At 29.3% G+C, this 165007-nt stretch carries 165 protein-coding genes, 7 tRNA genes, 1 CRISPR repeat array and 6 riboswitches (1 of these 179 cut by a window edge); of the genes, 41 read left to right on the forward strand and 131 right to left on the reverse strand.

Annotation, left to right across the window (positions count from 1 at the left end; all coding sequences use genetic code 11):
- Window positions 1-600, reverse strand: the 5' portion of a protein-coding gene (locus ACTNBA_RS02965; RefSeq protein WP_441072458.1) for a class I SAM-dependent methyltransferase. Its footprint begins 243 nt before the window's first position; 600 of the gene's 843 nt are visible here — the first part of the coding sequence; it begins with the start codon at window positions 598-600; its stop codon lies off the left edge, out of view.
- A gap of 281 nt (window positions 601-881) precedes the next feature.
- Between ACTNBA_RS02965 and ACTNBA_RS02970 the strand changes: the two genes are divergently transcribed.
- On the forward strand, window positions 882-1151 hold the full coding sequence (locus ACTNBA_RS02970; RefSeq protein ID WP_441072460.1) for a hypothetical protein: 270 nt from the start codon (window positions 882-884) through the stop codon (window positions 1149-1151).
- A 152-nt stretch (window positions 1152-1303) separates the two neighbouring features.
- Here the strand turns inward: ACTNBA_RS02970 and ACTNBA_RS02975 are convergent, their stop codons facing one another.
- Window positions 1304-1519 carry a cation transporter gene (locus tag ACTNBA_RS02975; protein WP_150844596.1) on the reverse strand — a complete coding sequence of 72 codons (216 nt, stop codon included), beginning with the start codon at window positions 1517-1519 and terminating at the stop codon, window positions 1304-1306.
- A 253-nt stretch (window positions 1520-1772) separates the two neighbouring features.
- Between ACTNBA_RS02975 and ACTNBA_RS02980 the strand changes: the two genes are divergently transcribed.
- A complete protein-coding gene (locus tag ACTNBA_RS02980) occupies window positions 1773-2795 on the forward strand; it encodes a branched-chain amino acid aminotransferase (protein ID WP_441072462.1) in 1023 nt (340 codons plus the stop codon).
- A 159-nt stretch (window positions 2796-2954) separates the two neighbouring features.
- Window positions 2955-3185, forward strand: coding sequence for a BhlA/UviB family holin-like peptide (locus ACTNBA_RS02985; protein WP_441072464.1), 231 nt, complete (start codon window positions 2955-2957; stop codon window positions 3183-3185).
- Window positions 3186-3418: 233 nt separating this feature from the next.
- Here the strand turns inward: ACTNBA_RS02985 and ACTNBA_RS02990 are convergent, their stop codons facing one another.
- From ACTNBA_RS02990 to ACTNBA_RS03055, 14 genes are all read right to left on the reverse strand, one after another.
- Window positions 3419-4528 (reverse strand): hypothetical protein, encoded by a 1110-nt coding sequence (locus ACTNBA_RS02990; protein WP_441072466.1) that lies wholly within the window; start codon window positions 4526-4528, stop codon window positions 3419-3421.
- A gap of 144 nt (window positions 4529-4672) precedes the next feature.
- Window positions 4673-11810: direct repeats of the CRISPR family, unit length 30 nt; unit sequence ATTTAAATACATCTCATGTTAATGTTAATC.
- Between the two features lie 173 nt (window positions 11811-11983).
- The gene (cas2, locus tag ACTNBA_RS02995; RefSeq protein WP_343825127.1) at window positions 11984-12274 is read right to left on the reverse strand and encodes a CRISPR-associated endonuclease Cas2; all 291 of its coding nucleotides are present in this window, start codon (window positions 12272-12274) and stop codon (window positions 11984-11986) included.
- 1 nt (window position 12275) lies between these two features.
- Complete coding sequence (gene cas1b / locus ACTNBA_RS03000; protein ID WP_441072468.1) at window positions 12276-13274, reverse strand: type I-B CRISPR-associated endonuclease Cas1b; 999 nt, start codon at window positions 13272-13274, stop codon at window positions 12276-12278.
- A 9-nt stretch (window positions 13275-13283) separates the two neighbouring features.
- Window positions 13284-13778 carry a CRISPR-associated protein Cas4 gene (gene cas4 / locus ACTNBA_RS03005; protein WP_441072470.1) on the reverse strand — a complete coding sequence of 165 codons (495 nt, stop codon included), beginning with the start codon at window positions 13776-13778 and terminating at the stop codon, window positions 13284-13286.
- 9 nt (window positions 13779-13787) lie between these two features.
- Window positions 13788-16340 (reverse strand): CRISPR-associated helicase Cas3', encoded by a 2553-nt coding sequence (gene cas3, locus ACTNBA_RS03010; protein ID WP_441072472.1) that lies wholly within the window; start codon window positions 16338-16340, stop codon window positions 13788-13790.
- Between the two features lie 39 nt (window positions 16341-16379).
- Window positions 16380-17147, reverse strand: coding sequence for a type I-B CRISPR-associated protein Cas5b (gene cas5b, locus ACTNBA_RS03015; protein ID WP_441072474.1), 768 nt, complete (start codon window positions 17145-17147; stop codon window positions 16380-16382).
- A gap of 3 nt (window positions 17148-17150) precedes the next feature.
- Window positions 17151-18101: a type I CRISPR-associated protein Cas7 gene (locus ACTNBA_RS03020; protein ID WP_441072476.1), complete on the reverse strand. Its 951-nt coding sequence runs from the start codon at window positions 18099-18101 to the stop codon at window positions 17151-17153.
- A gap of 1 nt (window position 18102) precedes the next feature.
- On the reverse strand, window positions 18103-19836 hold the full coding sequence (gene cas8b / locus ACTNBA_RS03025; protein ID WP_441072478.1) for a type I-B CRISPR-associated protein Cas8b/Csh1: 1734 nt from the start codon (window positions 19834-19836) through the stop codon (window positions 18103-18105).
- Window positions 19837-19850: 14 nt separating this feature from the next.
- A complete protein-coding gene (gene cas6, locus ACTNBA_RS03030) occupies window positions 19851-20543 on the reverse strand; it encodes a CRISPR-associated endoribonuclease Cas6 (protein WP_441072480.1) in 693 nt (230 codons plus the stop codon).
- Window positions 20544-20728: 185 nt separating this feature from the next.
- On the reverse strand, window positions 20729-20998 hold the full coding sequence (locus ACTNBA_RS03035) for a transposase (RefSeq protein WP_441072482.1): 270 nt from the start codon (window positions 20996-20998) through the stop codon (window positions 20729-20731).
- Window positions 20999-21606: 608 nt separating this feature from the next.
- Window positions 21607-21777 (reverse strand): hypothetical protein, encoded by a 171-nt coding sequence (locus ACTNBA_RS03040; protein ID WP_441072484.1) that lies wholly within the window; start codon window positions 21775-21777, stop codon window positions 21607-21609.
- A 2-nt stretch (window positions 21778-21779) separates the two neighbouring features.
- The gene (locus ACTNBA_RS03045; RefSeq protein ID WP_441072486.1) at window positions 21780-22079 is read right to left on the reverse strand and encodes a nucleotidyltransferase domain-containing protein; all 300 of its coding nucleotides are present in this window, start codon (window positions 22077-22079) and stop codon (window positions 21780-21782) included.
- Between the two features lies 1 nt (window position 22080).
- Window positions 22081-22518, reverse strand: a complete 438-nt coding sequence (locus ACTNBA_RS03050; protein WP_441072488.1) for an HI0074 family nucleotidyltransferase substrate-binding subunit — start codon at window positions 22516-22518, stop codon at window positions 22081-22083.
- Window positions 22519-22623: 105 nt separating this feature from the next.
- A complete protein-coding gene (locus ACTNBA_RS03055) occupies window positions 22624-22785 on the reverse strand; it encodes a hypothetical protein (protein WP_441072490.1) in 162 nt (53 codons plus the stop codon).
- A gap of 263 nt (window positions 22786-23048) precedes the next feature.
- On the opposite strand from ACTNBA_RS03055, the gene ACTNBA_RS03060 reads away from it, so the two are divergent.
- Window positions 23049-23318 (forward strand): hypothetical protein, encoded by a 270-nt coding sequence (locus ACTNBA_RS03060; RefSeq protein WP_441072492.1) that lies wholly within the window; start codon window positions 23049-23051, stop codon window positions 23316-23318.
- Window positions 23319-23485: 167 nt separating this feature from the next.
- Here ACTNBA_RS03060 and ACTNBA_RS03065 read toward each other — a convergent pair whose 3' ends face one another.
- The 13 genes from ACTNBA_RS03065 to ACTNBA_RS03125 all read right to left on the reverse strand — a co-directional run bounded on the left by ACTNBA_RS03065 (window position 23486) and on the right by ACTNBA_RS03125 (window position 35123).
- Window positions 23486-24100, reverse strand: a complete 615-nt coding sequence (locus ACTNBA_RS03065) for a hypothetical protein (RefSeq protein WP_441072494.1) — start codon at window positions 24098-24100, stop codon at window positions 23486-23488.
- A gap of 228 nt (window positions 24101-24328) precedes the next feature.
- A complete protein-coding gene (locus tag ACTNBA_RS03070) occupies window positions 24329-25966 on the reverse strand; it encodes a hypothetical protein (RefSeq protein WP_441072496.1) in 1638 nt (545 codons plus the stop codon).
- Window positions 25967-26088: 122 nt separating this feature from the next.
- Window positions 26089-26751, reverse strand: coding sequence for a LemA family protein (locus ACTNBA_RS03075; RefSeq protein ID WP_441072498.1), 663 nt, complete (start codon window positions 26749-26751; stop codon window positions 26089-26091).
- A gap of 240 nt (window positions 26752-26991) precedes the next feature.
- Complete coding sequence (locus ACTNBA_RS03080; RefSeq protein WP_441072500.1) at window positions 26992-27180, reverse strand: hypothetical protein; 189 nt, start codon at window positions 27178-27180, stop codon at window positions 26992-26994.
- 29 nt (window positions 27181-27209) lie between these two features.
- Window positions 27210-28139 (reverse strand): hypothetical protein, encoded by a 930-nt coding sequence (locus tag ACTNBA_RS03085; protein WP_441072502.1) that lies wholly within the window; start codon window positions 28137-28139, stop codon window positions 27210-27212.
- Window positions 28140-28148: 9 nt separating this feature from the next.
- Window positions 28149-28676: a hypothetical protein gene (locus ACTNBA_RS03090; RefSeq protein ID WP_441072504.1), complete on the reverse strand. Its 528-nt coding sequence runs from the start codon at window positions 28674-28676 to the stop codon at window positions 28149-28151.
- Window positions 28676-29341: an ATP-binding cassette domain-containing protein gene (locus tag ACTNBA_RS03095; protein ID WP_441072506.1), complete on the reverse strand. Its 666-nt coding sequence runs from the start codon at window positions 29339-29341 to the stop codon at window positions 28676-28678. The genes ACTNBA_RS03090 and ACTNBA_RS03095 overlap by 1 nt, the downstream gene beginning before the upstream one ends.
- A gap of 15 nt (window positions 29342-29356) precedes the next feature.
- Entirely contained in the window at window positions 29357-30151 is a 795-nt protein-coding gene (locus tag ACTNBA_RS03100; protein ID WP_441072508.1) for a DUF2705 family protein, read from the reverse strand.
- Between the two features lie 4 nt (window positions 30152-30155).
- Entirely contained in the window at window positions 30156-30953 is a 798-nt protein-coding gene (locus ACTNBA_RS03105; protein ID WP_441072510.1) for a hypothetical protein, read from the reverse strand.
- Complete coding sequence (locus ACTNBA_RS03110) at window positions 30940-31725, reverse strand: hypothetical protein (RefSeq protein WP_441072512.1); 786 nt, start codon at window positions 31723-31725, stop codon at window positions 30940-30942. The genes ACTNBA_RS03105 and ACTNBA_RS03110 overlap by 14 nt, the downstream gene beginning before the upstream one ends.
- Before the next feature lie 397 nt (window positions 31726-32122).
- A complete protein-coding gene (gene dnaB / locus ACTNBA_RS03115; protein WP_441072514.1) occupies window positions 32123-33451 on the reverse strand; it encodes a replicative DNA helicase in 1329 nt (442 codons plus the stop codon).
- Between the two features lies 1 nt (window position 33452).
- Window positions 33453-34355: a conserved phage C-terminal domain-containing protein gene (locus tag ACTNBA_RS03120; protein WP_441072516.1), complete on the reverse strand. Its 903-nt coding sequence runs from the start codon at window positions 34353-34355 to the stop codon at window positions 33453-33455.
- Between the two features lie 555 nt (window positions 34356-34910).
- Window positions 34911-35123, reverse strand: coding sequence for a hypothetical protein (locus ACTNBA_RS03125; RefSeq protein WP_035131024.1), 213 nt, complete (start codon window positions 35121-35123; stop codon window positions 34911-34913).
- 309 nt (window positions 35124-35432) lie between these two features.
- Between ACTNBA_RS03125 and ACTNBA_RS03130 the strand changes: the two genes are divergently transcribed.
- From ACTNBA_RS03130 to ACTNBA_RS03140, 3 genes are all read left to right on the forward strand, one after another.
- A complete protein-coding gene (locus ACTNBA_RS03130) occupies window positions 35433-35858 on the forward strand; it encodes a hypothetical protein (RefSeq protein ID WP_441072518.1) in 426 nt (141 codons plus the stop codon).
- A gap of 80 nt (window positions 35859-35938) precedes the next feature.
- Entirely contained in the window at window positions 35939-36163 is a 225-nt protein-coding gene (locus ACTNBA_RS03135) for a DUF1659 domain-containing protein (protein WP_035131025.1), read from the forward strand.
- A 45-nt stretch (window positions 36164-36208) separates the two neighbouring features.
- Window positions 36209-36427, forward strand: coding sequence for a DUF2922 domain-containing protein (locus tag ACTNBA_RS03140; protein ID WP_035131026.1), 219 nt, complete (start codon window positions 36209-36211; stop codon window positions 36425-36427).
- A gap of 98 nt (window positions 36428-36525) precedes the next feature.
- Here the strand turns inward: ACTNBA_RS03140 and ACTNBA_RS03145 are convergent, their stop codons facing one another.
- Both ACTNBA_RS03145 and ACTNBA_RS03150 read right to left on the reverse strand, forming a co-directional pair.
- Window positions 36526-37464, reverse strand: a complete 939-nt coding sequence (locus tag ACTNBA_RS03145) for a hypothetical protein (protein ID WP_441072521.1) — start codon at window positions 37462-37464, stop codon at window positions 36526-36528.
- 108 nt (window positions 37465-37572) lie between these two features.
- A complete protein-coding gene (locus tag ACTNBA_RS03150; protein WP_441072523.1) occupies window positions 37573-38202 on the reverse strand; it encodes a hypothetical protein in 630 nt (209 codons plus the stop codon).
- A gap of 207 nt (window positions 38203-38409) precedes the next feature.
- Here ACTNBA_RS03150 and ACTNBA_RS03155 point away from each other — a divergent pair, with 207 nt between their 5' ends.
- On the forward strand, window positions 38410-38967 hold the full coding sequence (locus tag ACTNBA_RS03155) for a DUF4230 domain-containing protein (protein WP_346873536.1): 558 nt from the start codon (window positions 38410-38412) through the stop codon (window positions 38965-38967).
- A 121-nt stretch (window positions 38968-39088) separates the two neighbouring features.
- On the opposite strand, the gene ACTNBA_RS03160 is transcribed toward ACTNBA_RS03155, so the two are convergent.
- The 3 genes from ACTNBA_RS03160 to ACTNBA_RS03170 form a co-directional block, all read right to left on the reverse strand.
- Window positions 39089-40321: a DUF2812 domain-containing protein gene (locus ACTNBA_RS03160; protein ID WP_441072525.1), complete on the reverse strand. Its 1233-nt coding sequence runs from the start codon at window positions 40319-40321 to the stop codon at window positions 39089-39091.
- Complete coding sequence (locus ACTNBA_RS03165) at window positions 40318-40647, reverse strand: PadR family transcriptional regulator (protein WP_346886760.1); 330 nt, start codon at window positions 40645-40647, stop codon at window positions 40318-40320. The genes ACTNBA_RS03160 and ACTNBA_RS03165 overlap by 4 nt, the downstream gene beginning before the upstream one ends.
- 169 nt (window positions 40648-40816) lie before the next feature.
- Complete coding sequence (locus ACTNBA_RS03170; RefSeq protein ID WP_441072527.1) at window positions 40817-41872, reverse strand: DUF5700 domain-containing putative Zn-dependent protease; 1056 nt, start codon at window positions 41870-41872, stop codon at window positions 40817-40819.
- Window positions 41873-42137: 265 nt separating this feature from the next.
- On the opposite strand from ACTNBA_RS03170, the gene ACTNBA_RS03175 reads away from it, so the two are divergent.
- The 3 genes from ACTNBA_RS03175 to ACTNBA_RS03185 all read left to right on the forward strand — a co-directional run bounded on the left by ACTNBA_RS03175 (window position 42138) and on the right by ACTNBA_RS03185 (window position 44368).
- Window positions 42138-42986: a Nif3-like dinuclear metal center hexameric protein gene (locus ACTNBA_RS03175; protein WP_346897363.1), complete on the forward strand. Its 849-nt coding sequence runs from the start codon at window positions 42138-42140 to the stop codon at window positions 42984-42986.
- A gap of 233 nt (window positions 42987-43219) precedes the next feature.
- Entirely contained in the window at window positions 43220-43798 is a 579-nt protein-coding gene (locus ACTNBA_RS03180; protein WP_150844570.1) for a transglycosylase SLT domain-containing protein, read from the forward strand.
- 126 nt (window positions 43799-43924) lie between these two features.
- Entirely contained in the window at window positions 43925-44368 is a 444-nt protein-coding gene (locus ACTNBA_RS03185; protein ID WP_441072530.1) for a GNAT family N-acetyltransferase, read from the forward strand.
- 111 nt (window positions 44369-44479) lie between these two features.
- On the opposite strand, the gene ACTNBA_RS03190 is transcribed toward ACTNBA_RS03185, so the two are convergent.
- The 6 genes from ACTNBA_RS03190 to ACTNBA_RS03215 all read right to left on the reverse strand — a co-directional run bounded on the left by ACTNBA_RS03190 (window position 44480) and on the right by ACTNBA_RS03215 (window position 48935).
- A complete protein-coding gene (locus tag ACTNBA_RS03190) occupies window positions 44480-44944 on the reverse strand; it encodes a PH domain-containing protein (protein ID WP_441072532.1) in 465 nt (154 codons plus the stop codon).
- Window positions 44945-44957: 13 nt separating this feature from the next.
- The gene (locus ACTNBA_RS03195) at window positions 44958-45641 is read right to left on the reverse strand and encodes a DinB family protein (protein ID WP_441072534.1); all 684 of its coding nucleotides are present in this window, start codon (window positions 45639-45641) and stop codon (window positions 44958-44960) included.
- A 62-nt stretch (window positions 45642-45703) separates the two neighbouring features.
- Entirely contained in the window at window positions 45704-45904 is a 201-nt protein-coding gene (locus ACTNBA_RS03200; protein ID WP_441072536.1) for a hypothetical protein, read from the reverse strand.
- A 285-nt stretch (window positions 45905-46189) separates the two neighbouring features.
- Window positions 46190-47104, reverse strand: coding sequence for a MerR family transcriptional regulator (locus ACTNBA_RS03205; protein WP_441072538.1), 915 nt, complete (start codon window positions 47102-47104; stop codon window positions 46190-46192).
- A 120-nt stretch (window positions 47105-47224) separates the two neighbouring features.
- Entirely contained in the window at window positions 47225-48094 is an 870-nt protein-coding gene (locus ACTNBA_RS03210) for an AraC family transcriptional regulator (protein WP_441072540.1), read from the reverse strand.
- A gap of 88 nt (window positions 48095-48182) precedes the next feature.
- Entirely contained in the window at window positions 48183-48935 is a 753-nt protein-coding gene (locus tag ACTNBA_RS03215) for a sugar phosphate isomerase/epimerase family protein (RefSeq protein WP_441072542.1), read from the reverse strand.
- A 153-nt stretch (window positions 48936-49088) separates the two neighbouring features.
- Between ACTNBA_RS03215 and ACTNBA_RS03220 the strand changes: the two genes are divergently transcribed.
- A complete protein-coding gene (locus ACTNBA_RS03220; RefSeq protein ID WP_346886750.1) occupies window positions 49089-49445 on the forward strand; it encodes a nucleotide pyrophosphohydrolase in 357 nt (118 codons plus the stop codon).
- Between the two features lie 168 nt (window positions 49446-49613).
- Here ACTNBA_RS03220 and ACTNBA_RS03225 read toward each other — a convergent pair whose 3' ends face one another.
- From ACTNBA_RS03225 to ACTNBA_RS03265, 9 genes are all read right to left on the reverse strand, one after another.
- On the reverse strand, window positions 49614-49898 hold the full coding sequence (locus ACTNBA_RS03225; RefSeq protein ID WP_441072544.1) for a hypothetical protein: 285 nt from the start codon (window positions 49896-49898) through the stop codon (window positions 49614-49616).
- Between the two features lie 67 nt (window positions 49899-49965).
- Window positions 49966-50643, reverse strand: a complete 678-nt coding sequence (locus tag ACTNBA_RS03230) for a DUF4352 domain-containing protein (RefSeq protein WP_441072546.1) — start codon at window positions 50641-50643, stop codon at window positions 49966-49968.
- A gap of 27 nt (window positions 50644-50670) precedes the next feature.
- Window positions 50671-51342: a DUF4352 domain-containing protein gene (locus ACTNBA_RS03235; protein WP_441072548.1), complete on the reverse strand. Its 672-nt coding sequence runs from the start codon at window positions 51340-51342 to the stop codon at window positions 50671-50673.
- Between the two features lie 21 nt (window positions 51343-51363).
- Window positions 51364-51918: a DUF5028 domain-containing protein gene (locus ACTNBA_RS03240; RefSeq protein WP_441072550.1), complete on the reverse strand. Its 555-nt coding sequence runs from the start codon at window positions 51916-51918 to the stop codon at window positions 51364-51366.
- Window positions 51902-52576: an ATP-binding cassette domain-containing protein gene (locus tag ACTNBA_RS03245; RefSeq protein WP_441072552.1), complete on the reverse strand. Its 675-nt coding sequence runs from the start codon at window positions 52574-52576 to the stop codon at window positions 51902-51904. Before ACTNBA_RS03245 ends, ACTNBA_RS03240 begins: the two co-directional genes overlap by 17 nt.
- 31 nt (window positions 52577-52607) lie before the next feature.
- Window positions 52608-53480, reverse strand: coding sequence for a DUF2705 family protein (locus tag ACTNBA_RS03250; protein WP_441072554.1), 873 nt, complete (start codon window positions 53478-53480; stop codon window positions 52608-52610).
- Window positions 53473-54237: a hypothetical protein gene (locus ACTNBA_RS03255; protein ID WP_441072556.1), complete on the reverse strand. Its 765-nt coding sequence runs from the start codon at window positions 54235-54237 to the stop codon at window positions 53473-53475. The genes ACTNBA_RS03250 and ACTNBA_RS03255 overlap by 8 nt, the downstream gene beginning before the upstream one ends.
- Window positions 54224-55048: a hypothetical protein gene (locus tag ACTNBA_RS03260; protein ID WP_441072558.1), complete on the reverse strand. Its 825-nt coding sequence runs from the start codon at window positions 55046-55048 to the stop codon at window positions 54224-54226. Before ACTNBA_RS03260 ends, ACTNBA_RS03255 begins: the two co-directional genes overlap by 14 nt.
- Before the next feature lie 343 nt (window positions 55049-55391).
- Window positions 55392-55988, reverse strand: a complete 597-nt coding sequence (locus ACTNBA_RS03265) for a hypothetical protein (protein ID WP_035131061.1) — start codon at window positions 55986-55988, stop codon at window positions 55392-55394.
- 685 nt (window positions 55989-56673) lie between these two features.
- Here ACTNBA_RS03265 and ACTNBA_RS03270 point away from each other — a divergent pair.
- From ACTNBA_RS03270 to ACTNBA_RS03280, 3 genes are all read left to right on the forward strand, one after another.
- Window positions 56674-57195: a sigma factor-like helix-turn-helix DNA-binding protein gene (locus ACTNBA_RS03270; protein ID WP_441072560.1), complete on the forward strand. Its 522-nt coding sequence runs from the start codon at window positions 56674-56676 to the stop codon at window positions 57193-57195.
- A 22-nt stretch (window positions 57196-57217) separates the two neighbouring features.
- Complete coding sequence (locus tag ACTNBA_RS03275) at window positions 57218-57448, forward strand: BhlA/UviB family holin-like peptide (RefSeq protein ID WP_441072562.1); 231 nt, start codon at window positions 57218-57220, stop codon at window positions 57446-57448.
- A gap of 114 nt (window positions 57449-57562) precedes the next feature.
- Window positions 57563-57943: a hypothetical protein gene (locus ACTNBA_RS03280; protein WP_441072564.1), complete on the forward strand. Its 381-nt coding sequence runs from the start codon at window positions 57563-57565 to the stop codon at window positions 57941-57943.
- A 95-nt stretch (window positions 57944-58038) separates the two neighbouring features.
- Here ACTNBA_RS03280 and ACTNBA_RS03285 read toward each other — a convergent pair whose 3' ends face one another.
- Window positions 58039-58482 carry a hypothetical protein gene (locus ACTNBA_RS03285; protein WP_441072566.1) on the reverse strand — a complete coding sequence of 148 codons (444 nt, stop codon included), beginning with the start codon at window positions 58480-58482 and terminating at the stop codon, window positions 58039-58041.
- A 371-nt stretch (window positions 58483-58853) separates the two neighbouring features.
- Here ACTNBA_RS03285 and ACTNBA_RS03290 point away from each other — a divergent pair, with 371 nt between their 5' ends.
- From ACTNBA_RS03290 to ACTNBA_RS03300, 3 genes are all read left to right on the forward strand, one after another.
- A complete protein-coding gene (locus ACTNBA_RS03290; protein WP_441072568.1) occupies window positions 58854-59375 on the forward strand; it encodes an RNA polymerase sigma factor in 522 nt (173 codons plus the stop codon).
- 159 nt (window positions 59376-59534) lie between these two features.
- Window positions 59535-59756, forward strand: a complete 222-nt coding sequence (locus ACTNBA_RS03295; protein ID WP_441072570.1) for a hypothetical protein — start codon at window positions 59535-59537, stop codon at window positions 59754-59756.
- A 17-nt stretch (window positions 59757-59773) separates the two neighbouring features.
- The gene (locus tag ACTNBA_RS03300; RefSeq protein ID WP_035131073.1) at window positions 59774-60160 is read left to right on the forward strand and encodes a hypothetical protein; all 387 of its coding nucleotides are present in this window, start codon (window positions 59774-59776) and stop codon (window positions 60158-60160) included.
- Window positions 60161-60232: 72 nt separating this feature from the next.
- Here ACTNBA_RS03300 and ACTNBA_RS03305 read toward each other — a convergent pair whose 3' ends face one another.
- Window positions 60233-60505, reverse strand: coding sequence for a hypothetical protein (locus tag ACTNBA_RS03305; RefSeq protein ID WP_035131075.1), 273 nt, complete (start codon window positions 60503-60505; stop codon window positions 60233-60235).
- Between the two features lie 92 nt (window positions 60506-60597).
- Between ACTNBA_RS03305 and ACTNBA_RS03310 the strand changes: the two genes are divergently transcribed.
- Window positions 60598-61989 (forward strand): IscS subfamily cysteine desulfurase, encoded by a 1392-nt coding sequence (locus ACTNBA_RS03310; RefSeq protein WP_441072572.1) that lies wholly within the window; start codon window positions 60598-60600, stop codon window positions 61987-61989.
- A gap of 248 nt (window positions 61990-62237) precedes the next feature.
- On the opposite strand, the gene ACTNBA_RS03315 is transcribed toward ACTNBA_RS03310, so the two are convergent.
- The 5 genes from ACTNBA_RS03315 to ACTNBA_RS03335 form a co-directional block, all read right to left on the reverse strand.
- Complete coding sequence (locus ACTNBA_RS03315) at window positions 62238-63467, reverse strand: MFS transporter (protein ID WP_441072574.1); 1230 nt, start codon at window positions 63465-63467, stop codon at window positions 62238-62240.
- 358 nt (window positions 63468-63825) lie between these two features.
- Entirely contained in the window at window positions 63826-65400 is a 1575-nt protein-coding gene (locus ACTNBA_RS03320) for an alanine/glycine:cation symporter family protein (RefSeq protein WP_441072576.1), read from the reverse strand.
- Between the two features lie 70 nt (window positions 65401-65470).
- Window positions 65471-66760 carry a diaminopimelate decarboxylase gene (lysA, locus tag ACTNBA_RS03325; RefSeq protein ID WP_441072578.1) on the reverse strand — a complete coding sequence of 430 codons (1290 nt, stop codon included), beginning with the start codon at window positions 66758-66760 and terminating at the stop codon, window positions 65471-65473.
- Between the two features lie 262 nt (window positions 66761-67022).
- Window positions 67023-68876, reverse strand: coding sequence for a sigma-54 interaction domain-containing protein (locus tag ACTNBA_RS03330; protein ID WP_441072580.1), 1854 nt, complete (start codon window positions 68874-68876; stop codon window positions 67023-67025).
- A 149-nt stretch (window positions 68877-69025) separates the two neighbouring features.
- Entirely contained in the window at window positions 69026-69403 is a 378-nt protein-coding gene (locus tag ACTNBA_RS03335) for a CoA-binding protein (RefSeq protein ID WP_051823942.1), read from the reverse strand.
- A 418-nt stretch (window positions 69404-69821) separates the two neighbouring features.
- On the opposite strand from ACTNBA_RS03335, the gene ACTNBA_RS03340 reads away from it, so the two are divergent.
- Together ACTNBA_RS03340 and ACTNBA_RS03345 are read left to right on the forward strand one after the other, a co-directional pair.
- The gene (locus tag ACTNBA_RS03340; protein ID WP_441072582.1) at window positions 69822-71810 is read left to right on the forward strand and encodes a fructose-1,6-bisphosphatase; all 1989 of its coding nucleotides are present in this window, start codon (window positions 69822-69824) and stop codon (window positions 71808-71810) included.
- 199 nt (window positions 71811-72009) lie between these two features.
- Window positions 72010-72672 carry a hypothetical protein gene (locus ACTNBA_RS03345; RefSeq protein WP_441072584.1) on the forward strand — a complete coding sequence of 221 codons (663 nt, stop codon included), beginning with the start codon at window positions 72010-72012 and terminating at the stop codon, window positions 72670-72672.
- A gap of 141 nt (window positions 72673-72813) precedes the next feature.
- Here ACTNBA_RS03345 and ACTNBA_RS03350 read toward each other — a convergent pair whose 3' ends face one another.
- The 4 genes from ACTNBA_RS03350 to pepT form a co-directional block, all read right to left on the reverse strand.
- The gene (locus ACTNBA_RS03350) at window positions 72814-77523 is read right to left on the reverse strand and encodes a SpaA isopeptide-forming pilin-related protein (RefSeq protein ID WP_441072586.1); all 4710 of its coding nucleotides are present in this window, start codon (window positions 77521-77523) and stop codon (window positions 72814-72816) included.
- A 72-nt stretch (window positions 77524-77595) separates the two neighbouring features.
- Window positions 77596-77677, reverse strand: a riboswitch (cyclic di-GMP riboswitch).
- 178 nt (window positions 77678-77855) lie between these two features.
- Window positions 77856-77937: riboswitch (cyclic di-GMP riboswitch) on the reverse strand.
- A 210-nt stretch (window positions 77938-78147) separates the two neighbouring features.
- Window positions 78148-78229, reverse strand: a riboswitch (cyclic di-GMP riboswitch).
- 272 nt (window positions 78230-78501) lie between these two features.
- Window positions 78502-79872 carry a S1C family serine protease gene (locus tag ACTNBA_RS03355; RefSeq protein WP_441072588.1) on the reverse strand — a complete coding sequence of 457 codons (1371 nt, stop codon included), beginning with the start codon at window positions 79870-79872 and terminating at the stop codon, window positions 78502-78504.
- A 256-nt stretch (window positions 79873-80128) separates the two neighbouring features.
- The gene (locus ACTNBA_RS03360; RefSeq protein WP_441072590.1) at window positions 80129-80434 is read right to left on the reverse strand and encodes a hypothetical protein; all 306 of its coding nucleotides are present in this window, start codon (window positions 80432-80434) and stop codon (window positions 80129-80131) included.
- Between the two features lie 86 nt (window positions 80435-80520).
- On the reverse strand, window positions 80521-81738 hold the full coding sequence (gene pepT / locus ACTNBA_RS03365) for a peptidase T (RefSeq protein ID WP_441072592.1): 1218 nt from the start codon (window positions 81736-81738) through the stop codon (window positions 80521-80523).
- 279 nt (window positions 81739-82017) lie between these two features.
- On the opposite strand from pepT, the gene ACTNBA_RS03370 reads away from it, so the two are divergent.
- Together ACTNBA_RS03370 and ACTNBA_RS03375 are read left to right on the forward strand one after the other, a co-directional pair.
- The gene (locus tag ACTNBA_RS03370) at window positions 82018-82506 is read left to right on the forward strand and encodes a thioredoxin family protein (RefSeq protein ID WP_035129583.1); all 489 of its coding nucleotides are present in this window, start codon (window positions 82018-82020) and stop codon (window positions 82504-82506) included.
- 99 nt (window positions 82507-82605) lie between these two features.
- On the forward strand, window positions 82606-83217 hold the full coding sequence (locus ACTNBA_RS03375; RefSeq protein ID WP_346847084.1) for a HutD/Ves family protein: 612 nt from the start codon (window positions 82606-82608) through the stop codon (window positions 83215-83217).
- Between the two features lie 119 nt (window positions 83218-83336).
- On the opposite strand, the gene ACTNBA_RS03380 is transcribed toward ACTNBA_RS03375, so the two are convergent.
- A complete protein-coding gene (locus ACTNBA_RS03380; RefSeq protein ID WP_441072595.1) occupies window positions 83337-84509 on the reverse strand; it encodes an NAD(P)-dependent malic enzyme in 1173 nt (390 codons plus the stop codon).
- Between the two features lie 26 nt (window positions 84510-84535).
- Window positions 84536-85177 carry an endonuclease III gene (gene nth, locus ACTNBA_RS03385; RefSeq protein WP_035129586.1) on the reverse strand — a complete coding sequence of 214 codons (642 nt, stop codon included), beginning with the start codon at window positions 85175-85177 and terminating at the stop codon, window positions 84536-84538.
- 185 nt (window positions 85178-85362) lie between these two features.
- Here nth and hcp point away from each other — a divergent pair, with 185 nt between their 5' ends.
- Complete coding sequence (gene hcp, locus ACTNBA_RS03390) at window positions 85363-87021, forward strand: hydroxylamine reductase (protein WP_441072597.1); 1659 nt, start codon at window positions 85363-85365, stop codon at window positions 87019-87021.
- Window positions 87022-87077: 56 nt separating this feature from the next.
- On the opposite strand, the gene ACTNBA_RS03395 is transcribed toward hcp, so the two are convergent.
- Both ACTNBA_RS03395 and ACTNBA_RS03400 read right to left on the reverse strand, forming a co-directional pair.
- On the reverse strand, window positions 87078-87470 hold the full coding sequence (locus tag ACTNBA_RS03395) for a bacteriohemerythrin (RefSeq protein ID WP_346847080.1): 393 nt from the start codon (window positions 87468-87470) through the stop codon (window positions 87078-87080).
- A 161-nt stretch (window positions 87471-87631) separates the two neighbouring features.
- The gene (locus tag ACTNBA_RS03400; protein ID WP_441072599.1) at window positions 87632-88135 is read right to left on the reverse strand and encodes a FliG C-terminal domain-containing protein; all 504 of its coding nucleotides are present in this window, start codon (window positions 88133-88135) and stop codon (window positions 87632-87634) included.
- A 342-nt stretch (window positions 88136-88477) separates the two neighbouring features.
- Between ACTNBA_RS03400 and ACTNBA_RS03405 the strand changes: the two genes are divergently transcribed.
- Window positions 88478-89137 (forward strand): ferredoxin-like domain-containing protein, encoded by a 660-nt coding sequence (locus ACTNBA_RS03405; RefSeq protein WP_441072601.1) that lies wholly within the window; start codon window positions 88478-88480, stop codon window positions 89135-89137.
- Between the two features lie 114 nt (window positions 89138-89251).
- Here ACTNBA_RS03405 and ACTNBA_RS03410 read toward each other — a convergent pair whose 3' ends face one another.
- Window positions 89252-90502: a serpin family protein gene (locus ACTNBA_RS03410; RefSeq protein WP_441072603.1), complete on the reverse strand. Its 1251-nt coding sequence runs from the start codon at window positions 90500-90502 to the stop codon at window positions 89252-89254.
- Window positions 90503-90752: 250 nt separating this feature from the next.
- Between ACTNBA_RS03410 and ACTNBA_RS03415 the strand changes: the two genes are divergently transcribed.
- Window positions 90753-92081: an MATE family efflux transporter gene (locus tag ACTNBA_RS03415; protein ID WP_441072605.1), complete on the forward strand. Its 1329-nt coding sequence runs from the start codon at window positions 90753-90755 to the stop codon at window positions 92079-92081.
- Window positions 92082-92247: 166 nt separating this feature from the next.
- On the opposite strand, the gene ACTNBA_RS03420 is transcribed toward ACTNBA_RS03415, so the two are convergent.
- The 7 genes from ACTNBA_RS03420 to ACTNBA_RS03450 all read right to left on the reverse strand — a co-directional run bounded on the left by ACTNBA_RS03420 (window position 92248) and on the right by ACTNBA_RS03450 (window position 99345).
- A complete protein-coding gene (locus tag ACTNBA_RS03420) occupies window positions 92248-93510 on the reverse strand; it encodes an MFS transporter (protein WP_441072607.1) in 1263 nt (420 codons plus the stop codon).
- Window positions 93511-93520: 10 nt separating this feature from the next.
- Window positions 93521-94309, reverse strand: a complete 789-nt coding sequence (locus ACTNBA_RS03425) for a zinc dependent phospholipase C family protein (RefSeq protein ID WP_441072609.1) — start codon at window positions 94307-94309, stop codon at window positions 93521-93523.
- A 170-nt stretch (window positions 94310-94479) separates the two neighbouring features.
- Window positions 94480-95868, reverse strand: coding sequence for a hypothetical protein (locus ACTNBA_RS03430; RefSeq protein ID WP_441072611.1), 1389 nt, complete (start codon window positions 95866-95868; stop codon window positions 94480-94482).
- A 2-nt stretch (window positions 95869-95870) separates the two neighbouring features.
- On the reverse strand, window positions 95871-96431 hold the full coding sequence (locus ACTNBA_RS03435; protein WP_441072613.1) for a sigma-70 family RNA polymerase sigma factor: 561 nt from the start codon (window positions 96429-96431) through the stop codon (window positions 95871-95873).
- Window positions 96432-96633: 202 nt separating this feature from the next.
- Window positions 96634-96789 carry a rubredoxin gene (locus ACTNBA_RS03440; protein ID WP_035129613.1) on the reverse strand — a complete coding sequence of 52 codons (156 nt, stop codon included), beginning with the start codon at window positions 96787-96789 and terminating at the stop codon, window positions 96634-96636.
- A 234-nt stretch (window positions 96790-97023) separates the two neighbouring features.
- Complete coding sequence (locus tag ACTNBA_RS03445) at window positions 97024-97947, reverse strand: hypothetical protein (protein ID WP_441072615.1); 924 nt, start codon at window positions 97945-97947, stop codon at window positions 97024-97026.
- An 18-nt stretch (window positions 97948-97965) separates the two neighbouring features.
- Window positions 97966-99345 carry a bifunctional metallophosphatase/5'-nucleotidase gene (locus ACTNBA_RS03450; RefSeq protein WP_441072617.1) on the reverse strand — a complete coding sequence of 460 codons (1380 nt, stop codon included), beginning with the start codon at window positions 99343-99345 and terminating at the stop codon, window positions 97966-97968.
- A gap of 283 nt (window positions 99346-99628) precedes the next feature.
- On the opposite strand from ACTNBA_RS03450, the gene ACTNBA_RS03455 reads away from it, so the two are divergent.
- From ACTNBA_RS03455 to ACTNBA_RS03470, 4 genes are all read left to right on the forward strand, one after another.
- A complete protein-coding gene (locus tag ACTNBA_RS03455; RefSeq protein ID WP_084178034.1) occupies window positions 99629-99799 on the forward strand; it encodes a spore coat associated protein CotJA in 171 nt (56 codons plus the stop codon).
- Between the two features lie 14 nt (window positions 99800-99813).
- Entirely contained in the window at window positions 99814-100062 is a 249-nt protein-coding gene (locus ACTNBA_RS03460; protein WP_035129619.1) for a spore coat protein CotJB, read from the forward strand.
- Between the two features lie 17 nt (window positions 100063-100079).
- Window positions 100080-100667: a manganese catalase family protein gene (locus ACTNBA_RS03465; protein ID WP_035129621.1), complete on the forward strand. Its 588-nt coding sequence runs from the start codon at window positions 100080-100082 to the stop codon at window positions 100665-100667.
- A 171-nt stretch (window positions 100668-100838) separates the two neighbouring features.
- Window positions 100839-101210 carry a hypothetical protein gene (locus tag ACTNBA_RS03470; protein WP_441072620.1) on the forward strand — a complete coding sequence of 124 codons (372 nt, stop codon included), beginning with the start codon at window positions 100839-100841 and terminating at the stop codon, window positions 101208-101210.
- Between the two features lie 153 nt (window positions 101211-101363).
- Here ACTNBA_RS03470 and ACTNBA_RS03475 read toward each other — a convergent pair whose 3' ends face one another.
- The 5 genes from ACTNBA_RS03475 to ACTNBA_RS03495 form a co-directional block, all read right to left on the reverse strand.
- Window positions 101364-101801, reverse strand: a complete 438-nt coding sequence (locus ACTNBA_RS03475; RefSeq protein ID WP_441072622.1) for a GNAT family N-acetyltransferase — start codon at window positions 101799-101801, stop codon at window positions 101364-101366.
- 107 nt (window positions 101802-101908) lie between these two features.
- On the reverse strand, window positions 101909-103114 hold the full coding sequence (locus tag ACTNBA_RS03480) for an alpha/beta hydrolase-fold protein (protein ID WP_441072624.1): 1206 nt from the start codon (window positions 103112-103114) through the stop codon (window positions 101909-101911).
- 66 nt (window positions 103115-103180) lie between these two features.
- Complete coding sequence (locus ACTNBA_RS03485; protein ID WP_441072626.1) at window positions 103181-104038, reverse strand: GNAT family N-acetyltransferase; 858 nt, start codon at window positions 104036-104038, stop codon at window positions 103181-103183.
- Window positions 104039-104460: 422 nt separating this feature from the next.
- Complete coding sequence (locus ACTNBA_RS03490; protein ID WP_441072628.1) at window positions 104461-105264, reverse strand: GNAT family N-acetyltransferase; 804 nt, start codon at window positions 105262-105264, stop codon at window positions 104461-104463.
- A 275-nt stretch (window positions 105265-105539) separates the two neighbouring features.
- The gene (locus ACTNBA_RS03495) at window positions 105540-106022 is read right to left on the reverse strand and encodes an LURP-one-related/scramblase family protein (protein ID WP_502361624.1); all 483 of its coding nucleotides are present in this window, start codon (window positions 106020-106022) and stop codon (window positions 105540-105542) included.
- A gap of 273 nt (window positions 106023-106295) precedes the next feature.
- Here ACTNBA_RS03495 and ACTNBA_RS03500 point away from each other — a divergent pair, with 273 nt between their 5' ends.
- Window positions 106296-107699, forward strand: a complete 1404-nt coding sequence (locus ACTNBA_RS03500; RefSeq protein ID WP_346847061.1) for an APC family permease — start codon at window positions 106296-106298, stop codon at window positions 107697-107699.
- 82 nt (window positions 107700-107781) lie between these two features.
- On the opposite strand, the gene ACTNBA_RS03505 is transcribed toward ACTNBA_RS03500, so the two are convergent.
- The 14 genes from ACTNBA_RS03505 to yedE all read right to left on the reverse strand — a co-directional run bounded on the left by ACTNBA_RS03505 (window position 107782) and on the right by yedE (window position 120161).
- Window positions 107782-108735, reverse strand: a complete 954-nt coding sequence (locus ACTNBA_RS03505; protein WP_035129640.1) for an L-threonine 3-dehydrogenase — start codon at window positions 108733-108735, stop codon at window positions 107782-107784.
- A gap of 106 nt (window positions 108736-108841) precedes the next feature.
- On the reverse strand, window positions 108842-110035 hold the full coding sequence (locus ACTNBA_RS03510) for a glycine C-acetyltransferase (protein ID WP_035129643.1): 1194 nt from the start codon (window positions 110033-110035) through the stop codon (window positions 108842-108844).
- A 185-nt stretch (window positions 110036-110220) separates the two neighbouring features.
- Window positions 110221-110919 (reverse strand): lysophospholipid acyltransferase family protein, encoded by a 699-nt coding sequence (locus ACTNBA_RS03515; RefSeq protein ID WP_035129646.1) that lies wholly within the window; start codon window positions 110917-110919, stop codon window positions 110221-110223.
- 35 nt (window positions 110920-110954) lie between these two features.
- Window positions 110955-111944 (reverse strand): tRNA epoxyqueuosine(34) reductase QueG, encoded by a 990-nt coding sequence (gene queG, locus ACTNBA_RS03520; RefSeq protein WP_441072632.1) that lies wholly within the window; start codon window positions 111942-111944, stop codon window positions 110955-110957.
- A 77-nt stretch (window positions 111945-112021) separates the two neighbouring features.
- Window positions 112022-112999 (reverse strand): NAD(P)/FAD-dependent oxidoreductase, encoded by a 978-nt coding sequence (locus ACTNBA_RS03525; RefSeq protein ID WP_441072634.1) that lies wholly within the window; start codon window positions 112997-112999, stop codon window positions 112022-112024.
- 73 nt (window positions 113000-113072) lie between these two features.
- Window positions 113073-113738: a molybdate ABC transporter permease subunit gene (gene modB / locus ACTNBA_RS03530; RefSeq protein WP_441072636.1), complete on the reverse strand. Its 666-nt coding sequence runs from the start codon at window positions 113736-113738 to the stop codon at window positions 113073-113075.
- 133 nt (window positions 113739-113871) lie between these two features.
- Window positions 113872-114663 (reverse strand): molybdate ABC transporter substrate-binding protein, encoded by a 792-nt coding sequence (gene modA / locus ACTNBA_RS03535; RefSeq protein WP_441072638.1) that lies wholly within the window; start codon window positions 114661-114663, stop codon window positions 113872-113874.
- A 265-nt stretch (window positions 114664-114928) separates the two neighbouring features.
- Window positions 114929-115828, reverse strand: coding sequence for a sensor histidine kinase (locus tag ACTNBA_RS03540; protein WP_346878059.1), 900 nt, complete (start codon window positions 115826-115828; stop codon window positions 114929-114931).
- A 200-nt stretch (window positions 115829-116028) separates the two neighbouring features.
- Window positions 116029-116793 (reverse strand): ABC transporter permease, encoded by a 765-nt coding sequence (locus ACTNBA_RS03545; RefSeq protein ID WP_441072640.1) that lies wholly within the window; start codon window positions 116791-116793, stop codon window positions 116029-116031.
- Complete coding sequence (locus ACTNBA_RS03550; RefSeq protein WP_441072642.1) at window positions 116786-117709, reverse strand: ABC transporter ATP-binding protein; 924 nt, start codon at window positions 117707-117709, stop codon at window positions 116786-116788. The genes ACTNBA_RS03545 and ACTNBA_RS03550 overlap by 8 nt, the downstream gene beginning before the upstream one ends.
- Window positions 117710-117797: 88 nt before the next feature.
- Window positions 117798-118493: a response regulator transcription factor gene (locus tag ACTNBA_RS03555; RefSeq protein WP_441072644.1), complete on the reverse strand. Its 696-nt coding sequence runs from the start codon at window positions 118491-118493 to the stop codon at window positions 117798-117800.
- Between the two features lie 133 nt (window positions 118494-118626).
- The gene (locus tag ACTNBA_RS03560; protein ID WP_441072646.1) at window positions 118627-118863 is read right to left on the reverse strand and encodes a putative Se/S carrier-like protein; all 237 of its coding nucleotides are present in this window, start codon (window positions 118861-118863) and stop codon (window positions 118627-118629) included.
- Between the two features lies 1 nt (window position 118864).
- Window positions 118865-119080, reverse strand: coding sequence for a sulfurtransferase TusA family protein (locus ACTNBA_RS03565; protein ID WP_341349071.1), 216 nt, complete (start codon window positions 119078-119080; stop codon window positions 118865-118867).
- Complete coding sequence (yedE, locus tag ACTNBA_RS03570; RefSeq protein WP_441072648.1) at window positions 119064-120161, reverse strand: YedE family putative selenium transporter; 1098 nt, start codon at window positions 120159-120161, stop codon at window positions 119064-119066. Before yedE ends, ACTNBA_RS03565 begins: the two co-directional genes overlap by 17 nt.
- 262 nt (window positions 120162-120423) lie before the next feature.
- Between yedE and ACTNBA_RS03575 the strand changes: the two genes are divergently transcribed.
- Window positions 120424-121599 (forward strand): aminotransferase class V-fold PLP-dependent enzyme, encoded by a 1176-nt coding sequence (locus ACTNBA_RS03575; RefSeq protein ID WP_441072650.1) that lies wholly within the window; start codon window positions 120424-120426, stop codon window positions 121597-121599.
- 183 nt (window positions 121600-121782) lie between these two features.
- A complete protein-coding gene (locus ACTNBA_RS03580) occupies window positions 121783-122403 on the forward strand; it encodes a DedA family protein (RefSeq protein WP_441072652.1) in 621 nt (206 codons plus the stop codon).
- A gap of 63 nt (window positions 122404-122466) precedes the next feature.
- Here ACTNBA_RS03580 and asrC read toward each other — a convergent pair whose 3' ends face one another.
- The 19 genes from asrC to ACTNBA_RS03675 form a co-directional block, all read right to left on the reverse strand.
- Window positions 122467-123429 (reverse strand): sulfite reductase subunit C, encoded by a 963-nt coding sequence (gene asrC / locus ACTNBA_RS03585; protein ID WP_150844104.1) that lies wholly within the window; start codon window positions 123427-123429, stop codon window positions 122467-122469.
- A 15-nt stretch (window positions 123430-123444) separates the two neighbouring features.
- Window positions 123445-124239, reverse strand: coding sequence for an anaerobic sulfite reductase subunit AsrB (gene asrB / locus ACTNBA_RS03590; RefSeq protein ID WP_150844103.1), 795 nt, complete (start codon window positions 124237-124239; stop codon window positions 123445-123447).
- Window positions 124240-125247, reverse strand: coding sequence for an anaerobic sulfite reductase subunit AsrA (asrA, locus tag ACTNBA_RS03595; RefSeq protein ID WP_441072655.1), 1008 nt, complete (start codon window positions 125245-125247; stop codon window positions 124240-124242).
- Window positions 125248-125256: 9 nt separating this feature from the next.
- The gene (locus ACTNBA_RS03600; protein ID WP_346868243.1) at window positions 125257-126030 is read right to left on the reverse strand and encodes a formate/nitrite transporter family protein; all 774 of its coding nucleotides are present in this window, start codon (window positions 126028-126030) and stop codon (window positions 125257-125259) included.
- Between the two features lie 73 nt (window positions 126031-126103).
- Entirely contained in the window at window positions 126104-126796 is a 693-nt protein-coding gene (locus ACTNBA_RS03605; RefSeq protein WP_150844100.1) for a cyclic nucleotide-binding domain-containing protein, read from the reverse strand.
- A 210-nt stretch (window positions 126797-127006) separates the two neighbouring features.
- Window positions 127007-127714, reverse strand: a complete 708-nt coding sequence (locus ACTNBA_RS03610; protein WP_441072658.1) for a CbiQ family ECF transporter T component — start codon at window positions 127712-127714, stop codon at window positions 127007-127009.
- Entirely contained in the window at window positions 127708-128019 is a 312-nt protein-coding gene (locus ACTNBA_RS03615; protein ID WP_051823852.1) for an energy-coupling factor ABC transporter substrate-binding protein, read from the reverse strand. The genes ACTNBA_RS03610 and ACTNBA_RS03615 overlap by 7 nt, the downstream gene beginning before the upstream one ends.
- A gap of 1 nt (window position 128020) precedes the next feature.
- The gene (locus tag ACTNBA_RS03620; RefSeq protein ID WP_441072660.1) at window positions 128021-128761 is read right to left on the reverse strand and encodes an energy-coupling factor ABC transporter permease; all 741 of its coding nucleotides are present in this window, start codon (window positions 128759-128761) and stop codon (window positions 128021-128023) included.
- Window positions 128762-128996: 235 nt separating this feature from the next.
- A complete protein-coding gene (locus tag ACTNBA_RS03625; RefSeq protein ID WP_441072662.1) occupies window positions 128997-129770 on the reverse strand; it encodes a cobalt-precorrin-6A reductase in 774 nt (257 codons plus the stop codon).
- 21 nt (window positions 129771-129791) lie between these two features.
- Window positions 129792-130517 carry a precorrin-3B C(17)-methyltransferase gene (gene cobJ, locus ACTNBA_RS03630; RefSeq protein ID WP_035129681.1) on the reverse strand — a complete coding sequence of 242 codons (726 nt, stop codon included), beginning with the start codon at window positions 130515-130517 and terminating at the stop codon, window positions 129792-129794.
- 16 nt (window positions 130518-130533) lie between these two features.
- The gene (cbiG, locus tag ACTNBA_RS03635) at window positions 130534-131529 is read right to left on the reverse strand and encodes a cobalt-precorrin 5A hydrolase (RefSeq protein WP_441072664.1); all 996 of its coding nucleotides are present in this window, start codon (window positions 131527-131529) and stop codon (window positions 130534-130536) included.
- Between the two features lie 36 nt (window positions 131530-131565).
- Entirely contained in the window at window positions 131566-132318 is a 753-nt protein-coding gene (gene cobM / locus ACTNBA_RS03640; RefSeq protein WP_150844096.1) for a precorrin-4 C(11)-methyltransferase, read from the reverse strand.
- Between the two features lie 11 nt (window positions 132319-132329).
- Window positions 132330-132995, reverse strand: coding sequence for a cobalt-factor II C(20)-methyltransferase (locus tag ACTNBA_RS03645; protein ID WP_150844095.1), 666 nt, complete (start codon window positions 132993-132995; stop codon window positions 132330-132332).
- Between the two features lie 104 nt (window positions 132996-133099).
- On the reverse strand, window positions 133100-133663 hold the full coding sequence (gene cbiT / locus ACTNBA_RS03650; RefSeq protein ID WP_441072667.1) for a precorrin-6Y C5,15-methyltransferase (decarboxylating) subunit CbiT: 564 nt from the start codon (window positions 133661-133663) through the stop codon (window positions 133100-133102).
- Window positions 133664-134269: a precorrin-6y C5,15-methyltransferase (decarboxylating) subunit CbiE gene (gene cbiE, locus ACTNBA_RS03655; RefSeq protein WP_035129687.1), complete on the reverse strand. Its 606-nt coding sequence runs from the start codon at window positions 134267-134269 to the stop codon at window positions 133664-133666.
- A 10-nt stretch (window positions 134270-134279) separates the two neighbouring features.
- The gene (cbiD, locus tag ACTNBA_RS03660; protein ID WP_441072669.1) at window positions 134280-135359 is read right to left on the reverse strand and encodes a cobalt-precorrin-5B (C(1))-methyltransferase CbiD; all 1080 of its coding nucleotides are present in this window, start codon (window positions 135357-135359) and stop codon (window positions 134280-134282) included.
- 16 nt (window positions 135360-135375) lie between these two features.
- The gene (locus ACTNBA_RS03665; protein WP_035129691.1) at window positions 135376-136002 is read right to left on the reverse strand and encodes a precorrin-8X methylmutase; all 627 of its coding nucleotides are present in this window, start codon (window positions 136000-136002) and stop codon (window positions 135376-135378) included.
- A gap of 58 nt (window positions 136003-136060) precedes the next feature.
- Complete coding sequence (locus tag ACTNBA_RS03670) at window positions 136061-137377, reverse strand: cobyrinic acid a,c-diamide synthase CobB (protein WP_441072671.1); 1317 nt, start codon at window positions 137375-137377, stop codon at window positions 136061-136063.
- A gap of 11 nt (window positions 137378-137388) precedes the next feature.
- Window positions 137389-138219 (reverse strand): sirohydrochlorin cobaltochelatase, encoded by an 831-nt coding sequence (locus ACTNBA_RS03675; protein ID WP_035129695.1) that lies wholly within the window; start codon window positions 138217-138219, stop codon window positions 137389-137391.
- A gap of 144 nt (window positions 138220-138363) precedes the next feature.
- A riboswitch (cobalamin riboswitch) is annotated at window positions 138364-138544 on the reverse strand.
- 204 nt (window positions 138545-138748) lie between these two features.
- Here ACTNBA_RS03675 and ACTNBA_RS03680 point away from each other — a divergent pair.
- Complete coding sequence (locus ACTNBA_RS03680; protein WP_346920615.1) at window positions 138749-139015, forward strand: GIY-YIG nuclease family protein; 267 nt, start codon at window positions 138749-138751, stop codon at window positions 139013-139015.
- A complete protein-coding gene (locus ACTNBA_RS03685) occupies window positions 139012-139647 on the forward strand; it encodes a DUF2238 domain-containing protein (RefSeq protein WP_441072673.1) in 636 nt (211 codons plus the stop codon). The genes ACTNBA_RS03680 and ACTNBA_RS03685 overlap by 4 nt, the downstream gene beginning before the upstream one ends.
- A 97-nt stretch (window positions 139648-139744) precedes the next feature.
- Here ACTNBA_RS03685 and ACTNBA_RS03690 read toward each other — a convergent pair whose 3' ends face one another.
- The 6 genes from ACTNBA_RS03690 to ACTNBA_RS03715 all read right to left on the reverse strand — a co-directional run bounded on the left by ACTNBA_RS03690 (window position 139745) and on the right by ACTNBA_RS03715 (window position 144406).
- Window positions 139745-140896, reverse strand: coding sequence for an MGDG synthase family glycosyltransferase (locus tag ACTNBA_RS03690; protein WP_346878049.1), 1152 nt, complete (start codon window positions 140894-140896; stop codon window positions 139745-139747).
- Between the two features lie 221 nt (window positions 140897-141117).
- Window positions 141118-141648 (reverse strand): hypothetical protein, encoded by a 531-nt coding sequence (locus tag ACTNBA_RS03695; protein ID WP_150844086.1) that lies wholly within the window; start codon window positions 141646-141648, stop codon window positions 141118-141120.
- A gap of 55 nt (window positions 141649-141703) precedes the next feature.
- Window positions 141704-142375, reverse strand: coding sequence for a hydrolase (locus tag ACTNBA_RS03700; protein WP_035129704.1), 672 nt, complete (start codon window positions 142373-142375; stop codon window positions 141704-141706).
- 290 nt (window positions 142376-142665) lie between these two features.
- Window positions 142666-142741, reverse strand: a tRNA-Trp gene (locus tag ACTNBA_RS03705).
- 83 nt (window positions 142742-142824) lie between these two features.
- Window positions 142825-143385: a DUF3867 domain-containing protein gene (locus tag ACTNBA_RS03710; protein ID WP_441072709.1), complete on the reverse strand. Its 561-nt coding sequence runs from the start codon at window positions 143383-143385 to the stop codon at window positions 142825-142827.
- Window positions 143386-143785: 400 nt separating this feature from the next.
- Window positions 143786-144406 carry a CBS domain-containing protein gene (locus ACTNBA_RS03715; protein ID WP_035129736.1) on the reverse strand — a complete coding sequence of 207 codons (621 nt, stop codon included), beginning with the start codon at window positions 144404-144406 and terminating at the stop codon, window positions 143786-143788.
- A gap of 271 nt (window positions 144407-144677) precedes the next feature.
- Between ACTNBA_RS03715 and ACTNBA_RS03720 the strand changes: the two genes are divergently transcribed.
- The 4 genes from ACTNBA_RS03720 to rimI all read left to right on the forward strand — a co-directional run bounded on the left by ACTNBA_RS03720 (window position 144678) and on the right by rimI (window position 147627).
- On the forward strand, window positions 144678-145931 hold the full coding sequence (locus ACTNBA_RS03720) for an HD-GYP domain-containing protein (protein WP_441072676.1): 1254 nt from the start codon (window positions 144678-144680) through the stop codon (window positions 145929-145931).
- 94 nt (window positions 145932-146025) lie between these two features.
- Window positions 146026-146484, forward strand: a complete 459-nt coding sequence (gene tsaE, locus ACTNBA_RS03725) for a tRNA (adenosine(37)-N6)-threonylcarbamoyltransferase complex ATPase subunit type 1 TsaE (protein ID WP_441072678.1) — start codon at window positions 146026-146028, stop codon at window positions 146482-146484.
- Window positions 146481-147188, forward strand: a complete 708-nt coding sequence (gene tsaB / locus ACTNBA_RS03730) for a tRNA (adenosine(37)-N6)-threonylcarbamoyltransferase complex dimerization subunit type 1 TsaB (RefSeq protein ID WP_441072680.1) — start codon at window positions 146481-146483, stop codon at window positions 147186-147188. Before tsaE ends, tsaB begins: the two co-directional genes overlap by 4 nt.
- Window positions 147181-147627, forward strand: coding sequence for a ribosomal protein S18-alanine N-acetyltransferase (rimI, locus tag ACTNBA_RS03735; protein ID WP_441072682.1), 447 nt, complete (start codon window positions 147181-147183; stop codon window positions 147625-147627). The genes tsaB and rimI overlap by 8 nt, the downstream gene beginning before the upstream one ends.
- Window positions 147628-147763: 136 nt before the next feature.
- On the opposite strand, the gene ACTNBA_RS03740 is transcribed toward rimI, so the two are convergent.
- Window positions 147764-148393 (reverse strand): ECF transporter S component, encoded by a 630-nt coding sequence (locus ACTNBA_RS03740; RefSeq protein WP_035129749.1) that lies wholly within the window; start codon window positions 148391-148393, stop codon window positions 147764-147766.
- A gap of 313 nt (window positions 148394-148706) precedes the next feature.
- Window positions 148707-148820: riboswitch (FMN riboswitch) on the reverse strand.
- 147 nt (window positions 148821-148967) lie between these two features.
- Window positions 148968-151142 carry a Tex family protein gene (locus ACTNBA_RS03745; RefSeq protein ID WP_441072684.1) on the reverse strand — a complete coding sequence of 725 codons (2175 nt, stop codon included), beginning with the start codon at window positions 151140-151142 and terminating at the stop codon, window positions 148968-148970.
- Window positions 151143-151266: 124 nt separating this feature from the next.
- Here ACTNBA_RS03745 and ACTNBA_RS03750 point away from each other — a divergent pair, with 124 nt between their 5' ends.
- Window positions 151267-152610, forward strand: a complete 1344-nt coding sequence (locus ACTNBA_RS03750; protein WP_441072686.1) for a M28 family metallopeptidase — start codon at window positions 151267-151269, stop codon at window positions 152608-152610.
- A 6-nt stretch (window positions 152611-152616) separates the two neighbouring features.
- On the opposite strand, the gene prfB is transcribed toward ACTNBA_RS03750, so the two are convergent.
- The 3 genes from prfB to hpf all read right to left on the reverse strand — a co-directional run bounded on the left by prfB (window position 152617) and on the right by hpf (window position 157012).
- Window positions 152617-153724, reverse strand: a protein-coding gene (gene prfB / locus ACTNBA_RS03755) for a peptide chain release factor 2 (RefSeq protein ID WP_441072688.1) whose coding sequence is annotated in 2 segments (ribosomal slippage) — window positions 152617-153645 and window positions 153647-153724 — 1107 coding nt in all. Because the reading frame shifts where the segments join, the coding sequence is not laid out codon by codon here.
- 2 nt (window positions 153725-153726) lie between these two features.
- Window positions 153727-156228: a preprotein translocase subunit SecA gene (gene secA / locus ACTNBA_RS03760; protein WP_441072690.1), complete on the reverse strand. Its 2502-nt coding sequence runs from the start codon at window positions 156226-156228 to the stop codon at window positions 153727-153729.
- A gap of 253 nt (window positions 156229-156481) precedes the next feature.
- Window positions 156482-157012, reverse strand: a complete 531-nt coding sequence (hpf, locus tag ACTNBA_RS03765) for a ribosome hibernation-promoting factor, HPF/YfiA family (protein WP_150844074.1) — start codon at window positions 157010-157012, stop codon at window positions 156482-156484.
- Between the two features lie 552 nt (window positions 157013-157564).
- Between hpf and ACTNBA_RS03770 the strand changes: the two genes are divergently transcribed.
- Entirely contained in the window at window positions 157565-158146 is a 582-nt protein-coding gene (locus ACTNBA_RS03770) for a hypothetical protein (protein ID WP_441072692.1), read from the forward strand.
- 441 nt (window positions 158147-158587) lie between these two features.
- Here the strand turns inward: ACTNBA_RS03770 and ACTNBA_RS03775 are convergent, their stop codons facing one another.
- The 10 genes from ACTNBA_RS03775 to ACTNBA_RS03820 all read right to left on the reverse strand — a co-directional run bounded on the left by ACTNBA_RS03775 (window position 158588) and on the right by ACTNBA_RS03820 (window position 164974).
- Entirely contained in the window at window positions 158588-159268 is a 681-nt protein-coding gene (locus ACTNBA_RS03775; protein WP_441072694.1) for a ComF family protein, read from the reverse strand.
- Window positions 159241-160263 carry a hypothetical protein gene (locus ACTNBA_RS03780; RefSeq protein ID WP_441072696.1) on the reverse strand — a complete coding sequence of 341 codons (1023 nt, stop codon included), beginning with the start codon at window positions 160261-160263 and terminating at the stop codon, window positions 159241-159243. The genes ACTNBA_RS03775 and ACTNBA_RS03780 overlap by 28 nt, the downstream gene beginning before the upstream one ends.
- A gap of 14 nt (window positions 160264-160277) precedes the next feature.
- A complete protein-coding gene (gene recD2 / locus ACTNBA_RS03785; protein WP_441072698.1) occupies window positions 160278-162485 on the reverse strand; it encodes an SF1B family DNA helicase RecD2 in 2208 nt (735 codons plus the stop codon).
- A gap of 310 nt (window positions 162486-162795) precedes the next feature.
- A complete protein-coding gene (gene metK, locus ACTNBA_RS03790) occupies window positions 162796-163971 on the reverse strand; it encodes a methionine adenosyltransferase (protein WP_441072700.1) in 1176 nt (391 codons plus the stop codon).
- Between the two features lie 97 nt (window positions 163972-164068).
- Window positions 164069-164171: riboswitch (SAM riboswitch) on the reverse strand.
- 233 nt (window positions 164172-164404) lie between these two features.
- A tRNA-Tyr gene (locus tag ACTNBA_RS03795) sits at window positions 164405-164489 on the reverse strand.
- 5 nt (window positions 164490-164494) lie between these two features.
- Window positions 164495-164569: transfer RNA gene (locus tag ACTNBA_RS03800), tRNA-Thr, on the reverse strand.
- Window positions 164570-164610: 41 nt separating this feature from the next.
- Window positions 164611-164686 (reverse strand) — tRNA-Val (locus ACTNBA_RS03805).
- Window positions 164687-164691: 5 nt separating this feature from the next.
- A tRNA-Tyr gene (locus ACTNBA_RS03810) sits at window positions 164692-164776 on the reverse strand.
- A gap of 5 nt (window positions 164777-164781) precedes the next feature.
- Window positions 164782-164856: transfer RNA gene (locus tag ACTNBA_RS03815), tRNA-Thr, on the reverse strand.
- Window positions 164857-164898: 42 nt separating this feature from the next.
- A tRNA-Val gene (locus tag ACTNBA_RS03820) sits at window positions 164899-164974 on the reverse strand.
- Window positions 164975-165007: the final 33 nt, after the last annotated feature.

The raw sequence follows: 165007 nt of genomic DNA on the forward strand, positions 1-165007 counted from the left end.
ATGAGACACTAACTCATGTTTTGGCAAATTACCAGTTTCTACAACTTCAGGTATATACCAATAATTTGGTTTTCCAAAGAAGGATACATAATCAAAATCCTCCCTACCTAATTGTGTTCTTATCACTCCCCATTTACTATTTACACTAACTAGAACTTGTCCACCTGGTTTCGTAACTCTAACCAGCTCCCTAACAGCCTTTTCCACATTCCCTAAAAGATAATTAAGAGGCGCTCCATAACAAATCACCGTATCAAAGGTATTATCTTCAAGCATTGATAAATCCGCTAAATCTCCATTTATAATCCCATCCATATAAGCCATCAAATTATTTTCCTTTAACTTATCTTCAGCAATTCTTAACTGCTCTGTAGATATATCAAATAAAGTAACTCTATTTTTTAGTTTAGCTAATTCTATACTAAATCTCCCTGCTCCACAGCCAGCATCTAAAACCTTTTTGCCTTCTCCTATACAGTCCTTAAGAAAATCCATGTGAAGATAATAATTAATCCTATCATAAGGTGTAAGCTCTAACCTCTGCCATTCTCTCTCACCATAGTTGTTATAAAAACTTTTAATATCATTTGGATTGTACATTAATATCCCTCCATGTCTTCTTAAAATAATACTGATATATTATTCTTCAATATATACCATAATACCTTTTTATTTACATTGTAATTTTTGTTATGGGGTCAGACCCCCTTACATTTTATTCCTGGGGGTCTGACCCCATAACATTTTATTCCATAGATTTTACCCACCCTAAAGAATGTTCCCTTGATTAAATTCATTGATAAAGCAAGTCATTATAGGAAATACTAATTACGATTTACAATACAATAGACTTTTTAATAAAATAATGGAGGAAAAAACCTATGGAAAACCTTGAAAGAGCAATTGACAGAATAAAAATACTTGAGTGTCCTACTGGAGACTTAGAAAATCGAGTTGCAGATATTCTTGAGGATTATAAGGTTGCGGATAAAAATAAAATAACTATAAATAGAGCCGAACAATTAGATGTAAATGGTGCTGAAGCTTATAGTGCTAAAATTTCAAGCAATTCGCCACAGTCTATCACTATACTAGCAAAGTCAGGCATGGATGATTATGTAGCTAAAGTAATTGATGTGTCTATAAGTTAAGTTGCAGTAATACGTAAAGCCTGTTAAAACTTTCTTTTAAATTAAGATGCCTTATATTAACTTATTAAGAATATGCTAAATAAAAAATGCTTTTGCTAAACTTTAAGCAAAAGCATTTTTAAAGGTAAAGGGTATTCCATTACTTTTTTAAACTAAGCTTGCTCTATTTTTTCTACTATATAACCTGCATCTTCAATGGCACACTTCATTTCTTTATCATTAACAGAATCTGTTCCATCAACCACTACTATTTGAGATTTTAGGTGTACATCCACATTATCAATCCCATGAACTCCTTGTAATGCTGTTTTAACATTGGTAACACACTTTCCACAAGTCATACCTTCAACGGTTAATCTTTTTTTCATTTCTAATTTCTCCTTTCGTTAATATACATATAGTATTAATATAATCATGAAAAATTATTGATAAAATATTTAAAAGTGTTAGTATAGTATTATAGGCACATAATTCTAAATTTTTTAAACATAAAAAAGTATACGATTTCATTTACATAATTTCATTTGCAAGTATATGATTTCATTAAAAATTAAGGATTATGTTAACTACACATTAAAAAATCAAATAAAAAAGTTAATTTTATTAGGGGGAGATTTGGTAATGGAAAAAGAATTCAATTGGAAAGAATTAGGGTTTGATTACCTAAAGGCAGATTTTAATTTTATTTCTCATTATAAAGATGGACAATGGGATGAAGGAAACTTAGTTGAAGATGATAAAATAACAATTAGCCAAGGTTCAACATGCTTGCATTATGGACAACAATGTTTTGAAGGTTTAAAAGCATATACTCATAAAGATGGAAAAGTATGCTTATTCAGACCTGATCAAAATGCTAAAAGATTAAATGAAAGCTGTAGAAGAGTTTTAATGCCAGAAGTACCAGTAGAATTCTTCTTAGATGCTTGCAGAAGAATTGTTAAAGCAAATAAAAGACTTATCCCACCATATGGAAGTGGAGCAACACTATATCTTAGACCTTACGTAATAGGCGTAGGTGACAATGTAGGTGTTCGTCCTGCTAGGGAATATATATTTGGAATCTTTGTTACACCAGTTGGACCATACTTCAAAGGTGGAATGGCTCCAGTTAACTTCATAACTTCTGACTTTGACAGAGCTGCTCCTATGGGAACTGGTGCTGCTAAAGTTGGTGGTAACTATGCTGGAAGCTTATTACCTCATGCAGAAGCTGTTAAAGCAGGTTTTGCTGATTGTATCTATTTAGATCCAGCAACTCATACAAAAATAGAAGAAGTAGGTGCTGCAAACTTCTTTGGAATAACTAAAGATGGTGCCTTTGTTACACCTAAATCTCCATCTATACTACCAAGTATAACTAAGAGATCTCTATTATACTTAGCTGAGCATAACTTAGGTATGAAGGTAGAAGAAAGAGACGTATTAATAGATAACTTAGGTGAATTTGCAGAAGCTGGAGCTTGCGGTACTGCAGCTGTAATCACTCCAATCGGAGCAATCCAACATAAAGAAAACAAACACGTTTTCCATAGTGAAACAGAAGTTGGCCCAGTAACTAGAAAACTTTATGAAACTTTACTAGGAATTCAAGCTGGCGATATAGAAGCACCAGAAGGATGGATATTCAACGTAGAAGTTTAATATAATATTTAAGGCTCATCATAAGAAATTATGGTGAGCCTTTCTTTAGGTAATTGCATTAATAAACACATCTGCATATATAGTAATAAGGGATATTTTAAGCATGAGTAAAAGTTCAAATATTATCCTAACTATAACTATGGGGGGGTGTTGAAATTAATGGAAGGTGAAATATTGAAAATAGCAATGTCTCAAGGAATATGGGCAGTGCTCAGCATATTTCTAATATTCTATATATTAAAAGCTCAAGAAAAAAGAGATGAAAAGCAAGAAGAAAGAGAAAAGAACTACCAGGAGATAATAGCAAAAATAACAGATAAATTAAGCATAATGGAAGATGTAAAAAAGGATGTTGAAGATATAAAACAGCATGTTATAAAGAATAAATAAAGGTAAGCCAATGGCGCTTTAGTGTCATTGGCTTATTTTTTATTGCTCTTACTATTGAGATTAAATCATGTTTAATAATATTTCAACACCCTTTGCTACTACATACATAGCTGCTCCTATTATCATTAATTCCATGCTATCATCTCCTTATAGAATAGATATTTAAAGTTTTTATTTTTACACTAATAGTATGTCCAACTCTTTAAGGATACATTCATATTATTTAAAAATTATTAAAATGCACCATATAATAAATCATCTTGTAACATTAACTTTAATCCTTCAAAGGTAACTTTTTTTATTTCCTTAATTTGTTCATCTAAAGTGTATCTATCTTGAATAATATCTAAAAAAGACTTTCTTAATGCTAATAATCTGTACTTATTTTTGAAACCAGTATGGATTAGATCAAATTCACCACTATTATCCTTTAGTCTTTTTGTTAATTCTTGGAAATTATTAGAATTAACCACAGCAGCTCTATTTTTAACCTCTGAAATATCAACTAATATAACAAAATCAGGTCCCTTTTCCTTATCCAATGGCTCTATTTTATGATCTTTAGGATCAAATATAATTCCTACAAATATCCCAGGATTCCAATTTTCAAATAATTCAATACCGCATCTTCCCCATCTATCATTTTGTCTTTTTCTAATAAAATCTTCCCTTTTAAATATTTCTAAATCACCAACTTCTGCTCTAAGCTCTTCAATAGTAGGTATGTACAAAATCTCTCTAACCTTTTCTAAAAAACTCTGAGCTAAGAAATTTGATAACACTTCTTCAACCTTTATATTCTCATACAATCCAAGACTTTGATCCCTTAAATATTGTATAAGCTGTTCTACTAAAAAATCATTAACAGGATTAAGTTCATCTTTACTTTCCTTAAATTTTTCTAAGAAACCACAAACTTCACCCCATACTAAGGATATATCTGATTTTTGCGTATGTTGTAATTTTGTTCTTGTTACTAAAACAGTATAAAATTCTTCACTTCCTAGTTCACTTGAACATTCCTTATATTTTTTTATTTGATTAATTCCTAAACCACTATCCACCTTATGTTCACATATAAATCCTTTATCTCCAGCTCTAATTAGTAAGTCTATTCTCCCCTTACTAACACTAACTTGAGTATCTAAGGTAACATCTTCTTGGTGATTTATTAAGACATCCTTATCTTTAAATTTACTAACTAAAAACTTGCAATAAGCATTAGCTAATCCATCAACTTCATTTAAAATAAAGGTAAATAACTCCGTAAGATAATCTTCCTTTGAATCCTTTTTAACTGTAGGTGTGTATGATTTAATTTTAGTAAATAAAGAGTTGTTCATTGGCAACCATCCCCTTAATCTTATGATTATTTTCTTACTTTAATATTAACTTATATAACTCATTGATTAAACATTTATATTAATAAAAGTTCAGTTTTAATACCATTCAATTTAACACAACCCCTTAAATAAGTTTAAATTCGTATTTAAATACATCTCATGTTAATGTTAATCATTGCAATAGGGGTAGCATTATATAAAAATTGGGAATTTAAATACATCTCATGTTAATGTTAATCTGATTTACCTTGTGTTTTAAGATATTCTTCATATATTTAAATACATCTCATGTTAATGTTAATCGCTATAGGATTAATTATAAAACAGTTTGAAGGCAAATTTAAATACATCTCATGTTAATGTTAATCCATTATAAAGCTCAGTACACCTTTTTCTCAATTCATTTAAATACATCTCATGTTAATGTTAATCTTTTAGCAGTGCTAAAGGGTTATCAATTTTCTTTATTTAAATACATCTCATGTTAATGTTAATCTATCTATAAAATATTACAAAGATAACTTGTACAAAAATTTAAATACATCTCATGTTAATGTTAATCTTAAAGATTCTCGTTTAGAAATTCGTTTATCTTCATTTAAATACATCTCATGTTAATGTTAATGGAGGGAGGAAGTAAAGAATGAGTCAAATTTCATTACATTTAAATACATCTCATGTTAATGTTAATCCAGGAATCTCAGGATAGGTTGCTAAAGGAAATGTCATTTAAATACATCTCATGTTAATGTTAATCATTAATACAAGATATTTTATTAGAGTGAATCCACTATTTAAATACATCTCATGTTAATGTTAATCGTTCCATCTGGATTTTCTAGTTTTAAAGTAGTTCCATTTAAATACATCTCATGTTAATGTTAATCCACCTTTTGGACCATCTGCTCCTTGTACTCCTTCTATTTAAATACATCTCATGTTAATGTTAATCGTTTAAATTTAAACTTCCAACCTCCAATCCATGTATTTAAATACATCTCATGTTAATGTTAATCTTGCAATAGATGGACTGGAAAATTTATATAATTCTAATTTAAATACATCTCATGTTAATGTTAATCGATTGATAGGGCTTTAAAGCCCTATTTTTTTATCATTTAAATACATCTCATGTTAATGTTAATCATGGCAAGGTACTTATCTATGGTTTTCTAAATGCATAATTTAAATACATCTCATGTTAATGTTAATCGCATCAATTAAAAAGGGAGTTTGGAGTTAGTAGATAATTTAAATACATCTCATGTTAATGTTAATCAGACAGGATAAAAGAAACATACAACAAATGGGGTACATTTAAATACATCTCATGTTAAGGTTAATCTGGAAATATCAAAGAAGAGAATGTTAAATCTGTAGGATTTAAATACATCTCATGTTAAGGTTAATCCATTAAGAACTTTTTAGGGATTAATGAAACAGAAATATTTAAATACATCTCATGTTAAGGTTAATCCTTTAGCAACATAAATATCCTTTAATCCTATATTCCTATTTAAATACATCTCATGTTAAGGTTAATCATTAACTTCTGTGATAAGATTTAAAGGCCTTCCCTCATTTAAATACATCTCATGTTAAGGTTAATCATTGAATTTTCTTGAATTTCATCTGTGGATATTGTATTTAAATACATCTCATGTTAAGGTTAATCCGGATGGCTGACTAGGGTGTAACTCCCGCTAATCATTTAAATACATCTCATGTTAAGGTTAATCATAACTCCTAAAGGTTTATGTATAATTAATCTTAAAATTTAAATACATCTCATGTTAAGGTTAATCAACATAATGCAGATAAAATTTACATTAATGAGCCATTTAAATACATCTCATGTTAAGGTTAATCCTAGCAGTCTTTTCTTGTAGGATAGATTCAGATAAATTTAAATACATCTCATGTTAAGGTTAATCTTTTCATTATAATCTTGTCTTAAATGAATTATATCATTTAAATACATCTCATGTTAAGGTTAATCCTTCTTACCTACTTTTTTTCTTAAAGCTTCTCTTATTTAAATACATCTCATGTTAAGGTTAATCTAATAGCATCTTGTAGAAAACTCTGTATATACCAAATTTAAATACATCTCATGTTAAGGTTAATCTATCCCCTGTTACACTTGCTATAGTGTTGTTAGCGTATTTAAATACATCTCATGTTAAGGTTAATCCTGGATTTGTAAGATTAAATGCATGTCTTATAATCATTTAAATACATCTCATGTTAAGGTTAATCATAGCCTGTTCTTCACTATTAGCACAAATATCAATAATTTAAATACATCTCATGTTAAGGTTAATCGTGATAACATTGATAAAGACTTTTTTAGTATTTCTTATTTAAATACATCTCATGTTAAGGTTAATCCTGCAATCTTCTTTTCCTTGTCCATCTAAATTTGCATTTAAATACATCTCATGTTAAGGTTAATCTTGTACGTTTGTAGTTATAGAATAAGTTGTGAAGTGATTTAAATACATCTCATGTTAAGGTTAATCAATTTATAAAATACAACTGTCGCAACAATCACAAAATTTAAATACATCTCATGTTAAGGTTAATCTTAGCCTTACGTCATCATCCAAAGTTGGTTTGAGTCATTTAAATACATCTCATGTTAAGGTTAATCTGTTTTTGAGTTCCAGGTAATAGATAAAGAAACTGGATTTAAATACATCTCATGTTAAGGTTAATCGCATTTATCCGATACAAAAAGAAAGGTACTGAAATTTAAATACATCTCATGTTAATGTTAATCAAGAGAGTTTGCAACTTCATCCATTTGCTCTTTGGATTTAAATACATCTCATGTTAATGTTAATCCTTGCTGTAGGAACATCAACCATGTTTGTTCCACTATTTAAATACATCTCATGTTAATGTTAATCTGTATTTAATATAGATATCAAGAAGTTGATACATAAATTTAAATACATCTCATGTTAATGTTAATCGATACAACAATAGAAATAATAAGTAATACAGATATATTTAAATACATCTCATGTTAATGTTAATCTTTATGAATCACAATCAGGAGACGAATTATTGATATTTAAATACATCTCATGTTAATGTTAATCCTATTCCTAATCTATCAATTAAAATCCTTCCTATATTTAAATACATCTCATGTTAATGTTAATCCGCCTTTTGTATTTACGGCTGTTTTAGTTGATTTATATTTAAATACATCTCATGTTAATGTTAATCTTTTGAATTTATTAGACAGATAAGACAGCATAGGCAATTTAAATACATCTCATGTTAATGTTAATCTATATACAAAGATTAAATTATGTGCTATGACATAATTTAAATACATCTCATGTTAATGTTAATCGTTAGGTAGGGTTATATATGACTTACAATGCACAAATTTAAATACATCTCATGTTAATGTTAATCACTTATATTGGTATGTATGTAGATAACGTAGCTACATTTAAATACATCTCATGTTAATGTTAATCCTTAGTTATAGATATTTATAATAAAGCAAGACTTGAATTTAAATACATCTCATGTTAATGTTAATCAGTTCCTCCTGTTTGCCACCCTCTACTAAGACCTATTTAAATACATCTCATGTTAATGTTAATCCTGGAACTCTCCAAGTTCCACCCATAACTATAGATATTTAAATACATCTCATGTTAATGTTAATCGTATGATAGGAGAAATTATTTATTGACTTTAATAATTTAAATACATCTCATGTTAATGTTAATCCTCCAAGAGGAAACCAAATTATTTCACCAAAATGTATTTAAATACATCTCATGTTAATGTTAATCGGATCTCCATCGATAGAACCGAAGTTACCTTGTCCAATTTAAATACATCTCATGTTAATGTTAATCTTTCTATTGCTACAACTAATAGAGCCTTTATTAAAATTTAAATACATCTCATGTTAATGTTAATCTTACATCAACTCAGCTAACGGGTTACCTATTACCCTATTTAAATACATCTCATGTTAATGTTAATCTATATAGGTAAAAGATATGTACCAAAAGTAATGGGATTTAAATACATCTCATGTTAATGTTAATCATCATAAGCAATGTAAACATTAACTTCTTTAACAATTTAAATACATCTCATGTTAATGTTAATCAAGTAGAACCTAAAGTTAAAGATAGAGAATATGTATTTAAATACATCTCATGTTAATGTTAATCCTAATGAAAAACTTAATGAAATATACGAAAATGGATTTAAATACATCTCATGTTAATGTTAATCTAAAATCCATAAGCACTAGTAGATATATTTAGGAAATTTAAATACATCTCATGTTAATGTTAATCAGTAAGTCTGGCTGATAGGGGTAAATTGAAACTAGCATTTAAATACATCTCATGTTAATGTTAATCATGGGAAAACTACGGTGAATTTGAATTTCATATGTCATTTAAATACATCTCATGTTAATGTTAATCGTAATATCTTATTTCAAAGCTCTCATTTATTCTTATTTAAATACATCTCATGTTAATGTTAATCTGCCTTTTATTCCACCCCATATTTTAGACCAGTTCCCATTTAAATACATCTCATGTTAATGTTAATCATCATTTCACTAGCCATTTCTGCAGTCAACCTACCTATTTAAATACATCTCATGTTAATGTTAATCAATTTTATCTACTTCCTCTATAGTGAACTTTTTACCATTTAAATACATCTCATGTTAATGTTAATCTTTTTAAGCTAATTCTATCCATATGTCACCTACTTTAATTTAAATACATCTCATGTTAATGTTAATCGTTAATTCAGATAGCATAGCTTTCATGTAAGTTCCATTTAAATACATCTCATGTTAATGTTAATCCTAGTATAGTAAACTTATATTTACCCTTTTCACTATTTAAATACATCTCATGTTAATGTTAATCTTTGCATCTCATAGAACCAAATTCAGTGTTTAATCATTTAAATACATCTCATGTTAATGTTAATCAGTTTACGGTCGGGACAATGCCAAGGCAATACTAAAATTTAAATACATCTCATGTTAATGTTAATCTGTCCATATTTATCCCAATCTTGTTGTAGTTTATAATTTAAATACATCTCATGTTAATGTTAATCCAAGACTATTGAGGTTAGTTTAGAGGATTAAAGATGATTTAAATACATCTCATGTTAATGTTAATCCTTTTAAGATTTTCTTCATTGAAATACATTTCATCATTTAAATACATCTCATGTTAATGTTAATCCATTTGTTACATCATAATTTATATAATCATAGTCGCATTTAAATACATCTCATGTTAATGTTAATCAATATTTTTTTTATCATCATTTCCTCCCCATCTTCTATTTAAATACATCTCATGTTAATGTTAATCAAGTTCCTGTGCCAATATTACTTTCTAAGTCTGCATATTTAAATACATCTCATGTTAATGTTAATCAGGTCAATAGGCGAATTTACAGTTGAATTTGTATGATTTAAATACATCTCATGTTAATGTTAATCTAGGGCTGCAAGAGTTACACTTATTACTGCGATATTATTTAAATACATCTCATGTTAATGTTAATCCATTGCCTAGTACAACTTTTGCAGCTGGACCATCATTTAAATACATCTCATGTTAATGTTAATCAATTTAGAGTTTGTAGGTGTGGTTACAGAAGTTAGATTTAAATACATCTCATGTTAATGTTAATCATTTAAATACTGTTAGATTAGCTTTAACAACCTTATTTAAATACATCTCATGTTAATGTTAATCACACTACAATAGGGATTGAAACTAAAGAAGATTAATTTAAATACATCTCATGTTAATGTTAATCAGTTTAGGAGCATTACAGAAGATGGGGTTAAGCGCATTTAAATACATCTCATGTTAATGTTAATCGCATTGCCTAATCCAAACAATATCTTCAAATGTTAAATTTAAATACATCTCATGTTAATGTTAATCAAAAGCGGACTTGTCATATCCCCTACCAGAACCTATTTAAATACATCTCATGTTAATGTTAATCAGGACAGTCCTTCGCTATGTAGTCTTCTTATATCCATTTAAATACATCTCATGTTAATGTTAATCGATAGACCTATATTTTTAGATATGATTTATGACCCATTTAAATACATCTCATGTTAATGTTAATCAAAGAGATGCTAGATGTGTATAGGGATGTGAAAGAATTTAAATACATCTCATGTTAATGTTAATCATGAAAACTTTAAAAAAGAAATGTGTAAAATTTGAAGGATTTAAATACATCTCATGTTAATGTTAATCGAGCGTGGGATGGACTCAAATAATAACTATATTCTATTTAAATACATCTCATGTTAATGTTAATCATTTCTTCAACTACATAATCAAACTTACTATATATATTTAAATACATCTCATGTTAATGTTAATCGAAATTTCAAAGTCAATAAAGGAAATAGAAGAACTATTTAAATACATCTCATGTTAATGTTAATCGATAATAACTATTGTAGTCATGACACAGAAAGAACTCATTTAAATACATCTCATGTTAATGTTAATCTTTTCAAAAGCAACTAATAGTGCTTTTGGAAATTTATTTAAATACATCTCATGTTAATGTTAATCTCTATCATGTTTTCTAGTGTTGGAATAGATATAGATTTAAATACATCTCATGTTAATGTTAATCACTTTATACAGAGAGTGGTAATTTAGATAATGTTGAATTTAAATACATCTCATGTTAATGTTAATCTAACAAGAGAAGAAAAAATTGCTTTTATAGATAATTATTTAAATACATCTCATGTTAATGTTAATCTATTAAGAAAACCAAAGTCGTTAAAGTTATCCTGATTTAAATACATCTCATGTTAATGTTAATCGGGAATAATTCCCCTTTCCCTTTCCAAAATTATAGAAATTTAAATACATCTCATGTTAATGTTAATCTGCTCTCGTAGAAGCAATAGTAAGTCCTGTAAATATTTAAATACATCTCATGTTAATGTTAATCTGCCCTTGCCGAATGGAATTCTCAAAGAAATTTCTATTTAAATACATCTCATGTTAATGTTAATCAAAGGCAATGAAATCATTTGGGAAAAAAGACTATGCATTTAAATACATCTCATGTTAATGTTAATCTTTGTGTCCTCTACATTATGATCCACAAGGTACACAATTTAAATACATCTCATGTTAATGTTAATCTATTATGCCATTCCATTTCTCATTTTCATTCTTTAATTTAAATACATCTCATGTTAATGTTAATCCATTGTAATTAAGCCATTCTCTAAAATAAATATATTCTAAACTCCTTGTAAAATCAAGGTTCTAAAATATTTTACCAACCAAAATTGTTTTATTGATATATTTTTTTAAAATTAGTATAAGCTATTGAAATCACTAGACTTTTAGAAATTAATACGGTAATTTACCTGGTAAATTATATGATTAGGTCTTCTCCCGTATTATTTCTTTGATTACCCAATATTTCTTCTCCATATACATTGTCATTCATAAGTTTTATTATGCATATGAAGTCCTCATCCTCATCTATTATCTTATTTAAATCTTTTTTTAATAATATCAATTTAGATGGTGTAAGTTCTCCCCTAAAAACAGAGTTTTGAAAGTGTGATAGATATTTTTTACACACCTTAAAAACTTTATTTACCCTTTTCTCATTTACATCATAAAACAAAAATGCATAATTATAATTTAAATTTTTAGCTATATTAAACACCTTCCTTTAGATTAAATGGAGTAAATTCTTTATCCTCCATTATAAACTTTATTAGTTTATAGGCATCTAATTTTATTGCAGTTCTATAACTTACCTTTCTTTTAAGTTTTGGATGAATAAATACACTTTCTAATCTTTCCTCAAAGGCTTTGATAAAAATGTTTTTTCCTTCTTCATTTAATAAGCAATAATTAACTTTTTTATCAAAATGCTTAGATACCTGTAGTTTTTTATTATTAACAAGTTCAAAAATAGTTTTATATACTATAACCGGTTTAAATACTTCACTTAAATCCAAGCTTAAGGAGAATCTTCCTTCTGAAGGTTCATGTAAAAAACTTATCCTTTGATCAAGGTGAGTTCTATAAATTCCAGAAATAGTTTTAGTATAAAGAAGAGAATTACCAAAGGAAATAAGGGCATTTATAGGATTGTCTGGTGGCCTTTTTACTCGTTTATTCAGTATAAAATCTTCTGGCAAAATATTTTTAAACTCTCCATAAAACCTTTGCCATACCTCTCCTTCTACAGCCATGAGTTCTTTTATTCCTGGAGCATTATCTACTCTAACTTTGAAATCACCTCTTATCCAATCAATGGTACCTTTTACTTCTTTTTTATCATGTTTATAATAATGATATAATACTTCACTTATATTTACTCCAATAGTTCTTACTATGGATTTAGCTATAGTAAGTCTATTATTATTAAAAGCTTCTACCTGTTTTATAAGTAGTTTCCCACTATTGTATTTATCCTTTGGATAGAAGGTGCCGCTATACCCTTCATAATAATTAAAAAAGTGAATCACTATGTTATTACTTGAAATAAAGTCTAATAATTTAGTATTAATAGTTACTTCATTTAAACAATATATCTCAGTGGTATTTTCCACTGGAATATAGACATTTTTTCCATCCTTCCTAAAACAAAGAGAATTATCTTTTCTTGTTAACTCTCCCATAGATGTTATATATCGTGTACTCCCCATTTCCTCCTCCTAAATATAACAATACTCATAATAAGCACATTTTTTGCAAGTAGGCTTATTAATTGCACTTGGTATTTCCTCCATATTAATCAAATCTTCTATAGATTTCACTACATTATCTAACTTAATTTCTGATTCTTGATCCAATTCCACATATAAAGTTTTATTTTTGCTTTTGTTCTTTTCAACAAACTCCAACTTTCCTTTTCTATCTATACCTTTTCCTTTTAATACTTTTAGATAAAGTAATAGCTGCCACTTTGATGCTTCTACATCTGCATCTGATTTTTTGACTTCTACTAGATATTCATTAGTTAATTTATCAATCTTTACATTATCTATTGTTAACTCTGTATTTTTCCCTTGTTCTGCCTTTTCTTCATGGATAGCTTTTCCTATCTTTACTACTTCGCTATTATCTTCTAAATTTAATCTATTTCCATGAAGCCAGCATTGCCTCTTACAATGAAAATAATAATTAATCAATGTTCCATTAACTTTCATATCTTTCTCCTATATAAAATCTCCAATACCCGTGGTTAATTTTTCTTTATCTATTTTCCCATCCTTAAAATACTTTTCTCCATCTTCAATATAGTAAAGTTCACCTAGTCTATCATTATATATAATGTCTGATTTCTTTACCTGATATATAAAGTAATTAAGGAGAGCTCTTATTTGTGATAACTTTACTTCCTTCTCAGCGTACTTTAATGAATTATCACTAAGCAACGCCCTATAACTTTTCCAAATTTCTCTTCCATCTAGAATAGTTTTATTTTGTGTTTCTAGCTCTCTAGCAATAAAGACAGAAAGACTCCACATATCATCACTGATAAGTTCCATTCGCTTTTCTATTTTAGGAAAGATTAACTTACCCACTTCATTTTTAAAAAAGTTTTCTAAGTTACTATCACTGAAAGTCTCATTATATTGTTCTCTTATTCCCTTTAATACTGGCTTATAATATTCACTAAAGTTTTTGTTTACTAGAATTTCCTTCATTTCATCATTTAACAGACTATAATCCTTATTTACTCTAACATCATCCTTGTAAATTCCTTTAGTCTCATCATAATTAAAGAAGTAAACTATACCATCCTTTTTACAAGAACGATTAATTCTTCCCATAAACTGTTCATCACTATCCAGCTTTGAAATATCTTTATATCCTATATCCATATCAATATCAACTCCAGCCTCAATAACTTGCGTTGCAACAAGAATTATGTTGGTAGTCTTAGTAACCAATTCTAGAATTCTTTCTCTTTCAATTGCATTATCATCACCTGATATTAGTTCTACTTTGATCTGTATCTCTTCATCATCCTTTAATCTATTATAAAAGTCATAAGCAGATTTTTTCTTAATAAACTCAACTAATATCTTATTTCCTTCTAAACTTTTATTTTTCACATGGCTATATATTTCATCAATGCCCTTATCCATAAGCTCATAATCAACAGTTACTCTGTTTTTAAATAATGGATTACTAAAATATTTTTCTCTATCTTTAATTAAGTTACAGGTATTTGCACTGCTTCCTGTTAAATAATTCAAATCTGGTAATGTAGCTGACATTATAATAACCTTCATGTTTAATATCTTTGCAAATCTCTTTAAGAAAGTAATAATTTCACTCCAGATTATATTTTTATAGCTTTGTATTTCATCTAAAACCACTACACTATTTGCAAGTTGATGAAAGGCAAAAGAAGATTCCTTGGATGAATTAAACATGGTATTAAATAAACTCACATGAGTAGTTAAGATCATAGGATAATTTAAAAATTGCCTATTTAAAAGTGCCTTGGAATAATATTCAATTTTCCCGTCCTCATCCTTATCATCCATTATTTTTTCTTCCATCTTAACAGGAGTTATTGAGTTAATTACTGCAACCTTATTTGTTATCTCACTTTCTTTACCAAAGATTTTTTCCATGGATATCTTATTTTGTTCAACTAATGTATTGAAAGGATACACATAATAAATTTTTCTAAGACTGTTCCTGTCTTCCAAAAGCTTAAAACTTAAGTTTAAAGAAACATTACTCTTGCCACTACCCGTCGGTGCCTCTAAAAAGAATATGTTATTATCAATATTTTTAATTAATTCCATTTCTGCATCTAAAAACATTTCAGTCCTTAAAACATTGATATTCCTCTCCTTTAGTAAATCCTTTGATTTTTCATATCTATTATTCTCATAACTTCTAATGGAATTATATACTTCTGTTTCTTTATATCGATTATAGAATTCATCTATGCCATATATTTCTCCAAAATTCTCTAACTTAGTTCCACTCATAAATTCTGAAGTTGCATAGAAATCACTAGCTACTAAAAGTGAAAATACAAGTTTAACATAGATATAAATATTAATAGAGTTTTCTTCATCCTTCTTATCCATCTTCCCTTTTAAAAATTTAATTATTCCTTTAAACTTTTTAATGACCATCTTATATTCTCTTTTATAGAAATCTATATTATTATTTGAAAAAATTTCAACACATGCCTCAGCTTCATCTCCACTCTCCTCTAAAAATCTATCCAAAAACTTTTCAAAGCTATCTAGACCTCCATGATGACGTGAAATTACATAAGCATTTAAAAATAAATACTCAATGATAATATTTTTACTAACTCTATCCAGTTTTTCAACATCACTGATAAAATAATCAATATATAAAATAGCTGATAAAATTGAATGCTTACTATGCACATCTTGAAACATATTAGTATTTCCTATATTATTTATCATTTTTCTAAGCTGAAAATTTGGATTAATCTTACCTATATCATGGAAGTTAAAAGTATTAATAAGTAGCTTCCTAAATACTTTCTTTCCCTCCTCACTTAAATCTTCTAGGCAATTCTCCTCATAGTTTTCAAATATCTTATCTATATTTTTTGCATTAACTATTTTCTTAAGATACTTATTTACTAGATCAGTATGCTCTTTTAAAGTTTCCTTTTTCTCCTCCTTTAAATGGGCATAAAAAATATATTTATCATTAATCAGCGATGAAATTTCTATTAAATTACAACTATTAAAATATGCCATAAAATCCTCCTATGTTTAAAGGAGGGCTTCCCCTCCTTTTTAAAAGAAAAAAATATTATTATTTTTAACTCGATAAATATCCTTAGACTTTATATCTTCCACATTCATATTACTGTATATAAAACTTTTCATTTCATAGAGATTAGTATCTTTATTTAATGCAAAAGGTAAGCTTTCTAGGTACTTAAATACTTCTTCAGCCTCTTCTTCATTGCCCCACTCTTGTTCAGGTATTGATAATACCACCTCTTCTCTAAAGCAAAGAGAATTAATTTTTTCTACCTTATCTGCTTTAATGCAATCTTCATATAATTCAACCTCAGAAATATTTGCATAGTGATCATTTTTACCTAGATATGGCTGATATACTGCCTTATTATTTAAAATATAATCTGCAACCTTCTCTGCTTCCTCGTTGTCAATAAGTATATAAATATTCCATGATGGATTCTCAAGCCATTGTTCTTTTACAATAAGATTTCCACCCATTTCCTTTGAAGCATATCCTACAGAATTATTAAATACTTGAACTTTTTTATTTATTACTGCACCTTCACAAGTCGGCTCTATAGCAACCTTCAAGCATGCCAGTCTTTCATAAAATTCTGGATATTCATTTTTTATTTCCTTATGGTTACGTTTTTTAAAATCAAATTGATTATATCCACTATATCCAACTACAGCTCCAAGTAACCCAAGTAAGGCCACCTTATGAATATTTCCATAAGTAAAATATAAATAAGTATTTACCTCAGGCTTTTTAAAAAATGCTGTTCTTCCCCATAATCTAAACTTTAAAATTTGCATATTCTACACCTCTTTTTGTGTGAATATATTATATTCCTTAACTCCTTCAATTTCTGATTTAATTATTGTAGTATATGGATTGTAATAAATCTCTACTTTTTCTACTCTATTTTTAAGAGAATTAATTAAATCTGAGCATTTAATTTCAATGGTATTTTTTTCTTCACCTTTAGTAAAAACAATGTACTCAGAAAGATTCGGAAGATATAAATCACTTTCAGTTTCAACAAATAGTGCAAATTCATTTTCACATCCAACTTTTGCATTGGTAGCAAATGATGTAGCTGAAACTAATGCGCCTTCTTTAAACTTCTTATAATCCTCTTCTGTATAACCATCAGTAACTTCTAATTCAACAAATTCCTTGTAGGCTAATGGATTTATAGTAAATGGATAAAAATAATGTGCTTCATTACTAACTATCTTTGTTCCTAAAGTAGAGTTTTTAGCTTCCTCTGAATCTGGTTTTGCATTATCCTTTGAACCATCCCTAAATGGTGAAAGTATCTGCTGCTCTTCTGGATTTGTACCCTCATACTTATTAAAACCTTGACCTATTTGAACAGCTCCTGTAATTGAAATGTTATTTCCTTCTTCTGCAAAGGTAGCTCCAAAATTCTTTACATCTACTGCTTTAAATAAATTAGTTAAAACCTCAGAAGTATTCTTACACTCCTTTAAATCCTTAATTCCAAATAGATATTCATATCTTTCTTTTAAAGATCTAGGAACAACAGTAACTTCTCCTTTTTTACCCTCTGAAATCTTCATAGATTTTATATATAAAACTTTATTACCTTGATTTTCCCACATCTTTTTCATTGGATATTTTAATGCCTTATCACTACCAAAAGTGCTTCCATCAGAAGTTGTCTTTGGATATCCTGTAAAATCAGCATTCCAGTTTGCCATCTTTGAAGAAATTCCAATAACCCCATAAACTCTCTTATCCATTTTATTTAGCCTCCTCATCTTTCTCATATACTAAATTACTACGTAGATATCCTGCTAAAATCATATCTTGATTTACTTTTCCCTCTGGTTCATAGGAAACAATCATTCCATAAAGATTATTGAATCTCTTTGCATACTGCTCTATCGTGTAATTATACTTTAAATAAAGAGCCCTAAGCTTTTCTTTAATAATCCCATTATTTTTAGCATTCATAAAAGGATTTAATAAAGATTGTGGTTTACTCCTTCCCTTACTTAAAGATAAAAAATAGTTAGCTAATTGACCTACTGCAAAATAATATTCATCATCATTTTCAAATTTTCCAGTATTTTCTGCATTAATTTTAAGTCTTAATTTATTCTGCATTTCATAAACTATTTCTGCCATATCTACACCTCCATTAAAATAATTTTGAAAAGACCATCTTAAATTAAATTGATCCTTTGCTTTTTTAAAATATCCTCTTTCAATTGAGCCCTTAACTAAATTTAAAGAAACTTTACTAAGTAATTTATCAATTCCATTTTTATTTCCCTTGTAAAGCCAATTAAATATTCCATCTCTGGATATAAGTAGATTACTTTTTAGTACCTCATTATTAATTGATATATCTCCAACATCAGTAAAGTAATTATTGATTAAATATTTTGAGAAATATACATTATCAATGACTTCCTGCATTCTCTTTCTATTTCCACAAGTGCCATATAATTCAAAAGACTTATCATCTAAATCATCCCCTAAAACATTTTTAAAATTAAATTTTTTAGGTAAATTAGGTTTATAGTTAGTTATTACATCATGACTTATGATTTCCACTTCTTTACCCTTCTTAATTCTTATAAATACTCCTTCAAAGTCTGTCTTTGGCATATCTCCACTTTTTAATGCTATTACTCCATTTTCATCTAAATAGATATTTACCTTACCTAAAGTAACTTCATTCAATAAATAGTCAAAGAACTTTTTCTGAAGCATTACTTCTTCGCTATTAATTAAATAAGGCACTTTAACCTTCCTAGTCTTACTCTCTAAATAAGGCTTTTTTGAATTCATCCCCATGTTATCATTAGGCAATCCAAATATCTCACCAGAAATCTTTATATTGAAATCATTACTGTTATATATATTGGGAACAAAATATCTTTTTCCTTCTCTAATATAGTCATCTTCGCCATACTCAAAGAAAATTTTCAAATAATCTTTTCCTGTATATTGATTACCAATTTCAAATATATTTTCCTTTATCCAACTTTTAATCTTTTCAACTAATTTCGTATCAACTTTACCAATTTCAGTTTCTAGACTTTTATAAACGTCATGAGCCTTCACCTTTGATTTAGGATATTTAATATAAGGATTTAATAAGATATCATAATATCCATTTATAATTTCATTTGTAAGCTTGCCATTAGAAAAACTTTCTTTTTTAACAAAAAAGCTTAAGTAGTTATTACTATGAATTATTTTCTTTCCATCAATAGGCTTATTCATATCAACAAGCTTACTATTATAATCATAAGTACATAACTTACTAAAGTAATTGCTACTCTTATCAATAGTTTTAGTTTTTTTATCTAGCTTTATATTAATTACTTCTTTAACTTCATAAGAATCATCCTTAGGTGCAACAATTATATATGTACCATCTGCTGGTACATAATTATCTAAAATTAATCTATCGCCTTTTTCATTTAGTTCACTTTTAAAGCTTTCTAAACATTCCTTAAGCACTTTTACTCACCTCCTTAAAGCCATCTAAAATTTACAAACCCTTGTCCTCTAGCATTCATCTCTCCAAGGCCTGTCCCAAGAGCCATGTATGCTAACTCTTGAGCTCTTATATCATCTGAAATTACTATATTAACCTTATCTCCTAGAATACGTTTACCTTTGTATGATGTGGCTATAGGTTTTTTATTCTTAATTTCAATAAACGTATATAAATCAAAGTTTTCATCTAATTTTTCATTGCTTATAAAATTATATTTCTTTATAAGATTTTCCTTAATTCGCTTTTCGAACTCTTCAAAACTTAAAAAGTTCTTCCAATAACCATCATCATTCTTTAAAATTAAAGGAGTAATGCTATAAATTTTTTCTATATGCTTTTTAGGTATAATTCTAATATCAGTTACTAATCCCTTGATATAATCTGTATATTCATTAGATAAAGCATTATTAAGATATTGTCCTAATTCTTTACTTATAGTTCTAAGCTTTACTGTATAGACATTATCAGCTTTATATATCCCTGATTTATCTATAGGATAAAAAGAATTAAAACAATAATTCTTGAAGATATTTTTATTATGCAGCTCTAAAAATTCACTATTTTTTGCCAAAGATTTATCTATTAATTCAGCTATTTTTTGTTGAGCTTCCTCAACATTTATTGACTTTAATAAATACACCTTTAGAGTTATTTCATAGACATTCACCAAATCACCTCCCTTTATTACTTAATTATACTATATTTCCATGATTTTATATATGGATATTTGTAATATAGTATCACATCTCATGTTATGGTTAATCATATTCATTTATCAAATCTATAAACTAAATTTAAATACATCACATGCTATAGGTAAAATTCTCAAGATTATCTATATAAACTTTTAAATTATTTATTTATTTCTTTAGCAAAATAAATTGCTGCCTTTTTTAGAAAAGTATTTTCATTTTGTAAATCCTTACATATCTCTCTTAGGATTTCTCTATCTTCACAATAATTACTACACTTTTCTTTGTCCCTAAACTTTTTAACCCAAGAGCTAATAGTTGTTTTAGGAACATTATATTTATTAGAAAGGATACCTAAATGCATTCCTTCATACAAGTTTAGTTTAATAATTTTTTCTTTAAAAGTTTTATCATATTTTTTATATGCCATTTACGACCCTCCTTGTCTTTTGTTTAATTCAAATACATTATTTTCAAATTTTTATTTAATTTAATTCTACCCATTTAAAACTACATTTATTCAAAATAAAATTATTTATCTAAACTATATAGTAATGATTTTTATAAGTATTAACATTTACAGTCAATATTGCTACTTATATTTATACATACCCTACAGATTTTAAAGTCAATACATTATTACTTCCTATTTTATATAAAGCTTTAATATCATAATCTAAATACTAAATAATATTGTGATCACCCTAACCTATAAACTTTTTAATTCTTCTATAATCTTTTGAAATTCTATGTTACCCTCTTGTATGTCAAATATAGGTATGTTTGTAATTTCTTCAGCAAGATGTTACTTCATAAATTCAAGCTTTTTGCTTCCTACAAATTTAAGGGTATTTCACAAAAAATTAGCTACTTTTCAATCCTCACTTCCATATTCTGTAATATTATGCATGAATCTTATATATCAATTTATCGTAATAAAAACTTATCCTAATCATTGCTTTAGGCATATAACTCTTCCAATTTTAAAACATAAATATGGATATTTTTTAAAATTTATGTATTTATAGAAGTATTGTTTTAACGGAACCTAATTAAAATTATATTATTGATTTTTATAGTACCAAATAAACACAAGCCATCTCTAAAAAGAAATGGCTTGTGCTTAATTCTATTTACTTTTTCACTAACTGCTGCAATTAAACTTCTTCTCGCCCAAACTGCAAAAGATTTGATTTTATTCTTACCCATCTTTAACTTCTACTTAAATTATTATAAATTTCTATCCCATCTCTATCTATTTGTAATTTTATATCTTCGTTCATAGCATCTAAAAAAACAATATCTAAAGAATATATTCCCACAAGTTCATCCAATTCTACAGATATAGTTCCCTTATACTTTTTATCACATAGAATGCCTATGTCTATATCTGAATTATAATTATAGTTTCCCTTTGCTCTTGAACCAAAAAGAATCACTTTTTTTATATATTTATTACTTTTAAAATATGACATTAAGTTTATATATATCTTCTCTTCTATTCCATACATCTTACAATTTCTCCATTGATACTTTATCTAAAAGTTCTTCTATAGCGTCTATATATTTCTCTATTATGTCATTTTTTATAATTTCATAATCCTCTTCATTATATATATGGGCACTTGAATTTCTTGCAAATAATATGTCATTCCAAACAATCATATCTTCTATGAGACCCTCCTTGAATGCATGTTTATAGCAGCCTCTAGGGTTATTTATCTCAAGTCCATCAGCTTTAAAAATTTTAGATAATAACTTCCATGTTAAATCCTCTAAAGTTTCATACTTTTTTATAATAGAATCTCTATATACTTCTAATGTTATATCATCTGCATCTTCTAACTTTCTATAATTTTCTCTTATATTTTTTAAATGCATAAGCATCCTATATGTGTAATTATAAGTTAAATTAATTGATTCATCATATTTATCTAATATTCCACTCATCTAATCACCCCTAAGTTTTAAATCTAAAAGTTATTGTTGTTTATATTATTATATCTCAACATCTATTATAGTTATAGTCCTCTTTTCTAATGTCCACTTATAATGTTAAAGATAATCAGTATAATTAGTTTTAATATCAATATTCTTTATCTCTATTTCTGCTGAAGCTATTATTCTTGTATCAATGCCAAAGAAATTTACAGCATTATCTTTTAAAAATTCCATTGCTTTTTTTAATACAGCATCCTCTACTTTATTATAATCCATAATTATCTCCTCTTTCTAGTTGTTTATATTACTTATTATTTCCAACTAAAAAGAATTTATACGAATATACATTCTTATACTGTGTATACTTCTTCTACTTATTCATTTATCTCTAGTTGAATAACTCTAATCCTTTAACTATTTAATATATCCAATAACCAATTATACCTCCCCTTCAAAATTACCACTTATTAGTATATACTTTATATATAAACTAGAAATAATCATCAAAACTTCAAAGAATATAAAACTCAGGAGGCACTATGAAAAAATTTAAGACATTACTAACTACTGTATCTCTCATGTCACTTTTTTATTTATTTTACATTGTTTATTATTCCTCTAATAAAAATGATATTACCTTTAGGATAGTATCTATATTCTGTTTAATCTCAGCTGCTACACTTGGATTTTTAGATGGTTTAAACTATATTTATAAGAAAAATTCTAAAAAAATAGGCTATACAATTTGTATACTTACTACAATCATAACCCTTGCCTTTATATTTTTTATATATAAAGTTACTATGTAAACTATAATATATCACTAATCCTATAAATAATGGTGAGCATGTACTTTAATATAAGTGCATACTCACCATTTATTTAAGTTATTTTACTTTAAGAAAACCCCTATTATTTTTATTCCTTCAATATCTATTCTTCATATATAAATGTAACTCCCCTTTAAATTTATAACCTATTCTCCGCCCTTACCCAAGGCTGAAGAATCCCCACTTTCAATAACTTCTCCTGTAACTTTATCTTTAAAGTTAACTATAGTTTTTGCTGTATCAAAAGATTTTCCATTCATAGCTTGATACATATTTCCAGACATATAAAATCCTACTGCTACAAAAGGTTGAAGTCCACCATAGGATGCTTTATCAACCATAATATCAAATTGTGTCAAATCATCATTATATTTTATCTCTGCAAAAGAAGGATAATTTTCTTTGTCAGCTAAAGTCTCCTTAATACTGTCGTCTACTGCCTGTTTCATACTTGCTAATAACTCTTTGTGAGTTTTCTTATCCATAATGTAGGTTACAGAACCATCTTCATTTACTTTAACTTCATGTACACCTTTTGCTTTTGCTTCTGTCTCTATAGTAGTCTTATCACTTCCGTCAAAAAATGCTGCAGGAAGTGTTACTTCCACATCAAATAAATTTTTTTGTGAAGACATCTCTCCCCCGTTACTTTCCGTTTTCTTTTCTGCCTTATCTCCATGGTCTGAGTCCTTTACACCACAGCCTACCATTGTAATTGCCATTGTAGTTACAAGTAGTAATGCTAAAATTCTCTTCTTCATAGATTTTTACCCCCATATTTAGCTAATTATAGCCTTGTTTTTATGTTCTTTAACATAATTTTTATAAAAACTATGTGAAAACACTATAATTTTTATATTATATTTAAAATATTAACATAAATAATATTATATATCATTAATTTTACTCAAAAGGATAAATTCATTACATGAAAGTAAAAATAAATAATTAAAGCTCTGAGAATTTCATCTTCTCAGAGCTTTAATTATTTATTTTTTATTTTTCTTTATCCAAAATCCTACAGAACTAATAATTAATATAATACCTAATGTTATAAAGATTACATTAGTAAAGTTTTTTGTTGAGTCTTTCTTAGTAACTGTTTTATTTTTTTCAACTATAGCATTTTTGCTAGTATTAGTATCAACTGCCTCAGCTGTAGTATCCTCTTTCTTCTCTTCTGTTTTAGTTGTAGGCAAAATCTCTTTTTTATCACTGACAGCTGCAGTTACTTTATCCAAGTCTAAAGTCTCTTGCACCCTATTAGTACCACTACTTAAATTAGTATTACTATTGATATAAGAGTCAGTACCCTTACTTGCATTATCCCTATTATTTAAATCAACATTATTATCCTTAACTTCATTGGTATTATTACTTACACTAGTATTAGTATTATTACTTACGCTAGTATTAGCATTGTTACTTGAATTAGTATTGCTATTTTTATCAGTATTATTACTATTTGTACCAGTATTACCATTGGTATCTGTATTGCTATTATCCCTTGGTTCTTCATTTGAATCTCCTATAGATATTGGTGTATACCCTGCCCCTACAATACTATGTGCTACAAGATGCTTATCATCATAAACATTAATACCCTTCATATGTTCATTAACAATATATTTTTTTACTAACTTACCATTCTCTAACTTAGATATAACCCCATCGTCATTTGTCCATAAATTTCTATTGGAATCAAAAGTTACTCCAATAGTCTCATCTTCAAAGCTATACTCACCCTCTAACTCAAGTATATCATTATTTATTTTATATTTCCTAACATTAAATTTTCCTTGTTTATATCCACTTTCTGTTTTTATAAATTCTCTAGTGCCTACAAATAATGTATTATCTACTCCAGGGATTACAGATAGTATTAAATCATTAGTATCTATTGAATATTCTTTAATATTATTATCTTTTGATATCTTACAAATTTTATTATCTTTACCATATTTGAAGGATTTGCTAAACCACAAACTTTGATCTGGGCCCTTAACAAGTTGTCCATAAGTATCATAAGTTGTTTCACTGTCCTGTAACCTTAAGACTTCATGTGAAAATCCTTTATCATTGTATATTATATATTTGGTATTATAATCTATAATTCTTCCTGTTGAACCGTATATTGGTATATTGGTTTCTATTGCTTTAAACCAAAATACTCCATTTGAATCTATTGTGCAATTTGTTATGTATGCTTTTCCATCTCCATAAGTTGGAACATCCTTTACAAACTCCATTTTATATGTATTCAGGTCTACTTTATATATAGATTTCTTTTTATCTTGTGTCGAAACTACATAAGCATTCTCATTATATATTCCAATTAACCCTAGATATCTTATAAGATCAAAGTCATCAGATATTATATGTTTTTTCCCGTTTTCTTCAACAAAAAATTTTATATTGTAATCAAAAATAACCGCATTATTAACAATGGTCTTATCTTTATATTGATATGCAAATCCTACAGTCTCTTTTCTTACCTCCATGAATTCTTGTACCGATGAATTATCCTCTTCTACTGCCTTAACTTCCCTTGATAAATTCGTTGCATACATGAATTGAACTAAAAGCAAAACTAAAATAATCTTACTAAATGTTTTTATTTTTTTCATCCATTACTCCCCTTTTCATTAATAAAAATAGTCAAAAAATATCTATAGACATTATTTTTGAAACTGTGCTATACACCTCCAAACATATCCATAGATATACATAAAGCTATTTTACTAATCACTTATACATCTATATCATCAATGTCATCATCTACATAAAATTGCAGTGGTTTCAGCTTCCATAATCCAGATAAAATAGTTGCTGGAAAGCTTGCAATACCAACATTATAATAAGATACATATTCATTATAACGCACTTTAGAGTTCATTATAATATTTTGTGATTCTTCTAGCTGGTTTAATATCTTTGAAATATGATTATCAGACTTTAAATCTGGATAACTTTCTACAGTTACCTTTAAATCCTTCAAGGAAATTACTGACCCATTGTTATCATTCTCTTCACTATATCCTTCTTGTAGCTTTCCACTTCTTAAAGAAGTTACTGATTTTTGAATATCACTTTCATGTTGAAAAAACTTAAATACAATTTCTTCAGCTTTAGATAATAGTTTTCTTTCCCGTTCTTTATATACACTAATATTACTTTTCAAAGAAGCAGATGTTAACTCTAATTTTTTTAAATAATTAAACTCTGATACCAATTCAAAAATTATCATTGTTAATAATGAACATGCCCAAGCCAATTTTCCCTGAAAATCTGTTAATGGTTCTACTCCTTCTCCACTGGCAAAAATAAATAAAAAGACAAACCATCCGAGTACCAATCCTATAATAAAGGTTGAAAACTTCTTCAAGTATGTTCTTTCTTTAATTTTCTTCATCCTTAATAAATCCCCCTGTCTATATAAAATCATGTATTTTTTCATAATTGCTACATTTACAATTATCGTTTATAAACATGTTTTCTTAAGTCTTAAGGATTTTCAAGAATATGAACCATAAAAACAAAAAAATATCTATAGACATTATTTTTGAAACTGTGCTATACACCTTCAAACATATCCATAGATATAAGTTGCATTTATTAATGTAGTGAGTTTATTTAATAAAAACACATAACCTTAATTACCCTTTTTAATAATTTCCAAAATGATTTTTGTAACCACTATAGAACAAAATAGCATTAAAACAAGTGGAATAAGATCTATAAATATTCCGCCAACTAAAGCAGTTACAAGGGCTCCAATAAAACATATTATATTAACATAACTTAAAGCAGTAACTACTTTAATTGTGAATTCTTTTTTCATTTTCATACCTCAATTTGTATTGTAATTTATCATTTTCTAGTATATTCAGAAACATCTTTATTATATACACTTTCATCTATTGGAATATTTACTTCCAAACTAGTACATTCTAATTTGTGTTTTACATTTCCATTATCATCAAAGGATAGAAATTGAAGTATTATTCCAGTTTCCTTATCCATAAATAAAGAAAACTTACCCTGTGACATATTAGATAGTGCTGGATCAATTACTCCTTCTAGCTTATATACATCTCTTTCTAAAAAAGTTGACTCTGTATAATCCCAATCTTCATAAATAAATAAAGTATAGGGAAGTGAACTGGAAGAAATAATAAACTGGCTCAGCCCTAAATACCCATGGTCTGTTCTGCTTAGATCTGGTTTTAAATATAATCTAATTGGTCTTACTATTGTAGATTTTCTCTTATCTTGAATTTCCTCAAATTCTCTATAGCTTTTATCATTATCATCAAAAACTTTTCTTTTATCATCATGATAAATTAAAGTTATAGGCTCTTTTCCTTCCGACTCATCTACACTTACAGAAGCTTTTTTTTCTGTATCAACTGCAAAGGTGCATTTCATACGAGAGTTTCCCATGGAACTTTCTTCAATAAACTCTCCCTTACATGTCTTAAAATTGTCTACAGCATTTATCATTTTATACTGTATCTCTTCCTTATCAGGAGAATTGATACTTTTTAATATTTTTTCACCTCTAGGCTCTTTCTTTAACTCTTCTTCATCTTCTTGTGATAATTTTACTTCCTTGTTATCATTACTTGCTTTCTTTTCCTCTTCCCATGATATAACTTCTTCTTTCCATGGTGTAACTTCTTCTTCCTTATTAAAAATGCTAAGATTAACTCTATTTGATTTAATTTCATACACCACAAGAGATACCGCTATTATTGTTAATACTATTGCTAATATATAACCTTTAGATTTTTTATTCATATTTTCCCCCTAAACTTTTAGTGCCTTTCTATATCTAATGCCTTCATAAAATTTTTCCTTTATTTCATTAGGGTATAGCTTTTCTCGTAAATACATATACACATTATCTTTTCCTTTTTCATATACTTCCTTTTCAAGAGTATACACCTGTGTAACTAATAGTTTTTCTCCTGGTTGAACATTTCTTAAATCACCCTCAGATAGCTTTGCAGGACCTGCATAGGTACTATAATAATCCATTACTATTGCAGATTCTTGAAAAGTAATAGCATCCTTTACCTCAGAGGTGGTGTTCACAATTTCTGAATTCACTACAAGTTCTATATACTCTGTTCCAACTTGATTTGTTGCATCAGACTTTCTAGTTTCTGTTGAAAGTATCTTTATTTCAAGACCTTCACAATCTGCATGAGTCCCATTTTTGTAATATTCCATTGTATATTTTAAAGGAACATTCTGATTAACCTTATAATAGCGATATCCAAATATTAATAAAATAGTAATTAATAAAAATATTGCTATTTTACTTTTTTTCATTACTGCTCCTCCCTTAATATTTCATGATTAACAATAGAACCATTTTCTATATAAAAAATTTCATCTGATAAAACCTCTAATTCTTCTTTATCATGACTTGCTAATAAAATTAACTTATTATTATTTTTCATGTTTACAAGTAATTCTTTAATCAGAAATACAGCATCCGAATCTAATGCATTGGTAGGTTCATCCAATATTATTAGCTCTGGATTTTCCATTAGGGCCTGTGCTATTCCTAGTCGTTGTTTCATACCTAAAGAGTATTTTTTAAACTTCTTCTTATCCTCAGGATCTAATCCTACAGCTGATATAATTTCTTTAATTTCCTTAGCTCCTACTTTATTATTAATTTCAGAAATAAGCTTAAGATTTTCATAGCCGCTTAAGTTTGGTAAAAAACCAGGATATTCAATAACAACCCCCACACTTTCAGGAAATGAAATATTCTCTCCTAATACTTGTCCATCAATTTCTACTCTTCCCTCTGTGGGCTTTATTAACCCGCACAAAGCTCTAAATAACATAGTTTTTCCTGAACCATTTTTCCCTCTAAATCCGTATATTTTTCCTTTATTAAGGTTTAAATTTATATTATTAAGAATTCTTGCATTCTTTATTTCTTTAGATAGATTTTCTACCTTTAAATAATAATTTTCATTCATAAATACACCTCATTATTATATAAAATCTTTATGTTTTAATAATTTATATCCCAAAATCATCAATATAACACTTATCAATATTGTATAAATAATTGAAAATGTTATTGATAACCCAATTTCAATATTAAAATAATTATGTCTTAAAACCATAGAATGAATTCCTATAAGAAATTTATTTTTAGATACTATAGACATTGTTAAAATTACAGTTGTTATAAAAAATGAATATCTAGAATTTACTACTATTGATAGTGTACATTGCATAAATACCAACGCTATGGATGTTAATATATATGTTGTAATCATTGACATAAGAATAGTAAAATGGGGTACTTTAATAGCTAATTCATTATCTATTAAGCTACTATTTCCTATACTAAATCCTAAAGCTGCTCCCCCTAATAAATAGGTTAAACCCATTAGTACTAAATATACAAAAATCACATTTATAACAATCCAAGTACACTTTGATATCCAGTATAAAAAAATTTTTTTACTTCTAAGTAAAATATAGTTGGAATCTCTTTTAATATTTTCACTAATAAAATCTCCTAAAATGAATACTAAAAAAACATTTATAATTAACCAATTTATAGGAATATCTAGTGATATTTCATTAAACCGTAAATCTTTATATATAGTGAAAAATAAATCCATTAAATTTCCATTGTAATTATTTATAGTTCCTATATATCCTATATTCAAAATAAGCATGATAGCTAAAAATAATATGAGTTTTTTCTTATAAAAATTAAATCCATGAATCAAATCTAACTTTAATATATTTTTAAATGATTTTAAATTATCCATTATACTAATATCCTTTACTTATAAAATCTTTATTCTTATAAATCTCTCTACCTATTAAATAAAGAGCTATATGAAGGAAAATTAAATATATAATATTTATTAAAAAATAACTAGGATTAACCCAACTCTCTATGCTCAAAGAAAACTTCTCCATAAACAGTGCACCATTTAAAAATTCAACATCTATAAAGGGAATGATCAATACTGCTATACCTAATACTCCACTGTTATTTATAACACTTCTTAAAATTAAAATAAAAAACCCCAGTATAGAAAGTCCCATGAATTTTAATATAAAGGTTTTTAAAATCACCATATATATTGGTATAGAATTTAAAATTTCAAGTACATTTAAATTTCTATACTGTGGCGATGTGTATAACTGATCATTTTTAGGCCATAGATTTTCAAAACCACTTGCATACACCCCTCCAATACAATATCCTAAGCATATTATTATCATAGTTATGATGATTGAAAGAGCTATTACAAAAAATACATGACTATTAAATATATTCTTACGATTCTTCATTTTTATTATGAAGCTTTCCTTCTCACTACTTTTTATGTGAGAATTAATTCCAAAGAATAAAATAGGTGTATATAAATATATAAAGGCTGCAGCTCCTGCCATTCCGCCTTGTCCATTTAAGGTTGAAATAATACTTATTACTGCTTTATCTTCTACTGAATACATCATAAAATAAAAAGCTAATGAATAAATTAAAATAAATATTGTAGTTATAATAAAATATTTATTTTTATTCTTAATTTCTCTTTTTAAATTATTAAATAAGCTCATTTTTCATTCCTCCATTTATAAATATGGAAAAACAAGCTATGATTAGTATAAGTGGAATAGCTGTAAATATATGATTATACCCCGTAGTTCTAAATAAAAATATCATTGGAGAATATCTATAGTTTAATACCATAGTGATTATAACATCCATTGCTATATAAACTATAAAAGGAATAATTGTAATAACATATTTATTTCTAAAATATATACTACCAGCTAAGGCAATACTACTAAAGGTTCCTGCATATATAAATAACAAGAAAATTCTTAAAAATACATGTAATAATGGAAAGTTAAAGTATATATAGGGTAAAAAATCTCTTGGTTCTACAACTGATGAACTAAAAAATACTTTCGGCTCTATACTAGGAATAAAAGATGCATATAACATATAATTTATTATAAATGGAATACTTATAATTAATCCACTGACAACAAAATTTACCAAAAACCTATTAATTAAATACTTCTTCTTGTCATATCTTGTGATTATATTTTTTATAAAACCGCTTTTTACATCTTCTAAATAAGCATCTGCAAAAGCAACAGTAACAATTAATGGGAATAACATTTGAAGCATTCGTACATACTTTCCAATATTATATAACATTAAATTATTATAAGCTCCATTTGAAAAGTCTATAAAATCCTGTGAACTTAATCTTATATGATTATTACTAAAAACTTCAAAAGAAGCTATTGTTATTCCTACTAAAAGAGCTACATAAAAGGATGTTCTTTTAAATATTCTTTTTATCTCAATCTTTATCATAAACTTCTCCTATCAGAATTATGCTATACCAGTTTTAGCTGGTATAGCATAAACTTATTTTTTTAATTTCCTCCAACTGAATCTGGACTCCAAACTCCAGTAGTACTCCAAATTCCTGATGATACTGCTCCTCCATGACCTTCACCTGATATTTTATAAACATATAATAATGTGCGCACATTATTTTCACATAATTGTTTAGCCTAGATTTAATATAACGAATTACATGTTACTAACTTGTTACCATTGTATCTTATGTTAATTTTTACTTAAACCTTTAATGCATGAAAGGCTTAATTTTGTACCTAAAATTCGATATTATTCCATTTATTTCTATAGGTTTCGAAAAATTTCAAGATCTTATTTATTTATTCTTATATTTTTTAAGAGCTTTTATCTACTGAAGCCCCAACACTCTCTGGTACTTTCCAATCCACCCTAGATTTACATTTCTCACTTCACCATTTCTATTTTTACCTATGATAATTTCCATGATTTCCTTAGGAGCCTCCCCCTCTTCCTCTTTATTTTTATCTTTATTTTCAGTGTCATAATAACTTTCTCTATAAGGAAAGAGTACCATATCTGCATCTTGCTCTATGGAGCCAGATTCTCTTAGGTCTGATAGCATTGGCCTTGGATCATTTCTACTTTCTGCTGCCCTGGAGAGTTGAGCTAATGCTATGACGGTAATTTTTAAGGATTTTGCCATTGCCTTTAGCTCCCTTGATATCTTTGCAACTTCTTGTTCTCTAGATGAACTTACCCCTACAGATTCTATGAGCTGAAGATAATCTATTATTATCACATCTAAACCTTCCTTTTGTTTTAAAGTCTTTGCCTTTCCTCTTATGGTTGGAAGTGTAGTTGATGTGTCATCTATGAAAATTTTTCTCTTTGAAAGTTCTGAGGCTCCTATGATAAGCTTATTTAGGTGATCTTCTTCTAGGTTTCCACTCTGTATATTTTTTAGAGAAATCAAGCATCTAGCAGAAAGCATTCTTTGTACAAGTTGGTTCTTTGGCATTTCTAAGGAGAATAAGCCCACCTTTGCCTCTTTGGAAACATGTTGGGCAAGGTTTAAAGCAAAGGCTGTCTTTCCCATGGAGGGTCTTGCAGCTATAATAACTAATTCTCCAGCTTTTAAGCCTGAGGTCACTTCATCTAGGTCCTTATACCCCGTGGAAATACCTTCAAGGGCCCTTTTATCTAGGTATCTTTTTTCAATGTGACTTATGGTACTCTCCAGTGTATCCATAATGGGTTCCATATCTTCCATGGCTGCACTGCTATAGGCTTTATGAATATTATCCTCTAACTCTTCCACCACTTGGTCTACAAGGAACTCTCCATGACTCTCATCAATGGCTTTTCTGCAAGCTTTTATAACCCTTCTTCTGCTTGCTTTATCTATGATAATTTCACAGTAATTTCTTATATTACTTAGGTACACAGCAGAACTAGAAAGCTTAGAAAGGTATGTTATACCATTGCATTTTTCTAAAACCTCCCTAGATTTTAGTTCCTCGGAAAGGGTTATTAAATCTATATTAATCTCCCTAGCTCTAAGATTTAAAATCCCCCTATAAATCACCTTATGATTTTCATAATAAAAATCTTCTAAGTTTAAAATATCCTCCACTTCATAAATTTTATCCTTATCGTTAATTAGCACCCCAAGGACTACCTGTTCTGCTTCTAGACTATGTGGCATCACCGTATCCATGCTACATGTCCTCCTTCAAAACTATATTCTTTAACTTTTCCTTTAACTCAGATTTATTTCTTTCATCACTAAGGACCATATTTCCCCTCTTAAATTTCCCGTCACTTTCCTTTTCTGGTTTTCTTTCTTGATTTAGATAGGTCTCAAATTTATTGCCAAAGAGAGTAGTAGGAACTAAATATTGCTGAAACTTGGTGCCTGTCCATTTATATTTCATATTATCAATAACGGTTTTAAAGTCCTCTATGGTAAAGCCTTCACTAAGTCTTGCTTTAATAAGCCTAATAGTTATCTTTGTTGAGCTTCTAAAGTTTTTTCCTGTTTTCAAATTCAGATACTCTATTATTTCAAAGGCACTTTTCTCCAAAAGAAGATTTTTATTTATTTTAGTAGAGGAATCTTTAGTAGAGGGATTATTTGTTGTAGATTTAAATCCACACCCTTTAGATTCTTCATCCATACCCTTAGGTTCTTTACCCATAATACCCTTAGGTTCTTCACCAATACCTTTAGCTCCTTCACCCATACCTTTAGCTCCTTCACTAATACCCTTAGAGTTTTCCGCCTCTGCTCCTTCTCTAGTTGTAAGCTCCTTATAATTTTCACCTATGCCAAAAAAGGAGTATGTTCCCTTTTCCCTCACAACCAGATGAGTAAGCATTCCTGAATCCCTCAATTTAAAAAATCTAGATTGAACTGTACATTTCTTCATTCTAAAAATAGGAAACTCTCTTAAAACTGCATCATAACGAAGCCAATAATAAATATGTCCCTCTACCTCCCTTGTATTCATTCCATTACTTTCTTTAAAATCAATGAAATACCTAAGAATGCTTGCATCAATAATATCTAGTCCAAATTTTATTAATTTATCCTGCCTAAAACCCATAATTGTATGTTTCATAATCTTCTCTCTCCTATCCTTATTTAAATAAGTATCTCTATATACTAAATAAGCAATTTAGACGAAAAGTGGAAAATTATTTTATTAAAATAAAAAATAGACAACCCAGAAGTTAATCCTGAACTGTCTAAAATATCTATACAATATTATTTTTTTATTTGGCTCTGTTGAAGATTACAGTGATAGAATATACAAGCTATGTGGATATTGATGGACATCCCATAAAGATTCTAGTGAAATACACAGCCTTTAATTTTTAATAACGTGGCCGAAACCAAATTGTAAAAATCTGATTTTCATTAAATTATATTATTAAAATCTCACCTTAAATTACACCACATTTTACCTAGGAAACTAGATAGCTAAAAAACTATATACCTATAAAAATATATAAATATGGATATATAAAAATAGTTAAATAGTAATATATAAACCTAGTTAAATAGTAAAATAGTTAACTATTTGTTGTGTTCATGGGGGTTTCAAGGCTTTTTCTAATAAGCACTGTATGTTAATTACTAATTATAATACCTTCTTAAACTTTGCTAAAATAACTTACTGAGTTTTACTTTTATAATAACCCATATCTTTCAAAAGTAAGGTAATAAAATATATGGCAAGCAATAAATAAGCTAAATTAAAAGCAACTAATAGGTTTCTATTTTCAATAATTTTACTAATAGGTTGATGTAATATAGCTATAACTAAAATGAAAATATTCCTACTTAATTGAATTCCTTTGGATTTCTTTCTCCTTATATCCTTCATACTTAATTCTCCTCAACTCACTATTATCAATTATCTTATTCTTCCCTTTAAAATCAAAATTCAAACCTTCAATATTTTTTTAGCACAACCTCTTGGTTTGCATATGCCTTAAATTTATTATAATGCATTTAATGTTTTACATTCCATAAAAATACATGAAAGTATGATTTTATTGCATAAGATTACAATTTTATATATTGAAATTCCAGTTAATAATATCCAAAAGCTTTTTAAAACCCTTATCCCTAGTGAATTTTCTTAATAAAAGCATATATAGTTAGTGTTAAATAATTTATAAGGAGGTTTCTCATGAAAAAAGAAAATAAAATTAATGATCCCATAGATGAATTTAATTCTGAAGAAAATTTGGAAGAATTTAATGGCATCTGTGAGGACATCACTGGTATTCCCATATCATCCTTTAATTTTGAAAAAGATACTCCCTCTAGGGAGAATTTATCCACAGCTAACCTAACTTCTCTACCACCTTCTGTTGATAGTTTTACTGATAATCGCAAGGTTAAAACTGAAGCTCCTGGAATAACTCCACCCATAGATGGTGAATTCTTTGATACTCAGAGATGTTATAAAATAAGAAATTCCACTGCTAGAATGCTAAATGAAATTAAAGCTGTTCATCCCAATGTTAATGTTTATATGAATACCATTGTGGATGCAGCAATTAGAAATTACTATGACTTTATTTTCAATAGAGATGGAATTAATACTTTATAATTATTCATCATTTATACTTTCCACTTATTTTTCAAAGTGCATATATAATCATTGAAACCACTGATAAGGAGGTGAATTTAATGGCAGTAGATAAAGTTTTAAACACTACTTCTTTTCATATTGAAGTTGAAAACGGAACTGATAAGACTGGAGCTACAATTTATAAGAAAAAAACTTTTTCTGGAGTAAAACCTAGTGTTGATCCTCAAAATGTTTTTGATGTAGCTGAGGCTATTAAGGATGTTTTAAGTGCTTCTACTAGAGATAGTTACTTAAATGAAACTTCAAAATTAGTTAATGCTTAATAGTATTAACTGTGACTTATCCTAGAGAAAGGAGGAAATTAAACTATGGAATATTCATTATTAATGACTTTTATTAATGCCAGTGGAGATAAAGTTAATTTATCAATTTCAGGGGTTAAGCAAGATATCACTGAACCTCAGGTATCAACTCTTATGGATACCATAATTGCTAAGGATGTTTTTCTTAGTAAGGGAGGCTCACTAGCTTCTAAATACGGAGCACAGCTTACCCAAAGACAAACTACTAAGTTCAGTCTTGCCTAAAATAACGAAAATAACGGGGTCAGACCTGAGGAAATTTTTTCCTCGGGGTCTGACCCCATTACATTTTTTTCCTTGGGGTCTGACCCCATTACAAATATTTACACTTCTTCAATAAGTGATTTCATATTCTCTTTTATTGAAGATAATTCATTTTCTACAGTAGTTAGCTTTGCTCTAAGAGATTTTATTATGTCCTCTACATTATATACAACGTTGCATACACTTTTTAAAGAATCACTGATTTTTGATTGAACAATCCAGTCAGATATTAATCCATCAAAAAAGTAATCTGCAAAGGTTTCAAAAGAACCAATATTTATATCTATATCCATTGCTAAATCCACATCTGCTAATTCATTTTGAAATTTCATCAGTGCAATTTTTGTATTCTGTGCATACTCTTTAGCTTTATCAATTTCAGAGTGTTTGGCTGCTGTAGCTAAAAGACCTCCCCCTAGTATATCCCAGGTTCCCCATTCATCAGCACTTTCAAGAGAATCTACTACGAATTGAAGTTCATTTCTAGCAGCATCACCAGCAGCTATTGCTTCCTGTAACTCTTTCTTCTGAGCTTCAATAGAAGGAATCTTGTCCATAATTTCAAGTAACTTTTTAGAGTTCTCATTATTTAAACCTAATATAAACCCTTCTTTTTTCTTTAATACTGCTTCATATTCAGCCTCTGCATCAAGTAAATTGTTAAATGACACTTTATAGGATTCAAGATCCTTTTCTAACATAAGAACTGAGTGGCAACATTCATCATACTTTAACTTTGCTGCAAGGAACTCTTGTCTCTCTTTATCAAGCTGCTGTTCCTTACTTCCAAGTATAGAATAAAATATGTTAGCAATACTCAAAGATTCAAGCTTTTTAACATCCTTATCCTCATCTTTAAGAGCTTTTTCAAGTTCTATCTTTCTATTTACTTCTTTTTTAAGAGCTTCTTCCGTATGCCTAATCATACCCTCAAACTTCTCTTTTCTCCACACTTTTTCCTTAGCAGCTATAAGTTCTTCATTAATATACTCAAACATACTAAACTTCCTTTCTATTCTCAGGGAGGTTATATCCCAAATTTTGTCACGGGGTCTGACCCCCTGGATAATTTTGTAACAGGGTCTAACCCCCTGGATATTTTATACTTATTTCAAAGGATATACTAAATTCAAGTTTAATTTTTTCAATTCCTTATAATAATAATAATTATGCTCAGCACCAACTGTACATAAAATTCTTTTATCACTATTTTTCTCTATGACTTTTCTAATACGTTCTACCATTATTTGATTTCTAGCTATCCAATTTACATTATAAACTATAGGGTCTATTGTATTTAACCATTCTTGCTTTTGCATTATTAATGTATCTAATTCAAATGAATTAAGTGGCAATATGCTTTTCTTTCCAACTTCCCATATTTTTTCATATCTTTTATCTAACTTTTTAATAATGGCTTCTTTTTCAGTTTCACTATAGCTTTGTAGATAATCAAAATCAACCAAATCATCTTCAAACCAATCTACTGGTTTAAATTCAATTCCTTCACTCTTACAGTAAGGTATAATCAATCTTCTATATTCACTTGGTCCAAGATACCCTGAATATGTATTATCATCACAATATTGGGACCAATCCTCTGGTCGTACTTCCCCACATATAATATCAGGTTTAAATTCTACTATTGCTTCTTTTATCATTTCTAATGTGTATCCCTTTTCCTGTCTGAAATCATCATCTCCATGAATTGTACCTAAAATTCCTATAACTCCCATGCTTTTTCCCCCTACTTTGTACTATCCCAAATTTTGTCACGGGGTCTGACCCCCTGGATAATATTTTACTTTATACCATTATATCTCATTACATTCATAATATATACTCCCATAGCATAAACATTAAAAAGATAATTTTGCGGGGTGATTATTTTGAAAAAATCCAAGATAAAAAAGTTCTTTTCCTTTTTTAAGAAGATTAAGATTATGATTTTTATAATAGCTATAATTGTTGCTTGTTTATTTATAAATTCTTTAACTACTAAAAATAACTTGGAGAAAAAGAGTGATTTTGTATCTGAAAAACTTATATCCATATCCGAGCTGGCTACTTCCCGTTATGATTACTCTAATGTGATTTCTGTGAAGAATAGCTTAAGCTTTAAGGATATTACTATTCCTTTTACTGAAAAATCCTTTGTCATTAAATATAATGGCTATATTACTGCTGGATTAGACTTTAGCGCTGCTACTTTTTCTATAGATAAAAATATACTTACCATAACAATTCCACCTTGTTCTATCCTTACTCATAATGTAAATGAAGATGAGGTTTTTATATTTGATGAAAAGAACTCCATATTTAATAAATTAACTATGGATGATATGTTAAGCGAAATTGTAGCAGAAAAATCTAAGACTGAAGAAAGGGTAATCAAAGACGGCTTCCTTGATAAGGTTACTGTGGACACTATAGACCTTCTTAAAAATATTTTCTTGAATTGCGGTTTTGATGAAGTAAAAGTTAAGATTGCAGCATCTTAATTCATATAATATAAAAAATGCTATGTTTTTTCAACATAGCATTGTGACCTTATAAAATCATTGGTTTAGACTTAATATGTTCATTGAGATGGAACGCAATGAAATAATTCACCTTATAATACTAGTATTCCCTCCCTTTAGCCCTAACATAGAATGAAATTATTTTTGAATAAGGGAAACAAAACAAGAATAATATAGACATAAGAAATAATACTATGGAAACCATATATGGTAAAACTTCTATTGTCCTTGAAATATCGCTAATTAAAAGAATAAATACTTTTATAATGCTATAAGAAATAATAGCTATAGTAGGTAGATAAAATGCTGAATAAGTTAAAGCCATTTTCTTAGCATTAGAAACTTGTTCCTCCCTATTTGAATATATATTAGGTCTTTCGTCTGTATATTCTTTACTCCATAGACTCCATTTAACTGGTAATGTTCCAACAGTATAAGCAAGTTCCCATTGGTCCAGTTTAAATATTTCATAATATGCAGCTGTAGGGTTATTTTGAAAATCTAATATATATCTGATTTTTCTAGGAGCTCCCTTAGTAAAATAAAATTTCTTATTCCCTTTTTTAACTTTATAAAGATTAAATCCTTTTGCTTCCATATCTTCTAACCATTTTTCTAATTTATCTGGTTCTAAAAAACTAGGGCCTCTTTTCCCTATTAACCTCCTATGTTCTTGTAATGAATCTTCCTTCTCAGATACATATTCTCCATCAAATTTAACATAATCAGAGCCTAATTCCTCTTTTATCTGCAATTCATTCTTCCTTAATCTATATAGTGGATATATGAAAAGAGCTATAATACCTAGTGCTTTTACAACATTTAAAATATCTAACAAAGTAAAATAAGAAGTTTCTATATGTTGTATTTTCTCAGGAGATACTTCTTTTATGAAGGTGATATCTCCAATACCTAAAAAATAAAAAATTATCATTGGAATTAAAATTATTAGAAAAATGCCAATGTTTACAGCAAGATAAATTGGAATTAATGATAAAAGAATTTGAGCTATTTTAAATCTGCTTAGTAAAGGCTCTCGAGATGGCTGGGCTTTTATATCTTCTAGATTCTTTTCATTTGCTAAGAAAAACCATCTACCTTTACTACAAGCTTTGTACCATCCATTTTTTATTAAAGAAGGTTGTAACTCTGTAATCCCCCTTTTCTCAAATGAAATTCTATAGTTAATATTGCTTTTTTCTTCCTTTTCAAAGATAAATAGTTTTAGAAGAAGGTTAACATCTTTCAAAATATAACCCTCTAAAGCTTTTTTACTTAACCAGTTTTCTATATTTTTAACATTTAAGCTCCAAAATGGTTTAAAAATTCTCATGAAAAATCCCCCTCATATTTTATTGCATTATCATGTAATTCTTTAATCCTCTCTATCTCTGCTTTTATTAATCTCTTCCCCAGTTCTGTAATTTCATATATTGTTTTCCTATTTTCATCAGAGTAAATTGATATAATTTGACTTTTTTCCATTTTACCTAATGTTCCATAAACTGTACCAGAACCTAACTTTATTCTTCCATCAGTAATTTTATCTACATGTTGTATTATTCCATAACCATGTCTTGGTTCTGTAAGTGAAAGAAGAATATAGAAAGCTGTTTCTGTCATAGGCATGAATGCTTTTAAAATTTTATCCTCACTCATTAAAATACCTTCTTTCTAGTATTACTATATTTCTATATGTCACGGTGTGATATATCATATTAAAACTATATCACGCTGCGACATATAAGTAAATATATAATATAAAAATGCTATGTTTTTTCAACATAGCATTATGACCTTATAAAATTATTGGCTTAGTCTTAATATATTACTTAACTGTTTCCCAGGCTGATTCCCATAAAGTAATTAGTTCTTGTGAGAATTGAATCTTATTTAACTCTATGGCAGCTTTATTATAATAAGTTAGGAAATATTTTAGATTAACAATACATTGAAGGACTTTTTCTTTTCCGAAAACTTTATCTATTGTTCCTACCATTTCTTCTCCAATTAATTTATCTAGAGAAGGCTTTATTCCTTGCATGAATGTATATGTATGAACTTTGTTTCTTAAAGTATCAATATTCCCTCCTTCCTTAAATAACTGTCTCAAAAATAAATCTAGCTCTGCTATTCTATCAGCTACCTTTAATCTTTCTTCACTATGAATGGATGTGATTTTCTCATACTGCTCCTTACCCATTATTTTACTTCCAACAATTTTCATCACTTCATTGTCTACTTGATTATCAAAAAAATATACTGCACTACCCTCGTCTAATATGGAACCTACTAATATAATTACTAAACTAATAAAATTATTTCTGTTGATTAATTCCATTCTTTTTTTATCCTTACTTCTCCAATACCTAGAACCTATATGGTGAAATTCATGTGCCATACCATAAATTCCAAAGGAATAAAAATTATCTGGGTATAACATAGTTATGCATTGAGTATAATTATTCATGCCAATAATAGTTCCTCCATTAAATCCATCAACTATGAAATGTAAATTTAATTTTATATCAGTATCTTCAGGAAGATACAATGAAACAAGTTTCTCAATCTTAGAATAGTCAATTTTTTGAACATAATTCAAATTAATATCTAAAGAACTTGTATCCTGAAGTATTAACTTAAATCTCTTATAAATATTTTCAAGTCTACCATTATATTCACTTCCATTAATAATGCTATTCCAAACATATAAATATTCTTGCTTTGGTATTAAAGGCTCCAACGCATTTAGCCATATTTTATATGCTTCTGTTGTTTCTATAATAGTATTAATATCTTCAACTTTTACTAATTCTCTATTTGATAATGAGGTAAAAATATTAGTCATTTTTTTTGCCCCGTCATAAGTTACATTTATCTTCATTTCGCCACTCCTTTTACCTAGGTTTTAAAATACAATTGATTACGAACTTATAAATCAATTATATACCAATAAAGGTAAGTTTTAAAATAAAAAATATTAAATGGTAAATAATTTTTACTTTAGGTATGACCTCTTAGTGACTAAAAATATAGATAAATACCAAATTATTATATGTTTATTAACTTATATGATATATAATTAAGCAAATAGACAACCATATGAGATAGTGAATCAAAGTTTACAATTAATTGTTAGGGGGATCTTTATGAGGGCTATTGATTTATATAATCAATTGGAAAGAGATTTTATTACAAAAGATATGCGAGATGATTGGGCAAGATTCATGGGTGAATTAGGTGAATACCTTTCTCCAAATTTTAAAGAAAGAAGTATGGGCTTGGTTTGTGACTTCACAAATGAAATTAATTCAGTTTATTCTGCTGTGTTTCCCACTAAAGAAATTTTGCAGAGTATTATTGATGATGGAGCAACAAATGCAATGTTATTTCTACACCACCCTTCTATTTGGGATATTAGAAGATTAAAACCCTTCTATCAAATGGATAAAGAATTAATAAATAAGTTTAAAGAAAACAAAATATCAATATATAATTTACATGTACCATTAGATAATTTCAGTGAATATTCAACAAGTAAAACTTTAGCCGATATTTTGGATATAGAAATTGAAAAACCATTTAAGGAGTATTGCGGAACATTAAGTGGTGTAATTGGTAAAACAAAGTGCAAGAGCGTGGAAGAATTACATGATAGGTTTTCAAAAGCTTTAGGGCACAATACAAGCCTCTATTTATATGGAAACAATAATATAAAAGATGGGAGAGTGGCCATTGTAGCAGGTGGAGGTAATAATATAGCTACTGTTTCTGAAATGATTGAAAATAAGGTGGATGTTCTTATTACAGGTATTTCAGTGAATAACAAAAATTATTTAGAAGTTCATGAGCTTGAACAAAAAAATCATATTAATGTTTTGGGTGGAACGCATTATTCTACTGAAAAATTTGCATGTCAAAAGATGTGTACTTATTTTGAAAGGTTTGGACTTGTTTCTACTTTTATTGAAGGAGAACCAGTATACGAGGATATGTAAGTTTTCTATATTAGTTTAATGATTGTACAAAATATTTATGTATATTTCACACTTTCCTTAAATGTAAATTAAATAATATAAATATATTAAACACTTAAGAAATTTGTAATGAATTCCTTAAGTGTTTTAATCTATAATTAAATTAAGTAAGCTAGTTATAGATAAGTTTTAAAATATAAAAAAGTCTATAACTATTTCGCCTATGGTAAATAAGGCTTTGAGGAGGAACTTTTTTGAAGAAAAAAAGATTTAGTTTTAAAAAACTTTTATTTATTTTAATTATTATTGGTTGGGGTATGTTATTTATTTATTCTTTTAACAGTAAAAATCCTCATGAACAAGAAACCTTTCAAATTGAATATAAAGATTCCATAAATAAATATTGTAAAGAGTTTGATGTTGATAAATATTTGGTGTATGCAATGATAAAACAGGAAAGCAATTTTAATAACCAGGCTATTTCTTCAGCTAAAGCAAGAGGTTTAATGCAGCTAACAGAGGATACCTTTAACTGGCTAAAACCTCAGTTAGGAGAGAGTTCTACCACCTATGATGATTTGTTTGATGCAGATACTAATATTCGATATGGTGTGTTTTTTATTTCTATCCTTCAGAAAAATTTTTCTGAGCAAAATACTGTAGTTGCAGCCTATAATGCGGGAATGAATATTACCACTGAATGGTTACAGGATAGTAATTATTCAAGTGATGGAGCAACACTAAATAATATCCCTTATAAAGAAACTGCAAATTATGTTGATATAGTGGACTATAATTATAAAAAGTATTTAGAAATATATAAAGATAAGTAATCTATGGAATATGAAATATAAAATACTCATTGATATTTTGTATTATATGTTATAATTTACTTATATTATCTCTAGTATTATACTATGAGTAATAATTATTTATAAAATATTGTGGAGGAATTCTAAATGAACTTAAACATATTTAGATGCGGTATCAATGAAATTTCATATATTAAAGATGCCATTACTAATGTTAAAAGCGAAGAAGATCCATGTTGTTTTAACAAGGAAGCCATAGAAAAATTTTTATCCAATAACGATAATTGGTTTTATGTTGCAGCAATGGATGAAAAAGTGGTTTCATATGCAATTGCTTATGTTCAAAGTCGTCTGGATACCACCCAAAGTATGATTTGCTTATATGAAATAGGTACATTAAAGTCCTGTAGAAAAAATGGTATTGGCAAAAGATTAATTAATAAAATTGTTGAAGATGGAAAATTAAATAATTCAATGAAAATATGGATTCCAACAAATATAAACAACTCACCAGCATGTAAATTATATAGTAGTATTGGAGCAGAGGAACCAGAAATAAAGGATGACATTATTTATAATTTCAGATATTAATCATAATGCATAGATAACTAAATTAAAGTGTAGTAATTAAAATTAAGTGATTACTTGCAAAATACCACATTATCCAAAATAGAATAATGGGGTAGTTTTATTTTTACATAATTATTTATAATTATTTATTTCTAACTCTGCTTCCACAGGTAATTTTTCTTTTAAAATATTAATAACTTTATGGTAATCACTGGTTTTAAAATGAAAGGTTTGCTCCATAAAACCACCAAATAGTTTAACTTTTACATCCTTTGAATTAGTTAGTTGAACTTTCTCAATCTCATTCCACAATATAAGTTCTTTATATCTATACATTGATATAAAACCTTGGGAGCTAATTCCTCCCTTAATCCAGCTGCTTATAAACGTAACAATACATAACATTCCTATTACATAATGAATCCATGTATTAGCATAAAAATACATAATGCCTATGAGAATAATAATACCAAACAATACAACAACAATCTCTATAAGTCTTTTTCTTATTGGTATTATCAAGTCTTTTATATATCTTATCTGCTTTAGTATTATTAAAATTAAAAGCACTGAAATAATAATATCATTAATCTTCATTTATATCCTCCTGTTATAAAGCCTTTGATTTGGACTTCTTTTTTGCACTTAAAGATTCATTTATGTGTATCACTTGATGTCTCGTCATTGGCATTAATATAATTCCCGCTACATTCTTTCTACCCCAAAAATCAATAAGCCAATTTGATGCCTTCACATCCAATACTGCTCTCTCATCTACTATACGTTGCAATCTATGTTTATCAAAGTTTCTTTTCATATCCTGAGTGGAAAGATTCTCTACTATGTCTCTTGTCCTTCTTCCTACTTCAATTCTATAATTTTTTAACTCTTCCATATTTATATTTTTACTAAATTCCATAATATCATCTTCTGACATTTCATTACCAGTATCTGTGATATTGGAGTTGATTTTTTCTTGCCAATTTTCCCTATTAAATATCTGTTTATCGCCTGCAACTAATAAATTCATTGTTATATCCTCTATCCTAGTACAATGCCAAATGCCATAGGCGATAGTACGTCCCTTTTGATTTTGTGAAGTTCTAAATGTATTTTCATCTAACCCTTCCCATAATTCATCTTCAAAAGTTTTTTTATCTACTCCTGACATAATGGATAAATGGACCATTGAATGCAAACTTAAAGCCAAGCTTTTACTTTCTTGAATTTTATCTGGTTTCAATATTATCTTTCTTAATTCCTTAATATCATTGTTCCATGATTTTAAATCCACTTAATATACTCCCCTTTATTTGTTCCCTATGGTTTATAATTAATTATCAACTCAAAATTAATTTAGTGTTTTTCCTTTTTCATAGCTACATAATCTACTAGCTTCCCTAATAAAAACCCAATAAAAAGACCAGAATACATTCCAATTATGCCACGCCAAGGATAAGAAAACAAAGTTGTAGCTAAGTTAGATCCTATTGACATTCCAAAAAGAGCAAAAATACCTGGAGTGTATATCTTGTTACTTCTTTTATTTTTTATCAAGCACTTCACCTCTATAAATGTTATTGATTAGAAAAATTATTAACTCTAAAACTAATTATACACCAATAAAAGTAAATTTAAAATAATTTTACCATAGACAGCCTTAGTAATTATCTTGATGATTTACACTAGCATCTCTGCATTGACTTATAATCTAAATATTTTATATCCTCAAATTGCTAAAAAACACTGCATATTCATTTCTGAATGTGCAGTGTTTTAAATTGATTAAACTTTAAACTAAGATATCATAGCTAGTTATATAAATGCTAACGATTCTAAAAGTTATTTTTTAGTTATTGGCTCTAGCAAATTTAAATAAAAATCATTTCCTTCACCACTAGGTATGTGTTCCTCAAGACATGAACGGCTTTCATCAACAGCATATGCATTATTATCTTTCAATAATCGCATTAATGTTTGCCATGAATCGTATACTTCATTAGTGCTATTTAGTGATGCATATAGACCACCTGGCAACCTTTTTTCTTCAAAATATTCTGGAATTACAACCTGCTCTGGTACAGTAATAGAAGCTGCCCATCCATACTCTGTACAACCTGGACTATATTCGGTGGTATTAAAACCAAAAATTCTAGCAGTACCCATTAAATGTTCTGACTCTGCCCAATCCAAAACTTTTTTTAGTGCTTCATCCTCTGGAGAAGTGCTTATCACATTACATACTGCCACCCTCATATCAGGTAAACTAACAATTCGTAATGCTCCTGAAGTAATTGCGTTATTTGTCATAATAATATCCTCCCATTGCTCTATCATATTATTTGTAGAAATGATTTGAAGTGCCAATGTTTCTTCCATATTCACAAGGTATTCTGACTTATGGGATGGAAGCTCCATGGAGTTTATAATTGAAAGACATTTACTTAACAAGTTTTTTCGCTTAGTAATAACAATATTTTCTTCATTTAGCTTATTAATTTGATTTCTAATAATCTTTGAAGCAACTTTAGGGTCTGCACTGTCAATGATGACTTTTACAAATTTTAAAGGGATATCCAGTTCCCTAAGCAATATTACAAGACGTATTCTCTGTAGTGCTTCATTATTGTACATACGCCAGCCTGATTGTGGATCTCGGGTACTATAGAAAAGCCCCTTGTCTTCCCAGTGACGAAGTGTACGACTGGTTAATCCAAATTGTTCCGATACCTGGTGAATTGGTTCAAAATAGCTCAATTAACCACCTCCTTATTCAATCTATGAGGTCCTCATAAGAAAATAATATCATTTGACGCTACGTCAATTACAAGAGTATTTTAGAAGTTTTTCTAATAAGTTGCAATTATTTAATATTTTCTACTTTTTAATAATAGCAATCCAAACTTCTTGATGATTTTCTTGCATATAGCATTCAATTACAGGAAGATCAGCTAATTCATATCCTGAATTGGGAAGCCATTCACTATAAAATTGTTTATAAACCTTCTGAGTTGCATCTGGCAGTTCTCCATTAGCTTCAAAAATTGCCCATGTTGCAGCAGGGTAAGTAAACTCCTTCATTCCTTCAAGTACTGGAACATGTTTGCAGTTTTGTACATCAACATGATTTGTCACCGCTATGATGTATTCCATTTCTTCCGACTCTCCCCATTGTCCTCCTTGAGCAATTCCTAAAAAACCTGCAGGTCTATAGTCGGGAAAGTTGTCAAGGAACATTTTCATAGTTCCATCCTTCCATGAGTTTTCCCAAATCTGAGGAATTACTTCAAAGGCCTGGGCTGTTTTTACTTTATGTGATACTCCCATTACTCTAAATTCAGGCCACTGTTCAATTTGATAATTCATATGATTTTCTCCTTTTATTGAAATTTGAAAGGAGAGCTTAGGACAGGATTTCAGCTGTACAGTTTCATTTCTAACACTTGAAGGTAGTACTCCATGAAATTTTTTAAATGCCCTGGTAAATGAATCTTGAGATTCATATCCATACTTTAAAGAAATATCAATTATTCTTTCTGTACTATTTAATAAATCAAAGGCTGCCATTGTTAATCGTCTGTTTCTTATATATTCGGATAAAGGCTTGTCAGCTATATATGAGAACATCCTTTGAAAATTGTAGACAGAACATCCAGCAATTTTTGAAATAGTTTCATAGGATATTTCCCCATGAAGGTTTTCTTCTATATAATTTATAGACTCATTTAAATTTTTTATCCAATCCATTCTTCTCACTCCCAATTTAATAGTATCTTTATAAATATATTTACACTCGATATTTCATGCCCTATTTTGTAGCCTCATTATTATTAATTTACTTAGTTGTATTTCCCTTCTTCGAAGCTTCAATTATATTTTGAATTATTTTTTTAGATTCTAAAATTTCCTCATCTGTATCAACAACTTCTAATATGATTTTTCCATCATAGTCCTTTAAGTACCTTTCAAAAATTAACCTAAAGTCAAATTCACCTTGTCCAATAGGAAGATGTTCATGCTCTATATCAAAATGCTTATCTGCTATATGTATGCATTTAGGAAATTTCACTTTAAGTATTTCTTCCAAATGATTATAGTCATCTATATGAGCAATATCAAGGAGTAATTCAACATCTGGGTTTTTATCAAATACTACTTTTAAGTCACTTGGTGTATAGTTAATCTTGTCCATTACACTATTATTCTCAATATAAAGTTTTATATTGTTCTTTTTTAATAATTGGTTAGTTTTATAAATGTTGTCAGCAAGTAGATTTATAGTTTGAGAATTTATGATAAGACTTTTACATACGGGATGTATAATAACCTCTGTATGATTTAAATATTTTAATATCCTAATCAATTCATTATTATATTTATCATAATCATCAATATCATATACAGCATGAATTATTACTGGGAATTTTGAATTTAATACATATTCTTCTTTAGGAAATAATACCTTATCAAGTACTAATTCCCCTTTACTAAACCAAATTTGCATAAAATCAAATTTGTTTGATTTTGAAAAATCAATTTTATCTTTATAATTATTAAACCATCTTATACCTCTTCCATATTCCACCATAGTTATATACCCCCTTTTTTTAATTTTCCTCACATGGCTCTAAAACTAAATATAAATTAATTGTACACCAATAAAAGTAAATACAAAATAGATATCGTGATATAATATGTCTAATAAGTAAATAATTATAAGTTAACTATTGGAGGTAGAAAAATGGCAGATTTAAAATTATCAGAAATTATGGCCATGCAAAAGGAACTACAGGAAAAATATAAAGAAAAATGGACTCCTCTTTGTGCAGAGAATGGTCGTAACAGCTTGTTATGGATGATAGAAGAGATGGGAGAAGTAATAGCGATAATTAAAAAACGTGGAGAAAATGATATTATGAATGATGAAACAGTTAGAGCTGCTTTTGTCGAAGAAATGGTTGATGTTATGATGTTCTACAACGATGCATTGATGTGCTTTGGGATTACACCTGAGGAATTTTCAGAAGCCTTCATAAAAAAGCATTGTAAAAATATGAATAGAGATTTTGATCTTGAACATAAAAAATATCTGCTTTAATATTACCTGAATTATTCATAGTAAAATTAAATAGATTTAAAAGTATCAGATTTTTTCGGCTCAAAAATAAGTTTACAACCTTAAATTATTACGAACTAAAGTCCAGTTATTTCGAATCACTGGACTTTTAAATTAAATATATTACATACTTATAATATATTATCAACACTATTTTAAAACAGAGTCAAAAATAAAAGTAGAAAAAAATATACTTATTGCAAACAATGCAAATAGGGCAAACATATTTAAAATCAAAAATACTGTATCCAAAATAGTAGCTAATTTTTTTTCTTTTTCTAACATGCTACTCTTTTGTATCAAAGGAAATGCCACTAAGCTACCAACTATACAAAATATGTTAATTACTAAAAGAATTATAGCTGTTGGAACTTCAAAAAAAAATTTTGTAATAAATTCTATATAAATCACCTCCTGATATAGTTTACTATACAATATTTGATGAATAATTCAACGTTGGATTTCTTTTCTTATCTTTCTATTCTAAGGCTTAATATTAAAATTAAAAATTTACTTCTACAAGTCTTTTCTTATCTTCGTCTTCTTTTCTGGTTGAGGCATCTTGCCTTTCAATTACAAGTCGCCCTCTCTTAGTTTTTAATGATTGATCTGGAATTATAAATACAAGATCATAGGTATATTCTACTGATGGCTCAAACTCTGTTCTAAAATAATCTTTTCTCTCAAAACCATCTAATTTACTTGAAGAGACGCATTCACTATAATCACATTCAGTAGTAGTATTATTTTTATATACTACTAATCCCATACTATTTAAGTAGAGCTCCTTAACTTCTTTTGTATTATTCACAATAGTTAAATTAACTACTACATAAGAATTCTCTCCAGTTATGTTGCCACTTTCATCAAATGTATATCGTTCACTCCAATTTGTAGGTGCAGGAAAGTTTCCTTTTTCTTTTGATTCCATTGCTGAATTCACCTTATATGTATAAGGTCCAAAGGTAAACTCTTCTCCTACTTGAAAAATCCTTTTTTCACTTTCTTCTTTTGCTTCTTCTTTTTCGAGATTTCCTTCATCTTCTTCTGCTATTTCTTCATTATTCCAAACATTTTTTCCTGGAAGAGGCATACCTTTAACTATAAGTATATAGACACTGCAAATAAACATTCCTGCTATAATTATTATGCAAATTACTTTGCCCATTTTTCCTTTCACTTTTTACCTCCTTATATGAATATTCATTTAATGAAATTTTACTTCTACACATCTCATCTTATCTTCATCTTCTTCTCTAGTTGTGGGATCTTGCCTTCTTATACAAAGCTGACCTCCATTGCTTTTTAATGATTCATCTGGAATTATAAATATAAGATCATAGGTATATTGTACTGATGGCTGAAGCTCTGTTCTAAAATAATCTTTTCTCTCAAAGCCTTCTAGTTTACTTGAAGATAAACATTCACTATAATCACATTCATTAGTATTATTATTTTTATATACTGCTAATCCCATGCTGTTTAAGTAGAGTACCTTATCTTTTTTTGTATTATTAACAATAGTTATATTAACTACTACATAAGAATTATCTCCAGTTATGTTGCCATTTTCATCAAATGTATATGTTTCTGACCAATTTGTAGGTGCAGGAAAATTTCCTTTTTCTTTTGATTCCATTGCTGAATTAACCTTATATGTATAGGGTCCAAATGTAATCTCTTCTCCTATTTCATATAGCCTTAATTCACTTTCTTCTTTTCTTTCTTCTTCCTCACCGTTATCCCCATCTTCCTCTGCTATTTCTTCGTTATTCCAAACATTTTTTCCTGGAAGAGGCATACCTTTAACTATAAGTATATAGACACTGCAAATAAACATGGCTGCTATAATGATTTTGCAAATCACTTTTCCCCTCATCTTTTAATCCCCCAGCATACACTAAATCTCAAGTTTAACACACTTTTTTACTGGATATATATCTAATGTTAAACGAAATTGTACTTCTTCAATTCTTTTCCAACTACTTTTATCATATTGAAAATCAAACATTTCATAGGGTAAATCTAATGTGATTTCTTCATTTGGGGCTAAAATTAAGCTTGGACTTGCCTCTTCTTCATTAATTGCAATAAACATTTCATAATTTAAACCATTATGCCAATCAATAGATTCTGCTTCAAAAAAATCACATTCTATGCTTTGCTCTTTACTACTTGTATTCTTGAAGTTAACTGTTGCTACAATAGCTTTTCTTTCATCATTCTCAAAAACAGTAGATTCTTCTAGATTCATATTTTTTATTTCATTATCAGATATAAACTTAGCTTTTTCTACCTTTACTGTAATTCCTCTATATTCAAAGGTATCCCCTAGGTTATACGCTTCTACAGGTGCCTGAGGATACTTATTGTTTATGTAATTATATCTTAGTCCAATTACTATAACTAAAATAAAAATAATAGCCAGTGATATTACTTTACTTTTCTTCTTCATAACTATCACCTTCCTTTTGGCGTTTATTATATGGTTTTAACCTTCCATTTTCCATAAAGAAAATTTCATCAGATAAAAATTCTAGTTCCTCACTATCATGACATGAAATAATTATTAATGCTCCTGCATCACGATATTTTTGTAATGTTTTTCTTAAAGATATTACACTACTTTCATCAAGGGCATTAGTTGGTTCATCTAGAATAATTATCTCAGGCTCTTCCATTATTGCAGCTGCTATTCCTAGCTTTTGTTTCATACCTAATGAATACTTTTTAAACTTCTTTTTTTCCTTTGGATCAAGTCCAATCATAGTTAATACTTCATTAATTTTATTATCATCTATCTTACCTTGTATTTCTGATAATATTTTAAGATTTTTAAATCCGGAATAATTAGAAATAAAACCTGGACTTTCAATTAAGGCTCCCAAGCTGTTTGGAAAAGAAATATCCTTTCCAAGAACTTGTCCATCAATTATAACTTCACCTTCTGTAGGTAAAATAAGACCGCAAATAGCTCTCATTAACATAGTTTTCCCTGAACCATTTTTCCCTTTTAATCCATATATTTTTCCACGGGTCATTTTTATATTTATATTATCAAGAATTAAATTTCCTGAAATTATTTTTGTTAAGTTTCTTACTTCTATCTCCATATTCATGCTCCTTATTTTTTCATTTAAATGATTACTTTTCTAAAATATCATACCTTTTAATTTTATTTGCTCCTATAAATATGGTTGCTATTGATAATACTACACATACAACTATTCCATATACTATACTTATTCCACTGTCTCCAATGTTTAAATTACTACGTAATATCATTAAATAATTGCCTATAAAAAATGAATTACAATAAAAAGGTGTTAGAGTTAAAACAGTAATGATAAACATGTTACTTATAATTGAATTAGTAAAGAGTGAAATTAATAATTGTATTAATGAAAAAGTAATGGATGTAATAACTGGAAGTATTATTCCGACTATGAGTATTCCTTTAAAATTAAACTTCGAAATGTCTAGATTTGATAGTATCAGATTTAGATCCTTTGATGGTTCCAGTGATAATCCTCCATGGAAAAGTGAAAAAACTGTTATGACAATGATAGAAATCGCATAATAGATTAGAACATTATATGTGACCCATAAACACTTAGAAAGCCACCATGAAACTCTGCTTTTAGTTCTAATTAACACCTGAATTCCTGATTCACTTAAATCCTTCAATGGAAAATATCCAATGATAATACTTAAATATATATTTACTAAAAACCATTGAGGCAGCTTATCTTGTAATTCAACTGCATTTCCATCAAAAACATTCATTCCTCTAAACATAAATAATATAAAATCTGAAAAAGAGATTTCTTTACTAATCTTATTAAATTGTATAATTTTTTCAGCTCTTATTTGAAATACAAAACATAAAAATACAAATATACATAGGGCTATAGCATATCTTTTCCAGCCCTCTATAGTACCTTTATAAAAATCATGTTTAATCTGTAAAAAGAAACTTCCTTTTTTCTTTTCATCCCCAAATTTTATATTATTCATAATAAAATTCCTTTCTTTTTCCCAGAATAATTCCTAATATTATTGCTATTAATATAAGAACTATACCATATGAACACCCAACAATTAATTTATAGATGCTATTAATTGCTGTGTAATCAATATTTATCACTTTACATACAATTGGCACTGAAATTTCTAAAAATCCCAAGGTTACAACAAACAGCCAGCTTATAATCTTCTTATTTGTTATCCAATATATTAATAATGAAATAGTTAATATTAGAACAATTCTGATAAAGGAACATAATAAAAACATTGTAATTACATAGTTTAAACTTATAGAGCTACATACAGTTTTATTTATTTTAAAATAAATACTATTCACATTATTCCAGTTTATAAAGTATGTAGTCATTAATCCCCCAAAGAAATAAGTACAAAGGGAAATCCATATTGAAGAAAATATAGATAATAAGTTTATTTTATATACCTGCTTTATCCATAATAAAGTCCTACTTTTTTGTTTTATAATACTATTTATCCTTAGGTCATCTTTAATAATGTTAAAAAGCATAAAATTTGCTAAAATCATAATTTCAATTCCAAAAAACCAATATGCTGATACGTATATAAATGCATCTGCCACACTTTGAATATTATGAGTAAATACTCCACTTCTAATATGAAATAAAATTATCATAGCTAAAATAATCATATATCCTATGATTATTAGATAGTTGCATTTTATATTTCTTAAAAACTCTTTTGTCCAATTTTTTAAATTAGTATATATCATCTTTCACTCCCTTGAAGAAAAACATACCAAATGTAATGATTGATAATCCAATAATTTCTCCTAAAACTACATATCCATTACATACTTCAAATCCTGGCTGCAAAAAATAGAAGGGAATATATTTAGCTAAATTAAAAGAACCTAGTACTGTGTAAACAAATATATATACTATAAATGGTGTAATTAACGCCATGAACCTATATTCAATGAAGAAACTCACTGATAACCCAATAGTAGCTATCAATCCACTAAAAATAAAATCTATCATTAAAAATCCAATTAAATATATATAAGGATGTGTAAAAAATAATTTACTCCATAAATGTGTTGGTCCTATTGCAAAACTTTGAGTTACTTCTGGTACAAATGAGGGTAAAAACATAGCTGCAATAATCAAATTAATAAGTAGTGGTATAGTTATAGCTAGTCCACCTGAAATGAAGGTAGCTATATACTTTGCTAAAAAATAATCCTTCTTTTTCGTTCTAATAAGAACATTTTTTATATATCCACTTTTTCTGTCAGTAAAAAAGGTATCTGCAAATGGTATTGCCGCTAACAATGGCAATAAGGCAAAAAATATATAGCTCTGTGGAAGTATATTAATATTACCAATCCATGCCTGAAATACGGTGGTTGGGGATGCCATTGGATAATTATCCACCACAACCCTTTCATTAAAATTAGCTATTGAAATAACATATGTAAAAATTTGTGATACTGTAATTACTAGCCCTAAAAAAAGTACAAGAGCCATAGTTTTACTTTTAATCGCTCTACTCAATTCAATCTTTATAAGTTTATTTTTCAAAATCTCACCTTCAATTCTAATAAATCACTTTAGTATATTTTTTACTATATTATCATATTTTTCATTAAATAATAAGTTTAATGTATTTATAGCGTTAACTTCTGTCAATTTATACATATTTATTTGTTTGCTTACAGAAATCAAATATTAAAATGGTTACCTTGAAAGTATATCAAAATAAACTTTTAATTGAATAAAAGATGCTTGAAAAGTCTAAATCTTAACTTAAGTTTCTTATTTTAAAATTATTTATACCTTTATAAGTAAATTAATAAGACTTTTATAAAAAAAATAATATAAACACTAAGGAACTCCATAGAATAACTTCTATGGAGTTCCTTAACTATTTTAAATTTAAATACAGATTGTTATCTAATATTTCATAGTCACATTTATCTGGAAAATTTTCCTTAATCTTTTCAAGTTTATACCTATTTCTTTTAACAATAAATCCACTTATTACCGCAGTATTATCATCTTTCCATGAAATGTTCATTCTTATAACGCGATCATCATTAAACTCGCCCTCTATTTTAGGTGCCTTAATTGTTTTTTTAAAGAAAGAGCCTACTTTTTTATAAAATCTTACATTAGCACTTGGGTACCATGAAGTTTGAATATTTACTATTAATATATTTTCATTATTTGGTGAGGTATATTCTTCTGAAGTACGAAATCTATCATCTAAACCATTACCAATATATAATGTAAATACATAAATGAACAAAAATATAATTGTTATCACCATGTAAGAAAATTTTTTCATCATAAATACTAAAACTATTGCTAAAATAGAATAGATAGCAATGTATGTATAAATGATTTTGTCATCATTCAATAATGTAATTCCAAATTGTAAATCAAGAAACAATTTTATTCCTGGTATCAAAATTAATAAAGCAATTATAAAATATTTTATTATTTTAAGCCTTTCTTTCATGAAATATCCTCCCGGAATAAGTAAAAAATATATATATCTGTGAAAGTATATTAATATTACCAATCAACGTCTGAAATACGGTGATTGGGAACGCCATTGGATAATTATCCACCACAACCCTTTCATTAAAATTGACTATTGGGATAACATATGTAAATATTTGTGACACTGTAATTAATAGTCCTAAAAAAGTACAAGAGCCATAGTTTTACTTTTAATTGCTCTAGTCAATTCAATCTTTATAAGTTTATTCTTCAAAATCTCACCTTCAATTCTAATAAATCGTTTTAGTATATTTTTACTATATCATTATATTTTTCATTTAATAACAAATTTAATATATTTATAGCATTAACTTATGTAAATTTATACATATTTATTTATTTGATTACAGAAATCAAATGCTAAAATGGTTACCTTGAAAGTATATCAAAATAAACTTTTAATTGAATGAAAGATGCTTGAAAAGTATAAATTATAGCTTAAGTTTCTTATTTTAAATTATTTATACTTTTATAAGTAAACTTAAATGAAAATTCCGTGTAGGATATTTATAACTTTTATAAATATCCTATTATTTTTTTCCTCTAAAAAAAAATGCACATACGTACTTTGAGGAGTTTACAATTAGCAAATTTAATCCTCTTTAATAATTATAGACAAAACTTCTAAGGAGGAATATGTGATGGAGTCAATATGCAATTTAATAAAAAGAGCTAAAAACTTTGATAAGGAAAGTATGGAATTATTAATAACTAGATTTGATCCTATAATAACTAGTTTATCAAGAAAACTTCAAAACGAAGATGCTAAAAGTGAGCTAACTATATTCTTTATAAGGATGATATACGAAATTAAGCTAACAAATCTAAAAAGTTCATCAGATGGAGCTTTAGTAAATTATATTAAACAAGGATTATATAGAAAATATTATAAACTAAATAAAGTATCCCCTATTGTTAGTGTTGAGTTTAGTGATATTTTTACTGTTGATAATAATGATTATGTACAAATTGAATATGAAATATTTCTAGATGAACTAGTAATGAAAAAAGTACTTAACGAAAAACAAGCGTATGTTTTATTAAAAAAATACTACTATCACTGTACTGATGAGGAGATATCAGTAGAACTTTGTATAAGTAGACAAGCTGTAAATAAGATTCATAGAAAAGCTATTGATAGCTTAAAGAAATATCTAAATTAAATGAAGGTAGGTAAAATAAAATATGGAGAGTGAAATTCTGAAAGCTGCACTATCCCAAGGTATTTGGGCAGTGCTCAGTATATTTTTATTATTTTATATATTAAAAGCTCAAGAGACACGAGATATGAAGCAGGAAGAAAGAGAAAGGAATTATCAAGGTATAATAACAAAACTTACAGATAAATTTGACATAGTAGATGAAGTAAAAAAAGATGTTGAAGATATAAAACAATATGTAATGAAAAATAAATAAAAAAATTTTATTTCAAGTTTACAAATCTAAAATAAATTACTCTTTTATAAGTGTAATTACTTAATCGATTAAGTATTAAAATAAAAATATTAAAAAGAAAGAAGGAATTTTATTATGGGATTATATTTTGGTGCAGGAGACGGAAGATGTCCATCTTCTTCAAAAACAGTTTATGCTTATTATACAAGAAAACAACTAGTTCAGATGCAACAGCTAATGGCAGCACAAGATGCAGCTAAAGCTTGGGCAATTTCTAAAGCGGCAGAAAAATTAGCACCAGTAGTGGCATCAGCAATAAAACAAGCAGGATTAACCATTGGTGTAAATATTGCAACTGATTCTATTATAAGTTTTTTTACCAGTAACTCAAAAACATTAGCTAACATTTTAATGGCAAACTCAGGTAGCGGTTTTACCCTTAAACTATCTTTAGGATGTATTAATAAAGGCTTGAATGGTCATTACTGGGCTATTAGATCTTTATCAAAAGTATAATCGTTATTACTATTTCATACCAAATGTACAACTAATGAAACAGAGATAGTCTATACCTTAAATAGGTTAGTCTATCTCTGTTATTAGTTTAGTATCTATTTTAAAAGTTCATTTAAAATACTTAAATCTATTTTACTACCTGCAGTTATATATTCTCTGGTTCCAACTCCATTTTCATTTATAGCTACATAATCATCACTTATACCAATCCATCCTAACTCTTCCCCTTCATAATTAAACTTAATAATATATATATCCTTTTTATTAGCATTTTTTAAATTTAAAAAATTATGAGTAGTCTTATATTTCTTGAATATTTCTATTAGCTCTGGTAATTTGTCACTTGAAACTGAGATTTCAGTTCCATCATTAAGTGCACCTTGCTTAGAAATAACATTTATTTCTATATTTTCTGTAGATTCTAATTTAGAAAAGTTTATTCTTGAATAAATACTTCTTGGATAATAAATGTATATACAACCGAAAATTAAAATCACAATTACAAGCAACTTAATTGTATTTTTACTACTTAATCTCATATCTATATCCCCCTCACAATATTTCATCATAAAATAATTATATTTAATATAGTTATTATTTAAATTATACCATACATACTTTAATAATAACTTTACTTTCAATACCTAAAATAGACATTTCATGCAAACAAATAATATATTTGAACTCAATATATCCCATTTCCTTAATATATACTTTTAAAAAGCTGCAAGGGGTTGTTATAGCTTTTCTTGTAGCTTTTTTGACATTTCAAGTAAAATTCAATTTAAATGTTTTCAATAAATGTAATATATAGTCATAGATTGTAATAATTTATGTCTATATAGGTTGCATTTAATCTATTTTAACTTCTCCTTACTTTATATCAATATCTTTAAGGAGGATTTATGCAATGGAATCAATAGTAAGTTTAATAGAAAGAGCTAAAAGTTATGATAAGTTTAGTATGGAATTATTAATACTTAAATTTGACCCGATATTAAACAGTTTATCTTATAAATTGGGATATGACTGTGCTAAAACTGATTTAACCATATTCTTTATAAAATTGATCTATTCAATTAAATTAGAAAGTATTAATACCTTATCTGAAGGCTCAGTGGTAAATTATATAAAAACTTCATTTTATAGAGAATATTATCGACTTGGTAAATCTCAAATTATATGTGAATATTATGAAAAAAATGATTTATATGTACCAATTAGTGATTATCACAAACTTGAAGATAAAATATTTTTAGATGAGCTTGTCCTAAAAAAAATTATAAACGAAAAACAAAGATATGTTTTAATCAAGAAGTACTACTATGATTTCACTGATAAAGAAATAGCTATTGAATTAGCTATTAGTAGACAGGCTATAAGTAAAATTCATAAAAAAGCTATTGAAAATTTAAAAAAATATCTAAATTAAAGACAAGTATAAAAAAATATAAAACATTGTGTAGTAAAAAAACAAAAAAAGTTTTTTATTAGGTTTACAATTTTTTTTTTTAACTCTCCTTTATATGTGTAATTACTTAATCGATTAAGTTTTAAAATAAACAATTTAAATTTTAGGAGGAATGTTATTATGCCAAGAAACGGAGATACAAAAATTGTTGAAACAATAATATATAGAGCTGAGGCAAATAGAATATTAAGTAGTAAATCAGGAGCCGAAGCTGAAAGAATTAAAAAGTTGCTAATGTATTCTTATGGAAATAAATTCAAATCAATAACTACTTATAAATATCGTAATGCCGGAAAAAATAGTGGCTGGTATATTTATAATGTTACAGTAACTAATATATAGAAAGAAGGAATTTTATTATGGCAAGTTATTATATAGTTAAATATGGAGACGGTGGTTGTCGTACTGCAAATAAAACCACTACAGTAACACTTAACAGAACAGAGTTAGATAGTTTAAGGACTCTCTGTGCTGGAAATAGAGATAAAGCACTTAAAAATCTTAATAGACTATCTATAATTATAGCCGGAGCAGGATTAGGTTTTTGGGCTGGTATGGGAGTTTCAGTTGCAATGAATGAATTTTCTAGTGCAATATCAAAATGCTTATCTCAAAGTCCAGAAAAAATTAATAAACTACTCTTATCAAAAAATAGTTATTATAAGGTTAAATTAAATCTAAGATGTGTTAATAAAGGTAGAAATGGACATTATCTTTCTCTAAATACATTAGATCCTATTAATTAATTCAATTTATATTATATGCAAAAAAACAAAGTAATAAATTCAATATTAAGATATTGAATTTATTACTTTAAACTACTTTTGCTTATCACAATTATCTACAGATGAAAATTTTATAGTAATAAGAATTGCTAAAATTACAGCTATAATAATGCACATTATTCTAAAATTAGTATCTTTCCAATAGAAAGGAATAAATGTAGCTATTAAAAGAGGTACAATAGCAAGTAATTTACTTTCTACTGATAGCTTTAAAATATTTTTACAATTATTACATTTATGAGATTTAAACAATAATAAAATTTTTTGCTTATTACTTATTTTAACATTACAGTTAGGACAATTCATTTAATCAACTCCTATATTATGTATTATATTATATATTATATAACATAAGAGTAAAAATTTGAATAACCTAATTACAAGGAGGTAACTAATGAATGATAAATGTATATATAGATGATAGTTGTTTCTATTGTAAGGCTTTAATAAACTATTTAACTATAAATAATATTAATTTTACTACTGTAAATATAAATGATGCACCCCCTTATATAAAAAGCATTGGATTAATACCTATAATAAATATAAACTCCAATATAATAGAAGGATTTGATATTGATAAGATAGACTCAAATTTAAATATTATTGGTTGTAAACATGATTCAGTTTATTTAGATAATGCAGCTACTACTAAATTGAGCGACGAGGTTTTTAAAGAAATGCGTCCTTATATAAGAGAAAATTTCGCAAATCCTTCATCCATTTATTCAATAGGATTAAAAAATAGGGATGTTATTAATAAAACTAGAGATAAAATAGCTACAATATTAAACTGTGACAAAGAGGAGATTTTCTTCACATCAGGTGGAAGTGAAGCTAATAATATGGCCATTAAAGGAATTTCTTTTGCTAATAAACATAAAGGAAACCATATAATAACATCTATGATTGAACATTCATCAGTTATAAGTACTTGTAAATACCTCGAAACTAAAGGTTTTAGAGTTACGTATTTACCTGTAAATAAATATGGTTTAATTTCTATAGCCCAGTTAGAAGCAAGTATAACTGATAAAACTATATTAATCTCAATAATGCATGCAAATAATGAAATTGGAACAATTCAAGATATCATACAAATAGGAAATATAGCGAAAAAACATAACGTATATTTTCATACAGATGCAGTTCAAACAGCTGGTAAGATAGCCATTAATTTGTCTAAAGTTAATGCTAATCTCTTGTCATTGTCAGCCCATAAATTTTATGGGCCTAAAGGCATAGGAGTACTATATATAAAAAATAATACTAAAATAGATCCCTTAATTCATGGTGGAAGTCAAGAATATAGTATGAGAGCTGGAACGGAGAATGTATCTAATATTGTTGGACTTGGAAAGGCTTTAGAGTTAAGCGTAAAGCGCATTGATACAAATCAACAATATATAAAATCCCTTCAAATTCAATTGATTTCACAAATACTAAAAAATATCCCTGAAGCAAAGCTAAACGGCCATAAATCTAATCGATTATGTGATAATGTTAGTATAACTCTAAATAACTTAAGTTATTTGGATAGTTATATGCTGAGATTTTTACTAGATACTAATAGAATATATATATCTTCTGGTTCAGCATGTAATGAACTTAATGGTACATCATCCCATGTATTAAAGGCTATAGGTTTAGATGACAGTCAATGCAATAAAACACTAAGGTTCACACTAGGTTTCGATAATACAAGAGAAGATATAGATTATACAGTTAATACCCTTATAATCATAATAAATAAATTAGCCAAATATTATAATAGGGAGAAAATCAAATGATAAATTAACTTATCAAATTGTCAACTAAATAAAGTCAAATGCTATCTAGAAGAAAACTACAAAGCATCAAAACAAAGAGCAGCATTAATAACTAACTTAAAAAATTAATTGTTAATGCTGCTCTTTTTCTATCTATCCTGCTACCCCTTCAACAGATTCCAAAGGTGGTGCTATCTAAACTGCAACTAGGTTCACGTGGAAGTCTTCCATTTTAAGCAAACTTTTCACTCATTCCATTTTTCCTATTATCAATTATTCCCCTTTAGAACTCTTCTGCTCCCAAAGCTTATTATGAAAAGAATCACTGCAAGTACCATAAAAGCTACCCTTAATGAAGTTACTTGTCCTATGACCCCTAATAATGGAAATATCATAATCATAAATATACTGAAGCATATACTTTGAACAGATATTAGGGTTGCTCTTTGAGCTGATGGGATAAGCTTATTTATATAATCAGAGCTAACAGGATATAGGATATTTATACTTACAGAAAACATAATAAATCCTATGATAGCAATTAAATTCTTACTGCTAATAAGAACTATAAGCCACACTCCTCCTAACATTGGAACTATATAAAGCATAGCTTTTTTAAATTTTCTTTCTACTTTATAGGCGAACTTTGCTCCTATGGCACAGCCTATACTTGATATTACATAGATTATTGCTATGAAACTTCTAGAGTATCCCATTTCACTAAAATACTGTTGAGTATAAAAATGAGTAGTTGTGCCGGTCATAAATATTAATTCAAAAAACATCATTATTAGTATAATTTTTTTATTAGATTTCATCACTTCATAACAGCTTTTAAAATGACCTACTATAGTCACTCTTTCCTTTGCTTCTTCATGAAATTCTGGTTCTTTAAATCCAAAGGAAATTCCTAGTGCACATATACTTACAATGGATGCTAATCCATAGCTATATGTAAAGGAGTAATCTGATAATATTCCTCCAACTAATACAGCTATTCCTTGAGCTACTTCAATTATAAAATTTAAATTTCCATTTATCTTTAGGTATTTTTCCTCTTCTCCTGTAACCTTTAAGGAGTCATAAACCAAGGCTTCTTCTGAGCCTGAATTTAAATTGTAAGATATGGCGGATATTACAAAGGCAATGGCAAACCCTAAAAAACTATTGCAAAACAGCATTAAGATTGCTCCAATTGCGGACATTATCCTTCCAAGTATTATAGTATTCTTTCTTCCAACAATATCAGCAATGGCTCCTGTTGGAACTTCACATATTAAACTGGTTATATGGTGAACTGATTCTAAAAGTCCTATTTCTATAAGAGACATGCCTTTATGAGCTAAATATAATACCCAAATGGCAGAGCTTATATCTATGGAAGATAAAAACTTATACATATAATCAATTTTTATATTTTTCTTTATCCTATCTAAGTAATCTGCGCTCTTTCCTTTATTAATTTTATTTATATCTAAACTTTCTTTTACGTTATTCATTGTAACTCCCCCTAATGATTTCTGTTAGTAAAGCTTCATAGAAGCTAAGAACTCTGTTTATTAGCATAATAAAAGACTCTATTATAAAGAATTTAATCTTATAATAAAGTCTTGGAGTTACTTTTGAAGTTGAAGGACTATTATTCCTGCAAAATCATCTTAAAAAAAGATATAGTAACCCCTTAGTTTTCAATATTGCAGTTTTAGTCATAGAACTGCTGCTCATTGGGGTATATCCTTTTTTTATATTAAGATATCTCACAGTTGTTTCCTCCATTTTTTCTTATATAATTTATTATATCATATGGGTAATATTTTAGTATACATTATTATCCTATTTTTTATATAATTTAAATATTTACATAGATACTTCTTTCTCTTCTTTATAATTATCAATTCCATAGTTTCCCCAACAAGGAGTTTCAATTCCTATGTCTAGAGAGTTAAACTTTGCACCTTTCGTGCTATTATAATTATCTAAAGCTTTAAATACAATTTTACATCCTAATAATAATATAGGTACATTGGCATATACAACTAGTATGTTTACTAAGTCAGATATATACCATAGGTTCCCTAGTTCTAGTCCTGATAAAACTGTTAAACAACCAAAAGGTACAAATATAAAGGCACCTAAACTTCTTATTGTGTTAATACATTTCTTACTTTTTGATATAAAGTTTCCTGATATCTCTGCAAATAGAATCATTCCAAGTAAGGTTGTAAATGCAAATAATCCATAGCATAAAGATATTATTATAATAGCAATTGAGTCAAAGGCTGTACCTGGAATTAAGTATTGTACAGAGGTTAAATAAACTGTTAGCTTAGAACCTTTTATACTCTCCCAAGCCACTCCTGATTCAGCTGCCCAAAGGCTTGCCATAACTACAACTATTCCTGTCATTGTGGCAATTACCATAGTATCTAAAAATACTCCTAGAGCTTGTACTAATCCTTGTTCTACTGGATGGTCAGTGTCTGCAGTAGCTGCTGCCATAGTTATAGTACCTTGTCCAGCTTCATTTGACATAAGACCTCTTTTTATTCCTTGAGCAAGTGCAACACCAAAGGCCCCACCAAAGATGGCTTGTGGTTTAAAGGCACCTGCAAATACTGCTGTAAAAAATACAGGTACTTTATCTAAGTTAAATATAATTATTACTAATGTTATTCCTACATAAATTAAAGCCATTACAGGCACTAACTTATCTGTAACCTTGGTAACACCATTTATTCCTTTAAATACAGTAACTACAACTGAAGCTATTAATAATATAGTAATTGCATAGTATAGTAATGATTGTCTTTCATAAACTGTTCCTGTAATTGTTTCTACTACTGAACTTAAACTAGTTACAATATTAAAGGTTTGAGCTGGTATACAGAACATTGCATATACAATAAATAAAACAGCTAGTACTATTCCTATTGCTCTTTTATTCCCTAAAATCTTCATCCCATAAAAAGGTAGTCCTCCAACAAACTCATCATCCTTCTTCTCTTTAAAAATTTGAGCTAAAACTGCTTCTACAAAGGCTGTAGCCATTCCAAAGAATGCAGAAACCCACATCCAAAATATAGCTCCTGGTCCTCCTACACTAATTGCTCCTGTAACCCCTACTATATTTCCAGGTCCTATTCTCATGGCTGAACTTAGTAGAAATGATGCTAAAGGGCTAATTCCTGCTTCATGAGATTTCTTCTCTACAAGTATTTTAATCCCTTTTTTAAACTTAGTACATTGAACAAAGCCCATTTTAAATGTGAAATAAATACCTGATCCTACTAAAAGTAAGATAGCTAAAGAAAACTTTCCTATTATAGGAATGTTAGAATACCATTGAAAATTAGTTGGAAAATCCCATAAAAAGTCTGCCACTGGTACTATAAATTCAAATATTTTATTTATGGAGTTAAAAAATCCTTCCATTGTTATATCCCCCCGAAATTTTATAATGTGTAGTTATTATCTCATATCACCCATATTTAAACTAGAATTATTAAATTACATCCATGGAAATTAAATCCTCGTAGCTTTCACGTCTTACAATAATTCTTTCTTGTCCATCTTTTATCATCACTACAGCAGGCTTTGGAATTTTATTATAATTGCTAGCCATGGAGTAATTATATGCACCTGTACTCATAACTGAAAGAATATCTCCTCTTTCTATAGAATGAGGCACCATTAAATCCCATATTAGTATATCTCCTGATTCGCAGCATTTTCCAGCTATTGTAACTGTTTTATTTCTTTCATTATCCATTTTATTTGCTAAATATGCTTGATACTTTGCTGTATATAATGCGGTTCTTGGATTGTCTGGTAATCCTCCATCTATGGATACATAGGTTCTTACTCCTGGAATATCCTTAATAGTTCCCACAGTGTAAAGAGTTATACCAGCTTCTCCAACCATCCATCTTCCTGGCTCAATAAAAATCTTAGGCATCTTAAGTCCATTTTCATAGTTTTTTTTCTTAATTGCTTCCATTATTGCATCAATAAAATAGCTTAGAGATTTTGGCTTATCGCTTTCTAAATATTTTATGCCAAAGCCTCCTCCAACATTTAACTCTTCTATTTCTATATCTAAATCATTTTTCAGCTTTTTCATCAATCTAATTGCATTTTCTATAGCTTTCAGATGGGATGAGTTATCAAATAATTGTGAGCCTACATGGAAATGAATCCCTCTGAAATTTATATTTGTTGATGTTGTTGCTATAGTTATAGCTTCCTTTATAATTTCATCATCTAATGGAATACCAAATTTAGAATCCTTTTGACCAGTACTTATATACTTATGAGTATTGCAATCTATATTTGGAGTTATTCTAAATAAGATATCTACAACTTTATTTGCTTCATTGGCAAGGTCATCAAGCACTTGTAATTCATCTAAACTATCAACCACTATTCTTCCTACACTATACTCTATGGCCATTTTTAATTCTGCTGTTGTCTTGTTATTACCATGAAACATTATGTCCTTTGGGTCAATGCCAGCTCTAATTGCTACAAAAAGTTCCCCTCCTGATACTACATCTATTCCCATGCCTTCTTCCTTCATTATTTTACACATTTCTAAAGTCAAAAAGGCTTTACTTGCATAAAATGCCTTAGTATTAGGATACTTTTCTATGAAACTTTCCTTTAATTCTTTACACTTGTTTCTTATGCAATCCTCAGATATTACATATAAAGGTGTACCGTACTTTTGTGCTAATTCCTGAACATTACATCCATAAAAATATAAGTTTCCTTCTTTAATGCTATTTTGTAACATATCTATTGCCTCCTACTAAATTTCTTACTTTAATAGTAAAGCAATATCTATGCCACATTTTTAAAAGATATTTACTAAATTAATCCCTTTAAAATAGCCATTTTTTTATTAGTCTTTAAATATAGCTTATATGTTTTTCCACATTTTCGAACTATTCTAAATATTGTTTTCTAAAACTTTGATTTTGCTCAATATGTAAGAATTTAAAACAGTTCATTTTTGCGAACACCATTCCGCATTAACGGAATATTTATATTTAATTTTATCTATAATCATTTATATGGATATTATATTTTTTTAATTTATCATAAAAGCTGGTTTTTCCAACTTCTAATATATTTAAACAAGCTTTAATATTTCCTTTATAAGCTCTTAAACAGTTAATTATTATTTTCTTTTCTGCTTCTTCTAAACCAACTTTTAAACTTTCATTTATTTCTTGTGTTTCATTTTTTGTATTGTATACTAATATATCTTTAGAATAAATTACGTTAGAATCATTTAAACTTATTGTTCTCTCGAGAACATTTTCTAATTCCCTTATATTCCCTAACCAAGATAAGCACATTAACTTGTTCATTGCTTCTCTAGTCATAGTAATGTGTTCTTTTTTTAATTTCTTAGATAAATTTTCAATTAACTTGTCCACCAATAAGGGTATATCTTCAATTCTATTTCTAAGAGGCTCAATGTATATAGGTATAATATTGATTCTATAATATAAATCTTCTCTAAATTCCTTTTCCTTTATTAATTGTTCAAGATTTTTATTTGTAGCACATATAATTCTGGTGTCTACCTTAATTTCTTCTATTCCTCCAATTCTATAAAAGGTTTTATTTTGTAAAAAATTAAGTAGTTTACCTTGAATCTTTAATGGCATTTCTCCTATTTCATCTAAAAATACAGTACCATTATTAGCTAATTCAAATAGTCCTGGTTTACCTGACTTTCTTGAATTAGTAAATGCTCCACCTTCATATCCAAAAAGCTCACTTTCCAAAAGACTTTCTGGTAATGATGCACAATTTATGTGAAGAAACTTATTATTTTTCCTATTGCTGATATTATGAATTTCTTCTGCTAAAGTACTTTTTCCCGTTCCACTTTCCCCTAGTATTAATACCGTTGAATCTGTTTTTGATGATTTATAAGCTATTTTCTTAATATCATTTATATGGGCGCTTACCCCTTGAAACTTTTTGAAACTTCTTGCTATATTTTCATCTTCTAATAATTTTTCTGTTTTTTTAAGATTCTTTAATAAAACGTTTCTTTCTTCTATTACTTCTTTCAATTCTGTTATGTCTTCAACTCTTAATATAGCCCCAATTTTATTTTCTTCTGAATATAACGGTATAATTGATGATAATGTAGCTATACCATTAATATTCATAAATTCATTTGTTACTATATTATCTTCTTTAGTAGCACACCTATAGAATTTATCCATTTCATTATTTCTTTCATGAACATTAAAAATGAAATCTCCAATAGGATTTATAGCCTGTGCATTCTTACCTTTTTCTCTAAAAACTCTCTCTTCTAATATGTATCTTAAACTTTCATTTCTAGCTGTATAGCCCTTACTTTGATAAAATACTAGTTCATTATTTCTAATTATCACCATATGTCCAACAGCATATCTATAATTCATACTATATATTGTGTCATTTATATTTATTTCTAATATTTTTTTACTATAATCTATACTTAGCTTATACTTTAATTCCCTATATACTCCATCAAGATATACTTCCCCACTTTGATCACTTACTTCTATAATTTTGTAATTCTCATTAACATCATTATTAGAACTTTTATATGTACCAAAGGCTAAAATTGAATCTCCCTTTTTAAGGTTTTTATCATAGATACCGATCTTCTCAAATGACTTATAATCTAGTTCCCCATCGTCCTCACCAACTTTATTATCTACAATAAAAACCAAATCATCTTTTTTAAGTCTATCTGACTTATGACTAATTTTTGTAGATTCAAATATTCCAAATATCTCCTTAGCCTTTTTATTGTAAGTTGTTATTATTCCCTCTGTATCAATAACAATAACTCCTTGTGAAATATTATCTAGTATTTCATTTAAAGCTTCACCCATAAGAACTTCCCCCATGTCTTACCCTATAAATAAACTCCAACCCAAATTTAAAAATGAGATTGGAGTTTATTTATTGTTTATTTATTAGTTAGATCTTTCTAATCCATGATTACACATTTGTTTTTAACATTTTCTATATGAAACAAGGACTATAACTTCAATAATTCTACATGCATACAGTCTTCTAGTTCTATGTTAAAACCTAATTTTTTAGCTTCTTCTATAACTTCTTCATTAAAAGAACCTGGTTGGAACCATACATTTTTGATTCCTTTTGCTTTTATTTTAGGAAGAGCTTCTAAAGTAATTTTAGGATTAACTATTACATTTATTCCATCTATTAATTCTGGTAGCTCTTCTATAGATTTATATAACTTTATTCCATCTATAGAATCATATTTAGGATTTATTCCATAAACAGTATATCCTCTATCCTCTAATTCTCTAAAAATCTTGTATCCAAATCTTGTAGTATCAGTGGTAGCTCCAAGTAAAGCCCAGCGTTTTAGGTTAAGCATTTTATTCATATTTATCACTCCTAATCTTATTTTATATATATAGTTTGTTTATTTTTCACAGTTACTATTCTTTAATCCTATCATGTAGAATATATCTTTTCAATTCTAATAATACAAAATAATTCATTGTGTATTTATACCCAATAAAAACTCTATTGATGTTAAGAAAATTGATTACTATATTAAAATTATATATGTAGAATATATATAGATATATGATAACCTATTTATCTATGATATTAGTAAATTATATAAATTTCATGTATAATATCATATATATAATAATTATAATATAGCATATTACATATAACTATATAGATAGTAATTTTTCAAATAACTATATAGATAGCAATTTTTAATAACTATCTATAGATAACTATTTTACCTATAACTATCTGAATAGTTATTTGCTAAGAAGGAGATAATCATGAGCGGAACTTGTGAAATAAGTGCTGATATAATTGAAAAGGATTTAAAATACCTAGAACTTCTTTCTCATAATTTTCCTACAATATCAGATGCTTGTACTGAAATTATAAACTTGGAGGCAATATTAAATTTACCTAAAGGTACGGAGCACTTTTTAACGGATCTTCATGGTGAACATGAAGCTTTCCAACATGTACTTAAAAATGCTTCAGGTGTAATAAAAAGAAAGGTTAATGATATCTTTGGTAATACCCTTAGAGAATCTGAAAAAAAAGCTTTATGTACTCTTATATATTACCCTGAACAGTATATAGATATTGCCCTTGCTAAAGAAGATGATCCTGATGATTGGTATAAGATTACCCTTAATCAATTGATTCAGGTATGTAGAAATGTATCTTCTAAATATACTCGTTCTAAAGTTAGAAAGGCTCTTCCTGCAGACTTTTCCTATATTATAGAGGAGCTACTTCATGAATCTGAAGCGAGACCAAATAAACAAGATTATTTTAATGGAATATTAGATACTATTATTTCCATTGGTAGGGCTAGCGATTTTATAACTGCAATTTGTAATGTTATTCAAAGGTTGACTATAGATTCTCTTCACATAGTAGGTGATATCTATGATAGAGGTCCTGGAGCTCACATAATTATGGATATTCTATGTAATTATCATTCCTATGATATCCAATGGGGAAACCATGATATTCTTTGGATGGGTGCTGCAGCTGGAAATCATAGTTGCATTTGTAATGTTATTAGAATTTGTACTAGATATGCTAATCTAGAAACCTTAGAGGATGGCTATGGTATAAACATTTTACCTCTAGCTCGTTTTGCTATGGATGTATACTCTAATGATCCATGTAAATCCTTTAAACCAAAGGTTACTAATGATTACTTTAAAGAAAAAGACTTAAAACTTATGGCTCAAATGCATAAGGCAATTTCTATTATACAGTTTAAATTAGAAGGTGAAATTATTAAAAGACATCCTGAATTTAACATGGATGATAGAAGACTTCTTGATAAAATTAATTATGAAAAAGGAACAATTGTTATAGGTGGTAAGGAATATGTATTAAATGATACTAACTTCCCTACTATAGATATTAATAATCCTTATAAATTGACAGATGAAGAAAAAGAATTAATGTCTAAGCTTCATAGTTCTTTCTTAAATAGTGAAAAACTTGAGAAACATGTTAGATGTCTTTACTCTAAGGGTAGCCTTTATTTAAAGAGCAATTCTAATCTTTTATATCATGCCTCCATTCCTTTAAATGAAGATGGCACTTTTAAGAATGTTAAGCTTGGAAACAAGGAATTCTGCGGTAAAGAATATTTAGATAGGGTAGATAGAATTACTAGAGAAGCATATTTTAATGAATGTGATAGCAAAAATGCTCATTATGCCTTAGATTACATGTGGTATTTATGGTGTGGCCCTGATTCACCTCTCTTTGGTAAGGATAAAATGGCTACCTTTGAAAGATATTTTATAAATGATAAGATTACTCATAAGGAAAATAAATGCCCTTACTTCAATCTTAGAGATAATGAAGAGGTTTGTAATAATATATTATTAGAATTTGGTCTTTCTCCTAAACATTCTCATATAATTAATGGACACGTACCTGTTAAAACTATTAAAGGTGAAAATCCTATAAAGGCTAATGGGAAACTTTTAGTTATAGATGGGGGATTCTCTAAGGCTTACCAACCTGAGACAGGCATTGCAGGCTATACTTTAATTTATAATTCCTATGGCCTTCAATTAGTTCAGCATGAGCCTTTTGAATCAACTCAAACAGCCATTGATGAGGGGAAAGATATCATATCTACCAACTTCATTTTAGAATTTAACTCTAGAAGGCTAAAGGTTAGAGATACTGATATAGGTACGGAACTTATAAGTCAAATTCATTACCTTCAAATGCTTTTAAATGCCTATAGAAAAGGCATAATTAAGGAAAGAAAATAAATTAAACTAAGGGAGCTTTTTTGAAATAAGCTCCCTTAAATATTTTTATAACCTTATCTTCCCAGAATCCATATTTAATAGCCTTTATTGCAAAAATAATTGATATTTGGTAAATTTTATTATATTATATAATTGCTTTAAATAAGAATTATCCAAATAAAAACAATTTACAGATTTTAAAAACAAAGGGGAATTACATATGAAAAAATTTATAAAACCTAGTATTCTTTGTATCGTTATGTTATTAAGTATTTCATCAATTTTTTTAGGATGTAGTAAAAAGACTATTCCTATTGATCAAACTGCAAAAGCTTTTTATGACTTAGTTATTTTACAAGATAGCGCCGAATTTGAAAAACTTGGTGTGACAAATGATGAAATTAAATCTATGGCTGAAATTCAAAAAAAATCAATGAATGAAGCTACTAAAGCTGGTTTTGTACAAGCTGGTCTACCTATTACTGATGAGCAGTTAGATCAAATTTATAACGTTCAAATAGAAGCTTTAAGAAAATTAAAACCTACTATAGAAGTTGTTTCTAGTGATAAAGAAATATCTCAAGTTAAAATATCAACTACATATGTTAATATGGTTGAAGCAAGTACTAAAGCTGGTGATGACACTATTTCTGAAGTACAAAGCAAACAAATTTCTGATATGACTAAAGTATCAGAAATTTTCATCAAAAAAATAATTGAAAATATTAATGCATTAACTCCTTCAACTGATGTTAAATCAACTACTTTTGAATTTGAAAAAGTAAAAATGAACTTTGGTAAGAAAACTGAAGAAGTTTGGGTACCAAAAGATTCCATTTCATTTGGTAATGATTTAGCTAATATGTGTATAGGAAATAATTAATAAATTTAAATAGGCAATTTTTGTTTAAAGTAGAAAGGCTATTGTATTTTACAATAGCCTTCTTTACATGTACATAGAATTTAAAATATATGTGTTACTTTTTATTTTAAATATCTATTTTTATATTTAAATTCTTTACTTTTATTTTTTCCTTTTTGATACTAGACTAACGCCACCTATAACTGTTAATGCCCCAATTATAAGTTTATAATCAAATGACCCACCAGTCTTTGGCAAAACATTTATTATTTTATTAACAATATTCTCAGCTTCGTTTTTAACAGTGAATTTTTTTATTTCCGTAGAATTAACTTTAACTTGTAACTCTTCTTTGCTTAGAATATATCCCTTAGGAGCCTTAGTTTCTTTAATAGTATAATCACCATAATCTACATCCTTAAAAATTGCAATACCATCTTTATCAGAAACTACAGTAGCTACTTCTTTACCATCTCTATCATACAAAGTAAACTCTGCACCTTTAAGTAGCTTTCCCTTCATATCAGTTTTAGTAATTATAATACTACCCTTAATTCTGTTATTTACTACCTCATAAGTATATAGCTCACTATCTTTGACCACAAATACCTTTATTGTACCTTCTGAAGCTAAATATCCTTCAGGAACTTTTGTTTCTTTTATTGTATATTCTCCATAAAGAATATCCTTAAACAACACAGTACCATCTTCTCCTGATACAGAAGTTTCAATTTCTTTACCCTCTGAATCGTATAATGTAAATTCTGCTCCTTTTAAAGGTTTCTTATCTTGATCTAATTTTTTAACTTGAATCGAAGCTCTAATTCTTGTGTTAGACACACTTTCAGGATTTGCTTTTACAGTTTTATCATTTTCAATTATATTAGCAGTTAGTATTTCCTCTAAAATAACATATCCCTCTGGAGCTTTTGTTTCCTTTATAGTGTACTTGCCATACTCTACATTTTCAAATTGTACTTTTCCATTTTCATCACTTATAGCTGTTGCTATAGGATTTTCAAACTTCGTATCAACTTCTTTATAAATCTTGAATTCTGCTCCTTGTAATGGGTTTTTATCTTCGTCTAGCTTAGTAAACTCTATACTTCCTCTAATTTTTGTATTAGATATACTTTCAGGGTTCGCTTTTACTACCTTTCCATCTTCAGTTATGATAGCAGTTAGTATTTCGCTTGAAAGAAGATATCCTTCCGGAGCTTTTGATTCTTTTATAGTGTACTCTCCATACTCTACATTTTCAAATTGTACTTTTCCACTTTCATCACTTATAGCTGTTGCTATAGGATTTTCAACCTTTGTATCTATTTCTTTATAAAGTTTGAATTCCGCTCCTTGTAATGGGTTCTTATCTTCTCCTAGTTTAGTAAACTCTATGCTTCCTCTGATTTTTGTATTCGAAATACTTTCAGGGTTTGCTTTAACTAATTTACCATTTTCGGCTATAATAGCAGTTAGCGCTTCCTCTGAAATAACATACCCTTCTGGAGCTTTTGATTCTTTTATAGTGTACTTACCATACTCTACATTTTCAAATTGTACTTTTCCACTTTCATCACTTATAGCTGTTGCTATAGGATTTTCAAACTTTGTATCCATTTCTTTATAAAGCTTAAACTCTGCTCCTTGTAATGGGTTTTTGTCTTCACCTAATTTATTAAACTCTATATTTCCTCTAATTTTTGTATTAGATATACTTTCAGGGTTTGCTTTTACTATCTTTCCATTTTCAGTGATAATAGCAGTTAGTATTTTCCCTGAAGGTATATATCCTTCTGGAGCTTTTGTTTCTTTTATTGCATACTCTCCATACTCCACATTTTTGAAATTTACTTTTCCATTTTCGTCACTTATAGCTATTGCTATAGGATTTGAATAGGAAGTGTCTGAAATCATATAGAGAGTAAACTCTGCTCCCTCAAGAGGGATATTATTTTCACCAGTTTTAAAGAATTCAATTTCACCTTTAATCTTTTCATCTTTATAATTATATGTTATATTCTTTTCATCTTTAGTATTTTTAAGTTGAAATTTATACAATTCACTACTTAATGTATATCCTGTTGGAGCAACCTTTTCTCTAACGTAATAGTCTATATCAAACTTCAATTTACTAAATACAATCTCTCCAGTTAAGTCTGTTGGTTCTGAAGTTTTTATAACATTTTCATACTTATCAAGAAGTTCAAATACAGCTCCTTCCAGTTTAATGTTTTCGTTATTTTTATCTACTTTTGCAACCTTAATGCTACCAGTTTCGCCAACTCCACCACCGCCAGCACCTTGGAATATAACATCAACATTTCCTGAAGAAGAAGTTCCCTCTATTCCTGTACCTTTAAAGGATATAGCGTTAGTAAATGGTGACTTACTTTTGTCTACTACATCAGTTCTAAAGGTTAAAATATATGCTTCTTCAGTTGGAGAAGGTAATATAAAGGTAAACTCTCTTGTTTCAGCATTATATTTTACATTTCTTTGATTTAAAACAACCTCTTCCCCTTTTTCAAGGTTTCCATTAGATTTTAAAATCTGCTTATACAGTTTTATAGATGTGGTATCAAGTTCAAGTCCCTCTTGAAGGATATCTGTTAAAGCTGCATCCTTAATTAATATTTTGTTAGAGTTAATGGTTACATTCCAATCAATATAAGAATTACCTCTTTCATAGATAGCTTTTTTATCTATTAAAGTACTTTTTATAGTACCTTTTCCTGTACTTTCTACACCTCCAGGCACTAAATCAGTTATTAGCTTTGCAGTATTCTCAACCTGCTTTTCTCCATTAGTGTTAAATATAGAGGTATCTGTAATTTTAGTCTTAAAAGTTATTATTTGCTCATCTTTGATTTCACTAGGGAAATTATATCTTAAGGTTTTGGCAGTTTCATCATAAACATAATTTGATGGCTCTGCAGGAATTCCATTAATCAAAACAGAATTAGGAACAAACTCCTGCCCACCCTTAATATTATCTATTATATAAGCATTAGGAAGAATCATTTTATTTTTATTAACTACAATCTTCCAGGTAATTTCTCTTGTTACATAGTCATAATCACTACTAGACTTATTTATAACTTCACTTTTTAAATACTGCCAATTAGAAGCATTAGATTCTTTAATATTGTCCCCTGTTAATCTAGCTTCATTGTAATAATTTTGATTATTGTAACTATATCCTTCCATATTTCCTGCATAAACCTTGGGATCTGTTACTTTTGTTCTAAAGGTTATTGTATAAGTTTCGTTAATATTACCATTAAAGGTATAAGTTAATGTTCCAGTTTTATTAGCATCACTCTCTGCTGCTTTCACATAGTTAAAACTTCCTCCTGGAACCTCTTTATCTATAGTAGCAGAACCATCTACATATTCTTGTCCTAATCTTATTTCATCAGTAACCACTGGATTTTTTATTGCTATCTTATTACTATTTATAGTAACCTTCCAAGTAATTTCTCCTGTAGCTGGATTATATCCTGCGCCTTGTTTAGAAATAATGCTAGTAGGTACTCCAACGCCCTTTTCATCTGAAGCATCGCTTGGTACTCCATCACCAGTTAAAGTTGCTTTATTGTTATAGGTTTTCCCTGTATTGGAATTAAAGGCATCTCCATCAGTTACATCTGTTGAAAATTGGATTATATGTGACTCATTAATAGCACTTGGGAAAGTATAGGTAAATTTTTGTCCAACTAAAGAATAATTATCCTCAGTTTGGTTTCCATCCATCTTAACACTACCATCTACAAAAGTTAACCCCTCTGGTATATCATCAGTAACTACAGCATTTGGAATATTTTGAGCATTGTTATTTACATAAATAGTCCAATTAATTCTCTTTGCCTCTACATCGTACTTTCCATCTTTTCTAATAAAGTCTGTATAAATAGCTACTGATGCCTCATTAGATTCTACAAAAGTTCCATCATGATTAAAGATTGCTTTATTCTTCTCATATACCGTAGCTCCCTCAGATTTAAAAACTTCTGGATTTACTACCTTAGTTTTAAAGGTAATTACTTGCTCTGTTTCTATTACACTTGGAAATTTATAAGTTAATCTATTATTGTTATAATCATAGTTATAATTTGCTGTATCTGCACTAACTCCATTTATAGTAACAGAACCAGGTATAAACTGTTGTCCCACTGAAATGTTGTCCACAATATCAGCATCATTAACCGTGACTCCTTCTGTATTCACAATTACTTTCCAAGTAATCTCATTTTTAGAAGGGTCATAACTTCCGTACTTTATAGCAGAAGCATCAGGAACTTCCGGTTGCTCAAGGTTTACGTTAATTATAACAGGAGAAGAATTTCCTCCAATTTCAAATGTAATAGGTACTGGACTAGGTCCTCCTATTTGGTCAGGATCAAATTGAGTATCAATAAAAAAGAATCCTGAAACATTGGAATTATTCTCTGCAAATTCATTAAAAGTAATGGTAACATTACCATCAGTTTCTATTTTAACATTTGCAATTGTATCACCATTATCAAGAGTAATAGGGAAATTTAGTGTACTTATTATTTGGATTTCCTTAGGTATTTTCAAAGTATAAGTATCACCATTTTTTACCGTCCCCTGATTTGGTATAGTAAACTTATAGGTTAGTTTTACCTCTTCATTTTTACTTATGGGATTTGATGACTCATTTATAGGATTCCCATCATTACCTGTTAATCTTACTTCAGTAATAAATGGGAAATCTCCTGTAATATCCATAGCACTAGCTTGCATTGTAGGAACAATATTTAAAACTTGACAAACTACAATAACTAAAGCCATAAAAATAGATACTCTCTTCTTTACCTTAGGTGCAGACATAAATTTCTTCTTTTTCATAATTCTCCTCCTTAATAATTTTTTTCAATAAAAAAGACCGACCCTATACCAATCTTATATAAATATAAGATTGGTTATAAAGGTCGGTTGCACTACTTACTCCATATATACAAAGTGCCCAAATTAGTATATACTTCAATGTTTCCTTAAAACTATTAGAAAATTGTATTTAATATTTTTGGAACAAAATTAAATCAATCTATGCTTAAGTATAAAAACAGATAGTTTGTTCTTTAGTTTGGGTATGGATTTAAATTTCTTTTTTAATCTTCCTCCCTAATAATTTTTTGTAATAAAAAAACCGACCCCATGCCAATCTTATATATAAGGTTGGTTATAAAGGTCGGTTGCACTACTAACTCCGTATATACAAAGTGCCCAAATTAGTATATACTTCAGTGTTTCCTTAAAACTTATAATAAAATTCACTCAATGATTTATAAACGAAACCAAATCATGTAATATTTATTATTTTTTAATATATTTTACTATTTAAGTATAGCTCTATATTTAGTATTTGTCTATACACTTTTTGGGGTTTTTTATACTAATATTTTCTATATCCAAGTTTTAAACTTATATAACTAAAACCGACCCCATGCAATCTTATATAAATATAAGATTGGTTATAAAGGTCGGTTGCACTACTAACTCCATATATACAAAGTGCCCAAATTAGTATATACTTCAGAATTTCCGTAAAACTTATAATTAATTAATCTACTATTTTATAAGAGGATATTAGCACAAGTAGATATAACAGTCAACAATTTAATTGCATAAAATACATAATTATCTATAAATATGACTAAAAGTAACATATGTATGTTTATTGTTTTAACATATAATATTGTATACATTAGCAATATTAAATTTTCACCTAAAAACAATAGGCATGAAACATTGATAACTCAAGCTTCACACCTATTTAAATTTTATAATATTATAATTAGGGGATAATTATAAGTATTAACTTTATTATTCTACTACTAAAGTAGCTTGCATTGTTTGACCCTTTCTTACGAATTCTATAGGAATACTATCTCCATCACTGTAGGCTTCTTTTTCCTTGTTTAATTCTTCAACGGTCTTAACATTTTTCTTACCTATTTTAGTAATTACATCTCCAGGTTGTAATCCTCCCTTTTGTGCTATACTAAAATCTTCAATACTTTGAATATATATACCAACCGGCAAATTATATTGTTTTGATAAATCTTCTGTTATATTTCTAACTGCTATACCAAACTTTATTTTTTGTTTTACTAAGGTATCTAATTTTTCAGTGGCATCATTTATTGGAATTGCAAAACCTATTCCCTCTACTCCAGTAGAGCCTATCTTAGCTGTATTTATACCTATAACTTCACCTTGAGAATTTATTAATGGTCCTCCACTATTCCCTGGATTTATAGCAGTATCTGTTTGGATAAGGTTCATTTTTTCTCCACCCTCAGTTAATGCTACTCCTCTATTAACAGCACTTATAATTCCTGTTGTTACAGAGCCTAGATATTCTTTTCCAAGTGGATTTCCTATGGCTATAACTTGTTCTCCTGCTTGAAGACTATCAGAATCTCCTAGTTCTACTTTACCTGGCATTTCAACATCATCAGTGATCTTAACAACTGCTAAATCTGCATCTTCCTGATAGTTTACAACCTTAGCACTTACCTCTTTACCTGTACTAAATATAACTTTAACTTGACTAGCATTTTTAACTACATGATAGTTTGTAAGTACATAACCATCATCTGAAAAAATAAATCCTGAGCCAATGCCTTCTTGTTCACCCATATCAAATCCAAATACATTAGTTGAAACTGAAGTGGTTGATACACCAACTACAGCTGGGGAAACCTTTGCTACTACTTCTGGTATATTCATACTGCTTATAGGATTAATATTTGTTGTTGTTCCACCGTTATTTGTTTTTGATTTAGCTTCCTTAATTGCTGATTGTATAGTGCCTCTCATAGCTCCATAAGTAACACCTGTACCAATTGCTCCTCCTAATATAGAGCATATTAGAGCTATAGCTATATAAGATTTAGCTGAACCTTTACCTTTATTCTTTTTATCTTTTTTCTTTTTTTCTTCTTCTTGCCATGATGAAGTATTAACTTCATTGAATTTCAAGTCATCATTTGTTGTATATTCTACATCTTGAATCACAGTGTAGTTTATATTGTCACTAGTATTATTGTCATTATTATCTTTATTAATACCGGTATTTTCATTTAAGTTACTATTGCTATTAATTTGATTATTATTTAATTCATTGTTATTTAATTCATTGTTATTTAATTCATTGTTATTTAATTCATTATTGTTTATATCTTTATCCATATTAAATCTTCCCCCTTATTAAAAGTTAATTTGTTTACTTTTCTTATCTATATATATTATTATCAACACTTATGTGTCAGTTAAGTGACTAAAATATGAATGAATTCTTAAATGTCCTTAAAGGATTAAAATTTGAAAATACCCTATATGTAAATATAATATTCTAAAAAACTACTAAAGCCTTATAGCTTCAGTAGTTTCCTATGTGAACCCTAAATTAACTTAGAGGAAGAATAAATTCTTCCTCTAAGAAATATTAATATAATCTTTTCTTAGCATAATCTCCGTAATCATTACCATGATCACTCATGTCTACTTCATCTATAATGGAGTCAAAGTCAACTTCACTTTCGCTTTTTATATCTTCATTTAAATCATCAAAAGCAATTTCTTCACTAGTCTCCATATTGTAATTTCTTCGACTTCTTGTCTTTGCAGCTTCTATCTCAGCTTCTCTTACGTTTTCCCAAACTGAATCAGACATAGGGGTTATGCTTCTAAAATCACCAAAATAGTTATGTGTATCTGGTGGATATATTGGTCTTGATTTATCATTACTCATATTATATCGCCCTCCTCAATCACTTTACTATAGTGTGTATTAAGGAGTTAATTTTTATGTATGAGTATTATAAATGTTAGAATTTTTTATTTTTCTGCATAAAGAGTTATTATCTTAACTATAGTTTCTACTGCCTTTTCCATAGAATCTACAGGAATGAACTCAAATTTCCCATGGAAGTTATGTCCACCTGTAAATATGTTTGGTGTTGGAAGTCCCATGAAGGATAATCTTGCTCCATCAGTACCTCCTCTTATAGGAACTATAATTGGCTCGATATCAAGAGCTTTCATTGCTTCAACAGCTGTGTCTACTACATGAATTACAGGTTCTACTTTTTCTTTCATGTTGTAGTATTGATCTTTTACTGAAATTTCTATAGTTCCTGCACCATATTTTTTATTAAGAAGTTCTACTATTTCTTTAATTAATGTTTTCTTTTCTTCAAAGGTATTTCTAAAGAAATCTCTTATGATATAAGACATAGTAGTCTTTTCTACAGTTCCTACCATATCGCAAAGCATGAAGAAGCCTTCATATCCTTCTGTGTATTCTGGTCTTGCATTAACAGGTAATAATCCATTTAACTCCATAGCTATTTGCTGAGCATTTACCATTTTATTTTTAGCACTTCCTGGATGAACATTTCTTCCGTTAATAACTATTTCCACACCAGCAGCATTGAAGTTCTCATATTCGATTTCTCCAACAGCTCCCCCATCTACAGTGTAAGCAAAGTCTGCTGCAAATTTTTCTACATCAAAGTGATCTGCACCTTCTCCAATTTCTTCATCTGGAGTAAATCCAACTTTAATAGTCCCATGTTTTATATCTGGATTTGCAATTAAATATTCCATAGCAGTAACAATTTCTGATATACCAGCTTTGTCGTCTGCTCCTAATAAAGTAGTTCCATCTGTTGTGATAAGCGTTTTTCCTATATAGTCATTTAATTCAGGAAAATCTATTGGAGATAAAACTGTATTTGCATTTAATTTAATATCTCCACCTTCATAATTCACCATTTGAGGCTTAACATCTTTACCTGAATAATCCGGAGCAGTATCCATATGAGATATGAACCCAATAGTTGGTATTTTTTTATCTGTATTAGCAGGCAATGTAGCCATTACGTAATTGTTTTCATCAATAGTAACATCACTCATGCCGATTCTTTTTAATTCTTCAAATAAAACTTCACCTAAAACTCTTTGGCTAGCAGTACTTGGAGTTGTTCCCGTAGAATCACTTGATTGTGTATCATACTTAGCATATCCTAAAAATCTTTCTATAACTTTTGACATAATATCGCCGCCTTTTTAAAATTTTATAAATATTTTATATTGTTTGTCATATTTATTTTGTCCCATAACCCTAGTATATAAAACTCTAATTTTTTTTACAAGTTAATAAATTGTATATATCTACTATTTATCAATTTTATTTGTTATAATAATCATGAACAAGCTATGTCTATTCCATGCTAACATAATGTATTATATTGAATAATTTTAATTTAATACAATACATTCTAATTTATAAAAGACAAAATTTAGTTATAAGTAATTGGAGGGTAAGATAATATGTTAGATTTTAATAAAGCCTTAAGCTTTGAGGAGTATGTAGAAAAACAACATGCCAAATATGGAAATATCCAAGATAAGACCTATGCAGACACTGAACTTTCTAGTGATACTAAGGAACAAATAAAAAAACTAGACAAGGTTGTTCATGCTGCAATATTTACAGAAGGTTTTTGCCCTGATTGTATCGTAACTATTCCTTTCGTACAAAAACTTTCAGAAGAAAACCAAAACTTAAAGGTTCATTTATTTCCTAGAACAGGTTACGAAGGCTTTCTTGAAGAAGCAGTAGGCTGCAAAAGTATTCCTGCAGTAATCACTTTTACTGAAGAAATGGATCCTAAGGGTGCCTATGTAGAAATGCCTAAGGAGTTATTTAAAAAACTTCCTGTAATCTCTAATGATGAGAGAAAAGTTCTTGTTGCAGAATATAGATCCGGAAAATACAATGATTTAATAGAAAAAGACCTTTTAGATATAATACTTTAATTTTGTGATACATTTTAAAACTCATTCCTATATTTATTCATATATGGATGAGTTTTTTGTATTAATATTATATATGTTAATTATTAATGGGGTGATATTATGGGTTATAAAACAGAAATAATAACAAAGGATAAAATAAAAACTTCTAATTGGAGTGGGGGAACTACTAATGAAATATATATTTATCCTAAAGACTCTAATTACAAAGATTTAAACTTTAAATGGAGAATTAGTTCTGCCACTGTAGAGTTAGAACACTCCACCTTCACTAATCTTCCAAAAGTTTATAGATATATAACAACTTTGGAGGGTTCCATGGATCTTTGTCACAATAAAGGTCCTCTAATTCACTTAGAACCTTTTGAAGTTCATGGATTTTCTGGAGATGTAAACACAGAAAGCTTTGGTACTGTTACAGACTTTAATTTAATGATAGGACCTGGATGTGATGGGGTAATGAATGCACTAACTTTAAGTGAAGGTTCTTTACTAAAGCTGAATTTAAACAAAAGGAAAAACAGATACTCTTATCATAATTATATATTTTTCTCACCTAATTCAGACCTAACCCTCACAATAGATGGGAACAATATATCTCTACCTAAAAATCACACCTTAATCATAGAAAGTTGTGAAAAAGATAGCCTTTCTTCCATAGAAATTGCCTCCTCACAACCTTGCAATATCATTAGTATAGAAGTAGGCTTTTAAAAGTTATTTATTCAAATCTATGGCTCTGTTGAAAATTACAGTGATAAAATATAAATCTAATTTTTATAAAATATGGAGCATGTACTTTAATATAGGTACATGCTCCATATTTTTAGTCTCTACAGACTTGCTACTCCCATTTCTCTTGCTATTCTCATAACTTCCTCTGCTACTTTGCCTGACACTCTCTTGTCTAAGGCATTTGGTATTATGTTCTCTTCATTTAACTCTTCTTCTGGAATTAGGTTTGCTAAAGCTCTTGCTGCAGCTAACTTCATTTCATCGTTTATTTCTGTTGCTCTAACTGTAAGAGCTCCCTTAAATATACCAGGGAATACTAGAACATTATTAATTTGATTAGCAAAATCTGAACGGCCTGTTGCTATTACTCTAGCCCCTCCTAATTTAGCTTCATCTGGCATTATTTCTGGAGTTGGATTAGCCATAGCAAAGATAATTGCATCTGAATTCATAGTTTTTACATCTTCTGAATTTATCATATTAGGTCCAGATACTCCTATAAACACATCAGCTCCTACTAAAACTTCTTTTAATGAACCTGATTCTTTATTTTTATTAGTAACCTTTGCTATTTGCTCATGAGACTCAAATAAACAGTTACCACCATCATAAATAGCACCCTTCCTATCACACATGATAATATTTTCTACTCCTGCCTTTAGAAGCAATTTGCATATAGCAATTCCAGCAGAACCAGCACCATTTATTATTATTTTAACATCGTTAATATTCTTCTTAGTTAATTTTAATGCATTATATAATCCTGATAATACAACTACTGCAGTTCCATGTTGGTCATCATGGAATACGGGAATATTTAGCTCTCTCTTTAAAGTTTCTTCTATGTAAAAGCATTCAGGAGCCTTTATATCTTCAAGGTTTATTCCTCCGAATACAGGGCATATTAATTTTACAGTTTTTATTATTTCTTCTGGGTCTTCGCTATTAATACATATTGGAAAAGCATCTACTCCAGCAAATTCCTTAAATAATAATGCCTTTCCTTCCATTACTGGAATTGAAGCTTCTGCCCCTATATTTCCAAGTCCTAATACTGCTGTTCCATTTGAAACTATAGCTACAGTATTAGATTTTATTGTATAATCATAAACCTTATCTTTATCCTTAGATATTTCAATACAAGGCTCTGCAACTCCAGGAGTATAAGCTATAGATAAGTCTTCTCTTGTATTAACAGGAATTTTACTTATAACCTCTAGTTTTCCCTTCTTCTCCTTATGCATTTTTAAAGATTGTTCACCATATGACATAATTAAATCCTCCTAATTAAAATAATCTATTTTTTTGAAGATGCCTTATTTAAGTAATCACAATAAGGTGCTATAGGACACTGATGACACTTTGGCTTTCTAGCATCACATATTTTTCTTCCATGCCAAATAATATAATGATGTGCATCACTCCACATGTTCTTTGGTATGTACTTCATAAGTTTTTCTTCAACAATTTCTACATTATCTCCAGGTGCAAAACCTGTTCTATTAGAAATTCTAAACACATGGGTATCTACAGCTATAGCAGGCACTCCAAAAGCATTAGATAAAACCACATTAGCCGTTTTCCTCCCTACTCCTGGAAGGGCTATAAGTTCTTCCATGGTTCTTGGAACTTGACCATTATGTTTTTCTACAATGGATTTACATGCCCCTAATATATTTTTACTTTTATTTTTATAGAATCCACAACTATGAATCTTTTTACCTAATTCTTCTTCACTTAAAGTTAGTATAGCCTGTGGAGTATTATACTCCTTATATAATTCCTTTGTAACTATGTTAACTCGCTCATCTGTACATTGAGCAGAAAGTATAGTTGATACTAAAAGTTCAAAGGGTGTTCTAAAATCTAACCCGCAGGCAGCTCCTCTATAGGTCTCTTCTAATATTTCTAAAATTTTCTTTCGTTTTTCTTTATTCATAAAATCACCTCAATAAATTTCAATGATTGTAGTATTCCTAGTTAGTTCACTTCTATTATATCAGATTTTTATTATTTTACTTAATTAAATAAGAGTTTAATTAGTATGTATTTATTTATAAAAGAATAATATTATTTTATAAACAAATACTATAAAAAACTTAATACAATAAGGAGGATTATTAAATGGATAATGCAATGTTTTGTTATCAATGTGAACAAACTGTAGGGGGAAAGGGATGTACTAAGTTAGGTGTTTGCGGTAAAACCCCTGAAATAGCCAATTTGCAAGACTTATTAATTTATCAGTTAAAAGGAATTAGTTGTTATGCTAAAGATTTACTTGATAATGAGCAAGTTATAGATAAATCAGTGGTTAGTTTTGTAGAAAATGCTCTATTTACAACTTTAACTAATGTTAACTTTGATGCAGCAAGTCACCTAAACATGCTTAAAGAATCACAAAAGATTAAAGAAAACCTAAGAAGTAAGGCTTCTACCGATAAGACGTATCCTGATCAAGCAACCTATAATTTAAGCAAAACTAAAGAAGAAATGCTTAAGGATGCCGTTAAAGCTGGAATTATGTATGATGGAGATTTAGATGCTGATATACGTTCTTTAAGACAAACTATTGTTTATGGTCTAAAGGGTATAAGTGCCTATGGACACCAAGCTAGATTTTTAGGTTATTATGATGACCAAGTTGATAACTTCTATTTTCTAGGATTAGAATGTACAACTAATGATAACTTATCTGTTGAAGAGCTAATTAGAATGACTATGAGAACTGGTGATATGAGTGTAGCTGTCATGAAAAAACTTGATGAAGCTAATACTGAAAGTTATAAAAATCCAACTCCTCATCTAGTTAATGTAAAAGTAGAAAAAGGACCTTTTATAATTGTTTCTGGTCACGATTTAAAAGATTTAGAGATGCTATTAAAACAAACTGAAGGTATGGGAATAAATATATATACCCATGGTGAAATGCTTCCTGCTCATGGTTATCCTGAACTTAAAAAATACCCTCATCTAGTAGGAAACTATGGTAGTGCATGGCAAAACCAACAAACAGAATTTGATAACATTCCTGGCTGTATACTCATGACTACTAACTGTCTTATGAGACCTAGAGAAACCTATAAGGATAGAATATTTACAACTAACGTAGTTGGATGGGATGGAGTTAGACATGTCACTCTTAAAGAAGATGGAACAAAGGACTTCTCTGAAATCATAAATAAAGCTTTAGAATTAGGTGGATTTACTGCTTCTGAAGACAGAAAAGAAATTCTTGTAGGTTTCGGTCATAAAGCTACCTTAAGTAATGCTGGTAAAATTGTTGATGCAGTTAAAAAGGGTGAAGTGCGCCACTTCTTCTTAATAGGTGGTTGTGACGGTGCAAGACCTGGAAGAAACTACTATACAGATTTTGCAAAAATGGTTCCTGAGGATTGTATTATCCTTACTTTGGCTTGTGGAAAATATAGATTTAACAAACTTGAATTTGGTGAAGTAGCTGGATTACCAAGACTTCTTGATGTAGGTCAATGTAATGATGCTTATTCTGCAGTAAGAATTGCTACTGCTTTAGCGGATGCCTTTGAAACTGATGTGAATGGATTACCATTATCCATTGTACTATCTTGGTATGAGCAAAAGGCTGTAGCTGATTTACTAGCTTTATTGTCCTTAGGAGTTAAGAATATATTCCTAGGGCCTTCTCTTCCTGCATTTATAAGTCCAAATGTACTTCAATACTTAGTAGACACCTTCCAATTAACTCCTATAAGTACACCAGAAGAGGACTTAAAAACTTGTCTTAAACAAAGAGTTAACTAATATATTAAATGGTAGCCCATAGGACTACCATTTATTTTTATATAGTTCACAAAAACTTACCCTTGTGCAATCAGCTTGTCTTTTTCAAGAATGTGACTTACTAACCACTGATTTACGAATTCCAATAAATCAAGAATATATTTATGTTGATTCTCATCAATTTTATTTAAATCTATTTCCTCTAATTTTTTTATAAAGTTATCATGATCTATTTTTTGAGTAAACATTTTTTTATAATTTATGCTTTCCATATAGGCTTCTTCATCTCTAAAGTGAAGAGCAGCATACCCTTTTAATTCTTCAATTAGATTTACTATTCTATCATATTTATCAATAATGAACTCATTATTTAATAACTCATAAATTTTATCAGCTATTTCAAAAAGCATTTTATGTTCATTATCAATAATCTCTATTCCAGTTTTAAATTCTTCCTTCATTTCGTACATTTAAATTACCCTCCAACTTCTCTCAATAGTACTAGTTAAATACGTTCAACATGAATTTCTTGAACTATTTCACTCTAGGACTACATAATACCATATAAGTCAATATTCTTCTATAACTTCAAGTAATAAAATGGTGTATAATCCCATAAATTAAACTTTTATTACTTATTATTTATTTTCATTATTATCTTATCTTGAGCCTGAAGTATTTCATCCAATTGAACACTTCCTAACTTCCTTCTTGCCTCTACAAAATCAATATCTGGAAATATATTTTGAATATAATAAATAACCCTTGGTGAAGCCCCTAATATAGCTTTACATAGAGTATCCATATCTAATTTACACAGAACTGTTTTCACCCTTTCCCTATCTATACTAATAATATCCTCAAAACTAAATAGTTTCGTAGATATTTTGTTAAATAAATATATGTCATTTTCTTGTATTGTCATCATTAATCTAGATTTTTCAACATCTTCAAGATTCCTTAGTAATTCTATTATCTGTTCTTCAACACTTAAGAGTTCTTTGTATGTTTTTTCTAGATAGTAGGATATTTCCTTCCAAAGTTCTTCTGTTACTTGTCCATTCCTAATAATTTCTTCATAATATTTGGTCCTTAGCTCCTCTGATAGCAATGACACAAAAAAAGTTAAATTCATAATAATTCCCCCATAAACCCCATTGGTATAAATAAATTTATAACTATATATTCGTACCATTTTCCTACAAATGAAATTTTAACCTGTATTTGTTTCAAATAATTAATAATTGCTAATGCACTACTTTGTGTATGCAGACAAAAACCTACAAGAGGAATTAAATTTAGTTCTCTTTTAAATATTAAGTAAAAATAGGGCATGGTAGTCACATGATGACCTCCATGCCTTTACAAATTTAAGTACCTTCATTATCATAACTCTTTTAAACTCAGCAAGGTCAAGTAGATTAGTTCCTATTAAATGAGGTATAATATATTTAAAAAATATAGGAGGAAATATGTTTTGGCACATTACGGGAATCTTCAAAAAATAAGGGATGGTAAAAGAAAATATGGTATAACACCTCATATTCCTGGAGGTTTTATAACTCCGGAAAACCTTGAAAAAATAGCTAAAGTAGCTAAGAAGTATAATGGAGTTATAAAAATAACATCTGGACAAAGAATCTTAATAACTAACTTAGAGGAAAATGATCTACCCCAAATATGGGAGGAACTACATATGGAACCAGCTGTTAAAACTCAAAATTCCGTTAAAAATGTAGAGATGTGTCCAGCAGGATATTGTAAAAGATCAAAATTTAATACAATTGGTATAGGTATGAAATTATCTAAAAAATATCAATGGATGGATATGCCTTGTAGAACTAAAATAGGTATAGCGGGATGCAGAAATGCTTGTGGAAGTGTTTATAGTAAAGATGTGGGGGTTATAGCAGATATTAATGGTAAACTCATGGTAACAGCGGGTGGTTCAGCTGGATATAACCCTAGGATTGCAGATATTATAGCTAATGATTTATCAGAAAAGGACACTTTAAAATTAGTAGATTCTATATTTGATTATTATAAAGAAAATGCTCATGATGGAGAAAAAATAAGTTTTTTTATTGAAAGAATTTCAATAGAAAACTTTAAAAAAGAAGTTCTAAGTAGGTGTTAGAATTTTTTATGATTTGAGTAAATAATGAAGAAAAGATTAACCATGTATTATAAATAAGCTAATTAAAGGCAAATAACAGGAGTTTTTATTTACTCCTGTTATCTTTTCCCTTTATTATTTACTCACTTCTTCTAGTTTACCCATAAATAGTATGGTTCCACTTTCTTCATCTTCTATAATAAATACAAAAGGTCTATCGGCTATAAACTCTTTAGGGTTATCAATTATTGGCATTGCAGTTTCCCTAACTTCAACTATAGTAGCTGCAGCTGCTTCACTTCCCTTTTCATTTACTTCTATCTTTCCTTGATGTAAAACGCTACTAACACAAATCTCTTCCCTTATTCCACTAAGATTAGCTCTATCACTAAAAATATCCTTCATTCCTAGGGCCACTAGAGGTCCTTTTAATTCTTTAGTTCCATATTCCATTTCAAACTTCGGAAAGCTTACATTAACAGCTTCCTGCTCTTTTCCAATGGATTTTTTTATAGAATTCCACTTATTCATATCTAAATTATTTATAAAATTATCTATATTTAAACCTTCCTTTGGTAGTACTGTATACATAGATACTTTTCCACTATCATAAGGCATTTTTATAGCTTTAAAATCATCCTTTTCTCCATAAAAGGTTTTATCATTAGCCGCAACCTTCCTCATAAAATCTATCTCTGATTTTTCTCCCTTTGAATTTGTAAACTCACCTATAATATTATTATTTGTATCAAAGGGTTCTTGCCATTGTCCCTTGAAATATATAGCATTAATTAAATACATAATAACATCACCATCAATAGGACCTTTTAGCATATCTTTAATCATGTTATTAGTAGATTTTTCAATCCAATTATTAATTTTATCCACAGATGAGGATTTAGAGAAGTCCAAGTTATCCACTTTTGCACCAAAGATATCCTTATTAATGTTTATAAATTCTTTATTTATATTCTGACCTTCTCTTATCCATATGGAATTACTTAGATTTAGCTTTGCATTTTCATCTATATTTTCTAAGTAACTATGAAGAATTTTATAACTATTATTTATCTTATCATCAGACATTCCTTCATAGCCTAGTACCTTATTCATCTCTGCCTTTGTATTATCTTTAGCTCCATTATAGGTCATAGTAAGTGCCATGGAAATGCTCAAAGGAGATATAAACACATTCTTATTATTTTCACCCTTCGAAATTTCTTTGAATATATTAAATGCAAATTTATTATTTCCTTCCACCACTTCTTTATCCACCTCTTTAACTGAAATTTCTTCCTTATTTTTACTAGAAAATTTCTCACATCCAATTAAAGAAGTAGCTATTATAGCTATAAGCATTAAAGAAATTATCTTTTTTAATTTCATAACCTCACCTCTAAATTTAGTTTCACTTTATATACGCTATTAAAGTGTTATAGTGCTATTTTTTATATTATTATAAATCTAATAATCAATTGATTAAATTATTTTCTATTGTATAATGGACATGTAATGCCTTAATAATTACCTATATTTTGAAAGCATTTTACTAAATTTAAATATAGGTATTACTAAATTATGATATAAAAAATGTTAATGTAGAATAAAAATATTGAATTAATAAAGTGAGGTTTATATGACTAAGGATTTAACTAAAGGAAATGAAACCAAAGCTATAATAAGCTTTGCGATTCCCCTTATTATAGGAAATATATTTCAACAATTATATAATATAGCCGACTCCATAATCGTTGGTAAATATATAGGTGCATCTGCTTTAGCGTCAGTTGGATCTTCTTTTACTATTATAGTATTTTTAACATCTATTATTCTGGGACTTTGTATAGGCGCATCCGTTGTATTTTCTCAATGCTTCGGAGCTAAAGATAATTCTAAATTAAAAAGTAGTATTTTTACTGCCTTTATCTTTATCGGCTTAATAACTATTATAATTAATTTATGTGCTATTTTCTTTACTGATAATATCTTAATTTTTATGAATACCCCACAGAGTTTATTTAATGATGTTAAACAGTATATAATTATAATCTTTTACGGTATAAGCTTTACCTTTATCTATAATTATTTTTGCTGTTTACTTCGTTCCGTTGGAAATTCCTTTATACCTCTTGTGTTCTTAATAATAGCAGCCATAATTAATATAGTTCTTGATATTGTTTTTATAACTGTGTTTAATCTTGGTATTGCAGGTGCAGCTTATGCTACCATAATAGCTCAAGGCATATCTGGAATTTCAACAGCCATATATTGTTTTATCAAACTACCTGAAATTAGATTTGAAAAATGCGACCTTAAAATAGATATAAAGATTTTAAAGTTAGTAGCAAATTATAGCCTTCTAACAAGTATCCAACAATCTATAATGAATTTCGGGATTTTATTAATTCAAGGCCTAGTAAACTCCTTTGGAGTATCAATAATGGCAGCCTTTGCAGCAGCTGTTAAAATAGATGCCTTCGCTTATATGCCTGTTCAAGATTTTGGTAATGCTTTTTCCACCTATATTGCCCAAAATAAAGGTGCCGGTGAAGCTTTAAGAATAAAAAAAGGAGTAAAATCTTCATTCAAGATTATTACCTTATTTTGCATTATAATATCAGCAATTGTAGTAATATTTTCAAAACAATTAATGACTATATTTATATCTCCATCAGAAGTTGAAATTATAGCTTACGGCTCTCAATATCTATGTATAGTAAGTGTATTTTACTTTCTCATTGGATATCTTTTCATGTTTTATGGTTTTTATAGAGGTATAGGTTCCACTAATATATCTATTTTGCTTACTATTATATCCTTAGGACTTCGTGTCGGAATTTCCTATTGGCTAGCTCCTACCTTTGGTATAACTGCAATTTGGTGGTCTATTCCTATAGGTTGGTTCATTGCAGATATAATTGGTATATCCTTTATAAAAAGGTTTATAAGAAATATAAATAAGTAAATAATAAAAACCGCTTATAGATTACTAGTTTTAAGTATCTATAAGCGGTTTTAATATGATATTTAAAATTTACACTTTAGGAATCTTCAAAAATAAATAAGTCAGAATGCTCGTCTATCTCAAAATATACTTTCCACCTTTGACTTATTATTTATTTTCAGATGCCTTATAAACTAACAGTAGTTTCTTTTTCCGTAGATATATTTACTTTATTGGCTGCTTTAAATATTATAAGTCCAAAAATAAACATTACCACAATTCCTGCTACCCCAGCCTTAGAGCTTCCTGTTATATGGGTTGCTATACTCATAAGCATAGTTCCCATGAAGGCAGCCCCTTTGCCAAATATATCATATAGTCCAAAGTATTCACTGGATTTCTCCTTAGGAATAATTTTTGAGAAATAAGATCTTGATAGTGCTTGAATTGCCCCTTGGAATACCGCAACACATACTGCAAGAATCCAGAATTCCCATGCTTTATCTAGCTGTAATGCGAATATAGTTATTGCTATATAACCCATAATTGAAGCTGCTATTAACTTATCACTTTTAAATTTTTTAGATAATCTTCCAAATAAAATAGCACAAGGAAAGGCAACTACTTGAGTTAAAAGTAATGCTAATAGTAAATTACTATCTGTAATTCCAACATCTTTTCCATAGGATGTGGACATGCTTATAATTGTATGAACTCCATCTATATAGAAGAAAAATGCAAGGAGGAATAAGAAAATCTTCTTGTTTTTTCTAATGTTTAAAAGAACCTTACCTAGCCTCTTAAAACTTTCTGCCACTGGCTTATTTCCTTTTTCAACATAATACTTTTGTTTATAGTTCTTTAGTAGGGGCATTGTTATTAGTAACCACCATAGAGCAGTTAATAAAAAGGCTGTCCCCGTTGCCATTGCAGTTGTAAGTCCAATTTTATCTGCAAAAAGTACAAGGAGTAAACTTACTGTAAAAGGAATACAACTTCCGATATACCCCCAAGCATATCCATGAGATGATATCTCATCCATTCTATCATCAGTAGTTATGTCATTGAGCATGGCATCATAAAAAATAAGACTTCCTGAAAACCCAACCTTCCCTATCACAAATATAGCTAGAAATACAATCCATGGTACCGGAAGAGCTAAAGCTGCACAACCTAACACTCCAAACATCATGAATAATGAAAATAGTGGCTTTTTATAACCTTTAGTGTCCGCTACGGTTCCAAGAATAGGTCCAAGTATTGCTACAATAATTGTAGATAAGGATACAGCATAACCCCAGTAAGCTGTTGAATCTGCTGGTGAAATTCCTGATAAACTTGCAACATTTTTAAAGTAAATAGGAATTATAGTAGACACCAACATGGTGAAAGCTGAGTTTCCTACATCATATAGAATCCACTGCTTTTCTAACTTAGTAAATTTACTCATTTTACCCCTCCTATAGAAAATTTCTATTGAAGAATTCCCCCAGGTTGTCATTACTTTTTATAGCACTATAGTACTCTTCAACTCTATGTACTGCCTCATCTATAGCATCTTCATAAAGGTTTAAAAGCTTTTTATTTATTTCTATACACTTTATATTTGGTTCTACATTAATTATCATACGGCTAAAGCCTTCTCCACCTTTAATTAAGCCTAATAAGCCTTTTATAATCTTTCTTTTCAAATTGTTTTCACATAATAGTAGTTTATTATAAAACCTTACAGACTTAAGGCATTTATATATTTCTTTTCCACTAACATTATCATAAATGCTAGCAATATGTGCTGCTATAACCTTATTAGGAATAATATGAGCTCCTGCACTATGCCTTTGTGGACTTAAATTATTTCTCCTCATTAATGCTCCATCTAACTCTGCTTCTATTTCAGCATGGGATATATTACTTTCCTTCATAGCTTCTGCAATAAAAGGATGACAACTACTATCAAGGACAAAGTGGCATACAAATCCTAAAATATAAGAGATACAAATCTCATCCTTACTTTCTTTAATATACTTTTTCGACCTTTCTAAAAATCCATAGGCCTTTTCATCATGTAATCTATGTCCATACTTAATTATTTCATTCTTAAATAAGGGCTTATAATAAAAAAGTATATCTGGACCATTAAGCCCTATATAATATGCTTCTTTATTTTGTATTATAATATCTTTTATCCCATGGGGCAGTTTTTCTAAGACAGTATGTCCAAAACTATAGTGAGTATAACTTGCAGGCATATAAATCCACCTTTCAAATTTCATAAATATTCTGACTTCTATTATAATTATATTTTTTTTATGTTTTATGTGAGTTATATTAAGGTAAAATTCTTGTAAATCCTTATACTATTAATATTCCTAATTTAATTATAAAAGCACCAACTAATTAAAGCTAGTGCTTTTATAATTTATTCCACTATGAACTGCCAATTACCCTGTTGATGAACTAAAATATTATTTACATCTATATATATTTTTCTTAAAAATCTCTCTGTAATACTTAAATCTTCATTATCTAGGTATACCTCACCTTGCTGATTTTCCATATCCCCCATGGCACCACCAGTTCTAAAATTTTCTCTTACCATAAATATTGTTCTGCTTTCATCATAATTATTACTAAAGTCAAAGTGTATAGTATACTCTCCACCTTTATTTGTGATAGAAGCAGCTTTAATACTATCTTGAAGCCCTTTAAGTTTAAAGTCTTCATTTATTTCGGAAGTTTCACCCTTCTTAGGAATTTTTATAGCTAATTTACCTCCTTCTTTTAAAACATAATTTATATCTATATCCTTTATTTTTATATCTAATTTGCCTTTGTAAGGATCTAGTATTTTAAAAGCTCTCCCAGTTCCATCATTAGCATTTTCTATAGATAGTAAAGTACCTTCTTCATCTCTAACTTCAACTTTTCCAATGGCATCTAAACTAATGGTGTAATCTTCACGCTGTTTATAATCTATATTGCTCCATATTTTAAAGTATCTTTCTCCTTCTTCATAATAACTAGTTGCCCCTAAAAGAACTTCTTTATCTATGGCATTTCCACCAATTTCATCATAACTATTTTTAAAATCTACCTTTTTTAAATTAAACTCACCTATATCTTTATCCTTATAGTGCAACTTAAAATCTGTTATTAAACCCTCACCCTGCTGAAAAGTAAATCCTGCATATCCTCCACTTGCAAAGCTAGTTAATCCTACATTATACATATTTCCATCACTAGTCTTTAATTTTAAGTTGTTTATTATTTCTCTTTGATCCCCTATGCCTTCAGCTTCTGCATCCTGGTTAAACCACATCTCAACATATATATTCTCACCATCATTTGTAATACTTTTTACTAATGCAGAACTACCATCAATATTAATTCTTACTGGTTCTTCTAGCATATATAGCTCTTTATCTGCTTGCTGTTTTATAATGCCTTGGGAAGGAGTAAATATTAGTTTTTCAGCTATCTGCGCAATGACTTCCTTGCCTAAAGGGGACATGCCTATTAATAGGGCTAATATAGCAACCACTGCAGCCACTTTATACTTCTTCATAGATCTTTGCATTTTCCCGTTTTTCTCTTGATTAAACTGTATTTTTTCTTCCTCACTTTTTTCTTTATTTACTTCTGTTAAATCAATACTATCATTGCTTTCATAATTATCTATATTTGCTAATTTCTCCTTCAAGGATTTCTTCAATCTCTGTTTTTCAACTTCATCCATAGGAATTTCTTCAAACTCACTTATATCAAAATCAATCTCATTAAATTTATCATATATATCCTTATTATCCATAACTATACCCCCTCCCTAGCTTCCTTATAGTACTCTCTTCTTATCTTTTCTCTGCCTCTACTAATTCTAGTATTTATATTACTTACAGAAAGCTTTAATGCTTCACTAATGCTTTTACTCTTCTCTCCAAGTAAAAATTTCATTATAAATATAGTTTTATCTGGTTCCTCCATACTTTCTATAATACTTACTAACCTGCTATTTTCTATATCATCAAGATAATGATCTTCTGCACTTTTACCATCAGTGATGGCTTCATCCATAAGCTGGTTATTTTCTTTTTTACCATACTTTCTGTAGTAATCAATTGCTTTAAATTTTGTGATAGCCCCTATCCAACTTTTAAACTTAGAACTATCCCCAGTAAACTTATACCCATTAACCCAAATTGCCATAAATACATCTGACATACATTCCTCAATTAAACCTTTATCCTCTACAGAACATAAGGTTTTAGATATAATTCCTTTTACTAAGGGCCCATATATATCAATGATATAATCAAGAACTTTAGGATTTTTTCTTTTTAATTCTGCAATAAAATTGTCTTTATCCACCCTCATTAAATCTCCTCCAAATTTCCTTCTTCACCCTATATATCGAAAGCAATATAGCTTTTCTTACAAAATTATAAAATTAAATATAAAAAGTGTCTTAAAATATACTATACTTTAGTTTTTACTAAAATATAATCCAATATCTTAAGACACTCTTAAATTAAACATTATTTAATTATTTACTTCTCTAATTACTTACTTATCTAATCTAATCTACAGAATCTGTTTCCTCTAATGGTTTAAAGAAACTTTTATCCCTTTTACAAACAGGACATCTCCAGTCTTCTTTTAATTCTGCAAAAGGTACCTCTTCTTGGCTTTCATCATACAAGTAGCCACATACACTACATTTATAAATTTTCATATCAATTCCTCCTCAATATAAAATTATATTAATAAACTCCTTATGTTAGCTAAATTACCAACTCAGGATTATTAATCTCTTACACTTTGATGTAGCTTTAGTCATCCTATTTAAATTGTAAATCTCCTGAAAGTCCCATGAACAAAACAACTATTTAGCTAGTTATATATATTCCTAGTTGTAAAGTTTTATATTTTTATATTTAGATAATTATATACTTACCTTTTCAAGTTTCTATGGCTCTACCTGTATAAAAGCATTTCCCCCAGAGGACTCCAACTTATTAAGTGTACCATTATTATTAATTGCCGTCATAGAGTAATATTTATATTTAAATCCATAGGTGTCTTGAACCTCAACTATAACATCGAACATATCTCCATTTTTTAATTTATAATTCCCTTTGATAGTTCCAGTATAATTACTAACTTCACTTGAAGGTTCATTACTTTTTTCTAATTTAATTTCATCTATAACTTCCTCATTTATTCTTAACTTACATGAAGCTTCTTCTACAGAATTTTCTTTTATAGAACTTGGATAAATGACACTTTCAATCCGTCCATCAATTATAACTTCATCACCCTTTGTTTCATATTTCCCTTTAAAATCTTGAGGCATAATTTGAAGTTGATACTCCATTTGATCTATATATTCATCTTCCCATGTTTCTTTTTTCACTTCTTCTCCATAGTCTAACGTAAATCCAAATTTAACAGTATTCCTTATGGGAACTGCTATCTTTGCACTATAGTTTAAAGCTTTATCTAATTTACCTTCAACACTCTTACTATCTCCATCGCTACAGTCATAGTTAAAATAAAACTTTAATCCTTCTTTATAAACCTTAGGAGTTCCTTTAAGCTTAATACTAATGGTTTTGTTTTCTACATCTAGCCCTTCTACTGAGTAACTAAAGTCACTTAAAATACTCCCTTGCTTTTTTAGGTTTTCTTCTACAGTGGTATTAATGCCACTTAAGGATGTCCTCATATCATTATACTGATTATAAATGTCACCTCGTAAGCTATCTAAGTCTTGTCTAAGAGAATTAACTTTTAACAAACCCCACAGATTAAGCAATATCAAAACTATAAATCCTATAATAATTCTTATTTTTACCTTTTTATTTTTCTCTAATAATTTATTATCTTCCACTTCAATCTCCTTTCATAACTATATTCTTATCCATCTATCTTCTAATGCTTTATTAACCATATCTCCATCACATAAATATTCTCTTAATATATCTCTTATGTATCTATCATCATATTTATGATTAGAATTATTCTTTAAATCTTTATATCCAGAACCTCTATGAAGATAATCAGAGCTACTTACCCTATAAACTTTATCTTCCTTAAGAGGTTGTCCATTTATAATAACTTCTAGTACTTCTCTTTCTCTATATTTAATCTTTACATTTCTAGAAAAATGAAGTCTTCCTACATATTTTCCTCTAAAACCTGGTCCCCTACCATCAGCTAAAACTATGTCCCCATCTAAACTTTCCTTAATAGCTTCTAATATATATTTCCCTTCAATTTCAAAGTATGTAGGATTTAATGGGGATGGCTCTATTTGTAATAGCTTAAGATTAGTTACTGCACCTTTTTTTATTCCTCCATTTAATACTCCACTATTTATGAAAGCAAAATCACAACTGTAAACTTTAGATAATCCATCTGCTAATAAGTTAGTAATAGGATTTTCTTCTATTACATCATGCCATAAATTTTCTTTAACTTCATATAGTGGTATAGAAAGATTATTTAAAGCTATCTCTTTATTCTTCTTTAATACTTTAATTATACCTTTATCCATATCTAAGCCTTCTATATTTATATTTTCGCCTTTTACTAAACTTACTTTATTATCTTTTATAGACAGTTTTAATACTCCTAAATGTTCTCCAAACTGTCCTGAGGTATGGATTATAGTATTATTTATGATCTTAGGTTCATCCATAAGGATATGAAAATGTCCTCCTATTATTACATCTACCTCTGAAATTTTTGTTGCAATCTCTTCATCCTTATCCATACCTAAATGGGATAGAACTATACATATATCATATTTACCCTTATTATTATTTATCTCCTTATTTATTCCCTGAAGATAATCTAAAATATCTAATCCACAGCTTGTACTAAACTCATTTAAATTTGGAGAAGTACCTATAATTAATATTCTTAATCCTGCTTTATTAATTATTATACTTTTGCTTAGCCCTTCTATTTCCTCACCATTGAGTTTTCTTATATGACAACTCAAAAAAGGTATCCTTCCATCAGAGGTTAATCCTTCTAAAGTATGAATTCCATCAAAGGTCTCATTATTTCCAATGGAAATAGCATCATATTCAGCTTCCTGAAGTAACTCTATTGCAACCTTCCCCTTAGTTCCATTAACTTCTACTCTTTTAAAATCTGCTAGATCTCCTGCATCTAATACAATTGTATCATCATTTTTTAACTCATTAATTTTTGTAGTTATTCTTGCTAAATTTTCAAAATTGCTATGTATATCGTTAGTATGTAATATTTGTAATTCCATAATACATCTCCTTTGTATATGCTAATAAATCATTATAAAATTCACATAAAAATAGACTTTAAATAGAGTTCTTTACTCCCACTTTGAAGAAGATTGGAGTATTAGAGCTAGTAGTTATCGGATAATTCAATGAACATTATATATATCCATATATATAAATATTTTACAACATCTTATGGAATATTCATATGAAAATTTAGTTGAAATTGAAATTTATTTTCACAAATTTTACACATATAACATAACATACTATTAGGTAGAAATTAATTCAAGGAGAAAACAAATGAGCAATTATAATGATTACTCACATAGAAAAATGGAATACGCTTGTGCTTTTGTATTACCTCAAGCATATGAAAATTTATTTTTAGTTAAGGATGCTCTATCAAAGGGCACAATATTTAAGGATTTATATAAACCTTACAACGAGAAGAAAAACTCAAGATGGGAATAGAGGGGTGAGATATTATGTATGATCAAGAATTATTAAATAATATAAGAAAACTTCAATTTTATTGCATAGATTTAAATCTATATCTAGATAACTTCCCTGATAACGAGGAAGCTACTAAGGATCTACAAGCCGTATCTCATAAGCTCGGAATATTAGTACGTCAATATGAAGAAAAATATGGCCCACTTACTAATTTCGGCTCAGCCTCTGTTGAAAGTCCAATGTGTTGGACTTCATTACCATGGCCTTGGGAAAATTATTAACACAGGAGGATTATAATATGTGGTATTATACAAAAATGTTAGAATATCCAATAAATCTTAAATCTAAAGATCTTAGAATGGCAAAATTTCTAGTAGCTCAATATGGTGGCCCAGATGGAGAATTAAGTGCAGCACTTAGATATTTGAATCAACGTTACACTATGCCTACTGGAAAATCTAAAGCACTACTTACTGATATAGGTACAGAGGAGATGGCTCACGTTGAAATGATAGCTACTATGATTTATCAACTTATGAGCAATGCTACCCTAGAAGAGCTTGAAGAAGTAGGCCTTGGTGGTCACTATACTAATCACGGAAGAGCTTTATTCTACACAGACCCTGAAGGAGTACCTTGGACAGCAGCTTATATCCAAGCTAAAGATGATGTAGTTGCAGATCTTCATGAAGATTTAGCTGCAGAAGAAAAAGCAAGAGCAACCTATGAATGGTTAATAAATCAAAGTGATGATTATCAAATTAAAGAAATTTTGAAATTCTTAAGGGAAAGAGAAGTTGTTCACTTCCAAAGATTTGGTGAAGCTCTAGATGACGTACAAGATTGTTTTAAAAGAAAACCATTACTAGATCCATTGAATAGATAAATTAAAAATTTATATTCTAAGTGAATATACTTATATAAATAAGGGGCTTGCAAAATAAACTAATTTTATATATTTTGCTAAGATCCCTTATTTTAATTTTACTAGATAACATTGTTATGATTACTATAAAACTTCATATAATATAATAATCAATAAAAAAGGAGATTAATCATGGATAAGAGTCAAATTAAATCCTTAATTAAATGTGTTGTTTGGGGAATAATCTGGTCTATTATCTTAGTGTTAATTGGATTAGGTATTGTTCATTTTACTGCCCATAACTTAAAAGATGTTTTATTTATTGAAGGTATAATATTAGTTATTTTAGGAATTTCTTCTTTCCTAGGAGGAAATCCAACGGGATTATCTCTTCAAGGACTTTGTCAAGCCAATGCTCAGTATATATCAAATGCCAATCTTGAAGTAACTAAAATGGAAAAAGAAAAAACCAGTACTATTAAAAACAATTTTAAGGCTAGCATAAATACTATTTCACTAGTTATGGGTGGTGTAATATGTATAATAATCAACTTCATCATTTAGATTTTAAAAATATTATAGGGGATATCAATAAATAAACTTCTAATCTTTTACTATGTTGAGCTTGTACTTATATTGGATGACAAGCTCAACATTAATTTAAGATTTAGCTTATTTTGAGATATCCCCTTTCTTAAATCAGAAGTTTTAACTATATTATAGTTGTATCTCCATTACTACTTCTCCCCACATTATCTTTCCAGTTTTTCTAAAACCTACAGCTTCATATAATTTTTCAGCAACACTATTTTCTGGTTCAAAGCTTGTATAAACTTCTATATTTCCATGTTCTTCTTTTAATAGTTCTAATAGTTTTAATATAGCAGCCCTACCATAACCCTTACCTTGATATTTCTTGTCCATCATAAGTCTACACATCCACCAGCTATTATCATCACTATCAAAGCTGTACATTAAAAATCCTACCATAACTTCTCCATCATATATTGCTAACGGATAGTTTCCATCTTCAAACTTAGACTCTAATATAGAATATGAATTTGATGCTACAAAATGTTTCTGATTTTCTTCAACTGAAAGCTTAATGCACTCTCTCCAATTCTCATTATCCACTGCTTTAAAAATAATCTCCATAAATATTTTCCCCCTAATATTATATTTCTTTCTTATAAAAAACCTCATCCTCAGCTTCAAATCCAGTTATAAACTTATTCTCTACTTATCCTTTTTCTTATATGTCTTCAATTCTTGTCTCCTATTAATTCTATAAGTCCTGTTCCCAGAGTTTCTCCCCAACTTAGATAATCATGCCCTGATGGAAAGTTTTCATAACTTACTTCATATCCTTTTTTTATTAGCACATCTCTCATATTATTTATCACTTCCATCATTATAGGCTCAGTATCATAAGGATTATCCTCTAACACTCCAGCATTTAAATAAAATTTTATTGGTAATCTTTCACTCTCTTTAAATTTATTTGTAAGCCACTGACCATCATACCAATAAGAGCCTGACTGAGATAATACATTCCCAAAAATGCGTGAATTTTTATAAGCCATATAAGTCGCAGCTAAACCTCCAAGACTAACTCCTCCAATAATAGTATCCTGTGGACTCTTGCTTACATTGTAATTTTCATATATCCATGGCATTAATTCCTTAGCTATAAAATCAGAATATTTATCACTGCAAGTTAATTCTTCATACCTGTTCTGTATACTTTCAATTAGTACACAAATCACATTCGAAATCTTTTTATCATTTATTAAATTATCTAAAACTGTAGCAGCCGAAATACTTAAATATTCAAAACCATCACTAAGAATTAACAGCTTACATGGCTCTTTAATTTCTTTATACCCATAAGGTACATATGTCCATATTCTGCGGCCACCTCCCAGGATATCACTATGAAGTCTATATAATTTTACTTCACCCTTCCTTGTATATTCCCTAAATTCTGTCCATAGCTCTGTCTTAACCTTAGGCATCATTACTAAAGACGATATTGACTCTTCTGATTCTGGACTTTCTTCATCCTTTGGAAACAGAAATTTATTTGGATTTAATATATCTACAACAGAATTCTTCTTTATCTTTTTATAATCATCATCAAATTCATAATTGAGCGAAAAATTGTATTTAAACTTTACATTATTTCTTACCTTGTATGTTCTAAACCAAACATCAGTGTTTTCTATATTCTTCATAATATTTTCATTATACCGAAACCCTGGAACTCCCCCATAAATCATCACATTATTAATATCTTTTCCTCTATATAAAAAAGTTACTAATGCATTATTATCATCCCCTTTAATATTTTCTATCAAGGGAGTACCTTGTTCTTCTACGTATTCCCAGAACTCCTCTATAACATTAAATCTTTCAGTTTCTATATTCTCAATTAATTTTTTTATTCTGCTGCTTAATGTATCTTCCACACTATCATCCCCATTCATAAATACACCGTCACTATTACACAGCTAACTATTTTTTAAGGCTACTTATTACTGAATCAAATATCTATAATAATCTAATTGTGTTTTAATAATAAATCCATTATTAATATAAAGGTTATATGCTATATGATTTTTGCTATCCACCTCAAGATATATATCTTTAATATCCAAGGTCAACGCCTTCTCTATTCCCTTACTTAATATCTCTTTTCCATAGCCAAGTCCTCGATACTTAGTTGAAATTCCTAATCCACAAATAAACGCATTGCCACCTTCTAAGCTAATACTACATATACCAACAATTTCATTATCTACTTTAGCCATATAGGATATCCTATCTTTAGCTTCTATTACTCTATTAACAATTGCCTTTCCTTCTTTCAAAGTTTTATTAAAAATGTCTATGTATAACTTTGCTATTTCATCTACATCTTGATTAATTATTTGATATAATTTTAGCTTGTTCTGTACTTTAGTAAATTTATCCTTTTTATATACTAATAGATATTCAGAAAAATCATATTTAACATTAAATTTCCTTAAAGTTAACCTTCCGTCATTGCTTGAAGGCTCATGCACAAAGAGTATTTCTCTAACATCATACTTTCTTAGCTCATTAATAGCACTTTCTAAAAGTATTTTAAAGAAACCTTTCTTTCTCTTCTCTGGCAATGTATATGTAGAAATCTCTGCCTGCTGTGATGTTGGTATAAACATAGCTAGAAAGCTTACAAGTATTTCTTCTTCATATAATAGGAAAAAACAATTTATTTCCTTATTAAAGTTAATTTCATTTGATAAAAATGCACCTCCTTTAGTTTTATCGTAGTTTTTGCAAGTCTCTTCTAAGTTTTGAATATCTTCAATCTGCTTCTTATCTAGTTCTCTTAACTCTAAAATTTGCATTAATTCTAACCCCCTACATAAAAATGGCCATATCCTTCACCGTAGATGATAGGATATGGCTAACTAGCACATATTTGCTTTAAACATAGTCTTAACTTAAATATTACTTTTAAGTTCACTATGCTATTTAAAATATTTAGATATAAAAAGCCCTAGGAATACCCCTAGGACTTAATTACAAATTAATACTTTAAATTCAACTTTAAAAACCTATAATTTCAGGTAGGGCGTTATTATATATTCTATTTAATTTTATATTATTTTTATAAAAATCTCTGTTCATAAACAACGTATTCCCACCTTTCTCGTTACTTATATTTACATTATAAGTTTTATTTGTATTACTTGTCAATATATTTATTATCAATCCTAAATAAACCATGCTGCTTCTAATTTATTCCCCTCAAAATCTTTGAAATAGATTAATTCCCTCCATTGTTATCTTTAAATTCCACTCTTAAAAGTCTTGTCTTACTTACGAATCCGCTACTTTCTAAAGTTTTTTTAGAATTTGTATTATAGTACCAACATCCGCAAATTGGAATTTCTCCTTGCTTATAGCAAAGTTTCTTTAGCTCTGCTATAATAGTTCTTCCAATACCCTTTTGTCTATATTCTTCTCTGGTAAACATACCTATACTAGTATATCCTTTTAGTATCCTTCCTTTTTCTTGTATACCAAAACCTAACACGTTAGTACCCTCTTCAAAAATATATAATTCTCCATCCTTAACCTGTTTGTATACGTCTTCAAAGAAGTCACCACTGAATTCCTTTATCACATCAATATCTTTATCCTCTGCTTTTCTTAGATTACCACTGTTATAATACCTTATTTTCTCTGGGTTACCTTTATGATCCTGGAAAAAATAAGCTTGATTTTTCACTTCTTTATTTTCTATATCACATATACAACTTAAATATAACTCGTCTCCTGTAAATACATAGGCTGATTTTGGATTAAACTTTTTTAATATAGCATTAAAATACTTTTGAGCGTATTTTATATATTTACACTTGATATAAAACAGTGTTAATAATTCATCATCATATATAGCAAAATATCCTATATACTTTGAATTCATAACTATTCTATAAAACTTAGATTTAATTATATGGTCCTCTAAATATGAATCGAAGGGTGAAGACAGGGTTTTTATATAATCTTTTAAAAACTTACTTATATCATCACAATTAGTTAATTCGAAGCTTATACTTGTTTTCATATGTTTCCCATAATCTCCAATAAATTAAACCCCTGTGCCCTTATTAAAATACCTTCTTTCATGCTACAACTTATCTGTCGCATAAATAATCTTTCTTTAATAATTTTACTCATTTTTATCTAGTAAGTACCTGTTAATGGTACCACTAAATTCCCCCCTTTTTGCTTTATTTACCCCAGTTATTTTCTTTACTTAATAGCTTGTCTTTTTTATTGCAATAAAAGTTCCCCCCCTAGTAATTTTTGGGGTTTCTAATTTACTATCTAATTTTAAACTTAGTTACCCCTATTATTAGCAGTACACATTTCACAGTCTATAGCTAAAACTATAGCTAAGCATAATATTTCATCAACCTGATCAGATATATTTAGTACATAGCTATCTCCCCAAGTAAACCATTCCTTGCTCACCGTCATAACAGCATATTCACCTTGATATAATGTATAATCATGGGCCCAAAAATCACCTGTTAACCTTAAGTCAGTTCCATCTAGATAATAATTTTGATTAATAAAAGTAAATTTTTTTATCAAATCTCCAATTACCATGCCATTTATTATAATTTCAAACTTAGGCATAAAGGTAAAGAGTTTCTGCCTTATATAGCCCACTTCTTTATGACTTATATCATAAATATGAAGTTTATGTCCCATAGAAAACATTTCACCTTCAACGAAATATTTATCTTCCTCTTTTTCATCTTTAACTATAAATCTATCAGTAAATGAAAATACTTTTTGCTTAATATATAATTTCATAGCTTCCTCCGTCATATATACTCATTATTAATATTATCTCATAAATTTTAGAACATTAATACAAATTTATGTAATTATGTATCCAATTATTTTAATATGTTATTAATAAAAAATTATTCAGATTATATTTATAGATAAATGTTCAATAATATTTAATAATTTCTATAATATTTTAAAAATAATTCGATTAATATGAAAATATTTTATTTTAAATGTAAAAAGAATGTTTCCCATGATATAATAATATCGTAATTTAATATAGGAGGGAAATTTATGTCTGAAAAAAAGGATAAACAAATTCTTTGGTACACCTTAGCTTTTATGGCATTCTCAACAGTATGGGGTTTTGGTAATGTTATTAACGGCTTCTCTGAGTACAATGGACTTAAAGCAATTGTATCTTGGGTATTAATTTTTACTATTTATTTTGTACCTTATGCACTAATGGTAGGTGAATTAGGATCTGCATTTAAAAACTCTGGTGGTGGAGTTAGTTCTTGGATTCATGAAACCATAGGACCAAGAATTGCATACTATGCTGGATGGACATACTGGGTAGTTCATATGCCTTATATTTCACAAAAACCATCTGGTTTTATGATTTCAGCTAGCTGGGCAATTTTCCAAGATAAACGAATCAGTAGTATGAATACAACTCTATTACAATTATCTTGCTTAGTAGTATTTTTAATTGCATTATATATTGCATCAAAGGGATTAAATCCATTAAAAAAGATAGCTACCTTTGCAGGAACATCTATGTTCGTAATGTCTATTCTATTTATCATCTTAATGTTAGCAGCTCCAGCAATTACAGATGCTAATCTAAATGCTATAGATTGGTCATTTAAAACTTTTATGCCTACATTTGATGTTAAATTCTTTACTAGCTTATCAATCTTAGTCTTTGCTGTTGGTGGATGTGAGAAAATATCACCTTATGTTAACCAAGTTAAAGACCCTGAAACTGGTTTTTCAAAAGGTATGATTGCATTAGCAATTATGGTTGCAGTATGTGCAATTTTAGGAACTATATCATTAGGTATGATGTTTGATTCAAATAATGTTCCTAAAGACTTAATGACTAATGGTGCATATTATGCTTTCCAAAAGTTAGGTGAATACTATCACATAGGAAATACTTTCGTAATTATTTATGCTATTACAAATCTTATTGGACAATTTGCAGTACTTATAATATCAATTGATGCACCTTTACGTATGTTACTTAATAGTGCTGATAGAGAGTTCATACCTGAAAAATTGTTTGTACAAAACAAATATGGTGCTTATACAAACGGACATAAACTTATATTAGTTATTGTTTCAATTTTAATAATTCTACCTGCTTTTGGTATAGGAAGTGTAGATGAATTAGTAAAATGGTTAGTAAAACTAAATGCTATATGTATGCCTCTACGTTACTTATGGGTATTTGTTGCATATATAGCTTTAAAGAAGGCAGGAGAAAAATTCAATCCTGAATACAAATTTGTGAAAAATAAAACACTAGGTATTATTATCGGAGCATGGTGTTTTGCATTTACAGCTTTCGCATGTATTGGTGGTATATACTCTACAGATCCATTCCAATTAGTACTTAATATTGCCACACCATTCTTCTTAATAGGTTTAGGATTAATTCTTCCTTATATTGCGAAGAAAACTAATCATTAATTTTATAGTTAAATAGTACAAGCATATAAAAACAGGACTGAATAAAGATATTTTATCTTCATTCAGTCCTTTATTTTTATCTCTATTTTATGCCTTTAGCTTTTAATTTTTCAAGCATATCTGCTGTCATCTTAGCTAAGTCATATTCAGCTTTAAAGCCCCACTCTTCTTTAGCAGCAGATGGGTCTATTGAATCTGGCCAAGTGTTTGCAATTCCTTGTCTTACTGGGTCTACATCATAAGACATTTCAAATTCTGGAATATGCTTTCTAATTTCTGCAGCTATTTGCTCTGGTTCAAAGCTCATTGCAGTTATATTAAATGCATTTCTGTGCTTTAATTTACTTGGATCAGCTTCCATTAAAGTGATTATTGCATTTATAGCATCTGGCATATACATCATATCCATGTAAGTTCCTTTACCTATGAAAGAAGTATACTTACCAGCTTTTAATGCTTCATAATAAATATCAACTGCATAATCTGTAGTTCCACCGCCTGGTAATGCTACATAAGAAATAAGTCCTGGGAATCTTACTCCTCTTGTATCTACACCATACTTAGAGTGGTAGTAATCACATAATAACTCTCCAGAAACCTTAGTTACACCATACATAGTGTTTGGTCTTTGAATAGTATCTTGTGGAGTATTTACCTTAGGTGTAGATGGTCCAAATGCACCTATTGAACTTGGAGTAAAGAATTTACAATTTAATTCTCTAGCAACTTCTAAAGCGTTTACAAGACCACCCATGTTAATAGTCCATGCAAGTTGTGGTTTTGCTTCTGCAACTGCTGATAAAAGTGCTGCAAGATGAATAATAGTATCTACTTCATGTTTTTTAGCTATTGATAAGAATTCGTCATAGTTTGTTACGTCTAAAGTTTCAAAAATTCCACCTTCAACGATTGGATTTCCTTCTGGTTTTCTTACATCTGTAGCTACTACATTATCTACTCCGTAAACTTCTCTTAATTTCGTTACTAATTCCGTACCAATTTGACCTAAGCATCCGCTAACTAATATTCTTTTCATATTGATTCTCCCTATCTAATGTTATTTAAATTTTATTTAAATGTTTTTTAGTTAAAATCTATAACCTTTAGAGGAGGATATTCCTCCTCTACTTTTAATACAAATATTATTTTATTAAGCCCATTTCTCTTCCTACTTTTGCATATTTAGCAATAGCTTCATCTAACAATTCTTTTGTGTGAGCAGCTGATGGCATGTTTCTTACTCTAGCTGTTCCAAGTGGTACTGTTGGGAATACTATTGATTTAGCATATACACCCTCTTCATATAATCTTCTACTGAATTCTTGAGCCTCAGCAGCCTCTCCAATTATGCATGGAGTTATAGGTGTTTCACTATGTCCAATATCAAATCCTAATTCTTTTAAGCCCTTTTTAAGGTAATTTCCATTTTCCCATAATCTATCATGAAGTTCCGTACTTTCAGTTAATATATTTACAGCCTCTATACAAGCTCCTGCTGCTGCTGGAGTTAATGATGTAGAGAATAGGAATGGTCTACCTCTAACTTTTAACCAGTCGATAAGGTCTTTAGATCCTGCTACATATCCTCCAACTACACCGATAGCTTTAGAAAGTGTTCCTATTTGGAAATCTATTTTGTCTGATAATCCAAAGTGGTGAACTGTTCCAGCACCTTTTCCTAGTACCCCAGAACCGTGAGCATCATCAACGTAAGTGATTAAATCAAACTCTTCTGCAATCTCAACAATTTCAGGAAGTTTTGCAACATCTCCATCCATTGAGAATACACCATCAGTGATTACCATTATTTTTTCATATAATCCTGATTCTTTTGCTTCCTTTGCCTTTGCTCTTAAATCATCCATATCAGAGTGTTCAACTCTTATGATTTTAGCTCCTGATAATCTACATCCATCTATAATTGACGCATGGTTTAATGCATCTGAAAGTATTGCATCTTTTTTGTTCATTACAGCAGATATTGCTGCCATATTACAGTTAAATCCTGATTGGAAAGCTATTGCAGCTTCAGTATGCTTAAATGCTGCTAACTTCTTCTCTAATTCTATATGTATGTCTAATGTTCCATTTATTGTTCTAACAGCACCAGCACCTACACCGTACTTTTCTGTAGCTTTGATTGAAGCATCAATCATTCTCTTGTTAGTGGCAAGTCCTAGATAGTTGTTTGAAGATAGGTTTATTAGCTTCTTTCCTTCTATTTCTATCACAGGTCCATTTTGTCCTGTAATAACATTAATTTCATTATAAAGCCCTTTACTCTTAAGGTCCTCTAAATTAGTTTTAAGGAAATTGTTTAAAGATTTGCTTCCCATTTGATTACCTCCATTTAAATTATATTAAATAAAATTTACTATACATGCTAATATATTAATAACACATATAAGTATATTTATACTCCATAATAATATTTTTTAACACTTACCTTTATAAATCAGCTACTTATACTTTCCCTTTACATAATTAGAATATCATCTACTATAAGTTTTTCAATGAATCCTTATTTATATACACCTCTATATTTTTCTGGTAAAAGAGCAGCTATAGATTTCATAACTTCCAACATAGCTCTTTCATTATATTCATTCTTATCTTCTTCTTTAAGTTTTTCAGGTAAATATATAGGTTCTCCAAACCTTACAGTAACTTGAGCTGTTTGGAAGTTTTCTTCCCCCATATCACCATCATTTATAGGTAAAAATTCTTCTGTGCCCGCTAACCCAATTGGAATTATCTTAGCCTTAGATAACTTAGCCATTAGAAGAAATCCCTTCTTACCTTCTATCATTGAACCACTTCTACTTCTTGTTCCCTCTGGAAATATCATAATATTTTCTCCAGCCCTAAGTTTCTTTACAATTTTACTAATAGCATCCTTATCTGCAGAATTAGGTTTAATTGCTATGGTCTTTATAAACTTAAATCCATTCTTAGTAAAATCGTTATTGGAAAGCTTTACTCCCGCAATGAATGTGGGGTCAAAGTCTTTTAATAGTTCGTTAAGTATTAGCCCATCAGCATTACTTAAGTGGTTACATATAAATATTATTGGGCCCTTTATACCTTTAATTTTTTCGTAGCCTTCAACTTTCATATTAGCATACTTTTTTATTGATGTCTTTACATAACTTCTTGCTAGTTTTCCAGAAAGACTCTCTGGTAATTTATTTAAAATTTTTGTTAATATATCTCTTTTCATAGAAATCTCCTTTATACCTAAGACTTACCTCCATACTACTTCTTGAATAATCTGTTATAATACTCCTTTATGTATGGTGAGTTAATACTCTCTTCTATATTATCTCTATCTTCATTATACCTCAAATAATAATTGATAAGCCCATTTCTTATTAATAAATTCTTTCCACGCCATCCACAAGAATGCATGATATACTTTTCTTTAAAGTTTTTATTATCAAGATTTATAAGCTCTAATAAATCAACCTTTTCCATATATTCCTTAGGTAGAAATTCTTTAATAGGTGAAACTTCCACATTTAAATTATGTGGACATACTTTTTGACAATTGTCACACCCAAAAATCTTGCCTTTAACCATATTTAATTCTTCATTATTTAAGTGCTTTTTTTGAGTTAAATAAGAAACACATTGTGAAGAATTAAACTTTTTAACATCTTCTATTATAACATTTGTTGGGCATTTTTCCACACATAAATTGCACCCTTTACAGCCATATTTTTTTGATTTATCCCCTTGTAGCTTAAGATTTGTTATTATTTCTCCTAAAAATACATAGGAGCCATACTTTTCCGTAATAAGAGTATTATTCTTCCCTATAAATCCAACTCCACTTATAGCTGCGATATATCTCTCTGGTAATGGGTTACTATCTACAAACCATTTAGCCTCTCCTCCTAAGGATTCTATATAATCACATATTTCCTTTAAATATTTTTCTACTACTCTGTGATAATCTAGTCCCCTTGTATATAGAGAAAATTTATCTCCTTCTCCTTTATCACCATGATAATAAGGAAAAGCTATTGATATAATAGTTTCTCCATTTTCCATTAAAAGCTTTGGATTAATCTTTTTTTCTATATCTTCCTCTTCAAACTCATTAAAAAGATTATTTTCTTTTCTATCTATGAAAAATTCTTCTAGTTCATTAAATCTTCTACACTCTGTAAATCCAATAGTATCTAAAGAAAGTTTCTTTGCATAGTTTATTATTTTCTGTTTTTTATCTATATATTCTTCCATTGATTTATATATTTCCTACTTTCTCTTTTACATATATCCTATCCATATCCCGAGCTCATTATTAGTTTACCCTTGCTCTATTGTACTCCACACAAATACTCTGCTGCGTACTTAGCTGCTAATTTTCCTTGATTCATAACCTTCTCCACATTAGTATACCCATCAACCACTGCGCCACAGGCAAATATTCCTTTCATGGAGGTATCCATTTTATCCGAAATAAATATACCACCCTTTTCTTTCTCTATATCTATTCCCACTTTTTCTGCTATTGCAGTATCTGGTTTTAAGTTCATACATAGCACTAAAGTATCACAATCCACATATTTACTAGTTCCTTCAATAACATTATATTCTTCATCTAGATGTACGATATCTACACCAGTAACTCTATGGGTACCATATATCTTTACTACTCTATGGTTAAAGAGTACAGGAATATTAAAGTCTTCAACATATTCCTTAGCTTTATTACTTACAGCTCTAATAGCTCCACTGGTTTCTATCATACTTATTACATTGGCTCCCTCTAAAACTAAAGTTCTCGCTGCAAGTATTCCTATATCATCTGAGCCTAATACAATGCATCTTTTTCCTGGTAATACACCTTTTCTATTAATATACTTTAGCGTTGAGCAAGCTGTGGTAATTCCGGCCAACCCATAACCCAATATGTTTTTATAACCAAAGGGTCTCTCCCTTGAGCCCATGGCAAGAATTATAGACTTAGCTTTTATAGTCTTTATTCCTTCCTTACTATTTACCATAACAACTTCTTTATTCTTTTTTATTTCCAAAACTGTAGTATCACACTTAATAATTACGCCTAAGTTTAAGGCATCCTTTACTAATCCTGATATTAATTCAGGGGCAGCTAAATTTTCTTTTATACTCTTATAATAAAAACCTGCCTGAACACATGAAAGCATAGCTCCACCAGGTTCTATATCCCTATCTATTACAATAACCCTATTTACTCCTCTAGATTTGGCCTCTACCGCAGCCATAACTCCACTTACTCCTGCACCTATAACTATTAGGTCAAAAACTTCCATGAAATCCCCTCCTATTCCCAAAGCGCTATAAAATCTACCTAGATTATTATACTATTATTCTTAGTATTTATCATTATTTTCTAAGTTTCTTCCATCTATTCAACCAAAATACCATAATAAAACTAAATACAACTACAATTGCTACCAGCACATTTCCCTGAGTTCTATTTCCACTTTCCATAGCAAAATATATTGCTATTGGTATAGTTTGAGTTTTTCCTGGTATATTACCGGCAACCATAAGACTAGCTCCAAATTCACCTAAAGCTCTAGTGAATGCTAAAATAACTCCACTGATAATACTGTCAAAAGCCATAGGTAATACTATATGAAAAAATATATAGCTATCACTGGCACCAAATATTCTAGCTGCCTCTATACATGTAATATCTACGTTTAAAAAACCAGCCTTAGCACTTTCATACATTAATGGCAATGCCACAATTGCAGCTCCAATGGCAGCACCTTGCCACGTAAATACTAAAGTACCTCCAAATACAGCTTCAGTAAGCTTTCCTAAAGGACCATTTCTACCCATGACTATTAGCATTCCATACCCTACTACTGTAGGAGGAAGACACATAGGCAAGAGTATTATTGTTTCTAATACTGACTTCCCCTTAAAACTATATCTACAAAATATCCATGCTAATGCTATACCAAAAATAATAACTATCCCTGTGGCAACAAAAGCTACTTTAAGCGAAATTATCACTGGTGTTAATATGGACTCCATCATATATTTATCATCCTCATCTTATATTGTTTAGAATATATACTATAGGAATTCTATTTTGTATAACATGTATAATTTATAACCTCCTTCAGGCAATTGTTTCCTATGAAGCTTATAAATTATCCTTATTTAATGATTAATTAACCTTAAAACCATACCTTTCCAGTATTTTTTTACTTTCACTAGTAGCTAAGAACTCTAAAAAACTTTTAGCCTCACCTTTAACTTCAGAAGTCTTTATTACCCCTCCAGGGTATATGATCTTTTTATGACTTGATGTATCGAAAGTAGTGACCACAACAGAATTTTTTATATTAACTGTATCAGATTTATAAACAATACCACAAGCTGCTTCACCACTTTCTACATAACTAACAACCTGTTTAACATCCTTGGCAAAAACAATGTTATTCTCTATGACATCCCACTTATTATAGTGAATTAAAGCTTCCTCAGCATATTGTCCTGCGGGTACAGAGCCTATTTCGCCTAAAGCTATATGTCCATCTAGGTTATCCAAATCATCTAGCTCTTTTACTTTATCTTTATACTCATTATTAACAATTAAAACAAGTTCATTTTCTACTATGTCTTTCTTACTTCCACTTTCTATAAGTTCCTTATCCTCTAGAGCTTTAAATTGCTTTTCTCCTGCAGACATAAATATATCTACCGGTGCCCCTTCCTCAATTTGTTTTTGAAGTGCTCCTGATGCCCCAAAGTTAAAAGTTAAAGTTATATTATTTTTTTCTTCATAGACCTTTTTAATTTCCTCCATAGACTCTTTAAGACTTGCCGCTGCTGAGATTATTATTTCTTTTTTTTCTCCACTATTATTAGTTTCTTCTTTAGTAGCTTGTCCATTTGAACATCCAACAAAGGCCATAGCTAAAATTGTAATTACTATTATACTTCTTAACTTTTTCAAATCACTCCCACCTTTTTCCACAATTATGTATTAATTATACATCTTATTGTGTAGCTTTAAAATACATTTTAACCATTTTATTACTATCGTTAAAAATGTTCTTTTTATGCTCATATAGAATAGGCTGATTTTTTAAGATTGAGTTTAAAGTCATATATTATACATAAAAAAGTCATATATTATACATAAAAAAGAACATTCATAAACCGTTTTCTCAGCCTTGAATGTTCCTTTTCTTATTTAAAAACTTATATATTTTATACTACTATTTTAATTTGAATCTAATCTGAATTGTAAAGACTTCATCCTCTAAACTAGCAGAAACCTCATGTCCCATACTTTCTGTAAGTTTCTTTACAATAGTTAATCCAAGACCTGTATTTTGTCCTGTCCTCATTCTGTCTGTAGTAAAAAATCTATCAAAAACATGTTCCAAATCTTCCTGTGTAAAGTTTTCTACCCTATTACTAAAAGTAGAAATAATTACTCCATCTACTTGCCTTTGACATATAGACATAGTTTTACTACCATGCTTTAAGGCATTTTGAAATATATTTGTAAAAATTCTAATTACAGCATTTTCATCAGCAATTATAGCTGGTAATTTTTCTTGTAGATCAACTTCTACTTCAAAGCCTTTATCAACAAAATCATTATAAAAAGCTGCTACAATTTCACGCAATAAACTTTCAACATTAACCTTTTTAAATTCTAGGTCATATTCATTGGCTTCTAATCTAGATAAATCATAAAAGCTAGTAATAAGATTTTGCAGCACCTTAGAGCGTTTTTCTATAATATCTAAGTACTCCTGTTTTTCTTCTTCACTAGTAGACTCATCCCTAATTAGCTGTACATAGCCTAGAATAGATGTAAGAGGAGTTCTTAAATCATGAGATATATTAGCAATTTGCTTTCTTAATTCACTTTCACTCTTTTCATGAGCTATTCTATCATTTTGACTTTTTTCTAATATAAAATTAATTTCACCTATCATCTCTTCAATATTTTTATTAGGGGCTGCTAATTTTAATTGTTCATTGGTTTTTATATTTTTAAGCTTCTTCAATTCCTTATTTATATTGTTTATATTATAGCGATTTAGTAGAAAGAGCACTATAAATAATGCTGCTATACCACCAAATAAAATAGTTATATATATCATTTAATGCTCCTCCCAAGACTTACGCCCTAAATATATTTCTTCAAATAACGAAACCCTCTTAACTCCCATAAACAGAACAAATAGTTAACTATTTTAATATTTAACTATATTCCTATTTTACTATTTAACTAGGTTTATATTCATATAGTTTCATATTTAAATAGGTATAAATTTATATGTGTGAATTTAAATAATTAATTCTATTTTATCTCTCTTCTTCTAAAGGAAATAATTCCTATAACCGTTATTAAAGTGATGTATACTATACCTAGCACATAAAATTTTGTAATATCCTCAGAAAGAATCCTGTCTTGACCTACTATAAATTTAATGTTGTAAGAAACTAAATATGATTGTATTTTTGCAAATATAGGTTTATAGTAACCTAGCAGCTTAATTATTCCTGGAAATATAGCTACTACCCCTAGATAAGCAAAGGCAAATATATTATTATTCTTAATATTAAAAGCAAGTAAATTTGCAATAGCAATTCCTGTTAACCAAAGTGGGAATACAGCAATGAGTTTATTCCCAAAATTACCAAGTGTTTCTGTCATAGTTGCTCCACCTAAACCAAGACATATATAAGAACTTAATATTAACACAGTGGCAACTATAATTAAAGATACTGTGGCTACAATCACTTCTACAATAAATTTTCCTAAATATATTTTTGTTCTATTAATCCCAAAGGATACTGTATTTTTTAAAGTTTGATGCTTATGTTCATCTGAAAATACAATATCTACAATCATAATTACAGAATAATAAATCAATGTAAAAAGACCTGTTGAAATCATTAGCATATCTGGCATTGTTATTCTGTTAATTGCTGCTTGGTCTTGCATAAACCATAATGCTAATACATTAACTAGAATACATATCAATGAAGAAGTTCCAACTAAAACATAAGGATATTTACGATGAGTAGTTCTATATAATTCACTTTTTATATAATTAAGCATTGATAACACCTCCAACTAATGAAACAAAGTATTCTTCTAAATTGGTTCCCTTTATATTCATAGAATTTAACTCTACCCCATTTTTAACAATTGTACTGCTTACCATGGAAGGTGTATCTTTAAATTTATAAATTCGAATTATGTTATTAGGTAATACCTCATATTCATGACAATTTAGTTTATCCTCTAACAATACTGCTGCCTTCTCAGCATTATCTACCGATATCTCTAAACATTCCTTACACTTCTCCTTAAGTTCTTCTGCAGAAATCTGTTCTACCATCTGTCCTCTCTCAATAAAGCCATATTCCGTTGCTATACTAGCTAATTCACTTAGTATATGACTAGAAATTATTATGGTAATATTCTTCTCTTCATTTAGTTTTAAAAGAAGATTACGAATTTCAACAATCCCCATTGGATCAAGTCCATTTATTGGTTCATCTAAAACTAAAAAGTCAGGATTATTCATCATTGCAAGAGCTAACCCTAATCTCTGTTTCATGCCTAAAGAAAAACTCTTAAATTTTTTCTTTTTAGTATCTTCAAGTCCTACATCTTTAAGTAATTGTTTTATGCATTCTGAACCAGCTATTCCTCTTTGAACTCTATAATACTCAAGATTTTCCTCCGCCGTTAAATATGGAAAGAAACTTGGAGTTTCAATCATTGCTCCTATTCTTTGTCTTGAAATCTCTAAACCTTTTTCCGTAGTTTCTGAGAATAACTCTAATTCACCACTAGTTATCATAGTTTGGCCTGCAATCATCCTTAATAAAGTAGTTTTACCAGCACCATTTTTCCCTACCAATCCATATATTGAGCCTTTTTTTATATTTATATTAGTAGCCTTTACTGCCTCAAATTTTCCGTAGGATTTACCTAAATTTCTCGTAATCAATATACTTTCTTCCATAAATCTCACCCTTCCCTTTTCTCATTGTATTTATTATAAAATTCAAAACTCAATAAACACTTAAGAAAAGTTAAAGAAATCATAAAGTTTATTCAGCCATAGTAAATCCTATACCCCAAATAGTTTTTATATACTCTGTATCCTTATCTAATTTTGAAATCTTAGATCTAATATTACTAATATGAACATTTACAGTATTATCTTCTCCATAGAACTCTTCATTCCATATATTCTTATACAAGTTTTCTCTAGTAAATACTTTTTTAGGATGAGTTAGTAAAAGCTCTAGTATAGAAAACTCTCTTACCGTTAGTATAAGGTCATTTCCATTCACTGTGACCTTCATAGCTTCCTTATCCAGCTCTAAACTCTTATAAGCTAAGACTTGCCCCTTATCCTCTGAACTATTAAATCTTTTATATCTTCTTAGTTGAGCTTCTACTCTTGCAGTAACTTCACTTATCTCAAATGGTTTAGTAATATAGTCATCTGCCCCTAATTTCAGCAGCTTTACCTTATCTGAAATCTCAGTTTTTGCAGAGATAATAATAATTGGCATAGTTTTTGATTTTCTGATTTCTCCTATCAACTCTTCTCCAGTTAATCCTGGTAACATTAAATCTAAAAGAATCAAATCATAATTATACATGTTAATGCACATTCTAGCTTCACTACCTGAATATGCACTACTCACCTCATAATTTTGCTTTTTAAGAATTTTGCATAGTAATCCATTTATATCTACATCATCTTCTACTACTAAAATAGATATTCTTTCTTCCATATATAACACCCCTCTTTATTAGTATCGTAATGGAACTTACATATATATTCTCTATATACTTTATATCACATAATTAACTATAGATAAACAGAGTAAAAAAGAACCTATCCTGTTACAGATAGATTCTTTCTATTTATTCACATTCATATACAAGAATGCTTTCGTTACCCTGAATTTTAAATATCTTTTCAATATCTTCAGTTATCATATTGTTTATATCTCTGTCTGTAATAAATTTAACCCCAATTCCACAATTAGAGCTAAGCCTTCTTGGAACTGGCATAGTTTCATTAGTAATTTCAAGACTATCTAAATATCTATGATATTTTATAGCCCCTGAATGGGTGAAAAAAACTCCAATATACTGCATTCTATTTAACTGCCTTTATTAGAAAATCTTCTTCTACTTCTGTAACTACAGCATTTAAACCTGCATTTTTAATAAACCTTGAAACATTTTCCTTAGCCACATTATTATCAACTAATATTTCAAATCCATCTTTGTTTGCACTTAATGCTTTTTTAGCCATTAAAACTGGTTGAGGACAACTCATTCCCCTTGCATCTACCTTAACCAATAGAAACACCACCTTTGCTATCAGCTTTACTCTTACTTATATTAAATGATTTATTCATACAGAAATAAGAAATCCCTAATAATATTGCTATTCCTATAAATATTGCAATCTTTCCATTGCCAGTAGGACCTTCTCCTGAAGATGCTAATTTAAAGTTATGTGCAAAAGCTGCTCCAACAATCATTCCCATTACTGTGATTGCAGAATCTGCATTTCCTTCACCAGCAAGTATTAATTGTCTTAATGGACATCCTCCTAAAAGTACTGAACCCCAACCTGCAACTAACATACCCATAAAGTTCCATAATGCATCATTATGAGCTATAGGTTGTTCAACAAAGCCTAGTTTAAAATCTCCTAGAACTAAGTTTCCTATTAATGTTACTACAAATATAGATATAAATCCCCACATTAAATAACTATCTTTAAACATGATTAAATCCCTAATTCCACCTACCATGCAAAGTCTTGTTCTTTGTGCTACAATTCCTATAATAAGTCCTGCTGCTAAAGCAAACCATATAGGTGCATGCATAGAACCTGGACCCTTTGCACTAAAGAATATAAATGCTGGAGCAGATATTAATAATATTAATAGCATTATTGCTATCACTGGCATTGCATATCCTTCAGCTGTAGTTAAATTATAATTTCTCTTTAAAGTAAATCCTCTGTTTAAAAATTGAATTCCAACAAATATTCCTGCTGCAAATCCAAGTAAGCCTACTATAGCATTTAAGTCTCCACCAGCAATTCTAAGAACCATTCTTAGTGGACATCCTAAGAATACTAGAGCACCAATCATAACTATAGCACCAAGAATAAATCTTAAGAATGGTGAAGAACCACCCTTTACTTTGAATTCTTTTGTAAATAGTGCAATTATAAATGCCCCTAAAACTATACCTATTACTTCTGGTCTTATATACTGTACAACTTCAGCTCTATGTAGTCCTACAGCACCTGCTATGTCTCTTAAGAAACATGCTATACAAGCACCCATGTTTTTAGGATTCCCTAAATACACCAACGCTACAGATAATAGACCAATGATTCCACCAGCAAAAATTATGCCTCTTTTTTCTTTCACCGTTTATCCCCCCATATATTTGATAAATATAATAAATTTTGATAATACTTCATCCAAAGTAAATTTTAACATATATTTATATTTTTATTAAATTTTTATTACTAATAGATGAATAACAACCTATTAGTTTTTTTAATACTTATGTAACTCTAATATATAAAATCTTTATATTTAATTCTCTATGATATAATAATGTAGGAAAAAATGTTTATTTTTAAAGCTTTAATTTAGATATAAGATATATAGATTTCAGGAGGTAATTATGAGAAAAGTATATTTAGATAATGGTGCTACATCCTTTCCTAAGCCTAATTCTGTAGCTGAAGCTATGACAAATTATATTATTAATGTAGGTGGAAATGTAAATAGGGGTAGTTATGATAGTTCCTTTAATGCAGAAAACATAGTCTATGAAACTAGAGAACTACTCTGTGAACTATTTAATTTTTCAAAACCTGAAAATGTAATTTTTACTAGCAATATAACTCATAGTCTTAATGTTATTTTAAAAGGATTTTTAAAGGCTGGTGACCATGTGATTACTTCTTCTATGGAACATAATGCAGTACTTCGCCCTTTAAACGCCTTACAAAGTAAAGGTATAGAGCACTCTGTAGTACCTTGTAATTCCCTAGGACAGTTAAATCCATCTGATTTACATAAATATCTTAAGCCTAATACTAAAGCTGTAGTAATGACTCATAGCTCTAATGTATGTGGAACTATTATGCCCTTTGAAGAAATAGGACAGTTCTGCAAGGCAAACAATATTTGCTTCATTGCAGACACAGCACAAACAGCTGGATCAATTCCAATAGATATGGAGAAAATGAATATAGACGTTTTATGTTTTACTGGTCATAAGGGACTTCTTGGACCTCAAGGTATAGGTGGGTTTTTGATAAAAGATGAATTAGCTAAAATAACTACTCCTCTTATAGAAGGTGGTACTGGTAGCTTCTCTGAATATGAAATTCAACCTGATTACATGCCTGATAAATTTGAAGGTGGTACTCCAAATATACCTGGAATATTTGGCTTAAATGCAGCCTTAAAATATCTAAAGGAAAAAGGACTTAGTAGTATAAAAGACCATGAAATGAAATTAACTAAACTATTTTTAGATAACATTAAGGATATAAAAGAAATTAAAATTCTGGGACTACCCTCTGCTGAAAATAGGACTTCTGTAGTATCCATTGATTTTCCTAAGGGTGATAATGGTCAAATATCCCATATGCTATCCAAAAACCACGGCATATCTGTGAGATGTGGGCTTCATTGTGCACCATCAGCTCATAAGACCTTAGGCACTTTTCCTAACGGAACAGTAAGATTCGCCTTTGGCTCCTTTAACACTGAAACTGATGTATCATATGCTGTTAATGCTATTAAAGAAGTAATTGCTTCATCAGATAATAACACTCTATGTTTTTAACAAACCAGATAAGTTATACAAAAGTATAAAACAAGTTATCATGTATATCCATAGTGCAATAATAATATATATTATTATGGTTAACCTAAATTTAACTTAACTCATCTTTAAATTTACAAGTGTTAGACATATAATTTATTTATTTAGTATATGTAATAAAACATAGATATTTGAGGTGCCTATATGGATTTTGTAAATGATTTTTTAAATACAATAATAACTACTATACAAGGATTTGGATATCCTGGTGTATTCCTAGCAGTATTTTTAGAATATTCCTGTTTCCCATTGCCTAGTGAAGTACTGTTACCTTTTATAGGTCTTTTAGCTTCTTATGGTAACTTTAGCTTTATTGGAGTTATTCTTCTTAGTACTGGGGCAGGATTAATTGGTTCAACTCTTTGCTATACCATTGGATACTTTGGAGGTTCTCCTATAATAAATTGGCTTTGTAGTAAATCATCTGGTGCAAAAAAGAGTTTCAATAAGTTAGATTTATTCATTGATAAGTATGGAAAACCTGCTGTGTTTCTAAGTAGATTATTCCCTTTAACTAGAACTTATATATCTCTAGCTGTAGGAGCTGTAAAAATGAGTTATTCTCAATTTATATTATACTCCCTTGGAGGTATAACTATTTGGAACATAATTCTTATATCTTTAGGATATTTTTTAGGTGAAAATACTGACCTAATTCAAAGGATTTTGAAAGATTATTCTATGGTAGCTATAGCTATTCTAGTAATTTGTTTTGGATTCTTAGCTTATAAATTTATGAAAAAAAGAAAGAATTCCTTGGAGTAATTTTAAAGAGGCTATGTGAAAATAATTATTCTCATAGCCTCTTTTTAGATTAATTAATAATTTTTAATACTTAATTCCATCCCAATACATGGTTTCTTGAACAACAGTTTTATCAGAAAGCTTAACTCCCTCCATTGCCCACTTTTTAAATTCTGGGAAGCCTGTTCTATCTACAATATATCCTATATGTTCCTTACCACCTGGTGCATCCTTATCTATATATTCCTTAACATAGCTGTAAGTGTTACAGATTATTTTTATTATACTCTCTTCATCTACCCAAGCTATAAAATCCTTAGCTAAACGTGGATTTTTCTTTCCTGTTCTACCTAAAAGTACAAGCTTATAATATTTTTCTCTACTTCTAGTCCATGCATCGGTCGGACATGCTATTACACACTCTCCACATCCTATACACTTTTTGTGATCACGTTGAATTTTATAGTTATTCATGGTTAATGCTCCAGTGGACTTCTTTGTACATGCTCTTACACAAGCTCCGCAGGATACACATTTATTCATATCATATTGAGGTTCTGTCATCCCTATTATTCCAAAATCATTTAATCTAACTTTTCCACAGTCATTAGAACAACCTGTTAACGCCACTTTAAAGTGTAGGTCATTTGGGAATATAGCCTTTTCTATCTTCTTTGCAAATTCCGTTGTATTGTAATTAGCATATGGGCAGATATTGTTTCCTACACAGGCAGATATATTTCTAGTTCCAGCTGCAGAGTAACCCTTTCCTTCATCTCTTTGATTAATTTCTAATCCTTCAATGATTGGTTGCAATAATTCATTTACTTTATCCATATCTTCAAAGCTAATACCTGGTACTTCAAAGCCTTGCCTCATAGTAATGTTTACAGTTCCATCACCGTATTTTTCTGCAATCTCTTGAATCATGGCTAAATATTTAGCATCCATCTTTCCCCCTGGAACACGAATTCTTGATGCTGTATATCCTCTTCTTTTTGTAACCCTAAATGCATTCCTTTTTAGGTTTTTAGTGTTTATATCCATGTACTTCACCTCCAATTAATCTATTAACTCTTTGCCCTTTGTATAGTTAAACACAGGTCCATCTAGGCATATATACGTATCATCTATCTTACAATGTCCACATTTTCCAATACCACAGCACATTTTTCTCTCTTGAGAAATCCAAATATTTTTCTCTGGAATTCCTCTTTTTAAGAATTCAGCCACAGTAAACTTCATCATAATTGGTGGTCCTACTACAACTACTTGTACATCATTAATATCATCTATCTTCATATCTGGAATGTACTTAGTCACCATTCCAACATTTCCTCCATAGCTCTCCTCTGCCTTATCTACAGTAAGAATTAATTCCATGGTGTTATTCCATCTCTTAATATCTTCTTTAAATAAAACATCTTCAGGAGATTTAAATCCACAAATTAGAGAAAACTTTTTAGCATCCTGTGGATTATTACCAAAGTAGTCCACAATTCCCCTTACTGGAGAAAGTCCTGTACCTCCAGCTACTACAATAACTTCATGATCTTTATAATTATCTATGTCAAAACCATTTCCATAGGGTCCTCTTAAAAATAATTTATCACCTACATAGTTACTAAATATTTCATCAGTAACCTTTCCTACCTTACGTATTGTTAAATCAACAGTTCCTTCTCCAATACCACTTACTGATATAGGTGCTTCTCCATATTTAGGTATTGATACTTCAAAGAACTGTCCTGGTTTCACATCACCAATATAGCTCATTCTAAAGGTATACTCAATTTCTGTATGCTTTATTACTTCCTTTATTTCTGAAATAAAAGGTATATATTCATTCTTATTCATCTATTTCACCTCATCACATGCTGATTGCAATTTATTAATACAGTTACTAAATGAAATGTATTCTGGGCATATATCATCACATCTACCACAGCCTACACACATATGGTAACCCCATTTTTTCTTGTAATCATATACTTTGTGTAGCACCTTAAAACGCATTCTTTGACCCTTATTTTGTCTAAAACTATGTCCTCCAGCCATATCAGTAAATCCATCAACTTGACAGGAAGACCATACTCTTCTACGTTCTCCTACATTTTTATTATCTTGATAAAAAATATCTTGCATGGTGAAGCAAGTACATGTAGGACAGACAAAATTACAACGACCACAAGCAATGCATCTTTGATTATATTCCTCCCACATGGTGGATTTCATAACATCTAGACTAAGTTCTTCTGGAATGTTAACGGTAACATTGTTTTCAGAAATAAATTTAGGTTCTACCTCTATAGTATCAGCCTCTTTTTTCTCTAATAAAATGTCAAAAGTTTCACATTTACTATCAAAGTAAACTTCATGATTTTCTACCCTAATGTATCCATCATAATTATTTGATTTATTAGTTCCCATATCTACACAGAAACAATTTTCAAAGGTTCTTTCACACCCCATCAATATGAATTTTGTATTCTCTCTAAGTCTTTTGTAATAGTAATCTTCAAAGCCATTTCTTAAGTATATATCATCCATTCTTTTTACAGCATGTAAGTCGCAACTTCTTAAAAACACTATTGACCCTTTAGCTTTAGGGGCTGCTTCCCTTACTTCATCTTCAGTAAAATAAAGTAGAGTTTCAGATTGTGGTAATAACACTTCCTTAAAGGAAAAATGAGATTTTTCATCAAATACTATATCTTCAACCTTTGATATTTGCCCATATCTAACTCTGTCTGTATCGGAAAAGTTTGCACCACCTTTAATTAATATAGGAGCATATATTATATACTCTGATGAAAGCTCTTTTAAAATTTCATTGAATTTTTCTAAATATAATTTGTAACCCATAATTCACCTCTAATTTACTTTTTTTCTTGATATAATGTAGTATGGAAGAGCTACGAAGAAAATACCTCCAACCATATTACCAAGTGTTACAACTAAAATATTATATATATATCCACCTATGGTGACATAAGCATCAAAAGGTGATAATAAACCTATTGTTAATACTGTCATATTAGCGATACTGTGCTCAAATCCTACTGTAATAAAAATAAATAAGCACCAAAATATCATAATTAATTTTGCTACTTCTTCTTTGCATTTAAATCCACACCAAACTGCTAAACACACTAATATATTGCAAAATACTCCACGGAAAAATAATGGTATAAGTGGTATTGTCATTTTTATTTCTGATGCCTTTGCAATGTATTCACCGACACTACCTGTAGCTAAACCTGATAATTTAAACATTACTCCTGCTATAATTGAACCTAGTAAATTTCCTAAAAAACATACTAACCATAGCTTTATAGTACCCTTCCATGGTACATCCTTATTTAAGGATGCTGATGCTAGTACAAAGTTATTTCCTGTAAATAATTCTCCCCCTGCCATTATAACTAGACTCAAAGCTCCACCAAAAGCTAATCCCATAACAATCTTTATAGCACCTGAACCTGCTGATGTCAGTTGACCTCCTATGGTAAAGATAAGAATAGAACCTAATCCTATAAATAATCCTGCCAACATAGAAGAAATAAAATATCCTATAGGGTTTTCATTTAACAATTGCATCTTTGTTTTACCAGCTGCACATACTTTGTTAAAATCTCCACAAACCATAACAAATCCCTTCCCTCTTTTATAATTATAGCTTCATTATAGGCTTATAAAATTTAAAGCACCGTGATAAAAATCACGGTGCTTTAAAATATTCTAAAAGTTTTTCTTTATTTTTTATTATAAATTTTTTATTATTGTATTCAATTAATCCCAACTCACTAAGTTCTTTACATGCCCTTGATATGGTCTCCCTTTGTGCTCCAAATAAGTCTGCTAGATAGGTTATACTAATCTCCATGTCTATTAATATACCATTGTCATTAGCTACTCCATAATCCCTACCTAGTTTCCAAAGCTTTGATGCAACTCTCTTTCCCATATTTAAAACTCCAGTAGTATTTTTAAATTGTCTATACATTCTTCTTACTTTTAAAGATAAAGATGACAGTACCATTTTTGTAAACTCAAAGTCTGATTCCATGACTTGTAAAAGCTCCACGGTGTTACAATACATTATTTGAGAGTCCTCTATGGTCTCACAATTTATAGATGCAGTAGAACTTTGTAATATAACTTCATTTATAAGCTCACCTGGCCCCAATATAAATATAACCTTTTTTTGACCCTTTTCATTGAACTTATATAATGATACCTTTCCCTTTAATACTATGTAGATATTATCTACAATATCCTTATCTCTAAATAATACCTTTCCCTTTTCATACCTAGTAACTCTAGTAATATTAGATAACTTTCTTAAAGTATTTTCATCTATGTTATTAAACCCTGGGAGCTCTTTTAAATCTTCTAAATTAACGTATCTCATTTTCTAAATTACCCCAATCATTTTTTTAATTAATTTCCTTCTATTTACTTCAGGAGGATTTTCCCTATTTTTTGTCCTTTTAAGTTCTATACTTTAATTTATATTTTTAACAGTCTCTATTATATAGTATATATCTTTAACCATATAAACTACAAAATTCTATATTAAATTAATAGAGTTATCTAAAAAAATAAAAAGTATACCCAGCTTCTAAAACCACTTAGGTATACTCACCAAAATAATAAGAAATGTAATATATCCTACTATTATAGCTATTCTTTTATATGACAAATGGAATTCTTCAAAGCCATAATAAATATTTCCTCTATAGCCTCTACTGTTAATTCCATCCTTAATTTCTTTCCAACGTTTTAAAGTATTAATAAAAAGTAAAGAAGCAAGACTTCCTGAATCCTTAACCTTATTCTTAAAACCACCAAAGGCGCCTCTACATAACATACTCTTCCGTAATGTTTGAAATTCATCATCTATAAGTATTAAAAATCTCTCCATAGATTTTCCTATATCACAAATATCTCTAAGCCAACTTATCTTAGAGAATATATAAAATACATGATCTGTAGGTGTAGTTAAAGTTAAAAAACTAACGGATATCCCCCCAGACACCGACTTTAATATAAGTATTAAAGTACTATACCATCCATAATCAAATACAAAGGTTATAGAAGAAACTAAAGCAAATAAAAAAGTTGCCTCTACAAAGTGTTTTACTATATGCATAGGGTTCTTATAAACAATATGAAGTACAAGAAAAAAAATTATATTTATAACCAAAGGATAGCACCTAGTACTAAAACTAAGTGCTATTATTGGTAATATACATAAAATTATTTTCTCTATAGGATGAATATTTGCTAATTTACTTAGCTTTGAATATGAAAGTACTGTCCTTAACATTCTTTCACTTTTCCACCTACATTAGTCTTAGCTCCTTTGTTCTTTGAAGCTCCTTTTTTAACACCAATGTAATATCCTATGAATCCAGCCCCAATTGCTGCTTGTAAACAGAAAAGGAAGCTTTCAATTTCTCCTGATGGTGGTTCCCACATAGGAGCTGCCCAAGGCTCATAATCTCCATTTAATTCTTGGATTTTAACTTCAATTTCTCCATCGGCACCATTAAATTCACCATTTCTACCTAAGAATAAAGATCCTACCACAATTGCTATACATAATAAAATTAATCCTATATTTTTTTTCATATTATCTTACACCTCCAACTTCTAATAACTCCTCAGAGGCATGTTTTTCTATAAAGTCAAATATCATAACAGTTATTATTCCTTCTACTATAGCAAGTGGAACTTGAGTTATAGCAAATATTGATACAAACTTTATAAATGCCGCTGCAAATCCACCTGTAGTAGCTGGGAATGCAAGTCCAAGTTGAATGGATGTAACTAGGTATGTTGCTAAGTCCCCTAAAGTTGCTCCAAGGAATATTGCTAATTTTTTATTTTTATTTTTAAATACTTTATAAATTGCAAAGGCTACTATCGGTCCTGCAATACCCATTGATAAAACGTTAGCTCCTAAAGTTGTTAATCCTCCATGCGCTAGGAAAAGTGCTTGGAATAAAAGAACTACTATAGAAACCACAGACATAGCAAATGGTCCAAATATCATTGCTCCAAGACCTGTACCTGTTGGATGTGATGAACTTCCTGTAACAGAAGGTAATTTCATTGCTGATAATACAAAAGCAAAAGCCCCAATCAATGCTAATAGCATTTTTAAATCCTTGCTACTCATTGTTTTTTTTCTTATATCTCTAATTCCTAATGCTACAAATGGAATGCATGCTACAAAATAAAAAGCACACCAAGCCATTGGTAAAAACCCTTCTGCAATATGCATACCATAAGCTAATTTAGGCACTGTAAAGAATAATGCTAATGCCCACATAAATACAAATGATTTTTTAGTAATACTTGATTTATTCATAATTTTTCCCCCTTATATTTAGTAAAAATGATTTAATTTAAATATAATACCGCTAGCATTGCTTATATTTAAATTTCTATATACTTAACTGTAGCTAATTAATGTGATTATAAGTAATATACTTAACGTGCACTTTAAATATATTAGTATACAATCTATAACATAACTTTTTGTTTTATATAATAAAAGTTACTCCCACCGTCACCCGAGTCTTTTATTACACTTTGAAATGTTACTAATAGTTTTCTTTGTTGCTACAGATATAGTGACTTAATTTTTCTTCATCATTAAAGACAATGCCGTAATCCATGGTTTTTCTTTCTACTACAAAAACTTTAATGCCCATGTCTATGGCAGCCTTTATTTTTTCATAAGTTCCACCTTGTGGACCACTATCCTTTGTTATTAAAGCCTTACCATCATATTCTTTTATAAAGGCTTTATTTAGTTCATAACCTATAGGTCCTTTTATGAATATCAAATCCTCCACTCTAACACCTAAGTTAAATACTTCCTCCATAACTTTTAAAGAAGGTAGCACTCTATGGACTATTCTATTTTCAAGTTTTAACTCTAGTATCTTATCTATATTTCTACTTCCTGTAGTATTTAAAATACATCCATCTATATCTTTTAGGGCTTCTCCTAATTCTTCATAGGTTGGCACCTCTATTATCAAATCATTTTTAGGTAACGTATCTAAAGTACTTTGCCTTTCATATCTTACATACTCAATTCCCATATCCTTTGCTATCTTCATAGCAGTTCCACTTATTTGAACTGCATAGGGATGAGATGCATCTACAATTACCCTTACACCACTTTTCATAAATAATGCTTTTAACTCTTCATAAACTAAAGGTTTATCATTTAATATTTTATATTTATAATCCACTAAAAGCTCTCCACCATAGGTTGTAGCTGTGGATACTAAAATGTTATCTGTATGTTTATTTAGATGGGAAAGAATTACCTTTCCCTCTGATGTACCTACTATTAAAGCTATCATTGTAATTCTCCCCCTTAATGTCTACTTGTTTTCTAATTTATATCCTCTTGGAGTTATAAATAATCCATCTTTTATATAACTCTTAGTATTTCCTATAATAACCATAGTCATCATATCTACTATAGAATCATCAAAGGTTCCTATAGTGCAAACTGTAGCTTCTTGACCTTCTCTTAAGGCATGCTTAACAATAGCAACTGGTGTATCTTCATTTCTATATTCCTTTATTATATCTATAGCTTCTCTTAAGTAATGAGGTCTTCCCTTACTCTTTGGATTATAAAGAGATATTATAAAATCCCCTTCAGCTGCAAGCTTAACTCTCTTCTTTATATCTTCATATGGAGTCATTAAATCACTTAAGCTTATGTTGCAGTTATCATGCATAAGTGGAGCTCCAACTATTGATCCTGCTGAAGATGATGCTGTAACCCCTGGTATTACCTCTACTTCTTCATCCTTTTTCATTTCAAGAATTAACCCAGCCATACCATAGATTCCAGCATCTCCTGTACTTACTACAGCTACCGTTCCTTCACTAGTTAATCTTAAAGCTTCCTGGCATCTTGCCTCTTCACCCATCATTCCTGTAGAATAAACTTTCTTACCATCTAAAAGTGGCTTTATCATTTCTATATACTTTGTGTATCCTACTACTATATCGCTTTCTTCTATAGCCTTTACAGCTTTAATTGTCATGTAATCAAGTCCTCCTGGACCGATTCCTACTACATATAATTTTCCCATTATTTTTCCTCCATTATCAGTAGACTAACTTTCCAATACAAAGGGTTATACCTTCAAAACTAATTTTATCTGTAAGTAACTCTCCCCCTGCTAATTCAACACAAGGCTCACATACCGCTCTCACACCTATAGATTTCTTGACAAAATCACTGCCCTTGTATTTATGTTCTATGCTTTCTATTTCTTTTAAAGAATGAATTTCCATGGGACAGTTTAAAAATTCACTTAAAGCAATTAATGCTCCTTCATTCTTTTTAACTTCCACTGTAGAAATAGTTTTTATGGCTCTTAAATCTATATTATATTTCTTTAAAGTATCCACAACAAAGTTTTTAACTTTGTCCTTATCCACATCTTTTCTACATCCCATACCTAATATGATGTTTCTTCTTATGAGTTTAAGGTGAATCAAGCCTTCAACGGGGAGCAAGTTATCCACATCTATTTTATTAGATACTGTAACCATACCCTTCATATCTCCTTCAGGAATTACATATCCCTTTGGCATTTTTATTTGGCCTTCATCATCTAAAAAACCAACCTTAGCTTTATCAACTAATTTGGCAGCTATGTCTTTAGCTATTTTCATATCATCTATAATCAGGTTATTATTCTTAGCAATCATATCTGGAGCATCTATTCCCATGGTATCTGTGGCTGTAGTTATAACTGGTGTAGCCTTAAGAATTTCTGACACTTTTAAAGCAAGTTCATTAGCTCCTCCAAGATGTCCTCCTGCAAGACTTATGGCGAATCTGCTTTCACAATCTACTACTACCACTGCTGGGTCCTTATCCTTTCCCTTTAGAAAAGGTGCTATTCCTCTTACTGCAATGCCTGTAGATGAGATAAAAATTATTCCATCTACAGTATTCATAAGCTCTTCACATACAGATTTTAGTTTGAAGTTTTTGTTATTATAACTAGAGTAAAGCTTAAGCTCTAAAGTTTCACTTAGTTTTTTTGCAATATTATCTCCTTGTCTTGTTACAGACACCGCTGCTAACTTCATAACTCTCCTACTTTCTAGAATTGTACATTCTAAGAATTATTTTTGTCCTTCTCTAAACATATGAGTAAAGGATTTATCATATAGAAGACTCTTATCATAATCACAATTTATAAAGTCTCCTACTAATATTTGAGCACATTTAGTGATTCCTGCTTCTTTAACCTTTTCTGCTATATCATCTAAAGTTCCAATTATAGCTCTTTCATCTTCCCAAGTAGCTCTTTCAACTACAGCTATATTAACATTCCTTCCATAACCTTTTCTTAGCTTTGCAACTACCTTATCTATCATGCTAATAGAAAGGAATATAGCCATGGATGCACCAATTGATGCAAGTTTTTCTAAGCTTTCAGTTTCTGGTACTGGAGTTCTTCCCTCAACTCTAGTTAATATTACAGTTTGAGTTACTGATGGAAGTGTAAATTCCTTTTTTATTACAGATGCTGCTGCTGTAAATGAGCTAACTCCTGGAATTACCTTGTACTGAATATTTAATTTATCAAGTTCATCCATTTGTTCTTTGATAGCTCCATATATAGCTGGATCACCTGTATGAAGTCTTACTACCATTTTGTTTTCTTTTTCAGCCTTATTCATAACTTCTATAACTTGTTCTAAAGTCATAGATGCTGAATTATGTATTTCACATCCAGCCTTACAATAATTCATATGCTCCTTGCTTACAAGAGAGCCTGCATATATAACTACATCTGCTTTTGTCAGTGTATCTCTTCCCTTTACTGTGATTAACTCTGCATCTCCTGGACCTGCTCCTATAAAATAAACCATTCTTCTTCCTCCTAATCTCTATTTGCTATTATAAGTGACATGTATTCTTTATTATCTAAAATATCTTCTCTCTTATGTAAAATCTCTTGCCCTTCTCTTCCAGCTTTTTTTATATATACATAGTTAAAGCCTTTTTCATCAAGAACGTCTAATACTTCTTCTTCTCTTTTATAGACCTTCATTATAACTACATACTTTTCATCCTTTATATCTGAAACTCTGCTAGCTGGGGTAATAAGTAATGGTTCATCACCTATAACTAATGGTTTTTGCGCAAGACTAGCACTAGCACAGAAGGAAGTTATTCCTGGAATTGTTTCAACTTCAAAGCCATGCTCTTCTATATATTTCAGTAAATATATATATGTACTATAAACAAAAGGATCTCCTAAAGTTAAGAAGGCTACATTCTTTCCTTCCTTAAGCTTCTCTTCTATAGCTTTAAAGGCTTCATAGATTTTTTCTTCTTGGTCTTCTCCACCCATTGGAAATTGCTTTATCATAACTTCTTTATCCTCTGATATAAAGTCCTCTGCAATGCCTAAAGCTATACTTTTTCCACCTTTCATAGCACTTGGTGAAACAATTACTTCACACATTTCTATAGTTTTAACCGCCTTTAAGGTTAATAGCTCTTTATCTCCTGGTCCTACTCCAACTCCATATAACTTTGCCATCTATTTCACTCCTCTATTTCTACTATAAAACAATATTTTCAATTCTTAACTATTTTCTATTGCTGTATTTCCTTATACTACAAACCTACTATATGACAATATTTCTAATTCTTATAAGCCTCTACAATAAAAATTGGATTATATCCAAATAACATATAACTTTGGCCTCTTGTTTTACTGACACCAACTTGAGTACAGCTAATTTTCATGTTTAATCCTTTTAAAGTACTCATTGCTTTATATACATTATCAATGGTTATAAAATTTAAAACCATTACTCCATCATCTTCAAGAAGGTTATGGCATTTCTCAATTATTTTTTCAAGATTTCCACCACTACCTCCAATAAAAATACTATTAAACTTTTCCTTAATAGAGTCTAAAGCTTCTAAAGCTTCACCTTCTATAATCTCTAAATTATCACAATTAAATTTATCTTTATTTTTATAGATTACCTCTAAGGCTTCTTCATCTCTCTCCATTGCAACTACACTACCAGAAGTGCAAATCTTACTTCCTTGAATTGATATGGAACCAGTTCCAGCTCCTACATCTAGAAGTTTAGAATTTTCCTCTAAATTAAGTTTTGCTACACTTAGAATTCTAACTTCTTCCTTTGTCATAGGACAGTTTCCTCTTATAAACTCTTCATCTTTTATATATTTCATTTAAACTTCCTCCACTACAAAGACACTTAATGAAGAAAATTCCTTCTCCATTATCTCCTCTGGTGTACCTACTGTTATTTTCTCATCTTCATAGGATAAATTTTCTCCTACCCATATATTACAACTTATATTTTCTATAAACAGTTTATTTGCTAAAACCTTAGGTGAATTTTTACTATCTGTTAAGAATATACACATGCTATTTTCTTTAACAACAGTTAAAAAATCTTCTTCTCTTCCATGGACACTGCCTAAAAATTTTCCATTCCAACTCTTCCCTATCTTGCTCATTAGATATTGAAAAGAGCTAAGTCCTGGTATTATCTCTATAGGCTCCTCTTTTATATTTCTCTTTATATAATCAGTAACTCCATAAAAACATGGGTCTCCTGATGCAATTATAGATATTTTCTTGCTCTTATTCTCTTCTACTATCTTCAAAATATCTGATAAAGACTTAACTGCCACTCTTTCAGTATTTATAAAATTTACACTTTCCAAAGCTCTAGAAAATCCTACTAACATATCACTATTTTCTAAAGTTTCAACAGCCTTAGGAAGTATATACTCCTTACTTCCTGGACCAAGTCCTACTACATAAATCATCTTTCCACCTCTATAATGTTGTAGCTAATATCTTAGGATTAGTTGCACCCCAATACATAACCACATCACATTTAAGTTCACCATAGCTGTAAAGCTCCATTCTTTTCTTCACTTTATCTACAATAGTTTTATATATCTCACTATATTCACCCTTTAAAGCTTTTATAGCACCCTCTGTAGTCTTTTCATTATATATACTTCTAACTAAGTCATGTGGAGCTCCTGCTAATGCTAATTCTAATGCTATTACTTCTAGTCTTACATCACATACTCTACTGTGAGTGTTAAAGCTACCAGCAGATATCTTACATATCTTACCTATATGACCTATTATAATTATCTCTTTAACTCCACAGCTAACACAACATTCTATAGCAAATCCAACAAAGTTTGATATTATAGCCACTTGATCTATAGAATATCCCATAGACTCTGCAACCTTTTCCCCCATGTTTCCAAAGGCTAATATAAGAACCTTATTTTTTAAAGCCTTTTGAGTTATCTCAATTTTTATTGATTCTTTAATTGATTCTTCTGACATAGGATAAACAATTCCTGTAGTTCCTAATATGGATATTCCTCCTATTATATTAAGTCTAGGATTAAAGGTTTTCTTTGCTACTTCTTCTCCCCTTGGTACAAATATAGTAATAGTAACTCCTTCATCCTCTGGAAGCACACTACTTACCTCTTGCTCTATCATAAGTCTAGGTACTGGATTAATAGCAGCTTCACCCTTTTCAATATAGAGGCCTTCACCATTAACTACTCCTACACCTTTTCCACCTTTTAAAATATATCTTTCTTCACCCTTTTCAGCTCTTGCCCATATAGGTAATCCATGGGTAGCATCTATGTCATCTCCACCATCTTTTATAATGGAACATTCCACATAGTCATCACCAAAAACAACTTCATCTATTACTAAGTTTAAAATTATTCCCTTTGGTGTATTAATCTCTATATCTTTAATTTTTTTACCAGTAAAAAGCATATAAGTAGCTGCCTTAGCAGCAGCTGCTGCACAGGAACCTGTAGTATAACCACATCTTAACTTTTTACCATTACTGTTAACATATAAATCTAGCATTCTAATACCTTCTTTATTATCTCTCTACTAACATATACATAAGAGCATTGACTATAGCTGCTGCTACTGCACTTCCGCCCTTTCTTCCTCTAACTGTCATCATATCTATATCTTTTAATTTTTCTATTTCTTCTTTTGATTCAGCGGCTCCTACGAATCCTATTGGAGCTCCTATAATAAATTTGCAATTAGACTTTCCCGATTCAATAAACTCTTTAAGTTTGAATAAAGCCGTTGGAGCATTTCCAAATACGAAGAACTCTACTCCATCTCCTACCGCCTTTTCTACTGCAGCCATAGAACGAGTTATGCCTCTTTCCTTTGCAATCTCTGCAACTTCTGGTTCTGATACATAACATACAACCCTGCAATTTAACTTTTCTAAGGCTCTTTTATTTATTCCTGAAAGTGCCATATTAGTATCTGTATATATAGTTGTTCCCTTTTTTAGAATTTCTAGGGCTGTATCTATAGCATCATCTGTCATATAAACTAAATCCTTATATTCAAAATCTGCTGTAGTATGAATAACTCTCTTAATTATAGAAAGCTCTCTATCATCGAAATTATGAGGTCCCATTTCTTCTCCTATAATTTCAAAACTTCTCTTTTCTATGTCCATTGGTATTTTTATATAATCCATTTCTCCTCCTACTTAAGGAAATAACTTTCCTTAATAAATCTCTATTTTAAAATTACATCTACTTAATTAAGCTATTAAAAAAATCAATATTAGAAAAGAAATGTATATGTCCATAAGCTGCTAAAACATTATTTTTTACATACCCACACTTCCACTTCTTTGTGGTTCCATCGTAGGCTTTCTTTTCTAATTCATATATTTCTTCTTCTTTTAAATCTACCAGTGATTTATGGAATTCATGACAATTAATCATCATATCCTTTGGCACTATAGAATTTTCTTCTTTTATCTTTATAGTTGCATATCCAAAATTATTAAGTTTTCCAGTCATATAAGATGTTCCATTAAAGAAACCTACTGTTTCAACTCCATCTATGCTCTCTGTAAGATACATAAGTCCACCACATTCTGCATAGCATTTTACTCCACTGTTTAGGGCTTTTCTAATGCTATTTAACATAGATTTATTAGAAGATAACTCTTCCTTGAATACTTCTGGGTATCCTCCACCTATATATATAAAATCTACATCCTTTGGCACTTCTCTATCTTTTAGGGGGCTAAAATACTGAACTGTTCCAACCTCTTCCAAAAGCTCTATATTCTCTTTATAATAAAAACTAAAGGCTTTATCATAGGCTACTGCAATCTTTATATCTTTGTTTTCAGCGTGGAAATCTTCACTGTTAGTAGATTGAATATCTGAAGCTTTAAATTCTTCTATAAGGCTATCTACATCTACATACTCTTCCATAAGGCTACTGCATAACTCTATCTTCTTTGATAAATCTTCAACCTCGCTACTCTGCACAAGGCCTAAATGCCTACTTTTTAAAGCTAACCTCTCATCCTTAGGTATGTATCCGAAAACTCTAATCCCGCTGCAATTTACTTCAATAGCTTTTTTCAAAAGTTTATAGTAACTTTCACTAATATTATTAAGTATTATCCCTACTATGTTCACATTTTCATAATTTCGAAGTCCTTCTATTTCAGCACATAAAGTTGCTGATTGAGCTTTAGGAGATAATACTAATACCACAGGCAAATCTAAAGTTCTAGATACATGAGCTGTAGAAAAATTAGTATCTATACCTTTTCCATCATAAAGTCCCATAACTCCTTCAATGATTCCTAGATCACCCTGACCTCTTAGATAACTCTCCTTAACCCCTGATTCTCCCATTAGAAATAAATCTAAGTTTCTTGTAGCTACTCCTGTTATTTCTCTATGAAAGGCTGGATCTATATAGTCAGGTCCAACTTTATATCCTTGAACCTTATATCCTCTATCTATAAGAGTTTTCATAAGTGCTAATGTAACAGTGGTCTTTCCACCGCCACTACTATTTGAAGAAACTATTATACTTTTCATAATTTACTCCTTTATGGTGTTTTCTTCGTATCTCCCAAATGAAGATATTTATTATCTATTACATCTTGTACATGATTCACATATATATGTCTAAACTTCTCAATCTCACCCAAACCATGAAGATATATGTCTACTTTAATTCCAGCTTCTTCTAAAATAGTCTTCCATGAATCTTCTTCATCAGAAGCCATATCATTAGTTGCATGGTCTCCAGCTACTAGCATAAGTGGTGCTAACTTAACGTGATCAATACCTTCTCTTTTAAGAATTTCTACTATCATATCTACGGTAGGATATCCTTCTACTGTTCCAACGTATACATTATTATAATTTAAGTAAGTAAATACGCTTTGAAGTGCTACAAAGGCTGAGTTAGCTGGATGATTACTTCCATGTCCCATAAATACCATAGTCTTATCTTTTGGTATAATTTCTTTTATAGCATCTATAAACACCTCATAATCATTAGGTGTTTCTTCCCCTCCTTGAAAGTGAAGGGCTGGTCTACCTACTTTTATTGATTTAAATTTATTACTCCCTCTAAACTTATCAACTACTAATCTAACATATTGGAACTCTTCCCCTGGTATTATATGGAGTGGCTGAACTATAACTTCTTCATAGCCTTCTTTGTATAGTTGCTCTAACGCTTCCTCCGGGGTAGGTACAATTATTCCATCTCTATTTTTTATTTTTTTAATTATCATATGGGCTGTAAAAGCTCTCATAACATGATACTCTTTAAATCTTTCTCTTATTTCATCCTCAATTTTTTCTATAGTTAATTTTAATGTATCCTTATAAGTAGTTCCAAAGCTTACTACTAATATAGCCTTTTTCATTTTAGTTCCTCCAAATTTAATAAATTAGTGCAAAATAAAACCTCTACCCAAAAGGTAGAGGTTAAAATTCAATTTAACTCATAACAGAATTATAATTTGTAATAAATATACAAACTAAACTATTAACTCCCTTCCCTCCGAAGTGTCATATCTATGCTTTAGGCAGGTCTCCTGACTCACGTATCATCCTCCATCTCACCTTCCCAGAAATACACTCCAGTGGTTTTTCTATGAGATTTCGTCTTCGTACACAGTAGCGGGGGCTGTAGTGGACTTTAACCACTTTCCCTATTAAACATAATGTACCTAAAACTATACTTTATTCAATTTAAATCAACATATTATTTACCATTTCTCTTTAATCCAATTTAATTATACCCTATGATTTAATTTAATTCAATATGAATATACTAGTATTTATAAAATAGTATAATATATTCATGCTAAAATAATGATATACTATTTAAATAGTATTATACAACAGTAATAATTATTCTAATTTTTAATATATTTTATATGAGGTAAAGATATGTTTTTTGTTTATATATTAAGATGTAATGACAATACTTTATATACAGGATGGACAACTGATTTAAACAAAAGGCTTAAATGCCATAATAGTGGTAAAGGAGCTAAGTACACCAGATGCAGATTACCTGTAGAAATTGTTCACTATGAAAATTTACCTGACAAATCTTCAGCTTTAAAAAGAGAATGTGAAATAAAAAAACTTTCTAGAGCAGAAAAACTTATTCTTATAGAAAACGCCATAAATAGCTCGGAGGGAAATCAATGAAAAATACAAAGTCTTCTTTTGCTTTATTTTTCAAATGGATATTTAGATCAATTTTATTAATACTATTTGTTTATTACTCATTTGTAAAAACTGATAATAATTCAAATTACATTAGCAACATTCTATTAATTCTTATCACATCCTTTATACCAGATATAATTTTATGTATATTTAAAGTTAAATTATCTAGTTTACCTGACTTCTTATTGCAATTCTTTATATTTTTAGCTCTACTCTTAGGCCGGATGTACAATATGTACTCAATACTACCTTGGTGGGACATATTTCTTCATTTTGCTTCAGGGGCTCTTTTAGGGTTTTTATCTTTAATAATTTTAAAACCTCTTATAGGTGAAAATAATCTCAAAACCCTTCCCCCATTATTCATAGGGATATATATATTACTCTTTACTATTTCTGGAGCTGCACTGTGGGAGTTCTGGGAATTTGCAGGAGATCAACTATTGGGGTTTGATTCTCAACTTAATAGTCTTACGGATACTATGACAGATATGATAAGTGGTTCTTTAAGTGGTGTTATATTATCTATAATGGGATTTTTACACATTAAAAATGGTTCATTTGAGTTTTTGGATAAATTTATTAATGCCATTAAAAAATCTCATAAATAAACCTAAAGACTCGTATTATAAAGTCAAATTCTAAATATTCCCATTATAAGATTAAAAGACCAAGGTCTTAAAAACCTTGGTCTTAATTATTTAAGTTTTATGCAATTTCTGAATTACATTCAGCTTCATTTTCTTTCATTAATCTTCTTATAAGTTCTAGTAACTCATTTGTTGAATTTGATTTATCAAAAGTCATACAGTTTTCTTTAATTTCTCTTAATTTGTTTTTGTCCTTAATCAAAGCCTCTATAGCTTCAGTACAATTATCACCTCTGCCTATAGATATGGACATGCCATGATCTAATAGAAACTTTGCATTTGCTTCTTCTTGTCCAGGTATTGCATCAAAGGTAATTAAAGGAAGATTTGCTGCTAACGCTTCTGATACTGTAAGCCCTCCTGGTTTAGTAATTAAGACGTCTGCTAAGTTCATATATCTATGAACTTCATTCGTAAACTTAATAAGCTTTGTCTGTTTTTTACTAAACTTAATCTGTTCCTTAATTTTATTATATAGTCTTTTATTATTACCCGTTAGAATTACAATTTGAAAATCCATAGGAATATTATTTATATTCTTATAGATTTTTTCTATATTATATACTCCGAAGCTTCCAGCCATCACTAACACGGTCATTTTACTTTCGCTTAATCCCAGCTCATCTAACAGTATTTTTTTATCATCTTCATCTTGATGAAAAAAACCATCATATACAGGGATTCCATAAGGATGAACTTTTTCTGGAGGAACTCCTCTATCTATCATACCTTCTACCATGTCTTCACATGCTACACAATATTCATCTACATTAGGTTTTATCCACGTTTTATGTGGTGCATAATCAGTCATTATACATATTGATGGCACCTTTATACTTCTATTTCCCTTTAATATAGAAATCATTTCTGTAGGAAAAGGATGAGTAGTTATGATTACATCTGGAGCAAATCCTTCTATTAAGGGTATTAATTTTTTCGAAAATAAATAAATTAACTTTGTTACTAAACATGTTAAAACCCCAGACTTGTCCGTTAAACTATATATATTTTTATATAAGGAATTTAAATACTTTGCCAGTACTATATATCCCTTAGTTACGATTTTATTTATAAATGGATTAACATACTCTAAGGTATCCACTACTTTTACTTTAGCACCTAACTCATTTTCTAAAATATATGATTCTAAAGCCTTTGATGCTTTTAAATGTCCTCCACCAGTAGATGCAGATAAAATAAGAATATTCATATTTACAATCCTCTCTCTATTTACTTCACATGGTCTTATGTAGTAAATTTAACTATTCTATTTTACCACACCTATTATGCTTTAGTCCAATTAATTAAATCTAACATAATCCATTTAAAATCATAAACATTTCATATACTTTTATTATCAAATACAAATTTGATAATCCATTCGTAGTAACACTGTCTTAGAATAAAATATATTCACTATAAATATTTATATTACTTATACTTTTCTATAGATAGTTCTAACACTACGGATAAAATGTTCTTTTCTATTGTATTTAAAACTTCTATCAATGTATCTACACAAGTTTCTACTTTTTCAGAAGTAGTACCGTAGTTTTCTCTATCTTTTAATTCTACTACTATTGTTTGGCATAACTTAAGTACATTTTGTGCATATTCATTTATCTTTTTGTCATTAATATAACCATTTACAAATTTATAATTATTTATAATCTCTTCAAATTCTATTATAAATTCGTCTCTATAATAGCTTTCTACGTTTATCCAATTAGGTATTGTGTTATTTTTAATTTTATCTCCAAAGACTTTAATTTTTTTATTTAGTTCAAATAGCTCCTTATAACTTTTTATTTTATCGTTATTAATATCTATAGCACGTTCTTTCTTAGATTTTTTTCTCTCTTCCATAATTAGTTTTCTCATAATTAATAGAGATATACCTCCACCAAATGCTGCAGATATTAATGGAACTATTATTCCTAACATCCAAGTTGCCTTGTCCATAAATAAATCACCTCAAATATAATATTCGTTGCAAATATTACATTTCTGAATGAAATTAGTCTTCATATCTTTTTCTATGTTTAATCATTATTTCATTTAATATATCACTAGTACTTTGTGGTGTATATGTTATAGCATTAGCCCCAGCAATTATAGTTTCACGTATGCTCTCATCTGTAGGACCTCCTGTTGCTATAATAGGTACATCTGGATACTTACTTCTTATATGTCTAACAATATTCGCAGTTTCTTTAGCTCCTGATACATTAAGTATAGTTGCTCCTGCTGCTATTCTTCCATCTATATCATCTTTTTCTGAAACAACGGTAACTAATATTGGTAAATCTATAGTTTCTCTCATCCCTGCAATAACATCATTGCCTATAGATGAATTAACTACAACCCCCATAGCTCCCTTAAATTCAGCATCCAATGCTAGATTTATTACCCTTTTACCTGTAGTAATAGATCCACCTACCCCACAAAATACTGGGATATCTGATGCTAGTAATAGTGCTTCAGTTATTCTGGGTTGAGGCGTAAATGGATATACTGCAATAACAGCATCTGCATTAGTATTTCTTATAACTGCTACATCAGTTGAAAACACTAAAGATTTAATTCTTTTCCCAAATATAACAATTCCAGTAGCGTCCCTAATAACCTTAGGTAACTCAATCATATGACTTCTTAGTAAACCTTTAAATTCTGGCACACGTTTTTCCATAAAATTTCTCCCTTCACCATATAAAGCTATGTCCTCTCTAAAAACATAGCTTAAATCACGCCTCACATAGATAACTTTAACTTATATATATAAACTTAAAATGTGATTAATAACTTATTTTATTTTCTTAACTTACAGATTATATCACAGGTTTATTACTTCCTCAATAAATTTATTTAATTATTTTTATGGAATTATACGGTACATTTTTACTCTCTTTATCTATGTAAAAATAAGATAAAAGAAAACAATAAAAAAACCTAGCGATTACTAAAATCACTAGGTTTCTATGGCAGGGGCACGAGGACTTGAACCCGGAACCAACGGTTTTGGAGACCGCTACTCTACCAATTGAGCTATACCCCTTCGTTACTCGTTTATTATATTATATAATAAACATAAATGCAAGAGGTTTTATATAAATTATTCAACATATTCTTAAGTCAATACTAGTATAAATAAGTGGAAGTATTCTCACATATTGAAATATTTAGCATCTTATTATTCATTACCTTTTTATAGGAACATAAAAATTCATTTAACTCATTATCAGTTAAATCTATTTTCCCAAAACTTTTTAATATAACATTCTCATCTTGAAGCATTAACTCTAAATCATTCTTATCATTCTTAATGCTATATGAAGTTACACTTTTTACTTTAAGCTTTCCTTTATACTTTTCTTGAAACCCAACCATTTTTCTTGCATCTTCATACTCAATACCTAATCCACTTAGAGGATTTTCTACACCCATAGACTTCATTTGGCTTTCTACATCTTCAGTCGAAATTCCATACCTCTCCATGACCTTATTCTGGATATTCATAAATTTCTCTTGAGATATATTATTTTCCTTCATATACTTAAATATTTCTCTGCTCATTTCCGACATAGATAGCTTTCCTTGAGCCATTGAATAATACATAGAATATATGTAATCCTCAAATTTATCTACATCTTTATCTGTGGCCTTATTTTTCAGTTCATTAAAATCTATTACATCACTAATTTTAATCAGCTCCTTGAATACAATATTTCTTTCATCACATTATTTATTTTATCCCATTAATTTTTATTTTAGTATCTTATTCTTTATTAAATCTAATTTCTAATCGCTTTTATTCCCCATAATCATAGAATATTGAAAATAAAAGTGTCACGAATCTACTTAAGTATAACTCAGGTTAAAAGATGATAAACAGAGCTCCTTACTCCCACTTTAAAGAAGATGAGAGTATTAGAGCTGGTAGTCATCGGATAAATTTAAGAAATATGTTTGTAAATCAGTATATTATAAAAGTATTCAAATTACTACTATATTAATTATGTATTTAAAATATATTAATCTTTTCTTAATATATAGTTATGTACTGTTGAGTATGTAGTTCACCTACATACTCAACGATATGCTACTGTATCTTGAATCCAGCTTCTTTCACCTTCTCAAGAATTTCGTCCATATTGTCTGTGCTTAATCTTATTACTATCTCTTTAACTTCTGTTATGCTCTTAGGATCAACAACTACAAAGCTTATAATTTGCCCTTTGTTTTCAGTAATTATTTTTGATAGTTTAGATATTTGTCCAGGTATATCATAAGCAATTACAGCTAATCGTTTACCTTTATTTAATCCAAACAATTCTGTAAATTGATGAAAAATACCGTGATGTGTTACTATTCCTTGCATTTCTCCATTTTTATTTATTACTGGTACAAAGGAAACACTTTTAGTTTCTAGGAAATGTGCAGCCTCTTCAATTTCATTAAAAGGAGTTATTGATGGTACATCAGTTCTCATTACATTTTCAACTAGAAAATCTGATAGTAAACACTGTCTCTCTATAGATTTTTCATAGTAGTATGTGTATATTTGCTCTTTTGAAATTACTCCACAGAATTTATCTCCTTCTACTACTGGTATGGATAAAAACTTATTTTCTTCCATTACCTTAAGAGCTTCTCCTATGGTTACCTTTGGTGTTACAGTTATTAACTTTTCTCTAGATAACATCAAATTATTTACAAACATAATTTATCCTCCTCTACTTATTTGTTATTCTATATTATACCTTATTTTAGTATACTATGTTAGTATTTTAATATATTTCATTATTAATATATTAAATATATTTTGATTATTGCATCAATTATCACTATTTTACGTATCCAAAATATAATACGTAAAATATATAGATTTGTTTACTTAAATATAAATTTACTTTTACAATATTTAGTACCATTCCACTGCCAAATATGCTAAAATTTTTTATATAGATAAATGGTATGCTTTGGAGGACAAAATGAATATTAGTATAAAGAATATAGTTTCTGCTCTATCATTATCCTTGGATCTTACAGACAATGATTGGGGTAAATTTGAGGATGTTATAAACCCAACACATGCTAAAGATATTTCAAATAAGCAATTTTCTAATCATTCTAGATGCACCTCATATATAGCCTTAGAAATTGCTCAAACTATGAAGCTAGATGAAAATTCTTACTATAATTTATATATTGCTTGTATGATTCATGATATTGGAACTCAAAATATATTTGATGAGTCTCACACCTCAAAATGGTATATAAAAAAGCATTGCATTGCTGGCTCTGAAATGATTCAACGTATTCCATCCTTAATACAAGTATATGATATAATACGTTATCATCATGAAAATTATGATGGTAGTGGGTGCTTAAAATTAAAAAGTTCACTAATTCCTATAGAAGCTCAAATTCTGAGAATAGCTGATTTAATTGAAATCCAGGTAGATTATTCTAAACCTTACCATATCCAAAAGGATATTCTTATTGATTGGGTAAAGCTACACAATGAAACTTTATTTTCACCACAGGTTGTAAAAGCTTTTCTCATGATAGCTGACAAAGAAGAGTTTTGGCTAAACCTTATAAATTTACCTAATATGAATTTCATCCTTGATAATATAATACCGGAGAAAGATATTTTTATCTCTCTATCGGAATTTGAAGCAATTGCTGATGTATTTGCAAGCATTATTGATAATAAAAGTTCTTTTACTGCAGAACATTCTAAAGAAATTGCTACTTTAGCTTATAATGTTTCTAAGCATTTAGGCTATACTGAGGAAAAATGTCTTAAAATGAAAATTGCAGGATTACTTCACGATATCGGAAAACTAGCTATTCCCATCAGCATATTGGACAAGGATGGTCCTTTAACAGAAGAAGAATATTCTATTATCAAATCTCATACCTACTATACTAAATTAATTCTAGATAAAATAGACCACATATCTGATATTAGTTTATGGGCTTCTAGTCATCATGAAAAATTAAATGGTAAAGGCTATCCACGAAGACTTAAGGCTGAAGACCTTAGTGAAGAATGCCGCATTATTGGAGTATGTGATATATATCAATCTTTAACTGCTGATAGGCCCTATAGAAAAGGCATGTATATGTATGAAGCATTTAATATATTAGATGATATGGTAAATAGAAACTTAATTTGTGGTAATGCAGTAAGACATTTTAAAAACACTTTAATATCTCGGGTAGAAAAGAAAACTTAATTTAATTATTATACAGTTATTTAATGAAAAGTAATTTTACTATTTGCTTTTCATTTTTTTTCTTTTAGGCTAAAATATTAATGAGGTGAATCATATGGAATTTATAGTTAGTAATGTTGATGAATTAGATTCCCTAGGTATACAGCTAGGAAAAATGTGTAAAGAAAATGATATTTTATGCCTTATAGGTGATCTTGGTACTGGTAAGACTCATCTTACCAAAGGAATTGCAAAAGGTCTTAGCATAGATGAATGTATAACTAGTCCTACCTTTACAATTGTTAATGAATATGAAGGTAGATTAAAATTGTATCATTTTGATGTGTATAGAGTAAATGATCCCGATGAGATTGCTGCCATCGGCTTTGATGAATATATATTTGGAAATGGAGTTAGCGTCATTGAATGGGCTAACTATATCGAAGATTTAATACCAGAAGAAAGTTTAACTATAAACATAGCTAAACTTCCAGACTTAGGTGAAACCTATAGAAAGATTACTCTTTCCTATACTAATGATAGATATAATTATATAAAGGAGTTGAAGCTATGAAGATTTTATCCTTAGATTCTGCAACCGAATGTGCAACTGCGGCTATTATTGATAGCGATAAGATATTAGGGGAAACTATTATAAATTATAAAAAACAGCACTCTATAATTATGATGCCTATGATAGATAACCTTTTAAAAAATTGTGGTTTATCCATATCAGATATAGAAGGCTTTGTAGTTTCTAGTGGCCCTGGTTCTTTTACTGGTCTTAGAATCGGTATGTCCACTATAAAAGGTCTTGTGCAAGCAACTAATAAACCCTTTGTGTCTATAAATTCTTTAGATGGACTTGCAAATAATCTCTTTAATATCCAAGGTATTATTTGTCCTATAATTGATGCGTTGAGGGGTAATGTATATACTAATTTCTATAAATTTGAAAATAATAATTTAGTAGTCTTAGGTGAGCCTGAATTATTATCAATGGAAGATGTAATAAATAAATGCTCAGGATTTAATGAGCCTATTACTTTTATAGGTGATGGTACATCAAAATTTAAGGATGCCATATCAACTTCTCTACCTAATGCTTCCATAGCACCTAGTCATATCAATGTGACAAAGGCATCTTCTATAGGCTACTTAGGCTATCTTAGATTAATAAACAATGAAGGTGATAATGTACTTAGTAGTTCACCTGTATATCTTAGACTTTGCCAAGCCGAGCGTGAATATGAAGAAAAGGTAAAAAATCATGACTGATGTAACTATTGAAAGATTGAGTTCCCTTAATATATTAGGAGTTAAAGAAATTTCTGACCTAAGCTTCTCAAGCCCTTGGTCTCTCCTATCTATGGAAAAAGAACTAATTAATAAAAACGCTGTCTATATAGTTGTAAAGTTAGGTAATAAAGTTGTAGCCTTCGGTGGAATGTGGGTTGTCTTTGATGAAGGTCATATAACCAATATAGCAGTTCATCCCGATTATAGAAGAAATAATTTTGGAGATGTGGTAGTAGAAAACCTCATTACAATTGCTAAGGATATAAATATTGTTTCTATGACTCTAGAGGTTAGAGCCTCTAATATAGCTGCAATAAATCTTTATAAAAAACACCATTTTTCTGTAGAAGGTATAAGGAAAAACTATTATCAACATCCAAAAGAAGATGGATACATTATGTGGAACCACAACATATAGGTGGTATATATTAAAATTTTAAAGACGATAAAAGAATTTTTCTTTTATCGTCTTTTTGTAAATTATCTTTATATATTTTAATTTTAACTTCAACTTATTTTTTAAATTGTTAAAGATATGATTTAGTACATTTTTATTAGGCACCTTTTTTCATAGCTTGTTCAGCTAAAACATTCTCTCTATTTAGTAGTGGTGATATTCTCTTATAAGATACGAAGGTTATAAGAGATACTATGGCCCCTTTTATAATATTAAAAGGAGTTATTCCTAGAACAATTATTCCTGTTAAGCTAGAAATATTAGAGTTTCCTGCTGCTGATGCTCCTATAACATTAGCCATGCCACCCATTATTGTAGCATATAATGGAATTAGTATAAAGTAATTAAATACTGCTCCTACTATAGTCATTATTATAGTTCCTAAAATTAATCCTATAATTGCACTCTTTTTAGTTTTATTTTTATGATAAACATATGATGCTACAAACACAAAAGACCCACCAATCAAAAAGTTAGCAAATTCTCCAACTCCACCGGTGTAAGTGCCATGAAAAACTAGATTTAATATTACTTTTCCACCTTCTATAATTACTCCTGCCACTGGTCCCAATGCAAATCCACCTATAAGTGCTGGTAAATCACTAAGATCAAGTTTTAAAAATGGTGGAAATCCTGGTATTGGAAATTCAAATAACATTAATATAAATGCTATTGCTACTAATAAAGAGATTTTTACTAACCTGTTTACATTTTTAGATGTGTTCATTATTAATACCCCCTAAATTTACTGCAAACTTCATAGGGTGAATTTATCCCATGACTATCCACTCTAATACTCCCATCTTCTTCGAAGTGGGTGTTAAGAGTGTCTACGTCCCTGGATAACGATTTCTAAAGCTTCAAAGAAGCTAAGAATTCTGTTTATAGTACCTCAATGCCCTCAGATTTGTTATTTTTCTAATGACTATCTCATTAATACTGTTCATTATAACTTAATTGTTAAAAATAATACTTATAACAAATCTAAAAAAGCCCTGATTAAAAATCAGGGCTAAAACAAGCATCACTAAAATACTATATACCTACTTCTTTCATCCAGACTATACTGTCGGCTTCGGAGTTTCACCGAATCAGCCTTTCGGCTCGCGGGCTTTACCGCCGGTGGGGAATTACGCCCCGCCCTGAAGTGCATTATTAACTTTTATTACACTTTCATCTTACCATGAAAATCATTACACTTCAATATATTTTTTAAAATTCATAGATAAAATAGATATTTTTTTAACGATATTTTTAAACTTATATCTTACTTTTTAAGTGTTATTCCACATAAACAGAGTTTATTTTAACTCTACATCTTTTTTCATTGACAAAGATATCCTATTTCTCTTCTCATCAATATCTATTACAGTAACCTCTACTACATCTCCTAGCTTAACCACATCTAGTGGATGCTTAACAAATCTATCACTTAATTGACTTTTATGAACAAGACCATCTTGGTGTACTCCAATATCTACAAAGGCACCAAAATCCGATACATTTCTAACGGTTCCTAATAATTTCATTCCTTTTTTAAGCTGAGATAATTCCATAACCCCAGTTTTAAATATTGGTTTTGGCATTTCTTCTCTAGGATCTCTTCCTGGTTTTTTAAGTTCTTTTATAATATCTAAAAGAGTTGGTTCCCCTATACCTACTTCTTTAGCTAAATTAGATACTCCTACCTCTTTAACTTTTTCATCTATACCCTCTATATTTTTACTACTTAAATCTTTACCATCATATCCTAGGATAGTCATAAGTTTTTTACAAGCCTCATAGCTTTCCGGATGGACAGATGTACCGTCTAAAGGTTCCTTGCTACTATCAACTCTCAAGAATCCTGCACATTGCTCATAGGCCTTAGCTCCTAACCTCTTTACCTTTAAAAGCTCTTTTCTTGATTTAAACTTGCCTGTTTCATCTCTATAGGCAACTATATTCTGAGCTATACCAGAATTTATTCCAGAAATATAAGATAAAAGTGCTGGTGTTGCTGTATTTAAATCTACTCCTACATTGTTAACACAATCTTCAACTATATTTTTTAGAGATTCATCTAATCTTTTTACAGTAACATCATGCTGATATTGACCTACTCCTATAGATTTAGGATCTATCTTTACTAACTCAGCAAGAGGATCTTGAAGCCTTCTTCCTATGGATATAGCTCCTCTTACCGTAACATCTAAATCTGGATATTCTTTTGTTGCAAGCTCTGATGCAGAATAAACTGAGGCCCCAGCTTCAGATACTATTACATAATATATATCTTTACCTGTTTCTTTCTTTATCTGTGCTATAACTTCCCCTAATATCTCTTCTGACTCTCTACATGCAGTACCATTTCCAAGAGAAACTACATCTACATTGTGTTTTATCATCATCTTCTTTAATATTTCTTTAGCCTCTTTAACCTTAGCTTCACTTGCAGCTGTAGCATGAACTGTGACATACTCTAAAAACTTACCTGTATCATCAAGAATTGCTACTTTACATCCAGTTCTAAAACCTGGATCAAAGCCCATTACAGTTTTTCCCTTTATAGGTGGAGACATAAGAAGCGCCTTAAGGTTTTCTTTAAATATTTTTATAGCCCCATCTTCTCCTTTTTCTGTAAGCATATTACGTACTTCTCTTTCAATAGATGGATATATTAATCTCTTTATAGAGTCATCAATACTGGTATTAATACACTCATTGCACTTCATATTATCAGTGACCATAAATTTGCTTATATAGCTTTTTATTTTTTCTACATCACAGGTAATCTTGACTGAAAGAACTTTTTCATTTTCTCCTCTATTTATAGCAAGAATTCTATGAGAAGGTATGAATTTTACCTTTTCACTATACTCATAATACATTTCATATTGAGTTCTCTCTTCACTGCTTCCTTTAGTTTCTATAACTCCATTGTTTACCACATAATCTCTTATCCATTTTCTAAACTTAGCATTATCACTAATCTTTTCACTGATAATATCCATAGCTCCTTGTAATGCTTCATCTAAAGAAGTTACGCCTTTATCTTCATCTATAAACTCTGCAGCATACTCCTCAGGAGATTTTTCTCCCCCTCCAGATAAGATATACTCACTTAATGGCACTAATCCCTTCTCTGTAGCTATTATAGCTCTTGTTCTCTTTTTAGGCTTAAATGGTCTATAAATATCTTCTACTTCCGTTAAAGTTTCAGCTTTATCTAAAGAAATTTTAATTTCATCTGTTAGTTTTTCTTGCTCATCAATTAATCTAATAACATCTTCCTTTCTATTTTGAAGATTTCTTAGATATGTAAGTCTTTCTGAAAATTTTCTTAAGATTACATCATCAAGACCACCGGTTTTTTCTTTTCTATATCTGGCTATAAAAGGCACTGTATTACCCTCATCTAATAATTCTATTACATCCTCCACTTGAGACTTGCTCATAGGAAACTCTTTAATTAACTTCTCGTTTATAATTGACATCTTTTCTCCTCCTGATTGTTCTAAGCATAGTATTCTTTAATTTTATCACATTATTAGCAAATTTATCATAATCAAAATAACTTTTTCATACATATACTAATATAGTAATGTTTAAGGTGATGCCATGAAAAAATTTATAGTTTCTTCTCTTTTAACCTTTTCCCTAATCCTTTCTTCCATCAGTTATAACAGCCTAATGCTAACTAAAAACTTCGATGCTAAGGAAGTAAAAGAAACTATCCATTATCTATCTTCTGATGAGTTTAAAGGTCGATTAAGTGGAACCTTAGAAAATGCTTTAGTTGGCGCCTATATAAAGGATGAGTTTGAACACATAGGATTAGAACCCCTAAGTAATGGCTATTACCAAAGCTTTCAAGTAAATTACCCTAAGAGTTTGTCAGATGAACCTATGATTGCAGTTATTGATAAAGATAAGAAAATACATAAGATTTTAGAATACGGTGTTAATTACAAAGAAGATTTGCTTAACTTTAGGAATACAGAGATAGAGTTTGATAACTTAGATGTCTCTTCTAGAAACAATGATGCAATAGCAGTTTCTAATGACATGGGAACTGCAATATTTTATACTTCTTCTAATAATACTCTTGGGTTTAGAAGTTCTTTTTACGAAGAAAGTAACAAGGGACTGTTTATTACAGTTACAAAGGAAACTCTTGCCGAAATAGAAAGTTATTTAAATGAAGGTTTTTCAATCTACACCTATATACCTTATTCTATAGAAGAAGCAAGTATCAATAATATAGTAGGTGTAATTAAAGGTAAGGACTCCTCTCTTCCACCTTTAATCCTAGGTGCCCACTTCGATCATATAGGTACTGATCTAGGTGGAACTGTTTATAACGGAGCTTTAGATAATGCTTCTGGAGTATCATTTCTCTTAGAGCTTGCTAAGTACATTAAAACCTTAGGCATTCCTGATAGAGATATAATCTTTGTTTCCTTTAATGCTGAAGAATTCGGACTTAAAGGCTCTAAAGCCTTTGTAGAAGAATATAGGGACTTAATATCTGGAAGTAGAGTTTATAACTTTGATATGATTGGAAGCTATGACGGTACCCCTCTTTGTATTATGGCTGGTAAAACTAATACGGCTAAAACTCCTATAGTAAAAGAATTAACTAAGGCATTCCAAGATAAAAAAATATATTTTAATTACATCTTTGAGAATTCTAGTGACCATGGTTCCTTTGTAGATGCAGGGATTGAGGCTGTAACCCTTTGTGACTATGATTTATCTAGAATTCATACCCCAAATGATAAAATAGAATATATTAGTGAAGAAGCAATTGATAGATGCTTTAGTGTTATGAAAACTCAAATATTTAAAGATAGTTATTCTAGTAATATACTATATAATCATTTAGAATTAATTCTATTTCTATCCTTAGGTGCTTCTCTAATTCTAAGTGCTATCTATTACAACACAAAAAAGAGTAGTTAATTAAAACTACTCTTTTATTTGTTTTAGATATTCATTTATAAACATATCTATACTTCCATCCATTACTGAACCTACATTAGAAGTTTCAGCTCCAGTTCTATGATCCTTAACTAAATTATAAGGGTGGAATACATAGGATCTTATCTGACTTCCCCATGCATTATCCTTTATCTCACCTGTTATATCCTCAATTTTATCCTTATGCTCACGAATTTTAATGTCTATAAGCTTAGCTTTCAGCATCTTTAAAGCATACTCCTTATTAGTGTGCTGACTTCTTTCATTTTGACATTGCACTATGATATTAGTAGGTATATGGGTTATTCTTACTGCAGAATCTGTAGTATTTACATGCTGTCCACCTGACCCACTAGATCTATAGGTATCTATTTTTAAATCCTCTGACCTAATTTCTATATCTTGATTTTCAGTAAGCTCTGGTAAAACTTCACATCCGGCAAAGGATGTTTGCCTTTTTCCACTAGAGTTATAGGGTGATATCCTAACCAACCTATGAACACCCTTTTCTGATTTTAAATATCCATAGGCAAAGTCTCCAGTAACCTTAATAGTAACTGCTTTAATTCCAGCTTCATCATCTGCTACATAGTTTAAAACTGTAACCTTAAAACCATGGGCTTCACACCATCTAGTATACATTCTGTATAACATATTAGTCCAGTCCTGAGCATCGTTACCTCCAGCACCTGTATGAAGCTCCAGTATAGCATTGTTTCTATCATATTCTCCACTTAAAAGAGTTTCTATATTAAGATTTTCTATCTCTTCTCCTATGGACTTTAATTCACTTTTTATATCCTTGTAAGAGGAGGAATCCTCCTCCTCCAAACTCATCTCTATCAAAATTTGAACATCCTCTGTTCTAATCTCCAAATTATTAAAATTATCTAATTTATCCTTTATCGATTTAGCATTCTGAGTAATTTCTTGCGCCTTATTTATATCACTCCAAAAATCCACTTCTTGCATTTTAAACTCAAGTTCAGATAATTTCTTTTCTTCTGCTGCTATGTCAAAGAGACACCTTCAATTCTTGTAATTTTCCACTGATGACATTTACTTCATTTAAGCATTCTTCTAATTGTAATATCACTTTTATTCTCCTCTTCCACAACAGTTCTTATATTTATATCCTGATCCACATGGACATGGGTCATTCCTATTTGGTTTAGTTTGTTTTTTTACTGGCTCTTTCTTTAAAGAATTATCCTCATTAGTTGAAGTTATTTCAGCTACTCTCTCTCTTTCTGGAGCCTTCTCAACTTTAACATGGAATAGGTACTTAACTGTTTCATGCTTAATATTTTCTATCATTTCCGCAAACATTTCGCTACCTTCCATTTGATACGCTTGTGCTGGATCTTGTTGCTTATATGCTCTAAGTCCTATACCTTGTTTTAAGTGATCCATACTATCAATATGATCCATCCACTTAGAATCAACTATCTTAAGCAGGATAACTCTTTCAATTTCTCTCATTTGCTCTTCGCCAAATTCTACTTCTTTTTCAGCATATAATTCTATTGCTTTATCTAGTAATAATTCTACAATCTCATTATTAGATAACTTAGCAATTTCATCTACTGTAACAGTATCTTTAGGTAGATATATATCTTCCATGTATTTTACTAATTTATTTAATTCATCTTCAAAAGTATCATCTACACCACTAATATGAGTATTAACTGAACTTTCTATAACATCCTGTATCATTGTTTGTATTTGATCTTTTATATTAGCTCCCATAAGAACTTCTTGTCTTTGTTTATAAATAATTTCTCTTTGTTTATTCATTACGTCGTCATATTTAACAACATTCTTTCTAACGTCAAAGTTATTTCCTTCAACTTTTCTTTGTGCACTTTCTATAGCACCACTAACCATTTTACTCTCAATGGCATCTTCTTCTTGAAGCCCTAATTTATCAATCATACCTCCAAGTCTCTCAGAACCAAATATTCTCATTAAATCATCTTCAAGACAAATATAGAATCTAGATTCACCTGGGTCACCTTGACGACCAGAACGTCCTCTTAATTGGTTATCTATACGTCTTGATTCATGTCTTTCTGTACCTAATATCTTTAAGCCTCCAAGTTCTACTACTCCTTCTCCAAGTTTGATATCAGTACCTCTACCAGCCATGTTAGTAGCAATAGTTACAGCACCCTTTTGTCCAGCTAATGCTACAATTTCTGCTTCTCTTTCATGGTACTTAGCATTTAATACTTGGTGTGGTATTCCTTTTTTCTTAAGCATAGCTGAAATTACTTCAGACTTATCTATACTTACTGTACCAACTAAAACTGGCTGACCTTTTTTATGAGTTTCTGCTATCTCATCTACTAAACACTTATATTTTCCTTTAATAGTCTTATAAACAACATCTGGATTGTCTACTCTTGCTATTGGCATATGGGTTGGTATTACTATTACATCAAGACCATAAATCTCTCTAAATTCAGCTTCTTCAGTTTCAGCAGTACCAGTCATACCTGCAAGCTTAGTATACATTCTAAAGTAGTTTTGGAATGTAATAGTTGCAAGGGTTTTAGATTCTTTTTCAACCTTAACTCCCTCTTTTGCTTCTATAGCTTGATGTAATCCATCACTATATCTTCTACCTTCCATAAGTCTTCCCGTAAAGTCATCAACAATAACTACTTCTCCATCTTTTACTATATAGTCCTTTTCATTCTTCATTATGTGGTTTGCCTTTAACGCTTGAACTAAATGGTGTTGAATATCCATATTTTCAGGATCTGCATAATTTTCTAAATGGAAGTATTTTTCTGCCTTTGCTATACCTTCATCAGTAAGTATAACGGAATTTCTCTTTTCATCTATTAAATAATCTTCTTCTAATAATCCTTTAACGAAAAAGTCCGCAATTCTGTAAAAATCAGTAGACTTATCTCCTTGACCTGATATTATAAGTGGAGTTCTAGCTTCATCTATAAGTATTGAGTCAACCTCATCCACAATAACATAGTTTAATTCTCTTTGAACCTTTTCTTCTTTATAAACTACCATGTTATCTCTTAGGTAGTCGAACCCAAATTCATTATTAGTACCATAAGTAATATCACAATTATACATTTGTTGTTTTTCTATCTGCGTTTGACCATGAATTATAACTCCTACTGTAAGACCTAAAAATTCATGAACTCTTCCCATTTCATCTCTATCTCTCTTAGCAAGATAGTCATTAACTGTGATTATGTGCACACCTTTACCAGCTAAGGCATTTAAATAAGAAGGAAGAGTGGCAACTAAAGTTTTACCTTCTCCTGTTCTCATCTCTGAAATTCTGCCTTGGTGTAATACAACTCCACCTATAATCTGAACATCATAATGTCTAAGACCAAGAACTCTTTTAGATGCTTCTCTAACTACTGCAAAAGCTTCTGGAAGAATATCATCTAAAGTCTCACCTTTTTTTAATCTGACTTTAAATTCTTCTGTCTTTTGTCTTAATTCTTCATCACTTAATTTTTCTATAGTCTCTTCAAGTGAATTAACCTTTTTAACTATTGGCATAATTCTTTTTATTTCTCTTTCACTGTAGGTACCAAATATCTTATTAAATATTTTCATCTAAAATCATCCTCACTCTTTCTATCTAAGGTTTGTTAGCTATAATCATCACATAAATACTAATTAAGATTATATCAGTTATTCTTTCTCACTTCAACTTTATACCTATAATTTTCATCCAAAATAAGTAAATTAATGCTCAATTTTAACATAGAATTAATAATTTCTGTTACTATAAAAAACTCTATAGCTAATGCCATAGAGTTTTTATTAATATAATAAGTATATTTTTAACTTTTCTTTAAAATTAAATTTAGAAATCTTGTTCAATTAAACCATAATTTCCATCTTTTCTTTTATAAACAACATTTACTTCCTCTGTATCGCCATTCATAAATACGTAGAAATCATGTCCTAAAAGTTCCATTTGTAACACTGCTTCTTCTTGACTCATAGGTTTTATAGCAAATCTTTTAGTCTTTACTATCCTTGGCTCTTTTTCTTCATCATAGTCAGCATATCGTTCTATATTATTAAATCTTAAAGAATTGTCATAATTTCTTCTTTCAAGCTTAGTTTTTTGTTTTCTTATTTGACCTTCAAGCTTGTCAATTACAGTATCTATTGCATTATACATATCTCCATTTCTTACTTCTGCTCTTAATAATGCACTGTTAAACGGAATTATTACTTCAATTTTGTGTATATTCTTCTCCACACTTAGTGTAGCTGTAGCATTTTCATTATTTACAAAGAATTTATCCAATTTTGATAACTTCTTTTCTACTGCAGCTCTAAGCCCTTCAGTAACCTCGATATTTCTTCCTATAACTCTAACTTTCATAATTCCAGCTCCCCTCATATTAAAAAGGATTATTGTGATTCCTTTTAATATTTCTATTTTGTAATTATATTTTAAGCTTTACTATAAATACTTGCAAGAAGACTTTACTTAATATTCTGAAAAGTTTTCTTTCTAGCCTTTTCTAGCTTACTTTTCCTTCACTCTACGACTTATATCGCCCTTACATAGTATATGATTTTTTTCATATTTTATGTTATAATAAAACTACATGTGCTGGATATAACATATCAAATAACTAATTGTTACATAATTTATTAATAACATCTAAAATCACATCTTATAATTAACCACAAATAAATTTTCAATTTTAAATAAATAAATAAATAAAAGGCAGTCTAAAAGATTGCTCATTAGTATCATAAAATATAAAGTAATATTCAAAAATAACTTTTTACCACAAAAACTAGAATTTAATTTCCCGTATTTTATAATGATAATTTTATTCTAACCTTTTCGATTTCTACTTATATACTTAAATGTTTAAAATTATATATTATAATAAAATATTCATTATATGTAATGGAGGCTAATATGAAAAAGATTAATGAACTAATAAAAAATATCTCTCTTACTCTTTTGTTTGTTATGCCAATTATAATTATAGTTATAAAAAGTAATGGAATTACACTTATGAATAACTTATATATATATGCATATCTAGCAGTCTATATATGTATAGCAACTATATATGTAAAAATAAAAAGAGATAAAAATGTATTAAAATTTACGCTTATACTAGTAACTATTTATTCAATAGCTGTTCTTCATAATTATATCGGTACATATGAAATAAATAAATTACAAAACAAGAATACAATAATAGTTAATCATTTTTATGATAGCTTTCTTGGTGGCGATCCTGATGAAACAAATTCCAAATTTTATAAAAGAGTATTTTTTCTCTTTAAAAAGGATTTGAATGCACCTACACTTCATGGTAATTATTCTATATATCAAGAAGATGAATATATAGTAATAGCAGGTGACGCTGCTAAAAATTTTATTGACTCATATAAAACTTCTGAGGATAATAGTTATTTTAAAAATACATTTAAAAATAGCAATTTCGAAATTCTTCCAAATAACCTTATAAAAATAAATTTAATTTATTGATGGTGTTCTAGAACCTATTATATAAGATATAGTTGGTCATAAAAAAAGTTCTGAGATTACTCATAAGATTTACACCCATATAAATAAAGAAAACACTAAGAAAGATCTTCAAAATTATAGGATAAGTGTACCTAAATAGAGGTGATTTATGATTTCTAGGTCGGGAATTCTTAAAAAATATAAAAAAAGTGCAGGTCCGTAAACCTGCAAACCCTTAAAAACAGGGCACTTTATGTCGTTTGACCTGGTCTTTGACCCCACACTCGCCTACTGGAGCTTTTGCTACCCAGAATTACCCTCTCACTACTAACCCTCTCGCATTATAATACGGTAGGACTTACTTCTAAGCCGCACCATGCTCATTAAACATTTTATTTAACTTACGTGGATCGTTTCGCCTGCGACTGGCATCGACTTTCAACCACAAACCCGACTCTTATATTATACTCTACTTTTCGCCACTGTCAATATAAAAACTTCATTGGCCTTTATTTCCTTAATAGCTTTTGCTGCATAAAAAGCTGTAGCTCCAGATGTGATTACATCATCAATAATGAGTACTCTCTTTCCTTCTATTTCTTTTTTATTTTTAACTATAAAAGAACCTTTTATATTTTCCCATCTTTTTATATTGTCTAATCCAATTTGATCTGCACTATCACTTGCTTTATAAAGCAATTCCTTGTAAGGAATTTTACAATTTTTACTTATATATTTACAAAGTACTTCACATTGATTAAAACCTCTATTTTTTAAAGCAGATTTACTACTTGGAATAAAGGTTAATATATCTATCTTATCCTTTAAATTTTCTAATATAAAATCACTCATATAACCTGCTAATATTTTTCCTGCTAAAAAACTCTTATTGTATTTAAGTTTTAAAATCAATTTCTTCAATTCATAGCCGTAGAATCCTAAGGAATAGCTTATAAATTCCTCATCTTGGTGAGTTATTGAGGACTCTAGATTAATTATATTAATGCTCTTTTTACATTTTTCACAAATATAATCCTTATCTTCATATTCATCACATATTATGCATTTATCATCTATTCCATATATAGTGGACAATATATTATCTACTATCTGTTTTATAATTTCAAAACTCCCTCTTCCCAAGCTCTTTTATTTAACTCCCTTAAAATATTTTTACATCTATCCATATCCTCAGTTTCACTATTGCAAAGAAAAATAACCTCTTCTCGCTCTGCCATAGATCTTCTATTTATCTTACTAGATATATAAACCAAATCCTTATAATTAAAGTTATCATTATCTGCAAAAAAAATCATAATATTCAAAGGATGCACTCCATAATAGTTCTCATTATAATTATTAGTAACCAATATACCATACTCTGCTAGTAAAAATTTAGACAGTTCCTTCTTGTCACTCTCTCCTGTTATATCTTTAAATATATTTTTTGTAAGCTTATGGTCTATATTAGAAAGATAATTATAAACCTTATGAGTTCTCTCATCATCTGGAGTATATATTAAAACCTTCTTATTAGTATTTATTGACCACTCTAGGTATTCATATACGCTCATAGGTATTTCTTCTTCTATATTTACTCTAGTTACCATAACCCTAGGTTCAGCAATAGGAACTTGTTTATCTTTTCTTAAATTATATAATATTAACTCATTATGAAAAATTGGTTCCGTGGAATAACTAATCATAGTTCCATAGTTATTACATAGATACTCCATTAGCTTATTTATAGATTCATTGCTATATATAGGCCTAGAATTTATTTCATCATATATAATAAAGTCAAATTTCTCCTTTAAGTATAAGGCTCTGCTGTGGGTACATATATTAACTTTACCTGTATATGCTATATCATTCTCACCTTCAATAGAATTTATAAAAATTTTATTAATCAATCCTAATATCTTTACCTCTTCTATATCTGTATTTATTATATATAATATCTTTTTACTTTCTTTAAAACACCAGTTAAATACCTTATTAAAAATTTGTTTTTTATTATTTAATGCAGAAATTATATTTATTTTATGCAACTTCTTTTTAGCACCATCTAATATGGTATCTTCTATAGATTTCTTTGATGCCTCCACTATCTCTCTATTGGTTTTTATAAATGACATAAAATCGCTCCTACCTACATATGAATTATCTCTCTTATTCTCCATTTAAGTCCTGAATATCTCTCAAAACTTCTATTGTTATCTTTCATAAATTCAACCACTTTAGAATTACCTACCAATACAACTAACTTCTTAGCCCTGGTTATTCCAGTGTAAAGCAAATTTCTGTTCATCAGTAGCGGTGGTCCCATAAACATAGGCATAATAACTACAGGAAATTCACTTCCTTGGCTCTTATGGATAGTAACTGCATAAGCTAAAGTTATTTCATCTAAGTCGCTTTCCTCATATTCTACGATTTTATCATCTTCAAAGCATACAGTAATCTTATCCTCATCCTCACTAATTTCTGTTATATACCCAACATCTCCATTAAATACACCCTTACCTTCTTCACTGGAATTATTTTTGCTCCACTTTAGAGTATAGTTATTTTTAATTTGCATAACCTTATCTCCTACTCTAAAAATCATATCTTTAATCTCAACTTCATCCTTATCTTTACTTTTAGGATTTAACACTTGCTGAAGTTGTATATTTAAATTATCTATTCCCATAATTCCCTTACGCATAGGTGATAATACCTGTATATCTCTAACACTATCCCATTCCACATTAAACTTAGGAAGTCTCGTTTTCACTAATCCAATGATTTTTTCTAACATCACTTCACTATCTGCAGCTCTTTCAAGATAGAAATCACTATTTTTGGTATTTAAAATAGGCATCTTGCCTTCATTTATTAAGTGGGCATTTTGTACTATCATACTTTCTTGACCTTGTCTAAATATCTCATTAAGTCTTACAACTTTTACTGCATCGCTTTCTATGATATCCCTAAGAACATTTCCTGGTCCCACTGATGGTAGCTGATCCACATCTCCTACTATTATTAGTCTAGTTCCCACTTGCATTGCTTTTAAAAGAGCATTCATAAGACTTATATCTACCATAGAGGCTTCATCCACTATTAAAACATCACACTCTATGGCAGATGTTTCATTTTCTATTTCATCTACCTCTTCTTCACTATAGCTTCCTATTTCCAAAAGTCTATGGATAGTTTTTGCTTCTCTACCTGTAGCTTCAGCCATCCTTTTTGCTGCTCTTCCTGTAGGTGCAGCCATAAATACCTTAAGTCCTAAACTCTCAAAAATACTTACAATACAATTTATAATTGTTGTCTTTCCTGTTCCGGGTCCCCCTGTTATAACCTCTATTCCATTAAAAAAAGCACCCTCTATAGCTTCTTTTTGAGAATTGGCTAATTTAATATTTGCTTTACTTTCAAAGTCATTAATTTTCTCATTTACATTTAAACTTAACTTATCATAATTAGTAGTGGCTAGTTCTACTATTTTACGTGTTACAGACATCTCTAGATAAAGATAGGACATACTATATACCGCATCTATATTATCTACTACCTCTACCTTAATCTTTCCATCAATTATCAGCTCATAAACTCCTTCATCAAATTTCTCACTGTTTATCTCCAGAAGTTTCATTCCCTTATCCCTTAATCTATCCATAGGTATAAAGGTATTTCCTATAGTACAAAATTCATTAATTATATATATAACTCCACTTTTTATTCTAAATAGAGAGTCCTTCTCTATGCCCAAGCTCTTAGCTATGGAATCCGCTGTTCTAAACCCAATTCCACTTATGTATTCTGTTAATATATATGGATTATCCTTAACTATATTTATGCAGTTAACTCCAAACTTCTTGTAAATCTTCATGGCCATATTAACAGTTATGCCGTAACTTTGAAAGAAAATAATAATATCCTTAGTAACCCTCTGCTCTAAATAAGATTTCATAATGGTATTTATTCTCTTTTTACCTATGCCAGGAATCTCTTCAAGCTTTTCTATATTACTATCTAATATTTTTATTGTATCTTCTCCAAAAAATTCTACTATTTTTTTTGCTGTAACCTTTCCTATACCTTCAATGACTCCACTAGCTAAATATTTTTCGATGCCACTAGTAGTTGTAGGTATTATTTCATGTATGCTTTCTATTTTAAACTGCTTACCAAACTTAGGATGAACAGTCCACTCCCCTTGAACACTATATTCTTGGGATTCATTTATAAATGGTATTGTGCCAACAATGGTGACAACTTCCTTATCACACCTTAGTTTACATATTGTATACCCATTATCATCATTTCTAAATACAACTGTTTCAACTATCCCTTCAATGGTTATCATAAAATCTCTCCTAATACCTATTATTATCTATCTATAACTATTATTATACCAAATTATATCTCATATATATTAACAATATAATAAGATTTAGTAATATGACTCAGTTTAAAGTAAAAATAATTATCCTTGTTAAACCTCATACACCATATACACTTAATTATAACCTTTTAAACCAAACTCCACTCAGTACCTTCGCTGAGTAAATGATTCATTCCAAATCATAGATTTGGATTATCTACTTAAAAAATCCACACTAACAAATCATATTGTTAATGTGGATTCTTATTGGTAAATATATATCTTTAATTACTTATATATATTTCTTTATTTCTTCAACCTTATTTAATTGCTCCCATGGTAGGTTCAAGTCATTTCTTCCAAAGTGACCATAAGCAGCAGTTTGTTTATATATAGGTCTTCTTAAATCTAATTCTTTTATAATAGATGATGGTCTTAAGTCAAAAACTTTATTAACTATATCTACTATCTTATCTTCTGAAAGTTTTCCAGTTCCAAAAGTATCAATTTGTATAGATACTGGTCTAGCAACACCAATAGCATATGCAAGTTGTATTTCTAGCTTATCAGCAACACCAGCAGCTACTAGGTTTTTAGCTACCCATCTTGATGCATAAGCAGCAGATCTATCTACCTTTGTTGGGTCTTTTCCTGAGAAAGCTCCACCACCATGTCTACCAGATCCACCATAGGTATCTACTATTATTTTTCTACCTGTAAGACCTGAGTCTCCTTGAGGTCCACCAATAACAAATCTACCTGTAGGATTTATATAGTATTTTGTGCTTGCATCTAATAAATCAGCAGGTACTATCGGAGCTATAACATGCTCTTTTAAATCCTTCTCGATTTGTTCTCTTGTAACATCTGGACAATGCTGAGTTGAAATTACTATAGTATCTATTCTAACTGGCTTATTGTCTTCATACTCTACAGTTACTTGAGTTTTTCCATCTGGTCTTAAGTAAGATAAAGTTCCATTTTTTCTTACTTCTGCTAGTCTTCTTGATAATTTATGAGCCATAGATATTGGAAGAGGCATATATTCTTCAGTTTCATTTGTAGCAAATCCGAACATCATACCTTGGTCTCCAGCACCCGTAGCCTCATCATTGTTCATTTGACCTGCTTTACTTTCTAAAGCTTCATCAACTCCCATAGCAATATCACCTGATTGCTCATCTATAGATGTTAATACTGAGCATGTATTGCAATCAAATCCATATTTTGCTCTATTGTATCCAATCTCTTCAACTGTATTTCTAACAACCTTTTGGAAGTCTACATAGCAGTTTGTACTTATTTCTCCCATTACAAGAACCATTCCTGTAGTAGTTGCAGTTTCACAAGCTACCCTAGCATTGGGATCTTTTTCTAATATGGCATCTAGTATTGAATCAGATATCTGATCACACATTTTATCTGGATGTCCTTCAGTTACTGATTCTGACGTAAATAATCTTCTCATTGAATTTTCCTCCTTAAGTATTTAAATATTACCGACACTTAAAATTAAAACCTCTTCTTATCAGACAAGAAGAGGTTAGTATATTTCAAACTAAACTTTCTTATCTTGCAGAAAATACTGCAGGAATTGGCACCATTGCTTTTAATAGCCGGTTGCTGGGTTTCATTGGGCCTTTGTCCCTCCACCACTCTTGATAAGAGTTATATTATTAATTTATACATAGATAATAGCATAGGGAAATTTAACTGTCAACACACTTATCTATTAATATAAATAATTAATATTTACCATTATAATAACTTTCTATATGCCATTAAATATATTTTAAACTTAATAAAAAGATTTATTCAATTATTATAAAATACTTATTCAATTCTTATTTTATATTTTATTAAAAATAAAATAAGACACTAAGTAAACTTAGTGTCTTATATGGTGGAGGAGGACGGATTCGAACCATCGAAACGAAACGTAACAGATTTACAGTCTGCCCCCTTTGGCCACTCGGGAACTCCTCCATTTATGGAGCTGGCAATAGGAATCGAACCTACAACCTGCTGATTACAAATCAGCTGCTCTACCGTTGAGCCATGCCAGCATATTATATAATTTTGAAATTTAATGAATTATAATTCATTATGGTGGTCGCAACAGGGATCGAACCTGTGACCCCCTGCTTGTAAGGCAGGTGCTCTCCCAGCTGAGCTATGCGACCTTATATGGTGGAGGAGGACGGATTCGAACCATCGAAACGAAACGTAACAGATTTACAGTCTGCCCCCTTTGGCCACTCGGGAACTCCTCCACTTATGGAGCTGGCAATAGGAATCGAACCTACAACCTGCTGATTACAAATCAGCTGCTCTACCGTTGAGCCATGCCAGCATATTATATAATTTGTGCAGTTTAATGAATTTAAATTCACTATGGTGGTCGCAACAGGGATCGAACCTGTGACCCCCTGCTTGTAAGGCAGGTGCTCTCCCAGCTGAGCTATGCGACCTTATATGGTGGAGGAGGACGGATTCGAACCATC

The sequence above is a fragment of the Clostridium sulfidigenes genome (genome assembly GCF_052067195.1).
In the GTDB taxonomy this organism is placed as follows: Bacteria; Bacillota; Clostridia; order Clostridiales; family Clostridiaceae; genus Clostridium_J; species Clostridium_J sulfidigenes.

Excerpts from the sequence above, each read along its gene's own strand:
- ACTNBA_RS02970 (WP_441072460.1), top strand. The coding sequence starts at position 882 with ATGGAAAACCTTGAAAGAGCAATTGACAGAATAAAAATACTTGAGTGT.
- ACTNBA_RS02975 (WP_150844596.1), bottom strand. The coding sequence starts at position 1,519 with ATGAAAAAAAGATTAACCGTTGAAGGTATGACTTGTGGAAAGTGTGTT.
- ACTNBA_RS02980 (WP_441072462.1), top strand. The coding sequence starts at position 1,773 with ATGGAAAAAGAATTCAATTGGAAAGAATTAGGGTTTGATTACCTAAAG.
- ACTNBA_RS02985 (WP_441072464.1), top strand. The coding sequence starts at position 2,955 with ATGGAAGGTGAAATATTGAAAATAGCAATGTCTCAAGGAATATGGGCA.
- ACTNBA_RS02990 (WP_441072466.1), bottom strand. The coding sequence starts at position 4,528 with ATGAACAACTCTTTATTTACTAAAATTAAATCATACACACCTACAGTT.
- cas1b (WP_441072468.1), bottom strand. The coding sequence starts at position 13,274 with ATGGGGAGTACACGATATATAACATCTATGGGAGAGTTAACAAGAAAA.
- cas4 (WP_441072470.1), bottom strand. The coding sequence starts at position 13,778 with ATGAAAGTTAATGGAACATTGATTAATTATTATTTTCATTGTAAGAGG.
- cas3 (WP_441072472.1), bottom strand. The coding sequence starts at position 16,340 with ATGGCATATTTTAATAGTTGTAATTTAATAGAAATTTCATCGCTGATT.
- cas5b (WP_441072474.1), bottom strand. The coding sequence starts at position 17,147 with ATGCAAATTTTAAAGTTTAGATTATGGGGAAGAACAGCATTTTTTAAA.
- ACTNBA_RS03020 (WP_441072476.1), bottom strand. The coding sequence starts at position 18,101 with ATGGATAAGAGAGTTTATGGGGTTATTGGAATTTCTTCAAAGATGGCA.
- ACTNBA_RS03035 (WP_441072482.1), bottom strand. The coding sequence starts at position 20,998 with ATGGCATATAAAAAATATGATAAAACTTTTAAAGAAAAAATTATTAAA.
- ACTNBA_RS03040 (WP_441072484.1), bottom strand. The coding sequence starts at position 21,777 with ATGGGTAAGAATAAAATCAAATCTTTTGCAGTTTGGGCGAGAAGAAGT.
- ACTNBA_RS03045 (WP_441072486.1), bottom strand. The coding sequence starts at position 22,079 with ATGTATGGAATAGAAGAGAAGATATATATAAACTTAATGTCATATTTT.
- ACTNBA_RS03050 (WP_441072488.1), bottom strand. The coding sequence starts at position 22,518 with ATGAGTGGAATATTAGATAAATATGATGAATCAATTAATTTAACTTAT.
- ACTNBA_RS03055 (WP_441072490.1), bottom strand. The coding sequence starts at position 22,785 with ATGGATTATAATAAAGTAGAGGATGCTGTATTAAAAAAAGCAATGGAA.
- ACTNBA_RS03060 (WP_441072492.1), top strand. The coding sequence starts at position 23,049 with ATGAAAAAATTTAAGACATTACTAACTACTGTATCTCTCATGTCACTT.
- ACTNBA_RS03065 (WP_441072494.1), bottom strand. The coding sequence starts at position 24,100 with ATGAAGAAGAGAATTTTAGCATTACTACTTGTAACTACAATGGCAATT.
- ACTNBA_RS03070 (WP_441072496.1), bottom strand. The coding sequence starts at position 25,966 with ATGAAAAAAATAAAAACATTTAGTAAGATTATTTTAGTTTTGCTTTTA.
- ACTNBA_RS03075 (WP_441072498.1), bottom strand. The coding sequence starts at position 26,751 with ATGAAGAAAATTAAAGAAAGAACATACTTGAAGAAGTTTTCAACCTTT.
- ACTNBA_RS03080 (WP_441072500.1), bottom strand. The coding sequence starts at position 27,180 with ATGAAAAAAGAATTCACAATTAAAGTAGTTACTGCTTTAAGTTATGTT.
- ACTNBA_RS03085 (WP_441072502.1), bottom strand. The coding sequence starts at position 28,139 with ATGAATAAAAAATCTAAAGGTTATATATTAGCAATAGTATTAACAATA.
- ACTNBA_RS03090 (WP_441072504.1), bottom strand. The coding sequence starts at position 28,676 with ATGAAAAAAAGTAAAATAGCAATATTTTTATTAATTACTATTTTATTA.
- ACTNBA_RS03095 (WP_441072506.1), bottom strand. The coding sequence starts at position 29,341 with ATGAATGAAAATTATTATTTAAAGGTAGAAAATCTATCTAAAGAAATA.
- ACTNBA_RS03100 (WP_441072508.1), bottom strand. The coding sequence starts at position 30,151 with ATGGATAATTTAAAATCATTTAAAAATATATTAAAGTTAGATTTGATT.
- ACTNBA_RS03105 (WP_441072510.1), bottom strand. The coding sequence starts at position 30,953 with ATGAGCTTATTTAATAATTTAAAAAGAGAAATTAAGAATAAAAATAAA.
- ACTNBA_RS03110 (WP_441072512.1), bottom strand. The coding sequence starts at position 31,725 with ATGATAAAGATTGAGATAAAAAGAATATTTAAAAGAACATCCTTTTAT.
- dnaB (WP_441072514.1), bottom strand. The coding sequence starts at position 33,451 with ATGGATACGGTGATGCCACATAGTCTAGAAGCAGAACAGGTAGTCCTT.
- ACTNBA_RS03120 (WP_441072516.1), bottom strand. The coding sequence starts at position 34,355 with ATGAAACATACAATTATGGGTTTTAGGCAGGATAAATTAATAAAATTT.
- ACTNBA_RS03125 (WP_035131024.1), bottom strand. The coding sequence starts at position 35,123 with ATGAAGGATATAAGGAGAAAGAAATCCAAAGGAATTCAATTAAGTAGG.
- ACTNBA_RS03130 (WP_441072518.1), top strand. The coding sequence starts at position 35,433 with ATGAAAAAAGAAAATAAAATTAATGATCCCATAGATGAATTTAATTCT.
- ACTNBA_RS03135 (WP_035131025.1), top strand. The coding sequence starts at position 35,939 with ATGGCAGTAGATAAAGTTTTAAACACTACTTCTTTTCATATTGAAGTT.
- ACTNBA_RS03140 (WP_035131026.1), top strand. The coding sequence starts at position 36,209 with ATGGAATATTCATTATTAATGACTTTTATTAATGCCAGTGGAGATAAA.
- ACTNBA_RS03145 (WP_441072521.1), bottom strand. The coding sequence starts at position 37,464 with ATGTTTGAGTATATTAATGAAGAACTTATAGCTGCTAAGGAAAAAGTG.
- ACTNBA_RS03150 (WP_441072523.1), bottom strand. The coding sequence starts at position 38,202 with ATGGGAGTTATAGGAATTTTAGGTACAATTCATGGAGATGATGATTTC.
- ACTNBA_RS03155 (WP_346873536.1), top strand. The coding sequence starts at position 38,410 with ATGATTTTTATAATAGCTATAATTGTTGCTTGTTTATTTATAAATTCT.
- ACTNBA_RS03160 (WP_441072525.1), bottom strand. The coding sequence starts at position 40,321 with ATGAGAATTTTTAAACCATTTTGGAGCTTAAATGTTAAAAATATAGAA.
- ACTNBA_RS03165 (WP_346886760.1), bottom strand. The coding sequence starts at position 40,647 with ATGAGTGAGGATAAAATTTTAAAAGCATTCATGCCTATGACAGAAACA.
- ACTNBA_RS03170 (WP_441072527.1), bottom strand. The coding sequence starts at position 41,872 with ATGAAGATAAATGTAACTTATGACGGGGCAAAAAAAATGACTAATATT.
- ACTNBA_RS03175 (WP_346897363.1), top strand. The coding sequence starts at position 42,138 with ATGAGGGCTATTGATTTATATAATCAATTGGAAAGAGATTTTATTACA.
- ACTNBA_RS03185 (WP_441072530.1), top strand. The coding sequence starts at position 43,925 with ATGAACTTAAACATATTTAGATGCGGTATCAATGAAATTTCATATATT.
- ACTNBA_RS03190 (WP_441072532.1), bottom strand. The coding sequence starts at position 44,944 with ATGAAGATTAATGATATTATTATTTCAGTGCTTTTAATTTTAATAATA.
- ACTNBA_RS03210 (WP_441072540.1), bottom strand. The coding sequence starts at position 48,094 with ATGGATTGGATAAAAAATTTAAATGAGTCTATAAATTATATAGAAGAA.
- ACTNBA_RS03215 (WP_441072542.1), bottom strand. The coding sequence starts at position 48,935 with ATGGTGGAATATGGAAGAGGTATAAGATGGTTTAATAATTATAAAGAT.
- ACTNBA_RS03220 (WP_346886750.1), top strand. The coding sequence starts at position 49,089 with ATGGCAGATTTAAAATTATCAGAAATTATGGCCATGCAAAAGGAACTA.
- ACTNBA_RS03235 (WP_441072548.1), bottom strand. The coding sequence starts at position 51,342 with ATGAGGGGAAAAGTGATTTGCAAAATCATTATAGCAGCCATGTTTATT.
- ACTNBA_RS03240 (WP_441072550.1), bottom strand. The coding sequence starts at position 51,918 with ATGAAGAAGAAAAGTAAAGTAATATCACTGGCTATTATTTTTATTTTA.
- ACTNBA_RS03245 (WP_441072552.1), bottom strand. The coding sequence starts at position 52,576 with ATGGAGATAGAAGTAAGAAACTTAACAAAAATAATTTCAGGAAATTTA.
- ACTNBA_RS03250 (WP_441072554.1), bottom strand. The coding sequence starts at position 53,480 with ATGAATAATATAAAATTTGGGGATGAAAAGAAAAAAGGAAGTTTCTTT.
- ACTNBA_RS03255 (WP_441072556.1), bottom strand. The coding sequence starts at position 54,237 with ATGATATATACTAATTTAAAAAATTGGACAAAAGAGTTTTTAAGAAAT.
- ACTNBA_RS03265 (WP_035131061.1), bottom strand. The coding sequence starts at position 55,988 with ATGAAAGAAAGGCTTAAAATAATAAAATATTTTATAATTGCTTTATTA.
- ACTNBA_RS03270 (WP_441072560.1), top strand. The coding sequence starts at position 56,674 with ATGGAGTCAATATGCAATTTAATAAAAAGAGCTAAAAACTTTGATAAG.
- ACTNBA_RS03275 (WP_441072562.1), top strand. The coding sequence starts at position 57,218 with ATGGAGAGTGAAATTCTGAAAGCTGCACTATCCCAAGGTATTTGGGCA.
- ACTNBA_RS03280 (WP_441072564.1), top strand. The coding sequence starts at position 57,563 with ATGGGATTATATTTTGGTGCAGGAGACGGAAGATGTCCATCTTCTTCA.
- ACTNBA_RS03285 (WP_441072566.1), bottom strand. The coding sequence starts at position 58,482 with ATGAGATTAAGTAGTAAAAATACAATTAAGTTGCTTGTAATTGTGATT.
- ACTNBA_RS03290 (WP_441072568.1), top strand. The coding sequence starts at position 58,854 with ATGGAATCAATAGTAAGTTTAATAGAAAGAGCTAAAAGTTATGATAAG.
- ACTNBA_RS03295 (WP_441072570.1), top strand. The coding sequence starts at position 59,535 with ATGCCAAGAAACGGAGATACAAAAATTGTTGAAACAATAATATATAGA.
- ACTNBA_RS03300 (WP_035131073.1), top strand. The coding sequence starts at position 59,774 with ATGGCAAGTTATTATATAGTTAAATATGGAGACGGTGGTTGTCGTACT.
- ACTNBA_RS03305 (WP_035131075.1), bottom strand. The coding sequence starts at position 60,505 with ATGAATTGTCCTAACTGTAATGTTAAAATAAGTAATAAGCAAAAAATT.
- ACTNBA_RS03310 (WP_441072572.1), top strand. The coding sequence starts at position 60,598 with ATGATAAATGTATATATAGATGATAGTTGTTTCTATTGTAAGGCTTTA.
- ACTNBA_RS03315 (WP_441072574.1), bottom strand. The coding sequence starts at position 63,467 with ATGAATAACGTAAAAGAAAGTTTAGATATAAATAAAATTAATAAAGGA.
- ACTNBA_RS03320 (WP_441072576.1), bottom strand. The coding sequence starts at position 65,400 with ATGGAAGGATTTTTTAACTCCATAAATAAAATATTTGAATTTATAGTA.
- lysA (WP_441072578.1), bottom strand. The coding sequence starts at position 66,760 with ATGTTACAAAATAGCATTAAAGAAGGAAACTTATATTTTTATGGATGT.
- ACTNBA_RS03330 (WP_441072580.1), bottom strand. The coding sequence starts at position 68,876 with ATGGGTGAAGCTTTAAATGAAATACTAGATAATATTTCACAAGGAGTT.
- ACTNBA_RS03335 (WP_051823942.1), bottom strand. The coding sequence starts at position 69,403 with ATGAATAAAATGCTTAACCTAAAACGCTGGGCTTTACTTGGAGCTACC.
- ACTNBA_RS03340 (WP_441072582.1), top strand. The coding sequence starts at position 69,822 with ATGAGCGGAACTTGTGAAATAAGTGCTGATATAATTGAAAAGGATTTA.
- ACTNBA_RS03345 (WP_441072584.1), top strand. The coding sequence starts at position 72,010 with ATGAAAAAATTTATAAAACCTAGTATTCTTTGTATCGTTATGTTATTA.
- ACTNBA_RS03350 (WP_441072586.1), bottom strand. The coding sequence starts at position 77,523 with ATGAAAAAGAAGAAATTTATGTCTGCACCTAAGGTAAAGAAGAGAGTA.
- ACTNBA_RS03355 (WP_441072588.1), bottom strand. The coding sequence starts at position 79,872 with ATGGATAAAGATATAAACAATAATGAATTAAATAACAATGAATTAAAT.
- ACTNBA_RS03360 (WP_441072590.1), bottom strand. The coding sequence starts at position 80,434 with ATGAGTAATGATAAATCAAGACCAATATATCCACCAGATACACATAAC.
- pepT (WP_441072592.1), bottom strand. The coding sequence starts at position 81,738 with ATGTCAAAAGTTATAGAAAGATTTTTAGGATATGCTAAGTATGATACA.
- ACTNBA_RS03370 (WP_035129583.1), top strand. The coding sequence starts at position 82,018 with ATGTTAGATTTTAATAAAGCCTTAAGCTTTGAGGAGTATGTAGAAAAA.
- ACTNBA_RS03375 (WP_346847084.1), top strand. The coding sequence starts at position 82,606 with ATGGGTTATAAAACAGAAATAATAACAAAGGATAAAATAAAAACTTCT.
- ACTNBA_RS03380 (WP_441072595.1), bottom strand. The coding sequence starts at position 84,509 with ATGTCATATGGTGAACAATCTTTAAAAATGCATAAGGAGAAGAAGGGA.
- nth (WP_035129586.1), bottom strand. The coding sequence starts at position 85,177 with ATGAATAAAGAAAAACGAAAGAAAATTTTAGAAATATTAGAAGAGACC.
- hcp (WP_441072597.1), top strand. The coding sequence starts at position 85,363 with ATGGATAATGCAATGTTTTGTTATCAATGTGAACAAACTGTAGGGGGA.
- ACTNBA_RS03395 (WP_346847080.1), bottom strand. The coding sequence starts at position 87,470 with ATGTACGAAATGAAGGAAGAATTTAAAACTGGAATAGAGATTATTGAT.
- ACTNBA_RS03400 (WP_441072599.1), bottom strand. The coding sequence starts at position 88,135 with ATGAATTTAACTTTTTTTGTGTCATTGCTATCAGAGGAGCTAAGGACC.
- ACTNBA_RS03410 (WP_441072603.1), bottom strand. The coding sequence starts at position 90,502 with ATGAAATTAAAAAAGATAATTTCTTTAATGCTTATAGCTATAATAGCT.
- ACTNBA_RS03415 (WP_441072605.1), top strand. The coding sequence starts at position 90,753 with ATGACTAAGGATTTAACTAAAGGAAATGAAACCAAAGCTATAATAAGC.
- ACTNBA_RS03420 (WP_441072607.1), bottom strand. The coding sequence starts at position 93,510 with ATGAGTAAATTTACTAAGTTAGAAAAGCAGTGGATTCTATATGATGTA.
- ACTNBA_RS03425 (WP_441072609.1), bottom strand. The coding sequence starts at position 94,309 with ATGCCTGCAAGTTATACTCACTATAGTTTTGGACATACTGTCTTAGAA.
- ACTNBA_RS03430 (WP_441072611.1), bottom strand. The coding sequence starts at position 95,868 with ATGGATAATAAGGATATATATGATAAATTTAATGAGATTGATTTTGAT.
- ACTNBA_RS03435 (WP_441072613.1), bottom strand. The coding sequence starts at position 96,431 with ATGAGGGTGGATAAAGACAATTTTATTGCAGAATTAAAAAGAAAAAAT.
- ACTNBA_RS03440 (WP_035129613.1), bottom strand. The coding sequence starts at position 96,789 with ATGAAAATTTATAAATGTAGTGTATGTGGCTACTTGTATGATGAAAGC.
- ACTNBA_RS03450 (WP_441072617.1), bottom strand. The coding sequence starts at position 99,345 with ATGGAATTACAAATATTACATACTAACGATATACATAGCAATTTTGAA.
- ACTNBA_RS03455 (WP_084178034.1), top strand. The coding sequence starts at position 99,629 with ATGAGCAATTATAATGATTACTCACATAGAAAAATGGAATACGCTTGT.
- ACTNBA_RS03460 (WP_035129619.1), top strand. The coding sequence starts at position 99,814 with ATGTATGATCAAGAATTATTAAATAATATAAGAAAACTTCAATTTTAT.
- ACTNBA_RS03465 (WP_035129621.1), top strand. The coding sequence starts at position 100,080 with ATGTGGTATTATACAAAAATGTTAGAATATCCAATAAATCTTAAATCT.
- ACTNBA_RS03470 (WP_441072620.1), top strand. The coding sequence starts at position 100,839 with ATGGATAAGAGTCAAATTAAATCCTTAATTAAATGTGTTGTTTGGGGA.
- ACTNBA_RS03475 (WP_441072622.1), bottom strand. The coding sequence starts at position 101,801 with ATGGAGATTATTTTTAAAGCAGTGGATAATGAGAATTGGAGAGAGTGC.
- ACTNBA_RS03485 (WP_441072626.1), bottom strand. The coding sequence starts at position 104,038 with ATGCAAATTTTAGAGTTAAGAGAACTAGATAAGAAGCAGATTGAAGAT.
- ACTNBA_RS03490 (WP_441072628.1), bottom strand. The coding sequence starts at position 105,264 with ATGAAAACAAGTATAAGCTTCGAATTAACTAATTGTGATGATATAAGT.
- ACTNBA_RS03495 (WP_502361624.1), bottom strand. The coding sequence starts at position 106,022 with ATGAAATTATATATTAAGCAAAAAGTATTTTCATTTACTGATAGATTT.
- ACTNBA_RS03500 (WP_346847061.1), top strand. The coding sequence starts at position 106,296 with ATGTCTGAAAAAAAGGATAAACAAATTCTTTGGTACACCTTAGCTTTT.
- ACTNBA_RS03505 (WP_035129640.1), bottom strand. The coding sequence starts at position 108,735 with ATGAAAAGAATATTAGTTAGCGGATGCTTAGGTCAAATTGGTACGGAA.
- ACTNBA_RS03510 (WP_035129643.1), bottom strand. The coding sequence starts at position 110,035 with ATGGGAAGCAAATCTTTAAACAATTTCCTTAAAACTAATTTAGAGGAC.
- ACTNBA_RS03515 (WP_035129646.1), bottom strand. The coding sequence starts at position 110,919 with ATGAAAAGAGATATATTAACAAAAATTTTAAATAAATTACCAGAGAGT.
- queG (WP_441072632.1), bottom strand. The coding sequence starts at position 111,944 with ATGGAAGAATATATAGATAAAAAACAGAAAATAATAAACTATGCAAAG.
- ACTNBA_RS03525 (WP_441072634.1), bottom strand. The coding sequence starts at position 112,999 with ATGGAAGTTTTTGACCTAATAGTTATAGGTGCAGGAGTAAGTGGAGTT.
- modB (WP_441072636.1), bottom strand. The coding sequence starts at position 113,738 with ATGATGGAGTCCATATTAACACCAGTGATAATTTCGCTTAAAGTAGCT.
- ACTNBA_RS03540 (WP_346878059.1), bottom strand. The coding sequence starts at position 115,828 with ATGATATATATAACTATTTTATTTGGTGGTATAGCAGCATTATTTATA.
- ACTNBA_RS03545 (WP_441072640.1), bottom strand. The coding sequence starts at position 116,793 with ATGCTTAATTATATAAAAAGTGAATTATATAGAACTACTCATCGTAAA.
- ACTNBA_RS03550 (WP_441072642.1), bottom strand. The coding sequence starts at position 117,709 with ATGGAAGAAAGTATATTGATTACGAGAAATTTAGGTAAATCCTACGGA.
- ACTNBA_RS03555 (WP_441072644.1), bottom strand. The coding sequence starts at position 118,493 with ATGGAAGAAAGAATATCTATTTTAGTAGTAGAAGATGATGTAGATATA.
- ACTNBA_RS03560 (WP_441072646.1), bottom strand. The coding sequence starts at position 118,863 with ATGCAGTATATTGGAGTTTTTTTCACCCATTCAGGGGCTATAAAATAT.
- ACTNBA_RS03575 (WP_441072650.1), top strand. The coding sequence starts at position 120,424 with ATGAGAAAAGTATATTTAGATAATGGTGCTACATCCTTTCCTAAGCCT.
- ACTNBA_RS03580 (WP_441072652.1), top strand. The coding sequence starts at position 121,783 with ATGGATTTTGTAAATGATTTTTTAAATACAATAATAACTACTATACAA.
- asrC (WP_150844104.1), bottom strand. The coding sequence starts at position 123,429 with ATGGATATAAACACTAAAAACCTAAAAAGGAATGCATTTAGGGTTACA.
- asrB (WP_150844103.1), bottom strand. The coding sequence starts at position 124,239 with ATGAATAAGAATGAATATATACCTTTTATTTCAGAAATAAAGGAAGTA.
- asrA (WP_441072655.1), bottom strand. The coding sequence starts at position 125,247 with ATGGGTTACAAATTATATTTAGAAAAATTCAATGAAATTTTAAAAGAG.
- ACTNBA_RS03600 (WP_346868243.1), bottom strand. The coding sequence starts at position 126,030 with ATGGTTTGTGGAGATTTTAACAAAGTATGTGCAGCTGGTAAAACAAAG.
- ACTNBA_RS03605 (WP_150844100.1), bottom strand. The coding sequence starts at position 126,796 with ATGAGATACGTTAATTTAGAAGATTTAAAAGAGCTCCCAGGGTTTAAT.
- ACTNBA_RS03610 (WP_441072658.1), bottom strand. The coding sequence starts at position 127,714 with ATGTTAAGGACAGTACTTTCATATTCAAAGCTAAGTAAATTAGCAAAT.
- ACTNBA_RS03615 (WP_051823852.1), bottom strand. The coding sequence starts at position 128,019 with ATGAAAAAAAATATAGGATTAATTTTATTATGTATAGCAATTGTGGTA.
- ACTNBA_RS03620 (WP_441072660.1), bottom strand. The coding sequence starts at position 128,761 with ATGAATAAATCAAGTATTACTAAAAAATCATTTGTATTTATGTGGGCA.
- ACTNBA_RS03625 (WP_441072662.1), bottom strand. The coding sequence starts at position 129,770 with ATGATAGCTTTAATAGTAGGTACATCAGAGGGAAAGGTAATTCTTTCC.
- cobJ (WP_035129681.1), bottom strand. The coding sequence starts at position 130,517 with ATGGGAAAATTATATGTAGTAGGAATCGGTCCAGGAGGACTTGATTAC.
- cbiG (WP_441072664.1), bottom strand. The coding sequence starts at position 131,529 with ATGAAGTTAGCAGCGGTGTCTGTAACAAGACAAGGAGATAATATTGCA.
- cobM (WP_150844096.1), bottom strand. The coding sequence starts at position 132,318 with ATGGTTTATTTTATAGGAGCAGGTCCAGGAGATGCAGAGTTAATCACA.
- ACTNBA_RS03645 (WP_150844095.1), bottom strand. The coding sequence starts at position 132,995 with ATGGCAAAGTTATATGGAGTTGGAGTAGGACCAGGAGATAAAGAGCTA.
- cbiT (WP_441072667.1), bottom strand. The coding sequence starts at position 133,663 with ATGAAATATATAAAAGATGAAGAGTTTATAAGAGGAAACTGTCCTATG.
- cbiE (WP_035129687.1), bottom strand. The coding sequence starts at position 134,269 with ATGATTTATGTAGTAGGACTTGGTCCAGGAAGTAAGGAGTATATACTT.
- cbiD (WP_441072669.1), bottom strand. The coding sequence starts at position 135,359 with ATGCTAGATTTATATGTTAACAGTAATGGTAAAAAGTTAAGATGTGGT.
- ACTNBA_RS03665 (WP_035129691.1), bottom strand. The coding sequence starts at position 136,002 with ATGGATTATATAAAAATACCAATGGACATAGAAAAGAGAAGTTTTGAA.
- ACTNBA_RS03670 (WP_441072671.1), bottom strand. The coding sequence starts at position 137,377 with ATGAAAAGTATAATAGTTTCTTCAAATAGTAGTGGCGGTGGAAAGACC.
- ACTNBA_RS03675 (WP_035129695.1), bottom strand. The coding sequence starts at position 138,219 with ATGAAAAAGGCTATATTAGTAGTAAGCTTTGGAACTACTTATAAGGAT.
- ACTNBA_RS03680 (WP_346920615.1), top strand. The coding sequence starts at position 138,749 with ATGTTTTTTGTTTATATATTAAGATGTAATGACAATACTTTATATACA.
- ACTNBA_RS03685 (WP_441072673.1), top strand. The coding sequence starts at position 139,012 with ATGAAAAATACAAAGTCTTCTTTTGCTTTATTTTTCAAATGGATATTT.
- ACTNBA_RS03690 (WP_346878049.1), bottom strand. The coding sequence starts at position 140,896 with ATGAATATTCTTATTTTATCTGCATCTACTGGTGGAGGACATTTAAAA.
- ACTNBA_RS03695 (WP_150844086.1), bottom strand. The coding sequence starts at position 141,648 with ATGGACAAGGCAACTTGGATGTTAGGAATAATAGTTCCATTAATATCT.
- ACTNBA_RS03700 (WP_035129704.1), bottom strand. The coding sequence starts at position 142,375 with ATGGAAAAACGTGTGCCAGAATTTAAAGGTTTACTAAGAAGTCATATG.
- ACTNBA_RS03715 (WP_035129736.1), bottom strand. The coding sequence starts at position 144,406 with ATGTTTGTAAATAATTTGATGTTATCTAGAGAAAAGTTAATAACTGTA.
- ACTNBA_RS03720 (WP_441072676.1), top strand. The coding sequence starts at position 144,678 with ATGAATATTAGTATAAAGAATATAGTTTCTGCTCTATCATTATCCTTG.
- tsaE (WP_441072678.1), top strand. The coding sequence starts at position 146,026 with ATGGAATTTATAGTTAGTAATGTTGATGAATTAGATTCCCTAGGTATA.
- tsaB (WP_441072680.1), top strand. The coding sequence starts at position 146,481 with ATGAAGATTTTATCCTTAGATTCTGCAACCGAATGTGCAACTGCGGCT.
- rimI (WP_441072682.1), top strand. The coding sequence starts at position 147,181 with ATGACTGATGTAACTATTGAAAGATTGAGTTCCCTTAATATATTAGGA.
- ACTNBA_RS03740 (WP_035129749.1), bottom strand. The coding sequence starts at position 148,393 with ATGAACACATCTAAAAATGTAAACAGGTTAGTAAAAATCTCTTTATTA.
- ACTNBA_RS03745 (WP_441072684.1), bottom strand. The coding sequence starts at position 151,142 with ATGTCAATTATAAACGAGAAGTTAATTAAAGAGTTTCCTATGAGCAAG.
- ACTNBA_RS03750 (WP_441072686.1), top strand. The coding sequence starts at position 151,267 with ATGAAAAAATTTATAGTTTCTTCTCTTTTAACCTTTTCCCTAATCCTT.
- secA (WP_441072690.1), bottom strand. The coding sequence starts at position 156,228 with ATGAAAATATTTAATAAGATATTTGGTACCTACAGTGAAAGAGAAATA.
- hpf (WP_150844074.1), bottom strand. The coding sequence starts at position 157,012 with ATGAAAGTTAGAGTTATAGGAAGAAATATCGAGGTTACTGAAGGGCTT.
- ACTNBA_RS03770 (WP_441072692.1), top strand. The coding sequence starts at position 157,565 with ATGAAAAAGATTAATGAACTAATAAAAAATATCTCTCTTACTCTTTTG.
- ACTNBA_RS03780 (WP_441072696.1), bottom strand. The coding sequence starts at position 160,263 with ATGTCATTTATAAAAACCAATAGAGAGATAGTGGAGGCATCAAAGAAA.
- recD2 (WP_441072698.1), bottom strand. The coding sequence starts at position 162,485 with ATGATAACCATTGAAGGGATAGTTGAAACAGTTGTATTTAGAAATGAT.
- metK (WP_441072700.1), bottom strand. The coding sequence starts at position 163,971 with ATGAGAAGATTATTTACGTCAGAATCAGTAACTGAAGGACATCCAGAT.